Origin of the sequence: Psychrobacter cryohalolentis K5 (genome assembly GCF_000013905.1) — a bacterium.
In the GTDB taxonomy this organism is placed as follows: Bacteria; Pseudomonadota; Gammaproteobacteria; order Pseudomonadales; family Moraxellaceae; genus Psychrobacter; species Psychrobacter cryohalolentis.
The window spans coordinates 1-230,686 of record NC_007969.1 but is presented as its reverse complement, the minus strand read 5'-3'; the positions used below and the strand labels follow the sequence as shown (position 1 = coordinate 230,686).

197 protein-coding genes, 6 tRNA genes and 1 riboswitch (1 of these 204 cut by a window edge) are annotated in these 230,686 nt (G+C 42.6%); of the genes, 93 read left to right on the top strand and 110 right to left on the bottom strand.

Annotated elements, in window-relative coordinates; translation table 11 throughout:
- Together PCRYO_RS01015 and PCRYO_RS01010 are read right to left on the bottom strand one after the other, a co-directional pair.
- A protein-coding gene (locus PCRYO_RS01015; protein WP_011512568.1) for a hypothetical protein crosses the window boundary here: on the bottom strand, positions 1 to 177 show its start. It extends 459 nt beyond the left edge of the window; 177 of the gene's 636 nt are visible here — the first part of the coding sequence; its start codon is at positions 175 to 177; its stop codon lies beyond the left edge, outside the window.
- 179 nt (positions 178 to 356) lie between these two features.
- Positions 357 to 2,492, bottom strand: coding sequence for an NADPH-dependent 2,4-dienoyl-CoA reductase (locus PCRYO_RS01010; RefSeq protein ID WP_011512567.1), 2,136 nt, complete (start codon positions 2,490 to 2,492; stop codon positions 357 to 359).
- A 348-nt stretch (positions 2,493 to 2,840) separates the two neighbouring features.
- Here PCRYO_RS01010 and PCRYO_RS01005 point away from each other — a divergent pair, with 348 nt between their 5' ends.
- Complete coding sequence (locus PCRYO_RS01005) at positions 2,841 to 4,505, top strand: AMP-binding protein (protein WP_011512566.1); 1,665 nt, start codon at positions 2,841 to 2,843, stop codon at positions 4,503 to 4,505.
- Between the two features lie 139 nt (positions 4,506 to 4,644).
- Here the strand turns inward: PCRYO_RS01005 and PCRYO_RS01000 are convergent, their stop codons facing one another.
- The 4 genes from PCRYO_RS01000 to hemA all read right to left on the bottom strand — a co-directional run bounded on the left by PCRYO_RS01000 (position 4,645) and on the right by hemA (position 8,930).
- Positions 4,645 to 5,067, bottom strand: coding sequence for a DUF6691 family protein (locus tag PCRYO_RS01000; RefSeq protein WP_011512565.1), 423 nt, complete (start codon positions 5,065 to 5,067; stop codon positions 4,645 to 4,647).
- 72 nt (positions 5,068 to 5,139) lie between these two features.
- Positions 5,140 to 5,577: a YeeE/YedE family protein gene (locus PCRYO_RS00995; RefSeq protein WP_011512564.1), complete on the bottom strand. Its 438-nt coding sequence runs from the start codon at positions 5,575 to 5,577 to the stop codon at positions 5,140 to 5,142.
- 265 nt (positions 5,578 to 5,842) lie between these two features.
- Positions 5,843 to 6,979 carry an aminotransferase class V-fold PLP-dependent enzyme gene (locus tag PCRYO_RS00990; RefSeq protein ID WP_011512563.1) on the bottom strand — a complete coding sequence of 379 codons (1,137 nt, stop codon included), beginning with the start codon at positions 6,977 to 6,979 and terminating at the stop codon, positions 5,843 to 5,845.
- Between the two features lie 556 nt (positions 6,980 to 7,535).
- On the bottom strand, positions 7,536 to 8,930 hold the full coding sequence (gene hemA / locus PCRYO_RS00985; RefSeq protein ID WP_011512562.1) for a glutamyl-tRNA reductase: 1,395 nt from the start codon (positions 8,928 to 8,930) through the stop codon (positions 7,536 to 7,538).
- A 714-nt stretch (positions 8,931 to 9,644) separates the two neighbouring features.
- Here hemA and PCRYO_RS00980 point away from each other — a divergent pair.
- From PCRYO_RS00980 to PCRYO_RS00935, 10 genes are all read left to right on the top strand, one after another.
- Complete coding sequence (locus tag PCRYO_RS00980; protein WP_105575682.1) at positions 9,645 to 11,564, top strand: tetratricopeptide repeat protein; 1,920 nt, start codon at positions 9,645 to 9,647, stop codon at positions 11,562 to 11,564.
- Positions 11,565 to 11,748: 184 nt separating this feature from the next.
- The gene (gene lolB / locus PCRYO_RS00975; protein WP_011512560.1) at positions 11,749 to 12,387 is read left to right on the top strand and encodes a lipoprotein insertase outer membrane protein LolB; all 639 of its coding nucleotides are present in this window, start codon (positions 11,749 to 11,751) and stop codon (positions 12,385 to 12,387) included.
- A gap of 95 nt (positions 12,388 to 12,482) precedes the next feature.
- Positions 12,483 to 13,451 (top strand): 4-(cytidine 5'-diphospho)-2-C-methyl-D-erythritol kinase, encoded by a 969-nt coding sequence (gene ispE, locus PCRYO_RS00970; RefSeq protein ID WP_011512559.1) that lies wholly within the window; start codon positions 12,483 to 12,485, stop codon positions 13,449 to 13,451.
- A 167-nt stretch (positions 13,452 to 13,618) separates the two neighbouring features.
- A tRNA-Gln gene (locus PCRYO_RS00965) sits at positions 13,619 to 13,694 on the top strand.
- Positions 13,695 to 13,936: 242 nt separating this feature from the next.
- Positions 13,937 to 14,012, top strand: a tRNA-Gln gene (locus tag PCRYO_RS00960).
- 110 nt (positions 14,013 to 14,122) lie between these two features.
- The gene (locus PCRYO_RS00955) at positions 14,123 to 15,070 is read left to right on the top strand and encodes a ribose-phosphate pyrophosphokinase (RefSeq protein ID WP_011512558.1); all 948 of its coding nucleotides are present in this window, start codon (positions 14,123 to 14,125) and stop codon (positions 15,068 to 15,070) included.
- Positions 15,071 to 15,502: 432 nt separating this feature from the next.
- On the top strand, positions 15,503 to 16,177 hold the full coding sequence (locus PCRYO_RS00950; protein WP_011512557.1) for a 50S ribosomal protein L25/general stress protein Ctc: 675 nt from the start codon (positions 15,503 to 15,505) through the stop codon (positions 16,175 to 16,177).
- A gap of 159 nt (positions 16,178 to 16,336) precedes the next feature.
- On the top strand, positions 16,337 to 16,918 hold the full coding sequence (gene pth / locus PCRYO_RS00945) for an aminoacyl-tRNA hydrolase (RefSeq protein WP_011512556.1): 582 nt from the start codon (positions 16,337 to 16,339) through the stop codon (positions 16,916 to 16,918).
- A 99-nt stretch (positions 16,919 to 17,017) separates the two neighbouring features.
- Positions 17,018 to 17,398 (top strand): aspartate 1-decarboxylase, encoded by a 381-nt coding sequence (gene panD / locus PCRYO_RS00940; protein WP_011279481.1) that lies wholly within the window; start codon positions 17,018 to 17,020, stop codon positions 17,396 to 17,398.
- A gap of 210 nt (positions 17,399 to 17,608) precedes the next feature.
- Positions 17,609 to 18,598, top strand: a complete 990-nt coding sequence (locus PCRYO_RS00935) for a calcium/sodium antiporter (RefSeq protein WP_011512555.1) — start codon at positions 17,609 to 17,611, stop codon at positions 18,596 to 18,598.
- A gap of 42 nt (positions 18,599 to 18,640) precedes the next feature.
- On the opposite strand, the gene PCRYO_RS00930 is transcribed toward PCRYO_RS00935, so the two are convergent.
- The 3 genes from PCRYO_RS00930 to PCRYO_RS00920 all read right to left on the bottom strand — a co-directional run bounded on the left by PCRYO_RS00930 (position 18,641) and on the right by PCRYO_RS00920 (position 19,818).
- Positions 18,641 to 19,294, bottom strand: a complete 654-nt coding sequence (locus PCRYO_RS00930; protein ID WP_011512554.1) for an RDD family protein — start codon at positions 19,292 to 19,294, stop codon at positions 18,641 to 18,643.
- Positions 19,295 to 19,468: 174 nt separating this feature from the next.
- Positions 19,469 to 19,545 (bottom strand) — tRNA-Arg (locus PCRYO_RS00925).
- A gap of 183 nt (positions 19,546 to 19,728) precedes the next feature.
- A tRNA-Ser gene (locus tag PCRYO_RS00920) sits at positions 19,729 to 19,818 on the bottom strand.
- A gap of 247 nt (positions 19,819 to 20,065) precedes the next feature.
- Between PCRYO_RS00920 and PCRYO_RS00915 the strand changes: the two genes are divergently transcribed.
- Positions 20,066 to 20,860, top strand: a complete 795-nt coding sequence (locus PCRYO_RS00915; RefSeq protein WP_011512553.1) for a hydroxymethylpyrimidine/phosphomethylpyrimidine kinase — start codon at positions 20,066 to 20,068, stop codon at positions 20,858 to 20,860.
- A gap of 123 nt (positions 20,861 to 20,983) precedes the next feature.
- On the opposite strand, the gene PCRYO_RS00910 is transcribed toward PCRYO_RS00915, so the two are convergent.
- Together PCRYO_RS00910 and proC are read right to left on the bottom strand one after the other, a co-directional pair.
- Positions 20,984 to 21,553, bottom strand: coding sequence for a YggT family protein (locus PCRYO_RS00910; protein WP_011512552.1), 570 nt, complete (start codon positions 21,551 to 21,553; stop codon positions 20,984 to 20,986).
- A gap of 121 nt (positions 21,554 to 21,674) precedes the next feature.
- Complete coding sequence (proC, locus tag PCRYO_RS00905; RefSeq protein ID WP_011512551.1) at positions 21,675 to 22,508, bottom strand: pyrroline-5-carboxylate reductase; 834 nt, start codon at positions 22,506 to 22,508, stop codon at positions 21,675 to 21,677.
- 218 nt (positions 22,509 to 22,726) lie between these two features.
- Here proC and PCRYO_RS00900 point away from each other — a divergent pair, with 218 nt between their 5' ends.
- Positions 22,727 to 23,248 (top strand): GNAT family N-acetyltransferase, encoded by a 522-nt coding sequence (locus PCRYO_RS00900; protein ID WP_011512550.1) that lies wholly within the window; start codon positions 22,727 to 22,729, stop codon positions 23,246 to 23,248.
- Positions 23,249 to 23,258: 10 nt separating this feature from the next.
- Here PCRYO_RS00900 and tilS read toward each other — a convergent pair whose 3' ends face one another.
- The 3 genes from tilS to ppx form a co-directional block, all read right to left on the bottom strand.
- On the bottom strand, positions 23,259 to 24,869 hold the full coding sequence (tilS, locus tag PCRYO_RS00895) for a tRNA lysidine(34) synthetase TilS (RefSeq protein ID WP_105575681.1): 1,611 nt from the start codon (positions 24,867 to 24,869) through the stop codon (positions 23,259 to 23,261).
- Positions 24,870 to 25,007: 138 nt separating this feature from the next.
- The gene (locus PCRYO_RS00890) at positions 25,008 to 25,811 is read right to left on the bottom strand and encodes an acetyl-CoA carboxylase carboxyltransferase subunit alpha (RefSeq protein ID WP_011512548.1); all 804 of its coding nucleotides are present in this window, start codon (positions 25,809 to 25,811) and stop codon (positions 25,008 to 25,010) included.
- Between the two features lie 228 nt (positions 25,812 to 26,039).
- Complete coding sequence (gene ppx / locus PCRYO_RS00885; protein ID WP_011512547.1) at positions 26,040 to 27,566, bottom strand: exopolyphosphatase; 1,527 nt, start codon at positions 27,564 to 27,566, stop codon at positions 26,040 to 26,042.
- Between the two features lie 405 nt (positions 27,567 to 27,971).
- Here ppx and PCRYO_RS00875 point away from each other — a divergent pair, with 405 nt between their 5' ends.
- A complete protein-coding gene (locus PCRYO_RS00875) occupies positions 27,972 to 28,376 on the top strand; it encodes a DUF962 domain-containing protein (protein ID WP_011512546.1) in 405 nt (134 codons plus the stop codon).
- Positions 28,377 to 28,462: 86 nt separating this feature from the next.
- On the opposite strand, the gene hemL is transcribed toward PCRYO_RS00875, so the two are convergent.
- Both hemL and PCRYO_RS00865 read right to left on the bottom strand, forming a co-directional pair.
- The gene (hemL, locus tag PCRYO_RS00870) at positions 28,463 to 29,764 is read right to left on the bottom strand and encodes a glutamate-1-semialdehyde 2,1-aminomutase (RefSeq protein ID WP_011512545.1); all 1,302 of its coding nucleotides are present in this window, start codon (positions 29,762 to 29,764) and stop codon (positions 28,463 to 28,465) included.
- A 98-nt stretch (positions 29,765 to 29,862) separates the two neighbouring features.
- The gene (locus PCRYO_RS00865) at positions 29,863 to 30,216 is read right to left on the bottom strand and encodes a zinc ribbon domain-containing protein YjdM (protein WP_011512544.1); all 354 of its coding nucleotides are present in this window, start codon (positions 30,214 to 30,216) and stop codon (positions 29,863 to 29,865) included.
- A gap of 295 nt (positions 30,217 to 30,511) precedes the next feature.
- Here PCRYO_RS00865 and PCRYO_RS00860 point away from each other — a divergent pair, with 295 nt between their 5' ends.
- Positions 30,512 to 31,279 (top strand): YgfZ/GcvT domain-containing protein, encoded by a 768-nt coding sequence (locus PCRYO_RS00860; protein ID WP_011512543.1) that lies wholly within the window; start codon positions 30,512 to 30,514, stop codon positions 31,277 to 31,279.
- A gap of 52 nt (positions 31,280 to 31,331) precedes the next feature.
- A complete protein-coding gene (locus tag PCRYO_RS00855; protein ID WP_011512542.1) occupies positions 31,332 to 32,651 on the top strand; it encodes a D-amino acid dehydrogenase in 1,320 nt (439 codons plus the stop codon).
- Between the two features lie 96 nt (positions 32,652 to 32,747).
- Here the strand turns inward: PCRYO_RS00855 and PCRYO_RS00850 are convergent, their stop codons facing one another.
- Complete coding sequence (locus tag PCRYO_RS00850; RefSeq protein ID WP_011512541.1) at positions 32,748 to 34,973, bottom strand: molybdopterin oxidoreductase family protein; 2,226 nt, start codon at positions 34,971 to 34,973, stop codon at positions 32,748 to 32,750.
- 495 nt (positions 34,974 to 35,468) lie between these two features.
- On the opposite strand from PCRYO_RS00850, the gene PCRYO_RS00845 reads away from it, so the two are divergent.
- The 3 genes from PCRYO_RS00845 to PCRYO_RS00835 all read left to right on the top strand — a co-directional run bounded on the left by PCRYO_RS00845 (position 35,469) and on the right by PCRYO_RS00835 (position 37,774).
- Entirely contained in the window at positions 35,469 to 35,672 is a 204-nt protein-coding gene (locus tag PCRYO_RS00845; RefSeq protein ID WP_011512540.1) for a CsbD family protein, read from the top strand.
- A 903-nt stretch (positions 35,673 to 36,575) separates the two neighbouring features.
- The gene (locus tag PCRYO_RS00840) at positions 36,576 to 37,199 is read left to right on the top strand and encodes a hypothetical protein (RefSeq protein WP_011512539.1); all 624 of its coding nucleotides are present in this window, start codon (positions 36,576 to 36,578) and stop codon (positions 37,197 to 37,199) included.
- Between the two features lie 203 nt (positions 37,200 to 37,402).
- A complete protein-coding gene (locus tag PCRYO_RS00835) occupies positions 37,403 to 37,774 on the top strand; it encodes a hypothetical protein (protein WP_011512538.1) in 372 nt (123 codons plus the stop codon).
- Positions 37,775 to 37,806: 32 nt separating this feature from the next.
- On the opposite strand, the gene PCRYO_RS00830 is transcribed toward PCRYO_RS00835, so the two are convergent.
- Complete coding sequence (locus PCRYO_RS00830; protein ID WP_011512537.1) at positions 37,807 to 38,118, bottom strand: NIF3 1; 312 nt, start codon at positions 38,116 to 38,118, stop codon at positions 37,807 to 37,809.
- Between the two features lie 85 nt (positions 38,119 to 38,203).
- Complete coding sequence (locus tag PCRYO_RS00825; RefSeq protein WP_011512536.1) at positions 38,204 to 38,842, bottom strand: DNA-3-methyladenine glycosylase; 639 nt, start codon at positions 38,840 to 38,842, stop codon at positions 38,204 to 38,206.
- A 209-nt stretch (positions 38,843 to 39,051) separates the two neighbouring features.
- Between PCRYO_RS00825 and PCRYO_RS00820 the strand changes: the two genes are divergently transcribed.
- A complete protein-coding gene (locus PCRYO_RS00820) occupies positions 39,052 to 39,447 on the top strand; it encodes a hypothetical protein (RefSeq protein ID WP_011512535.1) in 396 nt (131 codons plus the stop codon).
- A gap of 73 nt (positions 39,448 to 39,520) precedes the next feature.
- On the opposite strand, the gene purC is transcribed toward PCRYO_RS00820, so the two are convergent.
- The 4 genes from purC to PCRYO_RS00800 all read right to left on the bottom strand — a co-directional run bounded on the left by purC (position 39,521) and on the right by PCRYO_RS00800 (position 43,613).
- Entirely contained in the window at positions 39,521 to 40,234 is a 714-nt protein-coding gene (gene purC / locus PCRYO_RS00815) for a phosphoribosylaminoimidazolesuccinocarboxamide synthase (protein ID WP_011512534.1), read from the bottom strand.
- Between the two features lie 129 nt (positions 40,235 to 40,363).
- Positions 40,364 to 40,699 (bottom strand): hypothetical protein, encoded by a 336-nt coding sequence (locus PCRYO_RS00810; RefSeq protein ID WP_011512533.1) that lies wholly within the window; start codon positions 40,697 to 40,699, stop codon positions 40,364 to 40,366.
- Positions 40,700 to 40,713: 14 nt separating this feature from the next.
- Positions 40,714 to 41,619 carry a 4-hydroxy-tetrahydrodipicolinate synthase gene (gene dapA / locus PCRYO_RS00805; protein ID WP_011512532.1) on the bottom strand — a complete coding sequence of 302 codons (906 nt, stop codon included), beginning with the start codon at positions 41,617 to 41,619 and terminating at the stop codon, positions 40,714 to 40,716.
- A gap of 536 nt (positions 41,620 to 42,155) precedes the next feature.
- Positions 42,156 to 43,613 carry a Do family serine endopeptidase gene (locus PCRYO_RS00800; protein ID WP_011512531.1) on the bottom strand — a complete coding sequence of 486 codons (1,458 nt, stop codon included), beginning with the start codon at positions 43,611 to 43,613 and terminating at the stop codon, positions 42,156 to 42,158.
- 802 nt (positions 43,614 to 44,415) lie between these two features.
- Between PCRYO_RS00800 and PCRYO_RS00795 the strand changes: the two genes are divergently transcribed.
- Entirely contained in the window at positions 44,416 to 46,710 is a 2,295-nt protein-coding gene (locus PCRYO_RS00795; protein ID WP_011512530.1) for a cation:proton antiporter, read from the top strand.
- Positions 46,711 to 46,847: 137 nt separating this feature from the next.
- On the opposite strand, the gene tmk is transcribed toward PCRYO_RS00795, so the two are convergent.
- Positions 46,848 to 47,525 carry a dTMP kinase gene (tmk, locus tag PCRYO_RS00790; protein ID WP_011512529.1) on the bottom strand — a complete coding sequence of 226 codons (678 nt, stop codon included), beginning with the start codon at positions 47,523 to 47,525 and terminating at the stop codon, positions 46,848 to 46,850.
- 111 nt (positions 47,526 to 47,636) lie between these two features.
- Positions 47,637 to 48,920: an endolytic transglycosylase MltG gene (gene mltG, locus PCRYO_RS00785; RefSeq protein ID WP_011512528.1), complete on the bottom strand. Its 1,284-nt coding sequence runs from the start codon at positions 48,918 to 48,920 to the stop codon at positions 47,637 to 47,639.
- 169 nt (positions 48,921 to 49,089) lie between these two features.
- Between mltG and PCRYO_RS00780 the strand changes: the two genes are divergently transcribed.
- Both PCRYO_RS00780 and PCRYO_RS13470 read left to right on the top strand, forming a co-directional pair.
- Positions 49,090 to 49,749, top strand: coding sequence for a DpnI domain-containing protein (locus tag PCRYO_RS00780; protein ID WP_011512527.1), 660 nt, complete (start codon positions 49,090 to 49,092; stop codon positions 49,747 to 49,749).
- The gene (locus PCRYO_RS13470) at positions 49,694 to 49,852 is read left to right on the top strand and encodes a hypothetical protein (protein WP_226939371.1); all 159 of its coding nucleotides are present in this window, start codon (positions 49,694 to 49,696) and stop codon (positions 49,850 to 49,852) included. Before PCRYO_RS00780 ends, PCRYO_RS13470 begins: the two co-directional genes overlap by 56 nt.
- Positions 49,853 to 49,891: 39 nt before the next feature.
- On the opposite strand, the gene PCRYO_RS00775 is transcribed toward PCRYO_RS13470, so the two are convergent.
- Together PCRYO_RS00775 and PCRYO_RS00770 are read right to left on the bottom strand one after the other, a co-directional pair.
- Positions 49,892 to 50,902, bottom strand: coding sequence for an aminotransferase class IV (locus PCRYO_RS00775; RefSeq protein WP_011512526.1), 1,011 nt, complete (start codon positions 50,900 to 50,902; stop codon positions 49,892 to 49,894).
- A 3-nt stretch (positions 50,903 to 50,905) separates the two neighbouring features.
- Positions 50,906 to 51,571 (bottom strand): hypothetical protein, encoded by a 666-nt coding sequence (locus tag PCRYO_RS00770; RefSeq protein ID WP_011512525.1) that lies wholly within the window; start codon positions 51,569 to 51,571, stop codon positions 50,906 to 50,908.
- A 428-nt stretch (positions 51,572 to 51,999) separates the two neighbouring features.
- Between PCRYO_RS00770 and aroE the strand changes: the two genes are divergently transcribed.
- Entirely contained in the window at positions 52,000 to 52,866 is an 867-nt protein-coding gene (aroE, locus tag PCRYO_RS00765) for a shikimate dehydrogenase (protein ID WP_011512524.1), read from the top strand.
- Between the two features lie 62 nt (positions 52,867 to 52,928).
- Here the strand turns inward: aroE and PCRYO_RS00760 are convergent, their stop codons facing one another.
- Entirely contained in the window at positions 52,929 to 54,056 is a 1,128-nt protein-coding gene (locus PCRYO_RS00760; protein WP_011512523.1) for an FUSC family protein, read from the bottom strand.
- Positions 54,057 to 54,463: 407 nt separating this feature from the next.
- On the opposite strand from PCRYO_RS00760, the gene PCRYO_RS00755 reads away from it, so the two are divergent.
- Positions 54,464 to 56,284, top strand: a complete 1,821-nt coding sequence (locus PCRYO_RS00755) for an acyl-CoA dehydrogenase C-terminal domain-containing protein (RefSeq protein ID WP_011512522.1) — start codon at positions 54,464 to 54,466, stop codon at positions 56,282 to 56,284.
- A gap of 103 nt (positions 56,285 to 56,387) precedes the next feature.
- Here PCRYO_RS00755 and PCRYO_RS00750 read toward each other — a convergent pair whose 3' ends face one another.
- Both PCRYO_RS00750 and ybaK read right to left on the bottom strand, forming a co-directional pair.
- Positions 56,388 to 56,762 carry a 5-carboxymethyl-2-hydroxymuconate Delta-isomerase gene (locus PCRYO_RS00750; RefSeq protein ID WP_011512521.1) on the bottom strand — a complete coding sequence of 125 codons (375 nt, stop codon included), beginning with the start codon at positions 56,760 to 56,762 and terminating at the stop codon, positions 56,388 to 56,390.
- Between the two features lie 81 nt (positions 56,763 to 56,843).
- Entirely contained in the window at positions 56,844 to 57,332 is a 489-nt protein-coding gene (gene ybaK / locus PCRYO_RS00745; RefSeq protein ID WP_011512520.1) for a Cys-tRNA(Pro) deacylase, read from the bottom strand.
- 247 nt (positions 57,333 to 57,579) lie between these two features.
- On the opposite strand from ybaK, the gene plsB reads away from it, so the two are divergent.
- On the top strand, positions 57,580 to 60,372 hold the full coding sequence (gene plsB, locus PCRYO_RS00740; RefSeq protein ID WP_011512519.1) for a glycerol-3-phosphate 1-O-acyltransferase PlsB: 2,793 nt from the start codon (positions 57,580 to 57,582) through the stop codon (positions 60,370 to 60,372).
- A gap of 90 nt (positions 60,373 to 60,462) precedes the next feature.
- Here plsB and ettA read toward each other — a convergent pair whose 3' ends face one another.
- Positions 60,463 to 62,124 carry an energy-dependent translational throttle protein EttA gene (gene ettA / locus PCRYO_RS00735; protein ID WP_011512518.1) on the bottom strand — a complete coding sequence of 554 codons (1,662 nt, stop codon included), beginning with the start codon at positions 62,122 to 62,124 and terminating at the stop codon, positions 60,463 to 60,465.
- A 370-nt stretch (positions 62,125 to 62,494) separates the two neighbouring features.
- Here ettA and PCRYO_RS00730 point away from each other — a divergent pair, with 370 nt between their 5' ends.
- From PCRYO_RS00730 to PCRYO_RS00715, 4 genes are all read left to right on the top strand, one after another.
- The gene (locus PCRYO_RS00730; protein ID WP_011512517.1) at positions 62,495 to 63,805 is read left to right on the top strand and encodes a flavin reductase family protein; all 1,311 of its coding nucleotides are present in this window, start codon (positions 62,495 to 62,497) and stop codon (positions 63,803 to 63,805) included.
- Positions 63,806 to 63,934: 129 nt separating this feature from the next.
- Positions 63,935 to 65,281: a fatty acid desaturase family protein gene (locus PCRYO_RS00725; protein ID WP_011512516.1), complete on the top strand. Its 1,347-nt coding sequence runs from the start codon at positions 63,935 to 63,937 to the stop codon at positions 65,279 to 65,281.
- 183 nt (positions 65,282 to 65,464) lie between these two features.
- Positions 65,465 to 65,758 carry a GNAT family N-acetyltransferase gene (locus tag PCRYO_RS00720; RefSeq protein ID WP_011512515.1) on the top strand — a complete coding sequence of 98 codons (294 nt, stop codon included), beginning with the start codon at positions 65,465 to 65,467 and terminating at the stop codon, positions 65,756 to 65,758.
- 304 nt (positions 65,759 to 66,062) lie between these two features.
- Entirely contained in the window at positions 66,063 to 66,356 is a 294-nt protein-coding gene (locus tag PCRYO_RS00715) for a 4a-hydroxytetrahydrobiopterin dehydratase (RefSeq protein WP_011512514.1), read from the top strand.
- Positions 66,357 to 66,503: 147 nt separating this feature from the next.
- Here PCRYO_RS00715 and PCRYO_RS13025 read toward each other — a convergent pair whose 3' ends face one another.
- Positions 66,504 to 66,659 carry a DUF1328 domain-containing protein gene (locus PCRYO_RS13025; RefSeq protein WP_011512513.1) on the bottom strand — a complete coding sequence of 52 codons (156 nt, stop codon included), beginning with the start codon at positions 66,657 to 66,659 and terminating at the stop codon, positions 66,504 to 66,506.
- Between the two features lie 459 nt (positions 66,660 to 67,118).
- On the opposite strand from PCRYO_RS13025, the gene PCRYO_RS00705 reads away from it, so the two are divergent.
- Together PCRYO_RS00705 and PCRYO_RS00700 are read left to right on the top strand one after the other, a co-directional pair.
- Positions 67,119 to 68,417 (top strand): saccharopine dehydrogenase family protein, encoded by a 1,299-nt coding sequence (locus PCRYO_RS00705; RefSeq protein WP_011512512.1) that lies wholly within the window; start codon positions 67,119 to 67,121, stop codon positions 68,415 to 68,417.
- Between the two features lie 447 nt (positions 68,418 to 68,864).
- Positions 68,865 to 69,290: a hypothetical protein gene (locus PCRYO_RS00700; protein ID WP_011512511.1), complete on the top strand. Its 426-nt coding sequence runs from the start codon at positions 68,865 to 68,867 to the stop codon at positions 69,288 to 69,290.
- Between the two features lie 136 nt (positions 69,291 to 69,426).
- On the opposite strand, the gene PCRYO_RS00695 is transcribed toward PCRYO_RS00700, so the two are convergent.
- Positions 69,427 to 71,949: a Tex family protein gene (locus PCRYO_RS00695; RefSeq protein ID WP_011512510.1), complete on the bottom strand. Its 2,523-nt coding sequence runs from the start codon at positions 71,947 to 71,949 to the stop codon at positions 69,427 to 69,429.
- 418 nt (positions 71,950 to 72,367) lie between these two features.
- Here PCRYO_RS00695 and ompR point away from each other — a divergent pair, with 418 nt between their 5' ends.
- On the top strand, positions 72,368 to 73,132 hold the full coding sequence (ompR, locus tag PCRYO_RS00690; RefSeq protein WP_011279439.1) for an osmolarity response regulator transcription factor OmpR: 765 nt from the start codon (positions 72,368 to 72,370) through the stop codon (positions 73,130 to 73,132).
- 43 nt (positions 73,133 to 73,175) lie between these two features.
- Positions 73,176 to 74,363, top strand: a complete 1,188-nt coding sequence (locus PCRYO_RS00685) for a CobW family GTP-binding protein (protein WP_011512509.1) — start codon at positions 73,176 to 73,178, stop codon at positions 74,361 to 74,363.
- 135 nt (positions 74,364 to 74,498) lie between these two features.
- Here PCRYO_RS00685 and PCRYO_RS00680 read toward each other — a convergent pair whose 3' ends face one another.
- The 4 genes from PCRYO_RS00680 to ubiG form a co-directional block, all read right to left on the bottom strand.
- The gene (locus tag PCRYO_RS00680) at positions 74,499 to 74,765 is read right to left on the bottom strand and encodes a DksA/TraR family C4-type zinc finger protein (protein ID WP_011512508.1); all 267 of its coding nucleotides are present in this window, start codon (positions 74,763 to 74,765) and stop codon (positions 74,499 to 74,501) included.
- Between the two features lie 123 nt (positions 74,766 to 74,888).
- Positions 74,889 to 75,764 carry a YciK family oxidoreductase gene (locus PCRYO_RS00675; RefSeq protein WP_011512507.1) on the bottom strand — a complete coding sequence of 292 codons (876 nt, stop codon included), beginning with the start codon at positions 75,762 to 75,764 and terminating at the stop codon, positions 74,889 to 74,891.
- A 116-nt stretch (positions 75,765 to 75,880) separates the two neighbouring features.
- Positions 75,881 to 76,591 carry an HAD family hydrolase gene (locus PCRYO_RS00670; protein ID WP_011512506.1) on the bottom strand — a complete coding sequence of 237 codons (711 nt, stop codon included), beginning with the start codon at positions 76,589 to 76,591 and terminating at the stop codon, positions 75,881 to 75,883.
- Between the two features lie 34 nt (positions 76,592 to 76,625).
- The gene (gene ubiG / locus PCRYO_RS00665; RefSeq protein WP_011512505.1) at positions 76,626 to 77,456 is read right to left on the bottom strand and encodes a bifunctional 2-polyprenyl-6-hydroxyphenol methylase/3-demethylubiquinol 3-O-methyltransferase UbiG; all 831 of its coding nucleotides are present in this window, start codon (positions 77,454 to 77,456) and stop codon (positions 76,626 to 76,628) included.
- 376 nt (positions 77,457 to 77,832) lie between these two features.
- Between ubiG and PCRYO_RS00660 the strand changes: the two genes are divergently transcribed.
- A complete protein-coding gene (locus tag PCRYO_RS00660; RefSeq protein WP_011512504.1) occupies positions 77,833 to 78,453 on the top strand; it encodes a thiol:disulfide interchange protein DsbA/DsbL in 621 nt (206 codons plus the stop codon).
- A 150-nt stretch (positions 78,454 to 78,603) separates the two neighbouring features.
- On the opposite strand, the gene yjgA is transcribed toward PCRYO_RS00660, so the two are convergent.
- From yjgA to mazG, 8 genes are all read right to left on the bottom strand, one after another.
- Positions 78,604 to 79,116, bottom strand: a complete 513-nt coding sequence (gene yjgA / locus PCRYO_RS00655; RefSeq protein WP_011512503.1) for a ribosome biogenesis factor YjgA — start codon at positions 79,114 to 79,116, stop codon at positions 78,604 to 78,606.
- Positions 79,117 to 79,184: 68 nt separating this feature from the next.
- Positions 79,185 to 80,147 (bottom strand): RNase adapter RapZ, encoded by a 963-nt coding sequence (rapZ, locus tag PCRYO_RS00650; protein ID WP_011512502.1) that lies wholly within the window; start codon positions 80,145 to 80,147, stop codon positions 79,185 to 79,187.
- Positions 80,148 to 80,206: 59 nt separating this feature from the next.
- On the bottom strand, positions 80,207 to 81,070 hold the full coding sequence (gene panC / locus PCRYO_RS00645) for a pantoate--beta-alanine ligase (RefSeq protein WP_011512501.1): 864 nt from the start codon (positions 81,068 to 81,070) through the stop codon (positions 80,207 to 80,209).
- Positions 81,071 to 81,121: 51 nt separating this feature from the next.
- Positions 81,122 to 81,922 (bottom strand): 3-methyl-2-oxobutanoate hydroxymethyltransferase, encoded by an 801-nt coding sequence (gene panB, locus PCRYO_RS00640; protein WP_011512500.1) that lies wholly within the window; start codon positions 81,920 to 81,922, stop codon positions 81,122 to 81,124.
- A gap of 67 nt (positions 81,923 to 81,989) precedes the next feature.
- A complete protein-coding gene (gene folK / locus PCRYO_RS00635) occupies positions 81,990 to 82,556 on the bottom strand; it encodes a 2-amino-4-hydroxy-6-hydroxymethyldihydropteridine diphosphokinase (RefSeq protein WP_011512499.1) in 567 nt (188 codons plus the stop codon).
- 34 nt (positions 82,557 to 82,590) lie between these two features.
- Positions 82,591 to 84,852, bottom strand: a complete 2,262-nt coding sequence (gene pcnB / locus PCRYO_RS00630; RefSeq protein ID WP_011512498.1) for a polynucleotide adenylyltransferase PcnB — start codon at positions 84,850 to 84,852, stop codon at positions 82,591 to 82,593.
- A gap of 164 nt (positions 84,853 to 85,016) precedes the next feature.
- On the bottom strand, positions 85,017 to 85,448 hold the full coding sequence (locus tag PCRYO_RS00625; protein ID WP_011512497.1) for a ComEA family DNA-binding protein: 432 nt from the start codon (positions 85,446 to 85,448) through the stop codon (positions 85,017 to 85,019).
- Positions 85,435 to 86,298 carry a nucleoside triphosphate pyrophosphohydrolase gene (gene mazG, locus PCRYO_RS00620; protein ID WP_011512496.1) on the bottom strand — a complete coding sequence of 288 codons (864 nt, stop codon included), beginning with the start codon at positions 86,296 to 86,298 and terminating at the stop codon, positions 85,435 to 85,437. The genes PCRYO_RS00625 and mazG overlap by 14 nt, the downstream gene beginning before the upstream one ends.
- Before the next feature lie 155 nt (positions 86,299 to 86,453).
- Between mazG and PCRYO_RS00615 the strand changes: the two genes are divergently transcribed.
- Positions 86,454 to 87,947 (top strand): phosphomannomutase/phosphoglucomutase, encoded by a 1,494-nt coding sequence (locus tag PCRYO_RS00615; protein WP_011512495.1) that lies wholly within the window; start codon positions 86,454 to 86,456, stop codon positions 87,945 to 87,947.
- Between the two features lie 151 nt (positions 87,948 to 88,098).
- Here PCRYO_RS00615 and PCRYO_RS00610 read toward each other — a convergent pair whose 3' ends face one another.
- The 13 genes from PCRYO_RS00610 to sdhC all read right to left on the bottom strand — a co-directional run bounded on the left by PCRYO_RS00610 (position 88,099) and on the right by sdhC (position 106,176).
- On the bottom strand, positions 88,099 to 89,511 hold the full coding sequence (locus PCRYO_RS00610; protein ID WP_011512494.1) for a UDP-glucose 6-dehydrogenase: 1,413 nt from the start codon (positions 89,509 to 89,511) through the stop codon (positions 88,099 to 88,101).
- Between the two features lie 37 nt (positions 89,512 to 89,548).
- Positions 89,549 to 91,216 (bottom strand): glucose-6-phosphate isomerase, encoded by a 1,668-nt coding sequence (gene pgi / locus PCRYO_RS00605; protein WP_011512493.1) that lies wholly within the window; start codon positions 91,214 to 91,216, stop codon positions 89,549 to 89,551.
- A gap of 3 nt (positions 91,217 to 91,219) precedes the next feature.
- Entirely contained in the window at positions 91,220 to 92,104 is an 885-nt protein-coding gene (locus tag PCRYO_RS00600; RefSeq protein WP_011512492.1) for a UTP--glucose-1-phosphate uridylyltransferase, read from the bottom strand.
- Between the two features lie 53 nt (positions 92,105 to 92,157).
- Complete coding sequence (galE, locus tag PCRYO_RS00595) at positions 92,158 to 93,198, bottom strand: UDP-glucose 4-epimerase GalE (protein ID WP_041752904.1); 1,041 nt, start codon at positions 93,196 to 93,198, stop codon at positions 92,158 to 92,160.
- Between the two features lie 107 nt (positions 93,199 to 93,305).
- Positions 93,306 to 94,181 (bottom strand): succinate--CoA ligase subunit alpha, encoded by an 876-nt coding sequence (gene sucD, locus PCRYO_RS00590; RefSeq protein ID WP_011512490.1) that lies wholly within the window; start codon positions 94,179 to 94,181, stop codon positions 93,306 to 93,308.
- Positions 94,182 to 94,285: 104 nt separating this feature from the next.
- Positions 94,286 to 95,452, bottom strand: coding sequence for an ADP-forming succinate--CoA ligase subunit beta (sucC, locus tag PCRYO_RS00585; protein WP_011512489.1), 1,167 nt, complete (start codon positions 95,450 to 95,452; stop codon positions 94,286 to 94,288).
- A gap of 187 nt (positions 95,453 to 95,639) precedes the next feature.
- The gene (lpdA, locus tag PCRYO_RS00580; protein WP_011512488.1) at positions 95,640 to 97,091 is read right to left on the bottom strand and encodes a dihydrolipoyl dehydrogenase; all 1,452 of its coding nucleotides are present in this window, start codon (positions 97,089 to 97,091) and stop codon (positions 95,640 to 95,642) included.
- A 271-nt stretch (positions 97,092 to 97,362) separates the two neighbouring features.
- The gene (gene odhB, locus PCRYO_RS00575) at positions 97,363 to 98,595 is read right to left on the bottom strand and encodes a 2-oxoglutarate dehydrogenase complex dihydrolipoyllysine-residue succinyltransferase (protein WP_011512487.1); all 1,233 of its coding nucleotides are present in this window, start codon (positions 98,593 to 98,595) and stop codon (positions 97,363 to 97,365) included.
- A 155-nt stretch (positions 98,596 to 98,750) separates the two neighbouring features.
- Positions 98,751 to 101,636, bottom strand: coding sequence for a 2-oxoglutarate dehydrogenase E1 component (locus tag PCRYO_RS00570; protein WP_011512486.1), 2,886 nt, complete (start codon positions 101,634 to 101,636; stop codon positions 98,751 to 98,753).
- Positions 101,637 to 102,438: 802 nt separating this feature from the next.
- Positions 102,439 to 103,149 carry a succinate dehydrogenase iron-sulfur subunit gene (locus PCRYO_RS00565; protein ID WP_011512485.1) on the bottom strand — a complete coding sequence of 237 codons (711 nt, stop codon included), beginning with the start codon at positions 103,147 to 103,149 and terminating at the stop codon, positions 102,439 to 102,441.
- A 207-nt stretch (positions 103,150 to 103,356) separates the two neighbouring features.
- A complete protein-coding gene (sdhA, locus tag PCRYO_RS00560) occupies positions 103,357 to 105,207 on the bottom strand; it encodes a succinate dehydrogenase flavoprotein subunit (RefSeq protein ID WP_011512484.1) in 1,851 nt (616 codons plus the stop codon).
- 178 nt (positions 105,208 to 105,385) lie between these two features.
- Positions 105,386 to 105,772, bottom strand: coding sequence for a succinate dehydrogenase, hydrophobic membrane anchor protein (gene sdhD / locus PCRYO_RS00555; RefSeq protein ID WP_041753314.1), 387 nt, complete (start codon positions 105,770 to 105,772; stop codon positions 105,386 to 105,388).
- A gap of 17 nt (positions 105,773 to 105,789) precedes the next feature.
- Positions 105,790 to 106,176, bottom strand: coding sequence for a succinate dehydrogenase, cytochrome b556 subunit (gene sdhC / locus PCRYO_RS00550; protein ID WP_011512482.1), 387 nt, complete (start codon positions 106,174 to 106,176; stop codon positions 105,790 to 105,792).
- 1,031 nt (positions 106,177 to 107,207) lie between these two features.
- Here sdhC and gltA point away from each other — a divergent pair.
- Entirely contained in the window at positions 107,208 to 108,488 is a 1,281-nt protein-coding gene (gene gltA, locus PCRYO_RS00545; RefSeq protein WP_011512481.1) for a citrate synthase, read from the top strand.
- A gap of 79 nt (positions 108,489 to 108,567) precedes the next feature.
- Here the strand turns inward: gltA and PCRYO_RS00540 are convergent, their stop codons facing one another.
- Positions 108,568 to 109,533 (bottom strand): hypothetical protein, encoded by a 966-nt coding sequence (locus PCRYO_RS00540; protein WP_011512480.1) that lies wholly within the window; start codon positions 109,531 to 109,533, stop codon positions 108,568 to 108,570.
- Positions 109,534 to 109,633: 100 nt separating this feature from the next.
- Entirely contained in the window at positions 109,634 to 110,131 is a 498-nt protein-coding gene (locus PCRYO_RS00535; protein ID WP_011512479.1) for a hypothetical protein, read from the bottom strand.
- Between the two features lie 329 nt (positions 110,132 to 110,460).
- On the opposite strand from PCRYO_RS00535, the gene PCRYO_RS00530 reads away from it, so the two are divergent.
- Positions 110,461 to 111,750, top strand: a complete 1,290-nt coding sequence (locus PCRYO_RS00530; RefSeq protein WP_011512478.1) for a replication-associated recombination protein A — start codon at positions 110,461 to 110,463, stop codon at positions 111,748 to 111,750.
- 312 nt (positions 111,751 to 112,062) lie between these two features.
- Positions 112,063 to 113,175: a bifunctional 3,4-dihydroxy-2-butanone-4-phosphate synthase/GTP cyclohydrolase II gene (ribBA, locus tag PCRYO_RS00525; protein WP_011512477.1), complete on the top strand. Its 1,113-nt coding sequence runs from the start codon at positions 112,063 to 112,065 to the stop codon at positions 113,173 to 113,175.
- A 105-nt stretch (positions 113,176 to 113,280) separates the two neighbouring features.
- On the opposite strand, the gene PCRYO_RS00520 is transcribed toward ribBA, so the two are convergent.
- From PCRYO_RS00520 to PCRYO_RS00495, 6 genes are all read right to left on the bottom strand, one after another.
- Positions 113,281 to 113,766: an acyl-CoA thioesterase gene (locus PCRYO_RS00520; protein WP_011512476.1), complete on the bottom strand. Its 486-nt coding sequence runs from the start codon at positions 113,764 to 113,766 to the stop codon at positions 113,281 to 113,283.
- 74 nt (positions 113,767 to 113,840) lie between these two features.
- Complete coding sequence (locus tag PCRYO_RS00515) at positions 113,841 to 114,791, bottom strand: hypothetical protein (RefSeq protein ID WP_011512475.1); 951 nt, start codon at positions 114,789 to 114,791, stop codon at positions 113,841 to 113,843.
- Positions 114,792 to 114,920: 129 nt separating this feature from the next.
- Positions 114,921 to 115,898, bottom strand: coding sequence for a uroporphyrinogen-III synthase (locus tag PCRYO_RS00510; RefSeq protein ID WP_011512474.1), 978 nt, complete (start codon positions 115,896 to 115,898; stop codon positions 114,921 to 114,923).
- A gap of 112 nt (positions 115,899 to 116,010) precedes the next feature.
- The gene (hemC, locus tag PCRYO_RS00505) at positions 116,011 to 117,048 is read right to left on the bottom strand and encodes a hydroxymethylbilane synthase (RefSeq protein ID WP_011512473.1); all 1,038 of its coding nucleotides are present in this window, start codon (positions 117,046 to 117,048) and stop codon (positions 116,011 to 116,013) included.
- Positions 117,049 to 117,231: 183 nt separating this feature from the next.
- The gene (locus PCRYO_RS00500; protein ID WP_011512472.1) at positions 117,232 to 117,969 is read right to left on the bottom strand and encodes a LytR/AlgR family response regulator transcription factor; all 738 of its coding nucleotides are present in this window, start codon (positions 117,967 to 117,969) and stop codon (positions 117,232 to 117,234) included.
- A gap of 195 nt (positions 117,970 to 118,164) precedes the next feature.
- The gene (locus tag PCRYO_RS00495; protein ID WP_011512471.1) at positions 118,165 to 119,316 is read right to left on the bottom strand and encodes a sensor histidine kinase; all 1,152 of its coding nucleotides are present in this window, start codon (positions 119,314 to 119,316) and stop codon (positions 118,165 to 118,167) included.
- Positions 119,317 to 119,432: 116 nt separating this feature from the next.
- Between PCRYO_RS00495 and argH the strand changes: the two genes are divergently transcribed.
- The 3 genes from argH (at position 119,433) to thiC (ending at position 123,573) form a co-directional block, all read left to right on the top strand.
- The gene (gene argH, locus PCRYO_RS00490) at positions 119,433 to 120,806 is read left to right on the top strand and encodes an argininosuccinate lyase (RefSeq protein WP_011512470.1); all 1,374 of its coding nucleotides are present in this window, start codon (positions 119,433 to 119,435) and stop codon (positions 120,804 to 120,806) included.
- A 145-nt stretch (positions 120,807 to 120,951) separates the two neighbouring features.
- Positions 120,952 to 121,242 (top strand): oxidative damage protection protein, encoded by a 291-nt coding sequence (locus PCRYO_RS00485; protein WP_011512469.1) that lies wholly within the window; start codon positions 120,952 to 120,954, stop codon positions 121,240 to 121,242.
- A 79-nt stretch (positions 121,243 to 121,321) separates the two neighbouring features.
- Positions 121,322 to 121,445: riboswitch (TPP riboswitch) on the top strand.
- A 241-nt stretch (positions 121,446 to 121,686) separates the two neighbouring features.
- Entirely contained in the window at positions 121,687 to 123,573 is a 1,887-nt protein-coding gene (thiC, locus tag PCRYO_RS00480; protein ID WP_011512468.1) for a phosphomethylpyrimidine synthase ThiC, read from the top strand.
- Positions 123,574 to 123,744: 171 nt separating this feature from the next.
- Here thiC and PCRYO_RS00475 read toward each other — a convergent pair whose 3' ends face one another.
- Together PCRYO_RS00475 and PCRYO_RS00470 are read right to left on the bottom strand one after the other, a co-directional pair.
- Positions 123,745 to 124,635 carry a fructose bisphosphate aldolase gene (locus PCRYO_RS00475; protein ID WP_011512467.1) on the bottom strand — a complete coding sequence of 297 codons (891 nt, stop codon included), beginning with the start codon at positions 124,633 to 124,635 and terminating at the stop codon, positions 123,745 to 123,747.
- A gap of 173 nt (positions 124,636 to 124,808) precedes the next feature.
- Entirely contained in the window at positions 124,809 to 125,657 is an 849-nt protein-coding gene (locus PCRYO_RS00470; protein ID WP_011512466.1) for a hypothetical protein, read from the bottom strand.
- A 276-nt stretch (positions 125,658 to 125,933) separates the two neighbouring features.
- Here PCRYO_RS00470 and PCRYO_RS00465 point away from each other — a divergent pair, with 276 nt between their 5' ends.
- From PCRYO_RS00465 to PCRYO_RS00455, 3 genes are read left to right on the top strand one after another with little or no spacing between them, the layout of a single operon-like run.
- Entirely contained in the window at positions 125,934 to 127,844 is a 1,911-nt protein-coding gene (locus PCRYO_RS00465; RefSeq protein ID WP_011512465.1) for an ABC transporter ATP-binding protein, read from the top strand.
- A gap of 49 nt (positions 127,845 to 127,893) precedes the next feature.
- Positions 127,894 to 128,781 carry an alpha/beta fold hydrolase gene (locus tag PCRYO_RS00460; protein WP_011512464.1) on the top strand — a complete coding sequence of 296 codons (888 nt, stop codon included), beginning with the start codon at positions 127,894 to 127,896 and terminating at the stop codon, positions 128,779 to 128,781.
- 8 nt (positions 128,782 to 128,789) lie between these two features.
- Positions 128,790 to 129,416: an alpha-ketoglutarate-dependent dioxygenase AlkB family protein gene (locus PCRYO_RS00455; protein WP_011512463.1), complete on the top strand. Its 627-nt coding sequence runs from the start codon at positions 128,790 to 128,792 to the stop codon at positions 129,414 to 129,416.
- A 35-nt stretch (positions 129,417 to 129,451) separates the two neighbouring features.
- Here PCRYO_RS00455 and PCRYO_RS00450 read toward each other — a convergent pair whose 3' ends face one another.
- The 3 genes from PCRYO_RS00450 to PCRYO_RS00440 all read right to left on the bottom strand — a co-directional run bounded on the left by PCRYO_RS00450 (position 129,452) and on the right by PCRYO_RS00440 (position 132,595).
- Positions 129,452 to 130,447, bottom strand: coding sequence for an NADP-dependent oxidoreductase (locus PCRYO_RS00450; protein ID WP_011512462.1), 996 nt, complete (start codon positions 130,445 to 130,447; stop codon positions 129,452 to 129,454).
- Positions 130,448 to 130,506: 59 nt separating this feature from the next.
- On the bottom strand, positions 130,507 to 131,265 hold the full coding sequence (locus tag PCRYO_RS00445) for an endonuclease/exonuclease/phosphatase family protein (protein ID WP_041752899.1): 759 nt from the start codon (positions 131,263 to 131,265) through the stop codon (positions 130,507 to 130,509).
- A gap of 217 nt (positions 131,266 to 131,482) precedes the next feature.
- Positions 131,483 to 132,595, bottom strand: coding sequence for a hypothetical protein (locus PCRYO_RS00440; RefSeq protein ID WP_011512460.1), 1,113 nt, complete (start codon positions 132,593 to 132,595; stop codon positions 131,483 to 131,485).
- 561 nt (positions 132,596 to 133,156) lie between these two features.
- Here PCRYO_RS00440 and PCRYO_RS00435 point away from each other — a divergent pair.
- From PCRYO_RS00435 to PCRYO_RS00420, 4 genes are all read left to right on the top strand, one after another.
- Complete coding sequence (locus PCRYO_RS00435; RefSeq protein ID WP_011512459.1) at positions 133,157 to 135,352, top strand: M3 family metallopeptidase; 2,196 nt, start codon at positions 133,157 to 133,159, stop codon at positions 135,350 to 135,352.
- Positions 135,353 to 135,610 carry a YheV family putative metal-binding protein gene (locus PCRYO_RS00430; protein ID WP_011512458.1) on the top strand — a complete coding sequence of 86 codons (258 nt, stop codon included), beginning with the start codon at positions 135,353 to 135,355 and terminating at the stop codon, positions 135,608 to 135,610. It abuts the gene before it with no gap.
- A gap of 147 nt (positions 135,611 to 135,757) precedes the next feature.
- Positions 135,758 to 136,288: a hypothetical protein gene (locus PCRYO_RS00425; protein ID WP_011512457.1), complete on the top strand. Its 531-nt coding sequence runs from the start codon at positions 135,758 to 135,760 to the stop codon at positions 136,286 to 136,288.
- A gap of 43 nt (positions 136,289 to 136,331) precedes the next feature.
- Positions 136,332 to 136,904: a hypothetical protein gene (locus PCRYO_RS00420; protein ID WP_011512456.1), complete on the top strand. Its 573-nt coding sequence runs from the start codon at positions 136,332 to 136,334 to the stop codon at positions 136,902 to 136,904.
- Between the two features lie 112 nt (positions 136,905 to 137,016).
- Here the strand turns inward: PCRYO_RS00420 and pnp are convergent, their stop codons facing one another.
- From pnp to tpiA, 14 genes are all read right to left on the bottom strand, one after another.
- Positions 137,017 to 139,119: a polyribonucleotide nucleotidyltransferase gene (gene pnp, locus PCRYO_RS00415; protein ID WP_011512455.1), complete on the bottom strand. Its 2,103-nt coding sequence runs from the start codon at positions 139,117 to 139,119 to the stop codon at positions 137,017 to 137,019.
- Positions 139,120 to 139,721: 602 nt separating this feature from the next.
- Complete coding sequence (gene rpsO / locus PCRYO_RS00410) at positions 139,722 to 139,988, bottom strand: 30S ribosomal protein S15 (protein WP_011512454.1); 267 nt, start codon at positions 139,986 to 139,988, stop codon at positions 139,722 to 139,724.
- A 352-nt stretch (positions 139,989 to 140,340) separates the two neighbouring features.
- Complete coding sequence (locus tag PCRYO_RS00405) at positions 140,341 to 140,520, bottom strand: hypothetical protein (protein WP_011512453.1); 180 nt, start codon at positions 140,518 to 140,520, stop codon at positions 140,341 to 140,343.
- Positions 140,521 to 140,565: 45 nt separating this feature from the next.
- Entirely contained in the window at positions 140,566 to 140,724 is a 159-nt protein-coding gene (locus PCRYO_RS13225) for a hypothetical protein (RefSeq protein WP_188004066.1), read from the bottom strand.
- A 58-nt stretch (positions 140,725 to 140,782) separates the two neighbouring features.
- On the bottom strand, positions 140,783 to 141,307 hold the full coding sequence (locus PCRYO_RS00400; protein ID WP_011512452.1) for a type 1 glutamine amidotransferase domain-containing protein: 525 nt from the start codon (positions 141,305 to 141,307) through the stop codon (positions 140,783 to 140,785).
- Positions 141,308 to 141,696: 389 nt separating this feature from the next.
- Complete coding sequence (gene truB, locus PCRYO_RS00395; RefSeq protein ID WP_011512451.1) at positions 141,697 to 142,776, bottom strand: tRNA pseudouridine(55) synthase TruB; 1,080 nt, start codon at positions 142,774 to 142,776, stop codon at positions 141,697 to 141,699.
- A 16-nt stretch (positions 142,777 to 142,792) separates the two neighbouring features.
- Positions 142,793 to 143,197 carry a ribosome-binding factor A gene (locus tag PCRYO_RS00390; RefSeq protein WP_011512450.1) on the bottom strand — a complete coding sequence of 135 codons (405 nt, stop codon included), beginning with the start codon at positions 143,195 to 143,197 and terminating at the stop codon, positions 142,793 to 142,795.
- A 198-nt stretch (positions 143,198 to 143,395) separates the two neighbouring features.
- Positions 143,396 to 146,122, bottom strand: coding sequence for a translation initiation factor IF-2 (gene infB, locus PCRYO_RS00385; RefSeq protein ID WP_011512449.1), 2,727 nt, complete (start codon positions 146,120 to 146,122; stop codon positions 143,396 to 143,398).
- A 149-nt stretch (positions 146,123 to 146,271) separates the two neighbouring features.
- On the bottom strand, positions 146,272 to 147,756 hold the full coding sequence (gene nusA, locus PCRYO_RS00380) for a transcription termination factor NusA (protein ID WP_011512448.1): 1,485 nt from the start codon (positions 147,754 to 147,756) through the stop codon (positions 146,272 to 146,274).
- Between the two features lie 133 nt (positions 147,757 to 147,889).
- Positions 147,890 to 148,390, bottom strand: coding sequence for a ribosome maturation factor RimP (gene rimP, locus PCRYO_RS00375; RefSeq protein ID WP_011512447.1), 501 nt, complete (start codon positions 148,388 to 148,390; stop codon positions 147,890 to 147,892).
- A 458-nt stretch (positions 148,391 to 148,848) separates the two neighbouring features.
- A tRNA-Met gene (locus PCRYO_RS00370) sits at positions 148,849 to 148,925 on the bottom strand.
- Between the two features lie 124 nt (positions 148,926 to 149,049).
- Positions 149,050 to 149,134: transfer RNA gene (locus tag PCRYO_RS00365), tRNA-Leu, on the bottom strand.
- Positions 149,135 to 149,293: 159 nt separating this feature from the next.
- On the bottom strand, positions 149,294 to 149,602 hold the full coding sequence (gene secG / locus PCRYO_RS00360) for a preprotein translocase subunit SecG (protein WP_011512446.1): 309 nt from the start codon (positions 149,600 to 149,602) through the stop codon (positions 149,294 to 149,296).
- A 228-nt stretch (positions 149,603 to 149,830) separates the two neighbouring features.
- On the bottom strand, positions 149,831 to 150,640 hold the full coding sequence (gene tpiA / locus PCRYO_RS00355) for a triose-phosphate isomerase (protein ID WP_011512445.1): 810 nt from the start codon (positions 150,638 to 150,640) through the stop codon (positions 149,831 to 149,833).
- 397 nt (positions 150,641 to 151,037) lie between these two features.
- On the opposite strand from tpiA, the gene pilB reads away from it, so the two are divergent.
- From pilB to coaE, 4 genes are all read left to right on the top strand, one after another.
- Positions 151,038 to 152,750, top strand: coding sequence for a type IV-A pilus assembly ATPase PilB (gene pilB / locus PCRYO_RS00350; protein ID WP_011512444.1), 1,713 nt, complete (start codon positions 151,038 to 151,040; stop codon positions 152,748 to 152,750).
- A gap of 237 nt (positions 152,751 to 152,987) precedes the next feature.
- On the top strand, positions 152,988 to 154,211 hold the full coding sequence (locus PCRYO_RS00345) for a type II secretion system F family protein (RefSeq protein ID WP_011512443.1): 1,224 nt from the start codon (positions 152,988 to 152,990) through the stop codon (positions 154,209 to 154,211).
- A gap of 25 nt (positions 154,212 to 154,236) precedes the next feature.
- Positions 154,237 to 155,136 (top strand): prepilin peptidase, encoded by a 900-nt coding sequence (locus tag PCRYO_RS00340; protein WP_011512442.1) that lies wholly within the window; start codon positions 154,237 to 154,239, stop codon positions 155,134 to 155,136.
- An 83-nt stretch (positions 155,137 to 155,219) separates the two neighbouring features.
- A complete protein-coding gene (gene coaE / locus PCRYO_RS00335) occupies positions 155,220 to 155,912 on the top strand; it encodes a dephospho-CoA kinase (protein ID WP_011512441.1) in 693 nt (230 codons plus the stop codon).
- Here coaE and rlmB read toward each other — a convergent pair.
- Complete coding sequence (gene rlmB, locus PCRYO_RS00330; protein WP_011512440.1) at positions 155,875 to 156,645, bottom strand: 23S rRNA (guanosine(2251)-2'-O)-methyltransferase RlmB; 771 nt, start codon at positions 156,643 to 156,645, stop codon at positions 155,875 to 155,877. The genes coaE and rlmB overlap by 38 nt on opposite strands.
- 204 nt (positions 156,646 to 156,849) lie before the next feature.
- Complete coding sequence (locus PCRYO_RS00325) at positions 156,850 to 157,185, bottom strand: pyrimidine/purine nucleoside phosphorylase (RefSeq protein ID WP_011512439.1); 336 nt, start codon at positions 157,183 to 157,185, stop codon at positions 156,850 to 156,852.
- A 549-nt stretch (positions 157,186 to 157,734) separates the two neighbouring features.
- Here PCRYO_RS00325 and recN point away from each other — a divergent pair.
- The 7 genes from recN (at position 157,735) to xerD (ending at position 164,080) form a co-directional block, all read left to right on the top strand.
- Positions 157,735 to 159,414 (top strand): DNA repair protein RecN, encoded by a 1,680-nt coding sequence (recN, locus tag PCRYO_RS00320; RefSeq protein WP_011512438.1) that lies wholly within the window; start codon positions 157,735 to 157,737, stop codon positions 159,412 to 159,414.
- A 130-nt stretch (positions 159,415 to 159,544) separates the two neighbouring features.
- On the top strand, positions 159,545 to 160,108 hold the full coding sequence (locus PCRYO_RS00315; protein ID WP_011512437.1) for a YqgE/AlgH family protein: 564 nt from the start codon (positions 159,545 to 159,547) through the stop codon (positions 160,106 to 160,108).
- Positions 160,109 to 160,158: 50 nt separating this feature from the next.
- Entirely contained in the window at positions 160,159 to 160,680 is a 522-nt protein-coding gene (gene ruvX, locus PCRYO_RS00310) for a Holliday junction resolvase RuvX (protein WP_011512436.1), read from the top strand.
- A gap of 221 nt (positions 160,681 to 160,901) precedes the next feature.
- Entirely contained in the window at positions 160,902 to 161,429 is a 528-nt protein-coding gene (locus tag PCRYO_RS00305; RefSeq protein WP_011512435.1) for a hypothetical protein, read from the top strand.
- Positions 161,430 to 161,487: 58 nt separating this feature from the next.
- Positions 161,488 to 161,748: a sulfurtransferase TusA gene (gene tusA, locus PCRYO_RS00300; protein ID WP_011512434.1), complete on the top strand. Its 261-nt coding sequence runs from the start codon at positions 161,488 to 161,490 to the stop codon at positions 161,746 to 161,748.
- A 70-nt stretch (positions 161,749 to 161,818) separates the two neighbouring features.
- Positions 161,819 to 163,033 carry a methyltransferase gene (locus PCRYO_RS00295; RefSeq protein ID WP_011512433.1) on the top strand — a complete coding sequence of 405 codons (1,215 nt, stop codon included), beginning with the start codon at positions 161,819 to 161,821 and terminating at the stop codon, positions 163,031 to 163,033.
- A 108-nt stretch (positions 163,034 to 163,141) separates the two neighbouring features.
- The gene (xerD, locus tag PCRYO_RS00290; protein ID WP_011512432.1) at positions 163,142 to 164,080 is read left to right on the top strand and encodes a site-specific tyrosine recombinase XerD; all 939 of its coding nucleotides are present in this window, start codon (positions 163,142 to 163,144) and stop codon (positions 164,078 to 164,080) included.
- 123 nt (positions 164,081 to 164,203) lie between these two features.
- On the opposite strand, the gene PCRYO_RS00285 is transcribed toward xerD, so the two are convergent.
- Positions 164,204 to 164,647, bottom strand: coding sequence for a hypothetical protein (locus PCRYO_RS00285; protein ID WP_011512431.1), 444 nt, complete (start codon positions 164,645 to 164,647; stop codon positions 164,204 to 164,206).
- A 381-nt stretch (positions 164,648 to 165,028) separates the two neighbouring features.
- On the opposite strand from PCRYO_RS00285, the gene PCRYO_RS00280 reads away from it, so the two are divergent.
- Positions 165,029 to 165,637 carry a class I SAM-dependent methyltransferase gene (locus tag PCRYO_RS00280; protein WP_011512430.1) on the top strand — a complete coding sequence of 203 codons (609 nt, stop codon included), beginning with the start codon at positions 165,029 to 165,031 and terminating at the stop codon, positions 165,635 to 165,637.
- Between the two features lie 92 nt (positions 165,638 to 165,729).
- Here the strand turns inward: PCRYO_RS00280 and lptG are convergent, their stop codons facing one another.
- The gene (lptG, locus tag PCRYO_RS00275) at positions 165,730 to 166,956 is read right to left on the bottom strand and encodes an LPS export ABC transporter permease LptG (protein WP_011512429.1); all 1,227 of its coding nucleotides are present in this window, start codon (positions 166,954 to 166,956) and stop codon (positions 165,730 to 165,732) included.
- Positions 166,956 to 168,242 carry an LPS export ABC transporter permease LptF gene (gene lptF, locus PCRYO_RS00270; protein ID WP_011512428.1) on the bottom strand — a complete coding sequence of 429 codons (1,287 nt, stop codon included), beginning with the start codon at positions 168,240 to 168,242 and terminating at the stop codon, positions 166,956 to 166,958. Before lptF ends, lptG begins: the two co-directional genes overlap by 1 nt.
- Before the next feature lie 463 nt (positions 168,243 to 168,705).
- Between lptF and PCRYO_RS00265 the strand changes: the two genes are divergently transcribed.
- The 4 genes from PCRYO_RS00265 to sstT all read left to right on the top strand — a co-directional run bounded on the left by PCRYO_RS00265 (position 168,706) and on the right by sstT (position 173,144).
- The gene (locus PCRYO_RS00265; RefSeq protein WP_011512427.1) at positions 168,706 to 169,311 is read left to right on the top strand and encodes a cysteine hydrolase family protein; all 606 of its coding nucleotides are present in this window, start codon (positions 168,706 to 168,708) and stop codon (positions 169,309 to 169,311) included.
- Positions 169,312 to 169,562: 251 nt separating this feature from the next.
- Entirely contained in the window at positions 169,563 to 171,242 is a 1,680-nt protein-coding gene (locus PCRYO_RS00260) for a leucyl aminopeptidase (protein WP_011512426.1), read from the top strand.
- A 49-nt stretch (positions 171,243 to 171,291) separates the two neighbouring features.
- The gene (locus tag PCRYO_RS00255) at positions 171,292 to 171,747 is read left to right on the top strand and encodes a DNA polymerase III subunit chi (protein WP_011512425.1); all 456 of its coding nucleotides are present in this window, start codon (positions 171,292 to 171,294) and stop codon (positions 171,745 to 171,747) included.
- 194 nt (positions 171,748 to 171,941) lie between these two features.
- Positions 171,942 to 173,144 carry a serine/threonine transporter SstT gene (sstT, locus tag PCRYO_RS00250; protein ID WP_011512424.1) on the top strand — a complete coding sequence of 401 codons (1,203 nt, stop codon included), beginning with the start codon at positions 171,942 to 171,944 and terminating at the stop codon, positions 173,142 to 173,144.
- Positions 173,145 to 173,231: 87 nt separating this feature from the next.
- Here sstT and PCRYO_RS00245 read toward each other — a convergent pair whose 3' ends face one another.
- Both PCRYO_RS00245 and PCRYO_RS00240 read right to left on the bottom strand, forming a co-directional pair.
- Positions 173,232 to 173,555, bottom strand: coding sequence for a chaperone modulator CbpM (locus PCRYO_RS00245; protein WP_011512423.1), 324 nt, complete (start codon positions 173,553 to 173,555; stop codon positions 173,232 to 173,234).
- Positions 173,556 to 173,640: 85 nt separating this feature from the next.
- Positions 173,641 to 174,633, bottom strand: a complete 993-nt coding sequence (locus tag PCRYO_RS00240) for a DnaJ C-terminal domain-containing protein (RefSeq protein WP_011512422.1) — start codon at positions 174,631 to 174,633, stop codon at positions 173,641 to 173,643.
- A 543-nt stretch (positions 174,634 to 175,176) separates the two neighbouring features.
- Here PCRYO_RS00240 and PCRYO_RS00235 point away from each other — a divergent pair.
- Positions 175,177 to 175,539, top strand: a complete 363-nt coding sequence (locus PCRYO_RS00235; protein WP_011512421.1) for a septal ring lytic transglycosylase RlpA family protein — start codon at positions 175,177 to 175,179, stop codon at positions 175,537 to 175,539.
- A gap of 104 nt (positions 175,540 to 175,643) precedes the next feature.
- Here the strand turns inward: PCRYO_RS00235 and PCRYO_RS00230 are convergent, their stop codons facing one another.
- A complete protein-coding gene (locus tag PCRYO_RS00230; RefSeq protein ID WP_011512420.1) occupies positions 175,644 to 177,635 on the bottom strand; it encodes an ATP-binding cassette domain-containing protein in 1,992 nt (663 codons plus the stop codon).
- Between the two features lie 503 nt (positions 177,636 to 178,138).
- On the opposite strand from PCRYO_RS00230, the gene erpA reads away from it, so the two are divergent.
- From erpA to PCRYO_RS00185, 8 genes are all read left to right on the top strand, one after another.
- Positions 178,139 to 178,519, top strand: coding sequence for an iron-sulfur cluster insertion protein ErpA (erpA, locus tag PCRYO_RS00225; protein WP_011279349.1), 381 nt, complete (start codon positions 178,139 to 178,141; stop codon positions 178,517 to 178,519).
- A 395-nt stretch (positions 178,520 to 178,914) separates the two neighbouring features.
- Complete coding sequence (gene gshA, locus PCRYO_RS00215) at positions 178,915 to 180,498, top strand: glutamate--cysteine ligase (RefSeq protein WP_011512419.1); 1,584 nt, start codon at positions 178,915 to 178,917, stop codon at positions 180,496 to 180,498.
- Between the two features lie 55 nt (positions 180,499 to 180,553).
- Entirely contained in the window at positions 180,554 to 181,084 is a 531-nt protein-coding gene (locus PCRYO_RS00210) for a disulfide bond formation protein B (protein ID WP_011512418.1), read from the top strand.
- Positions 181,085 to 181,277: 193 nt separating this feature from the next.
- Entirely contained in the window at positions 181,278 to 181,901 is a 624-nt protein-coding gene (locus tag PCRYO_RS00205) for a copper resistance protein NlpE N-terminal domain-containing protein (protein ID WP_011512417.1), read from the top strand.
- 289 nt (positions 181,902 to 182,190) lie between these two features.
- Positions 182,191 to 183,708 (top strand): Mur ligase domain-containing protein, encoded by a 1,518-nt coding sequence (locus tag PCRYO_RS00200; RefSeq protein WP_011512416.1) that lies wholly within the window; start codon positions 182,191 to 182,193, stop codon positions 183,706 to 183,708.
- 314 nt (positions 183,709 to 184,022) lie between these two features.
- A complete protein-coding gene (locus tag PCRYO_RS00195; RefSeq protein WP_011512415.1) occupies positions 184,023 to 184,277 on the top strand; it encodes a GlsB/YeaQ/YmgE family stress response membrane protein in 255 nt (84 codons plus the stop codon).
- Positions 184,278 to 184,512: 235 nt separating this feature from the next.
- On the top strand, positions 184,513 to 185,067 hold the full coding sequence (gene def, locus PCRYO_RS00190; RefSeq protein WP_011512414.1) for a peptide deformylase: 555 nt from the start codon (positions 184,513 to 184,515) through the stop codon (positions 185,065 to 185,067).
- A 243-nt stretch (positions 185,068 to 185,310) separates the two neighbouring features.
- Positions 185,311 to 186,486, top strand: coding sequence for a type III PLP-dependent enzyme (locus PCRYO_RS00185; protein WP_011512413.1), 1,176 nt, complete (start codon positions 185,311 to 185,313; stop codon positions 186,484 to 186,486).
- A 95-nt stretch (positions 186,487 to 186,581) separates the two neighbouring features.
- Here the strand turns inward: PCRYO_RS00185 and PCRYO_RS00180 are convergent, their stop codons facing one another.
- The 3 genes from PCRYO_RS00180 to dnaJ form a co-directional block, all read right to left on the bottom strand.
- Entirely contained in the window at positions 186,582 to 187,502 is a 921-nt protein-coding gene (locus PCRYO_RS00180) for a hypothetical protein (RefSeq protein ID WP_011512412.1), read from the bottom strand.
- A 101-nt stretch (positions 187,503 to 187,603) separates the two neighbouring features.
- Complete coding sequence (gene dapB, locus PCRYO_RS00175) at positions 187,604 to 188,434, bottom strand: 4-hydroxy-tetrahydrodipicolinate reductase (RefSeq protein ID WP_011512411.1); 831 nt, start codon at positions 188,432 to 188,434, stop codon at positions 187,604 to 187,606.
- 170 nt (positions 188,435 to 188,604) lie between these two features.
- Positions 188,605 to 189,741, bottom strand: a complete 1,137-nt coding sequence (gene dnaJ, locus PCRYO_RS00170; RefSeq protein WP_011512410.1) for a molecular chaperone DnaJ — start codon at positions 189,739 to 189,741, stop codon at positions 188,605 to 188,607.
- Positions 189,742 to 190,225: 484 nt separating this feature from the next.
- Here dnaJ and PCRYO_RS00165 point away from each other — a divergent pair, with 484 nt between their 5' ends.
- The gene (locus PCRYO_RS00165; protein ID WP_041752894.1) at positions 190,226 to 190,879 is read left to right on the top strand and encodes a DUF2939 domain-containing protein; all 654 of its coding nucleotides are present in this window, start codon (positions 190,226 to 190,228) and stop codon (positions 190,877 to 190,879) included.
- Between the two features lie 121 nt (positions 190,880 to 191,000).
- Here the strand turns inward: PCRYO_RS00165 and PCRYO_RS00160 are convergent, their stop codons facing one another.
- Together PCRYO_RS00160 and PCRYO_RS00155 are read right to left on the bottom strand one after the other, a co-directional pair.
- Positions 191,001 to 192,086, bottom strand: a complete 1,086-nt coding sequence (locus tag PCRYO_RS00160) for a disulfide isomerase DsbC N-terminal domain-containing protein (protein WP_041752893.1) — start codon at positions 192,084 to 192,086, stop codon at positions 191,001 to 191,003.
- A gap of 325 nt (positions 192,087 to 192,411) precedes the next feature.
- The gene (locus PCRYO_RS00155; protein WP_011512407.1) at positions 192,412 to 193,116 is read right to left on the bottom strand and encodes a pseudouridine synthase; all 705 of its coding nucleotides are present in this window, start codon (positions 193,114 to 193,116) and stop codon (positions 192,412 to 192,414) included.
- Between the two features lie 198 nt (positions 193,117 to 193,314).
- Between PCRYO_RS00155 and PCRYO_RS00150 the strand changes: the two genes are divergently transcribed.
- From PCRYO_RS00150 to PCRYO_RS00135, 4 genes are all read left to right on the top strand, one after another.
- Positions 193,315 to 193,911, top strand: coding sequence for a YigZ family protein (locus PCRYO_RS00150; protein ID WP_011512406.1), 597 nt, complete (start codon positions 193,315 to 193,317; stop codon positions 193,909 to 193,911).
- Positions 193,912 to 194,030: 119 nt separating this feature from the next.
- Positions 194,031 to 195,083 (top strand): YheT family hydrolase, encoded by a 1,053-nt coding sequence (locus PCRYO_RS00145; RefSeq protein WP_011512405.1) that lies wholly within the window; start codon positions 194,031 to 194,033, stop codon positions 195,081 to 195,083.
- Positions 195,084 to 195,135: 52 nt separating this feature from the next.
- A complete protein-coding gene (locus PCRYO_RS00140; protein ID WP_011512404.1) occupies positions 195,136 to 195,678 on the top strand; it encodes an acyl-CoA thioesterase in 543 nt (180 codons plus the stop codon).
- Positions 195,679 to 195,923: 245 nt separating this feature from the next.
- The gene (locus tag PCRYO_RS00135; protein WP_011512403.1) at positions 195,924 to 196,301 is read left to right on the top strand and encodes a DsrE family protein; all 378 of its coding nucleotides are present in this window, start codon (positions 195,924 to 195,926) and stop codon (positions 196,299 to 196,301) included.
- A 76-nt stretch (positions 196,302 to 196,377) separates the two neighbouring features.
- Here the strand turns inward: PCRYO_RS00135 and PCRYO_RS12975 are convergent, their stop codons facing one another.
- Entirely contained in the window at positions 196,378 to 198,456 is a 2,079-nt protein-coding gene (locus tag PCRYO_RS12975) for a hypothetical protein (RefSeq protein WP_011512402.1), read from the bottom strand.
- Positions 198,446 to 199,636: a hypothetical protein gene (locus tag PCRYO_RS00125; protein ID WP_011512401.1), complete on the bottom strand. Its 1,191-nt coding sequence runs from the start codon at positions 199,634 to 199,636 to the stop codon at positions 198,446 to 198,448. The genes PCRYO_RS12975 and PCRYO_RS00125 overlap by 11 nt, the downstream gene beginning before the upstream one ends.
- Before the next feature lie 202 nt (positions 199,637 to 199,838).
- Here PCRYO_RS00125 and PCRYO_RS00120 point away from each other — a divergent pair, with 202 nt between their 5' ends.
- Complete coding sequence (locus PCRYO_RS00120; RefSeq protein ID WP_011512400.1) at positions 199,839 to 200,894, top strand: NAD(P)H-dependent flavin oxidoreductase; 1,056 nt, start codon at positions 199,839 to 199,841, stop codon at positions 200,892 to 200,894.
- A 240-nt stretch (positions 200,895 to 201,134) separates the two neighbouring features.
- On the opposite strand, the gene PCRYO_RS00115 is transcribed toward PCRYO_RS00120, so the two are convergent.
- Positions 201,135 to 202,082 (bottom strand): alpha/beta fold hydrolase, encoded by a 948-nt coding sequence (locus tag PCRYO_RS00115; RefSeq protein WP_011512399.1) that lies wholly within the window; start codon positions 202,080 to 202,082, stop codon positions 201,135 to 201,137.
- Positions 202,083 to 202,341: 259 nt separating this feature from the next.
- Between PCRYO_RS00115 and PCRYO_RS00110 the strand changes: the two genes are divergently transcribed.
- Positions 202,342 to 203,916 (top strand): MATE family efflux transporter, encoded by a 1,575-nt coding sequence (locus PCRYO_RS00110; RefSeq protein ID WP_011512398.1) that lies wholly within the window; start codon positions 202,342 to 202,344, stop codon positions 203,914 to 203,916.
- Positions 203,917 to 204,033: 117 nt separating this feature from the next.
- Here the strand turns inward: PCRYO_RS00110 and PCRYO_RS00105 are convergent, their stop codons facing one another.
- Positions 204,034 to 204,753, bottom strand: a complete 720-nt coding sequence (locus PCRYO_RS00105; RefSeq protein WP_011512397.1) for an aspartate/glutamate racemase family protein — start codon at positions 204,751 to 204,753, stop codon at positions 204,034 to 204,036.
- 252 nt (positions 204,754 to 205,005) lie between these two features.
- Here PCRYO_RS00105 and PCRYO_RS00100 point away from each other — a divergent pair, with 252 nt between their 5' ends.
- From PCRYO_RS00100 to PCRYO_RS00085, 4 genes are all read left to right on the top strand, one after another.
- Entirely contained in the window at positions 205,006 to 205,260 is a 255-nt protein-coding gene (locus tag PCRYO_RS00100; protein ID WP_011512396.1) for a DUF2798 domain-containing protein, read from the top strand.
- Positions 205,261 to 205,399: 139 nt separating this feature from the next.
- Entirely contained in the window at positions 205,400 to 206,377 is a 978-nt protein-coding gene (locus PCRYO_RS00095) for a zinc-binding dehydrogenase (RefSeq protein ID WP_011512395.1), read from the top strand.
- Positions 206,378 to 206,463: 86 nt separating this feature from the next.
- Positions 206,464 to 207,468, top strand: coding sequence for a YhdH/YhfP family quinone oxidoreductase (locus PCRYO_RS00090; RefSeq protein WP_011512394.1), 1,005 nt, complete (start codon positions 206,464 to 206,466; stop codon positions 207,466 to 207,468).
- Positions 207,469 to 207,669: 201 nt separating this feature from the next.
- On the top strand, positions 207,670 to 208,518 hold the full coding sequence (locus PCRYO_RS00085) for an HNH endonuclease (RefSeq protein ID WP_011512393.1): 849 nt from the start codon (positions 207,670 to 207,672) through the stop codon (positions 208,516 to 208,518).
- A 78-nt stretch (positions 208,519 to 208,596) separates the two neighbouring features.
- On the opposite strand, the gene guaA is transcribed toward PCRYO_RS00085, so the two are convergent.
- Entirely contained in the window at positions 208,597 to 210,192 is a 1,596-nt protein-coding gene (gene guaA / locus PCRYO_RS00080) for a glutamine-hydrolyzing GMP synthase (RefSeq protein WP_011512392.1), read from the bottom strand.
- A 256-nt stretch (positions 210,193 to 210,448) separates the two neighbouring features.
- On the opposite strand from guaA, the gene PCRYO_RS00075 reads away from it, so the two are divergent.
- From PCRYO_RS00075 to PCRYO_RS00065, 3 genes are all read left to right on the top strand, one after another.
- Positions 210,449 to 212,200 carry an FAD-binding oxidoreductase gene (locus tag PCRYO_RS00075; protein WP_011512391.1) on the top strand — a complete coding sequence of 584 codons (1,752 nt, stop codon included), beginning with the start codon at positions 210,449 to 210,451 and terminating at the stop codon, positions 212,198 to 212,200.
- Between the two features lie 230 nt (positions 212,201 to 212,430).
- A complete protein-coding gene (locus PCRYO_RS00070; protein ID WP_011512390.1) occupies positions 212,431 to 214,086 on the top strand; it encodes a glycerol-3-phosphate dehydrogenase/oxidase in 1,656 nt (551 codons plus the stop codon).
- A 179-nt stretch (positions 214,087 to 214,265) separates the two neighbouring features.
- On the top strand, positions 214,266 to 215,834 hold the full coding sequence (locus PCRYO_RS00065; protein WP_011512389.1) for an FGGY-family carbohydrate kinase: 1,569 nt from the start codon (positions 214,266 to 214,268) through the stop codon (positions 215,832 to 215,834).
- Positions 215,835 to 215,962: 128 nt separating this feature from the next.
- On the opposite strand, the gene PCRYO_RS00060 is transcribed toward PCRYO_RS00065, so the two are convergent.
- Positions 215,963 to 217,147, bottom strand: coding sequence for a MalY/PatB family protein (locus PCRYO_RS00060; protein ID WP_011512388.1), 1,185 nt, complete (start codon positions 217,145 to 217,147; stop codon positions 215,963 to 215,965).
- Between the two features lie 239 nt (positions 217,148 to 217,386).
- Between PCRYO_RS00060 and PCRYO_RS00055 the strand changes: the two genes are divergently transcribed.
- A complete protein-coding gene (locus PCRYO_RS00055; RefSeq protein ID WP_011512387.1) occupies positions 217,387 to 218,226 on the top strand; it encodes a membrane protein in 840 nt (279 codons plus the stop codon).
- Between the two features lie 156 nt (positions 218,227 to 218,382).
- Here PCRYO_RS00055 and PCRYO_RS00050 read toward each other — a convergent pair whose 3' ends face one another.
- Positions 218,383 to 219,186, bottom strand: coding sequence for a crotonase/enoyl-CoA hydratase family protein (locus PCRYO_RS00050; RefSeq protein ID WP_011512386.1), 804 nt, complete (start codon positions 219,184 to 219,186; stop codon positions 218,383 to 218,385).
- A gap of 204 nt (positions 219,187 to 219,390) precedes the next feature.
- Here PCRYO_RS00050 and PCRYO_RS00045 point away from each other — a divergent pair, with 204 nt between their 5' ends.
- Together PCRYO_RS00045 and rlmF are read left to right on the top strand one after the other, a co-directional pair.
- Positions 219,391 to 220,128, top strand: coding sequence for a LysE family translocator (locus tag PCRYO_RS00045; RefSeq protein WP_011512385.1), 738 nt, complete (start codon positions 219,391 to 219,393; stop codon positions 220,126 to 220,128).
- A 65-nt stretch (positions 220,129 to 220,193) separates the two neighbouring features.
- Complete coding sequence (gene rlmF, locus PCRYO_RS00040; RefSeq protein WP_041753306.1) at positions 220,194 to 221,231, top strand: 23S rRNA (adenine(1618)-N(6))-methyltransferase RlmF; 1,038 nt, start codon at positions 220,194 to 220,196, stop codon at positions 221,229 to 221,231.
- A gap of 113 nt (positions 221,232 to 221,344) precedes the next feature.
- On the opposite strand, the gene PCRYO_RS00035 is transcribed toward rlmF, so the two are convergent.
- From PCRYO_RS00035 to dnaA, 5 genes are all read right to left on the bottom strand, one after another.
- Positions 221,345 to 221,926: a manganese efflux pump MntP gene (locus tag PCRYO_RS00035; protein ID WP_041752892.1), complete on the bottom strand. Its 582-nt coding sequence runs from the start codon at positions 221,924 to 221,926 to the stop codon at positions 221,345 to 221,347.
- A gap of 124 nt (positions 221,927 to 222,050) precedes the next feature.
- Positions 222,051 to 224,666, bottom strand: coding sequence for a DNA topoisomerase (ATP-hydrolyzing) subunit B (gyrB, locus tag PCRYO_RS00030; RefSeq protein ID WP_011512382.1), 2,616 nt, complete (start codon positions 224,664 to 224,666; stop codon positions 222,051 to 222,053).
- Positions 224,667 to 225,165: 499 nt separating this feature from the next.
- Positions 225,166 to 226,374 (bottom strand): DNA replication/repair protein RecF, encoded by a 1,209-nt coding sequence (gene recF / locus PCRYO_RS00025; RefSeq protein ID WP_011512381.1) that lies wholly within the window; start codon positions 226,372 to 226,374, stop codon positions 225,166 to 225,168.
- Between the two features lie 166 nt (positions 226,375 to 226,540).
- Entirely contained in the window at positions 226,541 to 227,716 is a 1,176-nt protein-coding gene (gene dnaN, locus PCRYO_RS00020; RefSeq protein ID WP_011512380.1) for a DNA polymerase III subunit beta, read from the bottom strand.
- Positions 227,717 to 227,876: 160 nt separating this feature from the next.
- Complete coding sequence (gene dnaA, locus PCRYO_RS00015) at positions 227,877 to 229,322, bottom strand: chromosomal replication initiator protein DnaA (protein WP_011512379.1); 1,446 nt, start codon at positions 229,320 to 229,322, stop codon at positions 227,877 to 227,879.
- 656 nt (positions 229,323 to 229,978) lie between these two features.
- Between dnaA and rpmH the strand changes: the two genes are divergently transcribed.
- Both rpmH and rnpA read left to right on the top strand, forming a co-directional pair.
- Positions 229,979 to 230,113, top strand: a complete 135-nt coding sequence (gene rpmH / locus PCRYO_RS00010) for a 50S ribosomal protein L34 (RefSeq protein WP_007394757.1) — start codon at positions 229,979 to 229,981, stop codon at positions 230,111 to 230,113.
- Between the two features lie 200 nt (positions 230,114 to 230,313).
- On the top strand, positions 230,314 to 230,685 hold the full coding sequence (gene rnpA / locus PCRYO_RS00005; RefSeq protein ID WP_011512378.1) for a ribonuclease P protein component: 372 nt from the start codon (positions 230,314 to 230,316) through the stop codon (positions 230,683 to 230,685).
- Position 230,686: the final 1 nt, after the last annotated feature.

Here is a 230,686-nt window from a genome sequence, read left to right as displayed (position 1 = left end):
CAAAGCCTGAAATCCCCTTGCTAAGCTTAGTGTCCGCTTTAAAGCAGCTATCATAATAAGATCTAATACATACATGTCAGCCCTACTATCAATTAATGTCTTTCTTCCTAGTTCTGGAAGTCCTGAAATTAATCTATCTAATTTCACCAATTCAATATTGAGATTTTCTTGTTTCATAAGCATCCCTCGTAGTACTGATAATAATTTCGTGTATGGAATATTTTTAGTGAGCTTAGTGTGAATTATTTTATCCTTAATTCACACTATAGAAATATTGAATATTATAAATTGAACCATAAAAAACGGTAGGAAATCTCTTCCCTACCGTTTCTTAATTTCTGACTTTTAACTAGACCTTAAATCGCTGCCGCAACCTCAGCCCCATCACGAATCGCACGTTTAGCATCCAGCTCAGCCGCCAGTTTTGCCCCACCAATGAGATGATACTGTGCATCTGGCGCATCACCAACGTTTGGCATCAGCTCAACGACCGACTCTTGACCAGCACAAACGACGACGCTATCGACACGTAGTAACTGGCTTTGACCTTGGTTATTGGTGATCCAAATACCTTCATTGGTGATTTTATCGTACTTCGCACCTGATACTTGGATGACGCCGTGTGATTTGACATGAGCACGATGTACCCAGCCAGAGGTTTTATTGAGACCACTACCCAAGCGACCTTTGGTACGCTGCATCAAGTACACTTGGCGGATAGGCTTAATGGCTTCAGGCTTGATTAGTCCGCCCTCGGTTTGATAGTCAGTCGCAGAGGTGACGCCCCATTCTTCACGCCACTCTTCAATAGACTGGGCTTTTGGACGATAGCTTGGGTCTTTGAGCAATTCAGGCCCTAGCTCATCAAGCGGCTGACCATGTTTGGCGGTCAAATATTCACTAACGTCAAAACCGATACCACCCGCGCCAATAACGGCAACCGTATCACCGACTGATTTTTCACCAGAGAGCAATTCAGCATAGCTCATTACTTGTGGCAAATCCGCGCCTTCCAGCTTACCAGCGAGGCTTCGTGGAACAACACCAGTTGCGACGATAACATGATGGAACTTGGCTTTCTCAAGCATGGCTTTATCGACTTTGGTATTGAGTTTGATCTCAACACCTAAGTGCTCGAGCTCATTGATATAGTAGCGAATGGTCTCAAAGAATTCTTCTTTGCCAGGGATGACCTTGGCATAGTTAAACTGCCCGCCCAAGATGTCTTTTGCTTCAAATAAGGTTACATCATGACCACGTAGCGCGGCAACATGAGCGGCTGACATACCAGCGACACCACCACCGATGACCGCTACTTTTTTCGGTTTTTTGGTTTTCTTATAAACCAATTCTGTCTCATAGCAGGCTTGTGGATTGACCAAACAGGTTGAGCGCTTATTCTCAAAGGTATGGTCAAGACAAGCTTGGTTACAGGCAATACAGGTATTAATACGATCTGCCTGACCATTTTTAGCTTTATTCACCCAATGGGCATCAGCTAGGAACGGACGCGCCATCTGAATCATATCTGCTTGACCACTAGCGACGATGTCTTCTGCCGTTTCTGGCATATTGATACGGTTTGCCGCCATCATTGGAATACTGATATGCTTTTTAATTTCAGCAGTGAAATCAACAAAGGCCGCACGCGGCACACTGGTGACAATCGTTGGTACGCGCGCTTCATGCCAGCCGATACCGGTATTCATGATGGTCACGCCAGCTTCTTCTAGCGCTTTGGCAACGGTGATGACTTCATCCATGACGTTACCGTCTTTGACCAAATCGATCACTGACAAGCGGAATAAGATAATAAAATCTTCACCGGCAGCTTCGCGTACGGCTTTGACCACGTCGACCGCAAACTTCATGCGATTTTGAATATCACCGCCATATTCATCAGTACGCTTATTCACATGACGGGATAAAAACTGATTCAGCAAATAGCCTTCTGAGCCCATGATCTCCACACCGTCATAACCAGCTTGCTTGGCAAGTTTAGCCGAACGGGCATAATCTTTTACCGTCCGCTCAATGTTTTTGATGCTCATCTTACGTGGTTTAAACGGTGAGATTGGTGACTTAATCGGACTTGATGAGACGGCAAATGGATGATAGCCGTACCGACCACTGTGCAAGATTTGCATGATTATTTTGCTGTCATACTTATGCGCAGCACGGGTCACGCGTTGATGGTTAATCACGTCAGCACGCGTATTCATGGTGCCACCAGCAGGCAGTAACCACCCTTCACGATTGGGCGAAATACCGCCCGTAATCATCATCGCTACGCCGCCTTTGGCACGTTCGGCAAAATATGCTGCCAGTTTACCGTAGTTATAAAAACGGTCTTCAAGCCCCGTATGCATCGAACCCATCACCATGCGGTTTTTAAGCGTGGTAAAGCCCAAATCTAATGGCTCAAATAAATGTGGGTAGTGTGCATTAGTGCTGGCGGTCTCAATAAAATTGGCAGTACGGCTGGCGGACATATCATTTTCCTTATGAATGGTTTATGAGAATATTTTTTAGGAATGTTTTGTAAGAGTGCTTATATTGCTCGTGCTATAGGACTTAGCGTTACGGTATCGTACCACACCGCTATTATCATCAGCTATGCAGACAAGCGACTGATGAGTGAACACTAATTAATAGCGGCGCTGAACGATGCTTTCTAATAGTGAGGTTTTTTGCAGATAGTTAAATAAACTCCACAAAACCTGTCCAAATTTTGCCTGCGACTGTCTATAATAATCAGATCCTGATACAGTTGATTGGCGACAGCAAAGCCCCATTACTGCGTCATCGACTACAAAAACATATGATAAAGGACTATCTGCATGACAGACTTCCATACCGGTCTCGGCAAAAATGCTGCCAACCATCAACCGCTTACCCCTATTGATTTTATCATCCGTAGTGCTCAGGTCTATCCTGACAGAACCGCTATCATCTATGACGACTTAGAACATAATAACCTCACCCAAACGTGGCAACAGACTTATGATCGTTGCAGACAACTGGCGGATGGTCTGCGTAAATTAGGCATTGATAAAAATGACACAGTTGCAGTCATGATGCCAAACACCCCAGCGATGGTCGAATGCGCTTTTGGTGTACCCATGTCAGGTGGCGTGCTTTGTACGCTGAACACCCGCCTCGACATCAATGCCCTGACCTTTTGTCTACAGCATTCAGAAGCGAAGGTCTTAATTTTAGACAGCGAGTTTGCTGAACATGCTGAAATGATCGATGAAACCTTTCCAAATCTAATCGTGATTCATGCGACAGATGCGGCGCTCGATATTGAAGGTTTTGGACAAATGAGCTACGAAGCATTACTCGCCAGCTCAGACAGTTTGGATAATTGGGAAAAACCATTAGATGAATGGGATGCTATCGCGCTCAACTATACCTCTGGCACCACGGGCAAGCCCAAAGGCGTGGTCTATCATCATCGCGGTGCCACCCTCAACGCAATCTCTAACATTTTAGATTGGGACATGCCCAAGCACCCTATGTATCTGTGGACGCTGCCATTATTTCATTGTAATGGCTGGTGCTTTCCGTGGACGATCGCTGAGCGCGCTGGGGTCAATGTCTGCTTGCGGAACATTGATGCCGACTTGATATTGCAGCTGATTGCCAAGCATCAAGTCAGCCATTATTGTTCAGCGCCTGTGGTGCACAATATGATTGCGGGCGGCAAACCTGAGTATAAAGAAGCCATCACTCATACGGTCAAAGGCTGGGTCGCTGGTGCGCCGCCATCTGAGACCATGCTCGCAGCCATGGAAGCGATGGGCTTTCACATCTCCCACGTTTATGGTCTCACTGAAGTTTATGGGCCCGTCACCGTCTGCGCTGAGCAGCAAGAATGGGATACGCTTGATGTCGCTGGCCGCGCGCAGAAAAAATCACGTCAAGGGGTGACGTCGCATTTGATGACGGGATTTGACGTGTTCAAACAAGGCACGACTGAACCCGTTGCCGCTGATGGCGAAGAGATGGGCGAGCTGGCACTGCGCGGTAATATGGTAATGAAAGGTTATCTAAAAAGTCGTAAAGCCACCGAAGAAGCCTTGACTGATGGCTGGTTCCGCACCGGTGATTTAGGGGTCAAATATCCTGACGGCTATATCAAAATCATGGACAGGCTTAAAGATATTATCATATCAGGCGGTGAAAACATCTCTAGTATCGAAGTCGAGAACGTCCTATATAAAATGCTAGAAATTCAAAGCTGTGCGGTCGTCGCCGCGCCGCATGATAAATGGGGCGAAGTACCTGTCGCCTTTATCGAGATTCATGAAGGCAGCACTTTACAGCGCGATCATGTGATGGAACATTGCAAACAGCACCTTGCTGGTTTTAAAGTACCAAAATATATTGTCTTTGCTGAAATCCCAAAGACAAGCACTGGTAAAGTGCAGAAGTTTGAGCTGCGTCAAGCGGCCAAATCCTTAGCACATGAAACGCCAAAAGTAACGGCTAGTGCTAAGTAAGTGTTTATCATTAAGCCTTAATAATACGGAAGTATCGTTAATATTAATGAATCATCATTGATAAAAAAGGTCAGCCTAATGAATGTAGGCTGACCCTTTTATTGAGCCAAAAAAACCAAGCTTATTATTAATCAAAAAACTAATTAAGCCTTGGCTCCAGCCATTGATACACCAGCATACCGATTATCATCGCTGGGATAAAAACATATGCCTGCCATTGTCCTGTGCCGAGCAGCACAATACCAGGACCTGGGCAAATACCTACCAAGCCCCAGCCGATACCGAATAGCATCGCGCCGATTAACAGTTTTTTATTAATCACTGTTTTGCTGGGCATCTCAATTAAGGTGCCAATCCAGCTGGTCTGTTGACGCTTAGCCAATTGTACACCGACTATCGCCACCATTAGACCGCCACCCATCACCAAGGCAAGGGAAATATCCCATGCACCAAAGACGTCTAAAAAGCCCTGTACTTTAACAGGATCAGTCATACCTGAGATTAATAACCCAATACCAAATAGCAGACCTGCCAGTAACCCAATTATATTTTTTAGCATCATTATGTCTCGCACTTCATTCGTGGATATAAGCTTTTATGAATCATATTCAACGTTGTCTTAGCAATGTGTTGTTTAAATTAAGCCCAAGAGATGTCGACCAATATAAACCGTCACAATACCAAATAACATAAAGGTCACTGTCGCCGCCATCGACCGTGGCGACAGTCGCGCATTACCACAAATACCATGTCCGCTGGTACAGCCTGAACCTAAACGCGTCCCAAAACCAACCAATAGCCCTGCACCGATTAATAACGGTATCGAGGTACTGATTTCGATATCAGGTAACGGTCTAAATAAGCTATATAATAATGGCGAGAGGATCAGACCTGCAATAAATAATACCTGCCACATCTCGACGCGCTTGGGTTTAAGAAGACTTGAGAAAATACCACTAATACCCGCAATACGACCAATGCCCAACAGCAAGATAACCGTTGCAACGCCTAGCATCAGCCCGCCTACCAAGGAAATTGGCGTAAAAGCTTGCCAGTCTATTTGTATACCCATAATGATTACCTAAGCTGATTTTTTATTAAAAATGGTTTTATATCTTCAATTGAGTTTAACAACGATATTGTACTACTGCTATAAACGATTTTTTATTGTTTATATCTTACTACATATTATTTTATATAAATACATTATATTATAAAACATAATGAAAAAGTAAAAAAATACTGAACATTGCGTCACGCATTGCTCAGTATCTCTTCATTTGATGACTGACTGGCTTAATAAATATAGTCGTTAATAAACGAGTCAGCCTCTCAAATCATTTTGCTAAGACTTCATCAAGCGCTTTTTCAAAACGCTCTACCGCGCCGTCGACATCGGTCAATTTATCCAAACCAAATAGACCTAAACGGAACGTTTTGAAGTTCTCAGGCTCACCCACTTTTAACGGTACGCCAGCAGCGATTTGCAATCCAGCTTCAGCAAAAGCACTGCCTTTATGGATGTCATCACGGTCGGTATAAGATACGACAACGCCTGGTGCTTCAAAACCTTTGGCAGCAACGCTTTCAATACCTTTATCTGCCAGTACCTTACGGACGCGGTTGCCAAGCTCCCATTGTGCATCACACAATTTATCAAAGCCAATCTCTTTTGCTTCCAAGATAGTATCGCGGAATTGACGCAAGCTATCGGTTGGCATAGTCGCATGATAAGCGTGACCGCCGTTTTCGTACGCACGCATGATGGTTAACCATTGCTTTAAATCAAGGCTAAAGCAGTTAGACTCCGTGGTTTCTACCTTTTTGATAGCAGCGTCACTGAGCATAACCAGACCTGCACATGGTGTGCTACTCCAGCCTTTTTGCGGCGCACTGATGAGCACATCAATGCCCAATTTTTTCATATCTAACCATACACAACCTGAAGCGATACAATCAATAACCAATAAACCGCCAACACTATGTACGGCCGCGCTTAATGCTTTGATGTAGTCTTCTGATAAGATAATGCCCGACGATGTTTCAACGTGCGGCGCATAAACGACAGCAGATTTGTCTGCTTTAATTTTGGCAACGGCCGTTTCGATATCCACTGGCGCAAATGGTTTTGGCACTTCCGTCTCTTCTGTACGCTCAGCCGTTAGTACCGTAGATGATTTGGCAAATTTGCCTTTTTCTAATATTTGCGTCCAGCGATAGCTAAACCAACCGTTACGGATAATGAGACAATCTTCATCAATGGTCAGTTGACGGGCGACTGCTTCCATGCCGTAGGTACCAGAACCTGGAATAATAACCGCGGCTTCAGCGTTATAGACTGTTTTTAGGTTGCTGAGCAAATCATTCATCACCTCTTGGAAGGCTTTTGACATATGATTAAGGGCGCGGTCGGTATAAACCACTGAATATTCTAATAAGCCGTTTGGATCAATATCTTGACGTAATGCAGTCATGTGACGCTCCTGTCTGTTGTAATATTTTTTAAGTATGAGTGATAACAAAATCTAGATACTGTCTTAGTCAATTTAGGTCAGCTATTATTTTAATCAACGTAATATGATAGCCAGATACGTTTATAGATAGCATTCACTAAGTACGAATATCGAGTAATAATTGAGAATATGACGCAGGGTGGACGATGTAGCACTTTATCCTAGCGCTATTGCCGTTGACGGTGGTATCTTTTACGTCGTTGATGTCATCAGATATTGAGTGAAAGCGCATAAGATACGCAAACCATTATCGTTGCTACGCGGTAGTAGGCTGATAACAGTAGTGATTGAAAATGATTGATTGGATAGATAAAAGTTAAATAGTATAAAGACGCTGGTATTGTAACGAATACCGCTCGAGTATCCTAAAAACAGTCCCTATTCATCAATCAAGCATCATCACTTAATATCGTCATAACAGCTCGATATTAGCACTGATAATGCAGGTTGACAATGCTATGTTTGCGTTAAAACCATACTGATACAATTTCTTATTTTTGATGATAAAAGGCAACTATCAGTGATTCCGATGGGCGTCTTGTAGACCTGATACCACAAAATCGAGTAATTCATTGTCACCTTCGCGTGCCGCCTTACGCATGAGCTTGGAGGGCGCATGGGTCAAGTTTTGCGTTAAGCGCCGCGTTAGCTCAATCATAATATCTTCAGGGTTAGCACTATCGCCATGCAGCTCTGCGATAGACGCCTGCAATAGTTTGTTTACCTGCTCATGAGTACGCGTGCGATATTGCTGAATATCCTTGCCTACTTGGCGTACTTGAAAGCGGCGATCCATCTCAACCACCAATTGACTGACCAACAGCTCAGCATCTACTGCTGCTTGCCGACGTTGTTCGATATTACCGGCTATCACATGTTGTAAGTCATCGACAGAATATAGATAAACGTCGTCTATCCGGCTGACAGTCGAATCAATATCACGCGGCACCGCCAAGTCAATCATCAGCATCGGCTGATAGCGACGGCTTTTCAGTGCCCGCAGCGTCATGGTTTTATCAATCAATATGTCCATGCTACCGCTACAGCTGCTCACAATATCGGCTTCTGCCAATACTTGTGGCAGCTCTTGCAGCGTTCTGACTTCGATCCGGCGATTGGGATTGCGCAGCTCAGCCGCTAACGCTTCTGCGCGTTCAGGATTACGGTTGCAAATAATAACGCGACCGACTCCAAGACCTGCGATATGCGTCGCTACCAAGCGGTTCATCTCGCCAGCGGCTACCACCAGCAAAGTACGACTTGGCAAATCATCAAAGATTTGCGTCACCAGTTTGGCAGCAGCATAGCTAAGTGATACGGCTTGTGCGCCAACTTGGGTCTCATTACGTACTCGTTTTGCCGCTGCAAATACCTGATCAACAATCCAACCTAGCTGATTGCTAAGCGCTTTTTGATCTTGCGCCATATGCACAGCGCGCTTGATTTGCCCAAGTATCTGCGGCTCACCCAATATCATAGAGTCAAGACCTGCAGCTACTCGTAGCCAATGGGTTAAGGCATGCGTATTACGATGGACATACAAATAAGGGTCAATCTCATCCAGTGATAATTGCTTAAAACCTGCAAGCCAAGTTTTAATTTTTAGGATGTGAGCGCTGATGATAGTCGATGAAAGGTTGGCGCTATTGTTAGCCGTCATACTAGACTCTATAACTGAAGTCTCTACAACTGCTGAGGCTGAATTTGGCAATAACGTATGTGGTGATAATATGCTTTCTGGGACCAATGCATAAATCTCTGTCCGGTTGCAGGTGGAGACTATCACGCTACCGTCGCTAAAGCCTTGTAGCTGCGCAAGTGCGATACTGACCTCGTCACCGACAAGCGCCAAGCGCTCTCGTAGAGCGACTGGTGCAGTTTTGTGATTGACCCCAATGACCACTAATCTCATTATTGACAGACCATAAATATGATATTCACTCGCCAACCAAACACCTTTAGCGGTTTTTAAAAAATTAAAATCCCGTTTTTCAAAGACAGCTTTTGACAAGAAATCTTTGAAAAATAGCTTTTAATAGGCAACTTTGAAAGTAAAATAATAAAAAGCGCTTATTATATCATTATTGATAGCTTTATTTAACACTCACCTCTATAAGCCAGCACTTTGTCTGTATCTGGGCGCATGGCTTACAAATCAACTGTAATTACTGGTTTAATATTCTAACATTTGCATATAGGTTTACTTAAAGCTAACAATGTTACCCTTAAATTCGGGTGCTACTATAGTTGATCCACCACTTTTAAAAGAATACAGAACTACTGGGGTTGATTATTCGCAGCCTCTGTCTGCGTAGGCACAGCAAGCAAGAAAAATTAACCCCAGTAGTTATTGATAACATTTGTATTTCTTTTATTTAGGACTGTCAATAGAATAAATTTACACTATTACTGATGCCTAAGTAACACGGCTGCTATTGTGTATCCCTTCATGCTACTCTTATAATGTTTGACATCATTGTTCGTCACAGATATCTGTTTTTAAAACGATTCTAATAAACCCAGCCTTCTATGCTGCAAATCCTTTTACTAGGCATAGAAACAAGGTCAGAATAGGTAAATACTGCACGCTATGGTCTTTTTTGGGTCTTCATTTAGACGACAATCTATGCATAATGCTCAATCTAGCCTTAGTGCTTTGTTGCATGCTCTCATTGATCGGCTATGCCAACGTTATAAGCTAGCGTTTTCGTTGGCGGTTTGTTTGTGCCTAGGATTCCCTGCCCATGCTGACCATGCCATTGTCTCACCAAACATAGCTTTGCCCAAAGTCTCTCCTACTAACATTAGTAGTGCCACCGTTACCAGAACCATTAATGCCTCTAGTCAAGTTATTAACAGTCACACACCAGTGACTAAAAGCATGGCTAATAAAAATTTGATAACTGATGCCTCGATAACCGAAGGTAGTCCGTCATCTGACCTCAATAAAATAAGCAATGAACCAAGCTTGTATGCCTTATTAGATGCAGAATTTTCTGCAAATCGTGATGATACCGAGCGTGCGCTGATTATCTATAAGCAGCAATCATTTAAACAAGACGCCACAGCCGTATTTGAAAGAGCGTTAAGCTTATCATTACGTAATGACAGGGTCGAAGAATCTTTACAATTTGCCAAAGCATGGCAAGATGAAAACCCAGACCATGTGCCGGCTTGGTTTTATGTCGCTCATTTGGCACTGCGAGCGCACGATTATGAGTTGGCAGGCGAAACTCTAAATCGCATCTTGAGCTATGATCCTCGCGCCGACCTTAGCGAAATTCTGATTGGCATTTATCCAAACAGCGATGATGATAAGCGAGAGTTACTCGCCGCTCTGCAACCTATCGCAAGTGAACAAAACGCCTCGCTGTCAGTCTTAAAAGCTGGCTTGCTTTATCAGTTTAATGAACCTGAGATTGCCATCGTTCATATCAATCGAGCAGTTGAGCGCCAGCCGGATTATGTGCCTTTTATTACCTTAAAAGCAGATATCCTGCGCAAAATCGAAACGCCAGAAGCAGTCATTGAGTATCTCAGCCAAGCACGCTTGCGTAATGCTGACAGTAAGAATCTATACTTGTATGAGATTCGCTATTTGCTTGATTTAAAACAGAATGAGCAAGCGTGGCAGCTGTTATTAGACGCTCATCAGCGCTTTGCCGATGATGCTGAGATTACCTTATTAGCGGCGCTGGTTAGCTTAGATATCGAAAAATATACTAGTGCCGATCAATTGCTTAATACGCTTGCCAAAAATCCCGCTTATTTAGATCAATCTTATTATTATCTGGGCATCAGTGCCGAGCGTCAGCAAAACTTTGAACAAGCCAAATACTACCTCAATGCTGTCATGCAAGAGGACTTGGTATTGGAAGCTCGACGAAAAGTGGTCGCATTAGACTTACTCAATAATAATGTTGATGCCGCTATCGCAACGTTAGAAAAGCTGCGTAAAGACTTTAGCGTCTTCGCTCCTGATAGCTTTGTGCTACAAGCGGATATCTTATGGCAACAGAATGAACCTGCAGAAGCCTTACGCCTATTAACTAAGGCTGCTCGTAAATACCCTGATAATGAGATGCTGCTTTTTGCACGCGCCCAGCTCCTTGATGATAAAGAGGACTATATCGTCAAGCGTACCTTACTTAATCACTTGCAAGCGCTTGACCCCAGCAATCCTGCTTATCAGCTGAGTTACGCCCAGTTATTGCTGGCCAATGAGCGTGGTTCTGAGCAAGGATTGACGTTGGCGACAGCGATCATACAAATACGCTACGATGACCCTCGCTATGACAATGAGCTGCACCTGCAAGCTCTCAATGTACTGGCAAGTAATGCGCTGGCAAACGAGAATTATCAGCAAGTGATCGACTATCTGCAAACGCCTTACGATGTGCTCCCTACTTTACGCTCAGGGACATTGCTATTACGCGCTTATCAAGGCTTAGGCGACAATGAAAAAGTTGACGCTTTACTTGCCGACTTGCAGCAGCGCTTCTCATTTGGGCAACACAATATCAATGACCGTATACAATTGTATTAATAACAAACGATATAATTAATAAGCAATGGCATAGTGCTTCTAAGTCCTCGAATACGACATCCTATTATTACAAGTCATGTATAAGAAGCTAACAGCCACGCATAACTGAGTAACAAATAACACTTAAGCTAACCTGCTCTCGAAACAAAAATTTTGCAAATTTGTCCATTTTTGAGGAAACATCATGTCTACCCTGCGATCTTTTTATAAACCTAATAAACTGGCCCTATTTGCCGCTATGACAGCAGCAATGGTAATTACCTCTGGCTGTCAGTCTATGAAGACCGCCAACGCGACCAACCAGCCTAGCACAACCATTCAAGGTCAAAATACTGAGCAACCAAAGAAACTTGAGAGCTTTAATATTACAGGTAAGATTGGTGTTACAGCGGCTGCGAGTGATACAACAGGGGCTCAAGGCGGCAGTGCATTTTATGCATGGGGTCAACAGAATGATCGCTTTGCCATTGAACTCATTGGTGCATTAGGCATTGGTAAAACCAATATCGAATACAATGGTCAATCTGCGACTTTGGTGAGCGAAAAAACCGGTACTTTGAATGCGGCTGACCCTGAAACCCTGCTCAAAAAAGCCACCGGCTGGCAAGCGCCTATCTCTCAGATGCCTTACTGGATTTCTGGACGCCCAGCGCCTTCAGACAGCGCACCACAGCTTGATGCCCAAAATCGTCTAATTAGCTCGGTAAATGGTGAATGGCGTGCCAGCTTTAGCTACAAAGGCAATGATAAATTACCAAATAAGATCAGTGCCGTTCAATCGCAAGGCAACAAAGTTGTCATGACAATCGATCATCAAAAGTAATAGCACCAATAGATTTGATCGCTATTGCAAACAGCCATTTCTATAAATGGCTGTTTGCGTTTAAAAATTGCACTTAAGAATTGTGACCATCATTTATGACTAAAAACGCGACTTCTGCATCGGTTATTACTCGCCTATCACCAGCAAAGATTAATTTATTTTTGCATATTACTGGTAAGCGCGCTGATGGTTATCACAATTTGCAAACGGTGTTTCGCCTGCTCGATTGGGGCGATTATTTGCATTTTTCAGTAGCAGATGAATTAATAATTACTATTGATAGCGTAGCAGACAATAGCGCTGTAGATAATAGTAGCCTGTGTGGTCAGCTGCTTACGCTAAGTGGTGCCGACACCATAACCAGCAGCATAGAGGACAATTTGATCTTTAAAGCGGCTAATGCCTTACTGGCATCTGCCATAAACTCAAATTCGCTACCTAAGAATCTACCGAAAGTGTCAGTGAGGTTAGATAAGCACTTACCGATGGGCGCAGGCTTAGGTGGTGGCTCATCCAATGCTGCGACGACATTATTAGTCTTAAATAAAATATGGCAGATTAATTTTGATCAAGATACGCTTATAAAAATTGGCGCAAGCATTGGCGCTGATGTGCCGATATTTATTTTTGGACAAGATGCTATTGCGATGGGCATTGGCGAAGAGCTGACAGCGATTGATTTACCTGAGCAACAGTATTTAGTATTGACCCCTAAAGCTCACGTTAATACTGCCGAGCTTTTTGCGCACTCCAAGCTACAGCGAGATATCGCTCCGCTATCAATTAAGACCATTCAAAACCATTCCAATGACTATGTGCAACATTTAAACACGCCTTATCAAAATGTCTTTACGCCAGTGGTCACCAATCTTGCTCCTGCCGTCGATGAAGCACTACGCTATTTGCAAGAGTTAGAGACTCAAGCACTGAGCACAGCAAGAATGACTGGCTCAGGTAGCGCAGTATTTTTGCCTTTGGATGCAGGTGTGATATCTGATAAAGCGCGTTTGGCAAAGTGGATTGAAGAGGCGCCCTGTCCTGCCTATTTAGTTCGTAATTTATGAGTTAGATTTGAGCTATAGTGTGAAAATAAGAGGACTACAAATACAGCGTAAAAAGTTTTATGGATTCAATACCCGTTTTATTTCTGACCTATTTTTTAATAAAAGCTATAAAAAGGCGCAAATGACTTGCAAAATCTGAAAATTTAATTATAATAGGTCGCCTCAATAGGGGTATAGCCAAGTTGGTAAGGCATCAGGTTTTGATCCTGACATCCGTTGGTTCGAGTCCAGCTACCCCTGCCATTTTTAAGCTCAAAGCATTAGATGTGTACTTATTATAAGCAGTTTATAGACAGTCGCTTATCTTATTGACATTGACAATGTTATCCCAGTTTCGGTATAGTTCGCAATGAACACCGTTAGGGAAAAGTTATGTTTTAGACGATTTTTCTGTTTATGAGATAACGAACAGGTCGTGACGCTATTCTAATAATGACTGTTAAAAAGTTGCTTTTAGATATCGACGTACACAGCCTAGACATTACAGGGGTATAGCCAAGTTGGTAAGGCATCAGGTTTTGATCCTGACATCCGTTGGTTCGAGTCCAGCTACCCCTGCCATTTTTTACTGTAATAGTAGTCATCAATCTTTTTCACCACTCTTTTCTGAATTTGAGCAGTTTGACACTGCTTAGCGGTCGCTGCTTGAGTCAATCAATAGGACTTCTGTCATGCCTTATTTGGCGATTTTTACGGGCAATGCCCACCCAGAATTAGCAAAAACCGTAGCCGATCATCTCCATATACCTCTTGGTAAAGCTGACATCACGCGTTTTTCTGATGGCGAAATTGCCGTAGAAATCAAAGAGCACGTGCGTGGTAAAGACGTGTTTATCATGCAGCCTACTTGTGCACCGACCAACGACAATTTGATGGAAATCATGATGATGGCAGACGCTTTGCGTCGCTCTAGTGCTGGTCGTATTACAGCAGTCATGCCGTATTTTGGTTATGCCCGTCAAGACCGTCGCCCTCGTTCAGCTCGTGTGCCTATCTCTGCTAAAGTCGTTGCTGACATGTTGAACATCGTTAGTATCGATCGTGTGATGACCGTTGATTTGCACTCAGATCAGATTCAAGGTTTCTTTGACATCCCAGTCGATAATATCTACGGCACGCCTGTATTGCTTAACGATCTACAAAAACAAGATTATGACAACATCATGGTTGTCTCTCCTGACGTTGGGGGCGTGGTTCGTGCACGTGCGATGGCTAAGCAGTTGGGCGATACTGACATGGCGATTATTGATAAACGTCGTGCCCGTGCCAATGAGTCGCAAGTGATGCACATTATTGGTGACGTCCGTGACCGTGATTGTGTCATCGTTGATGATATGGTCGATACGGCTGGCACGCTATGTAAAGCTGCCGAAGCGCTTAAAGCAAATGGCGCACGCCGCGTAGTGGCTTATATCACCCACCCTGTCCTATCTGGTAATGCGCTTAAGAACATCAGTGAATCAGAATTGGATGAGATTGTCGTTACTGATACGATTCCATTGTCTGATGCTGCCAAAGCTTGCAGCAAGATTCGTCAAGTGAGCATCGCGCCAATGTTGGCTGAAAGCTTACGCCGTATTAATAACGAAGAATCTATCAGCGCCATGTTTGACGCTTAAGAGTTATCGTAGATTGAAAAAAGCGCTAAGTTTCATTACTTGGCGCTTTTTTTATTTAATGATTTTAATTAACAGTTTTGCACTGTTGTTCGTATAGGTGTTTTTCATAACGATCTTGCATAAGGGTTTTGCCCAGCTATTTTACGTAGGTCTTTCTTATTATTAGCTAATCACGTATAATGCGCGCCTGTGCTGACCGTTTTTTATGATTTAAAACAGTCGGTATTATTAAAAGTGCTGATCACGTTTAAAATAATGATTTTCTTGATAATTTTTATGATGGCAATCATTAGGTTAAGCACATGGCTAGATTTGATTATCGGCGTTTATCACGCCCGACAAATACTAGCTATCATCACGTATTAGTGGATTGGTCGCAAATCCACTTTTTTATGACCAGACACTTCATCATTTTTTTATAGGATTACATCCATGACTATTAATCATTTTGCATTAAACGCAGTTGATCGTTCTGCTGAGCTTCAAGGTAAAGGTGCGAGCCGCCGCCTACGTAAGCAGAACCTAGTTCCTGCTATCATCTATGGTGGTGGTGAGCAGCCAACAGCTATCTCTATCAAAATCAATGAGCTAGTAAAATCACTAGAATTTGAAGCTTTCTTCTCACACATCTTGACTTTGAATGTAGATGGCGAAGAGCATCAAGTAGTTATTAAAGACTTGCAACGCCATCCTGCTAAAGGTTTCCCAATGCATGCTGACTTCCAGCGCGTTGTGAAAGGTCAGAAAATCAACATGAATGTTCCTGTTCATTTTTCTGGTCGTGAAGAAGCGCCTGGTACTAAAGCTGGTGGTGTTCTATCAACACTAGTAACTGACATCGAAATCGTTTGCATACCATCACAGTTACCTGAATATCTAGAAATAGATGTATCTGGTATGGAAATTGGCGATTTGTTCCGTCTATCAGACATCACTCTTCCTGAAGGCGTGGTTATTGCTGAGCTTGAATTAGAAGATGGTCATGACCGTACGATCGTAAACATGCAGCCACCAACGGTTGAAGAAGTTGACGAAGCTGCTGAAGTTGATGCCGCTGACGTACCTGCGACTGAGCAAGGTACTGACGAAAGCAAAGACGGCGAGTAATAAACCGGCTTTATATAGCGACTTATTGTTGTCTATATAATGTAAGGTTTGTTCAGTCAAAAAAACGGCAGGTGATGAATATCTCCTGCTGTTTTTGTAAGTAAGGTTTGAGAAATCAGACCTTACCACTCATTTATTATAGTCAAGCAGGGTGTTTTTATGGCCATAAAGCTTATAGTCGGTCTTGGTAATCCGGGTCAGGAATATATGTTTACGCGCCATAATGCAGGATTTTGGTTCGTCCTTCATTTGGCTCAGCAGTTTAATATCACTCTCGCCCCCGACAAAAAATTCCATGGAGTGACAGGACGCGGGCAGATTCATGGGCATGACGTGCGTCTATTGATGCCGCTGACTTTTATGAATAAATCAGGTCAGTCGGTCGTGCCCATGGTTAAATTTTATGGCATTGATAATGACGAGCTGTTAATCGCCCATGATGAGCTTGATATTCCTGCTGGTAGCATCAAACTCAAAACTGACGGTGGTCATGGCGGTCATAATGGTCTGCGTGACATAACCCCCCATATTGGTAACGACTTCCATCGTCTGCGTGTGGGTATTGGTCATCCGGGTCACAAGTCTAAAGTCAGTGGTCATGTGCTTTCAAAAGCTGCGCCAGATGAGCAGATTGCTATTGATAGTGCATTATCTGCTGCTTTTGACGCCCTGCCTTTGCTATTAGGCGGTGATGTCGAAAAAGCACGTTCGCAAATTAATGGTTTTAAATTACCTGAATGAATGGTGTTTCAATTATAATAGCCTTTTATTTTAGCAAGTTAATCCCCATTAACGTTTTGATTTGACTCATTTATATCCGTTACACTAAGGAAGCAATCTATGCTACTTAATATGCTCAAGTGCAAATTACATCGTGCCCGTGTTACTCATGCCGAACTTCACTATGAAGGCTCATGCGGTATCGACGGTGATTTGTTAGACCTTGCCGGTCTGCGTGAAAACGAATCTATCGACATCTATAACGTCACCAATGGCAAACGCTTTCGCACCTATGCTATTCGCGCTGAAGCGGGCTCTGGTATTATCTCCTTAAACGGTGCAGCGGCTCATATGGCAGACCTAGGCGATATCGTTATCATCTGTGCCTATGCACATTTTGATGAAGTTGAAGCGTCAACGTATCAGCCAAGACTGGTGTATTGCAATGAAGACAATACAGTTAAAGACACCGCAAATATTATTCCAGTACAAGTGGCCTAAGAAAATCATTTAAGAACTTGTTACATAAACCATGAGTAAATACATGGTCACACGGTTGCCATTTCTGTCAAAATCCCATTAAAATACTTGTACTTATATCGAAGCTGAATCCAGATTGTGATTCAGCTTTTTTTTATGCCATTTTTATATGACATAAGCTTGCTCAAAATCCAATATCTGTTTTTTATCTCTAACGAAGGAGTTATCTAAATGTGGTTGGCAGTTATTGCAATATTGATTGGTCTTGCGATTCTTGTTTGGAGTGCCGATGTCTTCATTGATGCCGCAACAGCATTGGCAAAAAAGTTTAATGCGCCCAGCTTCTTAATCGGGGTTATCATATTAGGAGTAGGCACATCTGCCCCTGAGATGGTCGTGTCTGCATTGGCAGCATTGGAAGGCAGCCCTGAGCTAGCACTGGGTAATGCGTATGGCTCTAATATCATCAATATTGCTTTGGTCTTGGGTGCAACGGTACTCATTAGCCCTATTATCATTCATAAAGGTGTCATCAAGCGCGATCTGCCAATACTGGTAGTCATCACTGCATTGGCAGCGTGGCAGCTTCGTGATGGGCTATTAAGCCTAACTGATGGTCTAGTACTATTGGCATCATTGGTTATTGTGTTGGGAATTCAGATCATTCTTAGTTTACGTGAAAGCAAATCAAATGATGAAGAAGCTACCACAGAAAATTTGAGCGGTACAGAGGACAACCATCCTAGCTTGATGCGCGGTTTAGGCAGTTTAGGCAGTTTAGTCATTGGCTTATCAATGCTGGTAGCAAGCTCGCAAGCCATCGTCTGGGGCGCCGTTGAGCTGGCAACGTTTTGGGGATTGAGCGAGCTGATTATCGGTCTGACTATTGTTGCTATTGGAACCTCGCTGCCTGAATTGGTCGCAAGCTTATCAGCCGCACGTAAAGGTGAGCACGACATGGCACTGGGTAATATTATCGGCTCTAATATATTTAACACCTTGGGCGTCGTTGGTCTCGCAGCGCTTATAGCGCCAATCACAGTCAGCCCAATTATCTTATCACGTGATATATTGGCGATGGGTCTGGTCACGCTCTTACTGGTAGCTATGGCGGTTTTTGCCTTTATGAGTAAGCGTCCATTCGGTCGCGCTTCTGGCTCGACTTTGGTCTTATTCTTTGTCGGCTATACTTTATGGTTGATGCAAACAGCCAACATGTAAGGTTTAAAATATGTTGACAGACTATGGCAATGATAATGCGGTTTATTTTCCTCGCTTGCGGTTTCTAATCACTCGCCATAGTCCTTCATTCTCTGTTTTTGGCATTTTTAAGGTAATGGTATTAGATAGCATATCTTGCACTGCGAGACCACGTGAGTTGAATAGGCAAAAAGCATAATTAAAAACAAAGCCCAGAAAGACACTGGTCAATAAAATAGCGCGCGAGCCACCGATGACACTACCAATGAGGCCAAATATAAGTGGCATGATACTAGCTGCTAGAACACGCTTAAAGGATTGCCCCCACGTGAGCAGATGACCGTTGTTATTAACGGTTTTAAGCCGCCAAGTCTGCATACCTAATGTCTGCCCACCACGACGCCAGAACAACCCATAAAACCCTACCAACGTCAGGATAAAAGAGGGTGTCATAATAACGTTTTGATACCATGTTGGCAGTGATTGAGCTTGTGACGACTCGCTACCCGTCTCCATCGTCAACAAGGTGCCAATCACCGTCAGCACCGTCCCTACCAAAAATAATAATGCTAAAATCAGCATACCATCATAAAGAATCGCTGCCATGCGGGTGCTGGGTTTAGCAATCGCTAGCTCTTCAACCTCAGAGGTATGAGGTGCAGATTTTTTGGCTTTAGCAGCGGATTTAGACGGGCGTTTGGATAAACTCTTTGACATGGTACCAGCTCATAGCAAGCAATGAATAATAGCGCTATTGTACCGTAATTCAGGCACTTATCGTACACTATACTCAGGATAGTCGATTGGATATGAAGAAATCGCAGACGTAAAAAAACCGCCAAATTGTCATAAGACAGGCGATTGATTTAGTAAATAAGCGATGATGTAAAATGGTGCGCTTGGAGAGATTCGAACTCCCGACCCCTTAGTTCGTAGCCAAGTGCTCTATCCAACTGAGCTACAAGCGCGTACTTTACACATCATTTACTGCTTTGTTAATAACAATTACAGTAAATTAGGTTGGTCATTATATAGATAATTTCGCTTGTGTCAATATCTTTTTTCGTTAAAATCAAATTAATTTTTGTTTTAACAAAACAGAAGATAATTAACGCTGTTTTCGCGTGATTACTCTAATAACAACGAATAAATGGCGGTGAAGGAGGGATTCGAACCCTCGATACGCTTACACGTATGGTTCCTTAGCAGGGAACTGGTTTCAGCCACTCACCCACTTCACCTAACGATTTAAGACACTTATCAAAGTATTTTTTATAAAAACACCTCTTTAAACATAGTATTGATGCTAACAATACGTCTTATGCCGTGGGCGAGTATTATAGCAAAGCCAAAACGAATTGCAAGCATTGTCTGTCCTTTTAATCATGCTTTTTGCATAATTATCGATTTATCGGTCTTTATGGCTTTTTTGACAGTAGATGGCTATAGTATTTACCACTTATTATAAAAGATATCAAAGGATGTGTTATGCGACCAGTCGTATTGTGCTTTTCAGGCTTAGACCCCTCAGGCGGTGCTGGATTACAAGCGGATATAGAAGCCATCGGTCAAGCAGGCGCTCATGCTGCTATCGCTTGTACGGCTATTACCATACAAAACTCGCAACAGGTATTTGGCTTTGAAGCATGTACGGCAAGTTTGGTCAACTCTCAAGCGGTAGCAGTGCTCGATGATTTGCCTGTTGCCGTCATCAAGTCAGGCATGCTTGGTACGACTGACAATATTGCTATGCTAAGCCAATTATTTGCTGACGAGATTATTGTTAAGGGTACTCCTTTTGTATTGGACCCAGTATTGGTCGCCAACAGTGGTGGTAGCTTAGGCGATGAGCAGACGCTAGTCAGCGCCTTTAAACAGCTGCTACCCTATGCCACCTTGATTACCCCTAACACTCATGAGCTGCGCGCCTTGAGTGGTGAACAAGACTTACATATAGGTGCTCAGAAGTTATGTGCACAAGGCACTCATGCAGTACTGGTCAAAACCTCACACGACTTCGATAGCGGTGATATTGAGCAGTATTTATACATAAAAGGCGAGATGGTACATAAAAGTATCTTGCCACGCCTAAAAGGCGAATTTCACGGCTCTGGCTGTTCACTAGCGAGCTTTATCGCTGGGCGCTTAGCGATGGGTGATGCGCTTATCGAGGCAGTAAAAGCGGCGGATAGCTGGATTACCAAAACGCTGCGTGCCGCTGATGCACCGCACCCTGAGGATGCTAAAGCGCAATTGATACCCAACCGCTTTATGCGCTTTTAGCACTTAGTATTTATCATATAATTTTATCTAAATAACGAACATAAAAAAGGCACTCTATCTTGTATAGAGCGCCTTTTTTATTTGAAATTTTATTATCCCGAAAATCTTTTTAACTTAACTGGCTTAACCTAACATCGGCATAAAGCTTGATGCCAAACCACCGATAAAAATTTCGAGTAGGTAAAAGGCGAAAAAGGCAATCATCGGTGATAGGTCAATCATCCCTAAGTTTGGCGTAATACGACGAAACGGTGCCAAAATAGGTTCTGCTAAATTTACAATAATACCGATAAGCGGATGCTGAGACTGTGTAAAAACCACAATCCAGCTAACGATGATAGAACCTATCACCAAGTAGCGGCACATGCGTAAAAAGTCTAAAACCAAGCTGATAGTACCGGTAAAAAACAATGGGACTGGCGCAATACCCTTATGTGTTAATGCTGCTTTTCCTGCGATATCAATCAGACGAATCAAAAACATCAGGACGATGGCAGCGATACTAATACGACCTTGTGCAACGGTTGGAAAAATACGTCCAAAGACATCGACGATATGGGTCGCTTTATAGGCAGGCGCAATCATAGGATTGCTGGCATCCATCCCTGCAAACTGTAGCATAAAACGAATAAACACCAACATCATGGCGAAGGTGGTGACCAAATCAAAAATTTGCAATAACATGTTGTTCATGAAGCGCTACTCAATGTGACATTATTAACAGGTTTGAGGATGACGAATGTCATTATCAGGCATTTATTATAACCAGTCAGAGGCCGCATTTTATAAAATACTACCTCTATTATAAAGATGATTATTTGCTCATCTCTTCACTCAAGGCTTGGCTGCGATCATAGCACGCTTGCATGGCTTCACCAATTTGACGACCAATGTCATTGGCTTGCATTGATTCAATGGCGGCTTGGGTTGTGCCGTTTGGTGAGGTCACTTTACGACGTAGCTCGCTTGGCGCATCTTCGCTACCCATTGCCATTTTTGCCGCGCCCAACATGGTTTGCATGGCAAGCGCGGAGGCCTGCTCTTTATCCAAACCTAAAGCCACTGCCCCATCAACCATAGCTTCAATAAAGTAAAACATATACGCTGGTGCTGACCCTGATACGGCGGTTACCGCATGCATGTGTTCTTCATTATCGACCCACATGACCAATCCTGATGCTTCCATGACCGCCGTTGCCAATTGCTTCTGTTCAGCAGAAATATTATCAGTACCGTACAGACCCGTTGCACCCATTTGAATCATTGCAGGGGTATTTGGCATTGCACGGACGATATTTTCACAGCCACCCAACATGTCAGATAAAAGCTCAGTCGACAAACCTGCTGCCACTGAAATCACCAGCTGTTTGTCTAAGACATCCGCAAAGCTACTGACCACCGCTTTCATCACTTGCGGTTTGACCGCCAGCACCACAATGTCAGCATCGATAACGGCAGCTTTTGCATCAGCAGTTGGATCAACCGTGTTCAATCCTTTAGCAGCCAATTGCTCACGCGCCTCACTACTAGGATCAGCAACGGTAATTAAACTCGGCTTGATGCCGCAGCTGACAAGCCCACTAATCAAAGCCTGCGCCATATTTCCGCCGCCGATAAAGCTGATTTTCTTATTATCTAATACTGACATACATGTCTCCTATTCAAAAAACCAAAGGTATTCAAACTAACATAATGATAGGTAAAATGACACTCAGTTTACCATACTGCTACTGGCGCTGTTCGGGAAATTCAAAGGCTAACTAATAGTACTACCGTTTAATTGAGATACTAAATTAACATCGAATATCACACAGCTTACCTGTTAGATTAAAAAGTCGTTTAGGTAAAGTGGTACAGGGGAAAAATATGTTTTGCATTTGTAAAGCTCATTCAAAAGATTTTGCGGATATTGCTCATATCCATTGCAAAAGTTGGCATGACGCCTACTTGGGTCTACTACCTAAGTCTTATATCAATAATCAAAACAACCTTAGTGAAAAAACAAAAATGTGGCAGGAAGTGATCACTCATCCGGATGTCATCATTTGGATAGCCTATGATGCTAATCATAAGAGCCTGGGATTTATTGGATATTTTACTAAAAATAATAGCTATGAAATCACGACTTTATATGTTTTATCAGAATATCATGGGCTAGGTATAGGCAGTAAATTGATGAAAAGGTCATTACAAGCCATATTGAGTTTTAATATCAATGCAAATTTTTATTTATGGGTATTAGAGGATAACGCGTCTGCTATTCATTTTTATAAAAAATTTGGCTTTGTCTATGATGGCGAAAAGAGTGAAGAGCACTATAAAGATATACAAATAGTAGATATCAAAATGATCAAAAAAAATGAAGATCTACCCTACTCAAGGCTTTGAGTAACAAACATCAAAACGAGCTAGGTACGGTTAAACAGCTGCTAATAGCACTTTCTATATAATGAGGATTGCTTTCTAACAACTTATCAGAAGCTAACACCCAGTTTTCAAGAGGTGATAATAATAAAATAGGTTGTTCTATCGGGCAATCGTTCTCTAAAAGCTCGTTTTCACTACTTTCTTTATTTATCAAAGTCACGCTAACGACTACCAAACTCTCACGCATCCATGATGGAATACCTAAGGTTTGATAGAGCTTTTTGCCCGATTGTGGACGCGACGCCAATGCGGTTTGCACACGCTGATTGCGATCTAATGGCGCAAAGGTAATCCTAAGCTTATCTTTATCGCTTTCTACTTTATAGCTTTCTAATAGTGGCATTACTTCATTTGGCAGAATCTGTAATTGCCAAGTGAATTTATCATCATTGCGTAGATTAATTGGAACGGGTTGTCTTCCAGTTGTATGAATATCTGCCCCGATAAGATTAGACTCAGTATGAGTAAACAAGCTCTGCGTCTGTTCGGCAAGCGGCAACTCTAACCATTTGAGCCAGTCGCTACTTAGACGATAAAGCTGCTGACGATAACGGCGAATAGTATATGACTGTTTGCGTCCTTGCCAAAACAGTTCCGTTTGATGATCATGATCATGACGCTGGCTTAAGCTCAATACATCATCGACAAGCTGCTTAGCAGGAGGTAATGGCTCATCTTGACCAAGCCAATAATGCAATAGTTGTCGTTGGCGATAAAGTGGTAGTTTTTGTAGTTCATCTATATTTAGCACACGCTGGGCAGATGGTAGCTGTAATGATATTACCTCTGTCTGCTTTAAATCCTCTGCCGCTTGTGCCTTAACCGTTAATTGCGCATCGCTTAGTAGCTGCGCGCTACGCGCTATGTTATCAATAACGTTAGGATTGTATTTTGCCAATACTGGCATGATGTCACGGCGCAGTCCACTACGGACGTTATCACCGCCGTCATTGGTGGGATCATCGATATAAGGCAGCTTTAGGCGCTTAGCATATGAGCTAATACTGGCGCGCTGTACAATGAGCCAAGGTCGCCATACTATGATGCGATGCGCGTCCTGCGTTTGTACACGCCACGGATGCATACCCGACAGACCATTTACTCCTGCGCCTTGAATCAACCGCATCAACACAGTTTCAGCTTGGTCATCAGCATGATGGGCTAATAGTAATACATCATCTTGATTGAGTTGCGCACGCATCACATCATAACGTGCTTGGCGTGCGGCTTGCTCATCATGTCCATTTACGTGTGCCTGCAAAATAGTGCATGGTATCTTTTGAGCCTTTGCCCAGTTAGCAACATGCGCAGCCCAAATAGCGCTATCCGCTTGCAAGCCATGGTTGACATGCAATAGTTGCGGCAAAAATGGCAGTCGACCTTGCTGATAGAGTTGCACACATAGCGCTGCCAGTGCCAATGAATCACGCCCACCACTACAGGCCAGCCAAATTCGCCGACCCTGTAGCTGCTCGCCATACTCAGCCATACTGGTCAATAATGCCTTTGCCAAATTATCGTCAATCGGCAGTTCAGCTATTGGCTCAATAGGATGTGGTAGGATTGCACTGCTGCTCATCATTGACCTTATCTCATTAGTTAGTATATGAATTAATTGACAAAAAAAAACGCGCCATAACATGACACGTTTTTATTTTAACATTAAGCGTAAGCCTCTAGTGCTAAAAGCTGATTGTCAACTATTTAGACACAGGACATACTAGCAAGGCAACATGACTTCTGAGTTAAACGATTTGAATTTCTCATAACGTAGCTCACAACGCGTATGGGTATCTAAATCTTTCAGCTCATCCAATTGCTCAACCAATAGAGCTTTTAATGCCGTCATTACTGGCTGTGGCTGAATATGAGCACCCTCACCTTCGTCGATGACCGCATCAATCAAGCCCATTTGATACAGATTGATAGCATTTAACTTTAAGGCTTCACTGGCATCTTGCGCTTTTTCGGCAGTTTTCCATAGAATAGAAGCGCAGCCTTCAGGAGAGATGACTGAATAAATACTATTTTGTAGCATATTCACTTTATCACCAACGCCAATCGCCAATGCGCCACCTGAGCCGCCTTCACCAATAATGGTGACGATGATAGGCACTTTTAAACTAGAAAACACAGCAATGCTTTCAGCAATGGCTTGTGCTTGTCCACGCTCTTCCGCGCCAATACCCGGATAAGCTCCTTGGGTATCAACAAAGGTCATAACCGGAATATTAAAGCGCTCAGCCATTTTGACCAAACGAATGATTTTTCGATAGCCCTCAGGGTTTGCCATACCAAAGTTATGCTCAATACGCTCGCGTGTGCTGCGACCACGGTGTTGACCAACAACCATCACTGGCATACCGTTTAGGCGTGCAAGTCCACCAAGGATTGCCTTGTCATCAGCAAAAGCGCGGTCGCCATGCAACTCATCAAATTCGGTAAACAGCTGATTTACATAGTCCATAAACAATGGACGTTTGGCATGCCGTGCAAGCTGAACGCTATCCCAGACGGTACTCATAGACGCTTCCCTTTCTTAGTTATACTTAATAGAGCTATGTTCAATATGGTTATATTTAATAATAACATCGTTATCGGCTTTAGGATAATAAAAGTACAGTTGTAAACTCAATAAAAACTATAATAGCACATCTTATATGCCATAACATTACCGACAACACCGCTTTTGTTATGTTATTTCTAACCACATTAATCAAGTAATCTACTAACAGTTTTAGCTGATAAAAAATTAAACCTCAATGACGCTTAGTTTGACGCCCCATTTGGCAAATTGTTCTATTTCAGTCTGCAAATCAGATAATAAGAAAGCGTAGTGCTCGCTGCTATCACCAACCATGATTTGCCAATGATTGTCATCATCTACTTTTAATTCTAATGTTGGTAATTCATAATCACTGCGACTGTGATGTGCCAGTACTGCCAAACGTAGCAGCAAGCACAGATAAACGAGCTGATCACCGCCGATAGTACACGTTTGCTCTAACATATCTGCTTTGAGCTTACGGCGATGATTTAACATCAGCTGTGCCATACGTTTTTGATCGACTTGTGAAAAACCTGGAATATCAGAATGTTCCATCAAATACGCACTGTGTTTGTGATAGCTACTATGAGCAATCGCCAGCCCTATCTCATGTAAAAATGCAGCTCGCCTGAGTAGATCGCCATCTTCCGTACTGAGTCCAAGTTTAGTTTGCACTTGCCCAAAAAGGTGTCGACTGGTTTTGACTACTTGCTTAGCCTGCTTTTTATCGCCTGAATAGCGCTTAATCAGTGCCAATACACTGCGGTCACGTACGTCTTCACTGGCAAATCGTCCAAGCATATCGTACATGACACCTTCGCGTAGCGCGCCATCTGAGTAAGTAATAGCATCTACGCCCAACACCTTCATGACTGCTCGTAATACCGCAACGCCTGCTGGAAATACGGCTTTACGGTGCTCTTTGACGCCTTCTAAATCAATGTCATCAACGTTGCCAATTTTAAGCAATAATCTTTCTAACTTTTTAACACCTTTATAAGTGATGCGCTCTTGCTCGTCTGCCCAGCCTTTTGAAACAAGGACGTTACGTACCGCTTTAATCGTACCACTCGATCCAATGGCGCTGCTCCAGCCTACTTTTTGGTAGCGCCCATTGATCGCCAGTACTTCTTTGCGCGCAGCCGATATGGCGTTGTTAAAGGCTTCTTTGGTAATTTGCCCATTAGCAAAATACTTCTGCGTAAAGGCAACACAGCCCATCTGTAAGCTCTCGGTCAATAATGGATCAAACTCTTGGCCAATAATAAACTCTGTTGAGCCGCCACCAATATCGATAACCAGACGCTTGTCACTACTGGCATTGGTATGCGAGACTCCTAAATAAATCAAACGCGCTTCTTCTCGTCCCGCGATAATCTCAATAGGCTTGGGTAAGATTTTATTGGCACGGCTGATAAAATCATTGGCATTTTTGGCTTGGCGTAAGGCGTTGGTCGCAACAATACGAATACGCTCCGGAGGCACCGAATCTAGACGCGCCACAAAGCGGCTGAGACAGTCTAAACCGCGCTGCTCCGCTGCTGCACCCAAAATATTATGCTCATCCAGTCCTGCAGCTAACTGAACTTTTTCAGACATAGACACCACTTTTCGCACTTCACCATGATCGAGGCGAGCAATGGCTAAATGAAAACTATTGGAGCCAATATCAATGGCTGCCATCAGTTCATCTTCTGCGAGTGGTGGATTTTTTAGGTTGTCTTTGGGCATAAGTAAGGTCGTTACCGTGTCAGATCAAAAGATAATTAAAAGGGTTTAGGCTTTTAAAATAGAAAGTACGTTGGATTAAAGTAAGGACTACCATATATAAAAAAGATAATAATCACATAAATGATGGCAAGTTTTGCCATTAAAACATTTATGCCAAACGCTGGCAAGTAAGCGAAAACAACCGCTAAACAGCGGCTAAAAACAGGATAGATACTTTTTGAAGCAAAAAACATCTTCTACCCTTAGCCATTATTTGTTCAATATTGGCTTGCTACCACCACTATTGTCTATATTATAATAGAGAACAAGTACTTACCTATGAGCTTTATGGTATCAAGCTATTTCATTCTACTGACAAGACTCATTACGGATAGATGAGACATAACCTACAAGGAAGCCAAATCGATGAATAACACCCCTACGCAAACGTCACAAACTAAAGAAATTACTGCTGAAAAAGACAGCCAGAACAATCTGATAAAAATGGATAGCTCAGACAAACCGTCATTTTATGACTTTTATCTTGATGAGCATCAAAATATGGCTTGCCGTCGATTGCATTTTGCAGGCAGTAGCTTTGGGTTAATTGGACTGGCAAAATCTGTTAAGAATCGCTCAGCAAAACCCTTACTTAAAGGTATTGCCGCAGGATACGCTTGCGCTTGGGTCGGACATTTCTTCTTTGAAAAGAATAAACCCGCCTCTTTTAAATTTCCTTTAAAAAGCTTTGCTAGTGATTTTCGTATGTATGCGGATGTGCTGCGAGGTAATTTAAGTCTAAGAGACCGTAAGTTTGATAAAGTGCGATAAATACAACTTCCTTTATTATTCATAAAAAAACCAGCACAGTAATCTTGTCACTATGCTGGTTTTTTTAGACGCCTAAAACTACTGTGTTACGCTTTTGCCATTTCTGCAAATATTTCATCAGCGGCTTTAATAGTCGCTTCAATATCTTCGTTACTATGCTTGATAGACATAAAGCCTGCTTCATAAGCAGACGGTGCCAGATAAATACCACGATCAAGCATACCGTGGAAGAAAGTATTAAATAACTCCATATCACACTCAGTCACGTCATCAAAGTTTTGAGGTACAGTCGTCGCACTGTCTTTGACAAAGAACATTCCAAACATACCGCCCAATTTATTGGTGCGCATATTGATGCCATGCTTGTCAGCAGCCGCTTGGAAGCCATCAACCAAATGGTCTACTTTCGCTGATAGCTCATCATAGAAGCCTTCAGCAGTTAAATCCTCAAACATGGCGATACCAGCGCGCATCGCCAGCGGATTACCGGATAACGTACCCGCTTGATAGACACCACCAAGTGGTGCAATGCAAGACATGATGTCTTTCTTACCGCCGAACGCACCAACTGGCAGACCTGCACCGATGATTTTGCCAAAGCAAGTTAAATCAGGGTCGATACCGAAGTGCGCTTGCGCACCGCCAAGTCCAACGCGAAAGCCCGTCATGACTTCATCAAAGATTAATACCGCGCCATTGGCAGTACACTCTGCACGCAACGTATCATGGAATTCTTGGCTTGGAATCACCATGTTCATGTTGCCCGCGATAGGCTCTAAGATAACGCAGGCAATCTCTTCGCCCCACTTTTCGAAACAGTCTTTAATCGCTTGTGGATCGTTATAAGGAATCGTAATAGTATGCTTGGCAAAATCTGCTGGTACACCTTTTGAGGTAGGCTCACCAATATCCAGCATGCCTGAGCCTGCTTTTACTAATAGGCTGTCTGAATGACCATGGTAGCAGCCTTCAAACTTGACGATTTTGTCACGCTGAGTATAACCACGTGCCAAACGAATCGCACTCATCGTCGCTTCCGTGCCTGAGCTGGTCATACGAATCATCTCAACACTCGGAACGATTTCGCAAATTTTATCGGCAACGGTGGTCTCAAATGGCGTTGGCGTACCAAAGCTCAAACCATCATCAGCCGCTTTTTTGACCGCATCAATAACTTTTGGATGGGCATGACCCAAAATCATTGGACCCCAAGAGCCAACATAATCAATATAAGCATTGTCTTCGGTATCATAGATTTTGCTACCATTGGCACGGTGCATAAAGATTGGCGTACCACCGACACCAGCAAAAGCTCGGACAGGTGAATTTACACCGCCAGGGATATGCTTACGTGCTTGCGCGAATAGTTGTTCATTTTTAGTGCTCATAGTTATTCTCTACTTAATCGTTTTTTATTTAGTGATTTTATACTTAGGGATTATTTATTCAGTAATTTGTATTATTTTGTTCACAATAAATGTATAGCTTAAGCTTTTTTAACTACCGATGATTTAAGCTTCATCGGACCATAGCCATCAAGCTTACAATCAATATCATGACCATCGGTCGCATCTGGCAATAGACGAATACTTTTTGCTTTTGTTCCTACTTTGATGACGGTTGAAGAGCCTTTGACTTTCAAATCTTTAATCACGGTCACGGCATCGCCGTCTTGCAGCTCATTACCAACGGCATCGCGAATGACCGCGTCTTGATCTTCAGATTGTGCTACATCGGTTTCTGCCACTGTCCATTCATGAGCACACATCGGGCATACCAGCAGCGCGCCATCTTCATACGTATATTCAGCATCACATTTCGGACAATTTGGTAAGCTCATAATTCCCTCGGCAGCCATCATATATTAGGTTTATTCCAGAGCTCACATTGTACCGTAACTCGCACTCTTTAACCAATTTGTACGCTTGAAAACCGCTGACTGTGCCCAATTTAACGCTTGATAGCTATCTTAACGATGACTTTTTTTATGAGGATGTTTTTTGTGGTACTCTTCTTAGCCTCATCTGATTTTATAATTGTTTATCTTGGCATAAAAATCTGGGCTATCATTTTTTGATACTTATTCTTAACATTTAGTGCTTTATAAAAAACCTCTTTTCAGAAGGATAATAACAATGACTCAATCTATCAATACGGCGGCATTGCCACAGTTTTCCCAATTATCTATCCAAGGCGAGGATGCCGAAAAATTTTTGCAAGGACAATTAACTTGTGATGTCACTAAGCTCGGTCTTAGCTATCAAGCCGCAGCCATTGGGAATTTAAAAGGTCGTATAGAATTCGGTATTTGGATTAAAAAACAAGCGGAAAAGCATTTTGACATGGTCATCAGTGCAGATTGCGCTGAGGCTTTCCAAGGACATTTAAAAAAATTCGGTGCCTTTTCAAAGTGTGATACTAGTGCCCCGACACCTATTTATCCTTGTGTTATTGATGAAGTGCCGACTTTTAGCCATCAGGACGACCACAATACATCTAAGAATATTCAAGCTTGGATGCAGTCTAGTATCGCAACTGGTAACTATTGGATAGTAGCGGCAACGCAAGGCGAATTCCAACCACAAGAGTTGCGTCTGCATCAGCGCGGCGGCATGGATTACGATAAAGGCTGTTATTTGGGTCAAGAAGTCATCGCCCGTATTTACTTTAAATCAGCGCCGAAAGCGTTTTTGCACTATGTAAAAGGAACAAGTGTAAAAGGCTCAGGTACGACTCCTGTCGCTGGTGAAAAACTGGATAAAGTACAAGTCGTCAATGCGATTACTACTAGTGAAGGCTTTGAGGCATTGGTCGTGGCTCGTCCAGAACAGTTGGCTGAAAGTAGTCTGACCATATTGGACTTACCATTGGCGCTACAAGCGGATGTTGCTCGCCCTAAGTAATACCAGATAACAACGCTCTCATCTAATTTCATCAATCGCAGCAGAGTAATCTATGACCCATATTGCGGTACTCGGAGCAGGCGTGGTGGGCGTGACCACCGCATGGTATCTCCGCCAAGCAGGCTATGATGTGACCGTGATTGAGCGTGAGTCAGCGGCAGGTATGCAAACCTCATTTGCCAATGGCGGACAGATATCAGTCTCGCATGCGACCCCTTGGGCAAATCCTACTGCACCGATAAAAGCATTCAAATGGTTGTTTCGCGAGGATGCACCGTTGCTTTATCGATTGCGTGCGGATAAGACGCAAATTAAATGGGCGATGCAGTTTTTGCAAGAGTGCCGCGCAGATCGTGCTGATGCAAATTTAGTACAAATGGTACGTTTGGGATTGTACTCACGCGATGCTTTACAACAATTACGCACGGATATTGGGATTAATTACGAGCAGCAAACGCGCGGTATTATGCATTTTTATACCAATCAAGCGGAGTTTGATGCTGCAATAGCGCCTACAGAGCGTATGCAGGCGCTCGGCTGCGAGCGTTATGTGATTGACATCAATAATGCCGTTAGTCTCGAGCCAGCACTCTACCCCATTGCGCATAAGCTCAAAGGCGCGACATATACTAGCCGTGACGAATCAGGCAATGCCCATCTATTTACTCAGCGTTTAGCTAAGCACTGTATAAAGGCTGGCGTTAAGTTTTTATACGATACTGAGATCTTAACGATTAATATGGATGCTGACTCTGCGCGTCCGCACGTACATAGCATTACCATTCGACCTAATGGCGAAAATGCACAAACCTTTAGTGCAGATAGCCATGTACTGGCGCTTGGTAGCCATAGCGTCGCTTTAATGAAACCGCTTAGTATGCATCTGCCTATTTTCCCTGCCAAAGGCTACTCGGCCACTTATCAAATCAACCCACGAGCACCCCATTTAGCACCCTTTGTCAGTCTCATTGATGATGAGTTTAAGCTGGTCACATCGCGTCTCGGTGATAAATTGCGAGTGGCGGGGACAGCAGAGTTTAACGGCTACAACTTAGATTTGAATACCGTACGCTGTGAAGCCATTACTAGCCGCGTGCAGCAATTATTTCCAAAAGGAATCATTGCCAACTCTGTACAATATTGGACAGGGTTACGACCAATGACGCCCTCAAATGTCCCCTTAATAGGACGCGCGCATATGGGTAAAATCCGACATGGTAGTCGAAATATTGATGCCACTTTTGATAATTTATGGCTCAATACTGGTCATGGCACGCTTGGCTGGACGCATGCATGTGGTTCGGCTAAAGCGATTAGCTTACTAATACAAGGCGAGATATCTGAGGTTGATTTTGATTTTATTGGTATCTAGATTTAGTCTAAGACAAATTAATAAGGTAAATAAAAAGCGCTTATCATTATAAATAAGCGCTTTCGAGTCCAATCTTAACTATAGGATTGATTGTATTTATGCAGCGCTACCCGACTCGGCTTTTGAATGTGACGAAGAGTTCGAACTGTTTGACTCAGCAGCTTCTGAGAATATAGTTCCTGCATGTATAGCTTCCAATTGCACAGGGACGCCATTTACAGCGGCATTACCGCTTAACTCATCAATCAACGTATCATCTGTCAGATCATTCACACTGACACCTGCATGCGCTTGGGCGATTTTTTGCTTAACGCCTTTACGGCCGTGACCAAAGCCATGCGGAATACTCACTACCCCCGCCATCAACTCATCAGTGATTTCTGCTGCAACAATCACGCTACCGACGCGCGAGGTGACTTTCACGTCTTGACCATCCTCAATACCATATTGCGCAGCAGTATCTGGATGCAGCATGAGCGTACAGCGCGGCTTACCTTTGACCAAGCGATAGCTGTTATGCAGCCACGAATTATTACTGCGGACATGACGACGACCTATCAATAAAATCTCGCTGTCATCATAATTTTGCATCATCGCTTGCACGCGGGCAAGATCTGCTTGGTAAAAATCGACATTCAGATGAATCTGCTTATCTTTGTGTCGTAAAGCTTGCGGCAACATGGTTTTAAGCGGTCCTAAATCAAGTCCATGAGCATTTTTCTTGAGCTTGTTCAGTGTCATGCCAGCATAAGGTCCACGCCGCAATCCTTGATCGAGTATGAATTTCGGTCCTAATCTCTTTATTAACAACCGTTCGACTTTGGTTGCTAAAGACGCTTTTTTATCCAAGCGCTTTGCCAGCTCTAGATAGATTTGCCAATCATGCTTGGCGTCCTTATCTTTACGAAACAACGCTTTTGAATATTTAGCGACGTTATGTACGGCAAAATTATTAAAGGTAACGTCGTAATGGTCGCGCTCTAGCGGTGAGACTGGTGGCAAAATAATATTAGCATGGCGACTGGTTTCATTAACAAAATAATCAATGGCGACCATAAAATCTAACTGTTCAAAGGCTTGATCTAATTTTTCGCCATTGGGTGTACTCAAGACAGGATTACCCGCTACCGTCATAAAGCCTTTTAATTGCCCTTCACCTTCGATCAACATCTCATCACTCATGGCAACCACGGGATATTCACCATTAAAGTCAGGTAGCTTGCTGACTCGACTATGACGCTTACCCAAATACCCCGGACCAGAATTATTCACCACATCGACTGCAGCATTCGGGAACATCAAACCACCCACTTCGTCCAAGCGCCCCGTCACGATATTAATAACCATAGACAAATACTGGCTTAATAAACCGAATTCCTGCACTGATATACCCATCCGACCATAGCAAACCGAGCTTTTTGCTTCACAAAATTCTGTGACCAGTCGCTTGATGTCAACCGCAGCTATGCCCGTAATAGCGGCAACTGACTCTGCACTATAGTCTTTGGCAAAATCTGCCAGTCGCTCTATTTCTGGCGCGAGTGCTGCTGCTCTATTATTGATACTTGCTTTATCAGCATAGCCTTGCAAATAAATCTCATTGAGCATCGCTAATAATAGCAACACGTCAGTCGCTGGACGAATAAAGTGATGCTCGCTTGCGATATCAGCGGTTTCGGTACGTCTTGGATCGATGACGACGACTTTGCCACCACGTGCTTTAATGTCTTTTAGTTTTTGGCGCATATTTGGTGCCGTCATAATACTGCCGTTAGACGCTAGCGGATTGCCACCGATGATGAGCATATAATTAGTACGGTTGACATCAGGTACTGGAATACGCAGCATATGCCCAAATAAATGCATGCTAACGATATGGTGCGGTAATTGATCGACTGAAGTGGCAGAGAAGCGACTGCGCGTTTTGAGGCTGTTTAGCAGATACTTGATTGTCAGCATACCGCCCAGATTGTGTACGTTGGGATTGCCCAAATAAACACCAAAAGCATTTTTGCCATATTGTTTTTGCACTGCGCCAATACCAGCTGCGACTTTATCTAACGCTTCAGTCCAGCTAATTTCTTTCCAACCTTTAGCCGTTCTTTCAACAGGATAACGCAGGCGGTCAGTATCCTCATGCAAATCTTGCAAGGCAGTCGCTTTTGGGCAAATATACCCTTTAGAAAATGGATCGCTCTTATCCCCTTTAATCGATAAAACCTTTTTGCCATCGTGCTTTATCTCGATACCACACATTGCCTCACACAGAGTACAGGTTCTAAAATGCGTCTGCTCTTTGGATTTGGTTTGTTCAGTCGCCACGGTCACGCTCCCTGTTTTATATTGTCGTTCTCAATAAATAGATACTGAATTCCTTTTAAGACTTTGATTCCTGACAGTCTATTCTCTACTATATCTCGCTGATGCTGTAACTCATAGTCAAATGTGTGCACTGTAGTTATGCACCTTAGTTACGTACCTCACTGACAAAACATCCTAATGATTACATAACTAGACTGCTCATAACACAGTCACGATTTTTTTTATAATTGAGCAACAGTATCAACATTGTCCATACAGACAAAGCATTTTGAAATTCATATATTAGTAGCACAAGTTAGCCATTGGCTATTTGTAATATAGTTAAGTGATTTAAAATACGCTATATAAGAAATAAGCTATTTAACAGCAATACTGTACTAGCAATAAGAATCATAAATAATAATTTGAATACTACAGCGTGATGCAACCTGTTGATTTAACTTTTAAATAACAGCTACTGCAAAAGACGCAATAACTAAAACAAGGAAAATAGCAATGAATGAACATACTCTAAAAGGCGAGTGGAACCAAGTAAAAGGCTCAGCAAAGCAGAAATGGGCTGACCTTACTGATGACGATTTATTACATGTTGAAGGTAGCCGTGATAAGCTCGTTGGTAAAGTACAAGAGCGTTATGGTCATAGTAAAGACGATGCTGAGCGTGAAGTAGATGCATGGCGTACTGAAAATAAATACTAGTAAATAGTGCTGCTTGTAACAAGAGTTAAGATAAAATTTTTGTAGGCAGATTATTTAAACGAAAACCGCATTAGAAACTAATGCGGTTTTTTTATGCTCAGCGTATCAGCAGATACTTATCAGGGACAAAGCTCAAACCTCAGACACGATAAAACCGCATAGCAATTAATTGTTATGCGGTTTTATTGTTAACTATCCTTGTTACCCATCACGGCTCTAATCGCTGCATCCTTGCAAGATATTGAGCATATTGTGACAGTTGGGCATCCTGCCCTTTTTACTACTAGTGGCATTATCTGCCTGCAACACGGGTTATGTGTCCTTAATCCAATTGCTATTATCATCCTGATGCTAGCCGTTGAAATATTATCCTTAATACGGTCAACTCAATCCTTGAGTCACATTCCCTTATGCCGTGTGTGTATAGTGTCAAATTATTGAGCTACTGTTAAGTCGCGTAAACGTCATTGCGTGTAAGCATATGCTTACGTGAGCTCAAATTCAGAATATCAACAAACTTAACCATATGATATTAATAGCTTTTAACATAAATAACTATGTTTGAGTTAGAAAAAATTAATACAAACTACCTAAGTGTTAGCGATACTTGCTGTTCTAAGCAACACCTTAGTCACTCAAAGTATCGAATGCTTACGCAATTATTTGCAAAATTTACAACTTCTTAACACCAACGACACGTATTAATGAGCTTTAAGTCTTACTATGTGTATGTAAGAAAATATTTCAAGAATAACGATAATTAAGAACAAACATCCATAGTTTATAAGCATATTTTGCGTATTATTCATGATTGTTAGCGTTATTCTGCATTATATATTGACAAAATTTTGCAACTGTATATAAGCACTTTTTAAGTCAACTTATATCTTAGGAGATTCCATCATGAAAACGTTAAAACCTTTCTCGTTTAAAACTGTCCTTTCTGCCTCACTTGCATTTTCACTCGTCGGCGTTACTGCTGGCTGCGCTGTCGCCGGTTCAGGTTATGACAATTATCCGATATACAATGACAACAGCGGTTATAACCACGCTGAAAACAACCGTGCCATTCAGCAGCTGCGTCAGGATTTACGCCGTAAAGGTTATAACGTGATGGACGTCAGAACAGAGAGCTACCGCGGTAACCGTGTGCTGACGGTTCTTGCTAAGAAAAATAATCAAGCGTATGAACTAAAATACAGCTCACCAGATCTTAGGCTGATCAGCTCGACCAAAAAACCTTGGTCTAATGTCTGGGATGATAAAAACGACTATAAAGATAATGGCAAATATAAAGATAAACATTATAAAAATGAAGATAGCATCAAAAACGAATCACGTTATCCAGCGATTAAACGCCGTGCTATCAATAAAGTTGAGGGTATGGGTTATCGAGTCAAAGATATCGAGTTTGAACAAAAGAACAATCGTGGCGTGTTTGAGATTGAAGCCAAACGCGGCTCACAAGAGTATGAGATTACACTTGGCTATCCAAACTTGAATGTAATCAAGATTAAAAAAGATTAATGTTAAAGCCATAGCATCCAAATAACATTTATTCGTTCTATTATTTATCAAATTTTGGCATCATTTAGTATTTGATGTCCGCGGTCAAATAAGCCAGCCCTTGGTTTATTTGACCATTTTTTATCGCTTTTTTTTGTTTATCGTATACTATCTATTTATCGTCGTTTCATACGCAATTTTCATATCATTACTGAGATCATCTTATGAACATTAACTCTTTACTAAAAACCACAGCAGCGGGCAGTATGGCAGCAGTGCTATTAACGATAACCACAGGTTGTGTTACGACACCTGGATATAACCCTTATGGCGACCTTTATGAAGATATTTATAAAGACAGTAGCGTCTATAAGAAACATAAAGAAACCATCAATAACGTTGATAAAGATATTTACCGTCCTGCTATCGAGCAAAGAGCAGCAAATAAAGTCCGTAGCATGGGTTACCGTGTTGAAGACGTTAAATACAAAAAAGGCGACAACAAAATAAAAGTAAAAGCATACCGCGGTGGTGAAGATTATAAAATCGAGCTTGGCTATCCCGGCTATAATGTCTTAAAAATAAAAGAAGACTAATAGTCTGTTTTAAGAAGCATTGAAAACTGCGATCAAAAATCTAAGACTTCAATCACATCATAAGCAGGTGTTTCATAAGGATGCGCCTGCTTTAATGCGATAATGACATCACCAATATTAACCTTCGCAACCACCATCTCTACCCGCCATTCATTGACTTTCTCTAAACTGTCCTGTGTACCAATATGTGGCGTGCTACCTACGAGTGGCATGAATTGCCCTATCCCCTGCACTTGCCAACAACATTGCTCATAATCGCCAATTTTGCCAGCACCTGCTGCAAATAGCGCTGACTTTACCTGCTCTAATACTGAGTCTGGTACAAAAAAGGTGAGTTTATACATGTTCTAGCCCCATTAAATAGCAACCTTATTAAATTAATTGCCTCATCAAATACTTGAAAATTAAGTTAAAACTATAAAAAATTTTCTACTTTTTTGACAAAGAAGGGTGATCAGTCCATATATAACGCAGCAACCACTCTTTTGCGTCGCCAGCATAATCAATGCCAATACGGGGGCGTAATGATACTAGTGGCTGACAACCATCATCCTCCACCCAAACTTTTGACGCAGGCGTGATTGGCTTACCGTATAACGTTCTATCTATCTGTAAGCCCTTGGTCAGCTTGCCAGGACCTGCCAGCTGTTTGATATGATTAAGTTGTCTATTAACGTCTAATAATTGCTCATTCATTAAGCGAGCGCTACCCTCTATTAAAAATCCAGCACGTATTAAAACAGCTTCTGGCGACTCTGTTGGTCCACTGACCAAATTGAGCATATGATGAATACCATAAGTCAGGTATACATAAAAAACACCGCCTATATGGTACATAATCTCTGTACGCGGCGTACGTGTGCCTGCATGCGCATGACACGCAGCATCCCCCTCGCCAATATAGGCTTCTGTCTCTGAGATACGCATACGCAAGATTTTTTGTTGACCATCGCTGTCTGTCAGCTCTCGACACAACACCTTGCCAATTAAGTCGGCAGCCACCACGCAAGTGGGACGGGCAAACCAAGATGGCTTCACAACACTCGATACAACTTGAGACGCTAACATCAGTCATAACCTTTTTATAAGGGTTTGTATTTACACTCTATTATCACAGCAGCATAAATTTAACATAAAAAGCCATCAAAGGCTGTCTGATAGCGACCACCATTACTTATTGCAACTGATGTTATACAGACAGTTAACTCAATATAATAGTAATCTTGATCCCAGATATACCACACTAAAAAACATAATTAAATTAAAAGGATATAACAATGAGTAACTCTAATAGTCAAGGCAATAAGCAGCAAAATGGTAGTGATAAAGCAGAAGACAAAAAAAATGATGTAAAATACAACAACACTGCCAATGACACTAAAGATCAGAATACTGATAAAGGTTCTGATAGTAAGAATTCAAATAATAGCTCAGACAACAAAGACAACAAAGACAACAAAGACAACAAAGACAACAAAGCATCAGATAAAGACGATAGTAAAGATAGTAAGTCTTCAGATAAAAATGCTAAAAGTAAGGGCGATAAAGACTCTTCTTTAGCTGATACCGCTACTACAAAGGCAAAAGAAGTGGTCGGTACATTAGCAGATAAAGCGGCAGATGCCATGGAGTTTGCTGCTAAGAAAATCAAAGACGCTCGCAAAGACAGCTAATAAATTTAAGTGCAAAAAAAACTGAGCCATGGCTCAGTTTTTTTATGTCTTGACGGTTTTAATTTTTCTACATTTAGCTCAGTGGTACACCGATACGGCTTGCCACTTCTTCATAAGCTTCGATGACATCACCTAATGACTGACGGAAGCGGTCTTTATCGAGCTTCTTCTTGGTGGCTTTATCCCAAATGCGGCAGCCATCTGGTGAGAACTCATCACCTAAGACGATACGGTCATGAAATACACCAAACTCTAGTTTGAAATCTACTAGTATCAAATCACCAGCATCAAACAGCGCTGTCAAAACTTCATTTACTTGATGACTCAGCTCTTTCATTTTAACAAGCTGTGCGTCATTTGCCCAGCCAAGAGAAATTGAGATTGACTCATTAACCATCGGATCGCCAAGCGCATCATCTTTATAGAATAGCTCGTAAGTCGGTGGCGTCAAAGCCTGACCTTCTTCCAACCCTAAACGACGTACCAAACTGCCCGCAGCAAAGTTACGCACAACGCATTCAACCGGAATCATATCCAAACGCTTGACCAACACTTCATCATCAGACAATTGCTTTTCAAAATGCGTCTCGATACCAGCGTCAGCAAGCTTTTGCATAATAAACGCGTTAAAGCGATTATTAACCACGCCTTTGCGTGCAAGTTGTTCAATACGCTTACCATCAAGCGCTGAGGTGTCATCACGGAAATGTAAAATCAGCAGGTCGTTGTCTTCTGTTTCATAAACAGATTTGGCTTTGCCTTTATAGAGCAGTTCTTGCTTTTGCATTAGGAGGTTTCCTGTTCGTTCAAGCTTATGTGGTAAAAACGCGCAGCGACCGCTGATAACTTATAAAACCAATGAGATACATTAGTATTGATAAAAGCATCAGCGGCATAGATAAGGTTAAAAAAGACTTTATTCAGTACGACTCGCAACAGCGCGTTGCGGTTTTGGTAGCTGGTACTGTTTACCAGACTCGTTCTGTAATGTGAGCGTATTGGCGCCTGCATTAGGGGTTGGGTAAAGCGGTACAAAAGGTGCAGTCTCTTGAGCAGCTGGCAGCTGTAACGGCGCCAACTTTTTACTTTGCTGATACTCTAGGCTACCATTGTCACGCTTACCAATAAATTCTTTTGTCGCTTGGCAGCCGCTTAATACTAACGTACTACCCAACACGACCGTCATTACAGCAGGGAACATTTTTGCAGTCATTGATGATACTTTCATCATATTATCTCTCTGAGTTAGCATTTACACGCATCATTTTATAATAAGTTTGCACGAACCAAAGCACTATCAATCGTCGCGTGATGTTGCTCGGCTAGCCATACCAGCGGCAGGCGAATACCTTGATCTATCATACCCATTTTGTGCAAAGCGTACTTGGCTGGAATAGGGCTTGATTCGATAAACAAGTCACGATGTAAATGTTTAACGATATCATGTACTTGACTTGCGGTATCGAAATCACCGCGCAAGGCTGCTGTAAAGGTTTCACTCATGGCCTTTGGTGCGACGTTGGCAGTCACAGAGATATTCCCTTTACCACCAAATTTCATCAGCTCAAGGGCACTACCATCATCACCAGACAAGACAACAAGACGATCGCCCACTGCTTTTATTAATTGCTCACCACGAGCAACAGAACCTGTCGCGTCTTTGATAGCAACGATATTATCGATATCCGCTAAACGCTCGACTGTTTCTTGCGCGATATCAACGACGGTGCGTCCAGGGACGTTATACAGCATTTGCGGGATATTAACAGCTTCAGCAATGGCTTTGTAATGTTGATATAAGCCTTCTTGTGGCGGCTTATTATAATAAGGGGCGACCAATAATGCACAATCTGCACCGGCATCTGCGGCATCTTGGGTCAGCTTAATGGCTTCCACCGTATTGTTCGCACCAGTACCTGCAATCACCGGCACACGACCTTTAACATGCTGTACAAAATAGCGAATGACATCGCTATGCTCTTGCATTGACAAGGTTGCAGATTCGCCAGTCGTACCAACAGCGACAAGGCAATGTGTGCCTTGTTCAATCTGCCAATCTATGAGGTCTGCCAGACGTTTATAATCGACCGTGCCGTCACGAAGCATGGGCGTTATCAAAGCTACCATTGAGCCTTGTAGTCGGGTTTTAATATCGTCGTATGCTGTGCTCATAACTGTGCCTTACTCTCGTATCCTAGCTTTGATTAAAGCTATCACATGATAGGTCGTTTGCAAGTACCAATGCATATTTTGAAGTATTCATTGTCAAATAGCTGCATGGATACTATAAATAATATGCATGCTCATAAACATCATTGGTAAGATCTTGCTCGAGGTTAATACTGAATGTTCGTATGTCTTATACCGTCCTTGACGCCATTTTATCTGACATTAATAGGATGATTATCTCGCTATAAAAACGCCTGCTAGTGTAGCATATTTTGGATTGACCGCTATCAATCAATTAATGCCAAAGCAAGCCATTCTGAAAATAATTGCCCAGCTGCTTCAATCTCATTTGCCATTAATATACAGTAAAATGGATAACCTCTAGCTTTTAAACCAAACCGTCAGTTTAGCGTAATTGCCAACGGTCGATAAAACCTTTTTAAGCCTTTTAACCAATCGTCAACACATCGTTGGCTAGCCGATACAAGCAAACAAACGCTTATGTCCTTTTGTGCCACAAGTAATAGCAATATCTTTAACTACTCTATCCGTAATCCAATAATACCAGGGATACCTTGACGCATAACTTCGATCGTCACCACTCCCTTTTTAGGCAATACCGACACCGCACTCGAAACATCATTAACGGTTTTAATCGGTTTTTGATGTAGGTTGGTAATGATATCGCCTGCTAATATACCTGAGCGTGCTGCCAATCCAGTTGGTTCAATCGCTGTGACCAAGACACCAGTTTTATTATCAGACGCCAGCTCTGCTTGTTCCTCTGGGGTCAAATTACGTAAGGCTAAGCCCAGACTTATCTCGTTATTTTGCTGACCACGGCTTTGTGATTGCATGTCATTTGAGGCATCACTCAGCTTGCCAGTGACAAGCGATTGCTTACCATTACGCTGGATTTGCATACGAAAGCCATCATTGGGACGCGCGCGATTGATCAGGTTCAATAAATCAGAGGCTTCCATAATTTGGACATCATTGTAGCGTAAAATAATATCCCCTGATTTTAGTCCTGCTTTTTGGGCAGGTGAATCAGGCGACACGCGTGTCAGTAACGCCCCTTGCGGACGCGCTAGGTTATAGGCTTCGGCGAGATTGCGATCGATATCTTGCGGATAAATACCTAAATAAGCACGCTCAACCTTCCCATTGGTTTTGAGCTGCTCATAAACATCCATTGCCGCATCAATCGGGATGGAGAACGACAATCCCATATAACCACCGGTGCCACTAAAAATACGTGAGTTAATGCCAATCACTTCACCGCGCTGGTTAAATAAAGGTCCGCCTGAGTTACCAGGATTCAATGCCACATCGGTTTGAATAAATGGCACACTGGTTTCACGCGAAAAGTTACGTGATTTGGCGCTGACAATACCTGCTGATGCTGAATAATCGAAACCAAATGGCGAGCCAATGGCCAGTACTGGTTCACCGACTTTTAGGCTATTAGAATCGCCAATCGGTAGCGCTGGGAATTTTTTGCCTGTGACCTTTAATACTGCCACATCCGAGCGCTCATCGCTGCCAACTAAGGTCGCATCCAGTTCAGTTCTGTCATTGAGAGTCACTGTAATTTTGTCTGCGCCCGCCACTACATGGTGATTGGTTAGCATATAACCATCATCGGTCACAAAAAATCCCGTGCCATATGCATGCTCAATCGCTGGCGTCGCAGCTTGATCAGGGATACGTAGGCGATCACCAAAGAATTTCCGTAACAGCTCAGCCGTTTGGGCTTTTGCAAGCTCAGCCTCACTCACAGTTTTGGTCACATTGACGCGTGCCACCGCTGGCGTGACTTGCTGTACCAATCCTGAAAAATCCGCTGTGGTGACAGCAGCTTGCGCACTTGGCATAGTGTTGAGATTAATACCAACAACCATGGTAGTAGCGACAGCGATTGCCAAGGTGCTGCGTTGAAGCAAGCGCTGCATGGTAGCTATGGTGATTTTCGATTTAGATATGTCGATTGGCATCTTATCCCTCATCCAAGTGATTTTTATAATTTTTGTGAGTGGCTATGCTATTAACTTATAGCACGGCTTGGCATTTTAATTCATGATTAATAAATAGTACTTTTATCTTAGTTTATAGAGTATTTTTGCTGACTGCAGCTTAGTTTGTCATCTATTGAGCATCTATCTCAATACGGTAAGTTAACTTGAATATGCTAATTACACTATACGCTAAACCATACACTGCAAACTCAGAATCATCTGAATACGATTATGACTTGCGACGTCACTTAAGGACTTCATCGAGCTATTAGAACCACTGATCAACCATAGCTAGTGAACAACATCGTTGCAGCATTCAGTCGCTAGTTCATAACCAAAATGACTTATGCTGTCTGTCTTTTTAAGAGTCTTGTAACGCTTTGGGTGACAGTGAGCACTCAGTTATATAAAATAAAATCATGTTATGATAACCAGTAAAACACATTGAAAACAAACAAAAGTTAGCGCTGAAACTTATTAATGCTTCATTGTTTAAATTGGCTATTATTTTACCGTATCTTCTCTCTTTTGCACTTCTGGCTATTAGATCTTATATTCTAAAGCTCCGCGACTTTATCTAGAAGCGTATTCATCTTTGCTATTATTCTGTGTTTGCTACTATATAGTATACATGACTCTTGCTGTGACTCTTGCGGTAACCGTCGATAGCGACTTTTAATAGTGATGTGAATGAATCATGAACTAAAAAACCGTCTATGCTAAATGCTATAGCCTCGAATCGCTCTACAGCATGACTATATTATTATAAAAGGATTAATTTATGGATACCGCCCTATTGTTATCCGGCGTGGTTGGGATCGGCATTGCCGCCCAATGGTTGGCTTGGTATTTAAAGCAACCGTCCATTTTGTTTTTATTACTGATTGGTATTATAGTTGGTCCAGTATTAGGGGTTTTCGATCCTGACTTAGTACTCGGCGAACTGATGTTTCCCTTTATCTCACTAGGCGTAGCGATTATCTTATTTGAAGGATCGCTGACCTTGGAGTTTGAGGAGATTAAACAACACGGCTCTGTAGTACAGATGCTGGTTTCCGTCGGTGTGCTAATCACTATCGCTATCGTGTCGCTGTCGACGTATTTGCTCTTCGATATCGACCCTATTATTGCCTTGTTGTTTGGGGCACTGGTCTGCGTGACTGGTCCAACGGTCATTATGCCGTTACTGCGCAGTGTACGACCCAATAAAACCATCTCCAATATCTTAAAATGGGAAGGTATCATTATCGACCCTATCGGCGCGATTGCGGTGGTATTGGTCTATGAATATATTATCTCAGGTGGTGAAGCCAGTAGTATTTTGCTGTTTGCTAAGATTGTGGTATTGGCAGTAGCAATGGGGCTAGCTGGCGCGTGGGCATTAGCATTTTTGATGCGTCGCCATATGATTCCTGAATTTTTACGCAATGTTTTTACCCTTGCTTTTGTACTGGTGTTGTTTTCAATCTCCAACCATCTGGAACATGAATCCGGTTTATTGACGGTGACTGTACTTGGGGTTGCGCTGGCTAATTGGCCAAAATTCCCACGTGATACGATTTTAGAGTTCAATGAATCGCTCACCATCTTATTGGTGTCGGTCTTATTTATTATTCTTGCAGCGCGTGTTGAGCTGGAAAGCTTATTGAGTGTCGGCTTTGCAGGTCTCGTGCTACTAGCGATTGTAATGTTTGTCGCCCGCCCCCTATCGGTTTGGGTGTCGTCTATCGGCTCTAACCTAAAGACCAAAGAAAAACTGATGATCAGCTGGATTGGTCCGCGCGGTATCGTTGCTGCTGCCATCTCATCACTCTTTGCCATTCGTTTACAAGAGTATGATATTCAAGGGGTTGAGCTACTAGTGCCTTTGGTGTTTTTGGTCATTATTGGTACGGTGATGATTCAGGGCTTGGGCGCAAAAATGGTAGGGAACTTTTTGGGTGTCCGTGAGCCTGAAACCAACGGTATCTTGGTCGTTGGCTCAAACCCTGTCGCTTTGTTGGTTGCTACTTCGTTAAAGGATCAGGGCTTTGATGTCATCGTTGCTCATAATAACTATACCAACATCGCTAGCGCGCGCATGAGTGGCTTGCGTACTTACTTTGGCAATCCTGTCTCTGACCACGCTGACCATCATTTGGATCTCATCGGTATCGGACGTTTATTTGCCATGAGTATGGATAAAGAGCTGAATACTTTATCCGAGATTCACTATCGTCATGAGTTCGGTGAGCGCAAACTGTACCGCTTAAAGTTTAGCGATGAAAAAGTCAAAAGTGAGCGCGATGACAAGCAAGGAAACTTCCATTCGCAGTGGCTATTTGGCAAAGATGTGACCTATACCAAGCTTGCCAGTATGCTGTCCAAGAAAGCCCGTATTAAAATCACCAATATCACCGACAGCTATAGCTTTGAGCAATATAAAGCCGATAATAAGCAATTTGTGCCGCTTTATACGGTCGATAAAGAAGGCAAGCTACATGTAATTACTGACAAATTCGATGGTACGGTGCCGCGTGATCGCAAGCTTGTTTCATTGGTCGTCGATGATGACGTACAGCCAAAACCGGTCGATGTGACGCCGCAACAAGAGCAAGCGCGCGCTGCAGCTGACGCAAGCTTTGAGTCCGACTCTAAAGCGCCTGAAAAACGCCAAGAAATAGAGCTGGCGGACGATGATAGTGATGTAGAGGAAGCATCTTTGATAGATAACGACAAAGACGCTGAACAAAATCTACCTAATGATGTGTCAGCTGATGCTAGCTTAGCGTCTAATCCATCTTCAACCATGCCAACAGCATTAAATGATGAAGCAGCTAACGAAAAAATAGCAACATCTGAATCTGCCAGTACTAGTCAGGTCAATCCCGAAGTATTGCCTGCGAATCCTAATACGCCAGTAATACCTAAAACAGCCAGCAGTAATAAAAACAGTGGTAACGGTAATGGCAGTGCGCCTAAAAATAAAAACGGCTCTCTAGACCCTAACCGTTTACCGGACTCAGGCCAAGATAAAGCGGCCAAGAGTAATACTGCTGAAGTTATATTAAATAAAGATATAGGTAAAAATGATTGAGATACTGGTCATATAGCTAAAACCTAAATAAACAACGCTTAAATAGTGTTTATTAAATGCCTATCAATGAACAAAGCCCCAACTAGTTAGTTGGGGCTTTTTATTGGAGCAAGCTTATTTCTTTATGAAAATGTCTATTAAATATCCAACTTCTCTTCGATCGTCTGCCATATTCGTGCGCTGACCTCATTAGCGCTGCCTGAGGCATCAATACGCTGGATACGTTCAGGCTGCTCGCTAGCAAGGACGCTAAAACCTTGATGTACTCTGGTAAAAAATTCCGTCGCTTGCTGTTCAAAGCGGTCAGCGGCACTGCGTTTATTAGCACGTGCCATGCCTTCTAATACTGGTAGATCTAGCCACAGTGTAAGCTCGGGTAACTGCATCACAAACTGCTCGATAAGCATGTCAATTTTGGCACGGACAATCGCATCGCCATCTGCACGTCCAAAGCCTTGATAAGCAACCGTCGAGTCGGTAAAGCGGTCACATATTACCCATGTACCACGTTGCAGCGCTGGCAAAATGACTTGCTGCATATGATCACAGCGCGCAGCAAACATGAGTAGCAACTCTGTATCATCATTGATAGCGGTATTCGGGTCTAACAATATCTCGCGCAAGCGTTCAGCAAACGGACTACCACCCGGCTCGCGGGTGCGCAGATAATCAATGCCATGCGCTTGCAGACGCGCACATAGTTGCTCAATCGCCGTGGTTTTACCAACGCCTTCAGTGCCCTCAAAACTAATAAAACGCCCTTGAGTGGGCGTAGTGGTGGTTTGAGAAAACGACGCTTGTATGGATGCTGACATGATATGACCTTATGTCATTGTTGAGCGTTATCATTACTTTTATTTTTATAACGATAATGCTCAATAAATGATGGTTTTTTAAAGCAATATAAATAGCAACATGAAATAGTGTTACTGCTGCGGCGTTTGAGCTTTCTTCTCACGCATGACACCGAGATACTCTTTAACTGCTTGATTGTGCTCAGCTAGGCTATTGGTAAATTTATGCCCGCCATTGCCTGTCGCCACAAAATATAGCGCTGCGCTATCAGCAGGATGTAAGGTTGCTTCGATAGAAGCCGCTGACGGCAGTGCAATGGGTGTCGGCGGCAAACCATCGATTTGATAAGTGTTATAGCCTGTTTTTTCATCGATGTCTTTACGGCGAATATTGCCTTCATAGCGGCTGCCCATACCATAGATAATGGTAGGATCCGTCTGCATACGCATATTTTTGTTCAAGCGATTATTAAAGACGGCTGAGACCAAAGGACGCTCTGCTGCCACACTGGTTTCTTTTTCGATAATAGATGCCATTACCAGTGCCTCATAAGGAGTCTGATAAGGGAGATTTGGCGCACGGTTTTCCCATGCCTTGGTCAGCGCTTGCTGTTGGCGTTTGTACAAGTCGGTCAATACCTTCTTGTCGGTAGTGCCTTCCCCATAATAATAAGTATCAGGGGCAAACCAGCCCTCAAGATTGTGATTGACAATAGGATCATTACTATTGGCAACTGCATCCGGCAATATGCCAACCAAATCTAACGCTTCTGCGATGCTAGCATTCGTACTGTCAGCGGTCAGCACTTCTTTTTTGATGCCTTTGTTATCACGTAGCGCCTGATACAAATCTTTTGAGGTTTTGCCCTCGATAATTTGTACTTTAACCATCGCCGCTTTTACCCCTTGCCCAAGCACGTGTAGCGCTTCAGCAATAGTAGGGTTTTCCGGTAATTGGTAAATACCTGCGTGCAATGGACCATCGACTTGCGTTTTCATATAAAGCTTGGCAATCGTGGCAGAAAATAGCGGAATTTCCTGTTGCCACTGCGGTAGCAACCCGTAATAGGTCTGACCCTTTTCAATCGTCACCATTTGCTGCGGCTGTTCAATCCGACCAAATAAGGTCTGATAAACCATGACTAAGAAAAATGCAGCAATTAACCCGAGTACCAACAACACTTGATAACCGCGCTGCATAAAGAATGAAGGGTTATCGGCTTTATAATGACGTGGTTTATTATTACCACTTATGAGCGAGACATCTGTAGGCGGAACTTCCTCTACACCTGTCTCATCGACTGGCTTTGAATTCAAAGGTACCCCGTCGATACGCTCGTCAGCAGTACCTTTTTGGTCATTCGATAGCGTATCATCAGGACGTTCAGGAGGCGTTTCAGGGGTTGGCGTGCTCATGGTCACTCGCGAGGCAGAAGTTTGCTAGAATTTAGCACTGAACCGCTTATTTTTCAATGGGATTTGCTTAGCTTATCCATTAACTTAGCGTTTAAGCTCATTTATATGGCTTAATACTCATATCGCTTATTTATCACTTCAAATCTTTCCTTTAATAAGAAAACGGGCTATGAACCTAAATTTTAATCAAAGTCTTGCCAAAAAATATAAATCTGAACCTCAAAAAATTCGTGTGCTTAGCGAAGATTGGGTAGCTAAGCAAAGTTATTGTCCTAATTGTAATACCGAACCATTGGCTGCATTTACGAACGGCAAACCTGTCGCTGACTTTTATTGTGCAAACTGTGATGAGCAATACGAATTAAAAAGTAAGAAGGCTAAATTAAGTAACATTATTAATGATGGCGCTTATGCCACCATGATTGAACGTATCAATAGCAAGGATAATCCCAGCTTTTTCTTTTTGACCTACTCTCAAGAATATAGGGTTAATAACTTCTTAATCATTCCCAAACAATTCTTCAAGCCCGACATGATTATAAAACGCAAACCGTTATCCGTTACTGCCAAACGTGCGGGCTGGGTTGGCTGTAATATTGACTTGCGCAAAGTGCCCGAATCAGGAAAAGTATTTTTAGTCAAAGACCAGCAGGTCATACCACGAGATAATGTCACTGAGCAATTTCAAAAAACCTTATTTTTACGTACACAATCTATCGCCTCACGCGGCTGGACACTAGATATACTGCAATGTATTGATAAGCTAGAGGCTAATTTCTCTCAATCAGGTTTATGCGTTTGCCGACTTATTAAAACTCAAATATCCTGAAAACAACCACATTAAAGATAAAATCCGTCAGCAATTACAAATATTACGCGATAGAGGCATTATTAAGTTTTTGGGTCGTGGTCATTATCAAAAATTATATTAAACGCTTTTCGTTATAACGCTCAGCTCTAGGCTGCCCTTTTTAAATATGATTAAATCGCTTAAAACTCACTATTTCACCCGACAGTAACGTCAGACTGGTCATTGGCATAATACCGCGTAACGCATTGCAAAAGAACAGCTGCTGAAGCTGTGGCAAATCCTTATCTTGTAATGACCGCACAACAACTGGATATTTCGTCGTAGATAACTCATCAATAATTACTTGCCGCATCACCCCAGCGACGCCCGATTGTGCCATTGATGACGTATACCATTGACCTTGGGTTAAATAATTTGCGTTGCCTTTAGCAGCCTTGTTTTTATCAGCACTATCTTTATCATCATTAGCCGTATTTATCATCTCTGAAGATGGCGACTCTACCAGTCGGCAATCAGATAATTGATAAAACATATTGCTCATCGTGCCCTCAACCCAGCACCCAGTCATATCACGTAACAAGCCCTCACCAATATCTTGCGAGCCATTAGAGTTTAATGAACGAGCTTTGATATCCTGCAACTCTGCACTCGCCAACACATTATCAAGACGATTTAGACTTTTGAGTCCAGCAAGAGACGACGGCAGACAAGCGATTTGCGAAGATAAACAAACAGCAGTGCTCATAGGCTGCATCGGAACAAAAATACCATCAGCTAACGGCAATGGCTCAGTAGTGCTAACCTTCATCGCCAAGGATTTTAGCCAAATCTCACATGTGCTACCGCACTCACTTGGCGTATAGCCATAACCACGGATATCTTGCGCGGCGCGTGTGATGACAAGCTTTAGCATACCTTGTTGTAGCTGCTGCGCATGCATTTGCAAGATAGATAATAAAGAGCAGTGGTCTAAATCAAGCTGCAAGGCTTTGGCATGAGAGATGAGACGCTGATGATGATACTCCGCCCACAGTATCTGCCCATTGATAACGCCCATGGTGGTAAAAAAACCATCGGCGTATGCCAAGCCGCGATTGTCTAATGAGGCGGTACTGGCTGTGGTCTGCTTGTCTAATGCCGTTAAACAAACCCAGCTATTTGATGGCTGCATGGCTTACTGATTTTTTTGGCTAGCAGACTTATTGATAACCAGCATACAGCTATAAAACTCACATTTTGCCAGCTCTACTTTTTGCCCACCGATGACTTTATTTTTGATAATTTGACCGCTTAGCATATCAGCCACCAGCTTACCGCCCTCATCACCCATTAATTGACGAGCAAGTTGGTAGGATTTTTTGGCATGACCTTGACTCAGCTCTTTTTCTTTATCCGAGTCGGTAGGATTGGCAAAATACCAACCAAGCTCGAGATATTTTTCAGAATCGATAAGATCTAAATAAGGTGCTTCGGTATTCATAAAGCGGTATTTGGACGCAGGATTACTGGCATAATCCAAGCTATTTTCATCGGTGCTGACCACTTTACCAAGTGTTGATTTGATATCGTCTAGTTGATCGACACGAAGCGGCTCAACTTTCTTAGGACCCCATGACGCGACATCATATTTGACTGGGGTGCCCTCTTGCGCGGTAGCGCCATCTAAATCAGCATTTGGCGCAGGGTCTTTTGGTTTTGGTGTATCGGAGACGGTCTGCTTGTCAGCACTTACTTCCTCTGTTGATACTTCGCTGCTTTTATTGTTATCACAGGCGCTTAACGACACGCCAACTGCCATTATCGTACTGACCATAAGGGTCTGTAGGGTGTTATTCCACATGGGCAACTTACTCACACTTTAAGATAGTTCTGAAAATGGTATTAACAAGCAGCTAGGTATGCCGCTGATAATGAATAGTGTCTGTTATTGAAGTCTTGCTATCACTGAATTTTATACATACGCTTTTTCTATTTAAATATTCTATAAATCACATTAAAAAAGCACAGGGAAAAATAATATGGTTACTTTTTCATGCTCTCTAGTTTACCCAACTGCTTAGCGCTTGACCACCCTTTACCTTACGGATAACACTCGCAGAGAGTACAGATTTGTTAAGATGCTAACGTCATAAAAATTCATCCCGACTCAGCTAGTTATATCCATAGCTTCAGGTTTGTCAAACGGTGCGTTATCCCTTATGATAAGTACGCTTTGATACCCTTACTCTATCACCCTTACTTATGCCCTGTACCGCCAGTGGAGCCTTTATGACCCAGCATTTTATTGTTATTGGTAATCCAATTGCCCACAGCAAGTCTCCTGAAATCCATACGTTATTTGGTACGCAAGCAGGGCTTGATATCTGTTATCAGCGTCAATATTGCCCTGATGACGCAGCAAGCTTTACAGCAGTGATTGAGGCATTCTTTCATGGTGGCGGCGTCGGTGCCAATGTGACTGTACCCTTTAAACAGATCGCTTATGAGTGCTGTGCAGCGCGAGGTGGCTTATCTGAGCATGCCAAAGTCGCTGGCGCGGTCAATACATTATTATTAAATAAAGCTCTGCTAGCAAAAGGTGTACCGCCAGTAGAGGCGTTATTTGGTGACAATACTGATGGTCAAGGATTGGTCAATCATATGCAGCGTTTAGGCTGGCCATTGAATGGTGCACGCGTGGCAATCATTGGGGCAGGCGGTGCAGCGCGCGGCGTGGTATTGCCGCTGATAGAGGCTGGTATTGAAACGCTGAGTATCGCCAATCGTACAGTGAGTAAGGCAGAAATTTTAGTCGATGAACTTAGCACCGCAAGCGAAAAGATAAATCAACATACTATTCAGACCTATGCGACGGCTGATTTAAGTGGCGACTTTGATATCATTATCAATGCCACATCCATCGGACTATCAGGTGAAACCTTGCCACTAACCGATAAGCTAAACTGCCAATATGCTTACGATATGATGTATGGACGTGAGCTGCCATTTTTACAACATTTTTCTATCCGTGGTGCTCAGACATCGGATGGTTACGGCATGCTAATCGGGCAAGCGGCGTTAAGTTTTGAGCGTTGGACAGGACGCGCTATTGATGTTGCGCAAGCGACTACCGCATTAGAAAACGTATCAACATAATAAACGGTGCACGAGTGCAGCTATCATCTATCTAAATGACAAAAACGATCTACGTTTTTATACTAGCCAAATCGTGTCAGCAGCCATTTTTCTATACGGCGCAGCGGTACACGCAAATTCGTTGAATGCATGACAACCCCGCCACCAAGACCCACCATACAACCAAGTAGTGTATCCAACAAGCGTGTGTGCGTGACCTCTTGATAGACCGCTGACGTAAGCGGTAACCCACTGCCATATTCTGCAATGAATATCGTCAGTGGTGTGATAAATACAACGGCTAGTCCATAATGACGATCTACCAAGGATTCAATACAAAGCATCATAACCAATATTGAAATAGCGATACCCCATATCGACAGACCCCAAGATAGCATCCAACTCGCCAGACCCGCGCCCACCAATGTCCCTAGTAAACGATGTAGTTGCTTAATCCACATCGTCCGTAAGTGGATACCCTGAATGATCAGAAAACAGCTAACCGCTGCCCAGTACGGATTAGACATATTTAGCATTAAGGGAATCAAGAGCGCTAAACTGACAAAACCCGCGACAATAATGCTTTCACTAATGGTATCAGGCTCATAGCTATAAGTTGGTGTCGGCGTAGCAGGACGCGTCGCTAATAAAAATAGTGAATACAGCAGCCCCATGATTAAGGCAAAGCCACTGCCCAGCATCACAAGCCCAGTGGCTGACATGATTTTCTCTAATGGCAGTGGTATAAATAATGCTAGCGCCCCAGCCATCATCACAAACAAGCCAGCTGGCGGCGGCTGGCGATAATAACGTCCAAACATAACCACACCAAAGGCTATCAGCATAAACACTGGCAGCCTAAGAATAGGCACTTGCTGTGCTGCCAAGCCGAATGCAAAGCATAACGACATGGCAAAGCCCCATGCCATCAAAGTCACTAAACGATAAGGCAGCTTGCCTATTAAAGGCAAATTCAAGATGACCATTGCCCCCAAAGACGCCTTGATACCTGATGGCAAAGCCTCAAAGTAAGCGCCCACAAATACGGGGAAACTGATGGTAATGGCAGCGATAATGGGCATATGCCATGGTCTCTTGCTTTGATTGACGGTGAGCAAATGAGCAAGCTCACCATCTATCAAAAACTTCAGGCGAGTCAATAATAGTGTCAGCCAATACACCCGCTTTGCCTTGGACTTTGGTGCGCTCATACAAGGCCTTCCTTATATCGTAAATGCATTAGAATAATGGGCTTACCGTTCGCCTTGATCATACGGTTATTCTTATTATAGATAATGGCTTAGCAAAATATGAGGTTAAAAAGCTCATTGACACAATAATAACTTAATGTTGTAATTATACTAATAAACTATGAATATTAGTTATTAGTTATATATTTGTCGCTATATAAGATTTATACTGCATCAATGCGTAACGACTGTTTTTTATCAAGGATAACTTAACAGTTTCCAAAATAGACAAGCTAGCCTTAACATATCCACCCATTGACTCAAGATATTCTCTGTTTTTATTCCAAATAATTAAAATCGTTTCCATAAACTCTGGCTTAAAAACTAAGTCAACCGTCTATGATAGCGAACAACTAAAGAGAACGACTATGTTAACTTACAAAGCACCTTTACGTGATATCAAGTTTTTAATTAATGATGTATTTGACTACCAAACGCATTATAAAGATTTGGATAATGGCGAAAATGCAGATCCTGAAACCGTTGATATGATTCTTCAAGGGATGGCAGATTTTGCTGAAAACGTTTTGGCACCTTTATATCAGCCAGCGGATGAAGAAGGTTGTCATTTTGAGAATGGTGTGGTGACTACGCCTAAAGGCTTTAAAGAAGCATATCAGCAGTTTGTTGATGGTGGCTGGCAAGGTATTTCTTACCCTGAAGAATATGGCGGTATGAACTTACCGACCTCATTGAACCTTATCAAAGCTGAAATGATCGGTACGGCTAACTGGCCTTGGGCAATGTATCCTGGTTTATCAACCGGCTGTATCAATACCATTATGCAGTATGGTACGGATGAGCAAAAAGAGACGTATCTACATAAATTGGTCGAAGGCTCTTGGGCAGGCACTATGTGTCTAACTGAGCCACAATGTGGTACAGACTTGGGTCAAGTAAAGTCAAAAGCTATTCCACAAGACGACGCCAGCTATAAGCTTAGCGGTACTAAGATCTTCATCTCAAGTGGCGAGCATGACTTAACTGAAAACATTATTCATATCGTTTTAGCCCGTCTACCGGATGCACCAGAAGGCACCCGCGGTATTTCATTGTTTATCGTACCGAAATTTTTGCCAAATGCTGAAGGCGAAATTGGCGAGCGCAATGGCGTCTCTTGTGGATCTATTGAACACAAAATGGGCATCAGCTCATCAGCGACTTGTGTCCTAAACTTTGATGATGCCGTTGGTTACTTAATTGGTGAGCCGAACAAAGGTCTAAAAGCCATGTTCACCTTTATGAACACTGCCCGTATTGGTACTGGTATCCAAGGTCTGGCGCACACTGAATTGTCATTCCAAAACGCCCTACCATATGCCAAAGATCGTCGTTCAATGCGTACTTTATCAGGCACGAAAGATCCTGAAAAAGTTGCTGATGCGATTATTCATCATGCTGACGTACGCCGTATGCTATTGACCCAAAAAGCTTTTGCTGAAGGCGGTCGCTCAATGATTTATCATTCAGCACGCTATGCAGATAAAATGGCACAAGGCATCATCAATGGCGATGATGAGGAGTTTGAAAAATGGGATGATAAGCTTGGCTTCTATACGCCTATCCTAAAAGGCTTCTTGACTGAGCTAGGTATTGAAGCAGCCAAACACGGTCAGCAAGTCTATGGCGGTCATGGCTATATCAAAGAATGGGGTATGGAGCTGATCGCTCGTGATGCTCGTATCGCGACTATGTACGAAGGTACGACTGGTATCCAAGCATTGGATCTATTAGGTCGTAAAGTTATCTTGCAGTCTAAAGGTAAAATCATTCGCGATTACACTTCAAGCATCATGAAATGGTGTGGCGAGTATGCCTTAGACAAAGACATGCGCAAGTTTGTTTGGGCATTGACTAAGCTGTGTGCTGAATGGAACACTCTGACAGTACGCTTGATGTTGATGGCACGTAAAGACCGTGAAATCATCTCAGCAGCATCTGATGATTTCTTAATGTACTCAGGCTATGTGATGATGGGCTACCACTGGGCACGTATGGCAGCGGTTGCGTATGACAAGCTTGAAAATGGCGGTACAGAATCACCAGAGTTTTACAAAGCCAAAATCCAAACGGCAGAATTCTATTTTGATAAGCTGTTACCACGTACTTCAGGTCACGCCGAAGGCATGGTTGCACCAAGCAGCAGCATGACAGCAATGGACATTGATAACTTTGCTTTCTTAGACTAGAATTGATTAAAAGCTAGTCTAAGACTGTTATAAATAAAAAAGCGCTTAGTTAAATAACTAGGCGCTTTTTTATACTGTATTAGCAAGTAACTAATAAATTCAGTTACGCATTTAACATTTTCTTATGATACACCGCGCTAATCTCTTCAACCTCTACGCATACTTGTAACGATGCGCGTCCTGATTGCTCAGCACCCAGCGTTTGCTCTATAGTAGTCACCAATTGCTCAGCAAGCTGATTACGGATACTTATATCACGACCGCTCATGATTTTCAGATGTGCATAAATAAAGCCATTGACTTGCTCATCATCTTCAACGCCCACTAAAAACGTTTCAACACGAATAATGCGCGCTTTAATATCTGTTGCTTTACCAAAGTGTCCACTGTCCCACAGGATCTTATTCAATGCTTTGAGGAATGATTCTTCGTGAGCAATACTGACATTGGGTGTCACTTGAATGGTTAAATGCGGCATGATTATATCCTTATACAATACGGGTAAAAAACGAAAAGTGAATAGCTTCGCAAAGCTAATGTATCTGACAATCAGCCGTTTTCAATCATCGGTAATAGAGGCAAAGCGAGCCGTAAGTGTCGTCGCTAATTGTGCTGGCGGCAGTTCAATCTCTAGACCACGGCGACCACCGCTCACATAGATGGTTGAATGTGTTTGCGCTGACTCATCTATAACAGTTGGCAAGCGTTTTTTTTGTCCCAATGGACTGACACCGCCTAATACATAGCCGGTACTACGCTCGACCTGTTTAGGATCTGCCATTTGGACTTTTTTGCAGGCCAGCATTTTATTAACAGATAGCGCCTTAGCCATTTTTTTAAAGTTTAAGGTTTTATCCACTGGCAAGATAGCAACAGCGAGCACATCTGTATCGGTCAATACGACCAAGGTTTTAAAAACCTGTGTCACGTCAACACCCAGCTTTTCGGCCGCTTCTAACCCAAAAGAGGCAGCGTTACTGTCATGAATATATTCATGTAATCGATAATCAAGACCACGTTGTTTGGCGAGATTGATAGCTGGCGTCATAATATTCTCACTGAATTAAGTGACGTTAATGAGTAAGCAGAAATACAATATAGTATATCTTGTACAAAACTATTTTTACCCTAAATACTTTACTTTTCAAATCATTGAATAGCTTATGCAGCGCGTATCTTACTGCACAGTAACCAGAGCTTATTAATATTGGTAGTATCTACAGACACTATATATCGCTTTGATGGCTTTTATGGCATTATAAGGGCAATATATTTGACTAATTTTGATACCGATTATGATACCGAAGTTCTTAAAAAAACGGATTTTTAAAGCACCAGTGGTCAGCGGTAATACGCCAGCCACTGAACCGTCAGACACGCCACAAATTGATGGCAGCCCTATTGTACCCACGCCTTATACTAATGCCCCAATTAATCAATTGTACCGTAAAATCTCGGGACAGATGCTAGATGTGGCGGTAAAACCAAAGCTTTTAGGTGAGTTACCTGAGTTTGATCAGGATGATCAGACGTTAAGATTTTATGTGCTGCAAGATTATTCGCGCTCCAACAGTATTTTGATTGACCTGCAAACGCAAGAACATAAATTACCGCCAGCATTGGTTGGGGTAAATGACAGTGCTCATAATATCAAAGAAAATGCTGCCATTATATTTTTACATCACCCCCATGCTAAAGAAAACCAACTATCACCGCGCCTATCACGTCTGGTCTCTGCTGTTTTGCAGTATCCAGAATTAAAAGTACGCTTGGTACCAGTATCTATCCTCTGGGGACGCGCGCCTGAAAAAGAGGATTCTTTATTTAAACTGCTAACGGCTGATAACTGGCAAGATCCTAGCATTACCAAACAGTTATTTAATATCGGTGTGATGGGACGCGATACTTTTATACAGTTCCATCCTCCGCAAGATTTGCGAACCCTTATTAATAACAGCCTTCAGGGCGATGATGATGAGCCTACTGACTTAAATTCCGTTATCTTTGAATCTACTACTCTTGATACGAATGCCAGTGATGCTACAGATAGCGCCACTGAAAATACAATCGGTGTAGCGCCAAATTATACTGTGGTAGCTGCGGCTGATGGCAATCGTGAGCTTGTACGCTCATTGCAGCAGCAGCTTAATATTTATTTGGACAAACAACGCGCCAGTATGCTCGGTCCTGACTTATCAGACAGACGTAACTTAGTAGATAAGCTGGTTTACTCACCTGCCATTAAACATGCAATAGAGGCAGAAGCAGCAGAGACCGGTACTAGCCCTCGAGAAGCGCGACTACTTGCAAAGAGCTACGCTAATGAGATGGTCAATGATTACTCACATGCCATCATCCGCGGTTTTTATAAATTTTTAACGTGGTTATGGACGCAACTGTATGATGGTGTAGAAGTCCATCACTTCGAGCGTGTACGTGAACTGGCAGCAGATTATGAGCTGGTATATGTACCTTGTCATCGTAGCCATGTTGACTACCTACTACTGTCTTATGTCATTTATAAACGCGGCTTGAGTATTCCTTATGTCGCTGCGGGTGACAACTTAGATGTGCCAGTTTTAGGTCCAATATTACGCGGTGCAGTGGCTTTTTATATACGTCGTAGTTTCCGTGGTAATGCGCTTTATACCGCAGTTTTACGTGAGTACATGCACACGCTTATTACTCGTAATACGCCGATTGAATACTTTATCGAAGGCGGGCGCTCACGCTCAGGACGTTTGCTACCACCGAAAATGGGTATGCTAGCAATGACAGTGCACAGCCAATTGCGTCAGAGTAACAAGCCAGTGGTCTTTATTCCGACTTATATCGGTTATGAGCGCATCATGGAAGGTGGCACCTATATCGGTGAGCTAAAAGGTAAGCCAAAAGAGTCTGAATCATTACTTGGACTCCTCAAAGTCGGTCGCAAGATTGAACGTATTTTTGGCAATGTGCACTTAAGTTTTGGTACACCGCTACATCTAACCGATTTTATGGCCAAATTTGATGTACCAGAAAACAGCTTACCTGCTGATCGCACCGATACGCCGCTCGATGATAAAGCCAGCGCCATGGTTGATAATATCGGTGTCAAAGTCATGCAGCATATCAATAAAGCAGCAGTGGTTACTCCGGTATCCTTGCTGTCACTGGTGTTACTATCTGCACCAAAATCGGCGCTCGATGAAGATATTTGCCGCGAGCAAATTGCCCTTTATCAAGGCTTGGCTCAACAGCTGCCGTATTCAAGTGATACGGTCGTTACCGACATGTCACCGCAGCAAATTATTGATTACGGTATTAAGCTTAAGCTTATTGAACGTATCCCTCATATCTTGGGTGATATTATCCAGATTGCAGGTAAACAAGCAGCACTGCTGAGTTATTTCCGTAATAATATCTTGCATGTCTTTATTCTCCTGTCTTTCTTAGCGGCTTTAGTTGCCCGTAATGGTCGTATCGAACGTAGCCGTCTAGACAATATCGCCATGCAGCTCTATCCATTTTTACAAAGCGAGCTATTCTTATATTATCCTGCGCATGGTTTGGCGGATACCCTGAACAAAAAAGTTGACAGTCTGATTGCTCATGGTTTGATTGTAGAATTGGGCGATGGCATGCTCAGCGTCCCTGAAGCTAATAGCAGATGCTACCAACAGCTACAAGTACTTGCCACGCCGGTTGAACAAAGCCTTGAACGCTACTTTATGACCTTGGCTCTACTCGCTCAGCAAGGCTCAGGCAACTTGACCGAAAACGAAGTAGTTGATTTATGTCATCTGCTTGGTCAGCGTTTATCAGTGCTATACGCTGATGATATTCCTGACTTCTTTGATCGCGCATTATTCACCAGTTTCCTCGGTGCATTGACTCGTTTGGATTATCTGCAAAAAGATGCAGAAACTGGCATCTTAACCTTTGATCAACGTATCAATGATATTGCTCATCATGCAAAATATGTACTGAGACCTGAAATGATGCAAATCTTGCATCAAGTTGCCAGTCTGAATGAAGAAGAGATTGCCCATGCTATTACTGAGATTAGTAATAAAAAGCAGCGGAAATTTGGGCGTAAGCGTTAACTTTTAATCAATTCTATGATGCATAAAAAAGACCTCTAATAATTAGAGGTCTTTTTATTACTTTACATTTGAAATTTCTGAGTAGCTATCTTAAGTTGAAATCTTTTTATACTTCATACGCTTAGGATTGGCATCATCACCCATCGTCTTTTTACGATACGTTTCAAACTCAGAATAGTTACCATCGAACCAAACTGGACCTTCATCTTCAAACGCCAAGATATGAGTCGCGATACGGTCAAGGAACCATCGATCATGCGATACGACCATGACAGTACCTGGGAAGACCTGAATCGCATCTTCTAACGCACGTAAGGTTTCGATGTCCAAATCGTTTGATGGTTCATCAAGGAGCAATACGTTTGCGCCTTGCTTCAAGGTCTTAGCTAACTGCAAGCGGTTACGCTCACCACCAGACAATTGACCGACGTGCTTTTGCTGGTCTGAACCTTTGAAGTTAAAGCGACCAATATAAGCGCGGCTTGGCGTCGTATAGTCGCCAACGGTAATAATATCAAGCCCGTCAGAGATTTCTTCCCAAACCGTTTTGCTGTCATCTAAATTGTCGCGTACCTGACCAACATAAGCAACTTTGACACTTTCACCTAAATCGACTGAGCCTGTATCTGGCGTATCGCGTTCGGTAATCATGTTAAATAGGGTGGTTTTACCCGCACCATTTGGGCCAATAATACCAACAATGGCACCAGCTGGGACGTTAAAGCTAAGGTTTTCATAAAGTAAACGGTCACCAAATGACTTGGAGATATCGTTGACTTCGATGACTTTATTACCCAAACGAGGACCCGGTGGAATATAAATCTCAGAGGTCTCATTACGCTTCTGGAACTCTTGTGAGTTCAATTCTTCAAAACGCTGCACGCGAGATTTGGACTTAGCTTGTTGACCTTTTTGGTTTTTACGAATCCAATCCAGCTCTTTTTTCAACGCTTTAGCAAACGATTCTTCTTGCTTATTCTGCTGCTCTAGACGAGTGTTCTTTTGCTCTAGCCACTCAGTATAGTTGCCTTCATACGGATAGCCATGACCGCGGTCAAGCTCCAAAATCCACTGAGCGACATTATCCAAGAAATAACGGTCATGGGTAATGGCAACGATAGTACCGCTATAGTTCTGCAGGAACTGCTCTAACCATGCCACGGACTCAGCGTCCAAATGGTTGGTTGGTTCGTCAAGTAATAACATATCAGGGCGTGATAAGAGCAAACGACATAGTGCCACACGGCGTTTTTCACCACCAGACAGTTTACTGACATCCGCATCCCAAGGTGGCAGACGAAGTGCATCAGCCGCTTTTTCAAGCTGGGTATTTAAGTTATGCGCATCCCATGCTTGGATGATGTCTTCCATCTTACCTTGTTCTTCAGCAAGCTTGTCAAAATCAGCATCAGGTTCAGCATATTCCGCATAAATGGCATCAAGACGAGCAAGCGCATCTAACGCCTCACGCATACCGTCTTCGACGTTACCACGGACATCTTTGCTGTCATCGAGCTGCGGTTCCTGCGGCAAATAACCAATTTTGGTACCCGTTTGCGCACGAGCTTCACCACTAAATTCAGTATCCACGCCCGCCATGATGCGTAGCAAGGTTGATTTACCTGAACCATTGATACCCAAAACACCAATTTTGGCGCCAGGGAAAAACGATAGGTTGATGTTCTTTAAGATTTCACGCTTAGGTGGAACAAGTTTTGACACGTTGTTCATCGTGTAAATATATTGAGCCATTAACACTCCGATAGACTGCATAAAAGAGGCAAACAAACAGACTTAGCAATACTACCAAGTAAGCTGCACCTCAAAATCAGGGGTATTCATTGACTGTCATTATCGCATTGTGATGAAGCCCCTGCAAGCTAACTGGCTGTTTTACCGCTTGTTTCATACCTTTTGACACAAAGCTGAGCGCATTTTATATAAAAGCTTCTATTAAAATTATCATTCAGCTTACTGATGTATCTTTCTTATTCATGGCAGTTTTATAAAAACCACAAAAAACAGCATTAAACATTTCGCAAAATTAATCAATAGACGATATTATATTAGCTAATCTTAATAAAATAGCTTTGTAAAAACGGCTTGATAGAAAAGGTACTCCATGACGACTGGCTATCGCCCTGAACTAATCCAACGCGTGTTTATTGATTTCATCAGTACGCGGCTGCACCCCTTTTGGTCATTAACTGTGCCTAAATTGCGTCTTATAGCACGCCGTACACTCAGTAATGACTTGATAGCGCTACAATTTGAGCCTAACCGCGCCTTTAAGCAGCAAGCTTTTAGTTCAGGTAATAGCTCACACAATGGTTGGCATGGCGGACAGCATATTAATTTAAGCATACTGATTGATGGTGTTTATCATCAACGCCACTATTCATTGGTTGGTCTAGCGCAGCAACCATTATGGTGGCATGAGGACGGCGATAAAAATTCTAATCGAAATCAAGATAGCCTTGATAAAAACGGCTTTGATAGAGATCGCCTTGATGAAAAGTCGCAACCGCAAACTATTGTCTCTACGATAACTATTGCTGTTAAGCCGCAAGGTCTAGTATCAGATTATCTAAGTAAACGTGCAGCACTGGGTGTTATATTTAATAGCAGTTTACCCAGTGGCGAATTTACTCTAGCTCATACAGCGTTAGCACAGCAAGCAAGTCAAATAAGCGAACCCTTATCCCTTACCTCTACACCACTGCCACTATTGTTCATCGCTAGCGGCAGTGGTATTACGCCAATGCTAGGTTTGATTACGCAGGCGCTGCAAAATGGACATCCAGTAACGCTGCTACATTACAATTGTACAACCTTCTATAAGTCCCCATTGCAAGATCAATGGCAGCAGTTAGCTACTAAATATCCAACGTTCATTTATCATCTTATTAATACGGAAGACCCCAATACTTATCTTGCCGGCTCGCGACATTTGAGCGTAGAAACTTTAATAGCATTAAAATTACCGCTGATGGATACACAGATATTTGCCTGTGGTTCGCCGGCGTTGTTAGCGGGTTTGTACCGCGCTTGCGATGAGATTAATTTGCCAGATAACAAGCAGCTGTGTGACAACATTACGATAGAGAGCTTTAGTGCCATAGAAAGCTTAGATTATATGTTTTCTACTATAGATAAAGCAGACGAAGAAGCCGTTACTAGCGAAGAAAAAACCATTTATTTACGTGGACGGCAACGACAATATAACAGTAGTACGACATTACTATTAGGTGCTGAGAGCGCTGGTATTCGAATGAGCCACGGCTGCAGACAAGGTATCTGTCAGCTGTGTCGCTGTAATAAGATCAGCGGTAGAGTCAAAAACATTCAAACCGGTAAGATAAGTAATGATGGATATGAGTCTATTCAAACCTGCATTAATGTACCAATGACTGATGTCATATTGGATATTTAAAAAATACTATCAAGGATAAGACAGCCTTGCATAAACATTTATTTGTAATGTTTATTAAAACTGACACCGATGATTAAACCGAACGTTGTGCTTACGATTTATTGATGCACCTTCGGATAAGGACTATCTATGCGCTTGTTACTCCCTATATTTAAAGCTAAATCTGCAGTCTCTACTATAACTTCGTTAGTCGATGCACCATTCAAAACCACGCGATATCCGACGTTAACGGGTACGCCGTTACCAAAAGTGCAAACCGAAGCGCTCGCTAATGAATTGAATACACTGTATCAAAGCGTGATGGACTCACTAGGCAGCGAGGATGCGCGCTATATTCAGCGTGTTTATGGGACGGTAGTATATAGCGAGGTAATTTCACGGGCATTACTGGCATTTTCTGGGCAATTATCATCAAAACGCAGCAAACTTGGCGTTTGGCTACTTGGCACATCCTTACTGAGTTTTAGTAAAATTTTAAACAATATGGAACTTGGCCATAACGTTATGCATGGTCAGTATGACTGGATGCAGCACCCTCATCTTAACAGCCAAAAGTTCGATTGGGATATCGTTTGCCCTGCGCCGCTATGGCAGCATTCGCATAACTATCTACATCATACTTTTACCAATATCGTCGGTCGCGACCATGACGTCGGCTATCACTTGATTCGCGTGACTGATGAGCAGCCTTGGACGCCAAGCGATCGTTATAACTTATTTAAGACGATGATATTGGCATTAGGCTTTGAATGGGCAGTCGCTTTCCATGATATCCAAATCAGTGTTGACGAATACGCAGATAGGCCGCAGCTGGCAGAAATAATGCAGCCAAAAGCTCGTGCCCTATTCAGTAAAATCGCCCGGCAAGCGGGTAAAGATTATATGGCTTTTCCTGCGGTGGCAGGTCTGACATTAGGTCGTAGTAGTGCAATGACAACCTTAAGCGGTAATATCACTGCCAATATTGCTCGTAATCTATGGACATGGGCGGTGATATTTTGTGGTCACTTTACTGAGCAGGCGCATATTTATACCCAGCTTGATGCCAATGAGAGCAAAGGTGATTGGTACATACGCCAAATTCTCGGTTCTAGTAATATTCAGGGTAATAAATGGTTTCATATTCTGACTGGTAATTTATCGCATCAGATTGAGCACCATATCTTTCCGGATATGCCTGCTAGGCACTATGCGCAGATTGCACCAAACGTACAAGCCATCTGCGATAAATACGATTTAACCTATAATACTGGGCACTTTAGTCATCAATTTAAGCAAGTAATTGGACGCATTCGCCATTTTAGTAAACCAAGTAGCGATGAATGGCGCGCTTACACACAATCGATATCAAATAATGATAGAAGCATTACCAACAAAAGCAGTAATAACCATGCCTCTAACAACGCTACTGAGACATTACGTGGTTTTAGAAGGTTTCTCCCTCAGGTTGTGCGCCAAGCTATGTTTTATGCCTGATTTTTTATTAACGAGACTGGCATAGTTTTTAAGCTTCAACAGAACCTTTAGAATAGAAGCCTGTTAAAAATATTAACATTTGCCCTATCTACTCTTACGCTAACAGCCTAGAGATGTAAACTAGAAATCTGCACAATAACAAGAGTAGAAATAATTATAATATTTGAAAAATAGGAAGTTTTTATGAGTAACGTCGGTAAAAAATCAGATATAAATATCGTCTATAATGAGGCAGCGAGACGCTTTGAGACTTCAATCGATGGGCAGACAGGTTATATCAGTTACAAAGAGCGTGAGGATAAGCTGGTATATGATCATACTATCGTCCCACAGGAGTTAGGTGGTCGAGGGGTTGGCTCAGCATTGGTAAAACATGCATTGGACTATGCTCGTGAAAACAATAAGAAAGTAGTACCGCAGTGCTCGTTTGTTGCTTCGTATATTGATAAAAATCCTGACTACAAAGATCTACTATAGTTCAAACTATTGACTAAGTATGTTTAACGATAAATAGCTAGGATAGTTTGCTCAATTAACCGTTATACTAGCGCTATATACTCTCACTAATAACGTCGTTGCCCTCCTATCTTCTTGATACTTCTATTATATTTTTTTAGCCAAATATATAATAAAATATCAGTGACAGGTGGGTTTTTTGTCCTATGACTTTTTATAAGCGTTTATTACATTCGTGAAGGCAAATAAAAATTACAGTAGTTGCCACACTATTTTATCGTTAATAATGATTTTTCTATCAACCATAATAATAAAGGATATCACCATGAGTAGTTTATCTAATCAACAAGTCGATTTGCAGTTAGAAGAATTACCAGGCTGGCAGCGCGAAGGTAATGCGATCGTAAAAACTTACCATTTTGGCGATTTTGTTGAAGCTATGAGCTTTATGAATCAAGCTGCTTTTCATGCTGAGGCCTTAGAACATCATCCTGAATGGAGTAATACCTATAATGTGGTAGAAGTTCGCCTGACTACGGGCGATACTGGCGGCATCACCAGTCATGATGTTCGTTTAGCAAAACGCATGGAACATATCGTCCAGCGCAAACGCTTATAAATATCAAGCTGTGCGCTTACTACTTATCACTTAGCAGATAGCTATGTTCTAGCCATAAAAAAAGACCTCAGATAGTATCTGAGGTCTTTTTTACTAGCCAGTTTTCTAACTGGCTAATGTCTTTATAGGACGAGTATACTTTTCCTATTACATACGGCGGCTAACAAATGCCACGATGAATAGAATGACTGCTAATGCTAACAAGATATAGGCGAAGTTTGCAGACAATCCAGCAACACCACCGAATCCTAAGAAACTCGCTAACAGTGCGATTACGGCGAAAATAATAGCCCAACGAAACATAATAATTCTCCTAAAATAGTAATTGAAAAGTCAAATAATAAGGTTGCTATAGTAATTGCTAACCAACTAACTCTTACATTACCAACCTCAGTCATCCGATATTTTGCTTTTTATTTTTTTACAGCTCTTAGTGTCTAAAAATATAGATAATGCTGTAGATAGTGCTTAGGAATATAGAGTAGCAATGATTTTCAATCTAAAAGGTTCATTTTGGTAATAATGTCGATACGTTATGTAAACTTTGTAGCAAATCTTACCATTTAAAGATATTTTCAGTACTTATGTGTGGAAACGGTAAATAAGCACTTAAGTATTACTAAGTCTATGAGAAAATTATTCAAAGATCTTACGCTCGATTTTATAAATATTATTTATGATGCTTTTTTAAGCTCAATTGAACTTAACGATCATTTTCTTATAACAATCATTTGACAAAGCACACTAACAAGGAAGATAGCGATGAATACGGATATATCAAAGAGTACCAACTCATCAGGTGATAACAAAAAAATTAATAGTGAAAAACGAGCTTATGCGGTGGTTTTATATGGGGCAACCAGCTTTGTTGGGCAAATCACTGCTCATTATCTGGCAGAGTTTTTGTCTGCTAACAAAGATAAGAGCGGCTCTGAAATTAATTGGGCGATAGCAGGTCGTGATCAAGAGAAGCTCAACGAGTTGCAGTCTAACCTTACTAGCAAAGTAGATATTATCATTGCCAATAGCGACGATCCGGCAAGCCTTGATGCAATGACCGAGCAAACACAAGTCATTATCTCAACCGTTGGACCTTATCTTAAATACGGCGAACCGCTTATCAAATCGTGTGTTGATAATGGCACAGATTATGTTGATCTCACTGGTGAGGCAATATTTATCAAAGACATGATGGATAAGTATCAAGAGGCGGCAAAACAAAGCGGCGCCCGTATCGTCAACTCTTGTGGCTTTGATTCTATTCCATCAGATTTAGGCGTTTACTTTACGCAAAAGCAAGCTGAAGCGAAGTTTGACAGTGCTTGTGATGTGATTCATATGCGCGTGAAAGCCGCGAAAGGCGGACTATCAGGCGGTACGATTGCCTCAATGGCAACCATCTTTGAGGAAGTTGGACAAGATAAATCTCGTCGTAAGCAAGTGGCAAATCCTTATTTGCTGAACGATGATAAAAATGCGCCAAACGTACGTCAGAGCAATGTCAGTAAACCAGAATACGATAGCGAACATAAGCGCTGGCTTGCACCTTTTGTGATGGCAAGTATCAATACGCGCATTGTGCATCGCAGTAATCAGTTGCTTGGTTATGAATATGGACGCGAATTTAAATATGATGAAGCAATGTGGATGAAAGATGGTCTCAAAGGTAAGCTTACGAGTTATGCCTTGAGTGCAGGCTTGCTCGGCTTTGCCACTGCCATGATGATTACGCCAAGCCGCGAGTTATTATCCAAGCACGTATTGCCTAAATCAGGTTCAGGGCCTTCTAAAGAAGAGCAAGAAAACGGCTATTTTGATATTCGTCTCTTTGGACAAACAGCTAACAAAGACAGTATTACTACCAAAGTAACGGGTGATAAAGATCCAGGCTATGGCAGCACTTCACGTATGTTGTCGCAAGCGGCATTATGTCTAGCACAAGATATCAGCAAAGAAGAAGTGAAGGGTGGTTTTTGGACACCTGCTTCAGCAATGGGCGACAAGCTACTTGCTCGTTTAGAGAAACACGCTGGTCTGAGCTTTGATGTGATTGATAGCTAAACCTATGTCTTAAAAAGCAGTTTCTAGAATATCAATCAGTAGTATTAAAATAACCGTATTTTGGTCACAAGGTGCGGTTTTTATCTCACAATAACACTACAATAATTGCACGACATCACTTATTAGTAGGAGTCTGTTAGATTTTTCATGGATGTACCACTGAATGATTAGTATTTAAATTGTTATTATTACGCCTAGTGTTTACGACGTCTTTTATATCTATAGATAACGTTATGCACTGACCAGAATTTTTATACGAATCAATCATGATAGTCGCCTATTGATTATCATGATTTTATTTTTTCTATAGCTTATATATTAGTTATTTTAAATATATAGATTCTGTATTCTACATAGATAAGTATCATATCAGACCGCATTTAATCAAAGTTTTCTCTACGAGCATTTTAGCTGACATTATAAAAATATAAATTGAGGATTAAATAAATGAAAAACCATACTCTAGCTTTATCATTACTGATTGGCGCGGCACTTACTGTTCCGACATTGGCAATGGCAGCTCCAGCTGATACTAAAGCCGCTAAAAAGACGAATGCCACTGCTGAGATGGCTGTTGAAGCCAAAGTTGAAAGCACAGGCAATGAGACTGATGCAAATACTTCTAAAACAAGCAAAATGACGCCGTTTGTGATTAGCGAAACTCAAACGATTTCGCGCGCACGCGTCAATAGTAATATTGGTCAACAGCCAATGACTACTGAGATAAAAGCACCCAACGGTCCACAACCAATGACTACCGAAATAAAAGTGCCAGCAGAAGCTTTACAAAATTCGGAATTACAAACAACTGAGATTATCTCTGAAGATGTAGAAGAAGACTTAGCAGAAGTTTCAGAAGAAGATGAGCTATAAGTAAATACCTAAGTAATTATACTAAGGCGATTCTTGAAATAAATATAGTGATTAAAAAGCACCATTGATATATTTGATTTAATAAAAAAGGCAGCCATTAGGCTGCCTTTTTTGTTTCTATTTAGAATAAGACGTCTTATTTCTTAACTTTAGTCACACCTGCTTCTTGCAATAGCGCGCCGAAAGTACCCATTTTGCTAGGCGATTCTGCTTTTTCTGCACGAGGCGCCTTACTGCGACTGTCGCTATTATTGCTGCTACTAGGTTGACGCTTAGGCTTAGACGGACGCTTATCGCCAGCTGGACGATTGCTGCGCGGACGACTGGTATTCTCATCATTATTAGTAACATTTGTCGTTGCAGGTTTCGCTGCTGGACGTGCAGGTTTTTCAGCTTCAGGTTTCATACTAAAACCAATACGACCGCGTTTTTCGTCAATAGAGATGACACGGACCGAGACGATATCACCGGGCTTGACGCGGTTCATCGGGTCTGCGACAAAGTCATTGGCCATTTGCGAGATATGAACCAGACCATCTTGATGCACGCCAACATCGATGAAGCAACCAAAGGCAGTCACGTTGGTAACAACCCCTTCTAGTGTCATGCCTTCGCTCAAATCTTTAATGCTGTTCACATCTTCACGGAAGTTAGCCGTCTTAAACTCAGGACGTGGGTCACGAGCGGGCTTAGCAAGCTCATCTAAAATCGCTTTTACGCTAACATTTTCATCATTAGCAGCTAGCGCTGTGGTATCGATACTGTTTAACACACCGTCGTTACCGATAACTTCTGGCAAGGCTTTACCTGTTTGGGCAAGTAAGCTGTCGACCAGCGCATAGCTTTCTGGATGTACACCAGTTGCATCAAGTGGATTGCTACCATCATGTATGCGTAAGAAGCCTGCGGCTTGCTCAAAGGTCTTAGCACCTAAGCGCGGCACATTTTTCAATGACTCGCGGCTATCAAAAGCGCCATGCTCTTTGCGATAGGTAACGATTTGCTGCGCAACATTCTTATTTAAGCCAGCAATGTGTGCCAAGATAGCGGGGCTTGCCGTATTCACATCAACACCAACGGCGTTAACGCTGTCTTGTGTGACTTTATCAAGACTATCTGCCAACTGAGCTTGATTGACATCATGTTGATATTGACCAACACCAATGGCTTTTGGATCTACCTTGACCAGCTCTGACAATGGGTCTTGTAGACGACGAGCAATAGATACTGCCCCACGTACAGAGACATCTAAATTACCAAGCTCATCAGTAGCAAGCTCACTGGCAGAATAGACTGACGCGCCAGATTCATTCACGATGACTGCTTTAGCTTTTAATGACTCGTTCGCCGCCAAAATCTCTTTAATCATTGCGTCTGTTTCGCGGCTTGCCGTACCATTACCGATAGCCACTAGATCCACATTATAAGTACTTAATAACTCATCGATAACCACTTTGGCTTCAGTCATTTTATTATCAGGCGCAAATGGATAAACCGTTGCGATAACAGGCTTGTCTTCGCCATCTAACATCACATGACCTTGAGCATCAACAATCGCCATCTTAACGCCATGACGGATACCGGGATCAACACCCAAAATAACTTTGCGACCAGCAGGTGCTGACATCAGTAAATGCTGTAAATTATTGGCAAAAACATCAATCGCAGCCGCTTCTGCAGTCAGACGCTTTTCAGTCAATAAACGATGCTCGATATGCGGACGCCATTTGTCTTTCCATAAGCTGCTCGCCGCTTCTGTCAAAAATTCTTGACGCTCAGTTGGCGCTTTAGCATCAATCTCAAAATGCTTAATAATTTTTTCAATAAAAGGCGCATTTTCGCCTTCAATTTTTAGACCCAAGACGTTTTCTTGACGACCACGTAGCATCGCTAATAAGCGATGATTTGGCAAACGTGCAAGGCTTTCGCTATGCTCAAAGTAATCTTTGAATTTTTCACCGACTTCACGTTTTTCTTCACTGGCAACGCTCGATACGATACTGGCTGTTTTGGCAAAACTGCTACGTAAATGATCTAACAAGTCTAATGCTTGCGTCCATTCATCTACGATAATGGCTTGTACACCAGCAAGTTGCTTCTCGATATCACTAAAATCAACTTCAATCTCATTACCGCTTTCATCAGTAATGCTTGATTGTACTTGATAGTCTGCTAATGCATCGGTTGGCGTCACGTTTTGCGTCAACACTGCTTGTGCAGCAATATCAAGACCAGCAGCACGTGCTTTGGCAGCTGGTGAACGGCGGCGCGGACGATATGGCAAGTAGATGTCTTCAAGCTCAAGTTTTGAGGTTGCATTATCAATACGTGTCTGCAGCTCGTCAGTCAAATTGCCTTGTGTGCTCAGTAATTCAATAATTTTAAGGCGACGGGTTGCCATATCACGTTCATAATTGAGAGACTTCTCTAGTGCGCGCAATTGCGCATCGTCGAGATTCTGCGTCTTTTCTTTGCGGTAACGGGCAATAAACGGAACGGTCGCGCCTTCATCGTACAGTTTGACAAACGCATTGACTTGAGCAGTCTTAATGCCAAGCGCGCGAGCAAGCTTGTCGTGAATATTCGCGTGTGTGGTTGCATCCAAAACCTGTGCATTTGTCGAGGTTTGAGATGGCGTTAAGGTATCAGTGCTACTCATAGACGTATCAATCGTTGAGAAATGTAGTTTTGCATTATAGCAAAAGCTGCATGAATAGAAATCCTTTTTATCTTTTCGTTATTTATCGTGTTATTTATCGCAAAAATCGTTTAATGAGCACACTCTTGACGCTTTATTAAACAAACACCTACAGCATTTGCCTTTATCAGTGATGCAATTATGACTGCAATCTTATACACTAAAGTCTCATCAGCACAAATATTGCTGTGTACCAACGTACTGAACAATAGTTCTCATTTTTATAATTTTTTGCCAATCAATGGAATGATGCTCAAATAGTTGCACTAATAAATGGTAAAAGTGGTATTCACACTGTTTTTATTGAGAGTAAATATACTGACTGGTGCGTTTTAACAATAATTTTTGCTAATAATAATTTTTATAAGAGGATGCCTGTATGTCTGAAAATAACAGCCCCGATACCTTAACTCAGCGTATTCTAGTCGTTGATGACGATGCACGATTGCGCTCTTTGTTACAGCGCTTTCTAGAAGACGATGGTTTTGTTGTCCGTACTGCCCACGATGGCAGTCAAATGGATAAGCTGTTGCAGCGTGAGCTTTTTTCATTAGTGGTACTTGATTTGATGCTACCAGGCGAAGACGGTATCAGTATTTGTAAGCGTCTGCGCGAAGACAATGGCGACATCCCTATTATTATGCTCACGGCTAAAGGTGGCGACGCTGATCGCATCGCAGGTCTAGAAGCGGGTGCGGATGACTATCTACCAAAGCCATTTAATCCAAAAGAGCTATTAGCACGTATCAAAGCAGTACTCCGTCGTCAAAATCGTGAGCTACCAGGGGCACCAAGTCATCAGCTTGAAGTAGTAGAATTTGGTCCATGGACACTTGATTTATCGACACGTACGCTCAAACGCGACGGCAATGTTGTCACCTTAACGACGGGTGAATTCTCGGTACTAAAGGCATTGGTTCAGCATCCACGCGAGCCATTGACCCGTGATAAGCTGATGAACCTTGCCCGTGGTCGTGAATGGGGCGCGATGGAGCGTTCAATTGACGTTCAAGTATCACGTCTGCGCCGCTTAATTGAAGACAATCCTTCACAAGCACGTTATATCCAGACTGTCTGGGGCGTAGGCTATGTATTCGTACCTGACGAAGCAGAAGTCGAAGCAGCTAAGAGCGAATCACTTTAAATTTCTAAGTATTGCTTGTGTCCGTTGATATATCATACTATTAATGGGTAATCCTATTAATACAACGGGCGCAACATTGAAATCCTCTATTATTCATCAAAATATACCCTGCACTTTGGTGACAGGGTTTTTGGGTTCTGGCAAAACCACACTTATTAACCAATTGATTGCCGATAAATCCACTGATGAGCGTTGGGCATTATTGATTAACGAGTTTGGTCGGATTGGTATCGATGCAGCCTTGGTTTCAAGCTCACAAGATAGCGATTCCGCTCAAAATAATATCGCCATTCGTGAAGTTAGCGGCGGCTGTATTTGTTGTACCAGCCAGTTACCTCTACAAATCGCTATTAGTCGCCTGCTCAGTGACCATCATCCGCAACGTCTGCTTATTGAGCCAACAGGGCTTGCTCATCCACGTGAGCTTATACGGCAGCTTAGCGCGCCGCATTGGCAGACGGCTCTAAAGATGCAAGCGGTCATAACTGTACTTAACGCTTTGCAGTGGCAACGAGAAAAATATCGTGCTCACGAAGGGTTCCAAGCGCATATTCGTGATGCCGATGTCTTGGTCATTAATCGCTATGCCCAATTAAGTACTGACGATAAGCAAGCATTACAAGATTGGGTAGCAGAGTTAAATGCGCAAATTACTATTATTTGGGCAGAATCTGATGATCAGACCACAATTAACGATATAAGCACATCAAATGACTATTCAGCAGTGTTAAGCACGCAGCTGACCAAGCCTAGCCAGACTATCTCACAACAGCGGACAGTTAATATTGCTCAGCCGAAAAAATCTGTGATTAGCTTGCAGCCGCTGAGTCATTCATTATCGAATAAGTCATTATTCAACCCTTCCACAAACGATAATAATATTCAGGCAGACAAAGACATCGAGCTGCCCTATCGTTATCATGAAATACAGCAAGATATCGTGGTTGCAGGTTGGCGACTACCAGCGGACTATATATTAAATGCTGATAAGTTACAGGATTGGCTGCTAACGCTACCAAACTGGCAACGCATCAAAGGCGTATTGCATACGTCTAATGGCTGGCTACAAATCAATTTTACGCCTGATAGCTTGTCTACAAAGACAGTGAGCGTACAAGCCGACAGCCGACTAGAAATTATTTTGCAAACAAGTACTGGGCAAGAAGATGCGATAGAAGTTAAGCTAGATTGGGAAGCCTATGACCATGAACTCATGGCGTTGATACTATAGCTGTTGATACTATAGCTAATGATTGCATAGCCATCTATTGCAGTGATAGAAAAATTGTTGATAAAAATAGAACCAATAAAAAAGCCCACACTATTTAGATAGTGGGGGCTCTTTTATTAAGCAGCATTGGTTTTATTAGCGTAACTGACTGTCTTTACTGCCACGGCGATTAAACAATTCCGCAGCTTTTGCTTCTTGCTCAAGCTCAGATTGACAGCCAACACAATGCTGCACACCCGGTACTGCGATACGGCGAGCTTCTGGAATCGCCTTACCACATTCATCACAAAACTCTGCACTTTTACCTGTCGGTAATGCACGGCGTGCGCGCTCTAGCGCATCGTTAACGGTCGCATCCATTTGCTCATGCTCAGCACCATCTCTTGACCAACCACCTGCCATATTATTATCCTATTTATTTTTATTCATTATGCGTATCTTTAATCGAGCATAAATGTCTTTGATAACAAATAGATGGGGTTAAATATCAGCAATTTCAATCTACCTGCGCAGACAAATTGTCGCTCAATCCTTGGGTTGTAACTCAACCACTTGTCCACGTACCCCGATACTCTCATCACTCATCAAGCACACATAACCTGCCATAATATCTTCAGGAGTTTTCAGACTCATCGGATTTTCACCTGGATAAGCGTGAGCACGCATATTGGTGCGAGTACCACCCGGATTGATACAGTTAAAACGCAGATTGGTGGTGTTTTGCGTCTCTTGGGTAAAGATATCGCTCATTCCTTCTACCGCTTGCTTAGACAGCGCGTAAGCACCCCAAAATGCGCGAGGATGCGTACCAACGCTGCTAGATGTAAATACGATAGAACCATGCGGTGCATCTTTGAGTAACGGCAGTAGCGCTTGGGTAAGCATAAAGGTCGCTGTGAAGTTAATCTTCATGACTTGAGCAAACATATCTACATCGTACATCTCAAGTGGCGTCAATGGACCAAGCATCCCAGCATTATGCAATATCCCATCTAGCTGACCAACTTCTCTATGAATCAAATTTTCTAGCTTTTGCATTTCTGCATAAGTCGCCCCTTCTAGATTCATCGGTAACATAGCAGGTTGCTTACCACCAAAGCTCTCGATTTCATCATAAACATATTCAAGCTTGCTACTGGTACGTCCTAATAGCAGCACCGTTGCGCCATAGCGTGCATAGGTCAATGCAGCGACCCGACCAATGCCATCACCTGCGCCTGTGACTAAAATGGTCTTGCCATCTAAGCAGTTTTCAGAGGGTACAAAGTCACGAATATTCCCGTGGGTTAATTCGGTTGCAGACGATTGCAATTCAGTCTGCTGGCTTGCAATATTATTGGCTATATTGTCGGCTGGATGGTTTGCCGACTGATTCGCTAATGGGTTGATATTGTCACTCATGGCGTTACTCACTACTTATCGTTTAATAAATGGTATGGTTAACCATTATGCTATGTTGTTAAATATTGCCTGATAACACGCTGATCTTGTGGCTCATTTGAGTTATAACATTTGAATTATAAATAGTCGAATTTACCAGAAGAAAGCAGTAGTTTACTCAACTGCTCAGGGGTTTCCGTAATATAATCTGCGCCCCATTTCTTCAGGTTGTTTTGATCTTCAGGCGGAATGTAACCATAAGCGGCCAAAATCGTCGGCATACCAGCGGCATTACCAGCTTCGATATCACGGATATGATCGCCAACATAAATCACACTTGCAGCAGCACCGCGAGGGATACCAAGCTTCTCTAGCGCCGCATACATAGGCTCTGGGTCAGGTTTAGGGCGTGACACATCATCAGGACAAACCAAAACCGCACAGCGCGTATCTAGCTGCATTTTTTCTAATAACAGCTCTGACAAATAGCGCGGTTTATTGGTCACTATACCCCACGGTACACCTTTTTCTTCAAGGGCACTTAAAACGTCCTCAAGCGTGTCAAAAACATGACTATCCACACAAATATCCGCTTCATAATCGTCTAAAAACTGCTGACGAAACTCAAGTAACGTCTCTTCGCTAAAGTCTGTTTGCTCATTATGACGTAGCATAAGCTGCACCATCGCTGAAGCACCTGCCGATACTTGCTCACGAATCTCTGTCTCAGACGGCGCTTGCCAGCCGTTTTCTTGGCTCATTTTGCCAATAATACGTACAAAATCGGCAGCAGTATCTATCAATGTCCCATCTAGGTCAAATAAGACCGCTTTTACAAATTGGCTCATTACGAAGGCTCTTAATTAAGGTGATAAAAGGGTATTAAGCGAGAGGTTTCTGTACTGCTATCATATAGTTGACATCGACGTTTTGAGCTAGCCAGTAACGCTTGGTCAATGGATTATAGTGCAGTCCAATAATATCTTGGCGCGCAAACTCTGCATCAATTGCCATTTTATCGAGCTCAGCTGGCGTAATAAACTTGGCATAATCATGCGTACCGCGATCAAGCAAGCGCAATACGTACTCTGCACCCACGATAGCAAACAAATAAGATTTTGGATTACGGTTAATCGTTGATAGTACACATACGCCGCCTGGCGCCAACAGCTTAAAACAAGCATCTACAATAGCGGCTGGATCTGGTACATGCTCTAGCATCTCCATACAGGTAACCACATCAAACTGACCAGCATGGGTAGCCGCTAAAGCTTCAACCGGAATATGCTGATAGCGCAAGGTATCTTGTAAGTTGCTTTGTTCAGCATGGAGGCTTGCTGCTTTGAGATTTTCTGTCCCAAGGTCGATACCTGTCACATCTGCGCCGCGACGTGCCATCGATTCTGATAAGATACCACCGCCACAACCGACATCAAGAACCTTTTTACCCGCCAAGCCCATCTCTGCCGTTTTTTGACTATCAGCACTCACGTAGCCACGCTTCACATTTTCCTCTATCCAGTTTAGACGCAGCGGATTGATTTCGTGTAAGGTAGCAAAGGCACCGGTTTTATTCCACCACTCACCCGCCAATTTATTAAATTTTTCAACTTCGCTTGGATCGACATTGATAGCGTTTATGGTATCGTCAGCCATGCCACTATCATTTGCTTGAGTGTGCAAAGGCTGCCCAGAAAATAAAGCTTGGCTCATAGTTTTTCCTTTATTGTTATAGTATGTGACTAAAGACTCAATATTAACATGCGAGCCGCAAAGCTGCCGTAAGTACATCGTCACCGATTGTGAACTGCTTTATTGATGCTCTAAACGTCAATAAAAATAGAATAACAGGCTATAAGTAAGATACCTTAAATAATGACTGACAGCATTACAACCATTAGTTAAGAATCCGGTTCACAAACTGCCGCATTTTACGCTATTATAGTTGCTATTCTATAGTAGGTCGACTCAGTCGACCTATCGTCGTCTATTGACTTTGTCATTGCTTATTTGCTTTGGTATTTATATGACTATCAAAGCTATAACTATTAAAGCAAACTTCTGAATGTCGTTATTTCAAGGAATAAGTATGAAACGTATCATCGCATTAACTGGCTTGGCTTGCGCTATTGGATTTGCCAATATGGGTGCACAAGCTGCCAATTATGTCGCAGGAAAAGACTATCGTGTGTTAGATAATCCAGAAAAAATCAGCGGTGATGCTATCATTGTGCGTGAGTTTTTTTGGTATGGTTGCCCGCATTGTAATGTCCTTAATCCACACATGGAAAAATGGGCAAAAAACAAAGATAAAGATGTGGCATTCTTTAAAACACCCGCAGCGTTAAACCCTGTTTGGGAAGCCAGTGCCCGTGGTTTTTATGCCGCGCAATTACTGGGTTTTGAAGACAAGACCCATGACGCTTTATTTGATGCCGTACATAAAGATGGTAAGCAGTTATTTGACCAGTCTTCATTAAGCAAATGGTATGCTTCAAAAGGTGTGAACGAAAAGAAATTTAATAGCCTTTATAACTCTTTTGCTGTTGGTACCAAAATCGGTCGCTCGCAAGCAGGCGCTAAGCGTTATCAGTTATCGGGTGTGCCAGCCGTTGTCGTGCAAGGCAAGTACGTGGTAACCGGCGAAAGTGCTACCGTACCTAAAGTAGTTGATTTCCTAGTCGACAAAGTACGCGCAGAGAAAAAGTAACATTAGTTTTTTAAAAAAATATAAAAACGCTATTTCTGATCAATTAAAAAAGCCAATCTTTACTGATTGGCTTTTTTGTATTTTAGTATTCTATCTTTAGTGGTTTATAGGTACCCACTAACCAAATTCGCTTGCCTATAGCTCTTATCGCTATTTTTTTAGATTCGTTAAAATAGCGACTTCACGGATATAACTGGCCAAATCTGCTTTTGACTCCGCCATTAGCTCCTCATCGTTTGTATGCTTAGCGTACTCAATCCAGAGCAATAGCTGATACATACTATGCTGCTCAGACGCTTTATATTGTTTAACGAACTGCTTAAGCGTCCCTTCATCATTGATATTTAGACGCTCATACCAGCTCTCTATCTTAGAAACTTGCTCTTTAGGAAAATAGGCATCAAATAATGCTTTTATCAGCTCATGGCGATTTTCTTCAATCATAAGCTTGCCAACGCGCTTGGTCTGACGATTACGCGCATTAGCGCTGGTGATATCGGCAAGCGCCATTAATTCCGCCATAAAATAATCACTGGCAGGTAAAGCTTTAAGTTGTTTCTTCGATAAGCTGGCAAGCGGTATCGACAACTGTTGTAGGCGCTCATGAGCTTTTTTGAGCTCTGTGCGTGAGACGCGCATATCTTGTTCTGACCAGTCAATCATAAAAGCTTTCCATGTTTAAAAATAAATAATAGGTATAAAAAAATTAGGTATAAAAGGTTTAGCAAACGCTACCAGCGATGCTTTTCACGGTGTTTCGCCGTCACGGTTAAGCCTTCTGGCAAGCTATTTTGCAATCTATCTTGCAGGTGTTTGGTGATAAATACCGAGCGGTGCTTGCCACCAGTGCAGCCAATGGCAACCGTTACCGTATGACGATTATTATGTAAAAAATCAGGTAACCAACGATTCAAGAATGTAGCAATATCTCCCGTCATCTCAGCGACCTCTGGATAATCGGCAAAAAATGCACTCACTTCAGCGTCAAGACCTGTTGCCGAGCGCAGTGTCGGATTCCAATGCGGATTGGGCAATATTCGTACATCAAAAACGAAGTCTGCATCGATAGGGCTGCCGTACTTGAAACCAAACGATAGCAAATTAATCACGATTTGATTATCTACACCCACATAATCACGCAGACGCTCTTTTAGCTGATGGATATTGAGCATACTGGTATCTATCTTAATATCGGCATGCTTAAATATCGGCTGCAAAAGCTGTATTTCTTTCTCAATAGCTGCTGGTAGATTATAAACGTTATTTTCTACGCCTTTGGTATCTAACACCATCAACGGATGGATGCGGCGAGTGGCATTAAAGCGTGCAACCAGCGTCTCTTCTTGCGCCGTCACATACATCACTGTGACCGCCTCTTCGCCATAGGTCTGCTTTAAACTGTCATGGATTGCATCAAAGTTAGATAAATCTGCGCGCGGCGTACGAATATCCACCCCAAGGGCAATGCGTTTAATTCCACTATCACAGACCAGCTTTTGCGCCGCTTCAGGCACAAGAGACAAAGGCAAATTATCAATAGAATAAAAACCCAGATCTTCAAGGATATTTAGTACCGAGGTTTTCCCTGAGCCTGAACGTCCTGACACTACCAATATACTCAGTTTATCACCAGTGGATTCGTTAGAATCTGTTAGCTTTGATTGAGCATTATGGGTGTCTTGATTTGCCTGCATGTTCCGTCATCCTTATAAATTGCATCCCGCAAATTACAATATTATAAATAGCAGTGTGATCAAACTTTATTAATCGTGACCAATCGATTGTCTAGCAAGCGTGCACGACCTAGCCATGCAGCCACTAAAATAACCAAGTCTTGATGGTTATTGATACTCTCATCATCAACAGCCGTTAGCTCAGTTGTTTTTACTTCTAGATAATCAATAATAAACCCCGCACTAGTAATACGCTCGTGAGCTGCTGTCAAAAGCACCTCTAACGGCTGTTTATTATCACTAATCTGTTTGGCTGAATACTGCAGCTCCTGCTGTAAGATAGGTGCTGTTTGGCGCTCAGACTCGCTTAAATACTGATTGCGCGATGATAACGCTAAGCCATCAGTAGCACGAATAATAGGCGCGCCAATAATATCGATTGAATAGCTCAAATCACGAACCAACTGCTTAATAATGGCTAATTGCTGATAATCTTTTTGCCCAAATACGGCTATGTTAGGTTGCACGATATTGAAGAGCTTAGAGACAACAATACCGACACCATCGAAATGATTGGGGCGAGTTTTGCCACATAGTTGCTCAGTAATAGTCCCAGCGAGAATAGTGGTCGGCGGCGGTAGTACCGGATACATCTCATCAATAGTAGGAGCAAAAACATAGTCAGCGCCAACCATGGCAAGCTTTGCTACATCTTCATCTAAGGTACGAGGGTAGCTATCAAAGTCTTCACCAACCCCAAACTGCGTTGGATTGACGAAAATACTAACCACCACGATATCTGCATGCTGTTTGGCAATTTTTACCAGCTCCAGATGACCATCGTGTAGATTACCCATTGTAGGTACTAAGGCAATGCGCTGCGCTGTTCGGTAAGGCCGTAGAGCAACGCGTAAGTCTGAGATATGGTAATGAATCGTCGGCATGGTTAACTGCTCTTTTACTGGTGGACCTAATTACTGAAATTCTATATTTGCTTAGCTAAACTGGTGCTGCTCTGTTGGAAAACTACCTTCCTTTACTGACTGCTGATACAAGGCAAATGCGCCTTCGATACTGTGCTCAGTGTTACGCTCATCAGTCAAAAAATCATGGATAAAACGCGGCGCGCGACCATGAACCATACCGAGCATATCGTGCATGACCAATACTTGACCATCGGTATCGGCGCCTGCCCCGATGCCTATCACTGGCACAGCAACGGCTTCCGTTACTGCTTTAGCAAGCTCAGCAGGGACGCATTCTAGTACCAAAAGCGCTGCACCAGCGTCAACCACAGCTTTTGCATCATCAAGGAGTTTTTGACCTGCTTCATTGCCGCGACCTTGGACTTTATAACCGCCAAAAACGTTTACCGACTGCGGTGTTAAGCCTAAATGCACGCACGTTGGCGTACCTGCTTGCGCCAATGTTGTAATCAACTCGCAAAGCTCACAACCACCCTCAATTTTAATCACATGAGCGCCTGCCTGCATCAGCTTGCGGCTATTAACAACGGCCTCAGGCAGCGTCACATAACTCATAAAGGGTAAGTCCGCTAAAATAAGCGCCTGTTTATTGCTACGGGCGATATTAGCAGTGTGGTAAGCCATATCATCGACCGTAACAGGCAAAGTTGAATCATGACCCTGCACCACCATACCCAAGCTATCACCGATTAAAATCGTATCAATCTGCGCTTTTTCCATCATGCGCGCAAACATGGCGTCATAACAGGTCAGACAAGTAAATTTGGTACCGTCTTTTTTAAACTTATTTAAAGTAGATAACGTTGTCATATCGTTATATCATCCTCAATACTTCTGAATATCAATCAACTGTCATTCACTTTAAATGAATGTCTCTTTATTTATGACTTGACGCATCATGTTCTAACAGCTTCAAACCTGCCCAATCGCTGCTTTGGGGATAGTCGATTATCGACTTTCCTACAATCATTAGCTCAGGTGCGAGCTCTCGTAACGGTATCAAAACAAAATTACGCTCATGCAAACCCACATGGGGTATCGTTAATGTTGGCTCAGAAATCCGCTCATTGCCGTATAACAATATATCCACATCAAGACTACGCTCACCCCAATGACGCAGGCGGGCGCGTTTTGCTTGCTGCTCCAACTGTTGGCAAAATGTCAGCAGCTCAAACGGCGTAAATATAGTTTCAAAGCCAGCAACGGCGTTGACAAAATCTGGCTGATCTTGCGGTCCCATCGGTACCGAGGCATAAAATGAAGAAATACGCACAGTGCGTATCTTTTCTTGCTCTTGCATCATCTCAAACGCGTGCTGTAAATGCTCAACAGGCGCCCCAAGCTCATTTACCAGATTGCTACCCAAGCCAACATAACAAGTGACCCAAGAGCAAATGGCGATAGATTTGCTATCAAAATCAGTATCATTAAAGCGCGTGTTCATCGTTATCACTTTACTCTTATATTCGCTGTGAACGTTAAACGTCATTGACGCTTGGCTGACGACGGCGACGTTTCGATGGCACAGGACCTTTATTGGCATTCATATTACTGTTAGCTACTTTATTAGCATCTTGCTGTTCGTTAGAACTTTGATTAGTAGCACTTTGACCACTAGCGTCTCGTTTAGCTTTAGTAGACTTAGTACTTGATGCTTTAGCGGGTTTCGGTGCTTTATCAATGACGTTATCAGTAGAGTGAACAGCTGGTTTAGGCACTTTTTTTGCGTACTTCCCAGATGATTTCTCATTACTACTGGTGTCTATTGTCGTTGCTTCTTTAGCACTGCTAGCCTCTGCGACAATACCACTATTTTCAATCACAGTAGGCTGACGACGACGGCGCTTGTGCGGTATCGGCTCATTATTCATACTAACAAGTGCTGGTGACTGCGCGACGTTGCGCTCTGCATAAGCGGAGCTACGAGCATTAGTTGAAGACACCTGAGTATTCACTGACTCTTTTGGTGTATGCGATCTATTAGTTAAGTCACTCGCTTTATTAACAGCTTTTTCTTGCAGCTGCGATTGACTATCAGCCGATGCCTTTTTACTAACTGTTGCTTGCTCAAGCACTTTTTGAATAGGCGCTTTTTGCGTCGCTTTAGGCAGTGCTTTATCTGAACCAGATAGCTGCTTTTTCAAAGGCGGTACGACGTTGCTGTGTTCTATGACAAACAATGGTGCAGGTTTCGGCATGTGCTGCTGATTGCTACCATTATTACTGCTCGCCAAAGACAATTGCTGCAACTGTGCCAGCTCATTATTGTCTTGTGTGAGTTGCTGCGGGCTATAACTTTTACTATTAGCAGAAGTATGCTGACTGGCACGGCGACGACGTGATGGCACATTTGAGGCATCATTAACCATTGCTGGTTTTGCATGACCATTACTCAGCGCTTTACCTTGATAGTCATTATCCAACTGACTCAACTTAGCATTGTCATTCGAATGCTGCTGCTTTTGACGATTGCGTCCACGACCACGCTGACCTTGTTTATAAGCACCGCGGCGGATATTTTCATCAAAGTCATCAATCGCTTGATCCTGCTGCTGCTCAGTCAAGGTTTGATAGGTCTGCCACCACTCGCCCATATCATTAGTCGATTCAGAAAGTGGATGCTCTGCATCGCCGCACTGCTCGCGCAATAATAAGAAATCAAAACCGGCACGAAAACGTGGATGCTCAGATAGCTGTACAATCTGTTTGCTACGCGGCGCGGCCAGTTTTGGCTGCAATATCCAGATATCACGAATAAACTGTTCAGCAAATTTTGGAATGGCAGTCTTGATACGTTGACGATCAATCACTTTGCCTGCTGCATGCATTTGTGCATCCGCAAAAGGCATATTGCGCTTTTTGGCTTTTTCTAGTTGATGTAAGTAGTTCTCCCACAGCAAAGCGGCATAAAAGAATGCTGGGTTGATACTTTTGCCAGCAGCAATACGTTTGTCGGTATTAATAGCGACTTGTTTAACTAAGGCACTTGGCTCAGAAGGCGGATAAATGATAAGACTATCAATCGCGCCTGAATCAAACAATAACGGTAATAATGGTACTAAATAACCACCGGTAAACATCTTTTGCGTTTCATCATATAGACGGTGCGGAGAGATTTGTTCAAGTAATGACCAGTTGCCATCATGGAACTGTGCGGCTAATTCGCTATCAAACTCAAAACCCAATTTTGCTTTGAAACGCAAGGCACGCAGCAATCTGACCGGATCTTCTTCGATACGAATCGGCGCATTGCCTAATAAACGGATAATTTTATTATCAATATCTTCAAGCGCGTCGCAAAAATCATGAACTATGCCTTTGAGCGGCTGATAATAAAGGGCATTAATAGAAAAATCACGACGGGCAAAGTCTTGTTTGATATCACCCCATACATTGTCGCGCAGAATCATACCGTCTTGATTGGTATTAGAATCATTAATAGGTGGACCACGGAAGGTGGCTACTTCGATAAGCTCACGCCCAGAGTACACATGCGCCAACTGAAAACGGCGACCGATAATACGGCAGCGCTTACCAAAGACGTCTTTAATCTCATGAGGCTTGGCATCAGTGACCGCGTCAAAATCTTTTGGACGCAGTCCTAGCAAGGTATCACGCACGCCACCACCGACGATATAGGCGTCAAACCCAGCTCGGGTTAGGGTTGCGATTACTTCGGTAATAGAATTGGGTAATTCAGATTTATTCAGTTCTAACTGCTTGGCGGCACGCTCGGCCATGCATCTACTCCTTGCCTTTTTTCTTAACCACCCTGACGAACACAGCGTCAATCAGGCGGATGTACGTGCTAGTTTAACAAATTTTGGCCATGGTGGGTGTATTTAGACAGTTACTTACATGCTATTTTGTCAATATTGGGGTTAATTAAAGTAAAATACAGCGATTAATCTTGCACGGTCAAACGTCCTCGATTTTTATCAACGGTTTTTGCGCCAATACCCTTTACCTTTGTCAATTCATCAACCGTTCTAAAACTGCCAAACATCTCACGATATAGGATAATGGCTTGCGCCTTATTGCTACCGATACCATGTAGCAACGTAAGCTCACCTTCTGTTGCTCGATTAATATTAATGATTGACTGCATACGTGCTTGAGTTTGTGCTGTCTCTTGCGTCAATATGTAGTTATAAGCACTTTGGGCGTTATCAAAACAAGGGGCGGCAAAGACAGGATGAGACAGCATAGCCATGATAGAAACCATGCCTACTAAAAAAATGGCTACATTTTTAAACAAATTAGCATGCTGCCATTTAATAAACGACCATTTGATGGCTAACCATTTAATAAGCAAGCTTTTATTAGTCGCGTTCATGTTGTTTCGCCGCTTCCCATAACGCATCCATCTCATTGATATCGCTGTCTTCTAAACGCTTGCCTGCGGCAGCTAACTGGTCTTCAATATAGCCAAAACGTGATTTAAATTTATGTACACAGGTCAGCGTTGCTGTTTCCGCATCAAGGTCTAATTTGCGCGCCACATTGACAAGCGCAAACATGCAATCGCCAAGCTCCTTTTCAATCTCTCTGATATTGGTTTTGATTTCAACTTGGGGCTTATCTAAAATCTCGGTCTTTAGCTCGGCAATTTCTTCATCGAGTTTATCAAATGCGCCACTGACGCCTTCCCAATCAAAACCCAATTTTGACGCCTGTTTTTGCACATCCTGCGCCTGCATCAGCGCACTACCTGCTTTGGTATTGTCCAAACGACGCTGTGGTTTGCCACGTACGGCGCGGGCTTGTTGCTCTTCTACTTTAATCTCATCCCAGCGTTCTTTTACCGCGGCTTCATCTTTAAGCGTTTCTGCTTCAAACACATGCGGATGCCGGCGAATCAGCTTTTCTTGTAAAGTGGTAATCACATCAATCATATCAAAGCGCTCTTGTTCAGCGTACATCTGACAATGAAAAACCACTTGCAGCAGCACATCGCCAAGCTCGCCTTTGATGTCTTCATCATCATTACTTTGTACCGCTTCGCCGAGCTCATAGGCTTCTTCAATCGCATACGGAATTAAGCTATGATTGCTTTGCTTTTTATCCCATGGACAATCGCTACGCAACCGCGCCATTAAGGACAACAAATCCGCTAATTCGCCACTTGCTTCTGGCGTTCCTTGTACCAGTGTAGGCGCTGTTATTTTATTTTCTAAGCTATTCATAAAAAACACTCTTATATTTTTATTGGTTATTCAATAGAACCCTATTAAGTTTATAACGATTTTGTCGTTAGTGTAGCATTGAACACTGATTAGCTTATAATTGTGTAACCTACTTAATTATCATCTCACTGCTTAAACGCAAGGATTTTATCGTTATGCCCACATCCGATACGAATAATGCCAGCTATGCGACTCAAACCCAGTTCGCACCGATTAACATTGATTCATTTAAAGCTTACGATATCCGCGGCGAGCTTGGTGTCAATCTCGATGAAGCTATCGCCTACCGTATCGGCCGTGCCTTTGCCCAAATTTTATTCGAGCGTTATAACAGTGCCGATAATGATGCTACCGCTGAACTGAAAAACTTAAAATCAGCTATCGTTATTGGTAGCGATATTCGCCATTCAAGTGAACAGTTAAAACAAGCGACTATCAAAGGCATGCTAGATGCTGGCGTCGATGTTATCGACTTGGGAATGACAGGTACAGAAGAGGTGTATTTTGCCACCAGCTACTATCAAGCGTTGGGCGGTATCGAAGTCACTGCCAGTCATAATCCGATTAATTATAATGGCTTAAAATTGGTCAAAGAGCACTCAAAACCGATTAGCGCCGATGATGGTTTGGCAGAGATTCAAGCGTTGGCGGAATCGGGGCAATTTACCACTGCTAACACCTTAGGCAACCTACAATTACTGACGGATAAAAGCGCCTATATCAATCATGTGATGACTTTCATCGATACTGACAAATTAAAACCACTTAAACTGGTTATTAATTCAGGCAATGGCAGCGCCGGTCCCGTGGTTGATTTATTAATCGAAAAGTTAGCACAAGCTGGCGCACCGATTGAAGTCATTAAACTGCATCATGCCCCTGACGGTAGTTTTCCAAATGGCATCCCTAATCCGATGATTTTGGCTAATAGAACCGCCACCCAGCAAGCGGTGTTAGAAAATAAAGCCGACCTTGGGATTGCCTTTGATGGCGATTTTGACCGCTGCTTTTTATTCGATGAATACGGCGAATTTATCGATGGTAGCTATGTCGTTGGGATGCTGGCGCAAGCCTTTTTAAATAAGTATGCAGGCGAGTCGATTGTTTATGATCCACGGGTGATTTATAACACCGAAGCCGTCATCCATGAGCATAACGGTAAGGCGGTTATTAGTAAATCTGGGCACTCATTTATCAAGCAGGTGATGCGTGATTCTGGTGCGGTTTATGGTGGCGAGATGTCAGCGCATCATTATTTTCGCGATTTTTTCTACTGCGATAGCGGTATGATTCCTTGGCTGCTGACCATTGAGCTATTATCGATTACCGGTAAAACCTTGTCAGAATTGGTCAGTGGTTATATTGCAGCCTATCCAAGCTCAGGCGAGATGAACTTTCATCTGACCACGCATGATGCGCAGACGATTATTAGCGCTATCGAAGAAAAGTTTAGTACCGAAAACCCAACCAAATCGATGCTCGATGGTTTGAGTTTAAACTTTGGCGAATGGCGTTTTAACTTACGCGCCTCAAATACTGAACCATTAGTTCGGTTAAATATTGAAAGTCGCGGTGATGAAGATTTACTACAGACCAAGACCCAGGAGATTCAACAATGGCTTGCCAGTAAAGGTGCTGTACCTGCTTAACTTCAATAGCTGCAATGCTAAATAAAGACATTCTAAACTTATAAAGATAAAAAAAGCGCCGATTAATTTTTATATTAATCGGCGCTTTTATTTAGCTTTAATCTAACAACTGTTTGTCTACTGAGCTTATTTTATACTTGATAGAAAGCGCTTATTTAGCGCGACCAATCCCCATATAGTCGCCGACTAGACCATCTATCTGCGTTCGTGACAAGGCATTTTGCGCATCGAATACGGGCATCGCTTGCTCATTAAGCTTAGCAATATCTAGTCGGTTCTCTTGCAACCAGCTGATAATAAAAATTGCCTGCGCCTCATTAAGCTTTTGATAAGGATTATTTATTAACTCCAGTAATGGCTGCTGCTTATAAAGCGCTGCTAGCTCCGTTTGCGCTTTATCACTATAGACCAGCGTGCGAATATTATAAGACCACAATAATGCCAATAAAGGATGAATCGCCGACTCTGCCGTCCGTCCTGAGCCGGCTTTATAACTGCCGCCCCAAATCATGACCGTTTTATTATCGATAAAACCATCAAAATATTGCCAAAACTTGCGGAATATTAGCTCTTTTTGGTCTTCATTAATATGGATAACCGATTGTAATAGCGGCATGGCCAAGCTCTGTGCTTGACTTGATTGCTGTAGCTGAAGCAATTCTGTCGGTAGCGTATTACCACCAAATCCCCAGCCCGCCTGCAAGTAGCTACTGCCCACGCGCTCATCAAGCCCCATGATATGGCTGACTTGCTGGATATCGACTTGTTGACTATCCGCCAAGCGCGACATCTCATTCATGAAACTGACCCGCGTTGCGAGCATCGCCATGATGCTACTACGAGCAAATTCGATAGTCGCGATATTGGCATAATGAGTAGCACGCGCATGCTGCATTAATGGCTGTAGCATACCCAAATGATGACGACTATTAGAGGTTTTTTCACCGAGTAGCCATAGTGACGGATTTAACATCGAGCTATAAGCATCACCATCTTTTAAGAAAACGAACGGTAGATAATAGACCCAAGCACGCTTTAAGCGCTGAGACAATGCATCTATAGTGCCAAGCGGCTTAATGCCACTCATCATGAACGGTTGTGTCTGCTGTTGACTATGATTAAAGGCGGTAATCCAATCATCCTCTACCCATACCGAATCTACACTGTCTAAAAACAACCAATATAGGATTACTGATTTTGGTTGATTTACCTTTTGCTGCTCTTCGATAGCTTTCGTATTGCTATGATCTGCTACTTCATAAAGCTGTATAAGCCTATCAGCGTTATTAGGCAGCTCATAACTAACAATATGCTGTTGCTGCGTATACATTTGCCATAGTGCCTGCAAATGATGCTCAAAGCCATATTGATGTAGCTGCTGCGCCAATATCTCTTGGTCTGCGTATAAATGCACTTGCTGACCAAGACTTGCCAGTACGACAGCACTGGTCACCGCCTCAATACTATGACCAATAAGTACACAGACAGCAGATTCTTTTGCCAAATCGCTAAACGAATTGGATTCAGATTGGGGCATGTTTTTATCCATAGTCTCGGCGCTCATGAGTGTACCTTTAGTCGTTATTAATATAGCAGCGCTCTCAAGAAAGCTGTTTGATATGTTTTAACAGCTGATTGGTTGAGGTATCGAATGGTGCGTTACCCTCTTGCTGCATCGCATCATGAACGGACTCTGCCATCTGCTTACCCATCTCAACGCCCCATTGATCAAATGGATTGATATCCCAGATACTAGCCATAACATAAACCTTATGCTCATAAAGCGCGATTAACGCCCCTAAGCTATGCGGAGTAAGTTCATCAATCAGCAAGGTTGTAGAAGGCTGGTTGCCTCGGTAGTATTTATATTTATCAGCATCACAAGCAATTTGACTATCCGTTTCAGCGATAGCAGCATTACCAAAAGCCAGTACACGGCTTTGAGCCAAACAATTGGCTAAAGACAGTTCATGCTGCTGTTGTAGTGGCGTATTTTTTGCCTTATCACTGTAGCGACGTACACAAGCGATAAAATCACAAGAGACTTGCTGCGTTCCTTGATGTAGCAGCTGATAAAAAGCATGTTGGGCATTAGAACCAATTTCACCCCAAAGAATAGGACAGGTATCATAATCAATACGATCACCATGCTGGGTCACCGATTTACCATTACTTTCCATCTCTAGCTGAGTTAAATAACTGGGTAAATAGCTTAAGCGCCCATCATAAGGCAGCACAGTATGAGCATTTACCTGCAAAAAGGTGCTATTCCAAACTGCGATTAAGCCCAATAATACCGGTAAGTTTTCTGCAAAATCCGCCTGCGCAAAATGCTCATCCATACTATGCGCGCCTGCCAACAGCTCTTTAAACCCAGACATACCGATACGAATAGCTATGGCAAGACCAATCGCTGACCATAAAGAAAAACGGCCCCCTACCCATTCCCAAAGCTGCAACTGGTGCTCAGGATGAATACCCCAAGCACTCATTTTTTCACTATTGGCCGAGATACCGATGAAATGACGACGTAATACACTGTCTTCAGTGCCCGCACGCAGCTTTGCGGTTGCAAGCAGCCATGATAGTGCCGTTTTGGCATTGGATAAGGTATCAATGGTACCAAAAGATTTAGATGAGATAATAAATAAAGTGGTTTCAGGATTCAGATGTTTTAGCAAATTATCCAGCTGCGTGCCATCCATATTGGAGACGAAATGGACCTCAACACAGGTATCTGCCCACTCATCAAGGGCAGTGGTTGCCATCAGTGGCCCTAAGTCAGAACCCCCTACACCGATATTAACAACATCTGTAATCGCTTTACCTGAAAACCCGCGCCATGTCCCACTGCGTACACGCTCCGATAAGCGTTCAACTTGCCCCAAACTTTGATGGACATCAGCGACTACATCTTGATTATCAAGTTGTAAATTTGCTGTGGTGGGCAATCGTAGTGCAGTATGCAAAGCGGCACGTTCTTCACTGGTATTCACCATCGCCCCTTGTAGCAAGGCCTGAATACGAGCAGACAATTCACAACTATTTGCCAGATTTAATAAACTTTCTAGCACAGTATCATCTAAACATTGCTTGCTGTAGTCCATATACAGCGCCCCACTTTGAGCACTAAAACGTTGGGTACGCGTATTATCTTGTGCAAACAAGGCAGCTAATGACCACTTCGACTCAGCTGCTGCCTTCAGCTTCTGCCAATATTTAGAATGGCGGGCACTGCTATAGACTTTATTGTCTTTTGTATCGTTCATTAACTACTCTTCATCGGCTAGTTGCTGCTGAGCGAAATATATAAAGGCTTGCATATAAGAGCGCATATCGCCAGCATCATAACTGTTACCACGCATGGTCGTGACATTGACACCATACTCACTGATAAGCGCATCAATAGCATCCGTCAGTTGAATTTCTCCGCCAACTGAGGCTTGGGTATTCGCCAGATAATCAAAAATATGATGACTAAAGACATAACGACCAACCACAGCGAGTCTGGATGGCGCATCAGAGAGATTTGGCTTTTCTACAAAACCTGCCACTTTAAAACTGACATTCTTATCTGTTTTATCATCTATATCGCCCTCATCCATAAGCGCTTCACTTAATTGAGCGATACCGTATTTATGTACGTCTTCATCGGTTACTTTATCGACCAATATTTGCGAATGGTTATCTACAGAAAAAGCGTCAATCATAAACGCCAAATTGTCAGCAGACATATCACCATTAAAAGGATCAAGCACCACATCTGGCAGCAGTACTGCAAAATCATGCTTACCAATGATTGGGCGTGCGGCAAGCACCGCATGACCTAAACCCAATGGCTGACCCTGACGTATCATCGATATAGTTACATCATCTGGTAGCCAGTTTAAGCTGTCTGCTAGCTCGTTCTTACCTTTAACACGCAATTGATTGTCAAGCTCGGCATTGAGATCAAAGTAATTTTCAATAGCACTTTTTTGTGCATGACCAACCAAGACAATGTGCTTAATACCGGCAGCAATAGCTTCTGCCACCACATAATGGATGGCAGGACGTTTACCAAGCGGCAATAGCTCTTTAGGTACGGATTTAGACAATGGCAACATACGAGTACCAAAGCCTGCAACGGGTATCACCGCGTGAGTAATTTTTTTCATAAGGATTAATACATACTTAATAAGAATGGATAAGGGTTTGTTTTCTATAATACTTATATTGAGTTATAACCATTTGGATTTATGCTTTGCCAACGCCATGTATCTTGACACATATCAGTAATAGATAAGCTTGCCTTCCATCCTAATAACTCTTGTGCTTTATCAGCACTAGCATAGCAACTGGCAATATCACCAGCTCGTCGCCCAACAAACTGAAAAGGAATATCTTTAGCTGATACGGCAGAAAACGCTCTAACTAACTCTAATACAGACGTTCCCTTACCTGATCCTAAATTGATCGGAAGAAAACCTAAGCTTTGCTTTTGCTGCTTTAGATAATTGAGCGCGGCGACATGACCTTGTGCGAGGTCAGTTACATGTATAAAGTCACGCACACCCGTACCATCTACCGTAGCATAGTCATCGCCAAAAATGCTTAATTTATCAAGCTTGCCGACCGCGACTTGTGAGATATATGGCATTAAATTATTTGGAATATCATTGGGATCTTCGCCAATTTGTCCAGATGGGTGCGCGCCAACAGGATTAAAATACCTCAAAGGAATAAGGCTCCAGCTGTTATCTGATAGCGCTAAATCTTCTAGAACATGCTCAACCGTAAGCTTACTCTGTCCATAAGGATTGGTACAGGAGCGTGGAGAGTCTTCATTAATGGGCAGAATTTCAGGATCACCATAGACCGTAGCTGATGAAGAAAAGACTAGTTTTTTAACCTCATATTCAGCCATGATTTTAAGTAAGGTAATCGTACCACTCACATTATTATCATAATACATCAAGGGTTTAGCGACAGATTCGCCCACCGCTTTTAAGCCAGCAAAATGAATCACGCCAAAAAATCGATGGGCGACAAATACTTGCCTGAGTGAATCAGCATCACGAATGTCGCCTTCGATAAAGTCGATAGGCTGCCCAATAAGGCTAGAAACACGATTTACTGCCTCAAAACTGCTGTTAGATAAATTGTCATATATCACCACCTCGTAGCCTGCTTCATGCAGTGCAATACAAGTATGTGAACCGATATATCCTGCGCCTCCAGTCACTAATATTTTATTTTTATAATTTTCCATATTGATATCCAAAGCAATTTTCAAACAAAAAAAGACACCCCATTGTAGGGGTGCCTTCATTATTTTTCAACGTCATTTGAGTATTAACAGTCAGTTAGCTACTGATACTACCAACCTGTCACTTCTTTTAGCTTCTCGCCCAATTTTGATGGGTCACGCGTGTAAGCAATACCTGCCGCTTCAAACGCTTTAAATTTATCTTCAGCTGTACCTTGACCGCCAGAGATGATAGCGCCGGCATGACCCATACGCTTACCTTCAGGAGCAGTTACACCAGCAATATAACCAACAACTGGCTTAGTTACATGGTCTTTGATATAAGCGGCTGCTTCTTCTTCAGCAGTACCACCAATTTCACCGATTAAGATAATTGCTTCAGTTTGTGGATCTTCTTGGAACAATTTAAGCGCATCAATCTGGTTCATACCAGGGATCGGATCACCACCGATACCGATACAGGTTGATTGACCAAAACCAAGCTTAGTGGTTTGAGCAACGGCTTCATAAGTTAAAGTACCAGAGCGTGAGATGATACCCACTTTACCTGGCAAATGGATATGACCTGGCATGATGCCGATTTTGCACTGACCTGGGGTGATAACGCCTGGGCAGTTAGGACCGATTAGACGTACATCGCCTGCTGTTTCAAGGTAGCGTTTGGCTTTAAGCATATCAAGCGTTGGTACACCTTCAGTGATCACAACAATTAGCTTCACACCAGCATCAATTGCTTCGATGATAGAATCTAGTACAAAAGGAGCTGGTACATAGATAACAGAAGCGTCTGCTTGGGTGGCTGCCATTGCTTCAGACATGGTGTTGAATACTGGCAAACCTAGGTGCGTTTGACCGCCTTTACCTGGGGTTACGCCGCCAACAACTTTTGTACCATATTCGATGGCTTGTTCTGAGTGGAACGTACCATTTTTACCGGTAAAACCTTGCACCAATACTTTGGTGTCTTTATCAATTAATACACTCATTATCTTATCCTTGTATGCGGTTGTCTGGTAGGCGCTTGCCTATCCTGCCACGTTAAATGTTAACGTCGGTAGAATAACAGCAAACGCCTTATACTCTTGAGCAATTAAGCTTTAACAGCGTCAACAATTTTTTGAGCGGCGTCTGATAAACCTTGAGCTGAGATCAATTTCAGACCAGATTCTTCTAGAATTTGTGCGCCAAGCTCAGCATTGTTACCCTCTAAACGGACAACAACTGGTACTTTGACGTCAACTTCTTTGATCGCAGCGATAATAGCTTCTGCAATCATGTCACAACGTACGATACCACCGAAGATGTTGATCAGAACACCTTCAACGCTGCTGTCTTCAAGAATGATCTTGAAGGCTTCAACAACGCGATCTTTAGTTGCACCGCCGCCAACGTCCAAGAAGTTAGCAGGCTTGCCGCCGTACAATTTGATGATGTCCATCGTAGCCATTGCAAGACCAGCACCGTTTACCATACAACCGATATTGCCTTCTAGGGCAACATAGTTTAGATCAAACTCAGCCGCTTTAAGCTCACGCTCATTTTCTTGTGATTTGTCTTGTAGCGCAGCAATCTTAGGCAAACGATATAAAGCGTTTGAGTCAATACCAATTTTGCCATCAACACAAACGATCTCGCCATTTTCGCGAACCGCTAATGGGTTGATTTCAAGTAAATCAATGTCGTTTTCAACGAATGCTTGATAAGCACCAGACATCAATTTAACGAATTGATTGATTTGCTTGCCTTCAAGACCCAATTTAAACGCGACTTCACGCGCTTGGAATGGCAATAAACCAACCAATGGATCAATATTTACTTTAAAGATTTTCTCTGGCGTTTCTTCTGCAACTTTCTCAATCTCAACACCGCCTTCCGTTGATGCCATAAACGTCACGCGACGTGAAGAGCGGTCAACAACAGCGCCAAGATATAGCTCGGTTTGCACTGGATACATATCTTCTGCAACCAAAACGAAATTCACTGGTTGACCAGCGGCATCGGTTTGATACGTTACAAGGTTTTTACCGATAAGCTCATCAGTCACTTGCTTCGCTTCTTCACGAGTCTTAACCAGTTTCACGCCGCCCGCTTTACCGCGACCACCAGCATGAACCTGCGCTTTGATGACTGCGATATCAGTTGGGGTTTTGTCAAAAGCTGCCGCTGCTTCGTCGCCACTGTAAGCAATGATGCCTTCTTGAATTGGCAAGCCGTAGCTTTTCAATAGCTCTTTTGCTTGATACTCATGTAAATTCATTGATTGAATCCTTTATTTTTACCATTAATAAAAAATGAAAACTCATACATCGTAGAATGCTCTACTGTATGTTAGACCAACGCAGCATTCAAAATAGCTATTCGAACAATGCGATGGTCATGCCATCATCTAATAACCATTTAAAACACTTAAAATATCTTTATACAAATATTTTTAGCCGTTAAAATTATTTACGTTTTTTACGCTGAATCGCGTGAATGGCACGACCATCCGCAGACAATGCTGCTTCATGAACGGCTTCAGAGATCGTTGGATGCGCAAACGTCATCAACTGCAAATCTTCGATGCTTGATACAAATTCCATCGCAATCATACCTTGATGGACGATATCGCCTGCACCAGCAGAAATCGCATGCATGCCTAATAAACGGTCTGTTTTGGCATCAGCAACGACTTTGATAGAACCTTGAGCTTCACTTTGAGCAAGAGCGCGACCGTTTGCAGCTAGGTTAAATGAACCTGTTTTGACTTCATAACCTGCGACTTCTGCTTCTTGCTCTGTCAAACCAACCCATGCGATTTCTGGATGCGTATAGATGACGTTGATAATAGTGTCGTAGTTAACTTGAGCTTTTTCGCCATGAATACGCTCAACAGCCATCATGCCTTCTTCCATGGCTTTATGCGCAAGCATAGGACCGCGTACCAAATCACCGATAGCATAAACGCCATCAAGATTGGTTTTGCACTGATCATTGACATCAATCAAACCGCGTTCGGTCAATTGAATACCACTGTCTTCGCCAAGTAATTTTTCAGAATAAGCACGGCGACCGACACAAACGATCAGCTTATCAAAGCTCTCTTCACTAGATTCGCCTTTGGTTTCACTAGTAACGATGACTTGATCGCCTTGCACTTCAGCATTGGTCACTTTGGTATCGACACGAATATCAAGACCTTGCTTTTTCAGCATTTTGCCCGCTTCTTTAGCGATGTCTTTGTCAGCAGCGGCCAAGAAGCTAGGTAGTGCTTCATATACGACAACTTCTGCACCTAGACGACGCCATACTGAACCAAGCTCAAGACCGATAACACCGGCACCGATTACGCCTAAACGCTTAGGTACAGCAGTAAAGTCAAGCGCGCCAGTAGAATCAACGATACGATCGCCGTCAGTTCTGGCAACTGGAATATCAATCGGCACTGAACCAGCTGCAAGAATCACGTTTTTAGCAGTGATAGTCGTTTCTGCTTCATCAGCAAGAGCGGTAAATTTAACTTTTTTATCAGTACCTTTACCATCTTCTAATGTGCCCCAGCCTTGTAGCCAGTCAACTCCATTACCTTTCAATAACGCAGCAACACCGCCAGTCAACTGCTTAACGATGCCTTCTTTACGAGCAATCATTTGCTCGATATCGATAGCAACATCACCAGTAGTAATACCATGCTCATTAAGGTCGTGCTTAGTCGCTTCATAGCGATGTGAGCTATCAAGCAATGCTTTTGATGGGATACAACCGACGTTTAAGCAAGTACCGCCAAGTGCAGGCTCGCCTTTATAAACGCGTTTTTCGATACAAGCGACGCTCATGCCAAGCTGTCCTGCACGGATTGCTGCTTCATAACCACCAGGTCCGCCGCCGATGACGACTAAATCGTAACTGTCTTTCATAATACGTTCCTATTTTAATTTTAGTTTAATGTTAGGTATCATATAAACCAATTTTATCTCGTTAGTAAACCATCGACTTATCCATTCGATAACCAATACGATATCTAAATGCTAGATAATAGATGCGTTTAAAAAGACGATAAAGATAGTTGCTGAGTATGCTTAGCTCATTGCTCATAAGATAGAACTGAAAAAGCTAAAAGGCATTAAAAGATAATCTATACAAAGCTAAAAAGCTTGTATCAGTCATTACTGATACAAGCCTAAAAACTTAAAGATCTAAAAGTAGCATAGTAGGGTCTTCAACCAATTCTTTCAGTGTTACTAAGAATTGTACCGCTTCTTTACCATCAATCATACGATGGTCATAAGACAGTGCAAGATACATCATTGGCAAGATTTTAACTTCACCATTAACTGCCATAGGACGGTCATTGATAGCATGCATACCCAAGATAGCAGTTTGTGGTGGGTTCAAGATAGGTGTTGACATCAGTGAACCAAATACACCACCGTTTGAGATGGTAAATGTACCGCCAACCATGTCTTCTAGACCAAGTTTACCTTCTTGTGCTTTACCACCAAACTCACGAATCTTGGCTTCAACATCTGCCATGCTCATGCGATCAGTATCACGCAGTACTGGTACGACTAGACCACGGTTAGAAGATACGGCAACACCGATGTCATAGTAACCATGATAAACGATATCATCACCGTCTAATGACGCGTTCACAGCTGGATAACGTTTTAGGGCTTCAGTCGCCGCTTTTACGAATAACGACATAAAGCCTAAACGTGTACCATGACGCTTTTCGAACTGATCTTTATACTTAGTACGCATGTCCATCAACGGTTTCATGTTGACTTCGTTAAACGTCGTTAACATTGCCGTTTCTTGAGAAGCAGCTAGTAGACGATTCGCGATTGTTTTACGTAGACGTGTCATTGGTACGCGTTTTTCAGTACGCTCGCCAACTGCTTCAGCAACAGGACGACCACTATCAGAAGTGATTGAGCTATCCGCTTTTAACGTTGGGTTTGACATGTCAGTTTTGGTCACACGACCGCCGCGACCACTACCTTCGACGTTTTTAGGATCTACGCCAGACTCTTTGGCTGCTTTACGAACCGCAGGGCTTTGATCTTTATGATCAGATTCAGCAGACGCTTGTACTGGCTCGCCGCCATCTGTTGCTTGCTTAGGTTGTACTGGCGCAGCTGGTTGATCTGGATCAACGGCAGGAGCAGCTTCAGCACTGGCGCTAGCACCAGCTTCAAATTCGGCAATCAGCTCATCAGACAATACGGTATCATCTACTTGCTTAACGATTCGGGTTACAACACCGTTATCAGGCGCGACCACTTCTAATACAACTTTATCAGTTTCGATTTCAGCTAATAGGTCATCACGGTTTACTTGCTGACCTTCAGTGACATGCCATTCAACGATTGTACCATCGGCAACCGATTCTGGAAAAACGGGGGCTTTAATTTCAGCCATCGATATACTCCTTAGATTTGGATATTACTATTTATAATTAAGTCGTGATAGGCAGTCAGTGCCATTTAAAATGTGATATTTAAATTGTCTCACTGGGTACTGACTGTCATCGCCTGATTCATTGATTACATACAATCTGTTATTTAGATAAGCTATTAAATAGACAGCTCATCTACACTGATACCAAGACCACCAGCGATTAAATCTTGTTGTTGCTTAACGTGTAATTTTGCTGATCCTGTCGCAGGCGCTGCACTGGCAGGACGTGCAACTGGCTCCATGACTTTTGCTCTGGTTGGATGCGGTACAACAATGCGGAACATATGCGGTGCTAAGTAATACCAAGCCCCTTGATTCAACGGCTCCTCTTGCGTCCAAACGATTTCTTTTAAGTTGCTGTATTTTTCAATTTCAGCAATTAAGCGTTTTTCTGGTAAAGGATAGAGCTGCTCAATACGAACGATTGCTACATGGTCTAAACCTAATGCACGGCGCTGCTCAAGCAAGTCATAATAAACTTTACCGCCACATAGCACCATACGAGTCACGTTGTCCGGATTTTGCTGATCCATCTCTGGCAATACCGTTTCAAACTTACCATTTGCCAATTCTTCTAATTGAGAAGTCGCAAGCTTATGACGTAGCAAGCTTTTTGGCGACATCACGATTAACGGTTTACGAATCGGGCGAACCGCTTGACGACGTAGCGCATGATAAATCTGTGCAGGCGTCGTTGGTGTGATGACTTGCATGTTGTCTTCAGCACATAGCTGCAAGAAGCGTTCAAGACGGGCTGATGAATGCTCAGGACCTTGACCTTCGAAGCCATGCGGCAATAACATGGTTAAGCCGCAAACGCGCTGCCATTTGGTCTCGCCACTGGCGATAAACTGATCGATAACTACTTGAGCACCGTTAACAAAATCACCGAACTGCGCTTCCCAAACAACCAATGCATTTGGCACCGTAGTCGCATAACCATATTCAAAAGCTAGTACCGCTTCTTCTGATAACAATGAGTTATAAGTGGCAAAGCGTGCTTGATCTTCACTCAGGTGAGCAAGTGGCACATACATGCTGCCATCTTCAATATTATATAGCTCACTATGACGATGTGAGAACGTACCACGTCCTACATCTTCACCAGTAATACGTACGAGCACTTTATCGTTATCGACCAGTGATGCGTATGCCAATGTCTCAGCTGCACCCCAGTTCAAAGGCTCTTCGCCAGTTTGCATTGCTAAGCGCTGCTCGACCACTTTTTGTACTTGACGCTGTAGCTTGTAACCTTCAGGCATTTGTGCCATGCGGCGACCATAGCCTTTCAACACTTCGATGTCGACACTGGTATCCCAATCATCAACCAAATCGTGACCCAAGTAAGGTTTCCAATCGACAAATAGCTGCTCGTTAGGCTCGTTTACTAATGAATTGGCAACATATTCACCGCGATCTAATGATTCACGATACTCATCTTCTAAACGTGTTTCATCTTCTTTACTCAGCAAACCTTCTTCGATTAACTGTTTTGCGTAAATAGTACGAGTCGTTGGTAGCTTTTTGATCACTGCATACATGAGTGGCTGAGTCGCTGAAGGCTCGTCCGCCTCATTATGACCGTTACGGCGATAGCAGAAAAGATCTATGATGATGTCTTTGTCAAACTCATGACGATAATCTAACGCCAATTGCGCGGCAAATACCACAGACTCAGGATCATCACCGTTGACATGCAAAATTGGCGCATGAACCATTTTTGCCACATCAGTACAGTATTCAGTTGAGCGTGCATCTTCTTGACGGCTGGTGGTAAAACCAACTTGGTTATTAATCACAATATGGATGGTGCCGCCCGTCGTATACGCACGGGTTTGTGACATCTGGAATGTCTCTTGTACCACGCCTTGACCAGCAAACGCTGCATCACCATGAATGACGATTGGCAATACTGAATTGCCCGTCTTATTTTCATGAAGTGGCTGATCGTTACGACGTACTTGACGTGCACGTACTGAGCCTTGTAATACTGGCGCAACGATTTCAAGATGTGACGGGTTAAATGCCAACGCTAAATGCGCTTCCCCACCTGGTGTCATCACGTTCGATGAAAAACCATTGTGGTATTTCACATCACCTGAGCCTTTTTCTGGCTGAACTTTGCCATCGAACTCATCAAATAAATCAGCAGGGTTTTTACCCAAGATATTTACCAATAAGTTTAAACGCCCACGGTGAGCCATACCAATGACCATCTCTTTTGTACCATAACCGCCAGCACGTTGGATGATTTCATTGATCGCTGGAATAAAGCTCTCTCCGCCTTCCAGACCAAAACGCTTCACACCCGTATATTTACGAGCAAGATATTTTTCTAAGCCTTCTGCTGCCGTCAAACGCTCAAGAATAGACAAACGTTTTTCTGTATCAAAAGAGATATGACCTAGATTGGTTTCTAGATATTTTTCCATCCAGCGCTTTTCTGTGCTGGTGGTCACGTGCATATATTCTGTACCGATATAACGGCAATAGACGCGCTCCATGATTTCAATGATTTCACGTAACGGTGCTTCATTTTTACCGATATTTAGATCATTAGTAGGAAATACCGTATCTAGATCCGCGTCAGAAAGATTGTGATAGGCAAGGGTCAAATCCTCTACTTCCGCACGTGGGTGTAGACTTAATGGATCTAACTGCGCTCGGCGATGACCGCGACGACGGTAAGCTGAGATGAGCTGCTGTACGCCCATTTGCTTATTGTCACCAACATTGTTGCTATGACTAGTAGTCGCGCTACTGGTGTCGGTGCTGACCTTATTAGCCGTCTGATTACGCGCTAATAATAAAAACTGGTCTTTAATGGCGTTATGCGGCGCATCATTTGGCGATTTGTATTGTTCAAAATACGTTTGCCAATCGCTGCCAACACTATTAGGATCTTCTAGGTATTGCTCGTAGAGAATATCAATATAATTGGCGTTATCAGCGGCCAACTCTGTTTGATCTACGCTCGCTGCTTCTTTAGTTATACTATTCATAATAATCGTCTATTTGATAGATAAATGAATGGAATCGTGCTTATTATTGTGAAATCTGTTGTATACAGGCGGCTCAGCTATTGAATAAATAGCTTTTTAACAATGAACAATCAACATAGAACACCATTCAAATTATTTGTGAACGTTCAGTTTTCTTATGTCGCTCGTCGCAAAACATTAATTTATATATAATGCTACAAGTTATAACTAAATTGTTATTTATAGCATTTTTTTTGTTCAGCTGGCTCATTTACAAGCCATTTCTGCTGAATAACTTGACTATTGTAGCTCTGCAATGACTATTTGACAAATGATACACTGCCGTATAGCGTAACATGGCAACAATTGCAGCCATAGTTTGTTTGTTCAATACTAAGTATTTACACAATGAATATCTATTATCACCTTACGCAATTCATAGGTGATTGACTTCCTGCATATTCACACATCACTGCTATGCATCCGTTTTAACCTCAGTATTATATACCTTCTATCATCGTCATTCACCCCTATAATCTTATAATAACCATGCATTTTTTATGCTTAGCCATTACTACTTATGATTATATAGGCAGATGGAGCAGATAACAGGTTGTCTTACATATAAGCAACGTATTGTTAGCATGGCCTTACTTGTCATCATTATTCTGATGCAAATTCAAATATTGTTCTAAGACGACTTAACAGGCATGGTGACTTTACGCTATTGTTTTGCTTATTTTAACGAATAAAAAACACCACCTTATCTCAGGTGGTGTTTTTTATAGCGCTATTATAAAGCTAATTGAGGCTAAAAGGTATATTAACCTGCTTGATCAAGCAACAAATTACGCAGATGACCGATAGCTTTGGTTGGATTCAAGCCTTTTGGACATACTGATACGCAGTTCATGATACCGCGGCAACGAAATAAGCTGAATGGATCGTCTAAACGAGCCAGACGCGCGCGCGTATCACTATCACGGCTGTCAGAAACAAAACGATCAGCATGCAGTAGTGCTGATGGTCCTAAGAACTTATCAGGATTCCACCAGAATGATGGGCAGCTGGTTGAACAGCAGGCACATAAGATACATTCATATAAACCATTTAACTTGTCACGTTGCTCAGGCGACTGCAAGCGCTCAGTCGCAGGCGCTGGCTGATCATTAATTAAGAATGGATGTACTTTTTCGTACTGCTCGTAGAATTGGTTCATATCGACGACCAAATCACGAACCACTGGCAAACCTGGTAACGGGCGAACGGTTACTTTTTCTGGCAAAGTATTCATGTTGATCAAACATGCTAGACCATTTTTACCATTAATATTCATGCCATCAGAGCCACAGATGCCTTCACGGCACGAGCGACGGAAGGTAAGAGTTTCATCTTCCTTCTTTAGGCGTAATAACACGTCAAGCAACATACGATCTGAGTCTAGTAGCTCAATCGTATAAGTTTGCATACGCGGCGCTGCGTCCAGATCAGGATCGTAGCGATAGATTTCGATGGTGCGAGTACCTCGGCTCATAATGCTAAACTCCACACGTCGGTGATGGCGGGCATACAAGGATTGCAACATAGTCGCGCTGGCTATTAATCTGTACTGACAAGAATGATCAAATACTGATTAATAGGGCGCTGGCATGAGCTTGTAGCTGGCGGTCACCTTTTTAATAAATGAATAAAGGATAAAACGTTTATGCTGTCTATACACATCAGGCGCAAGGCGTCTGACTTAGTAGACACGAACCTTTGGCTCGATATAATCAACCGTTAATGGAATTTTACGAACCGGCTTATAGATAATCTTATTGCCTTCAGAATACCATAAGGTATGCTTCATCCAATCATTATCGTTACGACCGTTTGGTGCGTATTCATCATCTTCAGGACGATCATAGTCAGAGACACTGTGCGCGCCGCGGCTTTCATGACGCTGGGCCGCTGATATCATCGTCGCTTTTGCTACTTCGTAAAGATTGCCCACTTCAAAGGCTTCAATACGAGCAGTGTTAAAGACTTGTGATTTATCAGCCAAATGAATCTGATCAATCTTCTCGCCTAGCGCTAGGATTTTTGCAACGCCTTCATCCATCATCGCTTGTGTACGGAATACACTGGCATGCGTTTGCATAGTTGCACGAATCTCATCGGCAACGTCTTGCGCATTGTAGCCTGAAGTTGACTGTTGCAGCTTGTCTAAACGACCGACTGTGTAATCAAGGACGCGAGGATCAAGTGGCTTATAGTTATGATCCGCATGATGGAATTCATCGACGATGTGCTTACCTGCAGCGCGACCAAATACCAATAAATCAAGCAATGAGTTGGTACCTAAACGGTTGGCACCGTGAACACTGACGCACGCACATTCGCCAATTGCATATAGACCTTTAACCACGTTGCCTTTTGCATATAGACCATCTTCATCCGTACCTGCTTCTAGATCCGGTACAATCACTTGACCATGAATCGTGGTTGGAATACCGCCCATCATATAATGAATGGTTGGAATAACAGGAATTGGCTCTTTCGTGATATCGACGTTGGCAAAGTTCTTACCAATCTCGAATACTGATGGCAGACGCTTCATGATGGTTTCAACACCTAAATGGGTCATATCCATCACGATATGGTCAGCATTTGGACCACAACCACGGCCTTCTTTGATTTCTTGGTCCATAGAGCGTGATACTAAATCACGTGGTGCCAAGTCTTTTACGGTTGGAGCATAACGCTCCATAAAGGCTTCGCCATCTTTATTACGTAAGATAGCGCCTTCACCGCGGCAACCTTCGGTCAATAGTACGCCGGCACCATGAACGCCGGTTGGGTGGAACTGCCAAAATTCCATGTCTTGTAGTGGAATACCAGCACGAACCGCCATGCCAATACCGTCACCAGTATTAATATAAGCGTTGGTAGAGGCAGCAAAGATACGACCTGCGCCGCCTGTCGCTAACACAGTGATTGGTGACTGGAATACCGCAACAGTACCAGTTTCTTGCTCAATAGCGATGACGCCATTGATGTTGCCGGCTTCATCTTTGATCAAATCAAGGGCAATCCACTCAATAAAGAATTCAGTACCTTGCTGCAGGTTTTTTTGATATAGAGTATGCAGTAGCGCGTGACCGGTACGGTCAGCAGCAGCACACGCACGTTGTACGGCTTTTTCGCCATAGTTTGAGGTATGACCACCAAATGGGCGCTGATAAATTGTGCCATCTTCATTACGGTCAAACGGCATGCCCATGTGCTCAAGCTCATATACTACTTTTGGCGCTTCACGGCACATGTACTCAATCGCGTCTTGGTCACCCAACCAGTCTGACCCTTTAACGGTATCATAAAAGTGGAAATGCCAGTTATCGTTGCTCATGTTACCGAGACTTGCACCGATACCGCCCTGAGCTGCAACAGTGTGCGAGCGGGTTGGGAATACTTTGGTTAAGACTGCAACCTTCATGCCGGCTTCAGCTAAGTGCAATGATGCACGCATACCTGAACCACCACCACCAACGATGACCGCGTCATAGTTTAGGGTTTTGATATTGCTAATGGTATTGTCTTGTCTAGTTGCCATTACGGTTTTCCTAATGCCTGTTAATACTTGCGAAGTAAATACAAGGACTGCTTAACCAGTCATACACTCCGAGCTGAATCATCGACTCAAAGCACGGATATGGATGATGTAATTGTATATAACTGGGTATCTAAGCCGCCTTCAACCACTTACTAAAATGTGCATATCTATCTGAGCGTTAAACAGCAGCGACACCGAAGCCGTTACCCCAAAAAATCATGATGCCCCAGAATAAAAATACAAAAACGGCAATAATCATTAATGTCTGTAAGACCAAGCGTAGGCCAGCTGCGCTCGCGCCCAATTTACCGGTAGTGATATAGTCTGTGAATACGGTCCACATGCCAATCCATGCATGACCCGCAAGGGCTAGAACTGCTACTAAGCTAAATAGACGCATCGGTAAGCTGGTCATAAAATTAGACCATTCCGTGTAGCTCACATCGCCATGGGTTAAAAAGAAGCCCAATAGCACCACACTATAAACTGCTAAGACCACCGCACTGATACGTTGGACAATCCAATCACGGGAGCCTGAGCCGGTTAGACTGGTTGCGCTTTTTATTCCTGAATCGTTTTTCATTAGAACATCACCCATACAAATGACGCGACTATTAATATCGCTGCAATTACAAAGCTGATCATAGAGGCGGCACGGCCAGATTTCAGCTCTTCATTCATGCCCATATCAGCAAATAAATGCTTCATACCCATCACAAAGTGATAAGCGATGGCGGCGACGAAAATCCATGCCAAAAAGCGCACTAAAACATTGTCAAAAACGGTTTCAAAACTCTCAGGCGATGCCAAAGAATTCTGCAATAACCACAGCATGACTGGAATAAGTAAAAATAAAATGATGCCAGAGATACGATGCAAGATTGAAGCAATCGCAATCGGTGATCGATTAACACTAATCACTTGGCTGAGGGGCAGATCAATAGGTCGGTTGCTTTTCACAGCGGGCATCCTTTTTGCGGTTATGTCTGGTAGTTACTTATGATTTAGCAATCGTCTGCCAAATACACTGAGCACCACACAAGACGAATAAAGTAAGGAAGGAAGAGCTAGCTGACGTCATTTAATTTGCGCTAAATCTGAAAGCATACGGAGATTGACAGGGTCATTATGGGCATTCAACTATCGCTCAATAAACCCTTTCAATAATAAGCTTTCTACATATTAACAGACCACAAAACGAAGCACGGGATAAATCGATTAACTATTCTATTTTTACTGGTTCCCATTAACAAAAAAAAGACAACGCCATAGAGTCATCTCTACGTTATCCTTTTTTGTTAAGGTAAACTTCACTGTAGGCTATTTAAAAATAGAACAGTTAACAAGAATATTCAAGCGATAAGCTCGGTCTTGGTCTACAAAGTGATTATTCAATCGTAACAAAGTATGAGTGGAGCAAAGCCCCTCACCTACTTTATTAGGACAAGTCATCAATTTGCGCAAAGCTAGTGCCAGTTAAATCCCTCTAATTATAAAATGACTGAGCACTAATTACAAATTTATCCCCTAAATAGTGGTTATTAGAGATTTATTAACAAAAAACTGGCTATTTGCAATATGAATTCATTAGTATTACTCAGGCTTAGTGACCTATGAAGCCAAACGAATATATCAGCTAATGATGCTCTGTCTGTTTTATAGTAATTATTAGAAGATATCTCAGAAGAGTAGTTGGTTAAAATGGCCTCTTTACATTTAGGTTAATAATAATCATTACGCTATGATAAATAAGATGGTTTACAGTCAAATTACCTACTAGACATATTTTGATACAAAGTTTACAACCGATAAGCACTACTAGCGCACGTCTATTGGTGGTCTAGCAAGTAAAAGTCTTTTCAAAACTTAAGTAATAACTGCTAATATAGCCTGCATATTAAATAGGTCACATTCATTTTGGCCATTTGACTATTTATGACGCGAGGGTGTGCGTCACTATTATTTTTGTTCTAACAAGTTAAAACAATGGAGATTAAATTATGGCTGATAATCAAGCCACATTGACCGTAGATGGTAAGGACTACCAACTTCCTATTACTGAGGGTACTTTAGGGCCGTCAGTTATCGAAGTTGCTGCTTTCCAACAAGCTGGCTACTGGACCTATGATCCAGGCTTTATGGCAACTGCTCCTGTCGAATCGAAAATTACCTTCATTGATGGCGGTAAAGGCGAGCTATTGCATCGCGGCTATCCTATTGACCAGTTAGCAAACAATGCAGAATATCTAGAAGTGGCTTATGCACTGATTCATGGTGATCTGCCTAACGCTGAGCAAAAAGCCGATTTCTTTGAAAAAATTCGTAAGCATACTGGTGTTCATGATCAATTGCGTAAGTTCTTTGAAGGCTTCCGTCGTGACGCCCATCCAATGGCAATTATGGTTGGTGTCGTTGGTGCCTTATCTGCGTTTTATCATGAAGATTTAGACATCAGCAATGAAGAACATCGTGAAATTACCGCGATTCGTCTCATCGCTAAAATGCCTACACTTGCGGCAATGAGTTATAAATACTCACAAGGCGAACCGTTCATGTATCCACGTAATGATTTCAATTATGCGGAAAACTTCTTATACATGATGTTTGCAACCCCTGCTGATGTTGATTATAAAACCAACGACGTTATCACGCGTGCTATGGACAAAATCTTTACCTTGCATGCTGACCATGAGCAAAACGCATCAACGTCTACCGTACGTCTAGCAGGTTCTACTGGCGCCAATCCTTACGCTTGTATCGCTGCTGGTATCGCCGCCCTTTGGGGACCATCACATGGCGGCGCCAATGAAGCCGTACTTGAGATGCTAGATGAAATCGGTTCAGTAGAAAACGTTCCAGAATTTATGGAAAAAGTGAAAAGCCGTGAAGTGAAACTGATGGGCTTTGGTCACCGTGTTTACAAAAACTTTGACCCACGCGCACAAGTGATGAAAGAGACTTGTGACGAAGTACTAGGCGCATTAGGTATCAATGATCCTAAGCTTGAGCTTGCTATGGCACTTGAGAAAATCGCTTTAGAAGACCCGTTCTTCGTTGAGCGTAACTTGTATCCAAACGTTGATTTTTACTCTGGTATTATCCTTAAAGCCATCGGTATCCCAACGTCAATGTTTACCGTTATCTTTTCACTAGCTCGTACTTCTGGTTGGATCAGCCATTGGTTAGAGATGCACAGCGCACCTTTCAAAATCGGTCGCCCACGTCAGTTATACACTGGTGAAACGCAGCGCGATTTTGTTAAAGTTGAAGATCGTAAATAGTAATTAAGCATGTGTAAAAGTAAACAGTCATAAAAAATCTCGCCATGTGCGAGATTTTTTTATGGCTAAATTTAACGGATTACTTAAACTCTTTTAACGTTTGCTCATATTTAGCGATTTGTTCATCATAACCTTCAATCGTTTCATTGAATTTCGCCATCAGCATCTCAAATTCTTGTTGTTGGGTTTGTTTCATTTTTTGCATATCTAGTACTTGCTGAGCTTCTATCTGCTCCCAAACTTGATGCTGAATAATTAAACGTGCCAATGCAGGGCTTTTAGCACTGACTCTGCCAGCAATTTCTGCATCTTCAAAAAGCTGTGGTACTAAGGTTGCGATATTGATCAAAGTATCCGTATCCTGCGCATTCAGTGGCGTGGTCACTGGCTGATAAAGCGCTTCCATTGCTTGCTCATAGCGTTCTATAATCTGCTTTTCAGTTAATATCATAGGCTTACGTGGCTCTAAGCTAATACGCTTTAACACCGTTAAATCGCGCTCACCAACTTCGGTACTGGTGTTAATTTCATCGTTTATTTCAGTATCTGTCACAGAGTTGCCATTTGCTGCATCCTTTGCAGCTGCTACCGGATCTTGTGTTAGTTGTGGCGTAGCAGCTATAGCTCCTTGATCGCTGTTGTTAGCTGGCTGATTATTGCCAGTTGCAACAGTAGGCTCATCGACTAATAAAGCATTTTCACTGTCTGCAATATCAGCAGCTTGTAGCGACTCGTACTCTGCTTGCAGACGCCCCTGCAATGCCTGAAACTGGGTAACATATAAAGGTTGGAACTGCTCAATACGTGCTGCAGCAGAATCACTTTGCGCCATCGGTTGGCTGTCTTCTTCACTTGTTTGCTCACTGGTTTGGGGCTTATCCGCTACATTTTCTTCTGCTGCTTGCTGCTGACATCCGCTTAACAATAAGACACCAGTCAATGCCGCCGCCAGTAAGGCATTTGAGTGCTGTGGACACTCAATACCTTTATTGGTAAGGTTACCATAAACACCATTATCATGTTCTACTACCCAAAATTTAAACATCTGAATTTATTTCCTGTGTTAAAAACAAAAATATCACATAGCTATATAGAGGTTAAGAATCAGTCGCGGCATGGTCTACTAGGCTCAAGATTAGTCGCAATTAAACCACTAAAAATGGAATGCAGCCTGCAAGATCTTGACAGTATTGTCCGCGCTGACGACGGACAAAATAGTCTTGTACCATGCGTGCCTGCTGCTCGATACCATATTTAAGAAAAGGCTTACCCATCTCTAGTACATAATTATAGCGACGATCGATAATAGCACCGCGTACCACCTTCAAGCCTTGTTGCAGCTGCCACACATGTGTCAACTCATGTATCAGCCAACCTTGTTTGCCCAATGGCGCTTGGCTAAAATCATCTATCCAATCTGATGCATGAAAATAAATATGACCATTAGGACTCACAGCGTAATGTTTGAGTACCCACCATGCTGTTTTCAGCTGAACGTCATCAAGTCTGAGGCTGTCACCAAAAACCGAACGTGCAAGATTAATTTCACCTTCAGTGAGAGACCGCGCTTGTTGTTTAGCAGTTACTAAGTTAGCAGATGCTGAACTACGATTTAATAGACGCTTAAAAATCGACTGCAACATGACTACTATAATCCTTTATCTGTGATCTATCATTTTCGTAAATTTAGTTAACACCTTAATAGGGATAATATAGATATAAATAAAGCGTTAAAGACATAAGCTGTACATTTAGCTGACTTTTATTAACGTGAATCTGCGTTAGCCTAGCTTTTATAATAATGTTAAAGACATCATGGATGATTACCTTATTTATGACTTATTGCTTAATCGCAATAAGGACAGCATTATAAAGACAAATATCAAAAATAGTAATTTGACTTTGAATACTATGGATAACTGTTTAATCTTACAATAAAAAGCCTTGAATAACAGAAGATATAGAGAATTTTATGCCACCTAATTTTCATGCTGATACACCCCTCGCCCAGCGTATGCGCCCGACCACGCTTGATGCCATTATTGGTCAAGAGCACTTGTTAGCAGTAGGTGCTCCGCTAAGGCGCTTGGTAGAGCAAGGACACCTACCGTCTATTATTTTGCATGGGGAAGCAGGTATTGGCAAAACAACCATCGCTATGCTTTTGGCGGATGCCGTTGAACGACCTTTCCATGCACTATCTGCTTTAAATACTGGGGTTAAGCAGTTGCGTGAAGTATTAGACAGTAAGGATTCATTGAGTTTTGAGTCGCCGGTGGTCTTTATTGATGAGATTCATCGGTTTAATAAAGCTCAGCAAGATGCGCTACTTGGTGCAGTAGAGTCTGGCGATATCACCTTGATTGGCGCGACCACCGAAAATCCTTCTTTCAGTGTCAATAATGCGCTGTTATCACGTTGCCAAGTGTATCGCCTAAAGCCATTGACGCCTGAGCAAATCAGTGCGGTATTACAGCGGGCGCTTTTAGAAGATAATATACTGAAAAACCTATCGGTCGATTTGCAGGCGCAAGATACGATTAGCCAGTTGGCACATGGTGATGCACGAAAAGCCCTTAATTTATTAGAGCTGGCGATTCAAACGGCTGATACCAAGCAATCACCGATCATTCTCGACGATACCTTAGTCGCTCGTATCGCTCAGACTGCACTCGTACGCTATGATAAAGATGGTGAGCAGCATTATGATATGGTATCAGCCATGATAAAGTCAGTGCGCGGCTCAGATCCTGACGCGGCACTATATTGGATGGCGCGTATGCTAGTGGGCGGTGAGCCTGCCGACTTCATCGCGCGGCGTTTGGTCATTTTAGCCAGTGAAGATATCGGTAATGCCAACCCTAATGCCCTACTCCTAGCTGATGCGGCATTGCGCAGCGTGCAATCCATCGGCATGCCAGAATCACGTATTATCTTGGGGCAAGTGGTGGTCTATCTGGCAACCAGTGCCAAGAGTAATAGTACTTACAACGCTATCAATGCTGCGATGAGCTTGGCAGAAAAAGACGCCTCACCTGTGCCGCTACACCTACGTAATGGCGTGACCAAACTGATGCGTAATCAAGGTTATGGTCAGGACTATGTCTATCCTCACGATTATCCTAATCATTATTATGCGCAAAGCTACTTACCAGACAATTTAATCGGTACGCGCTTTTATGAATTTGCGGACAATCAGCGTGAGCAGCATAGCAAGCAGTTTATCGATTGGCTGAAAGACCAAGCGGCGAGTAATGACTAACCATTTACAATACGGCTGACTATGTGCGGCGATCTATCAATTGTCATTACCCTTGATGATACTAATCACGTTTTTAGACAGACTGGCCTATATAGTTTCGAGATGAGGCAGCATAGTGGGATGAAAAGCGTTAAAATGTCCTCATAATGATGTATAAGCAATGATTAGATAACGTCTACAGTTAATCAGTTTGATCCAGCGCGTTTTGCTTAGCCGCAACAGCGCTTTGTCGCATCTACTGCTACAATAGGCAGATAACACTTTATATCCCATATTGACACCTATTTATACAATAAAATATTGAGATCTACTATGAGTTTAAATACGATTCCTGAGATTATCGAAGACATTCGTGCAGGTAAAATGGTCATCTTGATGGATGATGAAGACCGCGAAAACGAAGGCGATATTATCATGGCAGCGACCCACGTGCGCCCTGAAGATATCAACTTTATGATTACTCATGCACGTGGCTTGGTCTGTTTGACCTTGTCACAAGCACGTTGCCAGCAGTTGGCACTGCCACTCATGTCTGACCGTAATGAAGCAAAATTTAGTACCAATTTTACCGTTTCTATTGAAGCGGCTGAAGGCGTGACTACGGGTATTTCAGCCGCTGACCGCGCGCGTACCATTCAAGCAGCGGTCTCCTCTTCTGCAAAACCAGAAGACATCGTTCAGCCTGGGCATATTTTCCCAATCATGGCACAGAATGGTGGCGTCTTACATCGTGCCGGACATACCGAAGCAGGTTGTGATTTGGCACGTCTTGCCGGACTTGAGCCAGCAGCGGTGATTGTAGAGATTATCAATGCGGATGGCACCATGGCACGCCGTGATGATCTTGAAGTATTTGCAAAGGAACATGATTTAAAAATTGGTACGATTGCTGATTTGATTAACTACCGTATTGCTAATGAGCAAACCGTCGAAGAGATTGCCTCGCATCCGTTTGAGACCGAGTATGGCACTTTTACCTTACATCGTTTCCGTGAGTTCGGTGCGACTGAAACCCATTTAGCTTTGGTTAAAGGCGATGTGAGCCAAGGTATTAGCACCGTTCGCGTCCATGGTTTCCATCCATTACGTGACTTGTTTGCTGCCAAAAATGATACCACTGGTCGTAGCGGCTGGAGCGTACGCTCAGCATTAGAAGAGATCAGTGCATCAGAGCGTGGTGTCTTGGTTTGGATTGGCAATCATGAGCCGACTGACTTGGGCGATGCTTTGGATAAGGCGGCATTGAATGAAGCTCTATCTACCATCACACAGCAACCATATCGCAGTATTGGTGTTGGCGCACAGATTTTGCGTCATTTAGGGGTACGTGATATGCGCCTCTTGTCCTCACCGATGAAGTTTTATGCCTTATCAGGTTTTGATTTGAACGTGGTTGATTTTGTCCATGCACCAAAGCAAGATTAATAGGCTTAATTAATAGAAACTTATTATCAATAAAAAAGGCGCATCAGCTTAGATTGATGCGCCTTTTTTCTTATTTTCTCAAAGCTTAATCACAAAGCATCATACTTAGAGTTGTGGGATATGACCGAATGTTGCTTCTAGAGCTAGTAGTCGTTCACGCTCCTCATTCGTCCATGGCTTTTTATCTTGACCATTGCTCTCTAAGCGCACTATCACTGCCTCAGCGGTCGCAACGATGGCAGCTTGTGCCTTACTATAATAGCTGTACTCGATTACTATGCTGGTGGTACCCAAACGCTGGCAACGAACGCCTAATAACAAGATATCAGGAAAAATCACTGGGTGCAAATACTGGCAGCTTGATTGTGCCAATACCGTAACCATATTGCCATCAAACATGCCCAGCGCCTGCAAATAGCCAATACGGGCTGACTCAGCGTAGCGATAGTACACCACATTATTTAGATGATTAAAGGCATCCATTTCACCCCAATGAATCGGCTGCTGATGGATAATAGGATAATGCGCTAGCTCTTCAGGACAATGATTGTCCAAATTATCAATGATAGATGTTTGATTGAAAAGTTCCATAACTGCCTGTCTCTTATTTTTATAATACTTTAAAACAATAACACTTTAAAACAATCGTATAAATCAGTAGTGCATTAACGTTGCGGCTTATTTAAAATCTGTGAGGTTAATAATGGCGATGTTTTTGGTGCATTCGCAATCAGTCTATCCAAACCTTCTATCACTTCTGTCATATTTTTAGGAGAGGATTTGGTCGGCAAGTCATTTTTGTCTGACTGTTGCTTGTTATCGATAGAAGCCTGTGATTCTGCTTGTTTAGGCATCAGCGTTTGCAGCTGCTTACGTGCTTGATTTAAATACATGACTAACTGATCACGATCATGCATATTGCTGGCCTGACTGGCTAGATTTAAGGTCATGATGGCTTCATGAATCGTCAGCTGCCGACGCGTTAAACGGCTATTGTCAGTAAATTGGCTCGTCGCTGTGTTTTTCTGTAGTGCAGTGTTGAGCTCAGTATTAGCAGCACGCTCATGGCGATATAAAAAATCTTGGATATTTTGAATCGCAAGGTTTTGCAGCTGCCAAGAGCTTGGTTGAGCACTTCTCGCCTGCAAGCGCTCAATATCTTTAACCAAGCTTTGTTTAATAACAACCGTTAGCGCGGGCGCAATCTCATTACTTTTTTGTGAAAGCTGCCAATGTAGACCTTGCAATAAATCAATCGCCGCACTGCCATTACTGTCTGCCAGCAACCTATCAGCAGCTTGTATCTGGATACGTAATAAATCCAGCTGGTTTTGAGCTTGGCTATTGACTGCTGCACTAGTCGCTGGCAGCGTTTGTTGACTCATCGCAAATAAGCGATCGTCCATCTCATTTAAACGGCTGACAACTTGCTCATTACTTTGCAAGCGCTCATTGACCGTATGCTGAAAACGCTGCTGACTGATATATAGCCACAGTAAGACGCCTATCAACAATAAAATAACCACCCATTGTAAGCGCAACAAGAACATATTTGCTTGCCGGCGCTGCTGAAGAGCAGAAGGATCTTTCGATAACGATTCAGAATTCATTGGCATAAGGCCACACCGTTCATGATTGATAAGGTTAAGCGTAAACAGTTGAGCAAGTAGTTTAAATAATTTTAGAGTAGTAGCACGTTACGCTAAACGTCTCTTTTTTATCTCAAATTTACTATATGTTAAATATTATAAACTGGTTGTCTTAATAGCAGTGAGAATGGTTTCTGGTGCCAAATCCTCTACGCGCCAATAACTTAAATTTTGCTCAGCAACCATATTGGCTAAGCGCTCACCCAATACCACATAAGAAAAGTCTGATAGTTTAAGTGGCGCATTGACTGACATTACTTGGTGTTCTGCTGCTACATCGAATGTTTTGGCAGCCTGAACGATACTTTCCCAATGCTCAAATGCGGTACCACTACTTACAATGACAATGGGTTTTCCTTGCTGTGACGCGGTTATGCCAACGGTCGCATTTCGATTATTGAAATCTTGTAGCCATTGCTGATACTGCATCATGGCATCAATAGGCATTTTGCGCTCGTACCAAGCAATGCTATCGATATGCACACCGCGCGCTTGCAAAGTATCAACCAATAATCGTCGTCCACCAAGACCTCGCCACACGAGTAGCTTATCCCCCGCCTGCAGGCTATCAATCTCAGGCATCGCCAGCATACCTTCATTATTAGCAATAACAGGCTGCAGTACTTGATAACTGGCGTTTGATAACTTTGCCTCATTTAACACAGCAGCAGTCGCTTCACCAACCGCAATCAGATGGCTTGGCGCTACTGAAATATTAGAGCTACCTTCTATAGCCTCTACTGCTTTATCAGTCGCGCCATTAGCTTGGTGCTCACGCTCAAGCAACTGCCAAATAGCCAAACCTGAGGCTGCCGCTGTCGGGCTAACGATGACCAATGCTTGATACTCGCCTGCTAGCCACTGGCGCATCAGTATCATATCACTATCAGTGGTCAAACGCGGTTGCAGTGTCAACATCGGCATATCAACAACCGACATACCTGCCGCTTGTAAATGTCGCGTCAGTGGGGCGGCACGCTCGACTGGGCGCGTATTGATGACAAGTTGCGGCAGCAATAATGGCGTATTAATTGGTTGATTTGAATCCGTGGACTTAGATGATGACCAAGACATAAATATACCGTGAAAAAAGCAAATAGAGTTAGCACCATCATAGAGTCATCTAAACCATGATAACTCTATGACTGAGTTGATAATGGTGATCCAGTGTTATACAGACTAGCTATTATTCAGGATGATAGATCGCTGATAGAATCTCACCAGCACCAGCTTGCAATAACATCTCAGCAACTTCGATACCCAACTGGTTTGCTTGGGCTTCTTGCTCAGCTTGACTGCCTGTTAACGTCTGGCGCTTGTCCACCTTAAGCAGCTCGCTACCATCTTCTTGACCAACGCGACCGCGCAGCCATAAGGTATCGCCAGCATCGTTGTTACCATTGTCATTATCATTGCTATCATTATCAGCAGCCAATGCATCTGCCTTTTGTAATACAGCATAAGCGGCGATAGGTACTTGGCAACCGCCCTGCAGATGACGATTTAATGCGCGCTCAGCGATTAAGCGGATACGAGCTTTGTCGTCATTAAGTGGTGCCAATAATTTTAATACGTCGGCATCATCTTCACGACATTCAATTGCTAACGCGCCTTGCCCAACCGCTGGCAAGCAAATATTGATATCTAACTCACTACGAATACGTGCATCAAGCTCAATGCGCTTTAGACCACTAGTCGCCAAAATAATCGCATCATACTCGCCCGCATCTAACTTGCTTAGTCGCGTGCCGACATTGCCGCGTAGGGTTTTAATTTGCAAATCGGGACGATAAGCTTTGATTTGACACTGACGACGCAAACTTGCAGTACCGACTACCGCCCCTTGTGGCAACTCAGCGATACTATGATAAGTATTCGATACAAAAGCGTCGGTTGGTGAAGCACGTTTGCAATAAACGCCTAGCGTCAACCCTTCTGGTAAATCCATGGGCACGTCTTTGAGTGAGTGCACCGCGATATCTGCTTGCTTGTCATACAGTGCTTGCTCAAGCTCTTTAACAAATAAACCTTTGCCGCCAATTTTAGCCAGTGGCGTATCCAAAATTTTGTCACCTTTAGTCACGATTTTTAGCAGATTAATTGTCATCTCAGGATACAAAGCTAGTAATCGATTACGAATATGCTCAGCTTGCCATAATGCTAGTGGGCTCTGGCGCGTAGCGATATTTAAGGTAGTCAAAGCAGGTTGCTGCATGGTGCTCATAAAAGGCCTCAATAATTTTAATACTAAACGGTCATTGCTCGACGATAATGTGAGTTTTTCGCCCAAGATGGGGCGTAAAAATGGTTTATAACGATAATAATGCAAAAAAAATACCCCTATTTAAGCATAAATAAGGGTTTGATGATATGGCGTGATTATTTTAGGAGACAAAGTGAGGCATGCTTAAATGTTTTGAATCTTTTCGCGCAGCCCTGGTAAATGGCGGCGGCTCACTGCTAAAGTCTCATCAATTCCTTTAAAATGTAGCTGATATTGGCCGGCATCTAAAGTCTCTAAAAAATCTAAATATTTGATATTGATGATAGCGTTACGATGTACCCGGAACAGCTTGTCTTCAAACTCTTGCTCAAGCTCTTTTAAGGTGTCATCAATGAGCACGATGCCATCCTTGTGCCGTACTTTGACGTACTTCTGATCTGCCGTAAAATAGTAGATGTCTTTGAGTTTTATCAGCTCAACACCGCGATGGGTACGCGCTGCAATATGTTCGCGCACTGGACGAGACGTTGGACTTTCAAGTTTACGAATCTCATTGAGCTGCGCCGCATTGAGATTGGTGGCTTTTTCTAGGGCTTCGAGCAACTCATCTTTATTGGCAGGCTTTAGCAAGTAACCAATAGCATTGGCTTTTAGAGCGGCAATGGCATAATGATCATAGGCCGTCACAAAGATGATTGCGGGCGGATGTTGCAGCTTAGCAAGCTCTTGCGCACACTGTACGCCATCCATCTCAGGCATACGAATATCTAGCAATATGATGTCTGGCTGCTGAGATTTTACGGCACTAATGGCTTCGATACCCGTCTTTGCTTGGGCAACCACCTCATGACCTGACTCTTTAACAATCCTAACCAAACGTTCACGAGCTAATGGTTCATCATCACAAACTACGATCCGCATGCAAGCTCCTTTCAAGGGCATACTTTGAACATATATTTAAAAATATCAATAATATATTAGCACTTATAACCTATCATTTAGTATAGGGAAATAATGGTTTTTGATAATAGATTTACCTTAATCAGACTTATCATCTGTCCCTACTATTCGTACGATATAATAAATGCTGCAATAAATATGCCACGGTTAAAAAAGCTATAAGCTAACGTCCTGTAGCGGATAATCGATAGTGGTCATAATCTGTTTGCTTGTCACCCTACTTTGGATATCTGCACTCTGACCAAAATACGCTTGTAAGCGCTGCGCTTGAATATGAAAATCCATATGCTGGCGCAAATCATGATGGATCATTAAACTATTTTTAGGTAATTGCACGTTAATGGTGATTGCCACACGGTGCTGTAGCCACGTGACATGAATATCGATATATACAGTCTCAGTGCTCCTCTCAACCACATTCAGCAGCATTTTTTCAATCACGCTCTGTAAACTTAAAGCGGTGATGACCATGTCATACATGATATTTTCATCAGGCAGCTGCCAACTTACTACCAACTTGTCTGCCAATCGAATCGTCTCAATGGCCAAATAATGCTCACAAAGTGCCACCTCTTCTGCAAAACTGATCTCGCGCGCACCATTAAAGCTGGCACGAAATAATACTGAAACGTGTTGTAATAAATCGGCAGCGCGAGAAGGATTGGTCTCAATCAGTGACATCAAGGTATTAATGGTATTAAAAAAGAAATGCGGTGCCAGACGCGCTTTTAATACATCATTTTGTGCGGCAAGCTTTTTTTCAAACGATTGCTTCAACGCCGTCATCTCACGATAACGACGTAAAAAGATCAGCAATCCTGTAATGGTAAATCCTGCAATAATTAAAGTGTTAAAGATAACGGTTGAAATAAAAGCAGTGAGAGTAAAGGTAAAGGCGCCTGTATTGATCATCAATAACAGAACCAGTATCAACGTGATAATGGCACTGATAGTGATGATAAACAGAACATATAAGCTCACCTTCAATGTACGCATACGTTTAAAAACAGGGCGTAGATAGTCAATGAGATAAAAGGAAGGCAGTAGTGTTAAGGTGGTTTGGATAAATCTTGCTGTCATTTTTATGGCAAATTGTGTTTCATTGACAACGCTATGACGATCGACAATCGCTAAAAAAAGCGACCAAAAAAAGATTACCAGCAGCCATTGCCAAGGTTTCATGATTTCCATGAGCTTGGGTATAAAAAACTCTAAGCGCTCCGCTAGTAAGGCAACCTCATCATTTGCTATACTTGAGTTCTTATTCTCTTGACTTGTCTTAGACTGATATGAACGCCAATTCTTCAAACCTTAGTAATCCTGATTCAAATAAAAATTCATCTGCTTCTGAGTTTAGCACAGATGCTTCTATAACAAACGCTGCCGCACAGAACAGCCCTACTACTAGTAGTCAGGGTCAACAGATGTGGGGAGGACGCTTTAGTGAAGCGACCGACAGCTTTGTGGCAGCCTTTACCGCATCGGTTGGCTTTGACCAGCGCTTTGCCCGCCACGATATTCAAGGCTCAATTGCCCATGCGACCATGCTCAGAGAATGCGGTATCTTGGAAGCTGATGACGTTGCAACGATCATTGATGGTTTGCATCAAGTGCTACGCGAAATCGAAGCCGGTGAGTTTAATTGGTCGATTGCGTTAGAGGACGTGCATATGAACGTCGAATCGCGCCTGACCGATATCGTCGGCGCGGTGGGCAAAAAGCTGCATACCGGTCGCAGCCGTAATGACCAAGTGGCGACTGATATTCGTCTTTGGTTACGCGAAGAGACTGATAATATCATTGCGCTATTGGTGCGCTTGCAAAGTGGCTTGCTAGATTTGGCTGAGCAACATACTGATACCATCATGCCAGGCTTCACCCATTTGCAAACCGCGCAGCCGGTCAGCTTTGGTCATCATGTCATGGCATGGTTTGAGATGCTATACCGTGATACCGAGCGCCTAGTCGATGCCCGTCGCCGCATTAACCAAATGCCGCTTGGTAGCGCGGCACTTGCTGGTACGACTTTTCCAATTGACCGTACCATTACCGCTGAGCTATTAGGTTTCGAAGGTATTTGCCAAAACTCGCTAGATGCGGTATCAGATCGTGATTTTGCCATCGAATTTACTTCGGCAGCATCTATTTTAATGATGCATATGTCACGCATGAGCGAAGAGATTATTCTTTGGATGTCAGCGCAATTTAACTTTGTGCAGATTCCTGACCGCTTTTGTACCGGCTCATCTATCATGCCGCAAAAGAAAAACCCTGATGTACCAGAGTTGGTTCGTGGTAAAGCCGCACGGGTATTTGGTCAATTAATGACGCTACTTAGCCTCATGAAAAGCCAGCCGCTTGCTTATAATAAAGACAATCAAGAAGACAAAGAACCGCTATTTGATTGTGTTGATACCTTGACCGGTTCATTACTAGCATTTGCTGATATGCTACCAAATATCACGCCGAATAAAGAAAATATGCGCGCCGCCACGATGAAAGGTTATGCAACTGCAACTGATTTAGCGGATTATCTGGTGCGCCGTGGCGTAGCGTTCCGTGATGCTCATGAAGTGGTCGGTAATGCCGTCGCTTTGGGCATTGCTGAGGGCGTTGATTTAAGCGACTTATCTCTTGCGCAACTCCAGCAGTTTAGCGATGCGATTGGTGAAGACGTGTTTGAGTATTTAACCTTAGAAGGCTCACTTGCCGCGCGTGATCATTTGGGCGGTACTGCGCCGAATCAAGTCAAACAAGCCGTCAGCCGTGGTCGTACTCGATTGGAATTATTCGCTTAATATCTGTTTAATAGTATTAGCGCTTTATTATTAAAAATGCCCGCCTTCGTTGCGGGTGTTTTTTTGAGCATAATCAGGTACAGTATTAGGTAATATCATTTGTTATTAACCTCATTAAAAAAACCATTATAAACAGGAGTCATTCATGACCGAAACCTTTAACCCACAAGCCAATACCGTTTTTTGCCGCAAATATCAGCAAGAGTTACCAAAAATGCCGCATCCGCCTTTTCCGAATAAAAAAGGTCAAGAACTGCAAGAAACCGTGTCTGAAAAGGCTTGGAAAGAGTGGCTTGAGCAGCAAACCATGCTGATTAACGAAAACCATCTTAGTATGCTGGATCCAAAAGCGAAGCAATTTTTAACTGAGCAGCGCGATAAATTTTTAGATAATGAAGATTATGAGCGTGCTCAGGGATGGACACCAGAAAGTTAATATTGAAACGGTACTAACAAATCGGTAAATGACTAGGACTTGTCGTCGAAGTTTGATAGTATTAAGAAGATTCACAACACTGACAGACTCGGGGTGCGATATATATTGACTGCTTAATATGCAGTTGACGTATGGTCGCTGAGAAACCACCCGCCGAACCTGATGCGGTTAGTACCGACGCAGGGAAGTCTTAAGCTTATGTTATATCTGTATAAAGGGCGCGCAGAAATGCCTTCTTATTATTGTTCATATCTAGCAGCGCTTTATATTGCTGTATGCCAATAAATAAAATGATGCCCGACCAATCCTTTATAGATAATGCTATTAAAATTTATTTTGATAGCATTATTGTTTCGTGATTGAATTTATCGATATGGGATAGGCTTGCCCCGCAGATACTGGCGGTGTTGATTTTATTCAAAAACCAACACGCTAGGACAGCATATGACTATTTCAGATATTGGCTCGCAAGCCACCACACATACCCCTGTAAAAGCAAGCAAAGCAGACGCACTAAAAACTCCCGCCCATCGCAGCGAAACTGACGCCCGTTTTGAAGAAGACGCACGCGACCTACATCGCATTTTGCCTGCCTCTCGCAAAGTCTATATCGAAGGCTCACGCCCTGATATTCAAGTGCCGATGCGCGAGATTACCCTTGACCCTACTCCTATCCAAGGCGTGTCCGAGTCCGAGTGGGAGCAAAATCCACCGTTTTATGTCTATGACACCTCAGGCGTCTATACCGACCCCAATGCCGCAATTGACTTGACCAAAGGTCTGCCAAAACTACGCGAAGGTTGGATAGATGAGCGCGGTGATACCGAACAGCTAGCTGGTTTATCAAGCTCATACGGTCTGGCGCGCGCACGTGATATCAGTACTGCAAACTTACGCTTTGCTCATATTGACAAGCCTCGCCGTGCTAAAGCTGTTGATGGGAAAGTAGGTAACGTTACTCAATTGCACTATGCTCGCCGTGGCATTATTACCCCAGAAATGGAATATATAGCTATCCGCGAAACCCAAAAACAGCATGAGCTGACTGATATGCGCCAGCACGAAGGCGAGACTTTTGGTGCGCACACGCCAGCGATTATCACCCCAGAATTTGTCCGCAGTGAAGTTGCCGCGGGTCGCGCTATTATCCCTAACAATATCAACCATCCTGAATCTGAGCCGATGATCATCGGGCGTAATTTTTTGGTGAAAATTAATGCCAATATTGGTAACTCAGCACTAGGTTCTTCTATTGATGAAGAAGTGTCGAAGATGACTTGGGCGACGCGTTGGGGTGCGGATAACATCATGGATCTGTCTACTGGTAACCATATTCATGAAACCCGTGAATGGCTGATTCGTAACTCACCCGTACCGATTGGTACGGTGCCGATTTATCAAGCGTTAGAAAAAGTCGATGGCGTAGCCGAAGATTTAACGTGGGAGATATTTCGCGATACTTTGATTGAGCAAGCCGAGCAAGGTGTTGATTATTTCACCATTCACGCTGGCGTATTGCTTGAATACGTTCCGCTAACTGCCGGACGCTTAACCGGTATCGTCTCGCGTGGTGGCTCTATCATGGCACAGTGGTGCATGTTTCATAATAAAGAAAGCTTTTTATATACCCATTTTGAAGACATCTGCGAGATTATGAAACAGTATGATGTGGCATTTAGCTTAGGCGATGGCTTACGCCCAGGCTGCTTGCAAGATGCCAATGATGAAGCGCAGTTTGGTGAGCTGCGAACCCTTGGCGAGCTGACCCAAGTGGCATGGAAGCATGACGTACAGGTCATGATTGAAGGTCCGGGACACGTGGCAATGAACCGTATTAAAGAAAATATGGATTTGCAGCTTGAAGTTTGTGCTGATGCGCCCTTTTATACACTAGGACCCTTAACCACCGATATCGCACCGGGTTATGACCATATTACCAGTGCGATAGGCGCGGCGATGATTGGCTGGTTTGGCACGGCGATGCTGTGTTATGTGACCCCAAAAGAGCATTTAGGGTTGCCGAATAAGAAAGATGTCAAAGATGGCATCATCACTTATAAAATCGCCGCTCATGCTGCTGACCTTGCCAAAGGACACCCCGGTGCGCAGGCACGTGACAACGCGTTATCCAAAGCGCGTTTTGAGTTCCGCTGGGACGATCAGTTCAATCTGGCGCTTGATCCGGATACTGCGCGTGAATTTCATGATGAAACCTTACCCAAAGATGCACACAAGACGGCACACTTTTGCTCCATGTGTGGTCCAAAGTTTTGTTCAATGAAAATCACTCAGAATGTCCGTGAGTATGCCAAAGGACTAAATGCCCAATAAACTGATAGAAAAATCTCACAAAGAAGCTCGGCAGTTATATAAAAAAGTATAGAAATACAACGCTAACAACTATTGTTCAAGTATAAAAAAAGCCCCTGCACATAACAGGGGCTTTTTTTATACTAATAGATGAATGCTTTAAACTTAAAATTTCAAATTAGACTTTACAAGTTAAATTTTAGAAGCCTGATAAATTTCATTAATCGAAGTGTTAATAGTATCAGCAAATTCTTGATCGCTTTGCTGCTTGCTCAAGCCTTCAGTAAAGGCACGCGAGAAGCTAGCAATCATACCCGGATTTTGCTTCAATTTTGCGCAGGCATCCGTGCGACTATAACCACCCGATAATGCCACGACTTTCAATACTTTTGGATGATCAATCAGTTCTTGATAAAATCCAGCTTCTTCAGGCAAGGTCAGCTTGAGCATCACTTGTTGCTCATCATTTAAGCGCTCAAGATTATGCAAAATACTGGTTTTAAGAATCAGCTCACAATCATGCTTTTTATCACTATTGATATCAATTTCTGGCTCAACGATCGGCATTAGACCCTTTGATAGGATTTGTTTTGCTACGTCAAACTGCTGTTGGACAACCAACTCAATGCCATCAACACTTGGCTCATAAATCACGGAGCGCATTTTAGTACCAAATACTGGATAATTTTTTGCTTTGTCCAATAATAGATCTAGATTTGGCATCGGGCGCATGACTTGCACGCCATTCATACGCTCTGCTAAGCCCTTATCCACCTTTAAAAACGGGACGATTTGCTTGTCTTCCCATAAATAGTTGGCAGTGGGCTTGCCATTGACCGCGCGCTCCATAGTATCTTCAAACAAAATCGCCCCAAGTACCCGCTCATTATCAAAGCAGTCGCACGTCATAATACGCGCTCGCATCTCATGCACTTGGTCAAACATGGCTTCGTCATTGTCATAGGCATCGCCCATAACCCCATAATTCTCTAACGCTTTTGGCGTGCTGCCACCACTTTGGTCAAGGGCTGCGATAAATCCTGAACCATTTTTGATACGTTGTAATTGCTTTTGGTATTCCATGGAAAGAGCATCCTATTTTATTTATTGAGGTCAAGTGTCACAAATGATATTTTTAGCTGATATTAGTTTAACTGTTCGTAGATAACCTTACCATAGGATGCTATATGTGCCTATAACTGAACGGCAAAAGCATTTATAAAATTGTTGTCATACCTATATTACGCCAAAGATATCTACGCCAAAAACAAGACTGCGACACAGCAAATCGCCAATAATAAACCCAATATATTGATACGGTTGAGTGATTCTTTAAATACTCCAACGCCTATAAGAGTAGCAACAGCAATCACACCAACGTTCATCCCAGTAAAGACGATACTTGGTGATTCTGACAATACTTGATGAGCGCGAATATAAGCATAAATATTACCCATATTTAGCGCACCAAGTAATATCCCTGCTGCAAGTGCATTGCCCTGCCAGCGTACGCGCATGATGAGCAGATAAATCAACAATAGCAGGCCTGCCAACCCAAAACTGACAAATAGTGTCAGTGGAAAGGCAGCACCTTGCTTGGCAACTTGTTTAAATAGAATATCAATAATGCCATAGCCTACCCAGACGCCAAACAACCATAGCGGTGTATGTTTGGCTTGTTTGCTAATCTCACCATGCTGCGGACGATAAATCAGCGCCCCGAGCGCCAAAAACCCGAGCAATAAGCCAAAAACGCGTATGCCTGTCAATACTTCACCAAATAATAAAAAAGCGGCGACAATAGGAATAATTAGTGACAATCGCTGAGCGGCATCAGTAGCTACCATGCCAACCGCTTCAATCGCGCGCCCGAGTATAATAAATACCGCAGGCAGTAGTACACCAAGGCCGATAATAATTGCCCATGCTCCGCCAAGGGCACTCATGTCACTGACGTCTGGCTTGAGTAAAAACCAAGTCAATAAAAAGGCGACCGGATAACCGGCAACGATGGTTTGACGAATATCAATATCACGTTGGCGCAATATTTTAAGTAACACAGAGACGGCAACGCTACACAGCACTGCTATCGTTAAATACATCATAACGCTTTACCTTAGTCATCCATCATATCAAGGGTATATATCAGTGTTAATTTAAAAGGAGAAAAACCATAGAATGTAACAATATATTTCTTATGCAGCAAGCTATTTATGCCCATGTATCATCAAATGGTTCTATGAGTGTCTGATGCGTTCAAATTACAATTAGCCTGTAAGCGTGTTGGTCAAGATTTGCTAAAATAGCACACTACTCACTCACCTATATAATTGCTCAAGATTGCGTCTATTCACGCTTTTCTTGACGTATTGCTATTGCCTATGAACGCTCTATTTCGCTTTTTTGAAAATCGCCTGCCGGCCTTCCCTGAAACACCGATGCCACTACCCTCACCTCGTGATGGCATGCTAAAGTTTCTGTGGGCGTGCACCAATGGTTTACGCGGCTGGCTACTGCTATTTATGATTTTGTCAGCCGGTATCGGTATTTACGAAGCCATGCTCTTTGCTTGGATTGGAAATATCGTTGACTGGCTTGGGGTTTATACCCCGCAAAATCTGTGGCTAGAAAAAGGCGACATGCTGCTGCTCATGCTGGCGGTGATGATTGTCAGCCCATTATGGATTGCCTTATCCTCATTTATCCATTTTCAAACCTTGCAAGGGGTATTCCCCATGCAGATGCGCTGGCGTTTTCATCAGCGTATGCTTGGTCAATCGATGCAGTTTTATCAAGATGAATTCTCCGGTCGCGTTTCTGCTAAAGTGATGCAAACCGCATTGGCAGTACGTGATACCGTTATGACAGTTACTGACATGTTTATGTATGTCGCTGTCTATTTTATTACTTCAGGTATCATTCTCTTCAATCTTGATAGTTTGCTACTGATTCCCTTTATCGCGTGGTTTGTATTAGTTTGGCTTGCGATGTGGTATTTCATACCTAAACTCAAACAAACGGCTATTGTACAAGCAGATGCTCGCGCCTTGATGACGGGGCGCATTACTGATGCCTACGCCAATATTATGACCGTCAAGCTGTTTAGTCACTCGCGCCGTGAGCTCAGTTACGCCAAAAACGCCATGGGGCAGTTTTTGGGTACCGTCCATGCACAAATGCGCTGGGTCAGCTATCTTGAGTTTTCAACGCATTTGATTAGTGTTGTTTTGGTCAGTAGTACTGCTGGTATTGGCTTGTATTTATGGCAACAAGAAGCCATTGGTGTCGGTGCTATTGCTGCTGCAACTGCTATGGCGCTACGCTTGAATGGTTTAACGCGCTGGATTATGTGGCAGACGGCAAGTTTGTTTGAAAGTATCGGTACGGTACAGGACGGTATGCGTACCTTATCTGCACCGCAAACCATCATTGACAAACCCAATGCACCAGCTTTAAAAGTCACAGAAGGTCGTATCGTCTTCGATCATGTTGACTTCAGTTATGAGAATGACAGCGATGATACAGACAATAACGATGGTGGAAATTTAAACGACGGTAACCTATCAGCCACGTCTACTATCAAACTTCTCGATAATTTTTACTTGGACATCAAACCCGGCGAAAAAATCGGTCTGGTTGGACGTTCAGGTGCCGGCAAATCCACCTTGGTCAATCTACTCTTACGCTTCTTTGATGTCGATAAAGGTAAAATCCTCATTGATGGTCAGGCGATTGATGAAGTGACCCAAGAGTCCTTACGTCAGCAAATCGGCATGGTGACCCAAGATACCTCTTTATTACATCGTACCGTACGCGAAAATATTGCTTATGGTCGTCCTGATGCTACTGACGAGCAGATTATCATCGCAGCAAAACAAGCTCAGGCATGGGACTTTATCAAAGATTTATATGATGATAAAGGCAACATGGGGCTGGATACTCAAGTTGGTGAACGCGGCGTCAAACTTTCGGGTGGGCAGCGTCAACGTATTGCCATCTCACGTGTTATGCTAAAAAACGCGCCTATTCTACTGTTAGATGAAGCCACCAGTGCGCTCGATTCTGAGATCGAATTTGCAATTACTGAAAGCCTGAACGATATTATGACTGGCAAGACAGTTATTGCCATCGCCCATCGCTTATCAACCATTGCTGCTCTTGATAGACTGGTTGTGATGGATAAAGGTCAAATTATTGAGCAAGGCAGCCATGATGAACTATTGAATCTACATGGTATCTATGCACGATTATGGCATCGCCAAAGCGGCGGCTTCTTAGGTGAAGACAGTTAATTAAAAGCGCTTTATTAAGAGTAACTTCTCACAGGGACGTGTTTATTTTATGGAAGCTTATACAAATCGCATCAACCTTGCTGGCAGACAGGCTCGCTATTATGACTTACAGCAACTAGGGTCAGCCAATCAAACTGATTATAAACGTGCGCCTGCCCATTTTTATGGGGGTAACAGCTTTACCGTTGGTACTTATACACCATTGTTAAATGAGCTGGCAGCCAGCTTTGAGCTGAGCTCATTGGCATTACGCGGCTATTGGTACGATAAACCGCAAGCACGCCGCCTAACGCGTGAGCAAGATGCTGAGATGCTGATTGAGTTTTTAGAAAAAACCCAAGATAAACCAGTTGTTGGCATTGGACACTCGCAGGGCGCAACTGCTACTGCAATAGCGGCGGCTCAGCGTCCAGAGCTTTTCTCAGAGCTCTACCTTATCGAGCCTGTTACCTTTACCAAAAAACAAGCAAGAATATATAATCTGTTGCCGCGGCAGTTTTTACTAAGCCAAGAACCCTTTAAAAGTACAGTAACTAAGCAAACCACTTGGGCAAGTATTCAGGAATACTTCGATCACTTGAGGGAGCAGCGGGCATATCAACGTATTAGTGATATAAACCTAAAAACCTTTGCTACACAAAACCTGAGCACTAACAATGACGGTAGCTATACTCTGCTATTCTCACCAGAACAAGAGTTAGCTAATTATTTTGGTGCCCCTCATATTGATGCGGCGCTTAAAAAGCTAAGCTGCCCTTATACTTTGATTACTGGCAAACCTACTTTATTTATTAATCCAAAAGTACGTAAACAATGGCACAAATTTGTTCCTGATAGCAGTATTATTTCCTTACCAGAGTATGGACATTTATTACCCATGGAGGCGCCAGAAATCTGCGCTCAAATTATTAATGAGCATTATCAGAGCAATAAATAAGCTGACCTATGACTGACATTTTTGCGCCCAAGCTGACTGACAACCTTTTGCCTTATGACGGTCTGGTAAATGATTTAGGTATTGTGATCGATTATCCCAGCCCTTTATTTTATAACTTGGTGACTGAGTTACCTTGGCAAGAAGATATCGTTACTTTATTTGGCAAGACACATATCACAACGCGTCAAATCGTTTGGATGGGTGATAGCGATATTGATTATCAGTACTCTGGTCATACGCGTCAAACCATACCTTGGACAGATACTGTGTTTCATGTGAAACATCATATCGAACAGAAATTATTAGATCTTGGAATTGATGCCAATTTTAATTCCTGTTTACTCAACTATTATCCTTCTGGTGAGGATGGTATGGGCTATCATGCCGATGATGAACGAGAGCTTGGTGAGCAACCAGTTATTGCTTCATTATCTCTTGGTGCTACGCGTAAATTTGTCTTTAAGCATAAAAAAACTCAAGATAAAGTTGAGCTTTATCTTGAGTCAGGTCAGCTAATTGTCATGCATGGTGATACCCAAAGCTTTTGGAAGCACAGTATTACCAAGACTAAAAAGGTAACCACAGGACGCATTAGCCTAACCTTTCGGCAAATATATCCAAATAATCGAAGCTAACCATTAGCTAAATCTATTATCCAATCAACCTCGGCTCAACTGACTTTCAATACCAATTTACCAAAAGCATCGCCTTTTTGCAGCTCATGATGGGCGATAACGACTTCTGACAATGGATAAGTCTTTTGCAAACGTAAAGTCAGTTGACCATCTGCTACCAGCTGTAGCACTCGTGCCATATCCTCACCATTACGCTGAGCCGCATAACCTTCAACGCTTAGGTTTTTTTGACTGCCTGCTCCTTTGAGTTTATCTACCCAAATTGTTGGTAGTACATATACACGTCCAGACTCTTTGACAACGTCTAGCGCCCTTACACCCGCTTCATCACCGACCAAATCCAATAAGACGTCGGCTTGCAGCTCAGGGAACGAATCATTTTTGGTGTAGTCAATCCAGCCTGTAAGCTGATTAGTATCTATCAAGCTATCCAGTTTTTTATACTTTTCTGCTGAACAAATAAGCGTGACTTTGATATTATGTTTAGCGATTTTTTTCATCAAAAGCTGTATCAATAGATGACCAACACCGCCTGCTGGGGCATTCATCACTACATGCTCGCCCTCTTTGATATCAGCAAACTCAACAAACTGTAGCGCCGTTTGTCCGATACAAGGTAATGCGCCTGCCTGCTCTAAGGTGACAGCTTCAGGTACACGTGCCAGCATTTTAGCATCAACAGCGACATATTCAGCATAGCATCCACCGTTAAAAGTTAATGCTGCGACTTTATCACCAACGGCAAATTTTTTACTTTGACTGTCAACTACTGTGCCTGACATATCAAAACCCAAAATCGCTGGTTGATTATGATCAAACTTATCTTTTTGGATGTTGGTAGCGCCCCAGCCTTTACCTTGACGAGTTTTATAATCGACTGGATTGATACCGGCGTAAGCAACTTTTACCAGCACTTGATCATCTGTCAAATCAGGTACGGCAACATCATCTTGGTATATCATGACTTCAGGTTCACCAAACTCACGTATGAGTACGGCATTTTGAGTCATTGGCATGCTTTTATCAGACATTATTTATCATCCTTGTTTATTTTAGTTTAGCGTTCTTTATTCCATTAATAATTTTTACTCTATAGCAACGCCAGTTCTGCACTCAAAGGCAGATGATCAGACAGGGTTGACCACGGTTTACCCGTATGTACCCAAGCATCTTTTATTCTGAGATTACGGACATAGATACGGTCTAAGCTCAATACAGGTAGCTTTGCTGGAAAGGTAGGCAGCAGCTTGCCGTGACAATGTTTAAAAGCTTCCGTCATACCCAAGCTTGATGCCAATCTATCACAAGACATTTTTTTCCAGTCATTAAAATCGCCGGCCAAAATCAGTGGCTGGTCAGGGGCAATCTCATCTCTGACATAGTTAGAAATCGCTTCATATTGCTTGATACGATCGCGCTCAAATAGGTTTAAATGGGCGCATAAAACCACCACTGGCACCTCCCAACCTACCGGCTGCACTTCACAATGCAAAACCCCGCGCTGCTCAAGCTTATTGACCGTAATATTGACGTTGTGCTTGGGATCAAGTGGAAATCGGCTCAATACAGCATTGCCATGATGGCCGTTATCGTACTCTGAATTTTTGCCATAACTGTTTTCTAGTTGCAGATATTCACCAAACCATTCGTGCTGAGACTGGTCAGGGTACTCGTTATATTGAATATTGCGCTTAAGGTTTTGCCCCTGTACTTCTTGTAGGCAGAGTATGTCGGAACCTATAATATCAAGTGCTTGGGCGATACCCTGAACTTTGACCTGGCGATTCATAGGCGACATGCCTTTATGAATGTTATAACTTGTGAGTACAAAAGAGGTGGTATTAGTCATAATGGTAGTAGTCATAAACTCAGTATTTATAGAGTAGATATTGGGTATTGAATATGGTCAGCTTAAAATAAAAAATAATCGTTTGAAATAGAATCGAGGCACTAGAAAACCATACATGTAAAAAGAGCATTGGCTCATACTGAACCAATGCTCTCATACTATACCTATGTGCTATCAATGACCAATGGCTAATTCGTTACTGAGCCTATGTCATCTATTAATAGCGGGTGACAAGAGCAATGGGTTGGTCTGCATTCATAATATCTTGTGGCATAAAGACCGCTTTACCGCCATTATGAATGACATGCTCAATGATTTCACCAATAGCATCATCAGTGATACCTTCTGCACTTGAGTCGTCCGCAAGACTTAGCGTTTGCGCTTTTTCATCAATTTTGGCTGGTTGAATATAGCCACGGCGGACATACAAGGTATCGCCTATACCCTGAAAAGCACTGCGATAGACTTCTTGCAAATCAGTCTGTAGTTTGTTCGCCCCGCGCGCTTTATCAATCTCGCCCAGTGCCGCTTGGTGTAAGGAGGTACGATAACCTTCTACTGCTTCTTGTACACTATTGATAACATGCTGTGCACCACCCTCATCTAGATTGGTGGCATTTGATACCGTAGCGATGATATTATCCGGACGGTCACAAACATCTTTATAGTAGCCAATATTTTTGCTATCACCGACTACGACTAGCGGCATTTTATGCTCGCCCCACAGCTCTTGAACACTCTTATCTACTTGGTTAAAGAACTCTTTTAACGCACTACTCTCATTATTCGCTGAGCGATCTGATCCGCCATCGCTTGTCGTATGAAGTCCATTATTGTCGATAGGAAAAGGAATGTTTTCCATATTATTTTGGGCAGTATCGTCTAGATCGAACTCTCGTATCACGCGATCATTAGAGGCTTCAATTAAACGTGCCTTATCACGAGTCAATACCAAAGTATAATAATGCACAGCGCTTGCCATATCACGCACTAAATCACGGGTCGCAAAACGATGTGAGATAACCACGCGCTCAGTGGTATCAATAGGCATACGGATCACTTGCACATCGTCAGTACTAGCAAAAATAGCTAAGGTATCTAGATTAAGATTATGATTCAGCTCTTTGGTCTTAGCATGGATATTGTCTAAGATAGTGGTTGCCGTACGCTTGTCATACTCATTGGTTAGACGTTCTTCGACGACTTTTAATTGGTTTTTTAGGGCAATAGGGTCTTTGTCATTAGCAGGGTGTTCACGGTGCGTTTTGACAAAAATACTGACTGCTGGATTCGCCTTTGTCTCACGTAAGCTTTTAAGAGTTGCTTTCATTTAATACTCCTTGTTTTATGACTATAAATTTCCAATACTACTTTTGGTACGCCTTGCCTGTTACTTATTCTAGATTTTTGCGGTCAGGCGACTGCATACTCTTAATAACATAGCATGCTTAACAGGCTATTCATACTACAGCACTATTAACGCCTGTTATCCTATTACACTACCAACTTGACCACACAAGCTATAGGGTTAATTTGCAAGCAAATGATGATGCTTTGTAAATAATATCAACGCTTGCCACAATAACCTTAATAACAGTAGCCTTAATAAAGGTCACTTGATTAACAGCTTATCAAAGCTCAAGCTTTCAGCTTGTATTTTCATTAATGAAGACCCATCATTTAAATATTACAATGCTGATTATTAACAATGGTTATCAATACCCCATAACGATTAGCCTTACATCAAGCTATTTAACTTTGAGAAACCTTGATATTAATATATCTTTAAAATATAAACAGTAATGCCTGTTAATCATTTGAACGATTTGAATAATTACGCCAAATTAAACCCTTTTATCTGTCAAACTCATTATTTATAACGGAACCTTTTATGACTTCTATTTCTTTAAAGTTACATCTTGTCGATTTTGCCGATACTGCACCAAGCACTTTACAACAGCAAGTAATCAGCGCCATTGACACGGCTAATGCGTTTTTAGATGAGTTGACGGTGTGTACAGATAGCAAGGATACGTCTACCTCGATAGACGCTGAGCAAGCGCTAAGTGATATAAAAAACTTTGACCACATCAATTTGGCATTGGATCGAAGTTGGGGCATTTTGTCGCATCTGAATAGTGTCATGAGTAATGATGAGATCCGCCATGTCCATCATGAGCTGTTACCAAAGCTATCAGCTTACGGTACGCGCGTTGGGCAGCATCAGCCGCTATTTAGTCGTTATCAAGCGATTGTCAATGATAAAGCTTTCTTCGCAGCGCTTGAGCCGGCACGAGCACGAGCTATTGAGCTTGCGCTACGTAGCTTTGAGTTATCAGGGGTCGCATTACCAAAAGCTGAGCAAGATAAATTTGCAGTCACTCAAAGTAAGCTGCCTACGTTATCAGCCACTTTCTCAGACCATGTTTTAGACGCCACTCAAGCTTATGCGTTGCCGCTTAAAACAGAGCAGTTAGCAGGTTTGACTGAAAGTGGTTTGGCGCTATTGGCCGATGCAGGTGAGCAATATAAAACAAGCCAGCTTGCAAATGGTTCGCTCACGCAAACAGAGGTTGATACCTTACCGATGCCTTATTATGTGGCAAGCTTAAATATTCCTGTGTATCTTGCCATTATGACCCATGCCGATGATCGCAACTTACGCGAGACGTTATATCGTGCCTATGTCACTCGCGCCTCTGAGTTTGATGATCATACTAATGCTAAAGGTCAGTCTCTAAATAACGCAAATATCATGAGTGAGATTTTGCAGTTACGTGAACAAAAAGCCAGACTATTGGGTTTTGATAACTATGCAGAGGTATCGCTATCGACCAAAATGGCAGACAGCGTGGCAGAAGTAGAAACCTTTTTACGTGATTTAGCAGTGCAAGCAACGCCAACTGCTGCGCAAGATTTGGCGCAATTGCAAAAATATGCGCAAGATTACGGTATTGAAGATTTGCAGCCGTGGGACAGTGCTTATATCGCCGAAAAGGTCAAACAAAGCGAGTTCAGCTTATCACAAGAAGAGATTCGCCCGTATTTCCCATTACCAAAAGTGATTAGCGGTTTATTCGCTATCGTTGAGCGTTTATACGGTATCAAAGTACAAGAGCAAAATGAATCCGTATTACGCTGGCATGATGAGGTGCGTTTTTATCAGTTATTTGATGCTGATGATAACTTGCTTGGCGGTTTTTACTTTGATTTATTTGCCCGTAGTGGTAAACGCGGCGGCGCCTGGATGAGTGGCTTTCAGTCACGTTATAGTTATGAAGAGCAAAACCACCAACAGTTACCAGTGTGCTTTATGGTCGGTAACTTCACCCCAGCACTCGATGGTAAGCCAAGCTTATTGACTCATGATGAAGTTGTCACCTTGTTTCATGAGTTTGGTCATGGTCTTCATCATTTATTAACCCAAGTGACGGTCGGTGATGTCGCTGGGGTCAATGGCGTAGAATGGGATGCCGTCGAGCTGCCGAGTCAGTTTATGGAAAACTGGGCGTGGGACGCGGAAGGTATTGCTCTTATTAGCAGTCATGTCGAAACTGGCACGCCATTACCAAAAGAGAAACTCGATGCACTATTGGCAGTCAAAAACTTCCAAAGTGGTTTGCAAACGCTCCGTCAGATCGAATTTGCTTTGTTTGATTTGTTGATCCATGCGCACACGCCGGCGCTCGATTATGAAGGTATTTTGACTACGCTTAACAGCGTACGTAATGATATTGCCATTTTACAGACGCCTGATTACAACCGCTTTGCCAATGGCTTTAGTCACATTTTTGCTGGTGGTTATGCCGCTGGTTATTATTCTTATAAATGGGCAGAGCTGTTGTCTGCTGATGCTTTTAGTAAATTTGAAGAAGACGGCATTTTTAATCCCATCACAGGTAAAGCCTTCCGTGAGACTATTTTATCAGTGGGCGGTAGTTTTCCAGCTAAGGTGAATTTCGAAAACTTCCGTGGTCGTAGCGCCAGTATTGATGCTTTGCTACGTCATAGCGGTTTTTCTGATACTAAAGACCAGACTAAAAGTAGTACGGCTGCCAATGCCTCAATAACACGCGAGGTGATTTAAATGCGCTATCAATCAACGCGTCCAAAGCGGCAGTTTTTAGCGGGCGTTCGCTGCCCGAAATGTCAGGTCATGGATGCGGTAGTACAAGTCAATATCGTTGTGCCAGCGCCTGATGAATATATTGAATGTACGCTATGCGGGCATACTGAACATCGCCCTGATCCTGATGAGATCAGCGCAAAGAACCATCTTGAAGACCAATTAACTCGTGGCGCTATGATTACCGGAACCAGTGGGACGGTCAAATTCAAAGAATAACTCTTTATATTTGACGATCAGACAGTCATATCTCATGATTGCTATAAACAATGCTGTATTTAATCGCCCTTCTATCAATAGATGGGCTTTTTTATTTCGAGTTTGCTATAGTATGGCAGGATATCTTTAACCTAAATTGAACGTAGTATGAAAAGCAAAAAAACGCGTCCTTTCTCCCATAAAGTCTTAAAAAAATCTACCCATTCTGCTAAGCCAAGCCAAAAATGGTGGTTTGGTATTTTATTAATTGTGCTGTTAATCGGTTATTTCGTTTGGAAAGGCACGGTACCTCAATCTAATCAGAGCTCTGCTGATAATTTGCCAGTGACTTCCGAACAAGATAAGCCTACACAGATTGCTTCTGTACCATTAGAAGATGACGTTAATAATATTATTGGTGATGAAAATCAAGGTAGCGCTAGTATGACGGATTCTGATATCTCAGATCCCAAATCTATCTTAGAAGCCCCATTACCAAAAACGAACAGCTTAGCCAAAGAAGAGATTGATCGTTTAGAAGATGAACGTAAGCGCTTAGCCGAACAAGAAAAGCTCGCTGCTGAACAGATTGCCATGACCAAACAATTAACTGAACTAAAAGCTCAAGAAATCGCATTACTTGAGCAACAAATTGCCCAGTTAGAGGCTGATACTGCGGTTAAAACCACCACTAATTAGCAGTTATCGCCAAATAATGTATGCTTTTATTCAGGGGTTGATGATGGCATCTTTGCAACTCACTCATAATCCTATTTTAAATAGCAGCGCTCAGCTGCTCATACTTCCTGTTAATAGCGCTGGTCTCCTTTTAGATCCTATTTTGACTCGCGCAAAAACCCTATATCCTGATAATTATCAACGTTACTATCGTGCGTGCTGTGATGGTAGCTTAATGGTTGGTAGCTGTTTACTGCATAAACGCATACGTGAGCAAGCTGGGCTTAGTGTCAGTAGTAATGGCAACCAACCCAGTTATATTGCTAACCTTGTTATATCAGATCACTCTTATCATCCAGTAAGAGTACGCTGGTTGACGGAAGCTTTAATCGATTTACGACAACAACTGACAACGCTGATACGCTATCAAGGTATCCGTCACATTGCTCTGCTTGCCCGTCCCCTTATTTACAACCATTCACGCAATGAAGCCAATCCTTCGACCAATGAGTCTCTTATAACAAATGCGCTTCCATTAGATTGGCATATTGATATATTGCCTCTCATAACCCATTATTTAGCAAATTTACCTAAGCTTCGCATTGATATCCATGTACCTAGAGACGTTGCCATATAGCATATTTTCTAATTTTAGTTATATTTTACGTCCATAAAAAAACCGCCTTGAGCACTCATAATAAGTGATTCAAGGCGGTTCTTTAAATATTAACGCTATCAAATATCAAGCATTAGCTCTGCTCAATACCTTTCATAGTCAACTTGATACGACCACGATTATCAACATCTTGGACCAATACTTTAACGATTTGACCTTCTTTTAGATAGTCAGATACGTTTTCTACGCGCTCATCAGCGATTTGCGAGATATGCACGAGACCATCAGTATTTGGCAATACGTTAATAAAGGCTCCGAAGTCAACGATACGAGCAACCGTACCTTCGTAAGTTTTACCTACTTCAACTTCTGCTGTGATTGCTTCAATTTTAGCAATTGCCGCTTTAGTTGCCGCTTTGTTTTCACCAAAGATACGGATGGTACCAGCATCATCAATGTCGATAACCGCACCAGTTTCTTCCGTTAGCTGACGAATCGTTGCGCCGCCTTTACCGATAACATCACGGATTTTATCCGGATTGATCTCAATTACGGCATAGTTAGGTGCATGAGCATTGATTTCAGTACGGCTTTCAGGCAATACTTTGTTCATCGCGTCTAAGATATGGATACGACCAGCATGAGCTTGCTTTAACGCTTGCTCCATGATATCTGGGGTAATACCTTCGATTTTAATGTCCATCTGTAGAGCAGTAATACCGTCTTTAGAACCAGCAACTTTAAAATCCATATCGCCAAGATGATCTTCATCACCTAAGATGTCAGACAATACAGCAAAGCGCTCGCCTTCTTTAACCAGACCCATGGCAATACCAGCAACCGGTGCTTTAATTGGCACACCAGCGTCCATCAATGCCAAACTTGCACCACAAACAGAGGCCATAGACGATGAACCATTTGATTCAGTGATCTCAGAAACCACACGGATAACATATGGGAAGCGATCGCTATCAGGCAGCATCGCTTGTACACCACGGCGTGCTAGACGACCATGACCGATTTCACGACGTTTAGGAATGCCTTCACGACCTGTTTCGCCTACTGAGAAATGTGGGAAGTTATAATGCAACATGAAATGGTCACGAATGGTACCCGCTAGCGAGTCAATCATATTGACGTCACGAGTATTACCAAGGGTAGTCGTTACCAATGCTTGGGTTTCACCACGTGTAAACAATGCTGAACCATGAGTAAATGGTAATACGCCCACTTGTACATCAAGGGCACGAACAGTCTCTAAATCACGACCATCAATACGTGGCTTACCAGACAAAATGTTGTCACGAACGGTACGATACTTTAGATCGTTATAGATTTCTTTTAACTCAGATACGGTATCAGCATAGCTCTCTGATTCAGCATCACCAGCAAGAGCTGCAAGGGCAGCGTCTTTAATTTCATCAAGCTTGCTGTAACGTGCTTGCTTATCAGTGATGGTATAAGCGTCAGATACTTGCGTACCGAACTGCTCTTTCATACCAGTCTCTAACGTTTGATTGCGTACAGGAGCGGTATATTGCTGCTTAGCGGTACCGATTTCTGCTGCCATTGAAGCAATGTTGTCGATAACGATTTGCTGCTGCTGATGACCGTATAATACTGCGCCTAGCATTTGATCTTCTGATAACTCTGCCGCTTCAGATTCAACCATCAATACCGCAGACTTTGTACCAGCCACGACCAAGTCAAGATCACTTTCTTTAAGCTCTTCAAGCGTCGGGTTCAGTACGTATTCGCCATTGATAAAACCAACACGCGCCGCAGCAACAGGACCATTAAATGGTGCATCAGAGATAGCTAGCGCCGCTGAAGCACCGATTAGTGCTGCGATATCTGCTGATTGAGTTTTGTCAGATGACACAACCGTTGCCGTGATTTGAATCTCGTTGACATAGCCTTCAGGGAATAACGGACGGATTGGGCGGTCAATTAGACGCGAGGTTAACGTTTCAGACTCGCTCGCACGACCTTCACGTTTACCGTAAGCACCTGGGATTTTACCCGCAGCATACATTTTTTCTTGATAGTTAACGGTCAATGGAAAGAAGTTTTGACCTTCTTTAGCATCAGACTTTACAACCGCTGCTACCAATACAGTAACGCCGCCCATGTGGACTAAAATCGAGTTAGCTTGACGCGCAATACGTCCTGTTTCGATAACAACTTGCTGGTTACCGTATTGGAATTCACGCTTAATGGTATTAAACATTGTCATATAATTTTCCTAATATTGACTGACGAAATAATATCAGCACAAAAAACACTGATATCTGTCATTAAAATTCTTTGTATATAGCTTCTAATCGACTGTCTTTATACTTATAAATCTTGTCTATCGAAACTATTATTATCAAATATTTATCTTATGCAATTGGCTGGTACATAAAGCACAGCCCTGCATATTGGTTAATGCTAAAATTCGGTTTGCTATAACGATCATTTAGATTTTTATAGCATCAAAACCACTCCATCTATGGAGCCTCTTCACTACTTTACCTATGCATGTTTATCTATCATAAACAGTGCAAAAACCGACTAAGGCATTATTTTACAGTGATTTATGGTCATTGACCAACCTAATGCACTACTATCTATTTCTTAATAATTAGTTAAATATAAGCTTTTGTTTCTGTACTTAAACTCATACCATACTGATAAGCATAAAAAAACGGCGTGAAACTATTCCACACCGTTTTTAGAAAAATCTATTTTATCGATATCAACAAGCAAGTTCCAAATAGCTGCGCAAAAAATCTAAAATACTTCCCAGTTAAGGCATATCTCGTTTTAGCAACCATTCGTACTACTGTCGTCAAATTAACGACGTAGACCTAACTGGCTAATAAGGGTGGTATAGCGACCAAGATCTTTACCTTTTAAGTAATCAAGCAGTTTACGACGGGTATTAACCATACGGATAAGACCACGGCGGCTATGGTGATCCGCTTTGTGTGCTTTAAAATGGTTTTGTAGATCGTTGATGCGAGCACTTAACAAAGCTACTTGAACTTCTGGTGAACCAGTGTCACTTTCACCACGTTGGTATTGAGCAATGATTTGTTCGCGATCGGCATTAGTTAGCATAAATCTCTCCGGCAATGCTAAGAGCACCAAGATAACCTTAAAAGTTTAAGTATCGAGGAGCAATAGAATAGTCAATAAAATAGCCTGTACGTCATTCAGGACAACCCTGCATTACTAGAGTTGACCTAGTGTACGACAAGCTCAATGAGTCATAACTGTCACTTAAAACCATTTAGAATAATCTAAACCGTATTTAAATATGACGCCAATTATAACAAAAAACTGCTGGGCTAACAGCAGTTTTTTGTTATGGTTTTAAGAATATCTGATTATTGGTAAGTAAGTTGACTAAATTGTTAGTACCCATCAAAAGTAAACATGAAATGTAGATACCAGCCTTATAATCTAAGACTTATTTATTTTTTTGGATATCTTCTTCGCTAGCCATACCGCCTAGCTCATCGTCTGCTAAAGGCACAGTCGTAGCTTCTGCTAAACTATCAGGAGAGTTATCAGCACGAGGATTGATATCTTCTACAAGTTGATTAATCTCTTGTTCTTGCTCATCCATATCTTTTACTGAATTGCTCATAGTAACTCCTATTTACATTTAACTCATATATTCATACTTAAGAAGCTATTTATCTTCTTTCGTTTCCAAGTTATCAGCAATACGCTCTGCGGCAGCTTCAGTGTCTTCTGTATGATTATCTTCCGTCTGGCTTTTAAGCGCTGCTTTGGCAGAATCAGAACGTTGTTGCTCAAATTTGGTATCGTTTGGATTAGGCTGTGTCATCGTGTTATATCCTTATAGATAATGAATAAAAATTACTCTAAGTTAAAACGATTGGAACTCATGTTAAAGCTTTATCAATCGCTGCGACGAAATTATTAATATCATCTGGGTTGCGTGAAGTAATCAGATTACCGTCTATCTGCACGCTTGCGTCTACGAATTTTGCCCCAGCATTTGCTAAATCAAGTTGTAAAGTATGATAAGCCGTTAACGTTTTACCCTTAGCTATACCAGTATTGATTAATATCCAAGGCGCATGGCAGATAACAGCAAGCGGTTTACCAGCCTCATTTATTGCAGTAATAATACTGTGTGCATCTTCGTTACCACGCATGGTATCAGCATTAACCGTACCACCCGGCAAAACTAAAGCATCATACTCCGCAGGTTTTGCATCTTTTGCAAAAATATCAGCGGTAAAGGTATCGCCTTTGTTGACGTCTTGCTGCATACCTTGGACTTCTTTTTCTTTATTGGTGGTTATTAGAAGTGTGCTGTAACCTTTGGCTTTTAGTTTGTTGTTAACCTCTTCATATTCTGCTTGTTCAAAGTTGTTATGAAGTAAAAAAGCAATCGTTTTCATAGTACTTCCTATTATTTGTAAATTATATTTATGACTGAATAATTTTCTTATAATTGTAAAAATTAATTTATATGAATTAATGTATTGTTATTTTTATTTAGTTTTACTGCTCAAATTTATCATTATTATTATTATTATTTTATTCAACAATAATCTATAGTAAATCCGTTTTGTATTATTATCACCCTTTCATATTTTATATTGTACTTTCTTATTATTCTTTTCATCCATATCATGCTTTCCCTAGCTGACTTAATCAAGATACAAAAAAAGCAGGTTTCACTATAGGTGAAACCTGCAATAAAATGTGACGATATGTGATTTGTGTGAACTCTTAGTAAGTTTTGCAGCTTTTAAGTTATAAATCTAACCAGATTTACATGTTGAAATTACAACTGAATCAGCTTTTTAGGTTGCAATCGACCATTTAAGCTCACTGCCCCTAAACCAATAAACGCACCCTGCTCATCAATAAGACGAATATCTATCGGTATTTCATGTACCAATTGCTGCTCGTTATCATCGTTAGTATCTTCTATATTTTGACTATCAGCAGCGCTGTTATTGTTAGCAGCTAAATGCTGATCGATAGCTGTTGTGATATAACTTTGCACATCATCAGTCAACTGATCGATAACATTCAAGCGTTGACCCATTTGTACGCGCTCGCACTGCTCTGACGATAGTGACAGCTCAGCACTAATATCAATGCAGGCATCTACTGGCAATAGATATGTCTGACGTTGTTCTAATGGCAATGCTTCTAAATCTGCAAGCGCAATTGTCTCATCGATTTTAAAATCACCCACTTGTAGACGGCGCAATGCCGTTAAATGTCCAAGTGTACCCATCGCTTTAGCAATATCTTCTGCCAATACACGCACATAAGTGCCTTTTGAACAAGTTACTGTTAACTGGATTTGCTGCTCATCGATTGCTTTTAACTCAATGGCTTTAAGGACAATGTCTCTTGGCGGGCGGTCTACTTCTATACCAGCACGAGCATATTCATAGAGTTTTTTGCCATCTTTTTTTAAGGCAGAATACATCGGTGGAATTTGCTGCTGGGCACCTAAAAACTGCTGAGCGACTTTGTCTAACAGTGCATCATCAAACGCTGGAATCGGTGCCTCAGCAGTGACTTGCCCATCGGCATCACCGGTATCAGTTTGACTACCAAGTAGAATGGTTGCTTGATAAGATTTATCCGCATCAAGCTGATAGTGACTGAACTTGGTCGCTTCACCCAAACAGATAGGCAATAATCCTGTTGCCATTGGATCAAGTGTGCCGGTATGACCTGCTTTCTTGCTGTCATGGTTAGGCGATTTAAATAAATATTTTACCTTTGAAACCACTTGCTGAGAAGTCATACCTTGAGGCTTATCGACTAAAATAACACCAGAAACTTTAATCTTGTTAGGGTGATTACTAGACTTTTTATCCGCTTGCGTAGATGCGATAGACATAATGACTTTTACCCTTCTACTCTTCGTTTTCTTGCTCGTCAGACTCATTTTCTTCAGTTTTAATAACCGCTTTACTGATTAAATCCATCATGTAATTACCACGGGCAGTCACTTCATCATAATGAAAGCGCAAACGCGGTGTTGTGCGAGTCTTCAAACTATGACTCAGCTCAGTACGCAAGAAGCCTGCTGCTTTATTTAGCACCTTGATGCTTTCTTCATGATTTGACATGGTCATGGCATCATTGAGCTCAGGCTCCATAATGGTCACATACACATCAGCATAGCCCAAATCTGGGCTGACTTTAATGCTAGAGATAGTGACAAAACCTGTCAGACGCGGATCATTGACCGCGTCACGGATAAGGACAGCAAGCTCACGCTGAATCTGATCAGCTAAACGTTGTAAACGTTGGTTCATGTTATTACCTTGTTTTTATTGATCAATATAATCATTTATTAATAAGTTTAACGCCTAATATTTGTTAAAAAAGGCCTAGCAGGATGTACCTGTTAGGCCTAAGTACAGCTGAATATTTATAAGATAGCTAACCCATCATGCCATGCGCATTTAATAAAGCGGATTGCATGAGGCACCATCCTAATTTTACCAGTGACTTTAGATAGTACGTGCGAACTCTTGAATCTCAAAGACTTCGATTTTATCACCAGCTTCTACATCGTAACCGCGGACGGCTAGACCACATTCCATGCCCGTACGTACTTCATTAACGTCTTCTTTGTAGCGACGTAATGACTGTAATTGACCAGTAAAGATAACTTGGTCATTACGTAATACACGGATAGGTTTGTTGCGATAAATCGTACCTTCAACCACCATACAACCAGCAGCTGCACCAAACTTACTAGAGCGGAATACTTCACGAACGTCTGCAACACCTAAGATTTTCTCGCGATGTTCTGGCGCAAGCATACCGCTCATTGCCGCTTTCACATCATCAATCAAGCCATAAATAACGCTGTAATAGCGGATATCCATGTTGGCAGAATCTGATTTACGACGTGCGGTAGCATCTGCACGAACGTTGAAGCCTAATAATACCGCTTCACTAGATTCTGCTAGCGTCACATCTGACTCAGAGATAGGACCAACGCCTGAGCTGATCACACGGACTTTAACTTCATCCGTCGATAACTCATTCAATGCAGCAAGTAGTGCTTCAAGCGAGCCACGAACATCGGTTTTTAGAACGATATTTAGGTATGAAACATTACCCTGTTCCATCTGATCAAACATGCTCTCTAGACGCATCGCGTTTTGACGCTCAAGCTGACGCTCGCGCTCACGGTTGGTTCTAAAGTCCGCGACTTCACGGGCTTTTTTCTCGTCCGTTAAGACTAAGAATTCACTACCAGCTGCCGGCGTTTCAGGTAAGCCTAATATCTCTACAGGGATAGAAGGTCCAGCTGATTGAATACGTTTGCCATGTTCATCAGTCATCGCACGAACTTTACCGTAATATTCACCAGCTAAGACTAAATCGCCTTGTTTTAATGTACCTTTTTTGACAAGGACACTAACGACAGGACCACGACCTTTTTCAAGTCTTGACTCAATAACCACACCTTGAGCAGGACCATCTAATGGTGCTTCTAATTCCATTAGCTCAGCTTGTAAGCTAATAAGCTCTAGCAGCTCATCAATACCATCACCTGTCTTGGCTGAGATACGAGCCATAGGAGTATCACCACCCCAATCCTCCGATACCACTTCTTTTGCAGTCAACTCGTTAAGAACACGATCAGGATCAGCACTTGGCTTATCCATTTTGTTGATAGCAACAATCAGCGGCGTACCAGCAGCACGAGCATGATCAATCGCTTCTTCAGTTTGTGGCATCATGCCGTCATCAGCAGCAACGACCAATACAACGATATCTGTCGCTTGAGCACCACGTGAGCGCATTGCACTAAAGGCGGCGTGACCTGGAGTATCAAGGAAAGTAATAACACCACGTGCTGTTTTCACATGATAAGCACCGATATGCTGAGTAATACCGCCTGCTTCGCCCGTAGCCACTTTCGTTTCACGGATTTTATCTAGTAATGACGTCTTACCATGATCAACGTGACCCATGATAGTGACTACTGGTGGACGCGTTTGTACGTTACTGCTGCGCTCATCAACAGCATCTTGTAGATCGTCTTCAACTTTAGTATCACTGACGGGTACTGGATTGTGACCCATCTCTTCTACGATTAGACTAGCGGTTGCTTGATCAATCATGTCTGATTCGCGAGCAATTTCACCCATTTTCATGAGTAACTTAGTCACTTCACGAGCTTTCACTGCCATGCGCTGGGCAAGATCAGAAACCGTGATTTGCTCACTGATTTCTACATCATAAACAATTTTTTCGACAGGTTTTTCGAATTTATGCTGTGAAGACTGGCTTGAACGTAGACCGTTTTTGCGGTTCTTAATTTCACGCTCGTCTTGATTTTTACGACGACCACGGCCACGGGCACTAGTAGTACTGGTGCCACGCTTGATTTCACGACGTTCTTTCTCAAACGATTCTTCTAATGCGTCACCAACCAAACCTTCTGCCAATGGCTCATCTTTACGAACTTCAGTTGCGGGCTGATCAGTATATTGACCAGCCATTTTACGCATTTGCTCAAGCGTACGCTTTTGCGCTTCTTCAGCTTGGGTACGGCGTGTTTCAGTTTCGATCTCGCGTAAACGAGCTTCTTCTTTTTCACGCACTTCACGAGCTTTACGCTCAACTGCCGTCTCAACTTTTGGTTTTGTCGCTGTAACTTTCTTCTTAGGTTGGTCTTTCGGCTTAACTTCAATAGTAGTCTTGCCGCCTTTTTTCACAACCACTGACGTTGAAATATCGTCATTCTTGTCGTCTGACTTTTTGCTAGAGCCAAGGCTTGCACGCATCGCAGCTAAAGTAGCAGCTTGACGCTCCTCAGATTTTTTCTTAGTAGCAGCACGGTCTTCGGCATCTTTAGCAGCACGCGCTTGCGACTCAATCATCGCTTGCTCACGTGCAGCCAATTCTTCAGCCATCTTTTCTGGATCAGGCTTCTCGAACACTTTCTTTTTACGCACTTCAACATTGACGCTCTTAGATTTGCCCGAAGAGCCAGTCACACGCGCAGTACTAGTCGTTTTAGACTTCAGACTAATGCGACGCTTTTCTTCCTGACCATGACTTTGCTTTAAATACGTCACCAACTTTTCCTGCTCAAGCTCGGTGACTAAGTCACCTTCTGCACGCGCAGGCAGTCCAGCATCTACCAATTGCTGTTGTACAGCACTTGCGGTTTTGCTTACCATATCTGCCAGTTCTTTGACGGTCTTATCTGCCATTTATTATCACCTACTGTCTATTATTTGCTATATGTTCAATTCAGTTGTTGGCTACAAATGATTGGGGTAAGGCTGATATAAATTTTGCTCATACCAGCACTTTATTATCGATAGCATATCACCAAAAGACAGCGATATGCAGTTACCGCTTATTCATTGAACCAAGATTCCCGAGCTTTCATGATGAGTTTTCCTGCGGTTTCAGTATCTAAGTCTTCGATATCTTCTAAGTCGAAGACGGCTTGTTCTGCCAAGTCATCCACCGTAATGATGTCTTTTTGAGCCATTTTATAAGCCCAACTGACTGTCATTCCTTCAAGATCTTGTAGTTCCTGACTTGGCTCTTTCATGTTCTGTTGTTTGACCAATTCGTCTGCAATAACGACTTCTTTCGCACGCTCTTGGATCATATCAATCGCTTCATCATCTAATCCTTCAATATCGTAGAAGGTTTCGACAGGTACATAAGCCACTTCTTCAATACTGGTGAAACCAATATCGACAAGCGCTTGTGCTAGGTCTTTATCCACTTCTAGGCGTTCATAGAATAGTTCGATGAATGCTTTAGATTCGTTTGCTTGACGCTGCTGATACTCTTCTTCTAGCATCATATTTAGCTTATAGCCGGTCAGCTCAGAAGCTAAGCGTACGTTTTGACCTTGTGAGCCAATCGCACGTGCTAGCTGATCATTGGTACTAAAGATAATATCAGCCGTTTGCGTATCTTCATCTAGGATGATACTGCTTACGTCTGCAGGCTCTAAAGCGCTGATGATAAATTGGGCAGGATCATCTGACCAAACCACTACATCAATACGCTCGCCATCAAGCTCTTGCTGTACTGCTTGGATACGTGTACCACGCATACCAATACAAGCACCAACCGGATCGATACGATGATCGTTGGTCTTAACCGCTATTTTAGCACGAGTACCCGGTAAGCGCGCGACGTTACGGATTTCGATAATTTGTTCTGCAATCTCAGGCACTTCTTTTTGCATCAATGCCGAGAGCATTTCAGGATGAGTACGTGATAGAAGCAACTGAGCGCCGCGATTTTCACGGTTCACATGATATAAGATGGCATTGATACGCGATTTTGCGCGCAATTGCTCACGTGGTAGCATCTGATCACGTGATAGATAACCCTCAGCATTATCACCTAAGTCAATGATGTAACCATCACGGGTTTGTTTTTTGACTTCGCCATACATCATCTCGCCAACACGTGGCTCAAAAGCATCTGCTACTAAATTACGCTCAGCTTCACGAATCTTTTGGATGATAACTTGTTTGGCTTGAGTGGCAGCAATACGACCAAACTCGATCGACTCAATTTGCTCTTCTTTAATATCACCGATTGACCATTCTTCTTGATCAAGGTCAGTAATCGCAAGCTGACAAGCAGGCATTTCATGGTCTTCATCCGCAACCACTGTCCAATAACGATAAGTATCATAATCGCCTGTTGTACGGTCAATTGAAACCCGCACTTCTACTTCCGGCTGATCGGTATATACTTTTTTCTTAGTCGAGACGACCAAAGCATCTTCGATTGCTTCAAAGATGTCTTCAGGATTTAAGCCCTTCTCGTTACTGACAGTTTCTACTACCGTTAAGATTTCACGACTCATACTATGCCTGTCCTATCATTTTTTAATTGACTTAAATTTTATAATTTTTGACTTACTCTATATTTTCACCATCAGCCATCTAAACTATTAGACTAACTGCGTTTATACACTAAAAGGTCTAATAGCGAATAGATTAAGCATCTTCATAAATTAAATTGGCTTTATCAATATTGCTTAATGCAATCTCAAACTGCTCACCATCAGTGGCAGTCAGCTTTAAAGAGGTGGCATCGATACTGTTTAGAGTACCAGTTGCTTTACGGCGTTTTTTATCACCTTCACCAATCGCTTGTATCAAACGCAAGCTCACTGTCTGACCGACATAAGCATGCATTTGCTCATCTGAAAAGAACGCACGGTCAAAACCAGGTGAAGAGACTTCTAAAATAAACTCACCGGAAATCGGGTCATGAACTTCAAGAATACCGCTCACTTGGTGATTCACTGCTGCACAGTTTTCAATCGTTACTTGTTTATTTTGAGCTTGCTCTTCTGGCAATGCCTCAATATAAATGCGTAACAAAGAGCGATTGCCCTGTGGTGCAAACTCTATACCCCATAGTGCCACATCGCAAGCCGCGACGGCAGGGGCAATGATATTAGTCAATTCTGTAACTTTGGTCGAAAGCTTCATAATCTATTTATATTTTCCTATTCACTTATCTATCTTACTTAATAAATCCTGCTGAAGTTTTTCTTCATCATTATTTAATAAGAACCTATCGTTATTTAAACCACAGTGATTGTCTTATGCTTAAAGCATAAACACAAATGATATCTACCGGGTATTTATATCAGGGTAAGCTTGACAAATATCAAGCTCAGCCGCGCTATGCTTTTATTACTTATAAAGCAGTACTATCGATAAAAGAGTGAGGAATAAAAGATAGTGTGCTTAAGTATCATCGCGCCATGAATGACATGTGATAACAAGCTTCTATAAATGGTATCGCACTCTATAGACATAGAGCTTAGCATAAGTAGGATAGATATCGCGATTACACAGACCGCCAGATACAAAAAAACCCACAAGCATAATGGTGGGCTAATTGTTACTGACAAATTTAGTGTGCAAAACATCAGTATAAAAAGTGGTAGCGGGGGCTGGATTTGAACCAACGACCTTCGGGTTATGAGCCCGACGAGCTACCAGACTGCTCCACCCCGCATCAATCTAGAACGCGTATTATAGGGAGGTTTTATAGTAGTGTCAATCTTTATTTAAAAATAATTTAAATTAAAAATCTTAGCTATTTATGAACGACTCACTTAATACGATACAACTTTAAAACTTGGTGCGATTGGGGGGACTTGAACCCCCACAGCTTGCGCCACCACCCCCTCAAGATGGCGTGTCTACCAATTCCACCACAATCGCATTACTCTAACTGTTCTCTCTATATTCTCAATACCCATTATAGTTGACGCGTAAGGTAAGCATCAAAGGTCTAAGACTTGTAAAAACAGAAAAAGCATTGTAAATGTAACGCTTTCAAATAGCAAGGGCTGCCTACTTAAAAAACTAGAGTAACAGCAGCTACTGAGGATTTTGTGTCAAAGGCCGCGGCGTTTGTGGTGCTGAAACCGGTGCATCTAGACGAAACTGATCTTCTGCCTGCTTACGAGCATGGACCGCAAGGGTCATACTCGTGATAAAAAAGATGGCGGTCAACACGGCTGTCGCGCGTGTTAAGAAGTTGGCAGTGCCCGCTGCACCAAATACTGTACCTGATGAACCGGCACCAAAAGAAGCCCCTGCATCTGCCCCTTTACCATGCTGTATCAAAATCAAGCCAATCATGGCAATCGCCACGATAATATGCAGGGCTAATATAAACGTAAACATGGTGGCCTCTTTTGCCGCGTAATGACGACTGATAACGAAAAACAAATCGTATGGTGTAATAGTGATAAAGATTGGCGGTAAATGTTGCCATATCGATGATATAAATAGGGCGTATTGTACACGATTGCAAGGGCACTGTTAAACCCACTTTTGCCAACTGATAAAGACATTTTGTGAATAACAATTACAATAAAGACTCACGTTTTTATTATATCTATCAAGAATCTACTAGATACTGGCTTGGCTAAAAGCAGTGGCAATCGTCAGAAAGCTGTCAGCTTTCAATGAAGCACCGCCAACTAAAGCGCCATCAATCATAGGATCAGCAGCAAAGCTATTAGCATTATCAGCATTGACACTACCGCCATACAAAACCGTCATATTAGACAATGAGTCGGCAAATCCTGCCAATATTTGCTTGATATGCTTATGAGTGGCGCTGACTTCTGCTACCGTTGGCACTTTACCTGTACCTATTGCCCATACTGGCTCATAAGCAATAATGAGACGAGTCGGTAATGCCTTAATAAGTTCTGGCTGCTGTGTAATGAATTCTTTGATAACTGCTAACTGATTATCGATGACTTCAAGCGTTTGCTTGGTATCATATTGTGCTTGGCTTTCACCAATGCAAAATACCACGCCTAAATCTTGTGACAACGCATGAATCATTTTTTGCAATAGAGTATCGTTAGATTCTTGATGATACTGACGGCGCTCTGAGTGACCAAGAATTGTCCAAGTCGCTCCAGCATCGACTATCTGCTGCGCTGAACAGTCACCTGTATAAGCACCAACACTGGCACTGTGTCCACTAACGTCTTGAGCTGCGCACAGTATTGAGGTGTCTTTTAGGCGACCATTCACTGCTGCTAAATGTATGAAGCTTGGTGCTACCATTATTTGACAACGCGCGGAGTTATCGTGGCTCATTTGCTTGGTTGTACTAATAGCAGCGCATAAATCGTCCAGTAGTGCGTTTACGTCATGGCTCGTTGCTGGATTCTGCTTCCAATTTCCAATTACCCAAGCTTGCATTCTTCTCTACCTTGTCTTATATATGGCTGCCAATATGGCTAATATGCGCGCAAGTATAACAAATATTTCACAAGTGCTATAGTATAGTGCGCCCCAAATCAAAACTGACCTTTCAACCGTTGCTTTAGTAACTATTGCTAAATAATTATTTTTGATTGGCCAATCGAGCCCTGCTCTCTATAAAACCTTTGCGCTCACGTAAATCCCTATATGATTTTCTCAATATAGGATAAAGTGCAGACAATCGATTTTTTTATCTCAAACCCGTATTTAAAATAACTATTTTAATAATTAGCTCAACTATCAACGATAAAATGGCAATAAGTAAAACATGGTGAATAGCCTGCTATTTAGGTAAATATATCGCCTACCAGATATCGAGCAAGGAGAAGTCTTAATGTCTATCACAACCAGTAAATACGGTGGCTTAGCACAGCAGCTGATTAGCGAAGGTATCGTAAGCGAAGCGCATATGAAAGCGGCGCAGACTGATTCGCAGCAGCAGCAAGTAGGACTGGTCTCTTATCTGGTAGAGCATAAGCTTGCCAATGCCTATCAATTGGCTCAAATGCTATCGCAAGCATTCGGCGATCCTTTATTTGATCTTGATACGCTCAGCTCAGAGGTCATCCCAAAAGACTTGGTCGACGAAAAAATCGTCCGTAAGTTTAATGCCTTGCCAATGTTTAAGCGTGGGCAACGCTTATTTGTGGCACTGAGTGATCCGACCCGTATCGATGCGATTGATGCGATTGCCTTTAACTCTCGCTTGTCAATTGAAACCGTTGTAGTCGAAGAAGATAAGCTTAAAAGGCGTATTGAAAGCTTCTATGCTGATAGCATGCAAAATTTTGATAGCTTTTCTAATAGTGATTTGCATATTGGCTTTGATGAGAGTCAAGAAGAAGATGACGGCGAGACCAAAATCTCTGATAGCGTCGAGGAAGCACCGGTCGTCAAGTTTGTTAATAAAATGCTAGTAGATGCCATTCGTATGGGTGCGTCCGACTTACATTTTGAGCCCTATGAAAAAAGCTATCGAGTGCGCTTTCGAGTCGACGGTGTGATGCAAAAAATGGCCAACCCGCCCGTACAACTCGCGGGGAAAATTGCTGCGCGTTTAAAAGTAATGTCACAAATGGATATCTCAGAGCGCCGTGTCCCTCAAGATGGACGTATTAAGCTAAAGATATCTAAAAATAAGGCCATCGATTTTCGGGTAAGTTGCCTACCTACCTTGTTTGGCGAAAAACTGGTTTTGCGTATTCTAGATCCCTCATCAGCCATGCTTGGTATTGAAGCGTTGGGCTATGAGCCTGACCAACAAGATATGTTTTTGGAGGCGTTACATAAACCGCAAGGCATGCTCCTAATTACTGGTCCCACTGGTTCTGGTAAAACCGTCTCACTCTATACTGGTATTAACATCCTGAATACTGGTTCGACCAATATCTCGACTGCCGAAGATCCTGTCGAAATTAACCTTGAAGGTATTAATCAGGTCAACGTCAACCCAAAAGTGGGGCTGACTTTCTCCACCGCCCTTAAGTCTTTCTTACGCCAAGATCCTGATATTGTGATGGTTGGTGAGATTCGTGATCTTGAAACTGCTGAGATTGCGATTAAAGCAGCACAGACAGGGCACATGGTACTTTCAACCTTACATACCAATTCAGCGCCTGAAACGTTAACGCGATTACGCAATATGGGTGTCGCTTCTTTTAATATTGCCACTTCCGTGAACTTGGTCATTGCTCAGCGATTGGCACGGCGCTTATGTAAAAACTGTAAAAAACCCATTAGTATCCCACGTCAAAGTCTGCTTGAGCTTGGTTTTACAGATGCAGATTTGGACAATACAGACAATATCATCTACGAGCCAGTCGGTTGTAATGAGTGCCGTGAAGGATACAAAGGACGTGTTGGTATTTATGAGGTGATGAAAGTCACTCCAGATATTTCACGTATTATCATGGAAGATGGTAACGCGATAGATATCAAAGATGCGGCGCTAAAAAACGGTTTTAGAGACTTACGTCGCTCTGGTGTTTTAAAGGTTTTACAAGGCGTCACCAGTATTCAAGAAATGATGCGCGTGACTTCTGAGTAGCATATTTGGTTGAAAAGATTGGTAAAGATATTGCTTTGAGTAAATTTTATTATTTCCGTACAGCTTGTTGTTCAATAACTATTAAACAATAATAAGTAGTAGGAAAAATAAAACAGATAAACACTGGTATTTTGCGCTAAAATAAAGTATATCCGCTTAAAACAATGGGTTAACTACGTTTTATAGCAGGCATTCTCTATATTGGACTATATCAGACCATTTTTTGAAGGAAGGGACATGGCAAAAGCTAAGACCGACATGCTGTTAGACTTTGTCTATGATGGGGTAAATCGGCGCGGGCAAAAGGTAAAAGGTGAGACGACCAGTCGTAGCTTAGAGCTTGCCAAAGCCACGTTGCGCAAACAAGGTATTACGGTTAAAGGTATCAAGAAAAAGCCAAAACCCTTATACACCTTTAAGAAGTCCATCAAGCCTATCGATATTGCTATTTTTGCACGTCAATTGGCAACTATGATGAAAGCTGGGGTGCCATTGACTCAATCCTTTGAGATTGTCGCGGACTCTCTAGATAATCCGAGTATGAAAGACTTGGTATTACAAATTAAAGCCGATATTGAAGCTGGTGGTACTTTTGCATCGGCATTACGTCGCCATCCCCGCTATTTTGACGATCTTTTTTGCTCGCTTGTTGATTCTGGCGAGCAGTCAGGTGCGTTAGAAACCATGCTAGAGCGAGTTGCGACTTATAAAGAGAAAAGCGAGCTGTTAAAAGCTAAAATTAAAAAAGCTATGAAATATCCTATCGCGGTCGTTGTAGTTGCTATTATTGTCACCATTATTCTGCTTGTTAAAGTCGTTCCAGTGTTTGCTGATTTATTTAGCTCTTTTGGTGCAGAATTACCTGCTTTTACCCAAATGGTCGTAGGTATGTCTGAGTGGATGCAAGCATGGTGGTTCATCTTAATTGTATTTATTGGTGGCGCAATTATCGGCTTTTCAGAAGCTAAGAAGCGTTCAAAGAAATTTCGTGATGTCTTAGACCGTGCGGTATTAAAAGCCCCAATATTTGGCAATATCGCTTACCAAGCGGTGATTGCGCGTTTTGCTCGTACGCTGTCTACAACTTTTGCTGCCGGCGTACCGCTTATTGATGCGCTCGATTCAACTGCTGGCGCGGCCAATAATGTAGTATTTTATAACGCTATTCAGCAAATCAAAAATGACGTCTCTACGGGACAACAATTACAGTTTTCCATACGTTCAACCAATTTATTTCCAAGCCTTGCTATTCAAATGGTAGGTATCGGTGAAGAGTCTGGTAGCTTAGAAGAGATGCTCGATAAAGTAGCAGTTTATTATGAAAACGAAGTTGATAACGCTGTTGATGGTTTGACCAGCTTGATGGAGCCGCTTATTATGGCGGTACTTGGCGTATTAGTTGGTGGTTTGGTCATTGCCATGTACTTACCAATCTTCCAGATGGGCTCAGTAGTAGGTTGAAAGCTAATTAAAGGACAGCTAATTCATGCAATTTATACAGTTACTACAAGAAAATATGACCATTGCTTTGGTCGTATTTGGTCTACTAGGGCTGTGCGTCGGTAGCTTCTTAAACGTGGTAATTCATCGCACTCCATTGATAATGGTATCGGCTTGGCGAAAAGAGTGTAGCCAGTTTATGTATGAGCAAGCAGATATGCCGCGTGAGCATACGATGCCACTAGTTAATATTGTTGCCACTGATACACCTATTACCTTAAGTAAACCAGCATCGCGCTGCCCGCACTGTGCCCACAAAATTAAGTGGTATGAAAACATACCTTTAATTAGCTGGATAGTACTACGCGGACGTTGCTCAGAGTGCAAAGCGGCTATCGGGCTTCGATATCCTATCGTTGAGCTGGTCACTGCTCTGCTATCTGCACTAGTCATTTATCATTTTGGCGTTAATATGGTAGGGCTGTCGGCATTAGTTTTAGTCTGGACACTCATCGCCTTAACTGGTATCGATTTTGATACTCAGTTATTGCCTGACCGCTTAACTTTTCCATTAGCAGGGCTAGGATTGGCGGTCAATTCACAAGGTTGGTTTGTGCCCCCTACTCAGTCGATATGGGGCTTGTTATTGGGATTTTTATCGTTATGGATAGTGGTCAAGATATTTTATTTAATCACCAAAAAGCATGGCATGGGACAAGGCGACTTTAAATTATTGGCAGTACTGGGTGCGTGGCTTGGACCTATGATGTTACCCTTGATTATTTTATTATCATCATTGCTCGGCTCTATCGTTGGGCTTATCTTGATGAAAAAACAAGGCGAGAGCAAGCCTTTTGCCTTTGGTCCTTATATTGCCATTGCTGGTATTGTGGCATTGTTATACGGCTCAGATATCGTTAATTGGTATTTAGGTATGTATACTTAAGCAGTAGCCATTTCCCAATAGTTATGTTTAACCTTTCATTGATTACAGTCATTATCCTTCTATCAGTCAGATAAGTCATCATTATGTCAAAATACGCAGCAGCACCTTCACCTTATTCTCATCAGCCGCAAACGCCTGAGCATAAAAGTAAAACATTGGTAGTGGGTTTAACGGGTGGTATCGGCAGTGGCAAATCAGCCGCCAGTGACTGGTTCGCACAGCAGGGAATCGATATTATTGATGCAGATGTTATTGCACATGAAGTGGTGGTCAAAGGCAGCTCAACGTTGCGCAAGATCCAGAGGAAATTTGGTGATTGGGTGCTAAACGCCAATGGTGATATGGACCGCGCCGCTGTACGGACCCATGTGTTTACTTATCCTGATGCTCTAATTGAACTTGAAGCGATTACCCATCCAGCGATACGCGAAGCTGCAAAAAAGCAATTGGCAGAGAGTACCTCGCCGTATGTGGTGTTGTCAGCGCCGTTATTGATTGAAGCGGCAGAAGCTGGGCTTGCCAATTTATGTCAACGTATTTTGGTGATGGATGCCACAGAAAATACCCAACTTGCACGAGCCAGTCAACGTGATGCGCTAAGTGTGCAAAAAATTGAAGCCATTATGGTCAATCAGCTTAGCCGTGAAGAGCGCAATCGTCATGCGGATGATGTGGTATTAAATGAGAGTGATCTTGCGGCCCTATATGTACAATTAGAGCCGCTCCATCAAGACTATCTTAAGCTTGCCCAGCAGCTAAAGTTCGCTGCCGATTAATCTCATACAAAGCCATACCTGTCGCCACACTGACATTCAAGCTTTGCAAGTTGCCATGCTCGTTGCCTGACATCGGAATATAAACCAGCTCATCGCAGCTTTCTGTTGTCAGGCGACGCATCCCCTCACCTTCTGAACCCATGATAATAGCCGTCTTACCAGTCAGATCTGCAGCATGGATTGGTTTGGCATTGGCATTAAGAGCGGTACCAAACACAAAAACGCCGGCATTTTTAATTTTTGTCAGCGTGCGTGCCAGATTGGTTACGCTAACAATAGGCATCATTTCAGCCGCGCCGACTGATACTTTGGCAACCGTTGGCGTCAAGCTAGCTGCATGATGTTTCGGACAAATGACTGCATCGACACCCATGGCTACTGCTGTACGCAAACAAGCGCCAAAATTATGGGCGTCCGTAATTTGGTCTAGTACCAGTAACAAACAATCATCTCGACCAGCAAGCGTATCTAGCAAACCTTCATCAGCAAAGCCTAAAGGACGGGCGTTTAGCACTACGCCTTGATGTTGCGGGCTACCACACAGCTGAGTAAGTTTGTCTTTTTGCGTTGGTTGAATACTGATGCCATTATCACGTGCTTGCGCCATAATAGACTGTACATGACTGTCAGTCTCACGCCCTTGCTGTACAAACAAGCTCAGTCCATCAAGAGGACGGTATTCGAGCAAGGCATCAATGGCATGAATGCCATAAAAATAGGTAGGTTTTGCCATAATAGGCCTATTGATTATAAAGTGGGTATTGCACAGTGTTATAAAAAATATGCAATAAAAATAGAGATGTGTAATTGTAGCAATTAATGACCAGCTTCATCTAAATAATGTCAGCAAAAAAAAGAAATAAACCTGATAAGATTTATTTCTTTGGAATCATTGGCTTTTGGCTTCATCAATTATCTAACGACACTTTAAGGCGTATTAGCCTTCTAAGTGACAGATATACTGAACGATCTGTTCTGTGCGTAAATTGAAACCACTATTACCTTCAACCACGAATGACTGTCCTGCGCGGTAGTAGCTGAACTCCTCTTCCCCATTTATTTTGACTTCGCACTCACCGCTAGTGATTTCAATACGTTCAGATGTATTGGTACTAAAGTGATAATGCTCGACCAAATTATCACAAGGCAAGATAACACCTAATGTTTTATGACGACCGTCCTCGAACATAATGGTATGGCTTGAGCAACGACCATCATAGGATATCGTGGCTTGAGCATTGACTGTTACATTAGTAAATTGCGCCGCTGTCATAGTGGCTTCCTTATCAAATAATTATTGCCAACTAAAAAACCAAATTGAATGTGTAGATAAGCAAATGCTTAGATAAGCGTTGTTATATCTACCTTTTACCATCGACTCTAAATCATTTTTACTTTGCTGTGCGCTGATTATAGAATTGATTTATCTTATAGGTTTAAAAATAACCATTTATTACTGATACTTACTGACAAACAGGTTTGTATCATGTCCTACAAGCTAACTGCTCTGTCGTAGAATGCACGAAAATCTGGTGGTAAGAGTTTATCATTATGTGAGATTATGCTACCACATTATATCTATAAAGTTTGTTACAGCGGCAGGAAAGTTCCGCTTATTATGATGGCTTTAAGTGATGTTATTGATTACCTTTAATATTTGTATTTAAGATTATTTGCCACCATACTATTTGCCAATTGCATTTATCTATGTTGCAGTATGAACTGAACCGATTCATTCCTTTATTTAACCTATTGTAGAGATAACCTCCTTGTACGACATTACATCGTATTTGAGGTTTGTTGTCTGTCATGAGAGGCGTTGATGCTAGTATCATTAACTTTAAATCAGTTTGCGTTAATTGCTCAGCATGAGCTGAGTGTGGCTGAAGGCTTCAATGTCATCACTGGTGAAACAGGCGCTGGCAAATCGCTATTACTCGATGCGCTGTCTTTATGTATCGGCGAGCGCGCAGACAGTGCGATGGTCCGGCATGGCGCGGCGCACGCGGATATCTACGCGCAATTTGATGTAGAAAACAATAGTATCATTGCTGAATGGTTTGCCAAAAATGAGCGGGCGTTAGAAGAGCCAGATGTATTGATTCGTCGACAACTCAGTAATACAGGGCGCTCAAAAGCATGGTTAAATGGTACACCTGTCAGTTTGGCTGAGCTTAAGAGTTTGGGTGCATTGCTGGTCAATATTCATAGTCAACATGCTCAGCAGGCGCTACTCAAGCCACAATTTGTAGTGCAATGGCTAGATGAAATGGCACAGATAACTTCTCTTGCTACGCAGACCTCAAGTAGCTATCAAGCTTATCAGCAACTTAAACGCCGCGCTGACGATCTCGCTAGCCGTGAAGCTCAGCGCCAAGATCGTATTCAACTGTTGCAAAGCCAGTTAGCAGATATCGCACCGTTATTGGTCGTTGATTATGCTGAAGTAGAAGCAGAACACGAAGAATTATCCAATATTGAAGCACTAATGATTGAGGCCAGTCATGGCTTGCATTTACTCGATAATGATACCGATGAGCCCGATATAATGACCTTGCTCGGGCAAGCAATTAAACTATGCGATAATCAAATGAACGTGAGCCAAACCTTTGAGCAAGCCTCAGAACAGCTACATTTAGCGCAGCAGCAAATCACTGAAGTGACTGGCTTATTGTCAGATTATGCTGAGCAGCAATTGCCTGACCCTGAGCGTTTGCAGTCATTAGACAGTTTAATCAGCTTAGGTCATCGCCTATCACGTAAGCATAACTTGCCAGCTAGCGACTTGATTAATGAAGCAAAAGGCTGGGAAGCGCAATTAGAACAATTAGAAAACGAGCCAAGCAGTGATGCAATGGCGGCACAAATTGAGCAAGCATGGCAAGAGTATATAGCACTAGCAACTGAGCTAAATAAAAAACGGGCTAAAGCTGCACCGATTGTCAGCAAACAGCTGATTAAGCAACTACAGCCGCTTGCCCTACCTAATGCACGTTGTGAATTCGTTTTTACCAAAAAGACCGATGTCAGCCAATATAGTGGACAAGGCTGTTATGATATCGACTTATTATTCAGCGCCAACGTCGGTATGCCGATGCAGCCGCTACACAAAATCGCTTCAGGCGGTGAGCTATCACGTATGGCACTAGTGATGCAGGTCTTGCAAGCGACCAATGCAGATAATAATGCGGCAAAACCTATGCTAGTCTTTGACGAAGTTGATGTTGGTATCAGTGGCGGTACGGCGCAAGTGGTGGGCGAGCTGTTGCGCGCCCTTGGGCAAACGCAGCAATTACTAGCCATTACCCACCAAGCCCAAGTCGCCGCGCAAGCGCATCAGCATATCTTGGTACAAAAACACCATGACGAGCAAACTGAAAGTGAGCTTGTCATCTTAACCGAGAGTGCGCAAGTAGATGAGCTGGCACGTATGTCTGGTGGTGTTATTATCACCGATGTCACTCGTGACCATGCGCGCAGTCTATTGAGCGATGTTAAATGATCATTGATTGACCACCATAAACACCTTTTTATTGCTAAATCCTTGCTTTAGTTGATTTTTTATTCATTATCGCCATATAGTGGTGTCAGCTCTGTTATTTTACCTTTATTAGTAGGTTGCGTTTGTCTCTATGTCCAAAGCCAATTTGACCCATCATTTTTTAATCGCGGCGCCTGAACTGTCAGACCCACGGTTTGAGCAGGCGCTGATTTATATCTGTCGTCATGATAAACACGGTGCCCTCGGTCTGATGGTCAATCGTCCATTAGAGCAGGCACGCGTGGGAAAACTGCTAGAAGATCTGGATATTGAGGTTACAGACGCACAGGTGATGGAAGATCTGGCATTAGAAGGTGGACCTATGTACCCTGAGGTTGGCTTTGTGCTGCATACGGGTCAACCAGAATGGGCATCGTCTTTTGCGATTTCAGAAAACGTCTGCATCACTACCAGCCAAGATATCCTCAAACGTATTGCAGCCGGTCAAGGCGTTGGTCATTATCAGCTCTGTTTAGGTCATGCCAGCTGGGGTAAAAAACAGCTCGATCGTGAGCTTGCTAACGGCGACTGGCTGGTATGCCCTGCTGATTTAAACTTATTGTTTGATACGCCATTTGAGGAACGTTGGCAAATGGCCGCCGATAAGATTGGGGTTAATTTTGATTATTTAAGCAGCGACATCGGTCATGCTTAATCTCATATGTTGAACGAATACAGCAATAAAACTAGGAAACATCCCTTATTATGGTAGATAGCACTCTTATAAAAGATAGTACTGATACTAGCGTTGCTGAGCCAGTGATCAAGCCACACCTTATCTTAGCCTTAGATTATGGGGTTAAAAAAATGGGCATGGCACTCGGTAATAGCTTGACAGAAACGGCGCGTGCCTTTGATATTTTAGCGATGAATAATGGGCAACCTGATTGGGATAATCTACTCGGTATTATCAAGGTTTGGGGCGTGGCAAAGGTAGTAGTCGGACTGCCGTTAAATATGGACGGTAGCAGCTCTATGCTGTCAAAACGCGCACATAAATTTGCCCGTCGTCTGGCACATAGAATCATGGAGCAGCATTTACCTGTCATCGTATCTCTATGTGATGAGCGCTTAACATCGGTCGCCGCGCGTGAGATAGCATGGGAAAACGGCTGGATTAAACATGAGCGCGCTCCGATTGATGATATCTCTGCCTGTATTTTAATGTCAACCTACTTTGCTGATCCTCATAGCAGTATCGCCATCGACGCCATCAAAGCAGATTAATTGAGCATTAGCTTTCTTTTTAATGTCCCATCAATACCTGATATAGTCGGTTCTATATAAAAGAAATACAAATGTTATCAATCACTACTGGGGTTAATTTTCCTTGCTTGCTGTGCCTACGCAGACAGAGGCTACGAATAATTAACCCCAGTAGTTCTGTACCTTTTTAAAAGTGAATCAACTGTACCTCCTCAATCCAAACGAATAAATGACTGATTATTATGACTTCTGTCTCAGACCACTCTTTGCACAATAGCTCGCGACATGGTTTTGCTCCGCTTGCTATTGCGCGTATCAAAGGCGCCCAACGTGTCAACCAAATAGCCGTCTATCTCATTTATGCCGCTATTATTGCTTTTATGGTTTTTGGCACCATTGCTAGTATCAAAGCCTTTCATGACAATCAGCTCCTGTATCAACTATTCTACAACTTACCTTATGCTTTGGTGGCGCTGACCATTCCATTGACGCTATATAATGCCTTTATTATCTATCGCTATCGTCTCAATCAAACCTCGATGGTTATTATGACCATTGGTGTCTCAAGTATTATCCTGATCGGCGGGCTGTTATTTGCCGATACGGCTTGGTTAGGATTGGCATCGTGGCTCGGTGTGGCTTTTTTATTTAAGGTGAGCTTTAAGCGCTTCTTTAATTTCTTAGCTCTAGCCGACTTACCTGAGAATAATAATAGCACTGAAAACAATAAAGATATTATCGCTATTGATGCAGAAAATAGGCCTTTATAAAATCGTTAGTAAACAAGTATTCAGCTACCAAACTTATCTATTAGGTTTATAAAAAAATATGACGACTTCAATATTAGACACGACTATTCACCATCATCTAGATACCCAAGGACTGATTTGTCCTGAGCCAGTCATGATGCTACATAAGACAATTCGTAAAGCGGCTGGCGGCGATGTGATTGAGATATTAGCCACTGATCCTGCCACTACGCGTGATATTCCTAATTTCTGCCGGCACTTGGGACATACCCTTGTCCATCAAGAAACGCTAAACGATGCGCCAACCTATCGTTATTTAGTCAAGAAAAAGAGCGCTTAGCGCAATATATAATGCAGAAATATCTTTGCGTTATAAAAAATACATCATTCACATTTGAAAGGTAGGTCGCGTGTTAGCAACAGAAATACAGTACGTGCAATGGCACGAAAATGAAACCTTACGTCAGGCCCGCTGGTTGTCTCAAAGCAATCATGTGCCGCCTGCACGTATTGTTGTGGTCGACGACAAAACAACAGCCGATGAGGCTTATCGCTTGGCTTGTGCTGGAACGTCAATGCTGTGGCGCGGTGATTTTAATAATGCAAGGCAACTACTGCAAGCCATAACTCGACGCATTGACCGTGCGAATGAGCGTTCTGAGCAGCGTAAAATTAATAAAGAAGCTAATAAACCTGCTAAGTCCGCTAAATCTACAGATGAGACTTTGGCACCCTCTAAAGACATCCCTAATCTTTTTCATCAGCAACGCCAAGTCCAATCTCAGCGTTCGCGCCTATTAAGCCGTTTATTATTAGAGCTTGATGCAGGTTATGTCAGCCAGTTACGCCGCGCCCCTGATGTCAGTGCTGCTTGTACCGCTGCTTTTGGTGAGTTGAATGAGTCATGTCTAATTTCATTTCGTGACCTGCAAGGTGCCTTAGGTGCGGCAGGGTGGCGTGTAAAAGGCGTGGCAATCGAAAATTTGGGTCTATCAATTTTCCCGCATTATGGCGTCTTTGCACCGACTCGTCATGAGTATGTACAGCTGTTGCTCGATGCACCGTTGCCAGCAAGTTATGATGTTGCTTTTGATATCGGTACCGGAACCGGTTTGCTTGCTATTATTCTGGCGCAGCGCGGTGTGAAGCAAGTGATTGCGACGGACTTAAATCTGCGTGCATTAGCCTGCGCTAGTGACAACCTTACACGTTTAGATTTACCTGCAGTGCAATTGCAGCAAGCAGACTTGTATCCGAATGATGCGCCATTGGCTAATTTGCTGGTCTGTAATCCACCTTGGTTGCCTGCCAAGCCAACCTCGCCCTTAGAATTCGCCGTCTATGATGCCAATAGCACGATGTTGCGTGGGTTTTTGCAAGGCGCAAAGCAACATTTAGCTAAGCAAGGAGAGGTCTGGTTGATTCTGTCAGATTTGGCAGAACATTTGCAGTTGCGCAGTCGCGATGAATTATTGGGCTGGTTTGCTAATGCTGGTTTAGAAGTAAAATACCGTCTCAATACCCAACCTAAACACGGTCGAAGCCAAGACGATACTGATCCACTATTTGCAGCGCGTAATGCGGAAGTCACCTCGCTATGGTGTTTGGTAGCTGTTAATACTTAAAGGGTAAAAATGACTTTGCCAAATTTTATTAACTGATAGTCAACTTAAATATAAAAAATATCATTTATATCCACTTGTAATTTCTTATACCACTGCCGAGTATGTTTTATGAGCCGCGACCGTGCCGTACAGCAGCGCCAACCAAAAGCGCTGGCCGTAGATGATGAACCGGCTTATATAACCGAATTTCGTCAAGCAATGCTGGCTCGTGGTTTGGCCACGCGTACCCGTAACGCCTATGTGCGTGATTTGCGCTCCTGCGAATTGACCAATCATACGGCATTAACGCGTTGGCAGCCCGAAGATGTGCTGCACTGCCTGTCTATTCTTACTCAAGATGGCAAAACGCCGCGTACGCAAGCGCGCATGCTTTCAAGTTTGCGTCAGTTTTATCTGTGGATGATTGCCAGCAACCTACGTGAAGACAATCCTTGTGAGCGTATTAAAAGCCCAAAACTTGGTCGTCCACTGCCAAAAGATTTGGCAGAAGCTGACGTCGACAATCTCCTTGCCGCGCCCGATAGCAGTACTGCGCTAGGGCTACGTGATAAAGCCATGTTAGAGGTACTTTACGCTTGCGGTTTGCGCGTTAGTGAGTTGGTTAACTTGTCTCTTGAACAAGTGAATCTAAACTCAGGCTGGCTACAAATCACGGGGAAAGGCAATAAAACCCGCTTAGTGCCTTTAGGGGAATATGCAGCAGATGCGCTTGAAGATTATTTGACGCATGGACGTGGTGATTTGATAGCCCATTTAAAAGCAGGAAATTGCCAAGCAGTTTTTTTGACCGCCCAAGGCGGCTATATGACCCGGCAAAACTTTTGGTATCTACTAAAGAAATACGCCAAAGTTGCCAGTATTGATAAAGACCTATCACCGCATACCTTACGCCATGCTTTTGCTACCCATTTACTCAATCACGGTGCCGATTTACGGAGTGTGCAGTTATTGCTTGGACATAGTGATTTATCGACGACGCAGATATATACCCATGTGGCGACGGCTAGATTGCAAAAACTTCATGCTGAACACCATCCACGGGGTTAGATTACTGATGTACAAGATATTATTACCAATATAAAAAATTATAAATCGAAGTAAAAAAACGGCAATATTATAATGATACTGCCGTTTTTTCATACTTAATAGAAACGTAATTTTGCTTATATGCTATAGCGATAATGAAGACAAGCCTGCATATTCTGTGCCTTTTGATAGCACATAACGCTTACTGGTTTCCCCATCCGTTAAGAAGCCACCAAACGTCTGCGATACAGCGCTAAACAGAATAATGCTGACAGCAGACAATGCTTCTTCAGCCAACTCTGTGGTATTTAATAGCTCTTTGGCTTTGGCCACACTAATCACAGCACAGCTTTCATTTTCACTAAGACGAGGCTTGGTCTCTTCATTATAGTTTTTATAACAAAAAGCGATAGACACATATTCATCACAACCAGATAGCTCAGCCAAATAAGCTTTGTCGATAGTTTTTACTGCTTCCACACATTTGACACCCGGCTGTTTTTTGAGAGGCTTAATACGCTTACTATGCACGATATGAATAAATGTTTCTTGCGCTGGATTTATTTTCGTTTTGATTTTAGATTTCATATTTAAGCATCCTTTCTAGTTGAGTAAAGCTTGGTGAATTTAATCTTAGTAAGCTGATACAGCTTCTAACATGACCGTAATTCTTCATATCAAGAAGACACTATAATAAATAGTTGACCAATTAGTTAGCTTTATTAGTATTCCATAGCTTCAATAAGGATGCTATAGCATTTACGATATAAATGCGTAAACGGGTAACTTCAACCTGACATAAATCTGACAATGGTTCCTGTCAAATACTCCTCCTTTAGTGCCCATCACAATTTCCACTAATACGTAGCTGCAAATCTTACCTTTTATCGTTACAATACTCATCATAATGTGCACCCTGTTCATTTGAGCAATGTACCACCTTTTACTTATCCATAATCCGAGAATTCCATGAGCCATAGACCATCTAGCGATCTATTAGAAAAAGCCAAATACTGGCGCGAAGATATTAATTTTCGCGAAGACGTACTCGGCAAGCCGTTTGATTTTGCGACCACGTGGGGTATTTTTTCACCACAAAAGCTCGATGACGGTAGCTTGATGTTACTTGATTATGTGGATTTTCAGGCGGATGATGACTCGATAGATTTGGGCTGTGGCTACGGCGTTCTGGGTATGGCAGCAGCGCGCGAGTGTCCTAATGGTCAGCATACTTTGATTGATAAAGACTTTATGGCAGTAGAATATGCGCGCCTTAATTGTGAAAAGAATGGTCTAAAAAATGTCGATGTACATTTATCAAATGGCTTTAATCACGTGGCAAAAGACAAAGACTTTAGCCTTGTGATGTCAAACTTGCCAGCTAAAGTAGGCAAAGAGCAGCATTACCTTTATTTCCTAGATGCTCATGCGCGTATGCGTAAAGGTGGACGCTTTTACGTGGTGACGATTAATGGCTTACGTCAATTTATGAAACGCTCATTTACCGAAGTCTTTGGAAATAGCGAAAAGGTAAAACAGGGCAAGACTTATACGATTACCATGGCAACCAAAGATTAAACGCTAGAATCAGACAAATAAAAAGCACGCTAAATCATAAGGATCTAGCGTGCTTCTTTATGGCTAAATTTAGATTTACATCATTTTGAGAGTTACATCTGCCGTTTCAGTAAATATCCACCCAACAATGCACTGGCAATAATTGGCAGTATCACCATCATTAGTGGCGAAAAGCCTGTTGCTAGTGACACAAAACCGACCAAATCCTGTACATAGCTAAATAGCAGCCCAAACAATAATGCCACGACAATTCGCAAGCCGAGACTGTGCGTACGCAGGGAGCCAAAGACAAACGAGCAGGCGACAATCACTAGTGACAGAATTGATAAAGGTGATAATAGCTTTTGCCAAAACGCCAGCTCGTGACTTAAAGAGCGAGTGCCTTGCTGACGCATAAATTGACGATGCTCATAAAGTTGCGTAAGAGATAAATCCTCAGCTTGACGCGTGAGCAAATACACAGACTCAGGAGCAAACGGTAAACTCAATGTGTCTGTGGGCGATATGGCTTGGCTACTTTCAAAGCCTTGATTAATCATCAGCTTGGTCATATTGTTCAGCTGCCACTCATAACGATATTGCTCGCTCGGTTTGCTGCTAGCAGTAACAAGCGCCTCGCGCCCGATATATTTACCACCTTCAGCATGAATGGCGGTTTGCAAGTTGCCGTTATTATCTAAATGCCAACGCTTTACCTGACCGATATTCCCTTTGACATCAGCATAATCGATATACAAGATATCACTACCATCCGGCTTGGCACTGCCGTCTTTTGTATTCTCAAAGCGTGGCTGCACTGTCCAGTAACCACGTACTGAAGTCACTAGCGAGCTGTTATCCTCACTATTAATCTCATTTGCCAATTGATTGGAATACGGCAACACAAACTGGTTAATGAATAATGCTAATACTACAAAAATCATAGCTGGCTGCAATACCCAACTGACGATTCGATAAACGCTAATACCCGCAGCTCGCATGACGACCAACTCACTGTTATTAGCCAGCAAGCCCAAACCAACGACCGCACCCAATAATGCCCCTGTTGGGATAAATTGCTCTAAAAAATAAGGCGAGCGATAAAAGATATATCTGATCGCCTCTCCCATCGTATAGCTACCATCTAGCGAATCAAGCTCAGATAAATAAGAGAATACCAGCTGTAATGCCCACAATCCTATGACCGCAGCGATAATCGCCAGCAAGGCATTTAGTTTCACATAGCGGCTAAGCACTTTGAGGTTAGTCGGTTTTGGGCTAAGTAGCGATTTAGCATTTGGCGAATTCGGCTTCGATGATTTAGAGAATAGAGCACTCATTAGGATTGTCCTCCTTGTGAGCTACTATTTTGATTGTCGGTAACCGTCAAAAGCTCATTCTCTGGCTTGCGAAAGCGCAATCGGTGCTGCACGCGGCTACCCCAATTCATATACAGTGCCAATGCCATAAACCCTAAGATGAGCCATGCATAGGCCCACACGCTTACACTGCCTTTACCGACAGCATTTTTGAGCGAGATGATACCGAGCGCGCAGCTGACAAACAGTAAAATAGAGGGAAATAGGCGTAACCAACGACCTTGACGTGGACGAACTTGCGCTAGTGGTACGGCGAGCATCGGCGCAATAATCATCAGCCATGGTAACGATAAACGATAACCAAGCTCGCCTTGGGCCGCACGCATGGCATTATTACTGCCCACTTGCGCATTGCCTGTTGCCGCTTGCCATAACGGTCCAATCGCTTGCGTCTCGATATTGTCTTCAGTGATGACTTCTTTAGACGACTCCGTCAAGGTAATACGATAGCGATCAAAACCTACTTGATTGTATTTCAAGCTACCAGCCCCGACTTCATAACGGCGACCTTGGAACAAATCCAATTGGGTTACGCCACTATTGCCCGTATCTACTTGTTCAGCACGTTTGGCAAGCGTAATCGTGTCTTTGCTAATATTATTATTGGCAAGCGCTGTGGGCAATTCTGGAATATTAAGCTGTTCGGTAGTTTCGACATCGATGTTATTTTCAAGATCCATGGCACTATTTTTAGCAGTATTATTTTTAGCCCCACTGCCCTTTTTTTCAGGCTCAGACTGAATCAATATCACATCTTGTAATTGTTTTTTATCATCACTCAAACTGCCCACATACAGATGATAATTGCCACTGCTGATAAACTGATTGGGGCGAATTAAGTCAAAGGCACTGGTCAACGCTTGCTGTTGCCAGACATTCTCAGATGAACGCACGCCCCATGGCTTACCAACGATGGATAATGCTGCCTCACCAACGAACAATGCCAAAATCAATGGCGTCATCAAGCGCCCAAGCCGACCGCGCGACACGCCACTGGCATTAATCACTGCCATTTCTTGGTCAACATATAGGCGCCCAAATACCAGCATTAGGGCAATAAAGAACGCCAATGGCAGGATAAGCTCTAAGAAATACGGTAGGTTATAACCAATGATGGTAAACAGCAAACCGATGTCTAAATTACCTTCAGCTGCGATACCAAAATAGCGTATCAAACGTCCGCCAAGCATCATCACCACTAAAAACCCCAAGACTAATGCGGTCGTTGAGGCAACTTGTTGGGTCATATAGCGGCGTAATATCACAGTAGGCACTCTTAGCGGTTGTAGAAGTTGGCGTTCATGCGGTTCATCGCGACTGTATTGATAAGGACAGTTAAGCTTGACCAGAGACGATAGACATAACCGCTAATGCTAGCATATTTCTAGAAAAAATAGCGTGGAAATGTGTTTGGAAACATTACCTAGCCGTTACCAATAACGCATTTAGTACTCACTCATCAACAGGGCTAAATGGGGACGTAACTGCGCTATTTAAAACCTAATCGCATTATATAAGATATAAGCGCTTTAACTCAGACATCACGAGTAAGTCTCTCATACATGCTTTCTAACTGAATTTGTGTACTGTACGTATCACGTACTGAATACTATCAGCATTAGTTGTTAGTATTTAACGTTAGTTAACATTCAAAATTATTTAAGATTTAGCATCTACACTTATATCGTTTACTAATTAACGGAGCATAAAATGTCTATTCCCTCTACTTTACTTGGATTAGCTGGTGGTCAATTTAATGAGATTGATTGGTCAAATTGCGCTATCGTCATGATTGATTTTCAGAATGAATATGTTGACGGCGCGATGCCGTTAGGTGATGCCGGTAATAAAGCTACTGCGAACGCGTGCCTGCTACTCGATAGAGCTAGAAGCGAAGCTATCCCGATATTTCATGTTACTCATCACGGGCAGGATAATGATAAAATTTTCAATCCATTATCATCAAAAGTAGATATTATTAATAGCCTGCAGCCCATTAATGACGAAAAAACCATTGTTAAAATGCACCCTAATGCATTTTATGATACCGAGCTGCAAGCGCTAATAAAATCGGCTGGTAAGCAACAAATTATTTTTGCAGGCTTTATGAGCCATATGTGCGTCAGCTCAAGCGTCAGAGCAGCCTTTGATTTGGGTTTTGAAAATTTCGTGTGTCATGATGCTTGTGCCACGCGCGATCTGCCTAGTGTTGCAGGACAAGTCATAATGGCTAGTACTGTGCATGATAGTGCGATGGCTGCACTTCAAGATAGATTTGCCGCTCTAGTAGCGACTGATAAGTTGACTAACAACTAATGACTGACGCTAAAATAATGCAAGAAATAGCTCCAGAAACATTACCTAACCCTTGCTAACTGCGTACTGTATGCCGATATGCTACACTACTATGCTTGCTTGATAGGCGTGCTATTTAAGATAAGTAGCAGTTAGAATACACTACCGATTCAAATGCGTTAGCAGTTAAAATTTGATATCTTTTTAAATTTGACACCTTACTGTATTCACGCTTTTAAAAAAATGCATTCATCTAATAAGGATAACAATATATGAATATTAAATTAACGCAAAGTTTACCGAAAACCCATACACAAAAAATTCTTAAAAAAGAAGCTAAAAGCAAAGATGCCGCTTGCCTCGTCGTCTTAATTGATGATAAGAAAAATATCTTAGCTGAGTCGGTATTAAGTGATTATCAAACCCGTATTGAGCAATTGATTGAAGTATCGCACTTTAATGGCAAAGCTTGTGAGACGGTTGCTGACTATGCGCTGGCTGGCGATAAAAAAACCACCAAAGAAAATCCAGTACAGCTGTTATTGGTCGGTGTGGGTAATGTTGATAAATTACGTCATAGCGTTCTAGAAAAAATTGCCAATACCATTTATAAGAGCACGCAAAAGCGTGTTGACTCTATCACTGTTGCGCTGGGCGATGCTTTAGAAGAAAACCATTTTAGTCAATTCGCGTTGAGCCTACTGGCAGCAAGCTATCGTTTTGATAAGTACAAATCTGAGCAGCAAACGCCTGTTTTAACGGATATTTACTTACTGGCAGAGCCATCTTTAGAGGAATCGTTAAACTTTGCACAAGCGGTCTTTACTGGTCAAAGCTTAACCCGTGATGTCGCCAATGAGCCGGGTAATATCTGTTTCCCAGCGTATATGGCTGAGCAAGCACAGGAATTGGCAGCCACTTATCCTGACCTCTTAAAAGTCACCGTATTAGGTGAAAAAGAGATGTCAGCATTAGGTATGAACTGCTTCTTATCGGTCGCGCAAGGCTCGACCAAAGAGGGCAAGCTGGTGTTAATGGAATATCGTGGCAAGTCTAATTTTAGCGTCAATGCTGATGGCGATACTAGCAAAGCCATTATCAACAGCGCAAAAGTAGCGGGTGGTCTAAAAGCATTGGCTGATAAGTTACCTAGCAAAGCTACTAGCAAAAAAGCCGCTAAAAATGCGAAACAAGATAGTAATGACGATGTGCAAGTTGCAAATGACGACTCGCCTATCGTATTGGTTGGTAAAGGCGTCACCTTCGATTCAGGTGGTATCTCAATCAAACCGGGTGCGGCGATGGATGAGATGAAATTTGATATGGGCGGTTCTGCTGCGGTAATCGGTACCCTAAAAGCATTATGTGAAGCGCGTCTACCTATCAACGTCGTCGGTGCGCTAGCTTGTGCTGAAAATATGCCATCAGGAGAGGCGACGCGTCCTGGCGATATCATCATAGCAATGAACGGTAAGTCAGTTGAGATATTAAATACCGATGCTGAAGGTCGTTTAGTACTGTGCGATACCTTGTGCTATGTACAGAAGTATTATCAGCCAAAAGCCATCATCGATGTCGCAACCTTGACTGGTGCTTGTGTGGTTGCGCTAGGTCACGTCCGCTCAGCGGTCTTTAGTAATGACGAAGATGTGTTGTTTGACTTAGAAAACGCGAGTCATTTATCGGGTGATCTTATCTGGCACATGCCAATGGATGACGAGTATCAAGCGCAGATTGACTCGCCTATTGCTGATATTCAAAATATCGGTGGTAAAGGTGCTGGCGCTGTTACTGCTGCATGTTTCTTATCGCGCTTTATAGAAGAAGGCCAAGCATGGGCGCATTTAGACATCGCTGGTACGGCATGGATTTCAGGTCAAGACAAAGCTGCGACTGGTCGTCCTGTACCGTTATTTATGCAATATCTGAGAAATAGTGCAAACATGGCATAACTTATTAATGAGAACCAATTAATGAAAACCAATTAATGAAAATCAGTTTATGAACGTTAGCTTCTATGTATTAACTGAGAATAAAGCCCAAGATTTCTTGGGCTTTATTTGTCAGCTGACCCAAACCGCGCTTAATAAAAGCAATCAATCGTTGTTAATTCTTATCGACGATGATGAATTGCTATCGACGCTTGATAAGGCATTATGGGAGCAAGAGGCTACTAGCTTTATCCCCCATCAACGCCTTTTGAATGCTGATACTGATATCAACCATAAAGCGTTAGCGCCTGTACTTCTTAGCAATTATATGCCTGCTAACTTTAAAGGTATGGTTCTTAATACCACTATACATCCAGTAAGCACTTTTATGACAGCTACTATCAATGCGAAACCTACTCGTGTCCTTGAGCTGATAAAACCTGATGCAGCTAGTGTGCAAGAAGGTCGTCATAAATATAAAAGCTATCAACAACTCGGCTATGAGCTGACCCACTTTACAGTTTAATTCCTCAAACCGCTTTATTTGTTACGATAAAATCATTCTTTTTGCCACATATAATGCCTTTTCTTTAGCTCTATCATCCCAGTCAGATGCGGGTTAAAGGTAGGCGCTTATCCCAAAAAATGCTACCATCCTCCGATTATTTTTCTGTTTTCGCTATAAATATCTTATTTATTGACAAGGTTGAGGGTGTATAGATGCGTTCATTGATTGCGATGTACCAGCGTATAGGACTGGTACCGCTTATTATTATCGGTTTAGTATTAGGGGTATTAATAGGTTGGTTGGCACCAAATGTTGGTATTGCATTAGGATTATTGGGTACTTTATTTGTGGGGGCACTAAAAGCCGTCGCGCCGATACTGGTATTCGTTTTGGTCATGGCAGCCATTAGCCAACATCGTAGTGGCAACGAGGTCTATGTTAAACCCGTGCTGATCATGTATATGTTTGGCACTTTTTTAGCAGCGCTGACTGCTGTAGGGGCAAGCTTCTTATTTCCAACCGAGCTGGTTTTAGTCAATGCGGTAATTGAGCAAGTACCGCCAGCAAATTTAAAAGAAGTGTTGACCAACTTGCTGATGAATTTGGTCGCCAACCCCGTTCAGGCTATCGCTGAAGCCAACTATATTGGTATTTTGGCATGGGCAATTATCATTGGTTTTGCTTTACGTCAGGCGAGTGATACTGCTCGTACCGTGGTCGGTGATTTTTCTGATGCCATCTCACAAGTGGTAAAATGGGTTATTGCCTTAGCGCCTTTTGGTATTTTGGGTTTGGTTGCCAATACCGTCGCTGAGACAGGCTTTGAAGCTTTAGCTGGCTATGCACGCATCTTGATGGTATTGGTCGGTTGTATGCTATTTATCGCGCTAGTCGTCAATCCACTCATTATCTTAGTTAAGACAGGAAAAAATCCTTATCCGCTCGTGTTTATCTGCTTACGTGAGTCTGGTATCACCGCCTTCTTTACCCGCTCATCAGCGGCAAACATCCCCGTTAATATGAACCTTGCCCGTAAATTGGGTCTACATGAAGACACCTATTCAGTGACCATTCCCCTGGGTGCTACCATCAATATGGCGGGCGCTGCAATCACCATTAACGTTTTAACGCTTGCTGCTGCTCATACGCTCGGTATCGAAGTGACGTTTGCCTCAGCCCTGCTATTAAGCTTGGTAGCAACGATTAGTGCCTGCGGCGCATCTGGTGTTGCTGGTGGTTCATTGCTACTGATTCCATTAGCGGCAAGCCTATTTAGTATTCCAAATGACATTGCAATGCAAGTAGTCGCAATTGGCTTCATCATCGGCGTCATACAAGATTCTGCAGAAACCGCTCTGAACTCATCAACAGACGTCTTATTTACCGCTGCTGCTGATCCAAAATATGCTCGTTAATTTGCTATAAAATCGTATGCTTAAATGCTGAAGAGTCCAATCAATGATTGGGCTCTTTTTTATGATCGGCTTTTACTGTTCATTTAACTATTTTAATTGGTCAATCGTGACTTCAATAACGGGTGCTTGCATATCCAATTGGCGTTTTAATTGGCGCAGTTGCTCGATTTCATCCAACAGCTCAAGTATCAGACCAATTGCTGGCACGCTGGCTTCAAAGTCGCGACTTAGGCGGGACGCACGGCGCACAGTCGTCAGCTGATAGCCAGTAAACTGCTCGCGCTCTGGTACATCATATTCGATGATGTTCTCTTCAATCAGCTCGATCACCCACTGGCGCTCTTGACCACAGGCAGATATCAGCTCATCTAAGCTCATGATAATGTCATTAAATTCAGGCGAGTGTTTCATAGCGATTATCCTCGTTTTTCTTTATTTTATCGTTATCGTCTACATCTCTATTAGGGTATTAAACGGCTTTTATAAATCTATTTGTTTATCGCTCAATGGTTGTGTCAGCGAAGGCTTTTTTTAGTGCTTCATAAGCGTTGGTTTCCGCTTCACTATTGATATCGGGATTGACAATATTTAGGGTTAAGTATAAATCGCCTGCTTCTTTAGCAGGAATACCTTTGCCTTTTAAGCGTAAATTGCTGCCTGACTTGCTATTTTTAGGAATTGTCACACCTAGTGTGCCCGCTGGCGTATTAACATTAATTTTTTCACCCAGTGCTGCCTCCCATGGGGCGATGTTTACAGTTTGGTAAATATCTGCGCCTTCGATACGGATATTTGAAGCATGACGGATTTTAACCTTTAAAAATAAATCACCATTTTTACCATTACCACTGCCAGCCGCTCCTTGTCCAGCTAATCGAATTTGCTTGCCATCCGTAATGCCTTTAGGGATTTTAATTTTAAGGGTTTTATTATCGTAGCCCACACTGCCATTTGGCTGACGCACCGGAACATTTAACTTAATACTATAGTCATCACCGTTATAGACCGAAGCCAAATCAACAGTAATCTCGGCATGTTGATCTTGACCTTTGCTATCTTGGTTGCTAAAGCCGCCATACTGTGACTGACCACCCGCCTGTCCACTATTTTGTCCGCGTGCGCCGCGTCCAAATGCCGAAAAAATATCATCGAAGCGGAAACCTCCATCGCCATAAGCCTCACCTTCCCCAAACTGATCTTTGATATCTTCCCAACGGAAGCCGCCCTGACCAGCACCTGCTTGCCCGCCAAAACCGCCACCTTGACCAGCAAAAGGATTGTTTAGCATCGCATCATATTCAGCACGCTTGTCCTTATCTCTGATGGTTTCATAAGCATTATTAATCTCAGCAATCTTATTATCGGCATCTGGCGCATCGCTGACATCTGGATGATATTGACGGACGAGCTTACGATATCTTTTTTTAATATCGGCGTCTGAGGCGTCTTTGTTGACCCCTAAAATGTCATAGTAGTTTTTTTCTGCCATGTTATGTTCCTCAAAATAAGATCTATTAATAATAATGAAATGCCAATTGTAAACGCTAGTAATCGAAATTAGGTTGGCGATATAACAGATTGTGACCCTAGTCTACTTATAATGATAGCGCTAAAAAAACCAAATACCATTATAGAAATATTACCAATATAGGGGATTCAACTTAAAAGCGATACCGTGCACTTGCTATACATTATTATCGTCTCTGCTAGGCAGATAGTAGTATGCAAAGGATATTTTTCTCTGAAACATACTATTTAATACGAAAAATTTTTACTTTTAACTGATTTTATAATGAGAGAATCGACCAATAAATTGTTTATATTGACAGCAATCTAAATATAGCAAAATAGGTATATATATCATAACTTACTGTTAAAAAAGCATTTTTGACCTAAAGAGTTTTTTTACAGAGCTGTAAGAATGTGAAAAGTTATTTCTTGTATGATGTTTTATATTATTTGTACTCATAGGGAGTATGCATAACATAGGCAAGAGTATCTGTCTATTTCTTCAATAGCCAAAAGGTTTTAAATGTCTTATTTAATCAAGTCTTTAGTCATCACTTTATCAATACTATTGAGCGCCACTGCTTTCGCCGGTAATACCAGCTACTACGGTAGCAAGTTCCACGGTAAGCGCACGGCAAGTGGTAGTATCTTCAATATGAACTCCCTGACAGCCGCACATAGAACGCTGCCGTTTGGTACGAAGGTACAAGTGACCAACAAAAAGACAAAGCAGAGTGTGATTGTGAAAATTACAGATAGAGGACCTTTTATACGAGGTCGCATCCTTGATTTATCTAAAGCTGCTGCTGGTCAAATAAACTGTCAGCTTTGTACTACTACGATGGAAATCCTATCTTATGGTGATGGTCGATATCGTAGAGAGTAAGGCAATAAAGTAAAAAAAGGGAAGGCGTAAGCCTTCCCTTTTTTAATGACTGAGTTTTATCGCTTGGTTTCGATTAACAACTAATTGATAAAAACCTCACGGTATTAGCCGATATTGGCTTCCATTTCTTCTAAGGTTGTCATTGCCAGTAGCAATTTTTCTTCATGTTGACTATGTTGCTGCTGTAGCGCGGTTTGCTCATTCAGCAGTATCATCAAATCAGCCTTACGACTTTCTTCATAAAGATCCGTATTCGCCAGCTTTTCTTCTAACACCAGCAGCTTTCCATCAATTGTTGCCAAGGTCTTTTCTGTATTTTCAATATCACGGCGAATAGGCGCTGTTAATTTGCGTTGTTCAGCGGCCAGCTTGCGCTGCGCATCTTTACCCACTTGCTTGCTTGCTTGGCTACCTACTGAATTAGCATCTGTTTCACGTGAAACAAACTTCTTACTCTCTTTTTTGCTTTTTTTCTTACTGGTATTTTTATCTTGTGAATTTTCCTGCTTACGCTTTTCGGCAAGCCATTTACCATAATCGCTTATATCACCATCAAACTCATCGATTTGTCCATCATGTACCAAAAACAGCTCATCACAGACGTTGGCAATCAATTCACGGTCATGCGATACCAATACCACTGCCCCTTCAAAGCCCTGCAAAGCAATGGTCAGTGCTTGGCGCATTTGTAGGTCTAAATGGTTGGTTGGCTCATCGAGTACCAGCACGTTCGGACGTTGCCAAACAATCAAAGCCAATGTTAAGCGCGCACGCTCACCACCAGAAAATAGCTCGCTTATGGTATCGATACGGTCGCCACGGAAATCAAAGCTACCCAAAAACGAGCGTAACATCGCATCAGACGTTTTACCTGCCAAACGACGCAACATCTCTATCGGCGTTGCCTTCGGATCAAGAATATCCATTTGATGCTGGTTAAAGTAGCCAAGCTTTAGCGTATCAGAAACGTTATAGCTGCCCTTTAATACGCCAAGCTCACCGACCAAAGCTTTAATCAAGGTCGACTTACCAGCGCCATTCATTCCAAGCAGCCCAATACGAGTATCAGGAGTGACTTGTACGTTTGCATTATAAAGTAGCGGCGTGTCGCTATAACCAATATCCGCATCGGTCAACTCAATCAATGGCGAGCTCATATTTGCCGGCTCATAAAAGCGGAACGAGAACGGGTTATCCGCCATCATCGGAGACAGCTCCGCCATACGCTCAAGCTGCTTAATACGGCTCTGTGCTTGCTTGGCTTTACTAGCCTTTGCACGGAAGCGACGAATAAAGTCATCCAAATGTGCTTTGGTCGCTTCTTGCTTCTCAAACGCTTGCTGCTGCTGCGCCATACGCTCATGACGGGTACGAATAAACTGTTGATAGTTACCTGTATAAAGGGTGATTTTTTGCTGCTCAACGTGCAAAATATGACCGACAGTATTATCTAAGAAAGTTTGGTCATGCGAGATGACGATGACTAAACCAGTAAAGGCATTAATCCAAGTCTCAAGCCAAAGAATAGCATCCAAATCCAAATGGTTGGTTGGCTCATCAAGTAGCATTAAGTCAGCGCGGCTCATCAAGGTCTTAGCAAGGTTTAGACGCATACGCCAGCCACCAGAAAACCCTTCTACTGGCAATTCATGTTGGCTAGTATTAAAACCAAGACCCGCCATGATTTGTGCCGCTTTGGTTGGGGTACGATAGCCATCGATTTCATCAAACTGCTGATGTAGCACACCGATTTGCTCATCACTGACACTGCTTAAATCATTCAAAGTAGCGTTAATCTCGTACCACTGCTCATCACCGCTTAGCACGTAATCAATCGCCGTCTGTGTGGTCGCGCCAACTTCCTGCGCCATATGCGCCACATGCCAGCTATCAGGAATATTCACTTCGCCTTTATCTAGCGTCACTTCGGTATCGCCAGTGCCCATACGCGTCAATAATAAGGCAAACAAGGTTGATTTGCCGGTGCCGTTATTGCCCGTTAAGCCAACTTTGTGGCCCGGATGTAGCTGGAAGCTTGCCCCTGCAAACAACTCACGACCATCACGGCGAACACCAACGTCTTTAAATTCGATCATATAATTTCTTCATCTCAGCGGTAATATAAAACATAAGGCAATAGGAAAAACACTTATCTGGCGTGTTTACTGGCGGCTATTATTTCAAACGCCTAACCGATAGGCAAACAATTAAATAAGTATTTTAAATTCAAACCTTTATACTGCTACTAATTCCCTTGTATTCACAAACAACAAGGGGCATATATAAGTACGTTATAATAGCAAACGCTACTGTTACCCTTGACAAATCAATCATTAGCCCAACTATGTTATACTAGCAAAACACTATTGACATCAGGCAGTTAAGTGCTGATATTCTCCGTTAAAGCTTAGTTGCTATGCTGTCTATATCGCAGTGGTTGTCCAAAAATAGCGATACCTTGCATAAAAAATAGTGCAGTTGCCGGTAGGTCATGAATAGCAGCTATGAAAAGCTACTGGCAAGTCATCTTAGCCTGTATCAATAGACGACCTCGCATACGTAAAAATAATAACATCTGATTTTAGCAATTGAGGTAGATATGAACCAACCAGCCAACCAATTTAATCCAAGCTCAAGCCAACCTGTCGATCCAACTGTATTGAACCTGACTGACAGTGCGGCGCAAAAAGTCCGTCGCCTGCGTGAAGAAGAAGGTGATAGCAACTTGATGCTACGCGTCTATGTGACGGGCGGCGGCTGTTCGGGCTTTTCTTATGGCTTTAACTTCGCCAATGAGCTCAATGAAGATGATGCCAACTTCGATAATAACGATGTGACCTTGGTCGTTGACTCATTAAGCTATCAATACCTGCAAGGCTCTACCGTTGATTATACCGAAGGCTTGGAAGGCGCACGCTTTATCGTGACCAACCCTAATGCCACGACCACTTGTGGCTGCGGCTCGTCATTCTCGATCTAAATACTCGCTTTGGTATATCTTAATATCCAATGACTATATAAAGAATTGTTTTGCTATGGCACTTATCCGATTGGTAGGTGCTTTTTATTTCAGATATTTTTCCTGTAAAAATTTGGGTGCATTGGCTATTGATAAAAATAGAGTTGCCCTCCATAAAAGCTTTCAAGAAAATAAGCAAAAACGATCAATTAAAGTCACAACTTTCTTAGGGCTTTACTGCTATTTTATGGCTAGATTTTCTGCCAAACAGTGTGGAATTCACCTTCAGTAAAACTGACCGTATTTGTAATCGTGCGTGGTTTTTAGCCTGTCTTTGGGCTAAACTGAAGTCACTATTCTCTATTTTCCGATTAGCCATTGATGGTTTTTTAATCAATAATAACCAATAACAACAGATGATCCTTATGAGTAATTTTGCGAGTAGCTTTGTCGATTTTGATATTCCAAACTGGTTTGCCAGCGAGCATTTAGCAGGCATGTTACGTGGTATCGAAAAAGAAGGATTGCGCGTGACGCCTGATGGTTATTTGGCCCAAACGCCGCACCCTGCCAAACTCGGCTCCAAGCTGACTCATCCTTTTATTACGACGGATTACTCTGAAAGCTTACTTGAGCTGATTACCGACCCCAAGTCATCACCAAAAGAGACGCTAAATATGCTGCGTCAGCTGCATCTATTGGTCTATAAAGGTATGCCTGAAGATGAGCTGATGTGGCCGCTGTCTATGCCTTGTATGCTGTCATCAAATGATGAAGATATTCCGCTGGCGGACTATGGTAGCTCTAACACGGGTAAATTGAAAACTTTGTACCGTAGTGGACTTGGTGTTCGTTATGGTCGCCGGATGCAGACCATTGCAGGTTTACATTATAATTTATCATTTGGTGACGATTTATTCACTGCGTGGCAAACACAAACGCCTACTGCACAATCTCTGACATTAACAGAGTTTAAAAACGATAAATATCTGGGTCTAATTCGTAACTTTAAGCGCCTGACCAGCTTGGTGCTGTATTTATTGGGCGCAAGTCCCAGTGTCTGCCCTTGTTTTGTTTCAGGGATTGAGCACGACCTTGAGATGTTCAATAATTCAACCTATTATAAACCAACTGCTACCAGCCTGCGTATGGGCAAACTTGGTTACACCAATAGTGTGCAAGAGCACCTTGATATCCGCTATAACAATTTGCCCGAATATGTCAAAGGTCTGCGCCGTGCGATTCAAACCCCGCACGAAAGCTTTGAGAAGCTTGGCTTAGATGATGAGAATGGCAATCCTATTCAAATCAACAATCATATTTTACAAATAGAAAATGAATACTACAGCCCTATTCGTCCTAAGCAAATAGCCATGAGTGGCGAAAGCCCAACTGAAGCACTTGAGCGTCGTGGTATCGCTTACGTTGAGTTTCGTGCGATTGATTTGGACCCTTATAGCGATATCGGTATCCGCTTATCTAGTGCTTGCTTTTTAGAAGTGATGGCGCTTTATTGCTTGCTTAGTGATTCCCCTGAATTAATGCCTGAGGAAGAAGATGCGCTCGCTATCAATCTTGAGCGCGTTGTTAATGAAGGTCGTTGTGAAAATCTACAAATCCTTAATAATGGTGCCGAGCAATCATTAGAGAGCTGGATGCTAATGCATTTGAACCGTATGCAGCCGTTAGCTGCACTATTAGATGCCCATTATGGTGGCAATGATTATCGGGCGGCTGTTGCCTTGATGCAAGGCAAAGCTGGTCACTCTGAGTCAACTATTTCAGCGCAAGTGAACTCTGATAGCAAGCGCTTGGGCAGTTTATGGCAGTTGGGCTTTACTTTAGCGCAGCAGCATCGCGACTCGTTATTGCAGCAGACCCTCAGTCCAAATACCCAAGCAAAATATGAAGTGCTCGCCGAAAAATCCATCTTACAACAAGCGGAGATAGAAGCAGCTGAAACAGAAGATTTCATGGATTTCTTGCAGCAATATCGTTAATCTTTCATATCTTTCTGTCCTTTATTAACAAGCACTTTATAAGAGTATCTGCCCCATGCTACAGCTGACCACTTACCGTAATCTGCAAGTGTTTTTAGTCATAATGACCGCGATAGGCATGAGCTTTGCACTATTTTTCTTACAGCGTTATATGGGTTTTTCACCTTGTCCGCTTTGTATTTTTCAGCGGATTGGTCTGATGATCATGGGTGGGTTTGCTTTAATCGCCGCTTTATTTCATCCAAAATCGATGGTTATCAGACTACTACTTTGGCTTGGTAGTTTAGCGGGTATCGGCTGGGCGGCGATAGTCGCAGGACGTCATGTTTGGCTGCAGCATTTACCAGCAGATCAAGTCCCGTCATGTGGTCCGGGTTTGGATTATTGGCTTGATACCTTGCCTATGCAGCAGGTATTAAAAGAAGTATTTGCGGGCTCTGGTGAATGCGCCTCTATTGACTGGACGTTTCTGGGCTTAAGCATACCTGAACAATCCTTGATTTTATTTAGTATTCTGATACTGACCCATTTGCTTATCTTGTGGCGTATCGTACGTCCTGCTACCCCTAAGCCTCTCGCTCGATAAATAACGCATGGCGCGCTATTCATATTTTCTCCATTTTTATCACATAATTTAACGAAATCAAGCTCGCAACGCGGGCTTATTGTCGTTACTCTAGTCGTTTTCGTTCTATGTGGTTTTTACGCTGATTTTAGAGTCAAAATGACATCAGCTGTAATTAGCAATATTGTTTAAAAATCTGCTCTGTGGTAATACTATGATAAATTTTTCGCCTGTATTTTCTGCTTCCTCGCTTAACAACCGCTGTCTACGCCTATTATTAGCCGTACCGGTCTGTATCGCCTTGGTGAGTTGTGACAGTGCCTCTTCTTCTACAAATAAAAATACCCAAGGTGCGCCGATTAACAGCGACCAAAGTAACGTTTTGAATAATGATGAACCTGCCTTAGAAGACAATAGTGCTAAAGCATCAGCTAATGAAGACATTGATCAAGAAGGACAGGCACTTATTGCAGCAGCAGACTCGAATGATAACTCAGCACGTTCACCGATGATTTCAGCAGCAAATAGCGACAGTATGTTGCAAGCGACCTTGATGGGCGATTATGGTGGCGTTGTCCCCTGCCCATCTTGTGGCAGTATCGACCTCACGCTAAACTTATTCGCTGACGGTTCAGTATTAAAAACCAGTGTTTTTAATCAGGCTAAAACGCCGCAACCGCCTTTGATAGAATCCGGTGTCTATCGTCAAGACAATGATGTAATTACTATCGTTTATGAGAAAAAAAATATCGAAACCTATCAAATTCAAGATAATCACTTGATCATGATGGATGAGTATAAAAATCCTGATGAAAACTATGCTTTAGCACGTCAATAAATGCGTGAATAGTAACGCCATACAGCATCTTTGAGATAACACTAAATCAGACTATTTTATAATTTTGATAACGCCTATTTACTAGGCGTTTTTTATTGGTCAATGAACCATGATTACTTTACAATGAGCGCTTGCCTGCTGTGCTACGGTTGTTGGCTCAACATAAAAGAGTACTGGCTTAAATAGCAATTTGCTAAGATAAATATTAGCTCATCCAAAATACAGCAATCTCTTTTATTGGCTTACGTTAGATTTTCATTCCTCTTATTCAAGCTCGTACGGAACGTCTATGCATATTCATATTCTTGGTATTTGTGGTACTTTTATGGGCTCACTGGCATTGCTAGCGCGCGAGCTTGGACATACGGTCACGGGCTCAGATGCCAACGTTTATCCGCCGATGTCCACCCAACTGGAAAACGCGGGCGTGACCATTGAGCAAGGCTATCTGGTAGAGCATTTGCAACCAGCACCAGATCTAGTCGTGGTTGGTAATGCCATGAAGCGCGGTATGGATGTCATCGAATATATGCTGGACACAGGTCTACGCTATACCTCTGGACCCCAGTTTTTATCTGAGCAAGTATTGCAATCTCGCCATGTCATCGCAGTGGCAGGTACTCATGGCAAGACCACGACGACGACCATGCTCGCGTGGATACTGCACTATGCCGGTATCGACACTGGGTTTTTAATCGGTGGTGTGCCACTTGTTGATACTGCTGATGCACACTTGCAGCAAGTCTTTGCTCACAGCAGTTATTTGGGTGCTGACAAAATTGATAATGACGATTCGGCAAATACTGGCTATTTCGTTATCGAAGCAGATGAATACGATTCTGCATTTTTTGATAAGCGTTCAAAGTTCGTACATTATCGTCCGCGTACGGCTATTTTAAATAACCTTGAATTTGATCATGCGGATATTTTTGCGGATCTTGATGCTATTCAGACCCAATTTCATCATATGGTGCGCATGATTCCAAGCACTGGCAAAATCATTATGCCCACAGCGACTGCCAGCTTAGAGGAAACGTTAGCGAAAGGTGTTTGGACACCCGTTTGGCGGACAGCAGTATTGGACTCAGCGGCACATAATACTCATGCAACAGATAATACCTACGCAAAAGATAAGCATGTAAAAGATAGTAGCGATTGGCAAGCTGAACTTATCAGCGAAGATGGTGGTCAATTTGCTGTTAGTTTTGCGGCTGATATTGCTGATAAAGAAGCCACGGGAGTCGTCGATTGGTCGATGAGCGGCATTCACAATGTGAATAACGCCTTGGTTGCTGTCGCAGCGGCTTATAACATCGGTGTCAGTGTTAAAACTGCCTGTGCGGCGTTATCAGCATTTGCCGGTATTAAACGTCGGATGGAGCTTATAGGTAATGTAAATGATATCTTGGTCTTTGATGATTTCGCTCATCATCCAACGGCAATTACGACTACTTTGGATGGTGCTAAGAAAAAGCTAGCTGATAGACGACTGTGGGCAATTATTGAACCACGTAGTAATACCATGAAAATGGGCATTCATCAAGACAGCTTGGCTGAGTCTGCTGCTCTCGCCGATCATACCTTATGGTATGAGCCGACAGGACTTGAGTGGGGTCTAAAAGAAGTCATTAATAATGCCACTATCGCAAATCCAGATATTGGCAGCCAACAGGTACTCTCTAGCGTAGAAGATATCATTACTCATATTTGCACATATGCCAAGGCTGGTGATGCGATTGTGATTATGTCTAATGGCGGCTTTGAAGGTATTCATCAGCGTTTAGTAACCGCTTTAGCTAATAGTTAGTCTGGCTCTATAACCCTGTAGAATAACAGGCGTAGCTCATTAATAATGAGCTACGCCTGTTTATTTCTTTTTATACCTATAAAAAAATATTTTTACTTTTATAGAGAGATATAGTCATTTCATTAGCGACTTTACTACCTTTGTAACACCCCGTTTACCTATTTCCCCTGCTAAATAGCAAATATCGCTTTTTCCTCACAGAGCCCATACATAGGTAACATTTTTTGCTTATTTCTTGATCTCGATAATGTTTACAATGGATTCAACAAAATAAGTAAACCATTATAAATGATAGACACTTTAGGAGAATTGATATGAGCTTTATTTGGATGATTATTGTTGGTCTGGTTGCAGGTTTATTGGCACGTGCGATTAAGCCAGGTAGCGATCCTATGGGTTGGATTATGACGATTGTATTGGGTATCGTTGGTGCGATGCTTGGTGGTTTTGTTGCTGGCCTAATTGGTATCAATGCTGATGGCGGTTTCACTGGTCTAATCTTCTCAGTAATTGGTGCGATTATATTACTGTTCATCTATGAGATGATTATGAGTAAACGTCGCGTATAATTGGACACAGCTAAACAGCTAATACATTTCAATAACGAATACATAAAATAAAGGTCTTGTGCAATCAAGGCCTTTTTTATTGTTTCAAATTCCTCTATCAATACATTATTACTATATTTTTCTTATATTTATCAGTCAGGATATCTCGCTTTAGCTATTGATAAGCATTACTTTTGTCCCCATTTATCTTATAATATCAAACCTATTTTTTATCTTTATCATTGAGGTGAGCCTTATGGCGTTACTCCCTATTTTAAGCTATCCCGACCCGCGTCTGCGTACGATTGCAACGCCTGTCAAGGAAGTCACTGCTGAAATCAAAACCTTAATCACCGATATGATTGAGACCATGTACGATGCGCAAGGTATCGGTCTGGCTGCAAGCCAAGTGGATCACCATATCCAGCTTATCGTGATGGATTTATCAGAAGATAAAGACAGCCCAAGAGTGTTTATCAATCCCAAAGTAACGCCATTGGTTGAAGAAAAGCAGCCGTATGAAGAAGGTTGTCTGTCCGTGCCAGACGTCTATGACAAAGTTGAGCGCCCAAACAAAGTGCGTATCGAAGCACTAGATGAGAATGGCAATAAGATTGATGAAGAAGTAGAAGGCTTACTTGCCGTTTGCATCCAACACGAAATGGATCATCTGAATGGGGTGATTTTCGTCGATTATTTGTCGCGTTTGAAACAGACACGTGCGCGTGATAAGGTGCGTAAAGTCCTTAAAATACGTGAAAAACAAGGCGAGCAAGTGGCGGAAAAAGAGCCACAGCCAGCAAACTCTTAATCTATTTCTCTGATAAGTTGATTTCACATACGTTTATCGTCAAGTGGTTTTGTTATGGCTTATGCTACGTTTTAAACGTTGTCTGTTTTAGATACTGCACATAGCGCAGCGATAAGGTGACGATTGAACGTTTAGATTTTAGCGTAAAGAATTTGGGTTTTATTATTAGTTTTGGTTAGCATCACTATTTGTTAGCTTCATTCCTTGTTCTCATTAAATACTGTTTTTATTAAAGGTCTTACTATGATTAAAATCGACCAATATTTTGACCCTGCCGGCTGGCAGAAGTTTACTAAAGCGGCTGAAGGTCGTGAAACGCCATTTTTGGTGGTTGATCTTAATCGCATTAAAATAAAATATCATGAAATGGTTGGTTTTTTTCCTCATGCTAAAATCCATTATGCGATGAAAGCAAGCCCTGCTGTCGAAGTCATCAATCTGCTTGCTGAGCTTGGTTCAAACTTTGACTGTGCATCGATTTATGAGCTTGATCGCGTGCTTGACTGCGGCGTTGAGCCCTCACGTATCTCTTATGGTAATACCATCAAAAAGCCTGAACATGTCAAATACGCCTTTGAAAAAGGGGTTGATTTGTATGCGACCGACTCAGAAGCAGATTTAAAAAACATTGCAAAACATGCACCTGGCTCAAAAATATTTGTACGTATCTTAGTACAAGGGTCAGATACCGCTGAATGGCCATTATCACGCAAATTTGGTTGTCACCCCAATATGGCGATTGAACTATTGATTCAAGCGCAAGAATTGGGCTTGGTACCTTATGGCATCTCATTCCATGTGGGCAGTCAGCAAAAAGACGTTGCCGCTTGGGATGATGCTTTAGCCAAAGTTAAATATATGTTTGATTGGATGAAGAACGAAGAAGGCATAAAGCTTCAAATGATAAATTTGGGTGGCGGCTTTCCGGCAAACTATCTGAGCGAAGTCAATCCTATCAAAGTCTATGCTGAAGAGATTCAAAGCTACTTAAGCGATGACTATAGTGCTGAAGATATGCCAGAGATTATTTTAGAGCCCGGTCGTTCATTGGTTGGCGGTTCAGGCGTACTGGTTAGTGACGTGGTATTGATTTCTCGTAAATCGCATACTGATCTGACACGTTGGGTCTATACCGATGTGGGTTTATTTCAAGGTTTAATTGAAACCTTAGGTGAAGCTATCAAGTACCCCGTTTATACACCTAAAATGGAAACCTCAACCAGCGCGGGTACGGTGGTATTAGCAGGTCCTACTTGTGACTCAACTGATATCATGTATGAAGAGGCAGGTTATCAGCTACCAGAAGAGCTGGAGATTGGTGACAAGATATTTTGGTTAACTACGGGTGCTTATACCAACTCGTACTCATCTATTGAGTTCAATGGTTTTCCACCGTTAGAAGTGGTCTATGTTGACTAATTTGTGATAAATAATCGTTACTATAAAAAGCGCGGCATTGTGAATAACAGTGCCGCGCTTTTTTATGTTTATTTCGCTATAGTATTTATCATTAGCTACTGTACTAGTAGCGATATTGGCACATCATTGCTACGGCTATTGTTTTGGTTGCCACCATAACCTGCGGTCTGATTTTGGCTGTTTTGAGAGATTTGCCCGATAGTCACCCATTGTCCACGTGGCACAATAATGGTGCTATTCAATCTTTGCCCTTGCACACTACTATTGTAACCATAGCGATTGTAAGAAGGATTGGCACGCACGAGCTTTTCTTCAACTTGGGTCAATTGTACTTCGACTTGTCCATTCGGTAACAGTCTTGGCGTAACCGCAATACCTTGGCTCGTTGGCAATAAGACCTGCTGCTGGATAATAATCCTTCCTGCTGGACGGTTGTAAGCTGGATAGGTTGGATAACTATTGGCAGTATAGGTTTGATTTAGTGCGTAGAGTGTACCAGTGCTAATGCTGGCGGCACTACCTGACAAGGTTTGTACTTGATATAAATTATTTGTTTGTTGTTGGCTATTACTCTGGTTGATAATCCCTACGCCTTGAATACCGCTATTGCTGATAGTGACTCGACCTTGCTGAATATTATCCTGAGCACTGCTATTATTGCCAACACGCACAGCGACCGTCAATGCCTGTGGCTGACGGTCAATCTGTGCCAATAGCTTTTGTACTGCCTGATAGTTGCTGGCAGTGGTACGAAGCACTAGCTTATCTTGATAAATCGACACCGTGCCGCCGTCGCGACTGGCATTTAACTGCTGACGAACGGAAGGTAGCAATGCATCACCGCCATACGTATGAATGACATAGGTTTGATAAGCAGCTGCTTGTACAACTATTGGCACTACAGTTAAACTTAGGATAAATGCTATCTGACGTCCATAACTTATGGTTTTGACAGTTTTTATAATAGCCAGCTTTCGACCAAAAATCGCTATTAGATTTTCACTAAACTTATTCATAATTGACCTCTAGCAATAGTTAAACGCTATCAAAAGCCATACTCAGCAGCTACCAAACCATAAGAAAAAACCTTAATAATTCAAACCTTGTTCGTTAAAGCCTAGTCATTTAAACCTAAGACATCCTGCATATTATATTGTCCAGCCGACTGCTGAACAATCCACGTAGCGGCACGCACAGCGCCAGCAGCAAAAGTCATTCTTGCGCGCGCGCGATGGGTAATTTCAACAACTTCACCATCCGCAATAAACATCACAGTATGATCGCCGATGATTTCACCGCCACGTATCGCATGAATACCAATCGTACCTGCTTCGCGCTCGCCAGTTTGTCCTTCACGACCATAGACAGCGACGTCTTTTAGATTCTGTCCACGTGCTTCTGCCACAGCTTCTGCCATCATGTAAGCAGTACCTGATGGCGCATCGATTTTATGCTTATGATGCGCCTCAATGACCTCTACATCAGCATCAGTGCCAAAAGCTTTAGCAGCCATACCTAATAGCTTTAATGAAAGATTAACACCTGTTGAATAGTTACCCGCATAAACGATAGCAACTTGCTCACTCGCTTTTGCCAATACTTGCTCTTGCTGCTCATTAAATCCTGTCGTGCCGATAACCATAGCGACGTTGTGCTCAGCACAGACTTGCATGTTTTGTTCAGTAGCAGCAGGTAAGCTAAAGTCAATCAATACATCAATCTTATTAATCACTGACTGTAAATCATCAACTATTTGCACATTCAATCGACCGACCGCAGCAACTTCACCCGCATCTGCTCCAACCAAACTTGAGCCTTGACGCTCAATCGCTGCAATTAATGTCGTTTGTGGATTGTCTTGTATCGCTTCGATAAGCATACGTCCCATCCGACCACCTGCACCGATGACACCGACATTAATCATTTTTTTATTCTCTGGCTGACTCATATAATTATCCTAAGTACTTTATTTTTAATACGCTGGTTTTTAAATTTATTAGGCTAAGTTTAGCAAATATCAGCTTGTGAATGGTTTTTTATAGCACCAATAAAAAGCTCGATAGTTTCACGTGAAACTATCGAGCTTTTATCAGTTATCCATTCAAATACAGAATGCTGTTAGTCGAACAAATCGCCAATCTTTTTAAAGAAAGATTTTTTATGTGGTGACTGCTGATGCTTACTATCACCATCCAGTGTATCTTGGAATTGACGTAGCAAATCTTTTTGCTCACGAGTCAGATTCACTGGTGTTTCGATGACCACACGGCAGATCAAATCACCTTTCATCGTCGTACGTACTGGTGTCACACCTCTACCACGGACACGTAATAATTTACCACTTTGTGTGCCTTCAGCAACCTTGATTTTCACTTTGCCATCTAAGGTTGGGATTTCAACTTCTTTACCGAGTGCTGCATCAGTGATACTAACTGGCACATCCATATACAAATCAGCACCTTGACGGGTAAAGACGTTGTGCTGTTTGACACGTACTTCGACGTATAAGTCGCCGTTTTGTACGCCAGCGCCGCCCGCTTCGCCTTCGCCTGCTAAACGGACGCGATCACCATCATCAACGCCTGCTGGAATAGAAACTTCTAGCGTGCGTGACTTGTCTTTGACGCCATTACCATGACAGTCAGAACAAGGGTTTTTAATTTGTTTACCAGTACCGCCACAATGTGGGCAGGCCTGTTGAACGGCAAAGAAGCCTTGTTGCATACGAACTTGACCTTGACCATGACAAGTTTGGCAAGTCACGATATCAGAGGCATTTTTTGCGCCTTTACCATCACAAGTATCGCAAGGCGCAGGAGCTGTAAAGCTGATTTCTTTTTTGCAGCCGCGTACCGCTTCTTCTAAAGTCAGCTCAATCACATAACGTAAGTCTGAGCCGCGACGCGAACGCCCACCGCCGCCGCCACGTGACTGACCAAAGATATCACCAAAGTTGCCAAAGATATCACCAAAGATATCTTGGAAGTTCCCACCACCGCCACCGCCGAAACCACCACCGCCCATGCCGTTTTCAAAAGCAGCATGACCCATACGGTCATAGGCTGAGCGTTTTTCTTCGCTACTTAATACTTCATAAGCCATCGATGCTTCTTTAAATTTTTCTTCAGCATCTGGGTCTTCAGAGTTACGGTCTGGATGGTATTTCATGGCAAGCTTGCGGTAGGCTCGCTTGATCTCTTTGTTATCAGCGGTCTTACTGACACCTAGTATTTCATAAAAATCGCGCTTACTCATGGGCTCTCCTATCGTCTTCACAGTCCACCGCTTGGTTGCTTTATCGTTCAATACTGCTCATCATCGCAAAAAATGTTTCACATGAAACATAGCGGAAGACAGAGAACAGTGATGATAATCGTATAAATCTTACCAGCGAATACAGTGGGGTGCTGCTTAGTCAAATCAATTATTAAAAGTTTGCGCTATTTATGGAGATGGCAGCAGCATTTATCAAGTTGGCAGAAGTACAAAGTGTTAATTAGACTCTTTAGTTAATATTAAAAAGAATTCATTAAGGAATGAACAAAGTTTTTTATACCTCCATAATGCTCAGCCATGCTAGTATTTATCGCCATATAGACAGCGGTAGTCGAGTCCGTTTAAAGCATGAATACCACTAAAGGTGATGCTCTTTTATTTTAAGCCAACTGTACTCGAACATTACTCTTTAAAGTCCTATTTATACTCATCGCCATTACGCTTGTATCAAGGTATCGATTTTATGAAAAAGCTGATTATTTTATTGATTGTCATTGCCATTACTATCTATGCAGGCTCGCCTTATTACAGCGCTTATCAGCTTAAAAAGGCTTATGATGCCAAAGATGGTGCGACTATCGCGGCAGCTATCGACTATGAGCAAGTACGCCCAAGTATGCAAGACCAGCTCACTGAGCAATTTGCCGTGACCATGACAAAATACCCATTGGTCGCTGAGCTTGGCGGCGAACCATTAAAAGAGGCGGCGAATGGTTTTATTATGCAAGCAGTCGCTGGTGCCATCACACCGCAAAATATCGAAAAAGTCATCAATACCCAAGGTCAAGCCAACACTGCCACTAAAGAGCTGGCGGCAGCGTGGGCAATCGCTAGCAATCAAGTAGATTTAAAAAATCTCATTCAAAATCTGATTATTCATCGCGGTGATGTTAATGTTGTGGTCAAAAATCAGATGCAGCAAATCATGGAAAAGCAGGCTGATGAGCTTGAACAGCAGGCAGCCCAAGGGACTGACAGTGACAAACCCCAATTAAGTTACTGCAGTATCAATTGCTTCACCATCAGTGGTCAGGTAAAAGGCTATCCTTTGACTATAGAGATGCAGCGTGAAGGATTAATTAACTGGAAAATCGTCGATATTGTGTTGCCACAATAGACTTGCTACCATCAACTGTTATATGAATAAAAACCCGCCCTATGAGCTATATTCATAGGGCGGGTTTTTATTCATTATTCAATATGATATCCATCATAACTATTATAGAAATATCAACGACTTATTTTACTCCCAAGAATTCTAAAAACTCAGGACTCTCAAAACTCGCTTGAAACAATACGCCATCTTCACGATAAATAGCAGGAGTTGCCATGACGGCTAAACCTGCCGCTTTTTCACGATTGCCTGCCACATCATCAGTTTTGCAAGATGCAGGCGCTGGTGTCATCTTGCCATGTAGCATCGCCTGATCAAGCGCTTTACGACGACTTTCCTCATTACCTTGGCACCAGATACCGCGCATTTGCTCAGGCGACGCTTCATAAATCGGATAACCAATAGTTTTTATCGTCACGCCTTTGGCATTAAGCATCGGCATCTGCTTATGTAATCTGCGGCAATAAGGGCAATTGACATCCGTTGCTACGTAAATCACCGCTTTTTCAGCACTAGTGGCAGGATAGGTAATTAACTGCTTAGTATCCAATGTGGTTAGGACAGATTGATTTTTAAGCTTTTCAAAGCGGTTATCAAGCCCAGTAAACTGACCATTTTCGATGACTGATATCTCACCATCGGTGATGTACTGGGCGTCATCTGATAACAAGAACGGTACGCCCTCTAAAGTCGCACCCCAAATCACACCCGGTACTGCAGTGTAAAAGAACGGTGTTTTGTTACTCATGTTTTTAAGCGCGCCCATATTTGCCAATATGTCAGATTTGATACTGGCACTGACAGGCTTACCTATTTGCGCGCTGGTGCTACGCGCTGGCGTTTTGGTTACTACTCGCTTGCTTGGATTCTTTTGCAGCTCGCCTTGAATGACATATTTACCATCTTCAGTAATATGCAGTGGCAATTGCTCAGCCAAATTGACTTGATACATATTGGGTAATTTAGAGGGTGCAATCGAGGTTATCTGCGTTTTGATACCTGCTTGAGTCAGCAATTGGCGCAAACGGCTATCAACAGATTTACTGACTGTACCAATAGCTTTCGTATTCTGACCAGCTTGGGCACTGTGGTTAACCTTTTGGCTGACTGTTTTATTGGTCATATCGGCAGTGTTCGGCTGCGCGCAAGCAGTGGTTGCTAACAACATAACACCAATCAAACTTGCGGATTTTAATACAGGGAGTTTCACAGAGACCGTCCTATCTGGTTTTTAATAATGATCGTTATTCACTCATGCCTATTTAATAAAAGAGCAGTAAATAACATTATGTAAAAATATAGATTAAAAAAGATAGGCTGACTGTAGCACAAGGAGGTTTTTTTCAAAGTATTAAAGACTTAATTTTGCAAAACTGCTACTGAGCTTTAAGAGATAGGCAACACAGGCAGCCGCTAATGCTAATTGACAGAAATATCTGAGTAGCAGAACGCAAAAAGCAGCACACTATTGAGTGGCTGCTGATTTTGGAGTAATTTTTCTAAAGCATAATTTTATAACCTAATAAGCTACAACTCTAAAATTTTGCTACTTCTTCTGGTGTTAAGAAGCGACTGTCGCCTTTTTCTAACCCGTCTAAAGTAATATGACCGACACTAGCACGATGTAGCTCAACCACTCTATTACCGAAATAGCCCATCATACGTTTCACTTGATGGTATTTACCTTGCTCTAAGGTTAAACGCGCATGAGTTTCATCGATAAACTCGAGGGTCGCAGGCTTGGTTTCTTCGTGGTCACCTTCTAAAAGGATGCCTTCAGCCACTTCCTTAATGGCATTGGCTTGAGCGTCACTATCCATAGCATCTGCTAACGTCAACTCGTAGACTTTGGCATGTTCATGCTTTGGGCTAGTTACGCGATGTAGCCAGCCGCCATCATCACTGATGAGTAATGCACCAGTTGTATCAACATCAAGACGCCCAGCAATACGTAAACTGCCAAGCTCTGGCACCGCAATAAGGTCAGTGACGATTGGGTATTCTTTAGCCTTTAGGGTACATTCAAAGCCTTCTGGTTTATGAAGCAAGATATAGCGATTGCCAGTGGCGACCGACAATGGCTCGCCTGCCCACTGTACATCGTCATTAACGATATCGACATGTACACCGGGATCTTTAATGACTTGCTCGTTTACTGTGACTTCACCAGCGTGCAGAATTTTTTTGGATTCTTTACGCGACAGCTCAGTGGCTTTACTCAGAAATTTATCTAGACGCATACGATTTGCCTACCATCCGTTTTGGGATACTCACTCTCAATCAAAGACCAACGATGCATGCACGTGCACGTCTGTTGTTGGCTATCTTCAATGGTCAGAAGTGGTACTATAATGAAAAATGAAATTTACACTGCGCCAAATACGGACAACAGTGAAAGTTAGACAAGTTTACCATATCCAACCTAAGCCTGATGAAATATGAGCTATCAAACGCTAAAACGTGCCGTCACTGCACGCTTAGAAATCAAAAAATCTGCCTTTATTACCTATGCTTATCCAGTGACCTCGCGTGAGCAGGCAATGTTTCACGTGGAACAACTACGTGAGCAATATGCTGATGCCCGTCATCACTGTTGGGCTTATATTATTGGCGATCCCAATAACACCACCAGCGCAGGCTTTGACGATGATGGCGAGCCCAATGGCACCGCAGGACGACCGATATTAAACGTCTTGCAACATAAATCTATCGGCAACGTCATTATTATCGTTGTCCGTTATTTTGGTGGTATCAAGCTCGGTGCTGGCGGTTTGACCCGTTCTTATGCAGGCTCAGCGCAAGCGGCAGTGGATGAGATGATACTAAGCCCTTATGTTCCTATTATCACGGTACCAATACTGGCAGAATTCGCCACCGAAGCCCAGTGCCGCTATGTCGTCGAGAGCTTAAACGGCAGCATCGATAATGTCGCTTATAGTAAGCAGGTTACCTTGACTGTGACGCTCGCTGAGGCAAATATCGAGCACTTAAAAGAACGTCTTGCGATGGATGGACGCGTATTAGATAAGTTATAAGAATTAAATGAGTAATCATGCGTTCACTGAAAACCATTGGTTTTGACGACGACCTTGGATATGATAAGGCACTGATTTTCAAAGACGATTTTTTAACAAACATAAAATAAGACTGAAATATGCCAACCTCAAAGTCGACAAAACCATTCGCACCTGCCCCTTTTAAACCGCCGTTTTGGCTCACCAATCCGCACTTGCAAAGTATTTTACCGAAGTTTTTTGCGCCAAAAACACCGAATTACCGACGCGTGATTAAACAAGACTCACTTTGCGAAACTGATATCGCTTATGACTTTTATGATGCTCATCCTGTCCAAGATTTAGAAAATGGCAAACTTGAACAAACACCATTAATCGTACTTTTTCATGGGATGGAAGGCAGCAGTGACAGTCATTATGCGCGTGCCTTGGCATATCAGATGCATGCGCAAGGCTGGCATTTTGTCGTCGCTCACTTTCGCAGTTGCGGTGGTATTCCCGCTAATGGCAAAGTGTTTTATAACGCTGGTGACACGGGCGAGGTGCATCATATGTTAGAGAACTTGCATGAGAATTACGCCCATATCTATGGGGTTGGCGTGTCACTTGGCGGTAATGCCTTGGCAAAGTATATGGGTGAATATGGTGATGAGGCGCTATGCGACGGCGCAGCGGTAATATCTGCGCCAGTTGATATGTCATCGGCTGCTATTACGATGCATAGCTTTTTGAGTCATCGTATCTATACCCCTTATTTACTCAATCCGATTATCAAAAAAGCCTTAGCAAATGAAATTACCGCAGACGAGATTGCTTCTATCAAAGCGGTAAAACGCATTAGCGATTTTGATAATATCTTCACTGCGCCTAGGCATGGTTACCGCTCTAATAATGATTACTACCGCTCCTCCTCTGCCCTACCTCACTTAAGGAATGTCACACGCCCGCTGTTGCTTATTAGCGCCAAAGACGATCCCTTTATTGGCTTTACTGCCACGCCCAATGATGTCTCAGACAGTGTCACCATATTAGATACGGCACACGGGGGTCATATCGGCTATTTGCGTTATCGTACAAGCAATAGCAATGTAAAAACTCCAAGTAAAAAATCAAAGTTTGACATCAACTGGATACCTGAAACCGTGAGTGCCTACTTTAATCATATTGGCGTGCCATCTAATAAAATTAGATAAATTATAAAATAAAAAACATCGTTTTTATCTTTAAATATTTTGAGACTGCTTTATGTATCCATTTATCCGTTACGCCAGCACCATCGCCCATGCCGCGCTGCAAGTGAAAAAAGGCAATACTTTAACGTTCAAAGAAACCAGTGAGATTACCTTTCGCTGCCGTCTGACAGATATTGATAATTTCTTGGAAATGAATAATGGTCGCGTGCTGACCCTTTATGATATGGGGCGTACCGACTTTGCAGTACGGAGCGGGCTCGGCACTCAATTGCTTAGACAGCGTTGGGGCTTGGTCGTGGCTGGTAGTACCATCCAATATCGCAAACGTATTCGTGCTTTTGAAAAAGTCACCATGAAGACCAAAATCGTCGGCTTCGATGAGCGCTGGATATATATTGAGCAATCGATGTGGGTAAAAGGCAAGCCTTGCTCGTCGGCACTACTACGTACAGGCGTCACCAAAGGCGGTAAGGTCATCGAGACGGCACGAGTACTGGCAGCCTTAGACCAATCGGATTGGCAGCTACCGCCGAGCGGCTATGTGGCAGAATGGATTGTCAGTGATGCCGACCGTCCATGGCCGCCACAATCTTAGGTTTTGCTAGGCTTACCTCAAAATAAGGACTGATTATTTAACCATTTACATCGCAGTGCTTCGTCAAAATCCACTTGTCATGATCAATTTTTTCATAGACAGCTATTCACAATCAGTTAACCTTATAACTACTGTTTGCTAACAATACATTATATAAATAAATATAATCAATGCTAGGATAGTAGTGAGTTTTATACTCAACTGAATACTATCCAATTAGAAACAGTCTAATAAAGGAAAATAATATGGTTAATAATACGGATTATGTCGGTACGCTGTTTGATAATAGTGAGTCAAACCCAAGCAAGATCACCTTAGCTTTTACTATGGCGGGTGTGGCACTTAAAAAAGGTCACTCTGCATCAGTCATATTGATGGTGGACGCGGTGCATTTGGCATTGCCAAACGCTTTAGATAATGTCGATATTGGCGATCCCTTTGAACCTGCTGGCGAATTACTAGAAGCCTTTATCGAAAAAGGCGGTCAAGTATTGGTTTGCGGCGCGTGTATGAAACATGGTGGCGTAGAAGAATCAGCCATTGATAAGCGCTTCACGGTCATTAGTGGGGATGATGTGGTTGAGCTGTTGATGAACGCAAAAGGGTCGTTGCAGTTGAATTAGTATTTGAAGTTGAGTAATTTTGAATCTGAGAGGTCATAACTTATTCTTTGGAACTGAGTTATGACCTTTGTTTTATCTAAGAGTATTTAACCCGATACTCTTCGACATTTTGTAATATTTCATCTACTGTTCCTTGTAACTCTGGACCCATACGCAGATATTCTTGTCGGCGTTCATCTTTGAGTAGAGACACTAGGGCGTAGTAGATAGGTTTAAACTGCTCTTTTAGATGGATGAATTCGTCCATAAGTCCATAAGCTATTTCTAACTGATTCTTCTGAATTAGAAGAACTAGGAAATTTTCAAATAAAGTTAGGAACATTCCACCTTCCTCAAAGACAAGATTATTATTTCTTAGTGTCTCTAAACTACTTTCTAAATCTTCGAATTCGTCGAACCATAATTGTATATATGCTTGAAAAGCCATAAATATAGCACTATCAAGCTTTGCTTCTGACGTTGTTTCATTAACTATTATCCGACCAACATTCTTAGAACTCTCATAATCCATATCAACTATGTTTACTAATAGCATTAAACGACTCATTGAAGACTTTGCTGATTCTTGAAGAATATTAGAAATTACTTTGTTCTTTAACTCTTCATCTTCATTAAAAAACTCATAAACAACTTCTAATATTATTAAATTTTGAGCAGAACCAATATCTAATTTTAGTACTTCTTCAATATTACGTTTTGCCTCCTTATATCTTTTAAGTTCTATATTTAAAAAACAGTTTTCAAGATTAACTTTATAAACCTCCCATTCTTCAGATCTAATTAAGTTGCTGTAGTATGGTTTTAAGAAAATATTTACGCTCGCCTTTAGAGTTTCGTCTATATGCTCACTGGCTAGCAAAGCGTTTATATATACCTCTTTAGTTCTTTGCAACTTAAAACCGTCAGCACCATTTAAATCTATATAAGGTATAGCTATTTCAACCAGCTTTATATTCAACTCATTCTTATCATACCAACTCTCTAAAAATCTAGTAAGCCATAAAACACGGCGCTTATCCGTCTGACTACCATAACGCATCAAATACCAAATATTAAAAAACCGCTCTCTAATAATGTAAAGATGGTTCTTGGTATTAGTCTCAATTTTATCAACTATCCATTGCTGTTGTAGCTTTACCAATTGCGCAGATACTGTCTTGCTTGGCAAACGAGTTTGCTCAGAGATTTCCTTGGTACTCATCGCATCCCAGTTCATAGCGATAGCATGTACAATTGCTTTTTGCTGGCGTGATAGGTCATCCATTCGATGTTTATACAATGGTGTAGTCTTATCGATCGTTTCTTCTAAGTAGGCGTAACTACTCTCTTTCGCTCCCTCCATAATAATTTGAAATAGCAATACAATAGTACGAGGTACACCGTCAGTTAGCCGCCTTACCGCTTCAATACGTTCAGGGTACTCAGTAATAATTTCTTCAATCGTTTTGACTGCTTCTTCTCCAGTTTGTGTCGCTAGAGAGCGCAGTAGTTCATGCATGTCCGTTTCATCTATTGACTTAAGGTTTATCAGTTTAAAAAACTGGTAGAACGGAGCCGATACATCGAAGTGTGCTTCTAGTGATTGGCTTGAACCACCGATAAGACGAATATGCGGATGAAGACTCAATACTTCACGCAGTTGAGCATGCTCAACTTTATCAAAATCCTTAAATAACTCTCCTAGATTATCGACAAAAACGATAATTTTTTGCTTATTTTTATCTAAGTAATGCTGTATAAGCTCCCAAGCAACTACCGCATCATCGTCTAAGCTCAAGACTTGTTGAAAAAGCTCTGAATATAACTGAGCATCATATTCTGCTAGCTTTTCAGCAATACGTAGCCAAAAAGTAAATAGCGATAATATACCGTACTCTTCTTCATTCAATAAAATAGGTATCAACCATTCGCTTAATTTCTTGTCTTCTGCAACTTCATAGGAAAGACGAGATAATAAAGTAGTTTTACCTGCGCCTCTTACGCCTTGAATAAGATAATGGGTCTCTGGATGAGCCATTTTACTCGTTTGAATATCCTTCCAGATGCGTTGGTATTCTTTTTTGCGAATACTAAATCCTGCTTTTAGTAGCTGAGCATCTATATTTTGCGTGTTATAAAGTAAGACTGAATGGCTTTTTATATTATTATTTTCCATAACGAGTCCACCAACGTTTTAGTAAAGGAGAAGTAAATTGATAAGTACTGTCTTCTGGTTGATAAAGATAACCATCGTGTAAAAGGCAGTTAATGACATATCTGCTATTCACTTGATCTTTAAAGTCAATATGTTGCGACAGGTTAAATAACTCTCCATGGACCACGCTAGTATCTGTTTTGCTTACCAAATCTAAAACTTGTTGAGCATAATGGCGTTCAATTTTTTCTAGACGGTTTAATCTATCACGCCAATGAGAAAAGACGGTTTTCATTGCTGGACTAAACAAACTGTTGATAGCTACCTTTACATCGCTATGCTCGATTTGACGTTCTTCTTCATCAAATATTTCAATAAGCTGCTCACATACTAGCCCTAAATAGTAGGGCATATTCCAACCTACTTCATCGATGATTGCTTGCTTAGTCTCTATATCTAGAATAACTTCTGAACAGTGCTTATTAATGTAAAAGTCTATAAATTCTACTGCTCGATCGTCTTTAAAAGGGCGAACACTCATATTCACCAACATATTAATTAAGTCGGTAACTGCCAATTTTTCTGCTAATGTATCTAACCCTATCGAGCCTGTTAAGATAAACTGAACTTTTTCGTTGAACTCAGGGTCTTGACACAGTGCGCGAATACCCGATAAAAACTGCTCTACACCTCTTTTACCATGTTCATCAGATATTTTCTCCAGTACATCAGGGAATTCATCAATTGCAATAATGATGGTCTCTTCACTCAATTTCAGGCTCTCATACAGTACATCTCGAATCATTTCATGAGTAATTATTTTGGTCTCACCCTTTTCTTTACCTAACCCAGCTTCGATGTTCGTTGGACTAACTGACAAGCTAAAATTAATACCTTTTGCCCACTCTGAGAGCTTACTCTTTATCTTTTCAGATTTTTTAATATGGTCAGAACGATAGATTTCACGTAGCATTTTTTGATAAAAGCTCTGCTCATTATCACAAGCTTGCACGAAAACATATATAACTGCATAACCTGATTTTGGTTGATCTTTAATATGAGTAATCATTGAAGACTTTCCTACTCGTCTAGGTGCCAGCAATAGAACATGAGCACCATCTGACAAATGTCTCCATAGCTTATTTTCATCAGTAGGTCTTGGAAAATAATTATCACCTGTCACTATGTTCCCTGTACTCATCTTTTTATCCTTAGTTGACTACAAATTTATAGTCATAATACTTAACTACAAAATCGTAGTCAAATTTTTTAACTACAACTTTGTAGTCAAAAACCAACCTTCCTATTCAGCAACTAAATAAACAATATCTAACACGCACGCCATCCAGCTTTGCTAAAGTGAGTCATGCAAAACTCCTCATAAAATAACAAGGAAGCCTGTCATGACCTTACTGAACACCCTTAATTTGACATATCCTATTGTTCAAGCGCCGATGGCAGGAGCAACCACCCCTGAGCTGGCAGCGACTGTCAGTAACTTTGGTGGACTGGGTTCATTGGGAGCGGGCATGACGGCGCCAGACGTTTTAAATAGTGAAATAAACACCATTAAATCGCTCACCGATCATCCTTTTATGGTCAATCTGATGGTGTTATCAGAGCATGAATCTAGTGCTTTGGATAGCGAAGTACCTACTTGGCTAAGCAAGTACTATCAAGAGAAAAATATCGAATTTACTCTGCCGAAGCACCCAGCGCTAAGCTTTGCAGAGCAGCTACAAGTGCTCTATGACAATCCCGTTCCTGTCGCCAGTTTTACCTTTGGCATTATCAGCGCTGAGCAGGTGCAGCGTTTGCAAGGTCTAGGCACACGGGTCGTCGGTACTGCCAATCATCCATTGGAAGCAAAAGCATGGGCAGAGATTGGTGCAGATGCGGTATGCGTGCAAGGGGTCGAAGCGGGTGGGCATCGCGGTGGTTGGTTGCCGCAAAGTGAAAACGATCCATTGGGATTATTGACGCTAATAAGTCAAACGCGTGCCTGCAACGATATTCCTTTAATCGCGGCTGGTGGCATTATGAACGGACAGGACATCAAAGCAGTTCAAACGGCTGGTGCTGAGCTGGCGCAAATCGGGACGGCATTTTTGACCACAGATAAATGCGCTATCAATGACATTTATAAGCAAGCGTTACTCGATGCCAGCCAAGATAAGCGCAGCTCTGAGACGCGCTTAACCAGATTATTCTCAGGGAAACAGGCTCGTGGTTTATTAAATGATTATTTGCATGATTTTGCTCAATTTGAGAGCGCGCATGAGCTACCGCCTTACCCACAATTAAATGCGATGACCAAATTTTTGCGTGCCCATGCAACCAAAAACCGCGATGCCGAACATCAATCTTTATGGGCAGGACAAGGTGTCGCTTTGGTTAGACAAGAGCGCACGGTTGAACTGCTAGAGCGATTGGTAAGAGAGAGAGAGAGAGAGAGTTAGTTTGATCGACGTAGGCTGATTTTTAACTCAGCCTACAATAGAGTAGATACAGTTTTAAAAGAATACAGTGCTACTGGGATTAATTATTCGCAGCCTCTGTCTGCGTAAGCACAGTAAGCAACAAAAATTGATACCAGTAGCACCTTATAATGTTTGTATTTCTTTTATTTAGGACTGACTACAGCTCATATCTAATCAAACGTTGGATCATTTACGCCTTAAAATATCATATGTAAATGACTAGTTCTTTAACCCTTCACGAAACGCTTTATAATCATTCGCCGTATCTTTCACCGCTTCTATCATCGGTACATGACCGATTTTTGGCATCGTAATCACTTGTGATTGTGGGATGATTTCTTTTATTAGCGTCACGGTTTCAGGCTTGATGACCTTATCCTCCTCACCCCAAACGACTAGTGTTGGAATATTATATTCAGTGATAACCTTGGCACGCTGCTCAACATTGTCTTCAACTATTTGCGCGAGTATTTTGGATTCTAATGCTTTATTAGCGATACGCTCTTGCGCGAATACGGCTTTTACAGACTTAGGAATATAAGGCGGCTTAGACATAACAAAGTCATACATAGCATAAAAGTCTTCCTTCTTATCGACCAATAGCGGATTGTTCTCGAGAGTTGCACTTTCTAAGGATTTCGGCACACCCGCTGACCAAAAGCCCGCACTATCTATTAGCCACAGACTTTTGACTTCTTTAGGATACTTCGCAGCATAAGCAACACTGATAGCGCCACCCATTGAGTTGCCACCGACATGAATGCTAGATGCCAAGCCTTTAGCTTGCAGTAGCTCGTGTAAGCGCGTCGCTTGCGCCTCCGAGTGATAGTCAGCCGCCATCGGTTTACTAGAGTCACCAAAGCCGAGCAAATCAGGAATGATCAGATTATAGTTCTCTAACTGCCGAGCGATACGGGTAAAGTTGTCTTTATTACCGCCAAAGCCATGAACCAATAATAAAGGCTCGCCCGCGACATTACCGTTTTCTGCATAGACTATTTTATCGCCAGAGCTTAACGTAAATGACTGAGTCGTAAGGTCTGATTTTGAGCGTTCATACTGAATAATCTTTTGGGTGGTATTTATCGCCAAGGTATTGGGCGCTGTGGTACAACCAACGACTGAAAAGCTTAACAAAGTGGCAAGGCCTAGGCGTTTTAATAGCATCGAAATATCCTTTTTGAAAACTAGAAAAATGAAGTAAGAAGCAAAAAGCATCATCCTAGCACAAGAGTATTTTAAGTTTAAGAACTTATAATAACCACCCTTCCCCTATAAATTGCTCGACAATCGCCTAAAAAAATGACAGGCAAATAATCATAGCGTTTGCCGAGGGGTTACAGCTCTAATAAAGACGGTAGATGCTTTCTGGTTTATGATAAGCGCTTTTGTTTAGTCAGCCCTGCATAGCGCAAAAGGATAAACATTGAGTAAAACAGATACCTCCATTGGTAAACGGCGTGACCTCACCCAAGGCTCGATCCCGAAAACCATGCTCTTATTTGCATTACCAACCCTTGGGTCATCTGCATTACAGTCATTAAACGGCTCGATCAATGCTGTCTGGGTGGGTCGATTTTTGGGTGAGGAAGCGTTAGCAGCGACAGCCAACGGCAATATCTTGATGTTTATACTGATCTCCTTCGTGTTTGGTTTCGGTATGGCGTCTACTATTTTGATTGGTCAGGCAATGGGCAGCCGTGACAACGCTATGGTTAAGAAAACCATGGGCACGGCGCTGGGCAGCATTATTCCGATAAGCGTAATAGTGTCGGCAGTAGGGTGGATATTTGCGCCGATGCTGCTTGAGCTGCTTGGTACGCCGGCAAGTGCTGTAGAGCTTGCCCTAACCTATCTGCGCATGATTTTTATTGCGATGCCTGTCACACTTACGTTTACGCTGATAATGATGGCACTGCGTGGGACGGGCGATTCGACGACGCCGCTTTGGTTTATCATTATATCGGTCGTGATTGACCTTATTTTGACGCCGACACTGATTTTGGGTCTAGGACCATTTCCCGAGTGGGGCATATTTGGCTCGGCTTTTGCAACAGCCGTCGCAAATACGCTAGCGCTTATTGGCATGTTAGCCACTATGTATCTGCGTGGCTCTGTGCTGACGCTTAAGTTGCCGGAGCTTCGCTTTTTGCGCGCAGACCGAGACATCCTGAAGTCGATGTTTTCAAAGGGTTTGCCGATGGGTCTACAGATGATTGTTATCTCTTCGGCAGCATTAACAATGTTATCGCTGATTAATCGCGAAGGTGTGCAGACCACAGCCGCTTATAGCGCAACCCAGCAGCTTTGGACCTACGTGCAGATGCCAGCAATGGCGCTAAGTGCTGCGGCCAGTGCGATGGTTGCACAGAACATCGGTGCCAATCAATGGCACCGAATCGCAGGGATCACACGCTGGGGACTGATTTTTAATCTGACATTGACCGGTTTTATTATCATACTGCTAACCATTTTTGATGAGACCATTCTGGGCTTGTTCCTTGGCAGTGACAGTGAAGCGGTGCCGATTGGGCGTCATATTCAGCTAATGGCGACATGGGGTTTTATCTTTTTTGGGATAGCACAGGTTTTGTTTGGCACCATGCGTGCAAACGGTTATGTGATTTGGCCGCTGATTGTCATGGTCATTTCGATGTATCCAGTACGTCTTGGATTTGCTTTCGGGCTTTATCCTCTACTTGGAACCGATGCCCTTTGGCTATCCTTTCCAGCAGGCATGGTGGCAACCGCCGTGATGGGAGCAGGACTATATTTGTACGGCGGATGGCGCAAAGGCAAACACTTGCCCGCAGAGGAAGCTGCGCAAAGGTCTGAGGAGTTTCGCGCGCATACAGGCACCAGTGCGTCGTTTCGAGATCTTGTACCGACGACTGTATGGAAGCTGTCACCTTTGCGCCGTATCACAAGGTTGCATCGACGACTTCATAGAAGACTTCATCTTCATAGACTCCGTGTGATAAAAAAGAATAAACGACAATAGCGTTATACATATATCTATGTATAACGCCTAGTCGGGCGGCTTTTACTCATTAGCATGGGCGAGTACATTATTCATCATACTTACCTACTACTGCAAATACCGAAACTGGTTTTACCTTTAACTAAAATTTTCATTACCTAATAAAAACTGTACCGCTGCGGCTGCATGGATAGCGGTGGTATCAAACACAGGGATTGGACTGTCTGCTTGGCTAATTAACAGTCCAATCTCGGTACAGCCTAATATCGCGCCCTCAGCGCCTTGTGCCGCTAACTCATTAATCACTTGCGTATAATATTGCCGTGAGCTGGCAAGCAATTGTCCTTGGCACAGCTCATCATAGATGATGCGATGGACTTCGACACGCGCATCGGTATCTGGTATCAGCACCTGCAAGCCCGCATCCATCAGACACTGTTTATAAAAGTCCTCAGTCATGGTGAATTGTGTACCGAGTAAGGCAATCTTGGTTAAACCTTGCTGCTTAATCGCATCTGCGGTCGTATCTGCAATATGTATCAGTGGCAAATTCGTCGCCACTTGTACCTGCTCTGCTACTTTATGCATGGTATTGGTCGCAATTAATAAACCTTGGGCACCAGCCGCTTGTAAGCGCTTACCACTGTTTACCATGATATCACCCAACTCTTCCCACTTGCCTTGGGCTTGTAGCTCGCCAATTGGCGCAAAGTCGACACTATGAATCAATAAGTCTGCTGAATGTAAGTTGCCAAGTTTAGCCTTGATACCTTCATTAATCAGCCGATAATAGCTTTGGGTACTTTCCCAACTCATTCCACCGATGATACCTAAGGTTCGCTGCTTTTGAACGGTCATACTATTACTCTTTATATGTATTTCAATCTTACTTATCGTAGCAAAAGTTCAGCTTTAATTTGCCAATATTTAGAATATTTTCATTATTAGAAAAGAAATAACGATCATTAAAATGTAACGAACGTCACTATTAATAACAACGATTTTATCCACTCACCAGCATACGCTATGATAGTCAATAACGACGCCTCATAATGCTATTCATCATCGTTCATTGAGCCTCACTATTATCATGTAGGAAAATTCAACATTATGGCAAACTTCCCTATTATCAGAATACGCGCGCGGCGCAAGTACTACCGTCTTATCTTTACTGGTCTGATGGCGCTGATGATGTCACTTATTATCTCATCCGCTTTATTACTGGTTAAAGTAGGGTTCGTCGATGGCTTCTTTATGGAATTAATGCACTCGTGGGTGCTGGCCTTTGTCTTTGCGTGGCCGAGCGCCTATATCTGTGCGTATCTGGTACAAGAGCACGTGCTTAGTCGGATTGAGTTTTACTAAGTCATACGATAATAAGTACATAACAACGTTCCTTAACCAAACAAGTACTGATAACTGGTAAGCAGAGTTGTTACTGTTGATGGTTGCAAATCAATTCACTTCTTAGACAAATATCTAAAAACTAAAAAAAGGATTTATCATGCGTAGCGCAACTTATGATCATTTTGGCAAACCCACTGAAGTACTCAGCATCGGCGACCGCCCTACTCCAGAGCCTAAAGCCAATGAAGTCCGAGTCAAAACGATACTCGCCTCTATCCACAACCATGACCTACTAACCATTCGCGGTCAATATGGCTTTAAACCTGAAATGCCTGCCATCGGTGGTAGTGAAGCGGTCGGTATCATCGATGCAGTAGGCAGTGATGTTAAGAATCTAAAAGTCGGTCAGCGTGTCGCAGCCGCCAGTGTACAAGCGACGTGGGCAGAGTATTTCGTCGCTGTGGAAGATATGGTATTCCCGATGCCCGACAGCTTAGATGACGAAATGGCAGCACAATTGATTGCAATGCCACTGAGCGCGCTGATGCTGATTGAGTTCTTAGAACTAAAAAGCGGTCAGTGGGTTATCCATAATGCTGCCAATGGCGCGGTCGGCAAATCACTCGCCATGCTAGCTGCCGCACGTGGTATTAACACCATTAATGTCGTGAGAAGTGGCGATGCTATCGAGGAATTAAAAGCACTGGGCATCAAGCATAATATCAACACCTCAGATGACGACTGGAAAGATCAAGTAAAAGCCATCCTTGGTGATGAAAAAATCAGTGCTGCGGTTGATTCTATCGGTGGTGAGTCTAGTAATGATCTGCTGGCATTACTGGGTCATGGTGGCACATTAGCATCGTTTGGCATCATGTCAGGCAAACCAATGGTGCTAAATCCAACCCACATTATTTTTAAACAAGCGACGATTAAAGGCTTTTGGGGCAGTAAAATCAGTCAAGAAATGAGCGTTGAGAATAAGCAACGCTTGGTTGATGAGCTGATCGAGCGTGCTAACAATGGCAATTTAAAACTGCCCGTTGAAGCGACCTTTGATTTGGCTGATATCTTAAAAGCAGTTGACGGGAAAATGCAGTCAGAAAAAAACGGTAAGGTACTGTTAAAACCTTAAGATTCATTTTATATCTTAAGGTTTCGAGCATTTTTCTCTACTCACAAATGGATATCTACATAAAAAATCCAATTAGGAATAGCCTTATGTCTAAACAAACAACGTTTAAAGCTTTGGTCGTCGAAGAACATGCTGATGGCACTTTTAGTAAAAGTATTCAACAGCGCAGCGTCAGTGACTTACCTGAAAACGATTTATTAATCGAAGTACATTACTCATCACTAAACTTCAAAGATGCCATGTCGGCATCAGGTAATAAAAGAATCACCAAAAACTATCCGCATACCCCTGGTATTGATGCGGCAGGCGTGGTGGTCAGTGATAAGTCTGGCACGTTTACCGCAGGCCAAGAAGTCGTGGTCTTTGGTTATGATTTGGGCATGGATACCGATGGTGGCTTAAGTCAAATGATCTCTATCCCTGCTGATTGGGCAGTCGAATGCCCATCTTCTTTGACATTAAAAGAAGCGATGATATATGGTACTGGCGGCTTAACCGCTGCATTAAGTATCCAAAAGCTAGAAAAAATGGGCGCAAAACCTGAAGATGGTCCAGTCGCCGTCACTGGCGCAACGGGCGGTGTCGGTAGTATCAGCATCGCGATATTAAGTCAGCTAGGCTATGAGATTATTGCCTTCTCTGGTAAGCCTGAGCAAAGTGACTATTTAAAAGAGCTTGGTGCGAGTGAAGTCCGTCATCGCGATACCATTAACGAGGTCGGAGATAAACCTGCCGGTCGTGAACTGTGGGCAAATGCTATTGATACCATTGGCGGCGATTATTTGGCGAACCTACTTAAGCAAACCAAAGCTGGCGGCGCAGTCACCTCTTGTGGTTTGGCGAGCGGTGCTGAGTTTTCAATGTCAGTGATACCTTTTATCACCCGTGCGGTGTCGCTATTGGGTATCGACTCGGTCTATATTCCACTAGCTGATAAAAAGGCTATCTGGGAGCGCGTTGCTACTGATATGAAGTTGCCTAATCTTGAGAGTTATGGTGAAGAGATTACGCTTGAGCAAACGCCAGAATACTTGGATCGCTTTATGGCGAGTAAAACGGTCGGGCGTTATGTGGTGAATGTTAAGGGTTAGGGTTTTGGTTTAGAAGTTAAACTATATTAGCATCGGCGGTGTTCTTTGTTTTGAAGAGCGCCGCTTTTTTATTTGAAGAATACCAGAAGAATTTTTATTATTGTATAAGGTTGAAATTAACAATAAGAAGCATAGAAACTATTATTTATAGCGAACTTAAGTATATTCTATTCCCTTAATGTAAATAACAAGGAAGTCATAGTGTTTGAAATAGGAGAAATTTATAACCGTCGTTCTGATATACACGGTATATATAAAGGGCAACAATATGGTGGTATAGCAACGCCTGCCGAGCATCCATATATATTTATTTTCACCGGCGATGCTGGTGGTGAGTATGGTTATATTGATGATTTTGATCCTAACGGCACGTTTAAATATACTGGTGAAGGGCAAGAAGGTGACATGAAAATGACCAAAGGTAATTTGGCAATTCATGACCATCAAAGAAACAATAAAGAAATCCTACTTTTCGAATCAACATCACGAGGATTTGTACGATTTTTAGGGTATTGCAATTACATTTTTCATCATATTGAAGAACGGCCAGATAGAAATAGCGAGCTTCGTGACGCTATCGTTTTTCATCTAGATATAGTTAATACTAAAAATATTGATAAAGCTCAAACTCTGACTTCTAAACTAGTTGAAGCCCCTAAAGCCGTTTATGTCACTAAGCCTAGTAAAGGTAAGTCATTACAGCAACTACGAGAGATTGCCTTAAGTTCAACACCAACCCACGCAAGCACTCAAGAAAAAATTCAATCTATTCAAAACCGTAGTACAGCAATTAAACTGTATGCCAAAAAAAGAGCTAATGGTATATGCGAGGGATGTAATGAGATAGCTCCATTTGAAACTAAATCTGGACCTTATCTCGAAGTCCATCATCTAACTAGGTTGGCAGATGGTGGTGCGGACTTACCTCAAAACGTCATCGCATTGTGCCCTACCTGTCATCGAAAAGCTCACTACTCTTTAAATCATTTAGAATTTAATAATCAGTTAATAAACAAAGTTGCTGCTATCGAAGCAGAATTTAGTGAGTAAAACACTTAATTTTAAACTAAAAAAACACCCAACCAAGTTGAGTGCTTTTTTTATTTCATCTGAATATCAAGCGGAGAATTATTCCCACTCAATCGTCGCAGGTGGCTTGCTCGACACATCATAAGTCACGCGTGAAACTTCAGCGATTTCGTTCATGATTCGATTCGATACCGTTTCAATCAAATCATACGGCAGATGCGCAAAGCGTGCGGTCATAAAGTCAACAGTCTCAACGGCACGTAGCGCAATCACCCACGCATAGCGGCGACCATCACCGACCACACCAACCGATTTGATTGGTTGGAATACCGCAAATGCTTGCGCGGTTTTCTCATACCAACCTGAACGCTCAAGCTCTTCCATAAAGATAGCATCAGCAGAACGTAGGATATCAGCAAACTCTTTGGTCACTTTGCCCAAGATACGCACGCCCAAACCCGGTCCTGGGAACGGATGACGGTTAATCATTTTGGCAGGCAAACCTAGGGTAATACCCAATTTACGTACTTCATCTTTGAACAAATCACGTAACGGCTCAACCAATTCAAACGCTAAATCATCTGGCAAACCACCAACGTTATGATGACTCTTAATGACGTGCGCTTTACCTTGATGCGACTTGGCAGATTCAATCACGTCTGGATAAATCGTACCTTGCGCTAAGAATTCGATGACTTTACCATCGCTCTGCTCGCTGACTTCACGAGCACTATTGGCAAATACATCGATAAAGGTTTTACCGATGATTTTACGCTTGGCTTCTGGATCAGACTCGCCAGCCAATGCCGTTAAGAATAACTCTTCGGCATCAACACGAATGACTTTTACGCCCATGTTTTCTGCAAAAATTTGCATCACTTGATCGCCTTCATGCAGACGAAGCAGACCAGTATCGACAAACACGCACGTTAATTGATCGCCGATGGCTTTATGCAATAATGCTGCGACAACTGAGCTGTCTACACCACCTGAAAGACCTAGCAATACTTGCTTATCACCGATTTGCTTTTTGAGTTGCTCGATACGCATATCGATGATGTTATCAGGCGTCCAGCTACCCGCGCAGTCACAGATTTGATGGACAAAACGTCCTAGCAATGCCTGACCTTGTGCGGTATGCGTCACTTCAGGATGGAACTGTAGCCCATAATAATGGCGCGAATCATCTGCCATGATCGCAATCGGGCAGCTTGGCGTACTGGCGACGATATCGAAACCTTGTGGGGCGTCGACTACTTTATCGCCATGACTCATCCAGACATTTAGCTTCGCTGCTGCGTCTTCGATACCATCAGTCAGCGTTGATTTGCCATCGATATTGATGGTTGCTGCGCCAAATTCATGGATATCACTGGCGTGAACTTTACCACCGAAACGCTCTGCCATCGCTTGCATACCATAGCAGATACCTAATACTGGTACGCCTATATCAAATACAGCATCGTTGATGCGTGGGCTGTCATCTGCGTGGACGCTCTCAGGACCACCAGATAAGATAACGCCTTTTGCGCCAAAATCGATGATGCGCTGAGTGTCGATATCATAAGGGAACATCTCACAGAATACGCCTGAATCACGGACACGGCGGGCGATAAGCTGGCTGTACTGCGAGCCAAAATCGAGAATTAAGATGCGATCTTCTTTAATAGTAGGAACGTTGGCAGCAGTTGTCATAACGTAGTGTCCATCAATAAATAAATTGGTGCGCTATTTTAACAAGTTTCACGAATGTAGTGGCGGTTAGATATACGTTTATTATTGTCTATTTTTTAATTATTCTACTAATGTTTAGTATATATCAAATAATCAGATCATTTGTGATATGCTAATTCGATAAAGAATAATATCCTCATTGCCTGATTATGGACAATGAGATAGCCACAGTAGCGACACTCAAACCGTGATTATAAATAGATAGGTTAAATTTACTATGAGCAAAATTAAATCCTTTATGCGTAAAACGTCTAAAACTGCCTCTATCTCAACGACCTCTCCTATTGATAATACCAGTTTAGATACGCTCTCAAAAATAGATACGTCCGTCACTACACCTGCCAACACACCTATAGAACAGACGCGCTGGAATGGTTGGGGCAATGTCAGTATCAATAAAAAAGTCTCGCCACATGGCGCAAAACTGATCAAATCTCATATCGGTAAAACTAAAAAACTGTCTTCTGTCAGCTTACAAAAGGTGCTCAAAACCGTTCCAAAATCACGCTTACCTGCTGCTATGATTGAGCTTGATACTGTATCTGTCGATAACGAGGTAAGACTCAGACACGCCCGTGGTCAAAGCTTCCCAGATTGGATAGCCATGCATGGTGGCGACTTTAAAGTCTTTCCTGATGGCGTGGCGCATCCGCAATCAACCGCTGATGTCGAAACCTTATTAAAACTAGCAAGCGAGTACGACCTGATCGTCATTCCTTTTGGCGGCGGTACCTCAGTCGCTGGTCATATCAACCCGCAAAAAGGCTCACGCCCCATATTGACTATTGCTATGAGTAGGATGGATCAGCTGATTGACTTGGATATAGAGAGCCAAATTGCTACTTTTGGCGCAGGTACACAAGGTCCAGCAGTCGAGGCACAATTAAATGCCCACGGTTACCGTTTAGGACATTATCCGCAGTCGTGGGAGCTATCGACGCTTGGCGGCTGGATTGCAGCACGCTCTAGCGGTCAGCAGTCATTGGGTTACGGACGTATCGAGCAGATGTTTGCTGGTGGTACGTTGGTCACGCCGCAAGGTGTACTCAATATCGCTGATATTCCAGCGTCAGCAGCAGGGCCTGATCTGCGTGAAATGATGATGGGTACTGAAGGCCGCGCCGGTATTTTTACCGAAGTCAAAATGCGCGTGCAGTCACAACCGGAAGAAGAGCTATTCAAAGTGGTATTTTTACCCAATTGGGAGGCGGGTAAAGAAGTGCTCAGACAAGCGGTACAAAAAAACATCCGCCTATCGATGCTACGCCTGAGCAATGCGGTCGAGACTGATGCTCACCTACATTTAGGCACGACGCCCAGTCAATTTTTGGCAATCAACACCTATCTAAAAGCGCGCGGATTAGGTTCACAAAAAGTCATGCTGACTTATGGCCTATCAGGTGATAAAGCACAGAATGCGCTGGCACTGACGCAGTTTAAAAATCTGTTAAAGCAGCATGGGGGTATCAGTGGCAAGCTTGCCAATCTGATGGGTAAGATATGGTCACATGGGCGTTTTAAATTTCCATATTTGCGCGGTACTTTGTGGGAGAAAGGCATCATGGTGGATACCTTTGAGACCGCGACCAATTGGCATAATATCGACGAGCAAATGCAGCAGATGCAAGCAGCGGTGCAAACTGCACTGGCAGACGAAGGCGAAGCCGTGATGGCATTTACGCATATCTCACATGTGTATAAGCAAGGTGCTAGCCTTTATACCACCTACTTCTTTAGAGCGGCTAGAGATCACACCAGTACCTTAAGTCGCTGGCAAAAAATCAAGCATGCTGCCAGCTCAAGTCTGGCAAATGGCAAAGCGACAATATCGCACCAGCATGGTGTCGGCCGTGACCATGTCCCTTACCTCACTGCTGAAAAGGGTAAGCTAGGTATTCAGGTTACCCGTGATATGCTTAAAAGTCTGGACCCTGAGCAGCGTATGAATCCGGGTGTTTTGATTGAATAATAACTTTACTCAAAAACCTTGTTTATAGTTAGTTTGGTTTAAGAGCGTTACAGCGCGGCTGGCATTGATTTTTCGCAGCCTCTGTCGGCGTAGGCACAGCACGCAAGGAAAATTAATACCAGTCGCGCATTATAATATAGTGTATTTATTTTATTTAGTAACGACTATGAATTAGATTATTTGGATAACATACATAGTTGAAATTAAATAACAATTAAAATGAGTCGTCTATGAACCGAGCTAATCAATATCAACAACGCCAGCAAGCATTAGCACCACTGTCTCGTTCTGAACCATGGGATATGCTCATCATCGGTGGCGGGATCACTGGTGCTGGTATTGCTCGCGAAGCAGCAAGGCGCGGCTTAGCAGTACTATTAATTGAACAAAAAGACTTCGCTTGGGGCACCTCCAGCCGCTCAAGCAAAATGGTACATGGCGGGCTACGTTACATTGCCTCGGGCGATTTCAAGACGACACTGCACAGCGTACGCGAGCGTGAACGCATGCTGAATGAAGCGAGTGGTCTCGTTAATGAGATGCACTATGTCATGCCTCATTACAAAGGCAAGTTTCCACCGCCATGGATATTTAATAATCTGCTTAGGGTATATGATAAGCTCGCGGGTAAGCACTACTTTAAGTACTTTGAAAAAGACGCCTTTCTTAGCCTTAACCCTCATATTAAACAAGATAAGTTTTTGGGTGCCAGTCAATTTAGTGATGCTGTGACCGATGACTCACGGCTCGTGATGCGGGTATTGGACGAAGCTATTCATGATGGTGCGCATGCGATTAACTATCTTAAAGCAGAATCACTCATAACCACTGAACAAGGCTTAGTGGTGGGGGCTACTCTAAAAGATACCTCGCCTCAACATAGCACCCATACTCACGACGTTCAGGCCAAAGTCGTGGTCAGTGCCACGGGCGCTTGGGCAGATACGTTACGGATGCAAGCCAGTCAGCAAACGGAACAAACCTTTCATAAGCAAATTCGTCCATCGCGTGGCAGTCATTTGGTGGTTAGTCAAGAGCGCCTACCGCTCAATCAAGCGTATACCTTTTTGCATCCTGTCGATAAAAGAGCAATCTTTGTCTTTCCGTGGGAGAACCGAACCGTTCTTGGTACTACTGATTTGGACCATCCACCCTTAGATGATACAGAAGTCGGCATTACCAATGCTGAGGTGGACTATCTTTTGACCGCGACCAACGATCTTTTTGATGATGTAGATATTAGCCGCAAGGATGTCATCAGCTCATGGGCAGGCGTGCGACCACTGATTTCTGATGGCAATGATGGTAAGCGCGTCAGTCCTAGTAAGGAAAAACGCGATCATAGCGTCTGGTTGGATAATAATCTGGTCACTGTAAGCGGTGGCAAATTAACCACCTTTCGCCTAATCGCCCTTGATGTACTAAAAGTCTGTCAAAAGGTGCTCGAACTCGATGAATCAGCTACTCAAGATAATGTGTTATATAGCAGCCAAGTTTTTAGCAAGCAAACCTCAACCAATCCTAAATTTACTGCCCTGCCGCTACCATTACAACAGCGCTTAAAAGGTTTTTATGGCCTACAGCTCGATACTTTGCTAGAGCTGGCTCATGACGATGACTTGGCTTATGTGACCGATAGCAATACCATTTGGGCGGAGATTCGCTTTGCTGCTCGCTATGAGCAGGTTATTCATTTGGATGATTTATTACTACGACGCACGCGCTTGGGTCTTATATTGCCCAATGGTGCGATGACCCCGCTAATCAGTCAGCGAGTCAAGCAAATATGTCAGCAGGAGCTAGGCTGGGATGAGCAAAAATGGCAGCAAGAGGCTGACCGTTATCAAGCCTTATGGCAACGCTACTATTATCTGCCTGTGGCTTAGCGCTTTTTTATATCCTAATTTATCTATACTAAACTCAGTGTTGAAAAGATATGACGGAACTGGGATGATTTTTTTAGCCTCTATCGGCGTAGGCACAGCAAGCTAGAAAAATTAATACCCGTTCCGCTTTATACTCTAAGTTAGCTTCAATCTATATTCCCACATAGTTAAGGATGACTATGACCGACAACTTTGATGCGCCTATTTATTTCTTAGCTATCGACAATGGCACCCAAAGCGTGAGAGCGCTTATCTTTGATCAATTCGGCACCGAGATAGCCAAAGCACGCGTCCCTATCGAGCCGTATTTTTCTGAGCAGCCTAGTTTTGCCGAGCAACATGCTGACTACTATTGGCAAAAATTAAGCGAGGCCTGTCAGCAGTTGTGGCAAACCTGCGATATTAGCCCAGCGCAAATTGCCGGCGTCAGTCTCGCCACCCAGCGCTATACCATGATATGTTTGGACAAGGATAAACAACCGCTACGTCCAGCCATTGTGTGGATGGATTTGCGTCGCGGCGAGAACAATGACATAGGCTTTCTAGGTCCACTCACCAAAGTCATCGGTATGGGCGAGCTGGTACAAGAGGCGCAGCAAAAAGCACGCTGTAATTGGCTTGCGCATCATGAACCAGAAATGTGGGCAAAAACCACTCATTATGTCAATTTATCCGCGTACCTCACCTATCAGCTCACAGGCGAGATTGCCGACTCTACTGGTCATGCCTTAGGCTATCTGCCTTACGATTACAAAGCGCAAGCATGGTTTAAGCCAAACAACATCAAATGGCGACTGTTTAGTTGCCGACTAGAGCAAATGCCCAAACTTATGCCACCTGGGCAGCTACTTGGTCATATTACCGCTCACGCTGCCGCCGCTACTGGTATTCTTGAAGGCACGCCAATGATTGCTGCCGCCAGTGATAAAGCGTGCGAAGCGTTGGGTTCCGCCGGACTTGCCGCCGATACCGCCTGCTTAAGCTTTGGCACTACTGCGACTATTAATACCACGTCGAGCCATTATATTGAGATACTCAAGCACATGCCCGCTTATACCGCCGCCGCGCCAAATTACTACAATCATGAGTATATGATTTATCGCGGCTTTTGGATGGTCAGCTGGTTTAAGGAGCAATTTGCCCAGTATGAAGAGCAACTGGCAAAAACGCAGGGTGTTGATACTGAAAAACTACTCGATAAGGCAGTCAAAGACATTCCAGCAGGCTGTATGGGTTTGATGATGCAGCCGTACTGGTCGCCCGGTGTTCGTCATCCGGGTCTTGAAGGCAAAGGTGCGCTTATTGGTTTTGGTGATGTACATACGCGAGCGCATGTCTACCGCGCTATTTTGGAAGGGCTGGCTTATGAGCTAAAGCTTGGTTTTGATACCATTGAGAAGCGTACAGGCAAAGCCATTAAACATCTGCGTGTGTCTGGCGGTGGTTCCCAAAGTGACTCAGCGATGCAACTGACGGCAGATATCTTCGGTATGCCCGCTTATCGACCGCATACTTATGAAGCCTCAGGCTTAGGCGCTGCTATCAATTGTGCGGTGGGACTTGGCGTTTATCCCGACCATTTAACCGCAACTCAGGCCATGACCCATTTGGGTGATGGATTCTTACCTATCGAAGCCAATGTCCAGCTCTACAAACGCCTTTATAATGAGGTTTATCTCAAAATGTATGAGCGCTTAAAGCCTTTATATCAAAGCATTCAAGATATTACGGGTTATCCAGCTAAGTAATACAGTCAGTTCGATATAAAAGAGGCATGTTAAAAATAGCGTTATGCTGGGATAAACTTTCCTCGCTTGCTGTGCACTTCGCACTCCAGAAGCTTCGCAAAATTTATCCCAGCAACACCGTATTCTTTTTAAATTGAATCGACTATATTAAAAACATCGCTATTTAATGCTGTTTGCATACGGTTTAGCCCTTCTATCAGCAGCGCTTTAGGACACGCCACATTGAGGCGCATTTTAAGATGGCCTTCACCACCATATTTAATCCCTGCACTCAGCTCAACCTTAGCAGCTCTCAATTTGTCATAAAGCATTTGATCGTCTTGCGCATATGCCGAACAATCTAGCCAAATCAAATACGAAGCTTCTGGACGCATCACCTTAATTTTAGGCAAATGCTCTTCTAAAAACTGTAGCGTTAAGTCAATATTGGCTTCAATATAAGTCAGCGCCTGCGCCAACCACTCGTCACCTTGCTCATAAGCACTACGCATCGCTGTATAAGCAAATAAATTTAGCTCATGTTCGTCACTTAAACGCTGCTGCTGGTTAATTTTACTCAGTAATCCGCTGTCTTTAGCAAATATCATCGAGCCTTTGATACCGGCAATATTAAAGGTTTTGGTCATCGAGGTTAGGTTTACTACTTTGTGTTCATAGTCTTTTGCTAGGGTTAAAAAAGGCGTGAATGTATGCCCACTCAAAGTTAAATCTTGATGAATCTCATCACTCACAATCGCCACATCGTGCTTTTTGCAGATGAAAAGCAGCGCTTCAAGCTCATCCGCTGTCCATACCCGCCCGCCCGGATTATGCGGATTGCAGAACAAATATAGCTTAACTTTATGCTCGATAATTTTGGCTTCGATATCGACTAAATCTAGATGATATCGGCCCTCAACCTCCTGTAATGCAGAAGTCACCAGCTTACGATCATTGTCTAAAACCTTGGTCATAAAAGGCGTATAAATAGGGTCATTGATGAGTACCGCATCCCCTACCTCGGTAAATACCTTCATCATCAGCACCAAACTTGGCACGACACCCGGAGAAAACAGGATATCCTGTTGATCCAGCCACAAGTCATAACGACTGCCATGCCAGTCGATAATCGCTTGATACAACGGCTCGGTCGGCACGGTGTAACCCAATATGCCATGCTGCGTTACTTGCTCAATCGCCGCTAAAATAGGCTGGGCGGCCTTAAAGTCCATATCCGCGACCCACAGCGGAATTGTCTCATCGGTATAATGCCATTTAAACGACCCCGTGTTACACCTGTCTATTATTTCATCAAAGTTGTACAACACCAGCATTCCCCTTTACGATTGCTTTATATTATAACTGTTCATCCGTCGGCTTAAATGATATTTAAAAATATAACATCATCATTATTTGAATAATGGCTAAAAATTAGTGTTACATTAATGTTGCGGACTCTACATATGATCAAGTTATTTATGCCAGAGTACGCTGATATTGCAAGGATTGTGATCTATCAGCTTTTACCCAAACCCCCTACTAAGCCAAGATGGCTTTTCTAAAAGGATTTAGCATGATGAAAATGGACTTTTTACCAAACTTAGCACTCAAAACGTGTGCCCTTACTTTAGCCATCGCTGCCACCGCTTCATGCACGACTATGGCAACAGGCGCTGACTATCAAACGTCAAATGCACAAACCACCGCAAACACTACTAGCACTACTGCCCTCGCTCTTGGCAATACAGCCACTGCTGGCGGCAGCAATGATACTGTTGCTATCGGTAATATGGCAAATGCAGGACTTAATTCTGCTACGGCTGTCGGTGGTCAAGCCAATGCCGCAGGTCTAGGCTCGACGTCTATCGGTTGGCAATCCAAAGCCACAGCTGAACGCGCGCAAGCCTTTGGTCATCTAGCCAATGCTAGTGGTGTTCGCTCTACCGCTGTTGGTGAAGCAGCCATGGCTGGTGGCACTAACGATACCGTCGCTGTCGGTAATAAAGCCAATGCAGGTCTAAACTCCGCAACCGCTGTCGGTGGTGAAGCCAATGCCGCAGGTCTAGGCTCAACGTCCATCGGTTGGCAGTCTAAAGCCACTGCTGAACGCGCGCAAGCGTTTGGTCATCTAGCCAATGCTAGTGGCGTACGCTCTACCGCAGTTGGTGAAGCGGCAGCCGCACAAGGTGCAAACTCGGTAGCGTTAGGCAATAAATCTATGGCTGGCGGCATAAATAGCATCGCTATCGGTAACGGAGCAATGGCGGCGAAAAATAACCAAGTCGTCTTAGGTAACGCCGGACAAGTGCAGTCTAGTACCGCAGCACAATCAGGTACTGTCAGAATCGTCACTATCGATGACAACGGCACGTTAGGCACTATGATGGTGGACTACTACAAGTCGGCTAAATAGTCAGTGCCAAGCTACTAACGCTGGTGCAGTTATCAGCAGTTATACTCGATAAAATAATGAGACCTCGCGCTTGCGAGGTTTTTGCTATTTGCGATTACGGTCTTAGGTTTAGGTGTTTGGCGTGGGACTTTAGATAGATTGAACTTCAGAAAAGATCTAACGCCCCCTAAAATCAGCCTCACGTCTCTCAACCATCGCCATCGCACCCTCTTTAGCATCTTCTGAATGAAAGAGCGGCGGCAAATAGCTATGGATATTAGCAAGCGCGGCAGCTGCCCCATTGCGGCTGGCATCTTGCGCCGATGACAGCAGCCCTTGTACGCCAAGTGGTGCGGCTTTGCAAATCTCTTGGGCGATGGTCAGCGCATGTTCATACTCTTCTCCATTTGCCACCACTTCACTGACCAAGTTCAGTCTATCAGCCGTTTGCGCATCAAACGCTTTGCCCGTGAGCAGATACGGCATGGCTTTTTGCCAGCCAGCAGCCGCGACAAAGCGTACCGTCGCGCCGCCAAAGGGCATGATGCCGCGCTGGACTTCCATTTGCGCAAAGTTGCAGTTATCACTTGCGATGACGACATCACTATTGAGCATCAGCTCAATCCCAGCGGTAAAGCACGTGCCTTGTACTGCGACGACGACTGGTTTACTGCGTAATTGCCCACCGATTCCCCACGGATCGATTTCGTCGGCAGCAAACTCAAACGCGCCTTTATCCCATTTATCTTGTAGCTCCATCAAATCAAGCCCAGCAGTGAAATGCTCACCATGCGCGAATATTAACGCACAACGCAGATTCGCATCATTTTCATATTGAGTGAGTGCGTCAGAGAGTTGCTTGATCATATGGCTATCAAAGGCATTGCGTTTATCCACGCGATTGAGTCCGATCAGACAGATGTAATCTTGGATGTCATAGGTAATGCGAGTGTCATTGCTATTGTGGCTTTCCGTAGTCATGGTCTTATCCTTTTTAAAGCATTCATTTATAGAGTACAAATTACACTAAATTGATATTACTACAGCTAATAAACCTTCCTTTCAATATAGACATACGTTCGGTGTAACGCAAGCACCATATCAGCGGTGATATCAATATCAGTTGACCTCATTTACGCTAATGTGCAACTATTATCCAACTCAAGACATGACTCAGAGCATTTTATGGAATTTTGGCACGGTTTTTTGCTTATCACCAGCGTCCATCTACTCGCTGCCGCCTCTCCAGGTCCTGATTTTGTTTTGGTCTCGCAGCAAACTTTGGCAAAAGGTCGACGCACAGGTTTGATTTGTAGCCTTGGTATTACCTTGGGTCTTGCCGTACACATTATTTATTCGGTGCTAGGACTGGCAACGCTGATTGCCCACTCGCAGCCATTATTGACCGCTATCAAATGGTTAGGCGGTAGTTATCTTATTTATCTAGGATGGCAAGGCATTCAAGCCAAAGCTAAAAAGCCAGCTGACTTAGCCCTTTCCGCAGAACCAACAGATTCAGGCGCTCACGTTCCACAAGATACGCTTGCCAAGCAAAAGACGCTTATCACTCACACAGCGCTTTCTGATAAAGCTATTTCTAATAAAAAACTGTCTACTGATACTGAATCGACCACTGCCATTCTGCGCCGTGGCTTTTTTTGTAATGTGTTTAATCCAAAAGCACCAGTATATTTCGTCGCGATATTTACCCTCGTACTCTCACCCGATATACCGCTGTGGCAACTGGCTATTTATGGCGTATGGATGATGGTCTTGCAGATGGCATGGTTTAGTACCGTGGTGATGTTACTGTCTATTCCTGCCGTTCATCGTCGCTTTCAGCGTTTTGAACATTGGATCGACCGCGTATTGGGTACAGCGATGATAATATTGGGATTAAATCTTATTTTACGTAGTCGATAAGACGCTAGTGACTCATGAAATCTGCTAAAATGGTGCATTATATTCAAACATCAAAGCCCGATACTATGACCAGTAAGCCTATGAACCGTCGCCCGACCGCCAATAATCACAGAAACAGATCGCCTGAAACTGCCAAAAAATTAGGACAGCTACATCCGCGCAATCCGCACCAAGGTCGTTATGACTTTGAAGTATTGACTCGCGCTTTGCCTGAGCTTGCTAAGCACACCATTACCAATCCTAAAGGTGAGTCGACGATTAACTTCTCAGACAGTGCCGCCGTGCGCGTCTTGAATCAAGCGCTACTAGCAAATTATTATGGCGTGAAATTTTGGGATATTCCTGAAGGTTATCTCTGCCCACCGATCCCTGGTCGTGCCGACTATATCCATTATATCGCTGACCTGCTCGCGCAAACCACGCATGTGAATAAAGACAATACGCCACCAACTGGCAAAGAAATCCACGCCCTCGATATTGGCACGGGTGCTAGCGCGATTTATCCGATTGTTGGTAGCCAAAGCTACGGTTGGCGATTTACCGCCTCAGACATTGATCCTATTTCGGTCAATACCGCCGCGCTGATTTGTGAAACCAATCCAAAGCTAAAAAGTGCTGTTAAAGTCAAACTACAGACCGAACCTAAATTTATTTTTAAAAATATCATCGGTCGCCAAGATTACTTTGATGTGGTGGTCTGTAATCCGCCGTTTCATGCCTCATTAGAAGAAGCGATGGAAGCCAATAGTCGTAAGCAACATAACTTGCAACGACATCGCGGTAAGAATGAAAACGAACAAATTAGCCGCAGCTCAACAAAGCCTGGCAATGCCGCGCAAAACCTAAACTTTGGTGGTCAGCATAAAGAGCTGTGGTCTGAGGGCGGTGAGATTGCCTTTTTAACCAAAATGGCAAAAGAGAGTCAAGATTTCGCTGAGCATGTTGGCTGGTTTACGACACTGGTATCTAAGTCAGAAAACGTAAAACCTCTGCAATTACTGTTGAAACAACTTGGTGTCGCCCAAATGCGTATCATCGAGATGAGTCAAGGTCAAAAAAGTACTCGTATACTTGCATGGCGTTTTAATACTGATGAAGAGTAAATAATAATTAAGATTATAAATAACTATAGTTTCACGTGAAACAAAAAAGCACCCCTTTAATGATCAAAGGGGTGCTTTTTATTGTAGAGAATTAATCCAAATAATGGTGCTTATTAACGGATAAACATAACCTTTATACCAATGGCTATCAATACCAATCCACCAAGTATCTCAGCTTTATCCTCAAGCCACGTTCCAGAAGACTTACCTAAATAGATACCAAAAAAGCCAAATCCAGCGGTGACAATAGCGATGATGGAGCATGCTAACCACGCATTAAGTGCCAGTAAATTTAAAGTAAATCCTGCTGCCATGGCATCAATACTGGTGGCAATAGCTAGTGTAAACATCATGCGATGATTGATTTTTTCTTGCATATTTCTATCAAAACTGTCTTCTAATACCGCTTCAATCTCACCATTAAAAGCTTCATATAACATCTTAGCGCCAAGCAGAATAAGGATACCACCGCCAAGCCACGGGGCAGCAGTCGCCAACCAGCCTAGCAATACTGCACCCAATAAATACCCTATCAATGGCATTACACCTTGTGCGATACCAAAATACAGTGCTGCATAAACCGCTAAACGTAAAACATAAGCGGACGATTGTTTTTGGGACTTAGCGCCTAAACCAATTGATACCGCAAACGCATCCATTGCCAATGCTATAGCAAGTAAAATAACTTCGATCATTTCTATATCCATTATTTAAAGCATTTATACAATTAAGTTTCACGTGAAACAAGCTTAATATTAAAAAACCACCGCATTGGTTGCCAAAGCGGTGGTTTTTCATTGATTCACAATATTATGCCATTTAGATATCTAAATTAGAAACCGTTAACGCATTTTCTTCGATAAAGATACGACGCGGCTCTACATGATCACCCATCAAGCAGGTGAACATATGATCCGCTGCGATAGCATCTTCAATATTGACGCGCAGCATACGGCGGTTTTCAGGATCCATGGTAGTATCCCACAGCTGATCGGCATTCATCTCGCCCAATCCTTTATAGCGCTGGATCGCTAGACCACGACGCGCGTCAAGCATCATTTGCTGCCACAAATAATCGAAGTCACGTATTGGGATGTCTTTGGTTGTACCCGCTGTTGCGTCACGGCGGATAAAGGCATCTTCATCAAGCAAGGTATTCCATTCAGCTGATAAGCGCAGCAGCTTAGTATACTCGCCCGAATTGATAAAGCTGGCATCGAGCAAATAATGATGGGCCAACTGATGCACATAGACCGTAATACGTGGCAGCCATTGTGCTTTTGCGACTACCGCTTCAGTGTCAGAGCTATCACTTTCTTCAACGGCAACGACAGGTCTCATACCCAGTAAATCAGCGGCAGCGGCATCCATATTTTTAGGCTGTGGTGCATGGATATTCACCAGCTCAATCTCAGGATTTAAGTCACTACCAAAGTGCTCAAGCTGGGTCTGTAGCGTGTCTTTCCATGCTTGCATTGCATCTTTATCATACGTAATATCAGTACTAAGCTTTGGTGTATGCGTTAGGGCATCCAACAAAACGGCTGGATAACGAATCTGCAAACGCGCTTTAATAAGCTGCGTTTGATTATAATCGTTTAATAAAGTCTCTAACGCTTGACCAGTAATCGCAGGAGCATCAGCACTGATATGCAGCCTAGTATTATCAATCGTTGAAGATAATAAATACGCTTTAAGTGCCTCATCATCTTTTAGATACAGCTCTTGACGACCTTTTTTGACTTTATAAAGCGGTGGCTGAGCAATATAAATATAACCACGTTCAATCAATTCAGGCGTTTGACGGAAGAAAAAGGTTAATAAAAGGGTACGAATATGTGAACCATCAACGTCCGCATCGGTCATGATGATGATTTTATGATAGCGAACTTTATCAGGATTATATTCATCAGGACCAATACCACAACCAAGCGCAGTAATTAGATTACCGACTTCTTGTGACGATAACATCTTGTCAAAACGCGCGCGCTCAACGTTTAGGATTTTACCTTTTAAAGGCAAAATTGCTTGCGTTTTACGGCTACGACCTTGCTTGGCTGAACCGCCAGCAGAGTCCCCTTCTACAATGTATAGCTCTGATAATGCAGGATCTTTTTCTTGGCAATCTGCCAATTTACCCGGCAGACCTGCGATATCTAATGTGGTCTTACGACGAGTCATCTCACGCGCTTTACGAGCGGCATCACGAGCACGAGCAGCATCAATGATTTTACCGGCAATTAATTTACCAGCGCTTGGATTTTCTTGCAGATAATCATTAAACTTATCGTGCATTGCTGATTCGACGGCAGATTTTACTTCACTTGATACCAACTTATCTTTGGTTTGACTTGAAAACTTAGGATCTGGAACTTTAACAGATACGATAGCCGTTAGACCTTCACGGGCATCATCACCAGTCGCAGCCACTTTCTCTTTTTTGAAAAGATTTTCACGGTCCATATAGGTATTCAAACAACGCGTGAGTGCTGAGCGGAAGCCAGATAAATGCGTGCCGCCATCACGTTGTGGAATGTTATTGGTAAAACAAAACACCTTTTCGTTATAAGTATCTGTCCACTGCAACGCCACTTCGACACTGATACCATCATCTTGATTACTGATAAAATGGAACACATCATTGATGCCATCTTTACCAGCATTAATATAGCTGACAAACTCTGACAATCCACCTTTGTGTTCAAACTCATGACGCTTATCAATACGTTCATCAGTCAAAACAATACGTACGCCTGAGTTCAAAAATGACAGCTCACGTAAACGCTTGGCTAAAATATCATATTCAAAAATAGTACCGGTAAATACGTCATTGCTAGGGTAAAAACGGATTTGTGTGCCAGTTTGATCTGTCGCTTCCATTTGCTGAATATCGCCATCAGGCACACCATCAGTATAAGTCTGATGATAATGATAACCTTCACGCCAGATATTCATCTCAAGCTTTTTGGATAATGCATTAACGACTGAAACGCCAACGCCATGTAGACCGCCAGAGACTTTATAGCTATTATCATCAAACTTACCACCAGCATGCAGTACCGTCATAATAACCTGTGCGGCAGACACACCTTCTTCTGGATGAATGTCAACAGGGACACCGCGACCATTATCCATCACGCTGACAGATTCATCTTCGTGGATAATGATATCAATTTGATCACAATGACCAGCAAGCGCTTCATCGATAGAGTTATCCACCACCTCAAAGACCATATGATGCAAGCCAGTACCATCATCGGTATCACCAATATACATACCAGGACGCACGCGCACCGCTTCTAGTCCGCGCAGTACTCGGATGTCTTTCGAGCTGTAATCAGAGGGTAATACCTCAGGAGCGACAGCGGCGGCAATAGTCTCAACTGCGCTGTCTGACGTTAATTGCTGGTGGTCGGTAGGTAATGAGTCACTCATGTGCATTCCTTGATCTAGCCATTATCAGCTGTTTATCATCAGCTCACCACAGTGGTGATACTTAATGATGCTATCTATAATATCGTTTTGTAGTCATATTCTGTCTTTATTAAGGTTGGCCCAAGCTTTTTAGAAAATAATATAGAGGCAAAAAACCAGATTGAAAAATATGTCAGGTCTGCATACTCTATTTGATCCATACTGCAATTATTCTTAAAACTATGAAGTTTAAAGATATTGAATCAAATTCATTGTTATCAACAACTTAAGTCCTTACAACCAATAATAAAAATCCATATAAAACGGTAAGATAACTTGCTAAGAATAGGACAAAAATAAAGCTCTATTTTAGCATTTTTTTGCCTGTAAGTCACTGTTTAGGGAACGATTTCTAAGTAGCAGAATGCGGTATAAGATGAGGGTGAAATATGCAAGAGGACGGGCGCTTAAGGACATAAAATAAGGCTTAATAACGCAGATATCAATACCCTAGTAAAAGCTACTGAGCTGGTAAAATACCTCCTTGTTTCATGTGAAACACTTGAGATTTTTCCCAATATTCATGTACTAAAGGTAAAATACTGTCTGTCAAACTGGTCACAAATACCTGACATGGTAGCTGTGCTAATGTTGATAATAAAATCTCTATCGCCTTATTATCTAGCTCTGCGGTAATATCATCTAGTAATACCACTGGTGTAGCACTTAATTTAGCGTCACTGTTATATAGCTCGCTATTAGTTTTAGCATTAAGCAACAATGGTAATTGTGATAAACGCAATGCCGTAATCAATAGTTTTTTTTCTCCACGAGATAAAATATTAGCTGCTTGCTCTTTTAAAATAGGCAGTTTAACAGTCGAATCCGCTGATAAAGGTGAGTTTAGATTCTCATCAGCTATCTGTCTTGAGCCTATCGAGCGCCAATGCACGTGAATATCAGCACGATGGTTACCAATACGGGTATAACCCAACTGCAAATCCTGCTCTAGGCGTTCATTAAGCTGTATGTCGAGCGCTATACCAGTATCGTAGCCCGCATTGTAACTTAAGCTTAACTGCTCAGCATAAGCAGGCAATAACTGTGCAATGCTCTTAGAAAAATAAGGCTGCCAAGCTTCAAATATAGCTTGACGGTAGTGATGAATCAGCGCTGCATGACTGGAAAGCCCTTTATCCCAAGCCTTAAGCTCAGCAAGCTGAACCTGAGTCAAATGACGCCGTTGCTTTAACAAACTATTGCGCTGTTTTAGAAGACGTTGATAAGCAACCCACTGGGAATGGAAGCCTTGTTTCATGTGAAACACTAACCAATCCAATAACTGGCGACGACTGGCACTACCCTGCTCTAGCATGTCCATCGTTGATGGATCTATAAGCAATGTTGGTAGCTGCTCGGTCAAGATGCTTTGGTTGTAAACGGTGGTTTGATTTAAACGCAGAATAGTCGTTGCATCTGCTTTCTTTTGGATAGCTAAGGTACGGCTGTCATTGAGATTAGCATGTATAGTGGCAGACTCTTGATAATGTTGGATATAGCGTTTAGGCTGATGATGACGGAAACTTTTGCCTCTTGATAACAAGAATATAGCTTCAAGTAACGAGGTTTTACCACTGCCATTAGCGCCGATAATAACATTACAAGCTGCAGGCGATAAATTGATGTGCGTTAAATTGCGCAAGTGAGAGATTTGTAGACGTTCAATCATAATACCGACAGCCGCCTATAAATCCTGCTTGTATTTTAGCAGGCAAAAGTTTAATTAAAATATAAGATTTTAAGCTTTGGAAGCTTAAAATTATCGATATGATTAGGGTTAAAATCCATAACAATTATAATTTTCAACCCTAATCATCTATCATTTAAAGAATAGATTATATGCGCATTGGCATAATAACGTACTGATGAAACTCATCATTTAACTGATTAACCAATACTGACGCATTTGACTGGCTCATATGCATTTGCAAGTCGCCTTGGATGACACCTAGCACGTCTTGTAAATAAGCAGCATTAAAAGACAACTCCATTGGCTCGCCTTGATACTTAGCTTGAATCATCTCAACCGCTTCATCTTGCTCAGCGTTATTGGCACGTACTTCTACCATACCATCACTGGCAAAGTTAAATACTACGCCACGAGACTTCTCATTACTCAAAATCGCGACACGGCGCAGCACATCCATCATTTTCTCTTGATTAAATAGAGCAAGTTTGTCTGTATTGCTAGGCATCACACGGCGATAATCAGGAAACTTACCATCAATCAGACGCGCGGTAAAAGTCACCATCAAATCCTGACTAACCTGCCCTGCACTATCAACGTCACCAAATGGTAAGCTCACTTGCAAAAATTCACGACCGAAACTCAACGTGACGGCATTGTCTTTATCACCAAGCATTTTGCCCAGCTCGGTAGCCAAACGCTCAAGCTCAATTACAGCCTTACGTGGCAAGATAGCCTGCATACTTAAATCAGCACTGACTTCAATAACACTACGTGCTAATGCCAGTCTATGACCATCGGTTGCAACCGTCGTTAACTGCTGCTGTGATACATCAAATAGCATACCCGTTAGATAATAACGGACATCTTGAATCGCCATCGCAAATTGGGTCTTATGAATCAAATCAATAAGACGACTACGGCTAATCGTCAATGGCGTGATATTTTCAGGGTTACCCAAACTTGGATAGTCTTCGCTAGGCAATGTACCTAAGGTAAAACGACTTTTGCCACTGGTCAATAAGCAGCGTTGGTTTTCTTGAGTTATCAGACTGACTTGTGCTTGAGCAGGCAAAGATTTACAGATATCTCTTAATTTAGTGGCAGGCAATGTCGTCGTACCTGCTTCAACACAAGCTCCAGCAGGCAATTTTAACGTCGATGTCAGCTCTACTTCTAAATCAGAAGCGGTCAAAACAAGCTCTGATTCAAATAGCTGTAGCTTGATATTACCCAAAATAACCATATTATGGCGTTTATCAGCAGCCTTGGCGATCAAGTTAATGGCTTTTAGTAACGACTCTCGATTAATCGATAATTGCATGCTTAGTTACTCTTATTTGATTGATTCTTTTTGTAAAAATAAAGAATATTGACTTAATATACCCTGTCTACTTACGATAATCTATTAGGGGTCTGTATACGCCCGTTTTCAACATTATAAACCATATCTATCTACTAAAATATAGTAATAGTAGAGCCTTCTAACCAGCTTGCAGCATCAAAGCTAGGGTCTTGTAATCCTTGTCAAACGCTGGATCGGCGGCACGTAATTCATTCACTTTATCACAAGCATGCATCACTGTTGTGTGGTCGCGTCCTCCAAAAGACTGCCCAATCTCAGGAAAACTCTCGCTGGTCAACTCTCGTGATAGTGCCATCGCTATTTGGCGAGGTCTAGCAATACTACGCGTACGCTTGCGACCGAGCATATCCTTAATCGTCACATCATAATATTCAGCGACCACTTTACGAATATTATCCATATTGACGGCTTGTACGCGCATGGCAACAATATCTTTTAAGGCATATTGCACCATTTCAAGAGTAATAGGGGCGCCGGTTAAGTTAGCATTGGCAAATACCTGGTTTAAAGCACCTTCTAAACGTCTCACATTAGAAACAACATTTTGAGCGATGAATAACGCACATTCTTTAGGAAGGCTCATTCCATAAGAGGCGGCTTTCCTTTGTAAGATTTGTACGCGCGTATCAATTTCAGGCGGATCAACTGCGACCGTTAAGCCCCAAGAAAAACGAGATCTAAAGCGCTCGTCAAATTCAGTCATTTGTGATGGATGCCGATCAGATGCCAAAATCAGCTGTTTATCACCACTAGTAAAATCTGCAAACAATGTTAAAAACTCATTACTACTTTTAGTCTTTCCAGCTAATACATGAATATCATCTACTATTAATAAATCTACTTTTTTTATTTTCTTTTTAAAATCTTCTATTTTATTATTTCTTAATGAATAAACCAATTGATTAATAAATTTTTCAGAAGTGAAATAATAAAAATTTTGATTGTTTTTTAAATAGCGATGTGCTACTGAATGCATTAAATGGGTTTTCCCCAAACCAGAAGGTCCATATATAAACAAAGGATTGTGACGATTTTTTGATTGACGTTTACCAAGCTCGTAGCACGCCTTATAAGCAAGATTGTTAGACTTACCTGTGACAAAGGTTTCAAAGGTAAAATCAGGATTTAAATAATTTAAGGATTTCGCATCAGCAGAGTCAATGGCTTCCGCATGACGCATATTGGCATCGATATCTGCTTTAGCATTATTATGATGAATCGTTTCAAAATCATGATTTGAAGGGGTAGGGGAGAGGTTATCTTCTGAGAATAATGATCCCGATTGCAGCGAGCTACTATCATCGATATCGCGACCAGCATTATCAACACGTACAATAACTTCTTCAATACTTCCCTGACTATGCTTAGCAACCAGCTGCTGAATATCCTCTAAGTGGTTCTTTTTGATGTAAGTTACAAAGTAATCATTAGGTGCAAGAATGATTAAAGTGTTGTTTTCTTGATGAGCTGACAATGGTCTTAACCACATGGTAAACACGTTATCTTTGACATGATAACGTAAGTCGTTTAGGCATTTATCCCAAATATTTGCTGTATCTATCATGAATATCAGTAGCCCTATAGTTCAAAGTATTAGCATTTTTTATTGTAAGAATGGATCGAATTAGGTTTAAAAAGGCGTTGAGGTTTACGTTAAACAACCTATTACAAAGTACACTAACACCTTATATCTTATAGGGGAGTAATCTACCACAAATAACCTGTGGATAAAACCTTGTTTTCTGGGGATAAGCCTGTGGATATTTTTGTGTATAAGTAATCATATTAAGTTATCCATATTTCACCCACAGGTTATACACAGGGTTACCCATAGCTTAAATTTTTGATTATAAAGGAAAATCAACACTTAGCCACAGAAAAACAGTACCCCAATAACAACAATATCTATATATATTAATCAATTAATTATTATAAGAATCAACCAAAATTGTGGATAACTTTAAAAATCATCGCCAATAATACAAATTGTTTTCAAACTAGATAATAAGATTTACAGTAGTAAATTCATCAAGTACGCAAAGGATGACTAACTTCTTAGATGAGTTTTTAAAATCCATCAGCTTTCTACAAAAAGTAAAAAATCGAAGAGCAATATAACGCTGCTTTAAAACGTAGTGAATAGTTTATTGACCCACATCCTATGCAATGATATAATCCTCCGTTATTACGAATTTAGTCCATTATTTTGATAGGTGAGTTATGAAACGTACATTCCAACCAAGCGTGATCAAGCGTAAACGTACTCACGGTTTCCGTGCTCGTATGGCAACTAAAAAAGGCCGTCAGGTCTTAGCTCGTCGCCGCGCTAAAGGACGTCATCGCCTTACTGTATAATCAGTAGATTGCGATAAGCATGGCTCATAGTGCTTGTTGTGTTTCTATTATTTATAGATTGCGATCGTCAATAATCACAACTGACACTTAGCCATATATTAAAAGCGCCCACATCGGCGCTTTTTTTGTCTCTATACTTTATGATTATTTCTACGCTACTATTTCTGCTATTGTTATCAGCTCTTATACTAGGTTGTACTATGTCTAATATTGTTTCAGCGCCACCTAATGCTCGCTTCACCAAAGCGCAGCGCTTACTCACGCCAGCGGCCTTTCGTGAGGTGTTTGATGCACCTGAGCGTAAGCTTCATCAGAGCCATCTAATGGCGTTTGTGCGTACCAATACCCATGAGCAGCCTCGAGTCGGTATGGCCATTACTAAACGTAAAGTGCCTACTGCTGTTGCGCGAAATTTAATTAAACGTCAAGTACGTGAACAGTTTCGCGTAAAAGCTAGTAACTTAGAAAATAAAGATATTGTTTTTATTGTTAAAAGTTCCGTTAAAGGCTTAAGTAATAAAGAAATAAAAATGGAAGTAATTAATATTTTTAAAAAAATAGAAAAAAAATAAC

Coding starts and splice junctions, on each gene's coding strand:
- ribBA (WP_011512477.1), top strand. CDS start 112,063: ATGAGTTTAAATACGATTCCTGAGATTATCGAAGACATTCGTGCAGGT.
- sucD (WP_011512490.1), bottom strand. CDS start 94,181: ATGAGTGTATTAATTGATAAAGACACCAAAGTATTGGTGCAAGGTTTT.
- dnaN (WP_011512380.1), bottom strand. CDS start 227,716: ATGCAATTATCGATTAATCGAGAGTCGTTACTAAAAGCCATTAACTTG.
- PCRYO_RS00125 (WP_011512401.1), bottom strand. CDS start 199,636: ATGAGTACAGGGAACATAGTGACAGGTGATAATTATTTTCCAAGACCT.
- PCRYO_RS00695 (WP_011512510.1), bottom strand. CDS start 71,949: ATGAGTAGCACTGATACCTTAACGCCATCTCAAACCTCGACAAATGCA.
- proC (WP_011512551.1), bottom strand. CDS start 22,508: ATGTCAGTATTAGATAATAAGAAAATCAGCTTTATCGGCGGCGGAAAT.
- PCRYO_RS00145 (WP_011512405.1), top strand. CDS start 194,031: ATGCCAACCTCAAAGTCGACAAAACCATTCGCACCTGCCCCTTTTAAA.
- ettA (WP_011512518.1), bottom strand. CDS start 62,124: ATGGCTCAATATATTTACACGATGAACAACGTGTCAAAACTTGTTCCA.
- PCRYO_RS00450 (WP_011512462.1), bottom strand. CDS start 130,447: ATGTCTGATAAAAGCATGCCAATGACTCAAAATGCCGTACTCATACGT.
- PCRYO_RS00825 (WP_011512536.1), bottom strand. CDS start 38,842: ATGTTAGCGTCTCAAGTTGTATCGAGTGTTGTGAAGCCATCTTGGTTT.
- tmk (WP_011512529.1), bottom strand. CDS start 47,525: ATGTCAGCATCCATACAAGCGTCGTTTTCTCAAACCACCACTACGCCC.
- PCRYO_RS00280 (WP_011512430.1), top strand. CDS start 165,029: ATGAGCCATAGACCATCTAGCGATCTATTAGAAAAAGCCAAATACTGG.
- PCRYO_RS00195 (WP_011512415.1), top strand. CDS start 184,023: ATGAGCTTTATTTGGATGATTATTGTTGGTCTGGTTGCAGGTTTATTG.
- sdhA (WP_011512484.1), bottom strand. CDS start 105,207: ATGGCAACTAGACAAGACAATACCATTAGCAATATCAAAACCCTAAAC.
- folK (WP_011512499.1), bottom strand. CDS start 82,556: ATGAACACGCGCTTTAATGATACTGATTTTGATAGCAAATCTATCGCC.
- PCRYO_RS00205 (WP_011512417.1), top strand. CDS start 181,278: ATGATAAATTTTTCGCCTGTATTTTCTGCTTCCTCGCTTAACAACCGC.
- hemA (WP_011512562.1), bottom strand. CDS start 8,930: ATGAGATTAGTGGTCATTGGGGTCAATCACAAAACTGCACCAGTCGCT.
- PCRYO_RS00725 (WP_011512516.1), top strand. CDS start 63,935: ATGCGCTTGTTACTCCCTATATTTAAAGCTAAATCTGCAGTCTCTACT.
- PCRYO_RS00980 (WP_105575682.1), top strand. CDS start 9,645: ATGCATAATGCTCAATCTAGCCTTAGTGCTTTGTTGCATGCTCTCATT.
- yjgA (WP_011512503.1), bottom strand. CDS start 79,116: ATGATTGACTGGTCAGAACAAGATATGCGCGTCTCACGCACAGAGCTC.
- PCRYO_RS00055 (WP_011512387.1), top strand. CDS start 217,387: ATGATGAAAATGGACTTTTTACCAAACTTAGCACTCAAAACGTGTGCC.
- PCRYO_RS00950 (WP_011512557.1), top strand. CDS start 15,503: ATGACTATTAATCATTTTGCATTAAACGCAGTTGATCGTTCTGCTGAG.
- tilS (WP_105575681.1), bottom strand. CDS start 24,869: ATGATGAGCAGCAGTGCAATCCTACCACATCCTATTGAGCCAATAGCT.
- PCRYO_RS00910 (WP_011512552.1), bottom strand. CDS start 21,553: ATGAACAACATGTTATTGCAAATTTTTGATTTGGTCACCACCTTCGCC.
- PCRYO_RS00470 (WP_011512466.1), bottom strand. CDS start 125,657: ATGATGTATTTAACGATAGCAGTGCTGTGTAGCGTTGCCGTCTCTGTG.
- PCRYO_RS00420 (WP_011512456.1), top strand. CDS start 136,332: ATGGCATCTTTGCAACTCACTCATAATCCTATTTTAAATAGCAGCGCT.
- xerD (WP_011512432.1), top strand. CDS start 163,142: ATGAGCCGCGACCGTGCCGTACAGCAGCGCCAACCAAAAGCGCTGGCC.
- PCRYO_RS00820 (WP_011512535.1), top strand. CDS start 39,052: ATGAGTAACTCTAATAGTCAAGGCAATAAGCAGCAAAATGGTAGTGAT.
- PCRYO_RS00770 (WP_011512525.1), bottom strand. CDS start 51,571: ATGTGGAATAACACCCTACAGACCCTTATGGTCAGTACGATAATGGCA.
- PCRYO_RS00600 (WP_011512492.1), bottom strand. CDS start 92,104: ATGAAAAAAATTACTCACGCGGTGATACCCGTTGCAGGCTTTGGTACT.
- PCRYO_RS13225 (WP_188004066.1), bottom strand. CDS start 140,724: ATGACACAGCCTAATCCAAACGATACCAAATTTGAGCAACAACGTTCT.
- tusA (WP_011512434.1), top strand. CDS start 161,488: ATGACGACTTCAATATTAGACACGACTATTCACCATCATCTAGATACC.
- PCRYO_RS00440 (WP_011512460.1), bottom strand. CDS start 132,595: ATGAAAGCAACTCTTAAAAGCTTACGTGAGACAAAGGCGAATCCAGCA.
- PCRYO_RS00660 (WP_011512504.1), top strand. CDS start 77,833: ATGAAACGTATCATCGCATTAACTGGCTTGGCTTGCGCTATTGGATTT.
- PCRYO_RS00285 (WP_011512431.1), bottom strand. CDS start 164,647: ATGAAATCTAAAATCAAAACGAAAATAAATCCAGCGCAAGAAACATTT.
- truB (WP_011512451.1), bottom strand. CDS start 142,776: ATGTCTATCGCATCTACGCAAGCGGATAAAAAGTCTAGTAATCACCCT.
- ppx (WP_011512547.1), bottom strand. CDS start 27,566: ATGCCCAAAGACAACCTAAAAAATCCACCACTCGCAGAAGATGAACTG.
- PCRYO_RS00520 (WP_011512476.1), bottom strand. CDS start 113,766: ATGGAACTTTTCAATCAAACATCTATCATTGATAATTTGGACAATCAT.
- PCRYO_RS01010 (WP_011512567.1), bottom strand. CDS start 2,492: ATGTCCGCCAGCCGTACTGCCAATTTTATTGAGACCGCCAGCACTAAT.
- PCRYO_RS00400 (WP_011512452.1), bottom strand. CDS start 141,307: ATGAAAACGATTGCTTTTTTACTTCATAACAACTTTGAACAAGCAGAA.
- PCRYO_RS00485 (WP_011512469.1), top strand. CDS start 120,952: ATGACCGAAACCTTTAACCCACAAGCCAATACCGTTTTTTGCCGCAAA.
- dnaJ (WP_011512410.1), bottom strand. CDS start 189,741: ATGAGTAAGCGCGATTTTTATGAAATACTAGGTGTCAGTAAGACCGCT.
- PCRYO_RS00955 (WP_011512558.1), top strand. CDS start 14,123: ATGCCTTATTTGGCGATTTTTACGGGCAATGCCCACCCAGAATTAGCA.
- pcnB (WP_011512498.1), bottom strand. CDS start 84,852: ATGGCCGAGCGTGCCGCCAAGCAGTTAGAACTGAATAAATCTGAATTA.
- PCRYO_RS00705 (WP_011512512.1), top strand. CDS start 67,119: ATGAATACGGATATATCAAAGAGTACCAACTCATCAGGTGATAACAAA.
- PCRYO_RS01000 (WP_011512565.1), bottom strand. CDS start 5,067: ATGATGCTAAAAAATATAATTGGGTTACTGGCAGGTCTGCTATTTGGT.
- PCRYO_RS00200 (WP_011512416.1), top strand. CDS start 182,191: ATGCATATTCATATTCTTGGTATTTGTGGTACTTTTATGGGCTCACTG.
- thiC (WP_011512468.1), top strand. CDS start 121,687: ATGACTATTTCAGATATTGGCTCGCAAGCCACCACACATACCCCTGTA.
- PCRYO_RS00230 (WP_011512420.1), bottom strand. CDS start 177,635: ATGATCGAATTTAAAGACGTTGGTGTTCGCCGTGATGGTCGTGAGTTG.
- PCRYO_RS00855 (WP_011512542.1), top strand. CDS start 31,332: ATGACCCATATTGCGGTACTCGGAGCAGGCGTGGTGGGCGTGACCACC.
- lolB (WP_011512560.1), top strand. CDS start 11,749: ATGTCTACCCTGCGATCTTTTTATAAACCTAATAAACTGGCCCTATTT.
- PCRYO_RS00455 (WP_011512463.1), top strand. CDS start 128,790: ATGACTGACATTTTTGCGCCCAAGCTGACTGACAACCTTTTGCCTTAT.
- pilB (WP_011512444.1), top strand. CDS start 151,038: ATGTCTATCACAACCAGTAAATACGGTGGCTTAGCACAGCAGCTGATT.
- PCRYO_RS00120 (WP_011512400.1), top strand. CDS start 199,839: ATGACCTTACTGAACACCCTTAATTTGACATATCCTATTGTTCAAGCG.
- PCRYO_RS01005 (WP_011512566.1), top strand. CDS start 2,841: ATGACAGACTTCCATACCGGTCTCGGCAAAAATGCTGCCAACCATCAA.
- PCRYO_RS00510 (WP_011512474.1), bottom strand. CDS start 115,898: ATGTCTTGGTCATCATCTAAGTCCACGGATTCAAATCAACCAATTAAT.
- PCRYO_RS00670 (WP_011512506.1), bottom strand. CDS start 76,591: ATGAGCCAATTTGTAAAAGCGGTCTTATTTGACCTAGATGGGACATTG.
- PCRYO_RS00460 (WP_011512464.1), top strand. CDS start 127,894: ATGGAAGCTTATACAAATCGCATCAACCTTGCTGGCAGACAGGCTCGC.
- nusA (WP_011512448.1), bottom strand. CDS start 147,756: ATGAGTCGTGAAATCTTAACGGTAGTAGAAACTGTCAGTAACGAGAAG.
- PCRYO_RS00475 (WP_011512467.1), bottom strand. CDS start 124,635: ATGGAATACCAAAAGCAATTACAACGTATCAAAAATGGTTCAGGATTT.
- ybaK (WP_011512520.1), bottom strand. CDS start 57,332: ATGACGCCAGCTATCAATCTCGCCAAACAACGTGGTCTTGATTATCGA.
- dapB (WP_011512411.1), bottom strand. CDS start 188,434: ATGAGTCAGCCAGAGAATAAAAAAATGATTAATGTCGGTGTCATCGGT.
- dapA (WP_011512532.1), bottom strand. CDS start 41,619: ATGAGCACAGCATACGACGATATTAAAACCCGACTACAAGGCTCAATG.
- odhB (WP_011512487.1), bottom strand. CDS start 98,595: ATGGCTGAAATTAAAGCCCCCGTTTTTCCAGAATCGGTTGCCGATGGT.
- recN (WP_011512438.1), top strand. CDS start 157,735: ATGCTAGTATCATTAACTTTAAATCAGTTTGCGTTAATTGCTCAGCAT.
- PCRYO_RS00540 (WP_011512480.1), bottom strand. CDS start 109,533: ATGTTTAAATTTTGGGTAGTAGAACATGATAATGGTGTTTATGGTAAC.
- PCRYO_RS00255 (WP_011512425.1), top strand. CDS start 171,292: ATGAACGTTAGCTTCTATGTATTAACTGAGAATAAAGCCCAAGATTTC.
- PCRYO_RS00240 (WP_011512422.1), bottom strand. CDS start 174,633: ATGGCAGAAAAAAACTACTATGACATTTTAGGGGTCAACAAAGACGCC.
- PCRYO_RS00890 (WP_011512548.1), bottom strand. CDS start 25,811: ATGAGTACCGTCTGGGATAGCGTTCAGCTTGCACGGCATGCCAAACGT.
- lpdA (WP_011512488.1), bottom strand. CDS start 97,091: ATGAAAGACAGTTACGATTTAGTCGTCATCGGCGGCGGACCTGGTGGT.
- mltG (WP_011512528.1), bottom strand. CDS start 48,920: ATGAGCACGCCAACCCCTGAAACGCCTCCTGAACGTCCTGATGATACG.
- panC (WP_011512501.1), bottom strand. CDS start 81,070: ATGCCGACGATTCATTACCATATCTCAGACTTACGCGTTGCTCTACGG.
- PCRYO_RS12975 (WP_011512402.1), bottom strand. CDS start 198,456: ATGGAAAATAATAATATAAAAAGCCATTCAGTCTTACTTTATAACACG.
- PCRYO_RS00140 (WP_011512404.1), top strand. CDS start 195,136: ATGTATCCATTTATCCGTTACGCCAGCACCATCGCCCATGCCGCGCTG.
- guaA (WP_011512392.1), bottom strand. CDS start 210,192: ATGACAACTGCTGCCAACGTTCCTACTATTAAAGAAGATCGCATCTTA.
- ruvX (WP_011512436.1), top strand. CDS start 160,159: ATGGTAGATAGCACTCTTATAAAAGATAGTACTGATACTAGCGTTGCT.
- PCRYO_RS00115 (WP_011512399.1), bottom strand. CDS start 202,082: ATGCTATTAAAACGCCTAGGCCTTGCCACTTTGTTAAGCTTTTCAGTC.
- pth (WP_011512556.1), top strand. CDS start 16,337: ATGGCCATAAAGCTTATAGTCGGTCTTGGTAATCCGGGTCAGGAATAT.
- PCRYO_RS00915 (WP_011512553.1), top strand. CDS start 20,066: ATGCGACCAGTCGTATTGTGCTTTTCAGGCTTAGACCCCTCAGGCGGT.
- galE (WP_041752904.1), bottom strand. CDS start 93,198: ATGGAAAATTATAAAAATAAAATATTAGTGACTGGAGGCGCAGGATAT.
- PCRYO_RS00780 (WP_011512527.1), top strand. CDS start 49,090: ATGAACCTAAATTTTAATCAAAGTCTTGCCAAAAAATATAAATCTGAA.
- PCRYO_RS00680 (WP_011512508.1), bottom strand. CDS start 74,765: ATGGCAGGTGGTTGGTCAAGAGATGGTGCTGAGCATGAGCAAATGGAT.
- hemC (WP_011512473.1), bottom strand. CDS start 117,048: ATGAGCACCATGCAGCAACCTGCTTTGACTACCTTAAATATCGCTACG.
- rimP (WP_011512447.1), bottom strand. CDS start 148,390: ATGAAGCTTTCGACCAAAGTTACAGAATTGACTAATATCATTGCCCCT.
- PCRYO_RS00795 (WP_011512530.1), top strand. CDS start 44,416: ATGGATACCGCCCTATTGTTATCCGGCGTGGTTGGGATCGGCATTGCC.
- PCRYO_RS00675 (WP_011512507.1), bottom strand. CDS start 75,764: ATGAGTGACAATATCAACCCATTAGCGAATCAGTCGGCAAACCATCCA.
- PCRYO_RS00760 (WP_011512523.1), bottom strand. CDS start 54,056: ATGAGCGCACCAAAGTCCAAGGCAAAGCGGGTGTATTGGCTGACACTA.
- PCRYO_RS00730 (WP_011512517.1), top strand. CDS start 62,495: ATGACGACTGGCTATCGCCCTGAACTAATCCAACGCGTGTTTATTGAT.
- rpmH (WP_007394757.1), top strand. CDS start 229,979: ATGAAACGTACATTCCAACCAAGCGTGATCAAGCGTAAACGTACTCAC.
- mazG (WP_011512496.1), bottom strand. CDS start 86,298: ATGAATAGCTTAGAAAATAAAATAACAGCGCCTACACTGGTACAAGGA.
- PCRYO_RS00685 (WP_011512509.1), top strand. CDS start 73,176: ATGGGTAATCCTATTAATACAACGGGCGCAACATTGAAATCCTCTATT.
- PCRYO_RS00860 (WP_011512543.1), top strand. CDS start 30,512: ATGACTCAATCTATCAATACGGCGGCATTGCCACAGTTTTCCCAATTA.
- PCRYO_RS00465 (WP_011512465.1), top strand. CDS start 125,934: ATGAACGCTCTATTTCGCTTTTTTGAAAATCGCCTGCCGGCCTTCCCT.
- rnpA (WP_011512378.1), top strand. CDS start 230,314: ATGTCTAATATTGTTTCAGCGCCACCTAATGCTCGCTTCACCAAAGCG.
- PCRYO_RS00810 (WP_011512533.1), bottom strand. CDS start 40,699: ATGCTAACTCAGAGAGATAATATGATGAAAGTATCATCAATGACTGCA.
- PCRYO_RS00405 (WP_011512453.1), bottom strand. CDS start 140,520: ATGAGCAATTCAGTAAAAGATATGGATGAGCAAGAACAAGAGATTAAT.
- PCRYO_RS00245 (WP_011512423.1), bottom strand. CDS start 173,555: ATGAAACACTCGCCTGAATTTAATGACATTATCATGAGCTTAGATGAG.
- def (WP_011512414.1), top strand. CDS start 184,513: ATGGCGTTACTCCCTATTTTAAGCTATCCCGACCCGCGTCTGCGTACG.
- infB (WP_011512449.1), bottom strand. CDS start 146,122: ATGGCAGATAAGACCGTCAAAGAACTGGCAGATATGGTAAGCAAAACC.
- PCRYO_RS00315 (WP_011512437.1), top strand. CDS start 159,545: ATGTCCAAAGCCAATTTGACCCATCATTTTTTAATCGCGGCGCCTGAA.
- erpA (WP_011279349.1), top strand. CDS start 178,139: ATGAACCAACCAGCCAACCAATTTAATCCAAGCTCAAGCCAACCTGTC.
- dnaA (WP_011512379.1), bottom strand. CDS start 229,322: ATGATAGATACAGCAAATATTTGGGATAAATGCCTAAACGACTTACGT.
- PCRYO_RS00210 (WP_011512418.1), top strand. CDS start 180,554: ATGCTACAGCTGACCACTTACCGTAATCTGCAAGTGTTTTTAGTCATA.
- PCRYO_RS00425 (WP_011512457.1), top strand. CDS start 135,758: ATGAAAAGCAAAAAAACGCGTCCTTTCTCCCATAAAGTCTTAAAAAAA.
- gltA (WP_011512481.1), top strand. CDS start 107,208: ATGGCTGATAATCAAGCCACATTGACCGTAGATGGTAAGGACTACCAA.
- pnp (WP_011512455.1), bottom strand. CDS start 139,119: ATGACAATGTTTAATACCATTAAGCGTGAATTCCAATACGGTAACCAG.
- PCRYO_RS00265 (WP_011512427.1), top strand. CDS start 168,706: ATGTCTATTCCCTCTACTTTACTTGGATTAGCTGGTGGTCAATTTAAT.
- coaE (WP_011512441.1), top strand. CDS start 155,220: ATGTCAAAATACGCAGCAGCACCTTCACCTTATTCTCATCAGCCGCAA.
- PCRYO_RS00445 (WP_041752899.1), bottom strand. CDS start 131,265: ATGACTAATACCACCTCTTTTGTACTCACAAGTTATAACATTCATAAA.
- PCRYO_RS00325 (WP_011512439.1), bottom strand. CDS start 157,185: ATGACAGCGGCGCAATTTACTAATGTAACAGTCAATGCTCAAGCCACG.
- PCRYO_RS00570 (WP_011512486.1), bottom strand. CDS start 101,636: ATGAATAGTATAACTAAAGAAGCAGCGAGCGTAGATCAAACAGAGTTG.
- PCRYO_RS00035 (WP_041752892.1), bottom strand. CDS start 221,926: ATGATCGAAGTTATTTTACTTGCTATAGCATTGGCAATGGATGCGTTT.
- PCRYO_RS00390 (WP_011512450.1), bottom strand. CDS start 143,197: ATGAACCAACGTTTACAACGTTTAGCTGATCAGATTCAGCGTGAGCTT.
- PCRYO_RS00135 (WP_011512403.1), top strand. CDS start 195,924: ATGGTTAATAATACGGATTATGTCGGTACGCTGTTTGATAATAGTGAG.
- rapZ (WP_011512502.1), bottom strand. CDS start 80,147: ATGCAGGCAAATCAAGACACCCATAATGCTCAATCAAAGCTAACAGAT.
- PCRYO_RS00260 (WP_011512426.1), top strand. CDS start 169,563: ATGAATATTAAATTAACGCAAAGTTTACCGAAAACCCATACACAAAAA.
- PCRYO_RS00075 (WP_011512391.1), top strand. CDS start 210,449: ATGAGCAAAATTAAATCCTTTATGCGTAAAACGTCTAAAACTGCCTCT.
- PCRYO_RS00900 (WP_011512550.1), top strand. CDS start 22,727: ATGTTTTGCATTTGTAAAGCTCATTCAAAAGATTTTGCGGATATTGCT.
- rpsO (WP_011512454.1), bottom strand. CDS start 139,988: ATGCTAACTAATGCCGATCGCGAACAAATCATTGCTCAATACCAACGT.
- PCRYO_RS00615 (WP_011512495.1), top strand. CDS start 86,454: ATGCCCACATCCGATACGAATAATGCCAGCTATGCGACTCAAACCCAG.
- PCRYO_RS00050 (WP_011512386.1), bottom strand. CDS start 219,186: ATGACTACGGAAAGCCACAATAGCAATGACACTCGCATTACCTATGAC.
- PCRYO_RS00800 (WP_011512531.1), bottom strand. CDS start 43,613: ATGCCAATCGACATATCTAAATCGAAAATCACCATAGCTACCATGCAG.
- PCRYO_RS00610 (WP_011512494.1), bottom strand. CDS start 89,511: ATGAGCGCCGAGACTATGGATAAAAACATGCCCCAATCTGAATCCAAT.
- rlmF (WP_041753306.1), top strand. CDS start 220,194: ATGACCAGTAAGCCTATGAACCGTCGCCCGACCGCCAATAATCACAGA.
- PCRYO_RS00830 (WP_011512537.1), bottom strand. CDS start 38,118: ATGTATAAACTCACCTTTTTTGTACCAGACTCAGTATTAGAGCAGGTA.
- PCRYO_RS00305 (WP_011512435.1), top strand. CDS start 160,902: ATGACTTCTGTCTCAGACCACTCTTTGCACAATAGCTCGCGACATGGT.
- PCRYO_RS00155 (WP_011512407.1), bottom strand. CDS start 193,116: ATGCGTCTAGATAAATTTCTGAGTAAAGCCACTGAGCTGTCGCGTAAA.
- PCRYO_RS00535 (WP_011512479.1), bottom strand. CDS start 110,131: ATGTTGCAGTCGATTTTTAAGCGTCTATTAAATCGTAGTTCAGCATCT.
- sdhC (WP_011512482.1), bottom strand. CDS start 106,176: ATGCCCGCTGTGAAAAGCAACCGACCTATTGATCTGCCCCTCAGCCAA.
- PCRYO_RS00775 (WP_011512526.1), bottom strand. CDS start 50,902: ATGCAGCCATCAAATAGCTGGGTTTGTTTAACGGCATTAGACAAGCAG.
- ispE (WP_011512559.1), top strand. CDS start 12,483: ATGACTAAAAACGCGACTTCTGCATCGGTTATTACTCGCCTATCACCA.
- panD (WP_011279481.1), top strand. CDS start 17,018: ATGCTACTTAATATGCTCAAGTGCAAATTACATCGTGCCCGTGTTACT.
- PCRYO_RS13025 (WP_011512513.1), bottom strand. CDS start 66,659: ATGTTTCGTTGGGCTATTATTTTCGCCGTAATCGCACTGTTAGCGAGT.
- PCRYO_RS00935 (WP_011512555.1), top strand. CDS start 17,609: ATGTGGTTGGCAGTTATTGCAATATTGATTGGTCTTGCGATTCTTGTT.
- lptG (WP_011512429.1), bottom strand. CDS start 166,956: ATGAGTGCTCTATTCTCTAAATCATCGAAGCCGAATTCGCCAAATGCT.
- pgi (WP_011512493.1), bottom strand. CDS start 91,216: ATGAACGATACAAAAGACAATAAAGTCTATAGCAGTGCCCGCCATTCT.
- rlmB (WP_011512440.1), bottom strand. CDS start 156,645: ATGGCAAAACCTACCTATTTTTATGGCATTCATGCCATTGATGCCTTG.
- PCRYO_RS00180 (WP_011512412.1), bottom strand. CDS start 187,502: ATGAATAAGTTTAGTGAAAATCTAATAGCGATTTTTGGTCGAAAGCTG.
- PCRYO_RS00530 (WP_011512478.1), top strand. CDS start 110,461: ATGCCACCTAATTTTCATGCTGATACACCCCTCGCCCAGCGTATGCGC.
- tpiA (WP_011512445.1), bottom strand. CDS start 150,640: ATGCAAGCTTGGGTAATTGGAAATTGGAAGCAGAATCCAGCAACGAGC.
- gshA (WP_011512419.1), top strand. CDS start 178,915: ATGATCCTTATGAGTAATTTTGCGAGTAGCTTTGTCGATTTTGATATT.
- PCRYO_RS00435 (WP_011512459.1), top strand. CDS start 133,157: ATGACTTCTATTTCTTTAAAGTTACATCTTGTCGATTTTGCCGATACT.
- PCRYO_RS00090 (WP_011512394.1), top strand. CDS start 206,464: ATGTCTAAACAAACAACGTTTAAAGCTTTGGTCGTCGAAGAACATGCT.
- aroE (WP_011512524.1), top strand. CDS start 52,000: ATGACCCAGCATTTTATTGTTATTGGTAATCCAATTGCCCACAGCAAG.
- PCRYO_RS00105 (WP_011512397.1), bottom strand. CDS start 204,753: ATGACCGTTCAAAAGCAGCGAACCTTAGGTATCATCGGTGGAATGAGT.
- PCRYO_RS00060 (WP_011512388.1), bottom strand. CDS start 217,147: ATGCTGGTGTTGTACAACTTTGATGAAATAATAGACAGGTGTAACACG.
- PCRYO_RS00045 (WP_011512385.1), top strand. CDS start 219,391: ATGGAATTTTGGCACGGTTTTTTGCTTATCACCAGCGTCCATCTACTC.
- sstT (WP_011512424.1), top strand. CDS start 171,942: ATGCGTTCATTGATTGCGATGTACCAGCGTATAGGACTGGTACCGCTT.
- PCRYO_RS00235 (WP_011512421.1), top strand. CDS start 175,177: ATGTCTTATTTAATCAAGTCTTTAGTCATCACTTTATCAATACTATTG.
- plsB (WP_011512519.1), top strand. CDS start 57,580: ATGATACCGAAGTTCTTAAAAAAACGGATTTTTAAAGCACCAGTGGTC.
- PCRYO_RS00095 (WP_011512395.1), top strand. CDS start 205,400: ATGCGTAGCGCAACTTATGATCATTTTGGCAAACCCACTGAAGTACTC.
- PCRYO_RS00625 (WP_011512497.1), bottom strand. CDS start 85,448: ATGAACGCGACTAATAAAAGCTTGCTTATTAAATGGTTAGCCATCAAA.
- PCRYO_RS00865 (WP_011512544.1), bottom strand. CDS start 30,216: ATGAGCTTACCAAATTGTCCGAAATGTGATGCTGAATATACGTATGAA.
- ubiG (WP_011512505.1), bottom strand. CDS start 77,456: ATGAGCCAAGCTTTATTTTCTGGGCAGCCTTTGCACACTCAAGCAAAT.
- recF (WP_011512381.1), bottom strand. CDS start 226,374: ATGATTGAACGTCTACAAATCTCTCACTTGCGCAATTTAACGCACATC.
- PCRYO_RS00500 (WP_011512472.1), bottom strand. CDS start 117,969: ATGCGGATCGTAGTTTGTGATGATGAACCATTAGCTCGTGAACGTTTG.
- hemL (WP_011512545.1), bottom strand. CDS start 29,764: ATGAGCACTAAAAATGAACAACTATTCGCGCAAGCACGTAAGCATATC.
- lptF (WP_011512428.1), bottom strand. CDS start 168,242: ATGACCCAACAAGTTGCCTCAACGACCGCATTAGTCTTGGGGTTTTTA.
- secG (WP_011512446.1), bottom strand. CDS start 149,602: ATGTTTACGTTTATATTAGCCCTGCATATTATCGTGGCGATTGCCATG.
- PCRYO_RS00755 (WP_011512522.1), top strand. CDS start 54,464: ATGTTAACTTACAAAGCACCTTTACGTGATATCAAGTTTTTAATTAAT.
- PCRYO_RS00100 (WP_011512396.1), top strand. CDS start 205,006: ATGGCAAACTTCCCTATTATCAGAATACGCGCGCGGCGCAAGTACTAC.
- purC (WP_011512534.1), bottom strand. CDS start 40,234: ATGCAAAAGCAAGAACTGCTCTATAAAGGCAAAGCCAAATCTGTTTAT.
- PCRYO_RS00070 (WP_011512390.1), top strand. CDS start 212,431: ATGAACCGAGCTAATCAATATCAACAACGCCAGCAAGCATTAGCACCA.
- PCRYO_RS00875 (WP_011512546.1), top strand. CDS start 27,972: ATGAATAACACCCCTACGCAAACGTCACAAACTAAAGAAATTACTGCT.
- PCRYO_RS00840 (WP_011512539.1), top strand. CDS start 36,576: ATGAAAACGTTAAAACCTTTCTCGTTTAAAACTGTCCTTTCTGCCTCA.
- PCRYO_RS00930 (WP_011512554.1), bottom strand. CDS start 19,294: ATGTCAAAGAGTTTATCCAAACGCCCGTCTAAATCCGCTGCTAAAGCC.
- PCRYO_RS00345 (WP_011512443.1), top strand. CDS start 152,988: ATGGCAAAAGCTAAGACCGACATGCTGTTAGACTTTGTCTATGATGGG.
- PCRYO_RS00185 (WP_011512413.1), top strand. CDS start 185,311: ATGATTAAAATCGACCAATATTTTGACCCTGCCGGCTGGCAGAAGTTT.
- panB (WP_011512500.1), bottom strand. CDS start 81,922: ATGACAACGTTATCTACTTTAAATAAGTTTAAAAAAGACGGTACCAAA.
- gyrB (WP_011512382.1), bottom strand. CDS start 224,666: ATGAGTGACTCATTACCTACCGACCACCAGCAATTAACGTCAGACAGC.
- PCRYO_RS00150 (WP_011512406.1), top strand. CDS start 193,315: ATGAGCTATCAAACGCTAAAACGTGCCGTCACTGCACGCTTAGAAATC.
- PCRYO_RS00995 (WP_011512564.1), bottom strand. CDS start 5,577: ATGGGTATACAAATAGACTGGCAAGCTTTTACGCCAATTTCCTTGGTA.
- PCRYO_RS00720 (WP_011512515.1), top strand. CDS start 65,465: ATGAGTAACGTCGGTAAAAAATCAGATATAAATATCGTCTATAATGAG.
- PCRYO_RS00700 (WP_011512511.1), top strand. CDS start 68,865: ATGAAAAACCATACTCTAGCTTTATCATTACTGATTGGCGCGGCACTT.
- PCRYO_RS00835 (WP_011512538.1), top strand. CDS start 37,403: ATGAACATTAACTCTTTACTAAAAACCACAGCAGCGGGCAGTATGGCA.
- PCRYO_RS00990 (WP_011512563.1), bottom strand. CDS start 6,979: ATGACTGCATTACGTCAAGATATTGATCCAAACGGCTTATTAGAATAT.
- PCRYO_RS00715 (WP_011512514.1), top strand. CDS start 66,063: ATGAGTAGTTTATCTAATCAACAAGTCGATTTGCAGTTAGAAGAATTA.
- PCRYO_RS00065 (WP_011512389.1), top strand. CDS start 214,266: ATGACCGACAACTTTGATGCGCCTATTTATTTCTTAGCTATCGACAAT.
- PCRYO_RS00565 (WP_011512485.1), bottom strand. CDS start 103,149: ATGAGCCGAGGTACTCGCACCATCGAAATCTATCGCTACGATCCTGAT.
- PCRYO_RS00845 (WP_011512540.1), top strand. CDS start 35,469: ATGAATGAACATACTCTAAAAGGCGAGTGGAACCAAGTAAAAGGCTCA.
- PCRYO_RS00515 (WP_011512475.1), bottom strand. CDS start 114,791: ATGCCAATGAATTCTGAATCGTTATCGAAAGATCCTTCTGCTCTTCAG.
- PCRYO_RS00430 (WP_011512458.1), top strand. CDS start 135,353: ATGCGCTATCAATCAACGCGTCCAAAGCGGCAGTTTTTAGCGGGCGTT.
- sucC (WP_011512489.1), bottom strand. CDS start 95,452: ATGAATTTACATGAGTATCAAGCAAAAGAGCTATTGAAAAGCTACGGC.
- PCRYO_RS00340 (WP_011512442.1), top strand. CDS start 154,237: ATGCAATTTATACAGTTACTACAAGAAAATATGACCATTGCTTTGGTC.
- argH (WP_011512470.1), top strand. CDS start 119,433: ATGTGGGGAGGACGCTTTAGTGAAGCGACCGACAGCTTTGTGGCAGCC.
- ompR (WP_011279439.1), top strand. CDS start 72,368: ATGTCTGAAAATAACAGCCCCGATACCTTAACTCAGCGTATTCTAGTC.
- PCRYO_RS00750 (WP_011512521.1), bottom strand. CDS start 56,762: ATGCCGCATTTAACCATTCAAGTGACACCCAATGTCAGTATTGCTCAC.
- PCRYO_RS00165 (WP_041752894.1), top strand. CDS start 190,226: ATGAAAAAGCTGATTATTTTATTGATTGTCATTGCCATTACTATCTAT.